We start from the raw sequence: 225,226 nt of genomic DNA, 5'->3' as shown, positions 1-225,226 counted from the left end.
GACGTTCGCCGTGCAGTACGAGATCAAGCCGGCCACCATGCCGCCCGGCACCTACCGCAACATCACGGGCAACCTCGCGCTGGCCTACGGCCTGGTCGCGGGTGGTGTGCAGTCCGGGCTCCCGCTGTTCCTCGGCACCTACCCGATCACGCCGGCCTCCGACATCCTCCACGAGCTGTCGAAGCACAAGTCGTTCGGCGTGACGACGTTCCAGGCCGAGGACGAGATCGCCGGCGTCGGCGCGGCCATCGGCGCGTCCTACGCCGGCCACCTCGGCGTCACCTCCACGTCCGGCCCCGGTGTGGCCCTGAAGTCGGAGGCGATCGGCCTCGCGGTGATGACCGAGCTGCCGCTCGTCGTCGTCGACGTGCAGCGCGGCGGCCCCTCGACCGGCCTGCCGACCAAGACCGAGCAGGCCGACCTGCTGCAGGCGATGTTCGGGCGCAACGGCGAGGCCCCCGTGCCGATCGTGGCTCCCCAGTCCCCCGGCGACTGCTTCGCCGCTGCGGTCGAGGCCACCCGGATCGCCGTCACCTACCGCACCCCGGTGCTCCTGCTCTCCGACGGCTACCTCGCCAACGGCTCCGAGCCGTGGCGGGTCCCGGCCGTCGACGAGCTGCCCGTGATCGACCCGGACTTCGCCACCGAGAAGAACTACACGGTCACCAACGACGACGACACCGTCACCTCCGAGTTCTGGCCCTACCTGCGCGACGAGGCCACCCTCGCCCGCCCGTGGGCGATCCCCGGCACCCCCGGTCTCGAGCACCGCATCGGCGGCCTCGAGAAGGGCGACGGTCACGGCAACATCTCCTACGACCCGGCCAACCACGACTTCATGGTCCGCACCCGCCAGGCCAAGGTCGACCGGATCGCCGACTCGATCCCGCTCGTCGAGGTCGACGACCCGTCAGGCGAGGCGAAGGTGCTCGTCCTCGGGTGGGGCTCGACCTACGGCCCGATCGGCGCCGGCGTACGCCGCGTCCGCAAGGCCGGCTACCACGTCGCGCAGGCACACCTGCGCCACCTCAACCCGTTCCCCAGCAACCTCGGCGAGGTCCTCCGGGGCTACGACAAGGTGCTGGTCCCCGAGATGAACCTCGGCCAGCTCTCGTTGCTGCTGCGTGCGAAGTACCTCGTCGACGCGGTCGGCTACAACCACGTCCGCGGCCTGCCGCTCAAGGCCACCGAGCTCGCCCACGCGATCGGCGAGCTCGTCGGCCAGGCCGAGGGCATCGAGATCGACCTCGGCGTGTGGGGCGAGCCGACCCAGAAGGAGCACATCCAGTGACCAGCCAGACCGACCTCGGCCTGCCCGCCTTCCGCTCCGGCACCGAGTCGGTGCCCGCGAGCGGGGCCCCGCAGACCGGCAAGGACTTCACCTCCGACCAGGAGGTGCGCTGGTGCCCCGGCTGCGGCGACTACGCCGTGCTCAAGGCCGTCCAGTCGTTCCTGCCCGACCTCGGCCTGCGCCGCGAGAACATCGTCTTCGTCTCCGGCATCGGCTGCTCCTCGCGCTTCCCCTACTACCTCGACACCTACGGCATGCACTCGATCCACGGCCGGGCGCCGTCGATCGCGACCGGCATCGCCACCGCGCGCGAGGACCTCTCGGTGTGGGTCGTCACCGGCGACGGCGACGCGCTGTCGATCGGCGGCAACCACCTGATCCACGCCCTGCGCCGCAACGTCAACATGACGATCCTGCTGTTCAACAACCGGATCTACGGCCTCACCAAGGGCCAGTACTCCCCCACCTCCGAGGCCGGCAAGGTCACCAAGTCGACACCGATGGGCTCGGTCGACCACCCGTTCAACCCGGTGTCGCTCGCGCTCGGCGCCGAGGCGACGTTCGTGGCTCGCACCATCGACTCCGACCGCAAGCACCTCACCTCGGTGCTGGCCGCGGCCGCGGCCCACCGCGGCACGTCGCTGGTCGAGATCTACCAGAACTGCCCGATCTTCAACGACGGCGCGTTCGACGCCATCAAGTCGCCCGACACCAAGGCCGACGCGATCATCCCGCTCGTCCACGGCGAGCCGATCCGCTTCGGCGCCCCGCTCGAGGACGGCCGCGGCGCCAAGGGCGTCGTCCGCGACCCCGAGACCGGTGGCGTCAAGGTCGCCCTGGTCGCCGACGTCGGCGAGGACGCCCTGCTCGTGCACGACGCCCACAGCCCCGACCCGTCGACGGCGTTCGCCATCAGCCGGCTGACCGCCGCCGACTACCTCCACCAGGCGCCCATCGGGATCTTCCGCCAGGTGGAGCGCCCGACCTACGACGACCAGGCCCGCGCGCAGGTCACCGCCGCCGTCGAGGAGGCCACCAACGGCGACACCGCCGACCGCACCGCTCGTCTGGCGGGGCTGATCGGCGGTGGCGACACCTGGACGATCCTCTGATCGTCCAGGTGGTGCTCGGCCGGTGAGGGCGAGCGGCGCTCAGTCGAAGTAGAGCGTCCAGACGTTGCCCTTGGTGTTGCCGAAGCCGTTGGAGCGGTCGACCTTGGAGCGCCACTTCCAGCGGCCGCGCTCCGGGGCGTAGATGCGGGTCTTGAAGACGCCCTTGTCGTTGGTCTTGACCTTCTTGGCGGTCTTCCACTTGCAGGAGCCGCACTTCTTCTTGAGGATCTTCACCTTCTGGTTGGCGTAGGGCAGCAGGGTGCCGTCAGCCTGCGGCTCCATGACCGTGCCCTTGAGCTTGAAGGCGTTGTAGGAGACCTGCTTGGTGCGCGGCGGGACCTCCTCGATGATCCGCTTGGGCGCCGACCCGGCGCTTGCGCCCGTGCTGAGCACGCCGGCGACGAGCAGGGCGGCGACCAGCGCCGCCAGGACGGTGCGGAAGATCCGCATGGTGAGTTCCCCCTCGATGGTGTGACTTCTCTGGTGCGTCGGAGTCCCCGGACCCCGACCGCGCCCATCGTAGGTGACGGGGCCGCCCTAGACTCCGTGAGTGCCAGATAGCCGTCGCGGAGTGGTCTTCGGCGCGCTCGCCTACACGCTCTGGGGCACCTTCCCGCTCTACTGGACCCTGCTGGAGCCGGCCGGTGCCATCGAGATCCTGGCCCACCGCATCGTCTGGTCGGTGCTGACGATGCTCGTCATCCTGGTGCTGGCGCGACGCGTCGGGCACTTCCGGGCGCTGCTGCGCGACCGGCAGCGGCTGCTCCTCCTCGTCTGCGCGGCGCTCGTCATCTCCGTCAACTGGGGCGCCTACATCTGGGGCGTCAACAACGACCGCGTGGTCGAGACCTCCCTCGGCTACTTCATCAACCCGCTCGTCACCGTGCTGATGGGCGTGCTGCTCCTCGGCGAGCGCCTGCGGCGCCTGCAGTGGATCGCCATGGCGATCGCCCTCCTCGCCGTCGTCGTGCTCACCGTCGACTACGGCGAGCCGCCGTGGGTGGCGCTGCTGCTCGCGTTCTCCTTCGGCACCTACGGCCTGCTCAAGAAGCAGGCGGGCGCCGGCGCGGTGGAGAGCATCACGCTGGAGACCCTGGTCATCGCGCCCTTCGCGGCGGCGTACGTCGCCTGGCTCGTCGCGGCCGGTCAGTCCACCTTCGGCGGTCACGGCGTCGGGCACGCACTCCTCTTCACCACCACCGGCGTGATCACCGCCATCCCGCTCATGCTCTTCGGGGCAGCTGCCAACCGGGTCTCGATGGTGTCGCTCGGGCTGCTCCAGTACCTCGCACCCACCCTCCAGTTCGCCCTCGGCATCCTCGTCTTCCGCGAGGACATGCCCGCCAGCCGCTGGATCGGCTTCGGACTGGTCTGGGTCGCGCTCGCGATCTTCACCGTCGAGGCGATCAAGCACCATCGCCGGCAGCTGCGCTTGGCGGCGGAGGCCAGCGCCGTGTGAGCGAGGCGTCCCTGACCGGGACCGTGGCACGAGGCCGTCAGCAGCTGACGTCGAGCGCCGCGGTGGGTCGTTCACAGGAGGCGAAGCTCCACGTCTGGTCGCTGAAGGAATCCTGGGTCGAGTCGGTGTACAGCTCCGTCGACCCCTCCGGTGTCACCCGGTAGTAGTCAGTGACGGGGTCGCCCTCCGTCGTGGGATGCCGCACGCTCAGCTCCGCCCCGCGTCCGAGGCGGAGCGCGCGTTCCAGGCACGCGAGCTCGGACCTGCCCTCGACCTCCACTGCCTCGCCCTGGTGAAGCCGCAGTGCGCCGCAGCTGGGCAAGGGCGGACGCGACTCCCACTGCTCCCCCACCGGGTCCGACGCCCATGGCCCGAGACCCGTGCAACCAGCGAGCAGGGCAGCGCAGGCGACGGACCCGGGCAACGTGCTGGCGAGGGGCAGTCGGACAGAGGCCGTCATGCCCGTGGGACGCGGGGTGACGCGGCGGGGATCCGGCATCCGGGTTGGCTGGCAGGGACGCGCGCATGAGGGGCCCGCGGCCCCCTGGGCCCGAGCCGTGTTCCCCCGTCGGTGGTGCGGTGTATCAACAGCTTGAGTCCGCCCCGGGCGATTGTCAGCGGCTGGCGGTAGAATCGAACACATGATCGGCATGCTGGCGAGGCAGCAAGCGGGTGAGGTGGACGACCTCACCGCCTCCGATCTGCTCGCCTCGATCATGAGGTCGCGCGAGACCGAGAACGCCGAAGCCGCGCGGCAGCTCGTGCTCGCCGCGCAGTGGGCGGATCTGCACCCGCCTGAGTCGATCCACTCCGCGGCCTCCTTCACCGTGCCGGGCTGTGAGCACGAGGAGCCCATCGCAGGTGAGGGCACGCCCCTGGTCGCGGAGTTCTGCGTCGCCGAGCTCGGCGGCGTCCTGGGCGTCTCGACGGTCTCGGCGAAGAGGCTCATCGGCCACGCCCTCGAGCTGCGTCACCGCCTCCCGCGACTGTGGGCTCAGGTGCAGGCCGGTCGGGTGCCGGCATGGCGCGCGCGTGCGGTCGCCGAGGCCACGATCCACACCACCCCCGCGCTGACGCGCGAGGCCGCGGCATACGTGGACACCCAGGTCGCCGCCGTCGCCGGACGCATCGGGCCGGCGCAGCTCGACCGGCTCGTCGCCGAGACCATCAAGCGCTACGACCTCGCCGCCCCCGACCCGGCCTCCGACCCCGAGGACGGCTACCTCCACGTCGACCCCCGCCACGCCACCCTCCACGACCAGGAGGTCCACTTCGCCGGCACGATGACGTTCGAGGCAGAGCTCGACCTCGCCGACGCCATCGACCTCGACCGCGCGCTGGCCCACGGCGCTGCGACGCTCGCCGCGCTCGGCTCACTGGAGTCGCTCGACGCCCGCCGCTCCGCCGCCTTGGGTGACCTCGCCCGCACCCAGACCGCGCTGGACCTGCACCACCAAGGCGCCGCGACCACGCGTGCCGAGGACGGACTCCCACTCGCCCGCGAGGTCGTGCTGCACGCCCACCTCGACGCCACGTTCTCCGGTGACGCCACCGTCTTCGGTCCCACCGGGCGGCTCGAGGAAGGCCGGCGGCTGGTGCTGCTCGACCACATCCGCGACTGGTGCGCCGACTCCCGCACCAACGTCACCATCAAGCCGGTCATCGACCTCAACACCCAGCTCCACACCGACGCCTACAAGGTCCCCGACCGGATCCGGGAGCAGATCGTCCTTCGCGACCGCACCTGCGTCTTCCCCTGGTGCACCCGCCCCGCCCGCGGCTGCGACATCGACCACGTCACCCCCTACGACCACGACGCCGCCGCCGAAGGCAGACCACAGCCCGGCCCCACCCAGACCGACAACCTCGCCGCGTTGTGCCGGTCCCACCACCGCCTCAAGACCCACACCGCCTGGCGCTACGAGACCACCGGCCCCGGCGCGTTCGAATGGACGTCACCGCACGGCCACCACTACCGCCGCGACGCATCCGGCACCAGCCGCATCGACGAGCCGGGCCCACCCGGCATCCCGCAACCCCGTCGACGATGACCCCGCCCCGCACCCCGCCACCCACCCGGTAGCGGGGCCACCGGCACGCTCGCGTCCCACCCGACAGCCAGCGCCCCCGGCGCCCGAGGCAACGATCCGCTGCGGCGTGCCTGCCCCTCGCGCTGAAGCCGGTGCCGTGGCAGACTCCGGCCCACCGACACCTGGGGGCCCCATGCCTGTGCGCCTGACACCGTGCGACTCCTCGCGGCCGAGGCGGCGCGCGAGATGACCTACCTCGTCGTGGTCCTCCTCGTCGTCCTCATCGCTCTGGTGGTCGAGAACGCCCGCCGCGGTCCCGTGAAGGCCACCAGGACCGGCAGCCAGGTCGCGGGCGGAGGAGACGGAGGAGCCGGCGGCGGCTGACCCTGGACGCCGCCGCACCAGCGATCAGGACCGTCGCAGGGCGTGGCTCGACGTCGGCTGACCTCGCTAGCCTGCCGACATGCTGAAGGCCTGCCTCAACGGTCCCCGGATGCCCACCGAGCACCCCGCCCTCCCGGTGACTCCCGCCCAGCTCGCGGACGACGTGGTCGCCGTGACCGGAGCCGGTGCCGAGATGGTGCACGTGCACCAGAAGGACGCGTCGGGTCGCGACACGTTCCGCGCCGACGCGGTCGCCCAGACGCTCGAGGCGATCCGCGCAGCGTCACCCGGCACGCCGGTCGGCATCACCACCGGGGCCTGGGCCGCACCGGGGGTCGAGGACCGCCTCGCCGCGATCGGCTCGTGGACGGTGCTCCCCGACTTCGCCTCCGTCAACTGGCACGAGGACGGCGCCGAGCAGGTCGCCGACGCCCTCCTGGGGCGAGGCGTCGGCGTCGAGGCGGGGCTGTGGACCGAGGCCGCCCTGCAGGCCTGGCTGGCGTGGCCATCGCGGGACCGGTGCGTGCGCGTGCTGCTCGAGCTCCCCGACGAGCCCGACGCGGCACGGTGCCTCGACCTGGCCGACCGCATGCTCGCCCTCCTCGACGACGCCGCGAACGCCGTCCCCGTCCTGCTGCACGGTGAGGACCGCAGCGCGTGGCCGGTGCTGGTGCACGCACGCCGCCTCGGGCTCGACACCCGGATCGGGCTCGAGGACACCCTGACGCTCCCCGACGGCGCGCGAGCGCCCGACAACGCCTCGCTGATCCGCGCCGCCCTCGCGCGGACGTGACGTCGGAGGAGCGTGGGTCAGGACGTCCGCGTGGCGACGATGTCGGCGAAGGACTCCAGGGCGGTGCGGACCGGGCCGGGGTCGAGGGCCTCGAGGAGCTTCTTCGCGCGGGCGGCCTCGCTGAGGACGTGGTCGCGCGCCTGCTGCATGGCCGGGTGGCGGCGCATCAGCTCGAGGGCCTCGGCGTGCTCGGCGTCGTCGGTGAGCGGGCGGCCGAGCAGGCTGAGCAGGCGGGCGTCGGCCGGGTCGGTCGAGGCCTGCGCCATCAGCACCGGCAGGGTCGGCACGCCCTCGCGCAGGTCGGTGCCCGGCGTCTTGCCCGACGTGTCGGACTCCGAGGCGATGTCGAGGATGTCGTCGGTGAGCTGGAACGCCGAGCCGACGATCTCACCGTAGGAGCTGAGCGCCTCCACGACCACGGGACGCGCACCGCTGAACATCGCGCCGTAGCGCGCCGACGTGGCGATGAGGGAGCCGGTCTTGCCGGCCACGACGTCGAGGTAGTGCGCGAGCGGGTCCTCCCCCGGACCCGGCGGCACGGTCTCCATGATCTGGCCCTCGACGAGGCGCGTGAACGTGCGCGCCTGGATCAGCACGGCCTCCGGCCCGAGCGCCGCGGTGAGCTCGGAGGAGCGGCCGAAGAGGAAGTCGCCGGTGAGGATCGCGACGTTGTTGTCCCAGCGCGCGTTGGCGGTGTGCGCCCCGCGGCGCAGCGCCGCCTCGTCCATCACGTCGTCGTGGTAGAGCGAGGCGACGTGGGTCAGCTCGACCACGCACGCGGCGGTGTAGACGGCCTCGGCATCCGGGTCGGGGCCGGCCTCGGCGGCCAGCAGCACCAGGAGCGGACGGAAGCGCTTGCCGCCGGCCATCATCAGGTGCGCCGCCGCCTCCGAGACGAACCGGGCACGCCCGCGGCAGTGGTCGGCGAGCATGCCCTCGATGCGCGTCATCCGCTCGACCAGCCGCTGTTCGAGGGCGGCGTCGACGACGGGCATGGCGAGGGGCGAGTCGGTCACCTGATGAATTCTCCCGCAACCGCCGCCAGGTCGAGCACCGGCCCCGGCACCACGCCGAGGACGAGGGTCACCGCGGCTCCGACGGCGATGGTCGCCGCGGTGAGCACCGACGGGTAGGCCACGCTCGGACCGTCGCCGACGGGCTCGTCGAAGTACATGACCTTGATGACCCGGACGTAGAGGAACGCGGCGATGATGCTCGCGATCACGGCCGCGATGACCACCGGCCACGCGCCCGCGGCGAGCGCCGCGGAGAAGACCGCCAGCTTGCCCACGAAGCCGGAGGTGAGCGGGATGCCCGCCATCGCCAGCAGGAAGAAGGCGAACACCGCGGCGACGACCGGGGACTCCTTGCCCAGGCCCGCCCAGCGGTCGATCGCGGTGGTCTCGCCGCCACCGTCGCGGACCAGGCTCACGACCGCGAACGCACCGATCGTGGCGAAGCCGTAGGTCGCGAGGTAGAACAGCACGGCCTGGAGCGAGGTGATCTCGCCCGGGGCCAGCTGGTCGGCGGCCTGCAGGCCCACCACGCCGGTGAGGATGAAGCCGGTGTGCGCGATCGAGGAGTAGGCCAGCAGGCGCTTGATGTCGCTCTGCGTGATGGCCAGCGCCGCGCCGACGAACATCGAGAGGATGGCGATGACCCACAGCATCGGCTGCCACGACCAGCGGTCGGCGCCGAGGGCGACGTAGAAGAGCCGCATGAGCGCGCCGAACGCCGCGACCTTGGTGCCGGCCGCCATGAACGCGGTGACCGGGGTGGGCGCGCCCTGGTAGACGTCGGGCGTCCACGCCTGGAAGGGCACGGCGCCGACCTTGAACAGCAGACCCACGGCGAGCAGGCCGGTGCCGATCAGCAGCAGGCTCTGGTTGCCCACGTCGTTGCGGACGGCCTCGTTGATGGCGGCGAAGTCGAGCGAGCCGGCGAAGCCGTAGAGCAGCGCGGCGCCGTAGAGGAAGAAGCCGGAGGAGAAGGCGCCGAGCAGGAAGTACTTGAGCGCGGCCTCCTGGCTGAGCAGGCGACGCCTGCGCGCCAGTCCGCTCAGCAGGTAGAGCGGCAGCGAGAGGACCTCGAGGCCGACGAACATCGTCAGCAGGTCGTTGGCCGCGGGGAACAGCATCATGCCGAAGACCGCGAACATCATCAGCGGGTAGACCTCGGTGTGCTCGCGGTTGGCCGCGATCGAGGCCGTCTCGGCGTCGGTGCCCGGCACCGCGGCGGCCTGGCCGGCGAACGCCGACACCCCGCCGTCGAGGTGCCGCTCGGCGAAGAGCAGCACGCCCGCGATCGCCAGCGCGAGGACCAGGCCCCAGATGAAGAGGCTCGGCCCGTCGACCGCGATGGTGCCGCCCATGGCGAGCACGCCGCGCGCCGCGTCGCCGTCGTAGGTCGGGACGTCCTGGGCGACGAGCACGACGCCCACCAGGGCGAGCACGAGACCACCGAGGGCCAGCACGACCTGCGCGGGATAGCGGATCCCGCGCGGCAGGAACGCCTCGACGACCACGCCGAGGCAGGCCACACCGAAGACGACCAGCAGCGGCCAGAGCTCGAAGTAGTCGACGATGGGCTTCACGAACTCGGTCACTGGGGACCACCCTCCTGGCCGATGCCCACGCTCGCGAGCGAGTCGTTGACGAACGGGTTGATGACGTCGAGCAGCGGCATCGGGTAGAAGCCGAACAGCACGAGTGCGAGCAGCAGCGGGGCGAGGATGCCGGTCTCACGCCGGTCGAGGTCGGCCACGGGGGCCGTGTCGACGCGACCGGGGCCGGTCATCGTGCGCTGGTACATCCAGAGCGCGTAGAACGCGGCCAGGACGATCGCGAGCACCGCGATCGCACCGACCACCCAGTGGTAGTCGAACGCGGCGATGATGACGAGCATCTCGGAGACGAACGGCGACAGGCCGGGGAGGCCCGCCGCGGCGAGGCCGCCGACGAGGAAGAAGCCGGCCAGCACCGGTGCGGCCTTCTCGACCCCGCCCATCTCGCGGATCGACGCGGTGCCCGTGCGCCGGATCAGGAGCCCGGCAGCGAGGAACATCAGCGCCGTCGCGATGCCGTGGTTGACCATGTAGAGGATCGCGCCGGACCCGCCGGTCGGGCTGAAGACGAAGATGCCCAGCACGATGAAGCCGAAGTGCGACAGCGACGTGAGGCCGATCAGGCGCAGGACGTCGTCCTGGCCGATGGCGACGAGGGCGCCGTAGATGATCGAGATCAGCGCCAGCACGACGACCGCCGGGGTGGCCCACTGCGAGGCCTCGGGCAGCAGCCCCAGGCAGAACCGCAGCATCCCGAAGGTGCCGATCTTGTCGAGGATGCAGACCAGCAGCACGGAGGTGCCGGTGGTGGCCTTCTCAGTGGTGTCGGCGAGCCAGGTGTGCACCGGGAACATCGGCGCCTTGATCGCGAAGGCGATGAAGAAGCCGACGAACAGCCAGCGCTGCGTGGTCTCGTCGATGTCGAGGGCGGCCAGGTCGCTGATCAGGAAGCTCGGGTTGCCGGCGTCGGCCGAGACGACGTAGAGCCCGATCACCGAGGCGAGCATGATGAGCCCGCCGGCGAGCTGGTAGATCAGGAACTTGGTCGCGGCGCGTCCGCGGCCGGCCCGGCCGAAGCCGCCGATCAGGAAGTAGGCCGGGATCAGCGTCGCCTCGAACACGACGTAGAACAGCAGCACGTCGGTGGCGGTGAAGACGGCCAGCGACATGGCCTCGAGGCCGAGGGTCCAGGCGAAGAAGGCCTTCGCCCCGCTGTTGCCCGCCGCATCCGACTCGTTCCAGCCGGCCAGCATCACGATCGGCACGAGCGCGACCGTGAGCAGGACCATCAGCAGGCCGAGGCCGTCGAGGCCGAGCGCGTAGTGGACGCCCAGCGACTCGATCCACGTGTGGGTCTCGGTGAGCTGCATGCCGCCGTCCACGTCGTACTGCGTCGCGGCGACGACCGCGGCGACCAGGGTCGCGGCGGCGAAGCCGAGGCCGACCAGCCGGGCGACCGCGTGCGGCACCAGGGCCGTGACGAGCGCGCCGACCAGCGGCAGCAGGATCAGGATCGTGAGAGTCATGCGGGGTCCTCGCAGGGGTGTTCGACGGAGGAGCTGAGCGGGGAGGGCGGAGGGCTCTGGAGGGTGCTCATCCGAGGTTCACCACCAGGAGGGCGAGGACGAGGAGGAGCGCACCGCCGAGGACCGACAGGGCGTAGGAGCGGACGAACCCGTTCTGGACGCGGCGCAGCGTCCTGGACAGGCCGCCGACGGCCGCCGAGCCGCCCTCGATGACCCCGTCGACGCCGACCCGGTCGAACGTCGTCAGGCCGCCGACGAGCTCGGCCGCGGGACGCACGACGACGGCGTCGTTGATGGCGTCGCCGTAGAGGTCGGCCCGGGCCGCCCGCGTCGCGAACGACACGTCCTGCGGCGCCTCGCGCGGGACCTCCCGCTTGCCCACCAGGAACCAGGCCGCGGCCACGCCCAGCGCGACGACGGCGGTGATGATCAGCGTGATCACGATGGCCGGCAGCGGGGGCTCGTGGTGCTCGGCGTGCCCGGTGACGGGCTCGAGCCACGTGACGATCCAGTCGCCGAGCAGCAGGACGCCGCCGAGGACCGAGAGCGCGGCCAGCACGACGAGCGGCACCGTCATCACCTTGGGCGACTCGTGCGGGTGCACGTCGGGCGCCCAGCGCTTGCTGGTGAAGAAGGTCATCAGCATCAGGCGCGTCATGTAGAAGGCGGTGATGCCGGCGCCGAGCAGCGCCAGGAGACCGATCAGCAGGTTGTCGGCCAGGGCCGACTCGATGATCTTGTCCTTGGACCAGAAGCCGGAGAAGCCGGGGAACCCGATGATCGCGAGGTAGCCCATCGCAAAGGTCACGAAGGTGATCGGCATCGCCTTGTTGAGCGCGCCGTAGTGGCGCATGTCGACGTCGTCGTTCATGCCGTGCATGACCGAGCCCGCGCCGAGGAACATGTTGGCCTTGAAGAACCCGTGCGTGAGCAGGTGGAAGATCGCGAACGGGTAGCCCACCGGGCCGAGGCCGGCGGCGAGCATCATGTAGCCGATCTGGCTCATCGTGGAGCCGGCGAGCGCCTTCTTGATGTCGTCCTTGGCGCAGCCGAGGATCGCGCCCCACAGGAGCGTGACGGTGGCGACGATGACCACAGCGGTCTGGGCGACGGGCGTGAGGTCGTAGATGAAGTTGGACCGCACCACGAGGTAGACGCCGGCGGTGACCATGGTCGCGGCGTGGATCAGGGCCGAGACCGGGGTCGGGCCCTCCATCGCGTCGAGCAGCCACGCCTGCAGCGGCACCTGGGCGGACTTGCCGCACGCGGCGAGCAGGAGCAGCAGGCCCAGGGCGTTGAGCGTGCCCTGTCCGGCCTCGCCGGCCAGCTCGCTGACGGCGCCGAAGTCGGTGGTGCCGAAGGTGGCGAACATCAGCGCGATGGCCAGCGACAGCCCGATGTCGCCCACGCGGTTGATGACGAAGGCCTTCTTGGCCGCGGCCGCGGCCGACGGCTTGTGCTGCCAGAAGCCGATGAGCAGGTAGGACGCCAGGCCGACGCCCTCCCAGCCCAGGAACAGGCCCACGAAGTTGGCCGAGAGGATCAGCGTGAGCATCGCGGCGACGAACAGGTTGAGGTAGCCGAAGAAGCGGCGGCGGCGCGGGTCGTGCTCCATGTAGCCGATGGCGTAGACGTGGATCAGCGAGCCGACGCCGGTGATGAGCAGCAGGAACAGCGCGGACAGCGGGTCGTAGAGCAGGTCCATGCCGACCGTCAACGAGCCGGTCTCGAACCACGTCCAGAGGTGCTGGCCCATCTGGCGGGCGTCGTCCTCGCGCCCGAGCAGCGCGATGAAGAGCACGAGGCTGACCACGAACGACAGCGCGGTCGTCGCGGTGCCGAGGAGGTGGCCGTGCTTGTCGACGGCCGCCTTGAGCGAGGCGGGCAGGAACGGCGCGACGCCGAGCAGCAGGACCGCGCCGAGCAGCGGCAGCGCGATGACCAGCCACAGCAGGTCGAAGACGCCACCGGCACCGGTGTCGGGCGCGACGATCGGCGCGCTGGCGCCCTCGGCCATCGGCAGCCCTGCGGCGAGGACCGAGTGGGACAACAGGTTCACGAGTGCTCCCTCAGTACTTCAGCAGGCTGGCGTCGTCGACCGAGGCCGAGCGTCGGGTGCGGAAGATGGTCATGATGATCGCGAGCCCGATCACGACCTCGGCAGCGGCCACGACCATCACGAAGAAGGCGGTGATCTGCCCGTCGAGGTTGCCGTGCTGGCGGGCGAAGGCCACGAACGCCAGGTTGCAGGCGTTGAGCATCAGCTCGACGCACATGAACACCACGATGGCGTTGCGGCGCGTCAGGACGCCCACGCAGCCGATGGTGAACAGGATCGCCGAGAGGACGATGTACTGGGTCACTGGTCCGTGTCCTTGTCCGTGCCGACGACGGGGTCACCGGCGGCGTGGCTGTCGGCGTGCTTGACGACGTCCTCCTCGGTGGTGGCGGGCGAGCCGGCCTTGCCCGAGGTCTCCGGCATCGCGCTCGGGTCGCCGATCTGGCGGCGCACGTCGACGATGTCGTCGGCGAACGCCGGGGCCGAGCGGACCGTGCCGCGGGCGACGAGCACGCGCGAGACCGACGACTCGGCCGGCGTGCCGTCGGGCAGCAGCGCGGGGGTGTCGACCGCGTTGTGGCGAGCGTAGACGCCGGGCGCGGGGAGCGGACCGGGGTGCTTGCCGTGCTCGGCGTAGTCACGCAGCCGCTGGGCGGCGAGGTCGGCCTGCGTCGCCCTGGGCGTGAGGCGCTCGCGGTGGGCGAGCACCATCGCGCCGAGGGCTGCGGTGATCAGCAGCGCGCTGGTCGCCTCGAAGGCGAAGACGTAGCGGGAGAACAGGATGTTGGCGATCGCGGGCACGTTGCCCCCGGCGTTGGCCTCGTCGAGGCCGACGACCGTGCCGAGGGTGACCTGGCTGAGGCCCAGGACCAGCACGATCCCGAACAGCAGGCCCAGCACGATCGCCATCGCGCGCTGGCCGCGGATGGTCTCCACGACGGAGTCCGTGGCGTCGACGCCGATGAGCATCATCACGAACAGGAAGAGCATCAAGATCGCGCCGGTGTAGACGATGATCTGCACCGCGAAGAGGAACGGCGCGTCGAGCACGGCGTAGAGGAACGCCAGGCTGATCATCACCACGGCGAGCAGCAGCGCGGCGTGCACGGCCTTGCGGACGAACAGGATGCCCAGCGCGGCCGCGACCATGATCGGGGCGAGGATCCAGAAGGTCATCGGGGTCCCCTCGGAGTTGTCGGACGGAGGAGCGAAGCGGAGGAGGACGAGAACTCCGTGGGGTGGTTCATCGGGTCGCCCCCCGGTAGTAGTCGCCCTCGTCGTCGCCGAGGCGCATCGCGTGCGGCGGCTCCTCCATGCCCGGCAGGAGCGGGGCCAGCAGGTCGGACTTCTCGTAGATGAGGTCGGCCCGGTTGTCGTCGGCGAGCTCGTACTCGTTGGTCATGGTCAGCGCGCGGGTCGGGCACGCCTCGATGCAGAGCCCGCACAGGATGCAGCGCAGGTAGTTGATCTGGTAGACGCGGCCGTAGCGCTCACCGGGGCTGAAGCGACCGGAGCCGTCCGGCAGGTCGACGTTGGACGCGCCCTCGACGTAGATCGCGTCGGCAGGGCAGGCCCAGGCGCACAGCTCGCACCCGATGCACTTCTCCAGCCCGTCGGGCCAGCGGTTGAGCTGGTGCCGGCCGTGGAAGCGCGGAGCGGTCGGCACCTTCTCGAACGGGTACTGCTCGGTGACGACCTTCTTGAACATCGTTCGGAAGGTGACGCCGAACCCGGCGATCGGGTCCCAGAGGCTCTCCTTGATCCCCTTGGAGCCCTGCCCGGACTGAGACGACTCACTCATGGTTCTCCTCCGCTGCGGCGGTGACGGTGGTGCGGCTCTGGGCGAACGTGAGGGGCTGGGCGCCGCCGCGGACGGCACCGCCGGTCGGCATCGGCGGCACGGGGAACCCGCCGGCGAACGCGTCCTGCGGCTCCTCGCGCGCCTCGACGGGCTCGTCCTCGGACGTCTTGTCCCCGACGAACATCAGCCCGACGGTGAGGACCAGCAGCACGGCGATCGCGGCCACGAGGTAGGTGCGGTTGATGTTGCCCTCGAGCGAGATGACGCGGATGGTCGCGACGGCCACGATCCAGGCCAGCGAGACCGGGATGAGCACCTTCCAGCCCAGCGCCATGAACTGGTCGTAGCGCATGCGGGGCAGCGAGCCGCGCAGCCACACGAACAGGAAGATGAAGCAGAAGACCTTGCCGAAGAACCACAGCAGGGGCCAGTAGCCGCTGTTGGCGCCCTCCCACACGTGCTCGATGCCCCACGGCGCGGCCCAGCCGCCGAGGAAGAGCGTGGTGGCGATGGCCGACACGGTCGCGAGGTTGATGTACTCGGCCAGGAAGAACAGCGCGAACTTGAGGCTGGAGTACTCGGTGTGGAAGCCGCCGACCAGCTCGCCCTCGGCCTCAGGGAGGTCGAAGGGCGCGCGGTTGGTCTCGCCGACCATCGAGATGACGTAGATGACGAAGGACGGCAGCAGGATCAGGCCGAACCAGAGCCGGTCCTGTGCGGCGACGATCTCCGAGGTCGACATCGACCCGGCGTAGAGGAACACCGCCACGAGCGCGAGGCCCATCGCGACCTCGTAGGAGATCATCTGCGCGCTCGAGCGCAGACCGCCGAGCAGGGAGTAGGTCGAGCCGGACGACCAGCCGCCGAGGACGATGCCGTAGATGCCGATCGAGGCGATGGCGAGCATGAAGAGCACCGCCACGGGCATGTCGGTGAGCTGCAGCGGGGTCCGGTGGCCGAAGAAGTTGACCTCGGGCCCGAGCGGGATCACCGCCCAGGTCACGAAGGCGGGCACGACCGCGATGATCGGCGCCACCAGGAAGACGACCTTGTCGGCCGCCTTGGGGACGATGTCCTCCTTGAGCGCGAGCTTGACGCCGTCGGCCAGCGACTGCAGGAGGCCGAAGGGACCGTTGACGTTGGGCCCGGGGCGGTGCTGCATCCGGGCCACGACCCGGCGCTCGAACCAGATGTTGAACAGGGTCAGCAGCACCAGGACCAGGAAGATGAGCACGGCCTTGAGCGCGATCACCCACCACGGGTCCTGGCCGAAGGCGGCCAGGCCGGGGTCCGGGAGGTCCGCCGCCAGCGGAGCGAGCATCGTCATCGTGAGGCTCCCTTCAGGGTGACCGGGCTGCCGGGCGAGGCGAGCTCGGCGAGGACGCCGCGGCCGAAGGACCGGGCCGGGACCCAGACCACGCCGTCGGGCAGGTCGGCGACCTCGACGGGCAGCGTCACGCTGCCCCGGTCGCCGGTGACGGTGACGAGCTGCTCGCCGCCGGGCTGGGCCTCGAGCATGCCGAGCACCGACTCGTAGGACGCACGGCTCACGCGGGCCACGGGCCTGCGGGCGGTGGCGCGCAGGTGCTCCTCGCCGTCCTGCAGCGAGCCGAGGTCGATGAGCTGCTTCCAGGTCGCGAGCGCGAACGAGGTCTCGCCCTTGCGGACCGGCTTGGCCGGACGCGGGGCCTTGCCGGCCTCCAGCGCCGGGCGGGCGCCGTCCCACGGACCGAGGGACTGCATCTCCTCGCGCACCTCGCCCACCGTGCGGAAGCCGAGCGGACGCCCCTGCCCGAGCGCGGCGAGCTCGTCGGCGATGCCGGACAGGACGCGCAGGTCGGGGAGGGAGGAGGGATTGGCGAAGACCGCGTCGAAGGCGCGGGCCCGGCCGTCCCACGTCACGAAGGTGCCGGCCTTGTCGGTGACCGGCGCCACCGGCAGGACGACGTCGGCGACGCGGGTCACGTCGGTCTCGCGGAGCTCGAGGCTGACCACGAAGCCGGCGGCGTCGAGCGCGGCGCGGAACGCGGCCGGGTCGGCCGTGTCGTCGGGGTCGACGCCCGCGACGACGAGGCCACCGAGCTCGCCCTTGGCGAGGGCCGCCACGATCGCGTTGCCGTCACGTCCGGCCTTGACGGGCAGTGCGTCCACGCCCCAGGCGGCACCCACGTCGACGCGGGCGGACGCCTCGGCGACGGGACGACCGCCGGGCAGCAGGTGGGGCAGGGCGCCCGCCTCGACCGCTCCGCGGTCGCCGGCGCGGCGCGGCACCCAGGCGATCCGCGCGCCGGTGCCGGCGGCGAGCTCGGCGGCGGCGGCGAGAGCGCCGTGGGTCTGGGCGAGCCGCTCGCCGACGAGGATCACGGCGTCGTTGGTGATGCCGTGCTCGGCGTCCTTGAGCGAGCCGATCACCTCGGCCTCGGTGCCGGGCGCGGCCGGCACGAGCCGGCCGTTCATCTTGGCCAGGCCGCGGGAGGTGTAGGGCGCGACGGACACGACCTGGGTGCGCCCACGCTTCGCCGCCTTGCGCAGCCGCAGGAAGATGGCCGCGGCCTCGTCCTCGGGCTCGAGGCCGAGCAGCACCACGACGGGTGCGGCCTCGAGGTCGGCGTAGGTGACGTCACCGGCCAGCGCGACGTGGGAGGCCAGGAAGGCGGCCTCCTCGGCGCTGTGCGGGCGGGCCCGGAAGTCGATGTCGTTGGTGCCGAGCGAGACGCGCGCGAACTTGGCGTAGGCGTAGGCGTCCTCGGCGGTCAGCCGGCCACCGGTGAGCACGGCGGCGGCGCCGGCGTCACGCAGGCCGCGCGCGGCGACGGCGAACGCCTCGGGCCACGAGGCCGGACGCAGCTCGCCGTTGTCGCGGACCTGCGGGTAGGTGATCCGGTCGGGGAGCTGGGTGTAGCGGAAGGCGAACCGGTCCTTGTCGCTGATCCACTCCTCGTTGACCTCGGGGTCGTTGCCGGCCAGGCGGCGCATCACCTTGCCGCGGCGGTGGTCGATGCGGATCGCGGAGCCGCAGGCGTCGTGCTCGGCGACGCCGGGCACGGAGACCAGGTCGAACGGGCGCGAGCGGAAGCGGTAGTCGGCCGAGGTGAGCGCGCCGACCGGGCAGATCTGGATCGCGTTGCCGGAGAAGTAGCTCTCGAAGGGCTCGCGCTCGTAGATCGCGACCTGCTGGAGCGCACCGCGCTCGGCGAGGGCGATGAACGGGTCGCCGGCGATCTGCTCGGAGAAGCGGGTGCAGCGCGCGCACAGCACGCAGCGCTCGCGGTCGAGCAGCACCTGGGCGGAGATGTTGATCGGCTTGGGGAACGTGCGCTTGATCCCACCGTGCTCGGAGAACCGGCTCTCACCGCGGCCGTTGCTCATCGCCTGGTTCTGCAGGGGGCACTCGCCGCCCTTGTCGCACACCGGGCAGTCGAGCGGGTGGTTGATCAGCAGGAACTCCATGATCCCCTGCTGCGCCTTGTCGGCCACCTCGCTGGTCGCCTGGGTGTTGACGACCATGCCGTCGGCCACCGGCAGCGTGCACGAGGCCTGCGGCTTGGGGAATCCCCGGCCGTTGCCGGCGTCGGGGATGTCGACCAGGCACTGGCGGCACGCGCCGACCGGGTCGAGCAGCGGGTGGTCGCAGAAGCGCGGGATCTGCACGCCGACCTGCTCGGCGGCGCGGATGACGAGCGTGTCCTTGGGGACGCTGACCTGGACGCCGTCGATGGTCAGGGTGACCAGGTCGGTGTCGATCTTCTCCGGCGCCTTGTCGGTCGTGCTCATGCGGGTGCTCCCACCGGTGCGAAGGCGGTCGAGGCGGCCGGGTCGAACGGGCAGCCGCCGTGGGTCAGGTGCGCGAGGTACTCGTCGCGGAAGTGCTGGATCGAGCTCGAGATGGGGCTCGTGGCACCGTCACCGAGGGCGCAGAACGCGCGGCCGAGGATGTTGTCGCACTGGTCGAGGAGCAGGTCGAGGTCGTCCTCGCTGCCCTGCCCGTTCTCCAGCCTGGCCATCGTCTGGGTCAGCCACCACGTGCCCTCGCGACACGGGGTGCACTTGCCGCACGACTCGTGCTTGTAGAACTCGGTCCACCGCAGCACCGCACGCACCACGCAGGTGGTCTCGTCGAAGAGCTGCAGGGCGCGGGTGCCCAGCATGGAGCCGGCGGCGCCGACGGCCTCGAAGTCCAGCGGCACGTCGAGGTGCTCGGGCGTCAGCAGCGGGGTGCTGGAGCCGCCGGGCGTCCAGAACTTGAGCTCGTGGCCCTCGCGCATGCCGCCGGCCAGGTCGATCAGCTCGCGCAGGGTGATGCCGAGCGGCGCCTCGTACTGACCGGGGTTGGTGACGTGGCCCGAGAGGCTGAAGATGCCGAAGCCGTTGGACTTCTCGGTGCCCATCCCGGCGAACCAGGCGGCGCCGTTGGCGATGATGCTCGGCACGGAGGCGATCGACTCGACGTTGTTGATGACCGTCGGGCTGGCGTAGAGGCCGGCGACGGCCGGGAACGGCGGGCGCAGCCGCGGCTGGCCGCGGCGGCCCTCGAGGCCCTCGAGCAGCGCCGTCTCCTCGCCGCAGATGTAGGCGCCGGCACCGGCGTGCACGATGAGGTCGAGGTCGTAGCCCGAGCCGTGGATGTTCTTGCCGAGGTGGCCGGCCAGGTAGGCCTCCTGCACCGCGCGCTGGAGGCGGCGGATGACGTGGAGGACCTCACCGCGCACGTAGATGAACGCGGTGTGGGCGCGGATCGCGTAGGAGCTGATGATGACGCCCTCGACCAGCGTGTGGGGGCTGGCCATCATGAGCGGGATGTCCTTGCAGGTGCCCGGCTCGGACTCGTCGGCGTTGACCACGAGGTACTTGGGCCGGGGGTTGTCCTGCGGGATGAAGCCCCACTTCATGCCGGTCGGGAAGCCGGCGCCGCCGCGACCGCGGAGGCCGGACTCCTTGACGGCGTTGATCACGTCGTCGGGCGACATCGCGAACGCCTTGTCGACGGCCGCGTAGCCACCGTGCTCCTCGTAGGACGCCAGGGTCCAGGCGCGCTCGGCGTCCCAGTTGGCGGTGAGGACGGGGGTCAGTGTGTCCGTCACTTGCTCTCTCCCTCCGGAGCCGTCCAGCCCTTCTCACGGGCGATCGCGAGCCCGGCCAGCGAGGCGGGGCCGGCGGCCGGCCCCTCGTCGGCGCGGTCGTCGGGGAAGCCGGCGAGCACCCGCTCGGCCTCGCGCCACGTGCACAGGCGCGGGCCGCGGGTGGAGCGGACCTCCTTGCCGGCACGCAGGTCGTCGACGACCTCCACGGCCGACTCCGGCGTCTGGTTGTCCATGAACTCCCAGTTGACCATCATCACCGGGGCGTAGTCGCACGCGGCGTTGCACTCGACGTGCTCGAGGGTGATCTTGCCGTCCTCGGTGGTCTCGTCGTTGCCGACGTCGAGGTGCTCCTTGAGCCGCTCGAAGATCAGGTCGCCGCCCATCACCGCGCACAGCGTGTTGGTGCACACGCCGACGTGGTAGTCGCCTACCGGCTTGCGCTTGTACATCGTGTAGAAGGTCGCCACGCCGTTGACCTCGGCGGCGCTGATGCCGAGCACCTCGGCGCAGGCCTCGATGCCCTCGGGCGTGACCCGGCCCTCGACCGACTGCACGAGGTGCAGCATCGGCAGCAGGCCCGAGCGCTTCTCGGGGTAGCGGTCCGCGATCTCGCGCAGCTCGGCCCAGGTCTTCTCGTCGAGGCCAGGGCGCTCGAGGCTGTGGTCGGCGCTCATCGGTCGACTCCTCCCATCACGGGGTCGATGGAGGCGATGGCGACGATGACGTCGGCGACCATGCCGCCCTCGCTCATCACGCTCGTCGCCTGCAGGTTGGTGAACGACGGGTCGCGGAAGTGGGCGCGGAAGGGCCGCGTGCCGCCGTCGGAGACGACGTGGGCGCCCAGCTCGCCCCGGGGCGACTCGATCGGGACGTAGGCCTGTCCGGCCGGGACCCGGAAGCCCTCGGTGACCAGCTTGAAGTGGTGGATCAGGGCCTCCATCGACTCGCCCATGATGTGGCGGATGTGGTCGAGGCTGTTGCCCATGCCGTCGCTGCCGATGGCGAGCTGGCTGGGCCACGCGATCTTCTTGTCGCCCACCATCACGGGCGCGCCCTCGAGACCGGCGAGGCGGTCGGCGCACTGCTCGACGATCTTGAGCGACTCCCACATCTCGTTGAGCCGGATGCGGAAGCGGCCGTAGGAGTCGGCGGTGTCCCAGGTCTGGACCTCGAAGTCGTAGTCCTCGTAGCCGCAGTAGGGCTGGGTCTTGCGGAGGTCCCAGGCGTAGCCGGTCGAGCGCAGCACCGGGCCGGTGAGCCCCAGCGCCAGGCAGCCGGCGAGGTCGAGGTGCCCGACACCCTCCAGGCGGCCCTTGAAGATCGGGTTGGCGTTGCACAGCGCGGCGTACTCGGGCAGCCGCTTCCTCATCAGCGCGATGAAGTCGCGGATCTCGTCGAGCGCACCGGGCGGCAGGTCCTGCGCGACGCCGCCGGGGCGGATGAACGCGTGGTTCATCCGCAGGCCGGTGATCAGCTCGAACAGGTCGAGCACCAGCTCGCGCTCGCGGAAGCCGATGGTCATGACCGTCAGCGCGCCCAGCTCCATGCCGCCGGTGGCGATCGCGACGAGGTGGGAGGAGAGCCGGTTGAGCTCCATCAGGAGCACGCGCATGACCTGCGCCTTCTCCGGGATCTGGTCCTCGATGTCGAGCAGCCGCTCCACGCCCAGGACGTAGGTCGCCTCGTTGTAGAACGGGGAGAGGTAGTCCATGCGGGTGCAGTAGGTGACGCCCTGCACCCAGGAGCGGTACTCCATGTTCTTCTCGATGCCGGTGTGGAGGTAGCCGATGCCGCACCGGGCCTCGGTGACCGTCTCCCCCTCGAGCTCGAGGATGAGCCGGAGCACGCCGTGGGTCGAGGGGTGCTGCGGACCCATGTTGACCACGACCCGCTCGTCGGCGGACTCGCTGATGCTCTGGGTGATCGAGTCCCAGTCCTGGCCGGTGACGGTGAAGACGCGGCCCTGGCTGGTCTCGCCCGGGGTGGCGTAGAGGTCGTTGTCGGTAGCCATCAGTTGTAGCTCCTGCGCTGGTCGGGCGGAGGGATGGACCCGCCCTTGTACTCGACGGGGATGCCGCCGAGGGGGTAGTCCTTGCGCTGCGGGTGGCCCGGCCAGTCGTCCGGCATGAGCACCCGGGTCAGAGCGGGGTGACCGTCGAAGATCATCCCGAACATGTCGTAGGTCTCGCGCTCGTGCCAGTCGAGCGTCGGGTAGATGCTCACCAGGCTCGGCACGTGCGGGTCGCTGTCGGGCGCCGTGACCTCGACCCGGATCAGCCGGTTGTGGGTCATCGACGTCAGGTGGTAGACCGCGTGGAGCTCGCGCCCCGTGTCGTCGGGGTAGTGGACCCCGCTGACGCCGGAGCAGAACTCGAAGCGGAGAGCCTCGTCGTCGCGGAGCATCTGCGCCACGAAGGGCAGGTCCTCGCGCCGGACGTGGAAGGTGATCTCGCCGCGGTGCACCACGACGCTCTCGATGGCCGAGGTGAGCCCGGCGGCCTCGAGGCGCTCCTCGAGCGCGTCGGCCACCTCGTCGAACCAGCCGCCGTAGGGCCTCGGGGACGCCTCGGGGAAGCGGATCGCCTTGACCAGGCCGCCGTAGCCGGACGTGTCGCCGGTGCCGGTGACACCGAACATGCCGTGGCGCACGCCGACCGCGTGCATCTCACCCGTCGGCGCCGGCACGTTCTCCGGCGACTGCTCGGGCGCGCGCTGCTCGACGCCGGTGCCGGTGCCGGTCTGGGCCTTGGCGTTCTCGAGGTTGCGCTCCTCGGCCGGACGCGCCGCCTCGTTGGAGTCGGTCTTGTCGTCGGACTCGTCGGCGGCCTTGCCGGCGGCCTTCTCGTCGGGCTTCTCGGTCATCGCAGCAGCCCCTTCATCTCCGAGGTCGGCAGCGCGCGCAGGGCGTCGGTCTCGAGTGCGGCGACCTCCTCGCGGCGGTTGGCGCCGAGCTTGGTGTGCTGGACCTGGTCGTGCAGCTTGAGGATCGCGTCGATCAGCATCTCCGGGCGCGGCGGGCACCCGGGCAGGTACATGTCGACGGGGACCACGTGGTCGACGCCCTGCACGATCGCGTAGTTGTTGAACATGCCGCCGGACGAGGCGCACACGCCCATCGCGAGCACCCACTTGGGCTCGGGCATCTGGTCGTAGATCTGGCGCAGGACGGGTGCCATCTTCTGGCTCACCCGGCCGGCGACGATCATCAGGTCGGCCTGGCGCGGGCTGGCCCGGAAGACCTCCATGCCGAAGCGGGCGAGGTCGTACTTGGGGCCGCCGGTGGTCATCATCTCGATGGCGCAGCAGGCCAGGCCGAAGGTGGCCGGCCAGAACGACGCCTTGCGCATGTAGCCCGCGACGCCCTCGACGGTGGTGAGCAGGACGCCGCTCGGCAGCTTCTCCTCGAGTCCCATGTCAGTCCCAATCCAGTCCGCCGCGGCGCCACACGTAGGCGTAGGCCACGAACACAGTGCCGATGAAGAGGACCATCTCGACGAGGCCGAAGAGGGCCATCTGGTCGAAGTGGACGGCCCACGGGTAGAGGAAGATGATCTCGATGTCGAAGACGATGAAGAGCATCGCGGTGATGAAGTACTTGACCGGGATCCTGCCGCCACCCACGGGCTGCGGCGTCGGTTCGATGCCGCACTCGTAGGAGTCGAGCTTGGCCCGGTTGTATCGCTTGGGACCCACGACGGCGCTCATGATCACGGAGAAGACCGCGAAGCCCGCCGCGATGAGTGCCAGCGCCAGGATCGGCGTGTAGAGCTCCATCGCTTCCCTTCCGGTGGACCAGCACCACGCCCATCTGGGGCACGTGACCTTGTGAACGGCTTCACGAGTGGCGCGACCCACAGTCTAGGACTCGTGCGCCGGATGCGTCACCCCGGGGTCGCACCTCCGAACCCGCCCCTGACCTGCGGATTTAGGTGACGGGGCCGTGCCCTAATTCTCAGGCGGTTGCGCGGTGCAGCGCGACGATGCCACCGGTGAGGTTGCGCCACTCCGGACGCTGCCACCCGGCCTCGGCGAGCATCGCCGCGAGCCCCTCCTGGTCGGGCCAGGCGAGGATCGACTCGGCGAGGTAGACATAGGCGTCGGACGCGCTCGCGGTGAGCGCCGCGATGCGCGGCAGGGCCCGCATGAAGCCGTCGAGGTAGGCGGCCCGGAAGGCCGCGTTGGTCGGGGTGCTGAACTCGCACACCACGAGTCGCCCGCCGGGCCGGGTGACCCGCAGCATCTCCTTCAGTCCCGCGACCGGGTCGACGAAGTTGCGCAGGCCGTAGGAGATCGTCACCGCGTCGAAGGTGTCGTCCAGGAACGGCAGCCGCGTGCCGTCGCCGGCGACGAACGGGAGGGTGGGCCGGTCCCTCTTGCCCTGCTGCAGCATGCCGACGGAGAAGTCGCACGGCACCGCGGTGGCCCCGTGGGCCCCGAACGGCTCGCTCGAGCAGCCGGTGCCGGCCGCCAGGTCGAGCACCAGGTCGCCGCGCTGCGGCGCCACGGCCGCCACCATCGACCGGCGCCAGGACCGCTGGATCCCGGCCGTCATCAGGTCGTTGGTGAGGTCGTAGCGCTTGGCCACGGTGTCGAACATGCGACGTACGTCGGTCGGTTGCTTGTCCAGGTCAGCGCGGGCCACGCGGCGAGCGTAGGCGTCCCGGCCCCGGGAGGCGAGGTGGGGGTGTCGGGGCACCTCCCTATGATCGTGAGTGTCGATGATCGAGGGGGTCATCGGCTCCGGGGGAGGATCCACATGTCACGCCGTCGCTCGTTCGCGCTCGCCCTGGCGCTGCTGTGCGCGCTGAGCGGTCTCTCCGCCGTCGGCGCGTCCACCGCGGCGTCCGCGGCGGAGCCCGGCTCCACCTCCGCGTCCACCTCCGCGTCCACCTCCGCGTCCACCTCCGCGTCCACCTCTCCGGCCCGCGCGTTCACCCCGATGCGGCTCGGTGACCGCGGGTGGCGCGTGCGCGTGCTGCAGAGCCGCCTGCACCAGCTCGACCTGCACTCCGAGGTCGTGACAAGCCGCTTCGACCGCGAGACGCGCGACGGGGTCGCGACCTTCCAGCGCCGCCGCGACTGGCGGGACGACGGGGTGGTCGACGAGCGCACCTGGCGCGCGATCGTGGCCCGCACGACCGAGCCGACCACCGAGGCGCTGCACAACGTCTACACGCCCGGGCCGCCGCTGCTCCAGCACGGCGACACCGGCCTCCGGGTGCGCCAGGTGCAGGCCCGGCTCAAGCAGCTGCGCTGGTACGACGGCCCGGTGACCGGCCGCTACGGCCGCACCACCGTCGAGGCGGTCGAGGGGTTCCAGGCCAAGCGCCGGATCCCGGTGACCGGACAGGTCGACCGCCGCACCCTCTCCCGGCTGACCGCGATGACCCGGCCGCCGACGCGGGCCGAGCTCTTCAACATCGTGCCCACCGGCCCGGCCCTCGATCCGCGCTGCCTCTCGGGCCGCGCGATGTGCGTCGACAAGACGTCGCGGTCGCTGCGCTGGGTCGTCGACGGGGTGGTCCTCAAGAGCGTCGAGGTGCGCTTCGGCTCCGACGAGCTGCCCACGCGCGAGGGGGCGTTCGCGGTGTTCCGCAAGTCGCGCGACCACGTCTCCAGCCTCTACCACACCCCCATGCCGTTCGCGATGTTCTTCTCCGGCGGCCAGGCCGTCCACTACTCCCCCGACTTCGCGGCCAACGGCTACAACGGCGCCTCCCACGGGTGCGTCAACGTGCGCGACCGCGCCGCGGTGGCGTGGCTGTTCGACCACGTCCGGATCGGCGACAAGGTCATCGTCTACCGCTCCTGAGCCGGACCGCGGTCAGGGCCGGGGTCAGGGGCCGGGGGGCCCGGTCAGCGAGAACGCCGGGTCGATGGCCGCGCCCGCGCGTCCGCGCCGGGGCAGGGCCGTCGAGGCGGCCTCCACGGCGGGCGCCGCGGGCGCCGCGACCACGGCGGGCTCGCGCGACAGGTCGAGCCGGACCGAGGGGTGGTGCGCGACGCGACCGATCCGGAAGCCCGACGTCCGCGCCAGCGCGCTGACCGTCCGGTTGACCCGGGCGTCCATGACCAGCACGCGCAGCCGGCCGCCCCACCAGGGCGCGAGCGCGGACGCCTCCGCCGCGAGCCTCCTGTCCCGCGAGCCCAGGCGCGCCTCGGCCACCTGGGCGGACACGGCGTCGAGCACCTCGCGCGGCGTCGCGTGCCAGGGCGACCCGTCGACCGACGCGGCCTCCAGCAGGCCCTCCAGCGCCCGGGCGGTGACGTGGTCGAGCAGCAGGTGGGTCGGCGAGACGTGGGCGAGGGCGCCCTCGAGGTCGGCGGCCGACTCGATCCACGCGAGGGTGCACCCCGCCGTCAGGTGGGCGTCGCGCGCGACCGCGGTGAAGCGGTCGGTCGCCTCGCCGACGAGCAGCACGACGTCGGCGGCGGTCAGGTCCGAGAGCGCGCCGGAGGCCTCGGGCCGGAACAGCCAGGGCAGGCCCTTGTCCCGGGGCAGGCCGAGCACGGGTGCGGAGGAGCTGTCGGCGCGGGCGCCCGCCACCCACCCCAGCAGGTCGGGCTGGCGCTTGCGCCGCTCGAGCCCCATGGCGCGCAGCCGCTCCCACGAGGGTTCGTCGCACTCGAAGAGCTGGGCCCCGTCGAGCGTGGCGCGGCGCAGCAGGGCCAGCCGCCGCTCGTCGTCGACCACGACCAGACGGACCTGGACGCCGTCGAGGAGGTGGCGCACGCCCTCGGGGTCCAGGCGCTCGGGCAGGAGCAGCGGCACGGCCCCGGCCACGCGGGTGGCGAGCTCGATCTCGAGCTGGCGGATGCCCGTCGGCACGCGGATCACGACCACCTGGCCGGGGTCGACGCCGGCCTCGATCATGCCGGCGGCGCCGTCGATGGCCCGCCGGTAGAGCTCGTTCCAGGTCAGCGAGGTCCACGCGCCGTCTCGCAGCTCGGCGACGGCGACCTCCAGCGCGCGGTTGCGCGCGTGGCGCTCCAACCGTGCGAGAGGAGATTCGTGGGCAGGCACCTGCGGGCTCCTAGGTGAGACGGCTACCGGGGCAACGTAGGTGACCCACGCCTCTCCTGTTCGCCGTTTGGCCGATCTGTCGTCCTCGTCCTCCGTGCCGCGGCGTAGGCTCCCCCCTCGTGACGACCCCCGCGTCCGGCCCCGGACCTGCTGCGCCGCTCGTCGTGCGCACCGTCCCCGTGGACCTGGCCGACCTCCCCCTCCTCGACCTGCTGCCGCGCGACGAGCCGGTCAGCTGGCTGCGCCGCGGCGAGGGCCTGGTCGGTTGGGGCGTCGCCGCCCGCCTGGAGACCTCGGGGCCGACCCGCTTCAGCGACGCGGTCAAGTGGTGGGCCGAGACCGTGGCGCGCGCCGACGTCGACGACCGCGTCGCCGAGCCGGGCACCGGGCTGGTGTGCTTCGGCGCCTTCGCGTTCGCCGACGAGCCGGGCGACTCCGTGCTGGTGATCCCGCAGGTCGTCGTCGGCCGTCGCGGCGACCGCACCTGGCTCACCACCGTCTCCGTGGAGGCGCCCGACCTGGCCCCGGCACCCGCCCCCGAGCCGCCGGTCGGACTGGTGTTCTCCGACGGCGCCCGCAACGGCGAGGAGTGGATGTCGGTCGTGGCCGACGCGGTGCGGCGCATCACCGACGGCGACCTGGAGAAGGTGGTCCTGGCGCGCGACCTGATCGCCACCACCGACGAGCCGGTCGACGTCCGCTGGCCGCTCCACCGCCTCGCCGCGCAGTACGAGATGTGCTGGACCTTCCACGTCGACGGCCTGTTCGGCGCGACCCCCGAGATGCTGGTGCGGCGCGAGCGCGGCCTGGTGACCTCCCGGGTGCTGGCCGGCACGATCCGCCGCACCGGCGACGACGAGCGCGACCTCGCCCTGGCCGCCACCTTGGCCCGGTCGTCGAAGGACCTCGAGGAGCACGAGTACGCCGTGCGCTCGGTGGCCGACGCCCTCGAGCCGCACTGCTCGTCGATGAACGTGCCGGAGGCGCCGTTCGTGCTCCACCTGCCCAACGTCATGCACCTGGCCACCGACGTCAACGGCGTCGTCCACGACGCCGCCACGTCGCTCCAGCTCGCCGAGTCGCTGCACCCGTCGGCGGCCGTGGGCGGCACCCCGACCGCGGTGGCGACGCGCCTGATCACCGAGATCGAGGGGATGCCGCGCGACCGCTACGCCGGCCCGGTCGGCTGGATGGACGCCTCCGGCGACGGCGAGTGGGGCATCGCGCTGCGCTCGGCGATGGTGGTCGAGGGCGGCGTGCGGCTCTTCGCCGGCTGCGGCATCGTGGCGAGCTCCGACCCCGAGGCCGAGCTGGCCGAGTCGCAGGCGAAGTTCGTGCCGGTGCGCGACGCGCTCGGCGCCGGCTGAGCGCTCGGGACTGCTCCGGTCAGAGGTCCTGACCCGGCTCGCGGCGCACGTAGGCCTGCGAGTCGGGCAGCAGGTTGCCCATGTGCGTGGCGACGAAGTCGAGGCCGATGTCGCTGTAGATGCGGTCGTGGATGGCCAGCGAGGTCGGCGCGCCGACCTCCCGCACGAAGTCGACGGCCTCGCTCAGCTTGAGCCACGGCGCGCTCACCGGGGCGAGCAGCACGTCGACGGCCCGGCCCGGCGGGGTGAGCGCGTCGCCCGGGTGGTAGACGCTCGACCCGCCGGACTCCAGGACGTAGCCGGAGTTGTCGAAGCGGTCGTAGTCGGGGTGGATGACCGCGTGCTTCTCGCCCACGACCTCCACCGCCGTGCCGGCGACCTCGAGGCGGTCGCCGGGCCGCACGACCGTCACCCGCTCGGCGACCTCGGGCGCCTGCTCGCGCAGCGCCCGCTCCACGGCGGCGATCGTCCAGACGGGCACGTCGATCCCGCGGAGGTGGTCGGGGTGCACGTGGTCGGCGTGCTCGTGGGTGATCAGCACGGCGTCCGCGCCCACGAGCGCCTCCGGGTCGGTGAACACCCCCGGATCGATGACGACGACGCCGCCGTCGCCCTGCACCCGCACGCAGGCGTGACCGAACTTCGTGATCCTCATGGGCCGACCCTACGTCCGCCGCCGGCACGGCGAATCGCCGAACTGGCGGGACACGAGGTTAGGGTGGGGCAGCCTCCGACGGGTGGAGTGCCCTGGGGGAAACACCGAATCGCACCCGACACGAAGAGAGTCCTACATGTCTGCACGCCGCGTGCTCGCAGGCAGCGCTGCCGCGCTGCTCCTGCCCGCGTCCCTGCTCCTCACGGTCGAGACCGGCTCGGCCACCGACTCCGCGGCGAGGCCCGCGTCGACGTCGGTGACCGCCAAGGCCGGCCAGAAGATCTCGCTGGAGGTGCTCCCACAGATCGTCCAGCAGGGCAAGCGCACCGCCAGCGCCGACCAGGCCAAGGCCGCCGTCACCGCCACGATCAAGCCGGTCAAGGTCGGCCGCAAGGTCGTCCTCGAGCGGCTCGACGGGACCTCGTGGAAGAAGGTCGGCACCGCCAAGCAGGAGAAGTCGGGCGACGCCAACTTCACCGCCGCGGTGTCCAGCGGCGGCGCCGCCGTGACCTACCGCGCCACGGCCCAGAAGTTCAAGGGCCTCAAGAAGGTCACCAGCGGCACCGCCGACACCGCTCAGTGGCTGACCCCCACGTTCACCGACGAGTTCTCGGGCAGCTCGCTCGGCCCGGCGTGGAGCATGCGCGGCCAGGACTACGAGCCGGACAGCAAGCGCAAGTGCTCCAAGGGCGACCCGAAGGCCGTCAAGGTCTCCGGTGGCACCGTGCGCCTGAGCGTCATCAAGGACACGTCCACGAAGACGAAGTGCAAGGCCGCCTCGCGCAAGCTCAAGAAGAAGATCTCCTACCGCCTCAACGGCCACATCGGCACCGAGGGCATGTTCGACTACAAGTACGGCGTCGCCGCCGCGCGCATCAAGATGCACAAGTCGCAGGGCCAGCACTCCAGCTTCTGGTCGCAGCCCGTCGGTGGCAACGGCCCCGGCAGCGACGGCCACGAGATCGACATCATCGAGTACTTCGGTGACAAGCACCCGCAGGGTGGCCTCACGAGCTTCATCCACTGGTACAAGGGCAAGCGCCTGATCAAGACCGGCTCGTGGATCAAGGACTCGAAGTCGTTCCTGAAGAACAAGGGCGACGGCTGGTCGAAGAACTACCACGTCTTCTCGGTCCAGTGGACGCCGAAGACGATCATCTTCCGCATCGACGGCAAGGAGACCTGGCGCACGTCGGCCCGCGTCTCCAAGACGCAGCAGTACCTCATCCTGAGCCTTCTCGCCTCCGACTACGAGGCGCTGGAGATGAGCGACAAGAAGCTGCCGCAGCACATGTACGTCGACTGGGTCCGCGTGTGGGAGACCCCGCAGGCCTGATCGACTGCTCGACGTCGCACCACCGGATCCGCGCGTTGGCCCCTCAGGGGGCCAGCGCGCGGATTCTTGTGTCGAGGTCGGCGCGGTTGTCGCGGCGCACCCGCGCCTCGACCACCTCGATCCCGCCGTTGGGCGAGGCGAGGGCCTGCTCGAGCTCGGGCAGCCCGGTGACCCGCAGGTGGGGCACCCGCGCCGCCGCGCAGAGGCTGGCGACGTCGACGCCGTGCGGGGTGCCGAAGAGGGTGTCGAAGCGGTCGGCGTGCTCGGGCGCACCCTGCTCGAGCGTGGCGAAGATCGAGCCGCCGTCGTCGTTGACCACCACGAGCGTGAGGTCGGGACGCTCCTCGCGCGGGCCCAGGAACAGGCCCGTGGTGTCGTGGAGGAAGGTCACGTCGCCCATCAGCGCGAGCGCGCGCGTCGACCGCGGTCGGCCCAGTGCGGCGCCGATCGCGGTGCTCACGGTGCCGTCGATGCCCGCCAGGCCGCGGTTGGCGATCACCTTGCGGCGCCCGCCCACCTCGTAGGGGGCGACCATCAGGTCGAGGTCGCGGATCGGGTTGGACGCCCCGACCACCAGCAGCCCGCCGGGCGGCAGCGCGCGGCTCACCGCGCCCGCCACCTCGTAGGGCGTGAGGTCGGGCTCGGCGGCCAGCAGCCGGTCGAGCCCGCGCGAGACCGACCGGTCCGCGAGGCGCCACTCCTCGAGCCAGGCCGCGTCGTCGGTGCCGGCCGCGCGCACGCCGTCGTGGGCGTCGACCTCGACGGCCACCGGGAACGGACGCGTGGCCCACATGCCGCGCGGGCGCACGGAGACCACCTCGACGTCCTCGCGGGCCAGCAGCCGCGACACCGGGCGCGACAGGGTGGGGTGGCCGAGGACGACCACGCGCTCGACCCGCCGACCGAGGTCGCCGCCGAGCAGGAGCCGGTAGGTGCGCACCACGGCGTCACCGGTGCGGCAGCCGCTGCTCGGCTCGGCGAGCAGCGGCCAGCCGGCGCTCTCGGCGAGCTGGCGGGCGGGCGGGCCGGCGTCGTCCCCGGCGACCACCACGGTGCGCGGGCCGAGGGCGAGCTCCAGGGGCCGGGGTGCCCGCGGGGCCGCGGTGGCGGCCCACGCCGGCACGTCGCCTCCGTCCCACCCGTCGTCGGGCAGCAGCGGGTCGTCGAGCTGGACGTTGAGGTGCACCGGGCGCCGGTGCTCGTGCGAGCGGACGAACGCGAGCAGGTCGTCGAGGTCGGCCGCCGCGACGTCGAGGGTCGGCGCGAACTCCCCGAAGATGCCCGCCTGGTCGGTCGTCTGGTTGGCGCCGGTGCCGCGCAGCCGGGCCGGGCGGTCGGCCGTCACCACGACGAGCGGGACGGCCGCGTGCGCGGCCTCGACGACTGCGGGCAGCAGGTTGGCGACCGCAGTGCCCGAGGTGCAGCACACCGCCGCCGGCCGGCCGCTGACCTTGGCGAGGCCGAGCGCGAGGAACGCCGCCGTGCGCTCGTCCATGCGCGTGTGCAGGCGCAGACCGCCGGCCTGCGCGGCGTCGTAGAGGGCGAAGGACAGCGGTGCGTTGCGCGACCCCGGGGCCAGCACGACCTCCGTCACCCGGGCCCCGCGCAGGGCGGTGACGACGTCGCGGGCCAGGCGGGTGGAGGGGTTCACGGGGTCCGATCCTGCCCTACCGCCGCGAGCCGCTCGCGCCAGTGGGCGACCCGGTCGGGCGCGGCGGCGAGCCGCACGAGCGCCGACTCGTCGACCTCGGGCCGCTCGACCCGCAGCATCCCGTCGACCGGGAGCAGCGGCTCGGTCGCCACGTCGTCGGTGAGCAGCTGCACCGTCGCGAGCCCACAGGCGTGGTGCAGCTCGGGGAGCGCGGCGGCCAGGGCGACCCCGCCCGCGATGCCGACGCTCGACTCGACGGCGCTGGACACCACGACGGGCAGACCGATGTCCTCGGCGATCCGCAGGCAGGCGCGCACCCCACCGAGCGGCTGCACCTTGAGCACGGCGATGTCCGCCGCCTCGAGGTCACGCACCCGGTAGGGGTCCTCCGCGCGGCGGATCGACTCGTCGGCGGCCACCGGCACGTCCACCCGGCGGCGCACCACGGCGAGGTCCTCGACCGCCATGACCGGCTGCTCGACGTACTCCAGGCCGCCGGCGGCGCGGTCGAGGGCGCCGATCGCGCGGACCGCCTCGTCGACGTCCCACGCCCCGTTGGCGTCGACGCGCACCAGGCCGCCGGGCCCCAGCGCGTCGCGCACCGCCTCGACCCGTGCGAGGTCGTCGGCGAGGACCTGACCCCGCTCGGCGACCTTGACCTTCGCGGTGCGGCAGCCGCCGGCGGTGACGATCGCGTGGGCACGGTCGGGGTCGGTCGCGGGGACGGTCACGTTGACGGGCACGAGGGCGCGCAGCGGCTCCGGCCAGCCCTCGTCGGCCGCCTCGCGGGCGGCGACGAGCCACGGGCGCGAGGTGGGGTCGTCGTACTCCAGGAACGGCGACCACTCCCCCCACCCGGCCGGTCCGCGCAGCAGCACGCCCTCGCGCACGGTGATGCCGCGGAACCTCGTGCGCAGCGGGATCGAGAAGACGTAGGGCTCGTCCATCACAGGTCGTCCCGGAGCGCCTGGCGGTCGACCTTGCCGTTGGGCAGCAACGGCAGGCTCTCGACCCACCTGAACTCCCGCGGGGCCCACGACCGGGGGTGCACCAGGCTGACCCAGTCGCGCAGCTCGGCCTCGCGGACGTTGCCGACCACCACGGCGACCAGCCGCTGGCCCCACTCGGCGTCGGGGACGCCGATGACCTCGGCGTCCTCCACCAGCAGGTGCTCGCGCAGCCGCCGGGCGACCGCGGCGGCCGGGATCTTGACCCCGCCGCTGACCACGACGTCGTCGAGGCGGCCGATGATCTCGAGGCGGCCGTCGGCGTCGAGGCGCCCGGCGTCGGAGGTGAGGAACCAGCCGTCCACGACGCACTCGGCGGTCAGCTCCGGGTCGTCGTCGTAGTGGCTGAACAGGGTGGGGCCCGAGATCCGCACGCGTCCCTCGGCACCGATGGCCACCCCGACGCCGTCGAGGGGCACGCCGTCGTAGACGCAGCCGCCGGAGGTCTCCGAGGAGCCGTAGGTCGCGACGACGCGGACGCCCTGGTCCTCGGCCCGCCGGCGCACGTCGGGGTCGAGCCCGCCTCCGCCGACGAGGACGGCCTCACAGCGGGCGAGCGCGGCGACCTGCACGGGGTCGGCGACGATGCGGTGCAGCTGGGTGGGGACCAGTGAGGCGAAGGCGGGGACGCCGGCGGGGCCGGCCTCGATCGCCCGTGCGACGTCGAGGCCGTCGACGACCGCCGGCTCGTGGCCGGCGACGAGGGACCGGACGATCACCTGCACCCCGGCGACGTACGACGAGGGGAGCGCGAGCAGCCACCGGCCGGTCGCGCCGAGCCGCCGCGCGGACGCGTCCACGCTGGCCAGCACCGCGCGGCGCGGGATCACGACGCCCTTGGGCCGCCCCGTGGACCCGGACGTCTCGATGAGCAGCGGGGCCGGGGTGTCGGCCTCCAGCCACCGGGAGAGCTGCCTGATCGCGACCGAGGGCTCGCCGGAGGGACGCAGGAGACTCACACGCCGAACGCTAGTCGCTCGCCCGCGCCGAGCGCGACGGGCACCACGTCGTAGGGTCGCGCGCATGAGCGCGTACTGGATCACGACCTACACGGCCGTCCACGACCCCGACAAGGTCGCAGCCTACGCCGTGCTCGCCGGCCCGGCGCTCGTCGCCGCGGGTGGGCGGTTCCTCGTGCGGGGGGTGCCCGAGGCGACCTTCGAGAACGGTCGGGCGACGCGGACCGTCGTCATCGAGTTCGACTCGGTCGAGGCCGCCGTCGCCGCGCACGACAGCGCGGCCTACCAGGAGGCGCTGCGGGCGCTCGACGGCGGCGCCGACCGCGACATGCGCGTGGTGCCCGGGGCCTGAGGGGCCGGCGGGGCCCACCCCGCGCCGCTCACTCCGGCCGGTCGAGCACCAGCCGCTGGCCGCCGTCGGCGAGCTCGCGGCACGCGTCGAGGTGTCCGGCGTGCGTCGCGGTCTCCACGAGCACGTGCAGCAGCACCTCGCGCATCGTCGAGTAGGGCGGGTCCTCGCCCTCGAACCACCACGCCAGCGGCGCGTCCAGCGGCCGCCGGGCGATCACCTCGGTCGCGAGCCGGCACTCCTCCTCGTAGGCGCCCAGCACGTCGTCGTCGCTCAGGTCGATCGGGAGCCGCCAGCCGTCGTAGCCCACGGGGAGGGCGACCTGCTCGCCGCCGACCGCCGCACGGAACCACAGCCGCTCGACGTCGTGGGTGAGGTGGTGCACCAGCCCCAGCGGCGTCCACCCCGACGGGAGGGTCGAGACGCGCCGGTCCTCGATCCGCATCGCCTCGACCTGCTGCCGGACGTGGCGGCGCTTGCTCTCCAGCCAGTCGAGCAGGTCGTCGCGGGTGGTGTCGTGCGGGTTCGTGTCCACGTGGTCAGCGTGCCATGGTGGGGGATGGACGCCTTCCGGCTGGTCGTCACCGTCGTCGTGATGGTGGGGGTGGTGGTCGCCATCCTCCTCTTCGAGCGGCGCCGCGCCGACCGCATCACCCGCGACACCGGGCGGATGGCGCAAGGCCGCCCTGAGGGCGAGGCCCCGGACCAGGACCGCCGGCCGGAGTAGGGCCATGTCGGACCTGCGGGGGATCCTCGGCCTGGCGCTGCTGCTGCTCATCGCGGTCGCGCTGTCCACGCAGCGGCGCGGCATCTCGTGGCGCACCGTCGGTGTCGCGCTGGCCCTCCAGGTCGCCTTCGCGGCGCTGGTGCTGCGGTGGGGCCCGGGCAAGGACGCCCTCGAGTGGGTCTCCGACGGCGTGGCCACCCTCATCGGCTACGCCGGCGAGGGCACGACCTTCGTGTTCGGCCCCCTGCTGGAGGTGGGCGACGACGACCAGACGATCTTCGCCCTCCAGGTGCTCCCGGTGATCATCTTCCTGGGCGCGCTGATCGGCCTGCTCTACTACCTGAGGGTCGTGCAGTGGGCCACCTGGCTGCTGGGCGGCGCGCTCTCCAGGCTGCTCGGGATCAGCAAGGTCGAGTCGATGTACTGCGCGACGGTGATCTTCCTCGGCCAGTCCGAGGCGCCGCTGATGATCGCGCCCTACCTCCGCTCGCTGCGCCGCGGGCAGCTGTTCACCGTGATGACCGCGGGCTTCGCGGCCGCCGCCGGCTCGACGCTCGTGGGCTACTCGCTGCTGGGGGCTCCCCTGGAGTACCTGCTCGCCGCGACCGTGATGAACGCCCCCGCCTCGCTGCTGATGGCCAAGGTGATGTGGCCCGACAGCACGCCGGATGACGACGAGCTCGAGGGCGCGACCCCGGTCGACGCCGAGGAGGAGGTCGACGTGCGCGCGGTGCGCGACGAGGAGTCGACCAACGTCATCGACGCCATCGGGCACGGCACCCTGGCCGGGGCGCGGATCGCGGTCACCGTCGGCGCGCTGCTCATCGCGTTCGTCGCGCTGATCGCCCTGGCCGACGGGATCCTGGGCGCCGTCGGGTCCTGGGTCGGCATCGACGACCTCACCTTCGAGGGGATCCTCGGCTGGTGCCTGGCGCCGCTCGCCTGGCTGCTGGGCGTGCCCTGGTCGGAGGCGGGCCAGGCCGGCGGCTGGATCGGCGAGAAGACGGTGCTCAACGAGTTCGTCGCGTTCGCCAACTTCGGGCCCGAGATCGACAGCCTCTCCCCCGTCACCGTCGCCGTCGTGACGTTCGCGCTGGCCGGCTTCGCCAACGTCGCCTCGATCGCCATCCAGATCGGCACCCTCGGCTCCCTGCTTCCCGAGCGCCGCGGCGTGATCGCCCAGCTCGGGGTGCGGGCGCTGGTCGCCGGCGCGCTCGCCAACCTGGCCAACGCGGCGATCGCCGGCGTCGTGATCGCGATCTAGCCCCCGCACGAGGCGGGGCGTGACGCACGCGACCGAAAATCGCAGGACGGGCGTCGGTGCTGCGGGAGAGGATGGCCGGCGATGCTCACCGCACTGAAGAACTACGCCACTCCCCCCTCCACCCTCGCCGGACGGCTGTCGGTCCAGTCCCTCCTCTTCGCCTCCGGCGACGGCACGTTCCTCGCGGGATCGGCCGTGTTCTTCACCCTCGTGGTGGGGCTCTCCCTCGGCCAGGTGGGCATCGGCCTCACCATCGCCGCGATCGCGAGCTTCGTGGTGGCGGTGCCGATGGGCAAGCTCGTCGACCACTTCGGCCCCAAGCGGATGTGGACCTTGTCGGCCGCCTGCCAAGGTGCGCTCTTCCTGGCGTGGCCGTTCATCGACAGCTTCCCCGAGTACGTCGCGCTGGCCGTCGCGATGGAGGTCGCCGGCACCCTCGGCGGCACGGCGCACGGGGCGTACGTCATCGACATCCTCCCCCCGTCGGAGCGAGTGGAGTCGCGCGCCTACCTCTACTCCGCGCTCAACGTCGGCTTCAGCATCGGCGCGTTCCTCGGGGCGGGGGCGATCGCGTTCGGCACCGAGGCGCTGCGGTGGGCGCCGCTCCTGAGCGCGGTGCTGTTCCTGTGCAACAGCGCCGCCATCCCCCGGCTGCCCGACGCCACCCACGACGTCCGCAGCTCCGAGCCACGGGCCAAGCCGGAGGGCATCCCGGCGATCCGCAACCGCAGCTGGATCGCCGTCACCTTCTTCACCGGTGTCATGTGGACCAACCAGGTGCTGCTCCACACCGTCATCCCGGTGTGGCTGGTGACCGAGACCGACGCCCCCAAGGTGCTGGTGGCGGTGCTCTTCGGCACCAACACCGTGATGTGCATCGTGCTGCCGCGCCTGGCGTCGCGTGGCATCCGCGACGTCACGACCGCCCTGCGCGCCGTCCGCCTCTCCACGGTCTTCTTCGTCCTGACCTGCCTGGTCACCCTGGCCACCCACGAGACGACCGGGTGGCTCACCATCGCGCTGTTCTTCCTCGGTCACGTCGTCCTGACCTGGGCCGAGCTCTACCTCTCCGCATCGGGGTGGACGCTCGAGGCCGAGCTGATGGACCCCCGTCGCCGCGGTGACTACCAGGGCGTCTCGGAGCTCGGCGGCACCCTCGGACGGTTCTGGGCGCCCGCGGTCTACGGCTTCCTCGCGATGGAGTGGGGGGCCTTCGGCTGGCTGACGATCGCGGTGATCGTCGTCGTCGCCGCCGCCGGGCTGCACGTGTCCGCGCACGCGGGCCGCCGCTTCCTCGAGCAGCACGTGCCCGCCGACGTGCTGGCCGACGCGCGCGCGGACGGGCCTGCGCCGGAGGACGCGGCCGCCGGCGGGCCGCCCACGATGCTCGAACCCGACGGGCCCCTGCCAGAATCCACCGGTGACCTCCTCCGCTGACTGGCTCGCCGGCGCCCGGCCGCGCACCCTCCCCGCGGCGGTCGCGCCCGTGCTCGCCGGCACCGGCGTCGCGGCGTACGTCGACCACGCCGTGTGGTGGAAGGCGCTGCTCGCCCTCGTGGTGAGCCTGGCGCTGCAGGTCGGGGTCAACTACGCCAACGACTACTCCGACGGCGTGCGCGGCACCGACGCCGACCGGGTCGGCCCCATGCGCCTCGTCGGCTCGGGGGCGGCGTCGCCGGGTGCGGTCAAGGCCGCCGCCTTCGCCGCCTTCGGCGTGGCCGCGGCCGCGGGCCTGGTGCTCGCCGCCACGACCGCGTGGTGGATCGTCGCGGTCGGGGTCGTGTGCGTGGTGGCCGCGTGGTTCTACACCGGCGGGCAGCGGCCCTACGGCTACCTCGGCCTCGGCGAGGTGATGGTCTTCGTCTTCTTCGGCCTGGTGGCGGTCGTCGGCACCACCTACGTGCAGACCGGGACCTGGGAGTGGCCGGCGCTCTACGCCGGCGTCGGCATCGGTGCGCTGGCGTGCGCGATCCTGGTCGCCAACAACCTCCGCGACATCCCGACCGACACAGTCGCCGGCAAGCGGACGCTGGCGGTGCGCCTCGGCGACGAGCGCACCCGCTACGCCTACGCGTTCCTGGTGCTGGTCGCCGCCGCCGCGGTGGTGGCCGTCGCGGCCGCCACCACCTGGTGGGCGCTCCTCGGCCTGGCGTTCCTGGCCCGCGCGCTGCCCCCGACCCGGGCCGTGCTCGGCGGGGCCACCGGCGGCGGGCTCGTCCCGGTGCTGGCCGCGACCGGCGCCGCCGAGCTGCTCTGGTCGCTGCTGGTCGCCGGCCCGCTGCTGGTGCTCTCCTGACGCCGTAACCCGTTGGCGGGGGGCCGCCCGCGCTGACTAGCGTTGAGGCGTGGACTACGACTTCGCCATCCTCGACCTCTCCGACGACGCGGAGCCGGCCGTCGCACGGCTCCGTGGCTGGGTCGGCGCTGTGCTGCGCGGCTTCCGCGACCCCCGACCCGACGACGAGCTGGTCGAGCGGGGGATCGGGCACTACCGCACGGACCGGGTCACGGTCCGGGGCGCCTGGCTGCCCGACGCCGAGCTCGGCTCCGGCCCGATGCCCGTCGCGACCTACGCCAGCCTCGACAAGACCCTCAACGCCGGCCGCGAGCTGCTGCCGCTGCGGATGGTCACCGACGTCACCACCAGCCCGGCGCACCGTCGCCGCGGCCTGCTGCGGCGGATGATCGAGGCCGACCTCGCGGACGCGGTCGAGCAGCGGATCCCGGTCGCGGCGCTGACCGCGTCCGAGGCCACGATCTACGGCCGGTGGGGCTTCGGTCCGGCGACGTTCCGGCACGGCGTCGAGGTCGACACCTCGCCCGGCTTCGCCTTCCGGTCCTTCGTCGACCCCGGCCGCGTCGAGCTGCTCGAGCCGGCCGACGCCTGGCCCCACGTCGAGGCGGTCTTCACCGCCTTCCACGCCCGTCAGCGCGGGTCGGTGGAGTGGCCCACGCAGTACGAGGACATCCACTCCGGTGCCTACGACTTCAACGGCAGCGGCAGCAACCGCAGGATCCGCACCGCCGTGCACGTCGGCGACGACGGGCGCGTCGACGGCTTCGCCATCTACAAGCACGGCGAGAAGGACTCCGTGAACGTGGAGGAGATGGCCGCGCTCACCACCGAGGCGCAGCTCGGGCTGTGGTCGTTCCTGGCCGGCCTCGACCGGGTCAGGACGGTCTCCTTCGGCATGTTCCACCCCCAGGACCCGCTCATGTGGGCGCTGAGCGACCTCAACCGGGTGCGCACCACCGCGCTGCGGGAGTTCCTGTGGCTGCGCGTCCTCGACGTCCCGCGCGCGCTCGCGGCGCGCCCGTGGGCGGCGGAAGGGACGGTCGTGCTCGAGGTCGACGACCCGCAGGGCCACGCGGCCGGCAGCTTCGAGCTGACGTCGGCCGCCGGCGTCGCCACGGTCGTCCCCACCGACGGGGCCGGCGAGGTCCGGGTCACCGCCGAGACCCTGGGCTCGCTGTTCCTCGGCGCGGTGCCGGTGCTCCAGCTGCGCCGCGCCGGGCGCGTCGAGGGCACCGACGAGGCCGTCCGACGCTTCGCCGCGATGGCCGACCTCGACGAGCAGCCCTACAACCTCACGGGGTTCTGAGCTCCAGGTCGGCACCGAGGAGCGCGCCCAGCCGGGTCGCCTCGGCCGCCAGGCCGGGCGCCGGCGGCGCGTCCACCTCCAGCACGTCGCCGCGCACCCGCCACGTCCCGGCGACGGTGCCGTCGACCACGACGGGGGCGGCTCCGCGGGTCATCGCCGGTCGGAGGGCGGGCGGCACCACCCAGGTGTCGTCGGTGCCTGGTCCCATGACCCAGTCGTCCTTGCCGGGCAGCAGCACCACGGTCGGCTCCGGGCGCGCGGACGCGAGATCGTCGGCGTGCCCGGCGAGCAGCCACCGCCGCTCCCCCTCGACGTCCGCCTCGACGAGGTCGTCGCCCACCTGGTCCCACCACCGCTGGAGGCGCCGTCGGCCGGCGCTGAGGCCCCCGCTGAGCCAGTGCTCGACGTGCGCCGGCGTGGTGGGCCCGTAGGCGTCGACGTACTCCAGCACGGCCCGCGGGCCGGCCTCCTCGAGGTCGGGGACACCGGCCCACCCGGGCGCGGCCGCGGGGCTCTGGAGGTCGAGTGCGGACAGGTCCGGGCCGAGCACGACGTCACCCTGCCACGCGAAGGGCTTGAGGAACGTGTGGTTGGGCTCGGCGAACTCGCGCGCCAGGTGGGCGAAGCGAGCGGAGCCGGCGAGCACGTCGGCGACCGCCTGCGGGGAGACGGGACCGTCGGCCACGACATCGCGGACGATCGCGCGCAGGTCGGGCCAGTCCTCGGGCGCGAGCCGGTAGTGCTCGACCCAGCTCCGCAGCGCCCACTGCCGCCCCGCCGAGCGGAGCGCGAGGTAGACGCCGGCGGTCTCGGGTGCCATCAGCTGCACCGACCCGCGGAAGGAGAAGGTCCGCACGAGCCGGCCGTCGGCCAGGGCCCGCTGCACCTCCCCCGGCGCCCCGGGGGCGGCCAGGCGCCGGCGCACGGACAGGTCGGGGTCGGCGCCGAAGACCGAGACCGCGGCCAGCGTCCGGACGACCTCAGTGGCGTCGGCGGCGCCGACGAGCAGGTGCTGACGGCGCAGGCGCCACGCGAGCGCTCGGCGCCGGTCCACCCGCAGCGGCGCCACGGCGGATCGGTCCTGCCTCAGTCGCGCTCGGCGCCGGGACGTTCCTCGTCCTCGCGGGCCTTGCGGGCCTCGAAGGCCGCCGACGCCCGCGAGGCGCGCTCCTCGACCCGCCGGGCGAAGGCCTCGCGCTGGCGGTCGAGGATGAAGTAGGACGCGATGCCCGACATCAGGAAGGCCGCGATCACGGCCCAGAACAGGTTGTAGCGGCCATCGAGGAACAGGGCCATGACGCCGACGACGACGCCGAACGACGCCAGGAACAACAGGACCCGCATGGCGGTGTAGACGACGAACTCCTTCACGACACCAGACTAGGCGCCCCCCACTACATTGGAGGAATGCTGAAGGTCCTGCTCGTCGTCGCCGCCATCGCGATCGTCGTGTGGTTCCTGGTCAGGCTGACGCTGCGCCGCCTCGACGGCGGCACGTCACCGCGCCCGCGGGTGATCGGACCCGACGACGACCCCGACTTCCTCCGCGGACTCGACCGTCCGCGCGACCCCGACGACGACTGACGTCTCCGGCGCGGCGCCCTCGGCGTAGGAGTGCTGGCTGGTGCTGCTGAAGAAGTTGATGCCGATGAAGTTGAACCACAGCGTCGCGGCTCCCACCAGCGCCAGGATCGCCGCGTTGCGCCCGCGCCAGCCCGCCGTCGCGCGGGCGTGCAGGTAGGCGGCGTAGACCACCCAGGTGATGAAGGCCCACACCTCCTTCGGGTCCCAGTTCCAGTAGGCGCCCCACGCCTGGTGGGCCCAGATCGGCCCGGTGATGAGGACCGCGAAGGTCCACACGGGGAAGCCGAAGGCGTGCATCCGGTAGGACAGCCGGTCCAGCACCTTGGGCTCGGGCACCCGGGCGAGGTAGCCGGTGGTGGCCGACGAGCGGGCCTTGACCAGGTAGAGACCCGACAGCAGCGCGCCGATGGTGAACGCCCCGGTCGCGATCACCGCCGAGACCACGTGGATGACCAGCCACGGCGAGTTCAGGGCGTCGGGCAGGGGCAGCAGGGCGTCGTCGAGGCCGAGGAAGGCCGCCATGAGCGCGGCCACGACGAACGTCGTCACCAGCGGGCCGAGCCACTCGATGTCGAGACGCAGCGTGGCCAGCACGAAGATCAGCGCCACCACGAAGGTGCCGGAGATCGTGAACTCGTACATGTTGCCCCACGGCACCCGGTTGGGGTCCGCCGCGAGGCCACGGGCGACGAGGGCGACGAGGTGCACGAGGACCGCGAAGACGGTCAGCACCAGCCCGAGGCGGGCGGCCACCTCGGTGCGGCGTCCGCCGTCGGCGGCCCCGGTGCTCGGCCCGGTGCTCGGCCCGGTGCTCGGCCCGGCGCCGACTGACTCGGTGCCGCGTCCGGCTCCCACACCGACGCCTGCCGCCACCGGCTCGGCCCTGCCCACGGTGCGCAGGCCGGCCAGCTGGAAGAAGTAGGCCAGCATCGCGAGGAAGTAGAGCACCGCGGCGGCGATGACGCCCTGGTAGCTGAACACCTCCCACTGTGCGTCGGTCACGACTGCTCCTCATCCTTGGTGGTGGTGGTGCTGTTCGTCCGGGTGGTGCCGGTCGGGTGCTGCAGGTCGTCGACGATCGCGGCCAGCTCGGCGGCCCCGTCCTCGGGATCGCCCGCCGACGACCGGTCGAGCCGGGCCAGCTCCACCAGTGTGCTCCCGTCGTCCTGCCGGCGCGCGCGCACCCACAGGCGCCGCGGGCGCACGAAGAGGGAGCCCAGCAGTCCCAGCAGCGCGAGGACCACCCCGGCCAGGGCGACCAGCTTGCCCGGCGACCGGCTGATCTGGATCTTGTTCCAGCGCTGGAGCCCCTCGAACGTCACGGTGCCGAGCCCGTCGGGAAGCGTCACGGTCTCGCCGGGGCGCAGGTCGAGCCGGAACGGCTGGCCATTGGCCTTCATCACCTGCGTGGCGTCGGCCTTGTCGAGGACGTAGACGGACGAGGCGCTGCCGTCGACCAGGCCCAGGTCGCCGGTCCAGAGGCTCATCGAGAGCAACGGATCGAGGGCGTCGCCCCACACCGAGGCGGGCATGGTCAGGTTGCCGTCGGCGTCGCGTCCCATCGCGAAGGTCGGGTAGAAGGCGCCCTCGAGCCCGATCTGGCCCGGGCGCGCGAACGGCGCCTTGACCACGCCGAAGGACTCGAAGGTCTGCGCGTTGGTCGGCAGGAAGACCACGGGGCCGCTCTTGGCGACCTCGCCCTCCCCGTCGCGGATCGTGATCACGGGCGCGTAGCCGTGGCCGATGAGGAAGACGTCGGTGCCGCCGATGGTCAGCGGGTGGTTGACCCGGAGGTCGTAGCGCTTGGTCTCGCCGCCCGGCTCGGTCTCGTAGTCGATCTCGGCGACGAACTCGCGGGCCATCCCGGCCCGCTCGCCCTCGGTGAGCCAGTCGACGTCGAAGTCGGTGATGCTGAAGGAGAACGGCTCCATGACGTCGGGGTCGAAGAGCGCGCCCGGCGCGAAGTCGTCGTACTGGGTGAGGTTGTTGGAGAACCCGTAGTCGTCGCCGTTGAGCAGGATGACGCCGCCCTTGTAGCCGAACAGGCTCCCGGCGGCCACGCCGACCAGCACGACGATGACGGCGAGGTGGAACAGCAGGTTGCCGGCCTCGCGGAGGTGCCCGCGCTCGGCGGCGACCGCGTCGGACCCGGCGACGTGGTCGACGCGGAAGCGACGCCTCCGCACCACGTCGGCGGCCCGGGCCAGCACGACGTCGGGGTCCTCGTCGGTGGTGTACGACGTGCTCTCCGGCAGGCGGGAGAGGTGGCGGGGCGCCTTGGGCGGCCGGGCGCGCAGGGCGCGGGCGTAGACGAACAGGCGCGGGATGATGCAGCCGATCAGCGAGATCATCAGCAGGATGTAGATCGCGGCGAACCACACCGACCCGTAGACGTTGAACAGGTCGAGCCGGTCCCAGATCGGGGCCAGCTGCGGGTGGTTGTCGCGCCACTGGCTGACGGCCAGCGAGTCGATGTTCTCCTGGGGGATCACCGACCCCGGGATCGCGGCGAGCGCGAGCAGCAGGAGCAGCACGAGAGCCGTGCGCATCGACGTCAGCTGGCGCCACGTCCACCGGCCGAGCTCGCGAGCGGTGAGGTCGGTGGGCAGCGCGGTGGCCTGCCGGTCGTCGGAGGGTCGCTGCTGGAGGTCGGTCACACCGGCACCGCGAATCCCTGGACGACCTGCAGCTGGAGCCACTGCACGATGCGGTCCCACCAGCCGGTCACGAGCAGGATGCCGACGGCGATCATCATCACCCCGCCGAGGCGTACGACCAGCACCTGGTGGCGCCGGATGACGGCGAACGCGCCGAGCATCCGGCGGTAGGCCAGCGCGGCGGCGATGAAGGGCAGGCCGAGGCCGAGCGCGAAGACGGCCGACAGCAGCGCGCCGCGGCCGGCGGTGGCCTCGTTGACCGACAGCACGTTGATCGCCGCCAGCGTCGGGCCGACGCAGGGCGTCCAGCCGACGCCGAACAGGAAGCCGAGCAGCGGTGCGGCGGCGAGCCCCACGGCGGGCACCTTGTGGATGCGCCAGTCGCGCTGGAGGAAGCCGAAGGCGCCCAGGAACGCGACGCCCAGCAGGATCGTGATGACGCCCAGCACCAGGTTGAGCTGGCGGGTGTGGGTGAACAGCCACGCGCCGGCGGCACCGGTGAGGCTGCCCAGCAGCACGAAGACGACCGAGAAGCCGAGCACGAAGAGCGTCGCGCCCAACACCATGCGGCTGCGGCGGGCCTGGTCGAGCTCGCCGCCGGAGATGCCGGTGGCGTAGGACAGGTAGCCCGGCAGCAGCGGGATGACGCACGGGCTGAAGAACGAGATCAGGCCGGCAGCGAGGGCGACGGGCAGGGCGAGCACCATCGACCCGGACAGCGCCGTCTCCTGGAACCAGTCACTCATCGAGCACCGCCTCGACGAGCGAGACCAGCGTCTGCGTGGTCGGCACCCGGCCGTTGACCGAGGCGGCGACGCGGCCCTCGCGGTCGAGGACGACCGTGCTCGGGATGGAGCGCGGCGTCAGCGTGCCCGCGAACGGCAGCAGGGCGGCACCGTCGGCGGAGTAGATCGAGGGGTAGGGCACCTCGAGGTCGCGGACGTAGGCGGCCGCGTCGTCGCGCGAGGCGTCGCGGATGTTGAGACCGAGGAACTCCACGTCGTCGCCGAGCGCCTCGGCCGCCTCGTTGAGGTCGGGCTGCTCGCGGATGCACGGCGGGCACCACGACGCCCACACGTTGACCACGACCGGCGCGCCTCGCAGGTCGGCGAGGTGGACCTCCTCGCCGTCGAGGTCGGTGCCGGTCAGCGAGACCGGCTCGCCGCGGTCGGCGGGGGCCACCTCGGTCGGGACGCCGGTGCCGGAGATGTAGCCCTTGTCGCCGGTGCCGGACAGGCTGGAGCAGCCCACCAGCGCGAGCAGGCAGGCCAGGCCCACGAGGAGCCTCAGGAGGGGGCGGACGAGCGTCAGGGCCGGTCCTCCCGGGGAGCGCCACCGGCGGAGAACGGCGCGGACCGGTCGGCCACCGGGATCAGGTCGCCGGCCGGCTCGGAGTAGCGGATCTGCACCATCCGGTCGTCGTCGAACACGACGCTGGTGAGCGAGCACAGCGTGCACTGGCGGGTCTTGGGGTGGTGGAGGTAGCTGCGCTTCTCCAGGAACAGCCGCGTCGTCCAGATCGGCAGCTGGTGGGAGACCACCACCGCCTCGTGGCCGACGGCCGCGTCGCGGGCGTCGTGCACCGCCGCCACCATCCGCCCGGCGATCTCGTCGTAGGGCTCGCCCCACGACGGTCGGAACGGGTTGTACATGTGGCGCAGCAGGTCGGGGCGCTTGACGAACGTCATCGCGCCGGCGCTGAAGTCGACGCCCTGGAACTTGTTGCCGGACTCGATGACCCGTGGGTCGATCTGCGGGGTGATCCCGAGCCGGGTCGCGAGGGGCGCGAGGGTCTCCTGCGCCCGCTCCAGCGGCGACGTGCGCAGGTGCACGATGTCGCGGTCGCCGATGGTCGCGGCGACGCGCCGTGCCATCTGCTGGCCGAGCTCGGAGAGGTGGAAGCCGTCCATCCGGCCGTAGAGCACGCCGTCGGGGTTGTGCACCTCACCGTGGCGCAGCAGGTGGACGATCGTCTGGACACCCATGTCAGTGACCTCCCGCCGCTGCGGCCGCGGCGGCGGCGGCCGGCAGGGCCTCGATGACGGTGGAGACCGCCCGCTCGTCGTGGGCGGCGGAGACGAACCACGCCTCGTAGGCCGAGGGCGGCAGGTAGACGCCGCGGTCGAGCATCGCGTGGAAGAACGCGGCGTACGCCGCGGTGTCCTGCCCGCTCGCCTCGGCGAAGTCGCGGACCGGCGCCTCACGGAAGAACACCGAGAACATGGTGCCGGCCGTCTGGACCACGTGGGGGACGCCGGCCGCCTCGAGGTGCTCGGCCACGGCGGCGCGGATCGTCCGCGCGGTGGCGTCGAGCTGCACGTAGACCCCGGGGGTCGCGAGCCGCAGCGTGGCGAGCCCCGCCGTGGTCGCGACCGGGTTGCCCGAGAGCGTGCCGGCCTGGTAGACGCGGCCCTCTGGCGCGAGGTGGGCCATCAGGTCGGCCCGGCCGCCGAAGGCCGCGGCCGGGAAGCCGCCGCCCATCACCTTGCCGAAGGTCATCAGGTCGGGCGCCCACCCCTCGATCGCCCCGTCGAGCCCCCAGCCGCCCTGCGCGGTGGCGCGGAAGCCGGTCATCACCTCGTCGCTGATGAACAGCGCGCCGTGCGCCCGGCAGGTCTCGGCGAGGAACGCGTTGAACCCCGGGGCCGGCGGGACGACGCCCATGTTGCCGGGCGAGGCCTCGGTGATCAGGCAGGCGATGCGCGGGCCGTGGACCTCGAAGGCCGCCCGGACCGCCTCGCGGTCGTTGTAGGGCAGGACCAGCGTCTCCGCAGCCGACGAGGCCGGCACCCCGCTGGTGCCGGGGACGGCGAGCGTCGCCACGCCGGAGCCGGCCTCGGCCAGCAGCGGGTCGACGTGGCCGTGGTAGCAGCCGGCGAACTTCACGACGAGGTCGCGACCGGTCGCCCCACGGGCCAGGCGGATGGCCGACATGGTCGCCTCGGTGCCGGAGGAGACGAGGCGGACCCGCTCGACCGGGGTGCGGGCCACGATCTCCTCGGCCAGCTCGACCTCGGGCTCGGTGGGGGTGCCGTAGGACGTGCCGCGAGCCACGGCGGCCGCCACGGCCGCCTGCACCTCGGGGTGGGCGTGACCGAGCAGCATCGGGCCCCACGAACAGATCAGGTCGACGTAGGCGTTGCCGTCGGCGTCGGTGAGCCAGGCCCCGGACGCGGAGGTGATGAAGCGTGGCGTCCCACCGACCGCGGTGAACGCGCGGACCGGCGAGTTCACGCCGCCGGGCGTCACGGCACGGGCACGCTCGAACCAGGCCTCACTGGCCGCTGTGCTCGAGGTGGTGGTCGCGGATGTGGTCGCGGGGGTCACCGGGTCATTGTCACGCAGGTGTGCAAGGGATACCCAGTCGGCGCCCGCCCCCGGTGGCCGGGTGTGGGTTGGCGCACAGCCCGCGCACGCGTAACTTGGTGGGAACGACGACCGAGGGGGTGCGCATGGCGGGTCCGGCCAGGCTGCGCCGCGCGATCGCCATCGTCCCGCTGGCGGTGCTCTCCGCGGCGTGGACGGCGAGCCTCTCCGGTGCGGGCGTCGGCACCGCGACCGCCGACCCCGACGGCTCCCGCACGCTCCCCGACGGCACCGCGCTGCCCGAGGCCGCCATCGAGGCGCCCGCCAGCGTGGGCGACGCCGTGAGCCGCACCGCCACCCTCTCCGCCGACACCGCGGGCGACATCCCGCAGGCGGCGCTGTCGGCCTACCAGCGCGCCGAGGCCGTGATCAACAAGGCCGACCCGGGGTGCCACCTGCCGTGGGAGCTCGTCGCCGCCATCGGGCGCGTCGAGTCCGACCACGGCCGCTTCGGGGGCAGCGCCCTCGACGAGGACGGCGTGGCCCGCCCGGGCATCGTCGGCGTCGCGCTCGACGGCACCGGCGACACCCAGCGCATCGTCGACACCGACGCCGGGCAGTACGACGGTGACACCCGCTTCGACCGCGCGGTGGGGCCCATGCAGTTCATCCCCTCGACCTGGTCGGTCGTCGGCGTGGACGGCGACGCCGACGGCACCCGCGACCCCCAGGACGTCGACGACGCCGCGCTCGCCACGGCCGTCTACCTCTGCTCCGGCGACGACGACCTGTCGGGCGAGCAGGGCCAGCGTGCCTCGGTCTACCGCTACAACCACTCCAACGACTACGTCGACCTGGTGCTGGAGGTCATGCGGGCCTACCTCGACGGCGACTTCAGCGCCGTCCCGAGCCTCAGCCTGCCCCCCGGCACCGTCTCCGCCTCCCCGAGCACCACCTCGACCGGCGGCCCCGGCCGGGGCGGCGGCCAGGGCGGCGGGAGGGACGACGGCGCGGGCGGCGGCCAGGGCGTCGACGACGGTGGCGGCGGGGACGGCGACTCGTCGCCCACCAAGGACCCGACGCCCACCCAGACGCCGACGCCGAATCCGACGCAGACGCCCACCCAGACCCCCACCCAGACGCCGACCCAGAATCCGACGCAGACGCCCACGCAGTCGCCGACGAAGGACCCCACGGCGACCCCGACCCAGACCCCGACCCAGACCCCGACCTCGGTGCCCACCACGGTCCCGACGCTCGTCCCGACGCAGCCGATCGGTCAGACGCTCACCTGGGCGCAGGCGCACGCCCAGTGCCTGGTGTCCGACCCGCTCCGCCTCGACGCCTGCATCGCGGCCCTGCTCAACCCCTGACCCGCGAGCGGTCGACGGACCAGGTCAGCGGCGCAGCAGGCGGGCGGCCTCGGAGGCCCAGTAGGTGAGGATGACGTCGGCGCCCGCGCGACGGATCGAGGTGAGCGTCTCCAGGATCGCCGCCTCCCGGTCGATCCAGCCGTTGGCCGCGGCGGCCTCGAGCATGGCGTACTCGCCGGAGACGTTGTAGGCGGCGACGGGCACGTCGACCGCGTCGCGCACCCGGCGCACGACGTCGAGATAGGGCAGGGCCGGCTTCACCATGACGATGTCGGCACCCTCGGCGACGTCGAGGAGCACCTCCCGGACGCCCTCGAGCGCGTTGGCCGGATCCTGCTGGTAGGTGCGTCGGTCACCGACCAGCGAGGAGTCCACGGCCTCGCGGAACGGGCCGAAGAAGGCGGAGGCGTACTTGGCGGAGTAGGCCAGCACCGAGACGTCGCTGTGCGCGGCGACGTCGAGCGCGCGGCGCACGACCGCGACCTGGCCGTCCATCATCCCGCTCGGGCCGACCATGTCGACGCCGGCCGCGGCCTGGGCGAGGGCCATCTGCGCGTAGGCGGCCAGGGTCTGGTCGTTGTCGACCTCGCCGTCCGGCGTGAGCAGGCCGCAGTGGCCGTGGTCGGTGAACTCGTCGAGGCAGAGGTCGGACATGACGGTGAGCTGGTCGCCCACCTCGGCCACGACGTCGGTGATGGCGAGGTTGAGCACCCCGCCGGGGTCGATCGCCCCGGAGCCCGTCGCGTCCTTGTGCTCGGGGATGCCGAAGAGCATCACGCCACCGAGGCCGAGCTCGGCCGCCTCGGTGACCGCCTGCTTGAGGGAGTCGCGCGAGTGCTGCACGACGCCGGGCATCGACGAGATCGGGTGCGGCTCGGCCAGTCCCTCGCGCACGAAGACCGGCAGGACCAGCGAGCTGGGCACGACGTGGGTCTCGGCGACCATCCGGCGCAGCGCGGGCGTGCGTCGCAGCCGCCGGGGGCGGATGGTCGGTCCTTGGACGTGGTGGTCGTCGGTCACGGGTCCATCCTTCCCCAGCGGCGGCTGCGGGTGTCGGTCGACTACTTGGCGCGGGCCTTGCGGCGCCCGGACGCGGTGCGCTCGCTCGGGCGGGTCACCTGCTCGCCGGCCTCCACCATCGCCAGGCGCCGGGCGGCACCGAAGTCGGCCAGCGCGTCGACGAGCACCTCGACGTCGGGCGTGGGAGCGAGCACGTCGACCCGGAGGCCGTGCTCCTCCGCGGTCTTGGCGGTCTGCGGGCCGATGACCGCGATGACCGTCGAGGGGTGCGGCTTGCCGGCGATGCCGACGAGGTTGCGCACCGTGGAGGACGAGGTGAACACGACCGCGTCGAACTTGCCGGTCTTGATCGCGTCGCGGACGGGCGCTGGCGGCGGCGTGGCGCGCACCGTGCGGTAGGCCGTGACGTCGTCGCACTCCCAGCCGAGGTCGACCAGGCCGGCGACGAGGGTCTCGGTGGCGATGTCGGCGCGGGGCAGGAAGACCCGGTTGATCGGGTCGAGCACCTCGTCGTAGGGCGGCCACTCCTCGAGCAGGCCGGCGGCGGACTGCTCACCGGACGGCACCAGGTCGGCGCGCAGGCCCCAGTCGGCGATCGCCTGGGCGGTCTTGTCGCCCACCGCGGCGATCTTCAGCCCGGAGAACGCGCGGGCGTCGAGGCCGTACTCCTCGAACTTCTCGCGCACGGCCTTGACGGCGTTGACCGAGGTGAAGGCGATCCACTCGTAGCGTCCCTCGACGAGGCCGCGCACGGCCTTGTCCATCTGGAGCGGGTTGCGCGGCGGCTCGACCGAGATGGTCGGCACCTCCTCGGGCACGGCGCCGTACTCGCGCAGGCGGCGCGAGAGCGAGCCCGCCTGCTCCTTGGTGCGGGGCACCAGGGCGCGCCAGCCGAAGAGCGGCTTGGTCTCGAACCACGACAGCGTCTGGCGCAGGTCGACGACGTCGCCGATGACCGTGATCGCCGGCGGCGCGACGCGGGCGGCCCGCACGTCGGCGGCCACGTTGGCGAGGGTGGAGATGAGGGTGCGCTGCTCGGTCGTGGTGCCGACCTGGGTCATCGCCACGGGCGTCTCGGGCGAGCGGCCGGCCTCGACGAGGGCGGCCGCGGTCTCGCCGATGCTGCCGACGCCGGAGAGCAGCACGAGGGTGCGGTCGTCGGCGTAGACGCTCCAGTCGACCTTCTCGCCGCAGGTGACGACGGCCATCTCCCGGTGGCGCTTGGTGGTCAGCGGGATGCCGGCGTAGGCCGGGACCGCGCTCACCGACGAGACGCCGGGGACGACCTCGAAGCCGACGCCCGCCTTCACGCAGGCCTGCGCCTCCTCGGGACCGGAGGCGTAGAGGAACGGGTCACCGGTCATCAGGCGGACCACGCGCTGCTTCTTGCCGTGGCGCACCACGACCTTGGCGCGGGCGGCGTGGGTGAGCGGCTGGCCGTCCTCGCCGAAGCCGCCGTCGACGATCTCGGGGCCTGCCTCGAAGCCGTCCGGGCCCTCGACGAGGCCGAGGACCGAACGGACCAGGGCGACGTGCTCGGGGGCCTCGGTGACGATCACCTCGGCACTCTGGAGGAGCTCCACGGCGCGCACCGTGAGCAGGCCGGGGTCACCCGGTCCGCTGCCGACGAACGACACCCAACCCTGGGCCGGGGTGGGCGCGGTGCTGGCCTGGGGGGTCTGTACTCGCGTCATGCGTGCTGATTCCTCACTGGTGGTGCTTCCATCAGGTCTGCTGCTCCCTCGTCGAGCATCTCGCTCGCGAGGCGTGTACCGAGTCGTGCGGGCTCGTCGACCGGGCCGGTGGCGCTCCTGCGCACGGAGAGGCCGCCGTCCTCGGAGAGGGCCACGGCGCGCAGCCAGAGCTCCTCGCCGGCCTCTCCCTCGACGACGTCGGCCAGGGCACCCAGCGGAGCCGAGCAGCCGGCCTCGAGGGTGGACAGGACCGCGCGCTCAGCCGTGACCGCGGCGCGGGTGGCGGGGTCGTCGAGTCGTGCCAGCGCCTCGACCAGCTCGGCGTCGTCGGAGCGGCACTCGACGGCCAGGGCTCCCTGACCGGGTGCCGGCAGCATCTGGAGCGGGTCGAGCACCTCGGTGGCCTCGTCGAGGCGGCCGAGACGGGACAGGCCGGCCCGGGCGAGCACGATCGCATCGACCTCGCCGCTGCGGACCTTGCGGATGCGGGTGTCGACGTTGCCGCGGATGCCGACCAGCTCCAGGCCCAGGCCGAGGGCCGCGAGCTGGCTGACGCGGCGCGGCGATCCGGTGCCGAGGCGGCTGCCGGCCGGCAGCTCGCCCAGGGTGAGGCCGTCACGGGCGACGACGACGTCGCGGGGGTCCTCCCGGGGCGGGATCGCGGCCAGGGCGATGCCGTCGGCGGGGGTGGTGGGCAGGTCCTTGAGCGAGTGCACCGCGAAGTCGACACGTCCGTCGAGGAGGGCGTCGCGCAGGGCGCTGACGAACACACCCGTGCCGCCCATCTGGGCGAGCGGGGCCGCGCTGCGGTCACCCTCGGTGGAGACCTCGACGAGCTCGACCTCGCGGCCGAGCCGTCGGCGGACGAGGTCGGCGACGAGCCCCGACTGGGTGGTGGCGAGGGCCGAGGCGCGGGTGCCGAGGCGCAGCGGCCGGGTCTGCTGGCTGCTCATGCGGGGTCCTCGCGGCGTCGTTCGGGGGAGCGCAGCGGGGGAGAAGAACGTCGTGGGGTGCTCACTGCTGTCCCTCCGCTCGCGAGATGGCGTCGACGGCCTCGGGGTCGAGGCGGAACAGCTCGGCGAGCGCGGCGGTGTAGGACACGGCCGGCTCGGCGTCGGCGAGCTCCTTGACCCGGACGGTGGGCTCGTGGAGGAGCTTGTCGGCGACCCGGCGCACGGTGTGCAGGACCTCCGCGCGGGTGGCGTCGTCGAGGTCGGGCAGTCGGGTGGACAGCCGGTCCATCTCGGCGTCGACGACCGAGGTGGCCATCGAGCGGAGGGCGACCACGGTGGGGGTCACGCTCGCCTGGCGTCGTACGGCGAGGAACGCGCTGATCTCCTGCCCGACGATGGTGCGCACGTCGTCGACGCCGGCGGTGGCCTCGAGGCCGCGCAGCTCGTCGGCGAGCCCGGCCAGGTTGATCAGCTCGACCCCGGGCAGGTCGCCGAGCGACGGGTCGACGTCGTGGGGCAGGGCCAGGTCGATGACGGTGAGCGGCCGGTCGCTCGAGCCGCGCGCGGTGACCACGTCGCCGAGGCGGACCAGCGGCTCCGGGGCGCCGGTGCACGAGATGACGAGGTCGGCGGTGGCCAGCTCCTCGCCGAGGGCCGTCAGCGGCACCGACGCGGCGCCGTACTCGTCGGCGAGCCGGTCGGCGCGACCGGCCGTGCGGTTGAGCACCGCGATGCTGGCGGCGCCGCTGCGCGAGAGGTGGGCGACCGCGAGGGAGGCCATCGCGCCGGCGCCGATCACGAGCGTGCGGGCTCCGGCGACCGACACCGAGCTGCGCTCGAGGGCGGCGGTGACCAGAGAGGGGGCGGCACGGTCGATGTCGGTCTCGGCGTGGGCACGCTTGCCCACGCGCAGCGCCTGCTGGAAGAGCGTGTTGAGCGCCGGGCCGACGGTGCCGTTCTCCTGCCCGACGCGCAGCGCCTCACGGGTCTGGCCGAGGATCTGGCCCTCGCCGACGACCATCGAGTCGAGGCCCGCGGCGACCTGGAACAGGTGGGAGACCGCACCCTCGTCGTAGTGGACGTAGAGGTGGGGCAGCAGCGCCTCGGCGGGCTGCTCGGCCCGCGCGACCAGGAGGCCCGACAGGTCCTCCACGCTGCCGTGGAAGCGGTCGACCTCGGCGTAGACCTCGAGGCGGTTGCAGGTCACGATGGCCGTCGCCTCCGAGACGTGCTCGCCGGCCATCGCGTCGTCGATCAGCTTGACCGTGCCGTCGCCGTCGAGGGCGAGCCGCTCGAGGAGCCCGACCGGGGCGGACTTGTGGGAGATCCCCACCACGAGCACGCTCACGACACGACCTCCGATCCGGGCGTGACCGACTTGCGCTGCTCGTGGTAGGCCAGGATCTGGAGCTCGATGGAGAGGTCCACCTTCCGGACGTCGACGCCGTCGGGCACCGTCAGGACGGCCGGGGCGAAGTTGAGGATGCTGGTGATGCCGGCGGCGACCATCCGGTCGGCGACCGCCTGGGCGGCGACGGCGGGGGTCGCGATGACACCGATCGAGACGGCCTTCTCGGACACGATCGACTCGAGGTCCTCGAAGGAGCGGACCTCGAGGCCGGCGACGACCTCGTCGTGTCGCGCCGTGTCGGCGTCGAGGAGGGCGACGACCCGGAAGCCGCGGCTGCGGAAGCCGGAGTAGTTGGCCAGGGCGTGGCCGAGGTTGCCGATGCCGACGATGACGACGGGCCAGTCCTGGGTCAGGCCGATCTCGCGGGCGATCTGGTAGCGGAGGTACTCCACGTCGTAGCCCACGCCGCGGGTGCCGTAGCTGCCGAGGTGGGACAGGTCCTTGCGGAGCTTGGCGCTGTTGACGCCCGCGGTCGCCGCGAGCTCCTCGCTGGAGCAGGTGGTGGTGCCGCCCTCGGCAAGGCCGGTCAGGGCTCGCAGATACACGGGAAGCCTGGCGACGGTCGCCTCGGGAATGTCCCGGGAGGAGTCGGGGGTCCGTGCGGTCACAGCTGCTTCTTTCCAGTCCCAGCGAACCTCGCGTGGACCCCGCCACTGTAGGAGTTTGTGAACGGGAGAACAAAACGGCAGGAGTGCGGGCTACCACATGTGAGAAGAGCCACCTCACGCGGGGGTCTCCCGACTTGCGCGCGGGTGCCGGAGGCACTACACGGACGCGGCTCCGGCACGGCTCGTGGCGCGAGTCAGGACGCGGCGCGCTCCAGCGCCGCGACGGCGAGCGACGTGTCGGGCAGGGCGCGCAGCTCCCCGGCGACGGCGCGCACCGCTCCCGCACCGCTCGGTCGGCGAGGAGCTCGCGCGCGGCCGACGCGACCTCCGCGGGCCCGACGGTGGAGGCGTCGAGCACGGCGGCGAGGCCCAGCTCGGCGGCGCGCCCGGCGTTGTGCGGCTGGTCGGCCCCCAGGGGCAGGAGCAGGGACGGCACCCCGTGGGCGAGCGTCGCCATCAGGCTCCCCGAGCCCCCGTGCGAGACGACCAGGTCGACGTGCGGCAGGAGCTCGTGCTGCGCGACGAAGCGCTCCACCCGCACGTGCGGCGGCTGGGGACCGAGGTCGGCCGGGTCGGTCCGTCGCCCGACCGTGGCCACGACGTCCACGCCGAGGGTGGCGAGCCCGGTCAGGATGCGCTCGAAGAGATCGCCCGACGCGGCGTTGAAGATCGTGCCGAGGGTGACGTAGATGCGCGGCCGGTCCGTGCGCCGGTCGTCGGACGGCGCGTCGGTCGATCGGTAGTGGGTCGGCTCGAGCCGGAGCGGCGACTGCGGGCTCCGGAACGACGGCGGCGCGTCGCTCAGCACCAGTCCCGAGGTCAGCCTGGCGAGACCGGGGTCCGGCGCCACCCCGTGCTCGGCGCGTACGGCGTCGAGCCGGGGCGCGACGAGCTCCGGACGGAGCAGCAGGCCGGCGGCGAGCACGAGGTGGGTGGCGACCGGCACGTCGAGCAGCTCGGCGGCGACGGTCGTGCCCAGGTCGGTCTCGTCGCGCAGCACGAGGTCGGGGCCGCACGCGCGGATCACGTCGGGGACGGCGAGCGCCATCCGGCGCGCTCCCCGGTCGGCGAAGTTGTCGGCGAACTCGCGCTCGGTCGCGCGGGCGTCCATCACCGCCAGCGGGGTGCGCCCCTGGCTCGCGGACACCTGGTCGTGGTGTGGCTGGGGGCTCGTCGCGAACGCGGTGAAACCGGACTCCTCGATCTGGGGGACCAGCCCTCCGGACCCCGCGACGGCCACTCGTGCCCGGCGTCGCGCGCCGCGCGTGCCAGCGGGAGCAGCGGAGCCAGGTGGCCGAGGCCCCCGACGAACGTGACGAGCAGGCGCATGGCGCCGAGCCTAGGCGCCCCACGGCCCCGCCTGCCCGAGCGTCGGGCGCGGCGCTGTCACCCTCCGACGACGTCGCGCAGGATCCGGTCCGACGCGAGCTGGGCCTCGCGGTCGTACGTCAAGGTGCTGGCCAGCAGCTCGTCCGCGCCGCTGCGCTCGGCCAGCTCCTCGATGCGCCGGCGGACTGTGTGAGGGCTGCCGGCCACGGCGCGCGCGAGCGACGCCTCGACGCGACGGCGTACCTGGCTGGTCCACTCGGCGGCGCGGATGTCGGCGACGCTGTCGAGCGGCGGGAACTCGCCCGCCTGGCGCGACATCGCCATCGCCCACGCCTCCGGCAGGGCGAGGTCAAGCGCGGTCGCGTCGTCGTCCGCCAGCAGCACGTCGAGCGCGACCGTCACCCGAGGTCGGCTGTCCTCGTGCGGGCGGAACGAGCGGCGGTAGGCCGCCAGCGCGTCGGCGAGCTCGTCGGAGTCGAGGATCGGGCCGCCCACGACGACCGGCAGGCCGAGGCGGGCCGCCACCTCGAGTCCCCGACCGGTGGCGAGCAGGTGCATCGGCACCCGCCGGCCGGTGGCCGGACGCGCGGTCACCTCGGCGGTGCCGTCGAGGTGACGACGCAGTTCGACGAGGTCGGCCTCGAAGGTGTCGGGGTCCTCGACGTCGCGGCGCAGGGCGCGGCGCACCGGCGGCGTGAAGCCCAGCGAGCGGCCGAGCCCGAGGTCGACGCGGCCGGGATGCAGAGCGTCGAGGACGAGGAACTGCTCGGCCACCACGACGGGCTGGTGCAGCGGCAGCATCACCCCGCCCGACCCGATCCGGATCCGGGTGGTGCGCGCCCCGATCGCCGCCAGCAGGACGGCCGGCGACCCCGACGCGATCCCGGGCACGCCGTGGTGCTCGGCCACCCAGAACCGGTCGTAGCCGAGCCGCTCGGCCGCCACCGCCCGCTCGACCGTGGCGTCGATCGCGGCGGAGTCGGGCAGACCGCGGCGGGTCCGGGAGCGGTCGAGGAGGGAGAGCCTCACCCCTTCCCCAACACGCGGCGCCCCGATCCGCTTCCCCCGGCCGGAACGGCGCCCTCGCGGAGATCGTGGCAGTTCCACGCCACCTGGTGGCTCGGATGCTCCACGGTCCTGTCGGAGTCCCCGCTCGAGCGGGGACTCCAACAGATCAGGCGACCCAGCGGGCGCGGGCGCGACAGATCGGGTCAGGCCCCGAGGGCGGCGCGGAGGCGCGTCTCGTCGACCCGCCAGAAGTCGTGCTGCCGGCCGTCGACGAAGGTCACCGGGATGTCCTCGCTGAAGCGGTCCTCGAGGTCGCCGTCGGTGGTGATGTCGACCTCCTCGAAGGACTCGCCGACGTCGGCGCAGACGCGGGCGATCACCTCGCGGGCGTCGTCGCACAGGTGGCAGCCGGGACGGGTGTAGAGGGTGACGCGGGGGGCCGTCACGCGAGCAGCCCCCGCGTACGACGTCGCTCGAGGGTGCGCAGCCGGCCCTTCTGCACCGCGCCGGTCAGCGTGACGGGCAGCGCCTCGACGACCTCGACGCGGGAGGGCTGCTTGAAGCGCGCGAGCCGCTCCTCGGCGTGGGAGCGGACGGCGTGCTCGAGGTCGGCGGGCGCTTCGGCGTCGGCGGACGCGACCACGTAGGCCACGACGGCCTCACCGGTCGTCTCGTCGGGCACGCCGATGACCGCGGCGTCGGCGACGCCGTCGACCTCGCGCAGGACGTCCTCGACCTCGGTCGGGTAGACGTTGAACCCGCTGACGATGACGAGGTCGTTGATGCGGTCGACGAGGAAGAGGTCACCGTCGGCGTCGAGGAAGCCGACGTCGCCCGTGCCGAACCACCCCTCCTCGTCGGGGCCGTCGGCGCCGTCGGGCCAGTAGCCGCTGAAGAGGTTGGCGCCGCGCACCTGGATCTCGCCGGGGTCCTCGCCCTCGACCTGCCCCCAGGTCTCGTCGACCAGCCGCAGCTCGATGCCCGGCAGCGCCGCACCGAGCGACCCGGGACGCGGGTCGCGGCTGCACAACGTGCTGGTCACCACCGGCGCGGCCTCGGTGAGCCCGTAGCCCTGGTGCACCGGGATCCCGGTGACGGAGGTGAACTCCTCGACCACCGCCGCCTCGAGCGGCGCCGAGCCGGAGAGCACGAGCCGGACCGGGCCGAGCCGCTCGCGCAGGTGCTCGTCGGGCAGCCAGCGCGCGAAGACGGGCGGGGCGACGGGCACCACGCTGCAGGCCTCGTCGTCGATGAGGTCGAGCACGGCCTGCGGCTCGAACCGCTCGACCAGCAGCAGCCGCGCCCGGTGGCGCAGCACCCCGCCGAGCACCGCGTTGAGCCCGTAGACGTGGAAGAGCGGGAGCACGCCGAGCACCACGTCGTCGCCGTGCATCATGGGCGGCTCGACGGCCGCGACCTGCTCGATGTTGGCCAGCAGCGCCCGGTGGCTGAGCATCGCGGCCCGCGGGAGGTCCGAGGTGCCGCCCGTGTAGAGCAGGGCGGCGAGCTTCTCGGGGTCCGGCAGCGGCGGGACGGGGCGTACGACGTCGGCGCGGAGGTCATCGAAGGCCACCTCGCCGTCGCCGGGCGCGGCGCCCGTGACCACGACCAGCGGCCTGGCGAGCTCGGGGTCGAGCCCGGCCAGCGCCTCGCGTACCACGTCGAGCGCGGTCTCGTCGGTCACCAGCAGCCGGGTGCCGGAGTCGGCGACCATCCGGGCGAGCTCGCCGGGCGTCGACCGCGGGTTGACCGGTACGGCGACGACCTGCGCCCGCAGCACGCCGAGGTAGGTCGTGACGAACTCGATGCGGTTGCCGACCGCGATCATCACCCGCTGGCCGGCGCGGATGCCCCTGGCTCCCAGGCCGGTCGCGATGCGGCCGACCTCGTCCTCGAGCCGTGACCACGTGAGGGAGCGTCCGCCGCTCTCCACGAGGGCCTGCCGGTCGGGGACGTCGGCGGCTGCCTCGGCCACCAACGCGGAGATGTCGTCGCGCGGCATGCACCGATCCTTCCACAGCTAGGCTGGCCGGGTGACCCCGTCCGAGCGATCCCGGCGCCTCAACCTGCAGCAGCGCTCGGCCCTCGCGGGCGAGGCCGCGGCGGCCTCGGCCGACGTCGAGAACGCGCTCCTCACCCCGCTCGACCCCACCGCGGCGGCGTTCTTCGACGTGGACAACACGGTGATGCAGGGCGCGAGCATCTTCCACCTCGCCCGCGGCCTCTACCGCCGCCAGTTCTTCACCACCCGCGAGATCGCCTCGGCCGCGTGGAAGCAGGCCTACTTCCGCGTCGCCGGCATCGAGGACCCCGAGCACGTCGCGGAGGCGCGTGCCTCGGCGCTGTCCTTCATCGCCGGCCACACCACCGCCGAGCTCGAGGAGCTCACCGAGGAGATCTTCGAGGAGGGCATGGCGCACCGCATCTGGCCGGGCACGCGCGCCCTGGCCCAGCTCCACCTCGACGAGGGCCAGCGGGTGTGGCTGGTGACCGCGGCGCCGATCGAGATCGCCAGCGTCATCGCCCGGCGGCTCGGGCTCACCGGCGCGATGGGCACGGTCGCCGAGCACGTCGACGGCGTCTACACCGGCCGGCTCGTCGGCGACCTGCTGCACGGCCCCGCCAAGGCCGAGGCGATCCGGGCGCTGGCCGTGCGCGAGGGCCTCGACCTCGCCCGCTGCTCGGCCTACTCCGACTCCAGCAACGACCTCCCGATGCTGTCGCTGGTCGGCGACCCGTGCGCCATCAACCCCGACGCCCGCCTGCGCACCCACGCCAGGGCCCACGGCTGGCGCGTCCACGACTACCGCACCGGCCGCAAGGCCGCCCGCGCCGGACTCCTGGGCGCAGCGGCCGCGGGTGCCGTCACGGGCGCCGTAGCCGCCGGTGTCGGCCTGCGCGGACGCCGCGCGTCGTGACCCGGTAACCGGCAGTTGCCCGCGGGTTCCCAACACCCCCGCAGCGACCTATCGTGGGACTCGCTGCGACCGGGAGGGGACACCGCATGCGGTCGACGAACGACCTACCGCATGCCTTCGACGAAGGCATGGCCGCGCTCCGGCGCGCGGTCCTCGCCGCCCTCGCCGCGTCCCCGGCCCTCCAGCCCGCCGGTCGCCCCACGGGTCGCGTCCTGCTCTCCGAGACGGCCGCGCGGGGTGCCTCGGTCGGCGGCCCCTCCGGCGACTCGCTGGGCGGCTCCTCCGGCGGACCCGGACGCGTGGGCGACGAGGACCGGGCCGCGTCCTCGGAGGGCGACGAGGCCGACCGCGAGCGCCTGATCGCGCTGGTGGAGCTCGCGCGCTCGGGCGACAAGGAGGCGTTCGGCCTCCTCTACGACCACTACCAGGCCTCGGTCTACCGGTTCCTCCACCACCGCACCCGCTCCCAGACGCTCGCCGAGGACCTCGCCTCGGAGACCTTCCTGCGCGCGCTGCGCAGCATCACCAGCTTCCGCTGGCAGGGCAAGGACTTCGGCGCCTGGCTGATGACGATCGCGCGCAACCTCACCACCGACCACTTCAAGGCCGGGCGCACCCGCCTCGAGATGACCACCGAGGACATGACCCCGCACGACGACGCCACCGAGGGTCCCGAGGGCGCGGTGCTGGCGAGCCTCACCAACGAGGTGCTCCTCGAGGCGCTCGCCGAGCTGCCCACCGACCAGCGCGAGTGCCTCGTCCTGCGGTTCCTGCAGGGCTTCACGGTCGCCGAGACCGCACTGGCCCTGGGCCGCTCCGACGGCGCGGTCAAGCAGCTGCAGCTGCGCGGCGTGCGCAACCTGGCCAAGCTGATGCCAGAGGGGATGCGGGACCCATGACCCGCCCCGTAACCCCGGCCCCTCCTGGCTCGTTCCCCCCTCTGGGAGGACCGGCCAGCAGTGAGACAGGACGACCGTGATGACGCCCGCCTTCCCGACTCGTCGGCGCGCCGACGAGTTCGAGGCGCTCCTGTCGCGTGACGCCGGCCGCGAGCTCACCGAGCGTGAGGCCCGGCAGTACGCCCCGCTGCTCGACGTCGTCGCCGACCTGCGCGACGTGCCACCGGTGGAGCCGAGGCCCGAGTTCGTCGCGGCGCTGCGCGAGCGCCTGATGGCCGAGGCCGACACCGTCCTCGCCGGGCCGCCCGCGGCACCCGAGCGACTGGCGATGCCCGCCCCGTCGCGCACGCGCCGCCGCACCGTGGGTGCCCTGCTCGGCGGGGCCGCCCTCGTCGGCTCCGCGGCCACGATGGCCGTCGCTGCCCAGTCCGCCCTGCCGGGCGAGTCGCTCTACGGCGTCAAGCGCGGGATCGAGTCGGCCCAGGTGCGTCTCGCCGACGACGACGCCGGCCGTGGCCGGGCCCTCCTCGCCCAGGCCAGGACCCGGCTCGCCGAGGTCGAGGAGCTCGCCGCCGGCGACGCGGCCGGTCGCGACCGGCTCGTCCCCGACACCCTCGACGCGTTCACCGACCAGTCGAGCGAGGGCGTGCGCAGCCTGCTGTCGGCCTACGAGGACACCGGCAGCGACCGCGACGCGCAGCTCGCCCGCGACTTCACCGTCACGAGCATGGAGCGGCTCGAGCGGCTCGACGGAGAGCTGCCCGCCAGCGCCCGCGACGCCCTGCTGGCCGCCGGACGCACCCTCGCCGACCTCGACCTGGAGGTCAGCACCACCTGCCGCGGCTGCGCGGGCGGCATCACCACCACGCCGGAGTTCCTCCTCACCAGCACCCTCGACGACCTGGTCGCCGGCCTCGACGTCGACGACCTGAGCCTCGAGGGCGCCCCGATCTCCGGACAGGACCTCACCGGGATCCGGGTGCCCGAGGCACTCGACCCGCAGCAGGGCGTGCCGACGCCCGGTCCCTCGACCTCGGTCAGGCCGACGCCGACCCCCTCGCTGCCCGTCCCGACCGGCACCGTCCCGACCGGCACCGACCCCACCACGCCGGAGCCGACCAAGCCGCAGCCGACCAGGCCGGTCAAGGACCCCACCGACGGCATCCCCGACCCGCTCACCGACACGACCGACAGCCTCACCGACACCACCGGCGCCCTCACCGGCCAGCTCGACGACGCCACGGGCGGCGCCCTGGGCGGGCTCACCTCCGGCGTCGACGACGCCACCGGCGGGCTCATCGGCGAGGTCACCGGCACCCTCGACGGGCTCACCGGCGGCACGCTCGGCAACGCGACCGGCGGGCTGTTGCCCTAGCCGGGCTCCTGGCCGAAGACGCCGCCGCGCTCGCGGAGCAGGCTGAACAGCGTGTGCTGGATGGTCTCGCGCACCTGGTCGGTGACGTTGAAGACCAGCATCGGGTCATCGGCCTCGCCCGGCTCGTAGGCGTCGGTGCGGATCGGCTCACCGAACTCCAGGATCCACTTGGAGGGCAGCGGCACCAGGCCGAGCGGGCCCAGCCACGGGAAGAACGGCGTGATCGGGATGTAGGGCAGCCCGAGGAGCCGCGCCAGCGACGGCACGTTGCCGACCATGGGGTAGATCTCCTCGGCGCCGACCACCGACAGCGGGATGATCGGCACGCCGGTGCGCAGCGCCGCCGAGACGAACCCGCCGCGCCCGAAGCGCTGGAGCCGGTAGCGCTCGCTGAACGGCTTGCCGATGCCCTTGAAGCCCTCCGGCCAGACCCCGACGAGCTCGCCGCCGGACAGCATCCGCTCCGCGTCCTCGGTGCAGGCGAGGGTGGCGCCGCCCTTGCGTGCCAGCGAGCTGACGAACGGCAGCCGGAAGAGCAGGTCGGCCCCGAGCGGGCGCAGGAACCGGCCGGTGCGGTCGTGCACGGTCAGCATCGTCATCAGCCCGTCGAGGGGCACCGTGCCGGAGTGGTTGGAGACCACGAGCGCACCGCCCTCGGTGGGCAGGTTGTCGAGCCCGCGCACCTCGAGCCGGAACCACTTCTCCGCCACCGGGCGCAGCGCGGCCATGAAGAACCGCTCGGTCAGCTCGCTGTCGAAGCCGTAGTCGTCGACCTCGTAGTCGCCCTCGAGGCGCCGGCGGCAGAACGCCATCAGCTCGGCGAGGCGTCGCTCCCAGTCGGCGCCGAAGACCTCGTGGGCCGCGCCCTGGAACGCCGCCACCCAGTCGCCGAGCGGGATCCCGGTGGTCGGGGCCTCGGCGGGCTCGTCGGCCCCGGTCGCCGCACCGCGTGGCTCGTCACCCGGGGCGCTGGCGGCGGCGCCCGCCGCGTGCTCCGGGCCGGGCGTCGCCTTGCCCGCCGCCTTGCCCGCCGCCTTGCCCGCCGGCTTGCCCGTCGGCTTGCCGGCCGTCCCGCTCCCGCCGGACCTGCGCGGGGACGGGGCCAGGTCGCGCGCCGCCGAGGACGGCCGGGTGCGGCCGGTGCCGCGGCCGGGTCGGCCGCCGGTGCCGATCGGGATGACGACGGCGTCGTCGCCGGCGGGGCGCCGGGCTTCCTCGGGCACGTCAGGCCCCTTCCCGCGCGGGGACCAGCTCGCGGCAGAAGTCGGCGAACGCCTCGGCCGTGGTGAAGCGCGGCTCGAAGCCCAGCTCGGTGCGCATCCGGGTGGTGTCCACCCCTCGACCGTAGGTGAGGAACCCCAGCTGCTCGGGGGAGAAGTCCGAGACGCGGGCCTGTCGCATGGTGGCGCCGAGCCGTCCGACGGCGAAGCCCGGCAGGGCGACCGACGGCTTGCCGAGGCGGCGTACGGCCTGGCTCAGCGTCATCACCCCGTCGCCGGCGACGTTGAAGGTGCCGGGGATGCCGCTGGTCGCCGCGTGGCGCAGCACCCGCATCAGGTCGTCCTCGTGCAGCAGCTGCAGGCGGGGGTCGAAGCCCAGCACCCGCGGGATCACGGGCAGCCGGAAGTAGCCGGTGAGCGGGCTGGTGACGTGGGGGCCCACGACGTTGGCCGCCCGGATCATCGTGACGTCGACGTCGGGACGTCGGCGGGCGAAGCCGCGCACGTAGCCCTCGATCTCGTAGACGTCCTTGCCGTAGCCCGACGAGGGCAGGCGCTTGGGCCCCATGTCCTCGGTGAACATCGCCGGGTCGCGGGGACCTGAGCCGTAGACGGTGGTCGTCGACTTCACGACCAGCCGCTCGACGGTCGCCGACTTCTGGCACGCAGCGAGCAGCTGCATGGAGCCGATGACGTTGAGCTCCTTCATCGTCCCCCGCCCGCCGGCGGAGCCGGGCGTGGCGATCAGGCTCATGTGGACGACGGTGTCGACGTCCTCCTTGGCGATGACCTTGGCGATGACCGGGTTGCGGATGTCAGCCCGGACGAACGAGACGTCGCCGATGTCACCACGCGGCGGGACGGCGTCCACGCCGATGACTCGATCGATGGACGGGTCGGCAGCCGCGGCGCGCGCGAATCGTCGCCCGATGTCCCGGGAGATCCCGGTGACCAGCACGACCCGCCCCATGGTCGAGGGGTGTTACTTGCCGAGCTTGCGCCGCTGGACGCGCGTCTTCTTGAGAAGCTTGCGGTGCTTCTTCTTGGCCATGCGCTTGCGCCGCTTCTTGATGACAGAACCCACGTGATTCAGACCTTTCCTTGCGACCGACGTGTGCGTCGGTCGGACCCGCACACCCTACTTGCCGGGTGCGGGGACCGCGGAATCGAGTCGGACCCGTGGATCCGGCGGCTCAGCCGGCGTTGTAGAAGCTCTTGCGGAGGTAGTCGTTGACGTCGTCCTCGCGGACGCGGAACGAGCGGCCCACGCGGACGGCGGGGAGCTCACCCCCGTGCACGAGCCGGTAGACCGTCATCTTCGAGACCCGCATGCGGGCCGCGACCTCGGCGATGGTCAGGAAATGCGCCTCGGAGAGGTCGCCTGGGGTGTTGTCAGCCATCGTGTGTGTGCACCGATCCTTCTGCGCGGAACGGCGCCGGCTTCCCCACCGGCGTCACAGGCGTGCCGCTCCCGCTGACAATAGGGCTCGCGTGACGCGTGGGGAAGAGGAACGCTGGAGAAACTTGTGGGACGTCGGCGTGTCGGGTTGCATCGACCGCCCTCCGGGTCAAGCCGGGTCAGGGCAGCGGGTCGAGGCCGTGCAGCGGGAACACCTCGCTGCGGGTGGCGTTGATGGCCCGGTCGAGCCAGGTCTCGGGGTCGTAGCCCGACGCCCAGTCGCGGTAGGCCGGGGTCCGGCCGTCGGTCATCCGGTGCGGCGGGGTGGCCCCGAGCACCTCCTCGACGTACGCCCGCCACCCGGGCGGCGTCGACAGCTCGGGGTCGAGCGGGGAGCCCGCGACGATCGCCAGCAGGTGCGTCCACGCGCGCGGCACGACGTCGACGACGGCGTAGCCGCCGCCGCCGGTGACGACCCAGCGCCCGTCGGCCACCTCGTGCGCCAGCTCGTGCAGCGCGAGGTAGGCCGCGCGCTGGCCGTCCACGCTCAGCATCATGTGGGCGAGCGGGTCGTTCATGTGGGAGTCGCAGCCGTGCTGGGTGACGAGCACCTGGGGCGCGAACTCGCGCAGCACGGGCGGCACGACCGCGTGGAAGGCGCGCAGCCAGCCGGCGTCGGAGGTGCCGGGCGGCAGCGCCACGTTGACGGCGGTGCCCTCGGCGCCCTTGCCGCCGACGTCGCTCGGGAAGCCGGTGCCGGGGAAGAGCATCTGCCCGGTCTCGTGCAGGGAGACGGTGAGGACGCGCGGGTCGTCCCAGAAGACCTTCTCGACGCCGTCGCCGTGGTGGACGTCGATGTCGACGTAGGCGACCCGCTCGACGCCGTCGGCCAGCAGCTGGGTGATCCCGACCGCGACGTCGTTGTAGATGCAGAACCCGCTCGCCTTGCCGGGCATCGCGTGGTGCAGGCCGCCGGCGATGCTGACCGAGTGCAGCGACTCCCCGCTCCACACCTGGCGGCACGCCTCCAGGGTCGCCCCCACCACGTGGGCGCTGGCGCGGTGCATGTCGGCGAAGACGGGGTCGTCGTCCGTGCCGAGGCCCCGCGCGGCGTCCTCGAAGCCGGGCGTCGCCCCGGCCCGCGTGACGGCGTCGATGAGGCCGCGCTCGTGCACCGTGGCGATCTGCTCGTCGGTCGCCACGGGGGCGTCGACGCGCTTGAGGCCGTCCAGCACGCCGAGCTCGTCGGCGAGGCGCATGGTCAGGTCGACGCGCACGGGCGACATCGGGTGGGTGGGACCGAAGTCGTACTCCGTCAGGGTCTGGTCGAACACCACTGACGCAGGCCCGTCGCACTCCATGCGGCGGACGTTACTCCCACCCCGGCGGTTGTCCGAGCGCCGGGACGATCACGACAGCCGGCCGGTGCGGGCGATCGACTCCATCTGCTCGACGCTGATCGACGGCGAAGCGAGCCCGGTGAGCCGTCCACCCCACCGCACGGGCGACTGCACCAGCAGGACGGTCGACCCGGTGGCGGGGTCGGTGCCGACCCACACCTTCGCGGCGGCACCGGCCTCGAGCTCGACGGTGCGCGCCCAGTCGGGCAGCTGCCCGGGGTCGTAGACGCGGAGGAGCTGGTCCCCCACGGCGACGTCGTCGGCGTCCCGCTCGACGGTGAAGGTCATCCCGGCGAGCCGGATCTCCTCGGCCACCGTGCGCACGCCGGCCGGCGACGAGGAGGCGTCGGCCGCCGTCGGCGACGGGGCGGGGGGCGCGGTCGAGGGGCCGGTGGAGCCGGCCACCAGCGCGGCGGCGGCCACCGCTCCCGCGACGGGGAGGGCCAGCAGTCCCGGACGGGCCCACGCGGGCCGGGTCCGCGCCCGCGGGACGGGGCCGGCGTAGGTGAGGTCGGCGGCTTCCTCGGCGAACGCGGCGCGGAGCCGGCGGGTCAGGTCATCGTCGGTGAGCATCGGTCTTCTCCCTGTCACTGGTGAGTGCGGCCCGGAGTCGTTCCAAGGCGCGTGCGGTCTGTGACTTGACCGTCCCCGTCGAGCACCCGAGCGCCGCGGCGGTGTCGGCGACGCTGAGGTCGTCGAAGTACCGCAGCACCAGCACCGCGCGCTGCCCGGCGGGCAGCTGCCGTGCGGCGCGCAGGATCTGGTCGCGGTCGGCCACCCCGTCGGTCACCGGCACGGCCACGTCGGCCTCCAGCGGGGCCTCGCCCGGCCGCCGGCCCAACGCCCGCCAGCGGTCCTTGGCGAGGTTGACGACCACACGCCTGGCGTACGCCTCGGGCTCGCGACGTGCGCTCGGCCAGCGGCGCGCGGTGCGCAGCAGGGCCGTCTGCACGATGTCCTCGGCGTGTCCACGGTCCCCGCACAGCAGGTACGCCGTGCGGAGCAGCCGGTCGGAGGACCGGCGGACGAACGCGTCGAAGGCGGGCTGCTCGGCGCGGGCGATCATCGGGTCGGGTCTTTCGTCACACCCACCAGAACTCCGCCCCCGGCGGTCGGGTTGTCGCGCGTCAGCTGCCCTCGGCCAGCTCACGGGATCGGTTGCGCGCGGCCTCCATCGCCGCCAGGAAGGCGGCCCGCACGCGGTGGACCTCCAGCTCGCGCAGCGCGGAGGCGGTCGTGCCGCCGGGAGAGGTGACCTGCTCGCGCAGCACGACGGGGTGGCTGCCGGTCTCGCGGAGCATCGCGGCGGAGCCGACGAGCGTCTGCACGACGAGGTCGGTCGCGGTGGCCCGGGGCAGCCCCAGGTGCACGCCCGCCTCGATCATCGACTCGACGACGAAGAAGATGTAGGCCGGGCCCGAGCCGGAGATCGCGGTGACCGCGTCCATCTGCTTCTCGGGGATGCGCAGCACCTTGCCCGTCGACGCCATCAACGACTCGGCCTCGGCGAGGTGCGAGTCGTCGCAGTGCGAGCCGGGCGCGATCGCGGCCATCCCCTCGTCGACGAGCGCCGGGGTGTTGGGCATGACGCGGACGACGGCGACCCCGTCGGGCACCCGCGACTCGATGTAGGCCGTCGTGATGCCGGCGGCCAGCGAGACCAGCAGCTGGCCGGCCCGCAGCTCGGGGGCGATCTCCTCGAGGACGTCGGCCATGTCCTGCGGCTTGACCACGAGTGCCACGGTGTCGGCCTTGGCGGCGGCCTCGCGGTTGGAGACCACGGCGACGCCGTAGCGCTCCTCGAGCTCACGGGCCCGCTCGGCCCGCTTCTCGCCGACCATGAGCTGGTCGACCCGCCGACCGGCGCGCACCAGCCCGGACAGCAGGGTCTCCCCCATCACGCCGGCGCCGATGATCCCTGTGCTCATGTCGGCAATCTACTGCGTCGGCTACTTCTTCGAGACCAGCGAGCGCGCGAAGAACGCGAGGTTGCTGGGCTTCTCGGCGAGGCGGCGCATCAGGTAGCCGTACCACTCGGTGCCGTAGGGGATGTAGACGCGCACGCTCTCGCCCGCCGCGGCCAGTCGCCTCTGCTCCTCGGGCCGGATGCCGTAGAGCATCTGGAACTCGTAGGTGCCCGGGCGGCGGCCGAAGCGGCTCGCCAGCGCCGAGGCGATCTTCACCATCCGCGGGTCGTGGGTGGCGATCATCGGGTAGCCCTGGCCGCCGAGCAGCACCTTGAGGCACCGCACGTAGGACTTGTCGATGTCGGCGCGGTCCTGGAACGCGACCCGCTCGGGCTCCATGTAGGCGCCCTTGCACAGCCGCACCCGCGAGCCCTCGTAGGCCAGCGCACGGCAGTCGGCCTCCGTGCGGCGCAGCATCGCCTGCAGCACCGCCCCGGTCTCGGGGAAGTCCTTGCGGAGCTCGCGCAGGATCGCCAGCGTCGAGTCGGTGGTGGTGTGGTCCTCCATGTCGAGGGTCACCGTCGTGCCGGCGTTGCGGGCGGCGCGGCAGATGTCGCGCGCGTTCTCGAGCGCCACCTTGTGGCCGTTGTCGGGCAGCGACTGACCGATGGCGGTGAGCTTGACCGACACCTCGGCCTGGGGCGCCAGGCCCTTGGCCGCGAGGTCGGCGAGCAGCTCCTTGTAGGCGGCGACGGTGGCGTCGGCCAGGGCCGCGTCGGTCGTGTCCTCGCCGAGGTAGTCGAGCGAGACCCGCAGGCCGTCCTCGACGAGCGTGGAGGTCGCCGCGACCGCGTCGGCCGTCGTCTCGCCGGGCACGTAACTCCTCACCACGGAGCTCGACACGGGCATCGTGGAGACGAGCCGCTGGACCCCCTGGCTGCGGGCGAGGAGGAGGATCGGCTGGCGGAGCAACGACATGGCGGCAAGGCTACGCCGACCCTCCACCACACCTTCACGGCTCCTCCACCCGCCCGAGCGCGCCCCCTCCTAGCGTCGAGGAATGACCTCCCGCCGCCCCTCCCGGCTCCCGTCCGACACCGCGACGTACGCCCTCGCGCTGGCCGTGTCGGCCGGCACCGTGGCGTTCCTGCTGCTCGGCATCGGCGCCCTGGGCATCGTGGGCGACGGCGAGCGCGACTGGCTCTACCTGGCCGCGCCGGCGGCGCTGCTCGTCGTCGCGGCGGCCACCCGCCTCCGACCGCGCGGCATGGTGCTCGCCCTGGGCAGCGCGGCGGTGGCCACCGTCGTGGCGGGCGCGGTGGCCGTCGTGCTGGTCGTCGCCGACGACACGGCGGGCTCGATCGCCGACGTCGTGATGCTGACCGCGATGTACGCCGCCCTGTTCGCGGTGGGCGGGTGGCTCTTCAGCCGGGTCAGGGGGTCCGGCGCCTGAGGGTGGCCGCGCCGAGCGCGAGCGAGGCGATCGCGAAGCCCGCGACCACCGCGACCGAGCGCCACACCGCGGCGACGTCGGCGGCGCCGACCAGCTCCTGCATCGCGTCGACGGCGTACGACATGGGGAGCACGTCGCTGATCGCCGCCAGCACCGTCGGCATCGCCTCGCGCGGCACGAAGAGCCCGCAGAGCAGCACCTGCGGCAGCACGAACGCCGGCATGAACTGCACCGCCTGGAACTCGGTGGTCGCGAAGGCGCTGACCAGCAGGCCGAGCGCGGTGCCGAGGACCGCGTCGGCCACCGCGACCACGCCGAGCAGCCACACCGGGCCCTCGACGTCCAGTCCGAGCAGGCCGACGCTCACGGCCACGGCCAGCACCGACTGCACCGCGGCGAGCAGGCCGAACGCCAGCGCGTAGCCCAGCAGCAGGTCGAGCTTGCCCAGCGGCATCGTCAGGAGCCGCTCGAGGGTGCCGGAGGAGCGCTCGCGCAGCGTCGTCACGCTCGTCACCAGGAACATGACGATGAAGGGGAACATCGCCAGCAGGCCTGGACCGAAGCGGTCGAAGGCGTCGCCGGGGACGTCCTCGAACATCCACCACAGCAGGGTGATCAGGACGCACGGGACGATCAGCAGCATGGCCAGGGTGCGGTGGTCGCGACGGACCTGGGTCAGCACGCGACCGGCGACGGCGAGCGTGACGCGGGTGCTCATGCGGCGTCCCCGCGCTGCTCGACGAGGTGGAGGAAGGCCTCCTCGACGTCGCGGGCGCCGGTCCGGGTGCGGATCTCCTCGGGCGAGCCGTCGGCGATGATCCGGCCCTCGCGCATCAGCAGCAGCCGGTGGCACCGCTCGGCCTCGTCCATGACGTGGCTCGAGACCAGCACGGCGGCGCCGCCGTCGGCGATGCGGTGGAACAGCTCCCACAGGTCGCGCCGCAGCACCGGGTCGAGCCCGACCGTCGGCTCGTCGAGCACCAGCAGGTCGGGCGTGCCGAGGAGCGCGACGGCGAGGCTGGCCCGGCTGCGCTGGCCGCCGGAGAGCCGGCCCACGACCTGGTCGCGGTGGTCGTCGAGCCCGACCGCGGCGACCGCCCGGTCCACCTGGTCGCGGTCGACGCCGAGCACGCGGGCGAAGAAGGTGAGGTTCTCGCCGAGGGTCAGGTCGTCGTAGACGCTGGCGGCCTGCGTCACGTAGCCGACCCGCGTGCGCAGCGGGCGGCTGCCCGCCGGCTCCCCCAGCACCTCGACGGCGCCCGACCTGACCCGTTGTGCCCCGACCAGGCACCGCATCAGGGTGGTCTTGCCGCAGCCGCTCGGCCCGAGCAGCCCGGTGACCCCGGGCCACACGTCGAGGGAGATGCCCGGCAGCACCTCGCGCTCGCCCCGCACGACGACGAGGTCGCGCACCTCCACCACGTTTTTCATCATGTGTTGAATTGTGCGCGCACGGCTTCGCACCCGTCAACCCCTCGACCGGGCGCGGGCGCGGCTAGGGAAGGTCGCCGGTGAGGTAGTGCTGGAGGACGGGGCCGACGCGCGCCACGACGTCGTCCGCCGGCATCTGGGCCATCGCCGGGACGGCGAGCAGGTAGCGCGCGACGATCAGGCCCACCACCTGGCTGGCCACGAGCGGCACCCGCACCTCGGGGCGGTCGGGCACGAGCCCGGCGAGCACCGGCCCGACCACGACGGGGATGAACGCGTCGCGCACCAGGCCGCCGGTGTCGTCGGCCACCAGCGACCGCACCATCGCGAGCAGCCCCGGCTGGACCTCCGGGTCGTCCCAGACGCCGAGGAACGCCCGCAGCAGCCGCTCGCCGGCGCCGTCCGGGCCGGCGGCGACCACCGGCGCGAGCACCTCGCGCGGGTCGACCGGGATCTCGAGGGCGGCGACGAAGAGGTCGTCCTTGCTGCCGAAGTAGTGGTGCACCAGCGCCGGGTCGACACCCGCCGCGGCGGCGACGGCGCGGATCGTCGTGCCGCGGAAGCCCTTCTCGGCGAACGACGCCCGCGCGGCGGAGAGCACCTCGGCGCGGGTGTCGGGAGCGCCGGGGCGCCGGCCCCGGGCGGAGCGGGAGGCGGCCGGCGCGCTCACGGCGTCGCCACGGCCAGGTGCGCGCGGGCGAACTCCAGTGACTCGACCAGGTCGGCCTCGCGCTCGGCGCGGTCGGCGGCGCGCCGGGTGTTGATCTCCAGCACGACGTGGCCGGCGAAGCCCGTGCCGGCGAGGTGGCGCAGGAACCCCTCGGCGCCCATCACGCCGCGGCCCGGCACGAGGTGCTCGTCCCTGCCCGAGCCCGTGCCGTCGGTGAGGTGGACGTGGCGCAGGCTGGCACCCATCCGGTCGGCCATCGCGACCACGTCACTGCGGGCGATGGCGGCGTGGGAGAGGTCGATGGTGGTGTGGGCGTAGTCCTCGGCGCTGGGGTCCCAACCGGGGAGGTACATCTCCATGCCGCGGCGCGAGGACGCCCGCCACGGATACATGTTCTCGACCGCGAAGGCGATGCCCGTGCGTGCCTCGAGGGAGGCGATGCCCTCGACGAAGCCGGCGGCGTAGTCCTTCTGCCACCGGAACGGCGGGTGCACCACCACGACGTCGGCGCCGACCGCCTCGGCCATCTCGGCGGACCTCTCGAGCTTGACCCACGGGTCGGTGCCCCAGACCCGCTGCGTGAAGAGCAGGCACGGCGCGTGGACGGCGCAGATGGGGACCTCGTGGTGCTCGCTGAGCTTCCTGACCGCGTCGACCTCCTGGCTGAGGGTGTCGATGCCGACCATCACCTCGACCGCGTCGTAGCCCAGCCGCGCGGCCCATCCGAAGGCGTGCGCGGTCGACTCGGGGTAGACCGAGGCGGTCGAGAGTCCGATGAGGGGAGCCATCGTCAGCGCGGCCTCGTGACGATGGAGATCTGGTCGAGCCGCTCCAGGATCACGCCCTCGCGCAGCGCCCAGGGGCAGACCTCGAGCGCGGTCAGGTCGAAGATGTCCATGCACGCCTCGGCGACGATCGCGCCCGGCACGATCTGGTGGGTGCGGCTCGGCGAGACGCCCGGCAGGTCGGCGAGCTCGGCGGGCGACATGTCGACGAGCTTGGGGATCCAGCTCGACAGCGCCTGCAGCTCGATCGAGCGCGGCACGAGCTGCCCGTCGCCGCTCGGCGCGGCGCCGCAGATGCGCGCGAGCGAGCGGAACGTCTTCGAGGTGGCCGCAGCCCGGTCGGGCGAGCCCCCGCGCAGGAGGTGCCCGGCGTCGCGGGCGATCTCGGCCCGCACCTGCTTGCGCAGCTCGCGCACCTCCTCGTCGGAGGGCCGGCCGCCGCCGAACCACGCCCGTGCCACCCGGGCGGCACCGAGCGGGAGGGACCAGGCGACGTCGGGCGCCTCGTCCGACCCGCCGGCGATCTCCAGCGAGCCGCCGCCGATGTCGAAGACGGCGAGCCGGCCGGCCGACCAGCCGAACCAGCGGCGTACGGCCAGGAACGTCAACCGCGCCTCGTCCTCGCCGGACAGCACGCCGAGCCGGACCCCGCTGTGCTCCTCGACGTGGGCGAGCACCTCGTCGGCGTTGACCGAGTCGCGCACCGCGGAGGTCGCGAAGGCGAGCATCTCCTCGCACCCCTTGTCCTCGGCGATCCGCGTCGCCGAGGCGCAGAAGTCGGTGAGGGCGTCGATGCCCTCGGCAGTGACCGCGCCCTCCTCGTCGAGGTGCTCGGCCAGGCGCAGCGGCTGCTTGTGGGAGGACGCCGGGAGCGGCGCCGCCCCGCCGTGCGCGTCGACCACCAGCAGGTGGCCGGTGTTGGAGCCGATGTCGAGGACGCCCAGGCGCATACCCGCAACGCTACTAGGCTTGCCACGTGCCCGAAGTCGACCTCGTCTTCCCTCGCGCGTACGTCGAGTTCGCCGACCCGGCCGACGACGCCCAGGTCTTCCGCTGCGACCTCACGTGGCTGACCTCCGCCTACACCTGCATCTTCGGCAACGGCTGCCAGGGCATCTACGCCGACGCCCCCGACGTCGGCTGCTGCACCCTGGGCGCCCACTTCGCCGACCGCGACGACGAGCGTCGGGTCAAGGCCTTCGTCGCCGAGCTCGGCCCCGACGACTGGCAGCTGCACCCCGGGCGGGCGGTCCGCACGTCCGACTGGGTCGACACCGACGACGACGGCGAGCGCAAGACGCGCGTGGTCGAGGTCGACGGGCAGCAGGCGTGCGTCTTCCACAACCGCACCGACTTCAGCAACGCGAGCGGGCACGTCGGCGCCGGTTGCGCCCTCCACGGCCTCGCGCTGCGCCAGGGGCGCAACCCGCTCGAGACCAAGCCCGACGTGTGCTGGCAGCTGCCGATCCGGCGCCAGTTTCGCGAGGTCGAGCGGCAGGACGGCACGAGCTACACCGAGGTCTCCATCGGCGAGTACGACCGCCGCGGCTGGGGACCCGGCGGCCACGACCTCGACTGGTACTGCTCGGGCAACACCGAGGCCCACGTCGCGCCCGAGCCGGTCTACCTCACCCACGAGCCCGAGCTCGTCGAGCTGATGGGTGCCGAGGCGTACGCCGAGCTGGTGCGCCACTGCGACGCGCACGTGGTCTCGCGCTCGGCGCTCGCGCTGCACCCCGCGTCACCGCGCCACTTCTGAGCGGCGGCACGCAAAAGTCCCGGACACCCCCTGTGACGCGGGTGTGACGTGCATTACCTTCGTCGGGTGGTCCCTTCCCCTCCTCCCCCGTCCGAGGGATCCGGCCCCGCCGGCACCCTCGGGATCTGGTTCATCGGCGCGCGTGGCTCACTGGCCACGACCGCGACCATCGGCCTCAGCGCGCTCGCCGCCCACCTGACCGACGAGACCGGCTGCGTGTGCTCCCACCCCGACCTCGACGCGCGGGGCCTGGCGGCCTACGCCGACATCGTCGTCGGCGGCCACGACGTCGACACGCTCCCGCTGGTCAAGCAGGCCGAGCGCCTCGTGGCCGGCGGCGTCGTGCCCGGCGTCCTCGCCCGCCAGGTCACCTCGGAGCTCGAGCACGCCGAGGCGCGGCTGCGAGCCGGCGTCCGCGGCCACTCCGGCGACCAGCGCGCCGACGTCGAGCGCCTCGCGGCCGACATCCGCGACTTCGGCGCCGGCCTCGACCACGTCGTGGTCGTCGACGTCTCCAGCACCGAGGCGCCCCACGACGCCGGACCCGACGCCGCCGACTGGGCCGGCCTGCAGGACGCCTGGGCGCAGGGGCGCGCACCGCTGTCGACGAGCTCGGTCTACGCCTGTGCCGCCGTGCTCGCCGGAGCGGCCTACGTCGCCTTCACGCCGAGCCCGGGCATCGACGTGCCGGCGCTGCGCGAGCTCGCCGACGAGCGCGGCGTGGCCTACGCCGGCAGCGACGGCAAGACCGGCGAGACGCTGGTGAAGTCGGCCCTCGCGCCGATGTTCTCCACCCGCTCGCTGGCCGTGCGGTCGTGGACCTCGGTCAACCTGCTCGGCGGCGGCGACGGCTCCACGCTCTCCGACCCCGCCGCCCGCGAGAGCAAGACCAGCACCAAGCGCTCGGGCCTGGAGTCGATGCTCGGCCACCCGGTGCCCGGCCCCATGCACATCGACTACGTCGAGGACCTCGGCGACTGGAAGACCGCGTGGGACCACGTCCGCTTCGACGGCTTCCTCGGCACCCGGATGACGATGCAGTTCACCTGGGAGGGCTGCGACTCGGCGCTGGCCGCGCCGCTCGTGCTCGACCTCGCCCGGCTGACCGGCCGCGCCGTCGCGGTGGGTGAGAGCGGGCCGCTGTCCGCGCTCGGGTTCTTCTTCAAGCAGCCGCTGGGCTCGCAGGAGCACCGCCTCGCCCAGCAGTGGGAGGCCCTGCTCTCCTGGTCGACGGCGTGCGCCGACCGGGTGGCGACGTGAGGCTCGCCGACCTCGTCGAGCTGACCCGTGCCCCCGCCGCGCTCTCGATCCCGGGGGACGCGTGGGCCGGTGCCGCGCATGCCGGGGTCGCGGGACGCGGGTGGGCGATGCCACTCGCCTCGACGTGCCTCTACTGGTCGGGCATGGCCCTCAACGACTGGTGCGACCGCGGCGTCGACGCCGAGGAGCGCCCCGAGCGCCCGATCCCGTCCGGTCGGGTCGGCGCCGGGACCGCCCTCGCCGTCGCCGCCGGCCTCGGCGCAGCCGGCCTCGGTGTCGCCGCGCTGCTCGGCGGACGTTCGGCCGTCGCGGTGGCGGCCCCGCTCGCGCTGATGGTGGTCGGCTACGACGCGGCCGCCAAGGACACGCCGCTCGGGCCGCTGGCGATGGCCTCGACACGGGGGCTCGACGTCCTGCTCGGCGCCCACGCCTCGCCCGCCGCAGCGTGGCAGCCCGCCCTCGCGATGACCGCCCACACCGCCGGCCTCACCTGGCTCAGCCGTGGCGAGGTGCACGGCACCCGTCCGGAGGTCGCGGCCGCGGCGACCGCCGCCACGCTGGTGGTGGCCGCCGCGACGGCCCATGCCGCGTTCTACGAGGCGCGCACGGGTCGCCTCGCCCGGCTCACCGGGGTCGGCCTGTCGGCGGCCTACGCCGTCGTCGTCGGCCGCGCCCAGGCCCGCGCGGTGCGGCGGCCCACGGCCGAGGCCGCGCGGGCCGCCACCCGCACCGGCATCGGGGGGTTCTCCCTGCTGCAGGGCGCGTGGCTGGCGCGCCGCGGCCGGCTCCCGGCCGCCGCCACGGTCGTCGGCGCCGGACCTGCCTACCGGGCGCTCTCGCGCCGCTGGAGCCCGACGTGAGCGCGGCGGGACGGAGCCCCCTGCGCCTGGGCTACGGCAGCAACGGCTTCTCCGGCCACCGCTTCCCCGACGCCTGCGAGGTGATCGCGGGGCTCGGCTACGACGGCGTCGCCCTCACCCTCGACCAGCCGCACCTCGACCCGTTCGCCGACGACGCGGGCGCCCAGACCGCCCGCGCCGCGAAGTCGCTGGCCGACCACGGGCTGGCCGTCGTCATCGAGACCGGCTCGCGATTCGTGCTCGACCCGTGGCGCAAGCACGAGCCGACCCTGGTCAGCGACGGCGACCGCGGCCCGCGGATCGAGCTGCTGACCCGCGCCGTGCGGATCGCGGCCGAGCTCGGCGCCGAGGCGATGTCGTGCTGGTCGGGCGTGCTGCCCGAGGGGACGAGAGCCGAGGAGGGCTGGCGACGGCTCACCGACGGGCTCGGCCCCGTCCTCGACCTCGCCCACGAGCTGGGGGTCGTCGTCTGCGTCGAGCCCGAGCCCGGCATGCACGTCGACACCGTCGACGAGGCGCTCGAGCTGCGCCGGCGGCTCGGCGAGCCCGACCACCTCCGGCTCACCCTCGACCTCGGCCACCTGGTGTGCAACGAGCCGCGCAGCCCTCAGGCGTCCGTCGCCGTCGCCGGCAGCCTCATCGGCAACGTGCAGGTCGACGACATGGTCCGCGACGTGCACGAGCACCTCGAGCTGGGCCAGGGCACGCTCGACCTCGACGCCGTCCTCGGCGCGCTGGTGGCGACCGGCTTCGCCGGCCTGGCCAGCGTCGAGCTGCCCCGCCACTCCCACGCGGCGCCCACGGTGGCCGCACGTCAGATCGCCGCCCTGCGCGCCTCGCTGGCGCGCCTCGCGGACGCCGAGAGCGAAGGACCCACGCCGTGACCGACATCCGTCCGCTCGCCGACCACGACGCCATCCGGAGCGCGCTCGACGACGCCGCGCGCGCCCGGTGGGAGGCCATGAACGCCGAGGTCGCCGAGGACCCGTCCCGGCTCGGCCGGACGTTCCCCGCCGCGGCGCGCACGACCGGTCGTGGACCGCTGCCGGGCGCCGACGGCGTGCTGCTGGAGGACGCGGTGCGCGTCCGGCTGGTGGTCGAGGCGGCGCGGTCGCTCGACGCCGCGGACCTCCTCGCCGAGCTGGGCGAGGTCTACCGCTACGGCGACAACGACGAGAAGCGCGCCGTGCTCCACGCCCTGGCCGGAGCACCCGACGAGGTCGACGGCACCGACCTGCTGCTCGACGCGCTGCGCACCAACGACACCCGTCTCGTCGCCGCGGCGATGGGACCGCACAGCGACCGGCTCGACGACGACGCGTGGCGCCAGGGCGTCCTCAAGTGCCTGTTCACCGGCGTCCCCGTCGCGTCGGTCACCGGCCTCTCCCGGCGCGCCGACCGCGAGCTGGCCGAGATGGTGCAGCGCTACCAGCGCGAGCGCGAGGCGGCCGGGCGCGACGTACCCCCCGACGTGCAGGTCGTGCTCGACGCCTGCGGCGCCTCCCCCGAGAAGCAGCCCGAGAAGCAGCCCGAGAAGCAGAAGGACTCCTGATGCGCATCTTCGACCCGCACATCCACATGACCTCGCGCACCACCGACGACTACGAGGCGATGCACGCCGCGGGCGTCCGCGCGCTGGTCGAGCCGGCGTTCTGGCTGGGCCAGCCGCGCACCAACGTCGGCTCGTTCACCGACTACTTCGACGCGCTGGTGGGCTGGGAGCGGTTCCGCGCCTCGCAGTTCGGCATCGTCCACCACTGCACGATCGCGCTCAACCCCAAGGAGGCCAACGACCCCCGGTGCGCCGAGGTGCTCGACGTGCTCCCCCGCTACCTCGCCAAGGACGGCGTGGTGGCGGTCGGCGAGGTCGGGTTCGACTCGACGACGGTCGAGGAGGAGAAGGCGTTCGTGCGGCAGCTGGAGCTGGCGGTCGAGTTCGCGCTCCCGGCGATGGTCCACACCCCGCACCGCGACAAGGAGCAGGGCACCCGCCGCACCCTGGAGCTGGTCACCGAGTCGGGACTGGCCCCCGGGATGGTCGTGGTCGACCACCTCAACGAGGTCACCGTCGACCAGGTCGACGAGGCCGGCTGCTGGATGGGCTTCTCGGTCTACCCCGACACCAAGATGGACGAGCACCGCATGGTCGCGATCCTCCAGCGCCGCGGGCTCGACCGGGTGCTGGTCAACTCCGCCGCCGACTGGGGCCGCAGCGACCCCCTCAAGACCGCGAAGACCGGTGCGGCGATGCTCGAGGCGGGCTTCTCCTCCGACGACGTCGACCGCGTGCTGTGGCGCAACCCCGTGGAGTTCTTCGCCCAGAGCGGCCGGCTGATGATCGACCCCGACGCGACGGACGGCACCGACGGGACGGGCGCCGGCGACGCCTCGGCGACCTTCGAGGGCAACTCGATCCTGCGCGGCTCGCGGGACTGACATGAGGCTGCGCCACCCCGACGGCACCGTCGTCCACCTCGGCTACGGCACCAACGTGCTGCCCGCCGAGGACGTCGAGGGCCTCATCGCGCAGGTCGGCACCTACGGCGACCGGCTGCGCCGCCACCTCGGCACCGACCGGGTCGGCCTGGGCATGTGGCTGCCGGCCGCCGCCGCGCGACGCCTGGCCTCCGACCTCGACGCCGTCTCCCGGCTCCGCGACGCGATCGATGCGCACGGCGTCGAGATCGTCACCCTCAACGCCTTCCCCTACGCCGCCTTCCAGGACGAGGTGGTCAAGAAGCGCGTCTACCACCCGACCTGGGCGGAGCGGGCCCGGCTCGACTACACCCTCGACGTGGCGCGCGTCCTCGCCGCGCTGCTGCCCGAGGACGCCGCCCGGGGCAGCATCTCGACGCTGCCGCTGGCCTGGCGCGCCCCGTGGCTCACCGACCGGCAGGCCCAGGCCGAGCTGCACCTCAAGGCGCTCGCGGAAGGGCTGGCCGAGGTGGAGGCCGACACCGGGCGCACGGTGCGCGTCGCGTTCGAGCCCGAGCCCGGCTGCGTGATCGAGACGATCGCCGAGGCGGTCGACCGGCTCGACGCCGCCGACCGCGAGCGGATCGGCGTCTGCCTCGACCTGTGCCACCTCGCCGTCGGCTTCGAGGACGCGACCGACGCGCTCGCCCGGCTCGACGCCGCGGGCCTCGACGTGGTCAAGGTGCAGCCGGCGGCCGCCCTGGTCGTCGACGACCCGGCCGACCCGCGTGCCCGCGACGCGCTGACGTCGTACTCCGAGGACCGCTTCCTCCACCAGGTGCGCCAGCGCACCGGCCAGCGCCTCGCCGCGCGCGACGACCTGCCCGACGCACTCGGCGGGCGGCGCCCGCTCGACGACGGGTCGCCGTGGCGGGTGCACTTCCACGTGCCGGTCCACGCCGACCCCGCCCCGCCGCTGCGCAACAGCCGCGACGAGCTGCGCGCGTCCCTGGCCGCCCTCCTCGGCGGCGACACCGCCCGCACCGACCACCTCGAGGTCGAGACCTACACCTGGTCCGTCCTGCCCGACGGCGCCCCCGCCGACGACGACGCGCTCGCGGCGGGCCTCGCCGCGGAGCTCGCGTGGGTGCGCGACGAGCTGGTCGGGCTCGGCCTGACGTCCCTCGACTGACACCCGCCCCCGCACCGACCCAGGACAGGACACCGCCGTGGCCCACCCCCAGCTGCTCGTCGTCGACCTCGTCGGCCTCACCCCCGACCTGCTCCAGCACATGCCGCGCCTGCGGCGGATCGCCGACGAGGGCTCGCGGGCGACGCTGGAGCCGATCCTGCCCGCCGTGACCTGCTCGGTGCAGTCGACGTTCCTCACCGGACTCCCGCCGTCGGGGCACGGCGCGGTCGGCAACGGGTGGTACTTCCGCGAGCTCGGCGAGGTGTTCCTGTGGCGCCAGCACAACAAGCTCGTCGAAGGCGAGAAGGTGTGGGAGACGATCCGCCGCGAGCGCCCCGACTACACCGTCGCCAACGTGTGCTGGTGGTACGCCATGGGCGCCACGACCGACTGGACGGTCACCCCGCGGCCGATCTACTACGCCGACGGCAAGAAGGCGCCCGACTGCTACACCCGCCCGCCCGAGCTGCACGACGAGCTCGTCGGCGAGCTCGGCGAGTTCCCGCTCTTCACCTACTGGGGCCCGACCGCCTCGATCGCCTCGAGCGAGTGGATCATCGCCGCCACCCGTCGGCTGATGCCGCGCAGCGACCTCACCCTCTGCTACGTCCCGCACCTCGACTACGACCTCCAGCGCTTCGGCCCCGACTCGCCCGAGGCGGCCCGGGCCGCGCGGGAGGTCGACGCGGCGCTGGCCCCGCTGCTCGACGACGCCGAGCGGGCCGGCGTCACCACGCTGGTGCTGTCCGAGTACGGCATCACGCGGGCCGACCGGCCGGTCGACGTCAACCGGATGCTGCGCCGCGCCGGGCTGCTCGAGGTCTACACCCAGGACGGCATGGAGTACCTCGACCCGTGGGCCTCGCGGGCCTTCGCGGTCGCCGACCACCAGGTCGCCCACGTCTACGTCGACGACCCGGCCGACCTGGAGTCGGTGCGCGCGAGGTGCGCCGAGCTGCCCGGCGTCGACCAGGTGCTCGACCGCGCCGCGCAGGCGGCGTACGGCCTCGACCACGAGCGCTCCGGCGACCTGGTGCTCGTGGCCGACGAGACGGCGTGGTTCACCTACTACTACTGGCTCGACGACGCCCGGGCCCCCGACTTCGCCCGGGGCGTGGAGATCCACCGCAAGCCCGGCTACGACCCGGCCGAGCTGTTCTTCGACCCCGACGACCGCGCGGTGAAGCTCAAGGCGGGGCTCACCCTCGCCAGGAAGATGGCGGGGCTGCGCTACGCCATGAAGGTCGTCCCGCTCGACCCGTCGCCGGTGCGCGGCACCCACGGCCGGCTGCCCGCGGACCCCGCCGGCGGCCCGATGCTCGTGTGCAGCACCCCGGGCGCCGTGACCGGGTCGGTGGCGGCCACCGACGTGCGCGACCTGCTGCTCGAGCTGTCCGGCACCTCTTGACGTCAAGAAACCCGGACCCCGGTGTCAAGGCCACCATGCGCCCGGATGAGAATCTGGCCATGCGCCTGGACCACGTCAGCTTCGCCGCCGGACCTGATGGACTCGCCAGCACCGCCCAGCGCATCGGGGGGCTGCTCGGCACGGACTTCATCGACGGTGGCATCCACCCCCGTTTCGGCACCCGCAACATGATCCTGCCGCTGGACGGCGACATCTACATGGAGATCGTCGAGGTCCTCGACCATCCCGCCAGCGACAAGGCTCCCTTCGGCCAGGCCGTCCGTGCCCGCTCCGCCCTCGGCGGCGGCTGGATGGGCTGGGTCGTCTCCGTGGCCGACATCGCGCCGTTCGAGACCCGCCTGGGCCGCGAGGCCGTCAAGGGCAACCGTCGCCGCCCCGACGGCACGGAGCTGCTCTGGCAGCAGATCGGCGTCAACAGCCTGATCTCCGACCCCCAGCTGCCCTTCTTCATCCAGTGGCAGTCCGCCCCCGAGCTGCACCCCAGCAACGGCGCGACCGGTGACTTCGCCCTCGACTGCCTGGAGATCGCCGGCGACCCGCAGCGGGTCAGCGAGTGGCTCGGCGAGACCGTCGACGCGCCGCTGGAGGACGTCAAGGTCGAGTGGGTCGCCCCCAACGGCACCCCCGGCATCGTCGCCGTCCAGCTCCAGACGCCGCAGGGCCTGGTGCGCATTTGAGGGTTCGGCCCTCCCCCAACATCTGGAACACCCCCGAGGTCTACGAGCTCGAGAACCGCGCCGCCGACCCGCACGACCGGATCGCGACGGCGATGCGCGAGATCGGCGACTGGGCCGGGCGCACGGTGCTCGACGTGGGCTGCGGCACCGGCTTCCACCTCCCCCTGTGGGCCGGCACGGCCGCGCGCGTCGTGGGCGTCGAGCCGCACCCGCCGCTCCTGGCCCTCGCCCGCCGGCGTACGCGCTCCCTCGGCACCGTCACCGTGCTCGAGGGTGGCGCCCAGGCACTGCCCCTCCCCGACGCCTCCGTCGACGTGGTGCACGCCCGGTGGGCCTACTTCTTCGGCCCCGGGTCGGAGCCGGGCCTGCGCGAGCTCGACCGGGTCGTGCGCCGCGGCGGCACCGCGTTCGTGATCGACAACGACCCCACCCGCTCGACGTTCGGCGGCTGGTTCCGGCGCGGCTTCCCCGAGGTCGACCCCACGGCGGTCGAGCGGTTCTGGTCGATGCACGGCTGGCGGCGCCGCCCGATCGACATGGGCTGGTCGTTCGCCTCGCGGGAGGACCTCGAGGCGGTCGTGCGCATCGAGCTGCCGCCCGAGGCGGCCGAGGAGGCCCTCGCCTCCCACACCGGCACCGAGGTCGACTACGCCGTCAACCTCTGGTGGCGCCACTACTAGGGGCACCCCTGCGGCCGGCCGGGTCAGCTCGACTCGCGGATGGCCAGCGTCGGCTCGAGGAGGACGCCGCGCGTCTCGACCGGCTGGTGGGTCAGCAGGGCGCGCAGCGTGCGGATGATCTCGACCGCGACGTCCTCCAGCGGCTGCCGCACCGAGGTGAGCCCCACCGGGTAGACCTGCGCCACCTGCGAGTCGTCGAAGCCGACCACGGCGATGTCGCGCCCGGGGGCGAGCTGGCGGATCCAGAGCGTGTGGAGCACGCCCATCGCGAGGGTGTCGGAGGCGCAGACGAACGCGGTGGGCCGCGACTCGTCGAGCAGGACGGCGGCCGCCTCGGCTCCGCTGTGCACGACGTCCTCGACCCGCGAGGCGAGGCCGGTGGTGGGCAGGCCGTTGGCGTGCATCGTGCGGACCCAGCCCGAGCGGCGGTCCTCCCCGATCGGGGAGTCCTTGCGCCAGCCGATCCAGGCGATGCGGCTGTGGCCGCGGTCGATGAGGTGCTGGGTGGCGAGTGCGATGCCGGCGGCACCGTCGACGTCGACCCACACGTGGCGGGCCCCGTCGTCGTCCCAGGGCCGGCCGAACGCGACGAAGGGAGCCCGCTGCCGGCTCAGCCAGGCGGCCTGCGGGTTGCCGAGGTAGGTGTCGGTGACCACGAAGGCGTCGACGGCGGTGGAGCGCAGCAGGTTGTCGTAGCCGCCGACCGGGTCCTCGTCGTCGCCCGGGAAGAGCAGGACGTGGTAGCCCACCCCCTCGCTCGCCTCCACGAGGGAGTGCACGAAGCGGTCCATCGCCGCGTTGGCGGTGCCCTCCTGGGCCGGGCCGAAGCGCAGCCCGATCAGCGACGACGTACGCGTGCGGAGGTTGCGCGCGGCGCGGTTGGGCGAGTAGCCGAGCTCGGCGATGGTCTGGCGCACCCGCTCGAGGGTGTCGGGACGCAGCAGGTCGGGGTTGTTGACCGCGTTGGAGACCGTCTGGCGCGACACTCCTGCCCGCTCGGCGACGTCGGCGAGGGTCGGCGGCGTGACCGGCAGCGTGCCCCCGGTCCGGTGTTCGATGCCTCGCCCCATGCCGCCCCTCGCGATCGCCCTAGATCGATCCAATTGCAGGTGAGCATAAGCCCCGCCCGGACGGCCCACCGGGGCACCTCTCGCGCGGCGTGCCCCCGGTGTCGGTGGGCTCGCCTAGCGTGGGGCGCATGTCGACCAAGACCGCACGGGTGCGCTCCTCCTACCGCTGCTCCGAGTGCGGGTGGGAGACGGCCAAGTGGGTCGGCCGGTGCGGCGAGTGCCAGGCGTGGGGATCGGTCGCGGAGGCCGGGGCGCCCACGATGCGCGCCAGCGCCGGGCCGGTGTCGACGCCGGCGGTGCCGATCGGCCAGGTGCCGGTCACCGAGTCCGTCGCCCGCGCGAGCGGCGTCCCCGAGCTCGACCGCGTGCTCGGCGGCGGTCTCGTGCCGGGTGCGGCGATCCTGCTCGCCGGTGAGCCCGGCGTCGGCAAGAGCACGCTCCTGCTCGAGGTCGCAGCGCAGACCGCCCGCACCCGCCAGCGCACCCTCTACGTCACGGGCGAGGAGTCGGCCGCGCAGGTGCGCCTGCGCGCCGACCGCACCGGCGGCGTGCACGACGAGCTGTTCCTCGCGGCCGAGACCGACCTCGGGGCGGTGCTGACCCACATCGAGGAGGTCCGCCCCACGCTGATCGTCGTCGACTCCGTCCAGACCATCGGCGCCTCGGGCATCGACGGCGTGCCCGGCGGGGTGACCCAGGTCAAGGAGGTCGCGGCCGCGCTGATCCGGGTGGCCAAGACCCGCAACATCACCACGGTGCTCGTCGGCCACGTCACCAAGGACGGCTCGATCGCCGGGCCCCGGGTGCTCGAGCACCTCGTCGACGTGGTGCTCCACTTCGAGGGCGAGCGCAACTCCCGCTTCCGCATGCTCCGCGCCATGAAGAACCGCTACGGCCCCGTCGACGAGGTGGGCTGCTTCGACCTGTCCTCCGAGGGCATCTCGGCCGTCACCGACCCGACCGGCCTGTTCGTCGAGCACCACACCCAGGACGTCTCCGGCACCTGCGTGGCGGTGACGATGGAGGGTCGCCGCCCGCTCCTCGCTGAGGTGCAGGCGCTGCTCACCCCGTCCCCGCTGGAGCGCCCGCGGCGCACCGTGTCGGGTGTGGAGTCCTCGCGGGTCGACATGGTGCTCGCCGTCCTCCAGCGCCACGCGGGGCTGCGCATCGCCGGCAGCGACACGTTCGTGGCCACCGTCGGCGGGGCCAGGCTCCACGACCCCGCCGCCGACCTCGCCCTGGCCGTCGCCGTGGCCAGCTCGCACCTCGGCGTGCCGCCGCCCCGCGGCGCCGTCGCGATCGGCGAGATCGGCCTCGCCGGCGAGCTGCGCCGGGTGCGCGACCTGCCGCAGCGCGTCGCCGAGGCCGCGCGCCTGGGCTTCCGGGTCGCGGTCGTGCCGCGCGGGCGGGCGCTGCCCAGCGAGCGGGGCATCCCCTCGCGCCGGACGGTCGACGGCCTGCAGGTGGTCGAGGTCGACGACGTGGTCGGGGCGCTGCTCACCCTCGACCTCACGCCGCCGCTCTGAGGCCAGCCCGCCCGGCAACGATCGGTGGTTCGCCGCCGCCCACCCCTAGACTTCACCCCACGGCGCACGGGGGCGTCCGAGAGAGAGCACGGAGGCACCGGTGGCAGAGCGCATGGACGAGCAGCTGAGGCTGCGCGCGACCCTGGCATCGATCGCACCGGGCACCCCGTTGCGCGACGGGCTCGAGCGGATCCTCCGCGGCCGCACCGGCGCCCTGATCGTGCTCGGCCAGGACAAGACGGTCGACTCCATCTCCACCGGCGGCTTCACCCTCGACGTGCCCTTCACCGCCACCGGCCTGCGCGAGCTCGCCAAGATGGACGGCGCGATCATCCTCGACAAGGACATCACCAAGGTCCACCGGGCCGCGGTCCACCTGATGCCCGACCACACCATCCCGTCCGAGGAGACCGGCACCCGCCACCGCACCGCCGAGCGCGTCGCCAAGCAGACCGGCCACCCGGTCATCTCGGTGTCGCAGTCGATGCAGATCATCGCCGCCTACGTCGGCGACATCCGCCACGTGCTGGAGGACTCCGGCAAGATCCTCTCCCGCGCCAACCAGGCGCTCGCCACGCTCGAGCGCTACAAGCTGCGCCTCGACGAGGTCTCCGCGACGCTGTCGGCGCTCGAGATCGAGGACCTGGTGACGGTGCGCGACGTGGCCGTGGTCGCCCAGCGCCTCGAGATGGTCATCCGGATCGCGAGCGAGATCGAGGACTACGTGCTCGAGCTCGGCACCGACGGCCGCCTGCTCTCGCTGCAGCTCGAGGAGCTGGTGACCGGCGTCGACGCCGAGCGCGAGCTGGTCGTGCGCGACTACCTCCCCGGCGGCCGGCGCCGCCCCGCCAGCCCCACCTCCCACGTCGCCGAGCTCGCCGCCCTGTCCCCCACCGAGCTGGTCGACCCGGCGGCCGTGGCGCGCGCGATCGGCCTCAGCGGCGCCGAGCACCTCGACGCCGCCGTCGCCCCCCGCGGCTACCGCCTCCTCGCCAAGGTGCCGCGCCTCCCCTCGGCCGTGGTCGACCGCCTCGTCGACCACTTCGGCGGTCTCCAGCAGCTGCTCTCCGCCGGCATCGAGGACCTCCAGGCGGTCGAGGGCGTAGGCGAGCTGCGCGCCCGCAGCGTGCGCGAGGGCCTCTCCCGCCTCGCCGAGTCGAGCATCACCGAGCGCTACATCTGACCCCGCCCACCCGGCGTACCGGGGCCGAGTCGGCGCGTCCTGACGCGTACCGCGTGCCGAGTCGGCGCGTCCTGGCGCGCGGAGGAGGTCGAGTCGGCGCGTCCTGGCGCGTACCGCGTGCCGAGCCGGCGCGTCCTGACGAGTCGAGCGGAGCGCTACCTCTGAGTCGCGCCGGCCCGGCGTACTCCCCGCGCCCGACTTGTAGGCCCAGTCCGACACCTGGAGGCCTTTGCAACCCCCTCCAAGTGTCGGAGTCCCCGCTCGAGCGGGGACTCCGACAAATGCGAGACGAGTGACGAGAGCCGGACGGCCGCCCCAAACCCGGTCAGCCGGCGGAGTTGCCCGCGCCGTCCTCGCCGGGGGTGTGGGAGGTGTCGCCGTTCTTCTTGCCCTTGCCTCCCTGCTTCTCCGGCTCGGCGGTCTTGGTGATCACGCCGGGCTGGGGGGCGGTGAGCTCGAACTGGACGTCGGTGGCGTCACCGCCGAGCGCGGCGGCCTGCACGTGGTAGAAGCCGGGGACGGCCCAGTCGGTGAACTTGGTGCACCCCTCGTCGGAGCGCCGCGCCGACCACGTGACCACGACCGGGGCGTCGACGGCCTGGCGGACCACCACGTCCTGCGGAGGGATCGACACGGGGCACTCGCGGCTGCTCCAGATGTAGTCGCTGCCCGAGGTGATGGTGACCACCACCGTCTCCGGCGAGGCCTGCCACGTGCAGGCCTCGGCCACGACGGTGCGCAGGTTGAGGGTGATCGGGATGTCCGAGCCGCCGGCGGCCGAGGTGATGGCCGGGGTGGCGACGATGTCGGACTCGGTGCACGGACCGGTGGGCTCGGCCAGGACCGGCTCCGTGGGCGCGACCTCCTCGGTCGTCGTGGCGCCGTCCGTGCCCTTGCCGCCCTTCTTGCCCTTCTTGCCCTTGCGTCCCTTCGTGCCGGGGCCGACCGCCACGGTCGGGCCGGCGGTCGGGGCGGGCGTGGTCGACGCGGTCGCGCTGGCCCGGGTCGCCTGCCCCGCGGCGTCGTCCTGGGCGTCGGAGGAGCCGCCGAGCACGCGCGCGAGCACGACGACGAGCACCAGGGGGATGCCGAGCACGACGAGACGTCGGGTCCAGTAGACCCGGGCCGGGAGCGGCCCACGCGGTCGTACGGTCGGCGGCATGCCCACAGGCTAGGGAGTCGCGGCCCCGTGGCGGTGGAGGCGCACCGGCTCACCTACGATCGCGACGATGACAGTTCCCGGCAGCGCGCTGCACGACGCCGTGCTCGACTGGTACGACGACCACGCGCGCGAGCTGCCGTGGCGCGGGGCGGCCGCCACGCCCTGGTCGGTGATGGTCAGCGAGTTCATGCTGCAGCAGACGCCGGTGGCGCGCGTCCTGCCCGTGCACGCGGCGTGGCTGGAGCGGTGGCCGACCCCGGCCGCGCTCGCCGCCGAGCCCGCCGGCGAGGCGGTGCGGATGTGGGGCCGGCTGGGCTACCCGCGCCGCGCCCTGCGCCTGCACGCTGCCGCGACTGCCATCGTCGAGCGCCACGACGGCGAGGTGCCGGCCGGCTACGACGACCTGCTCGCCCTGCCCGGCGTGGGCGACTACACCGCCGCGGCGATCGCCAGCTTCGCCTTCGGTCGGCGCCACGTCGTGCTCGACACCAACGTGCGCCGAGTGCTGGCTCGCGCCGTCGACGGCACCGAGCTGCCGGCGCCCGCGCCCACCCGCCGCGAGCGGGACATGGCCGCGGCCCTGCTCCCCGACGACGAGGCGACGGCCGCCACGTGGGCGGTGGCGACGATGGAGCTCGGCGCGCTCGTGTGCACCGCGCGCCAGCCCTCGTGCGACGTCTGCCCCATCGCGGCCGACTGCCGGTGGCGCGCGGCCGGCTTCCCGGCGTACGACGGGCCGCCGCGGCGCGGGCAGGCCTGGGCGGGCACCGACCGGCAGTGCCGCGGCCGGATCCTGGCCCTGGCCCGCGAGGCCGACTCCGTGGGAGTCGCGCAGGTCGAGGCGGCCTGGCCGGACGCCGAGCAGCGCGAGCGCTGCCTGGCCGGTCTGGTCGCCGACGGCCTCCTGACGCAGATCACCCCGGGGCGTTGGGCGCTCCCGGGGTGATCAGGTGAGGCTGCTCGCAGCCCCGTGGGTCAGGCCTCGTTGGCCTTCGGCACGTCGGTGGGACCCTCCGTGTCGTCGGGCCCGACGACCGGCGAGCCCTCGGCGTCGACCGTCTCCAGCGGAGGCATGTCGGGCACGGTGGAGTTCTTCTGGCCGCGGAAGGTGAACGTCGCCTGCGGGCCCTCGCCCTCCACGTCGACCAGCACGATCTGGCCCGGGCCGACCTCGCCGAAGAGCATCTTCTCGGCGAGGACGTCCTCGATCTCGCGCTGCACCGTGCGCCGCAGCGGGCGGGCACCGAGCACCGGGTCGAAGCCGCGCTCGGCCAGCAGCGCCTTCGCGGGGTCGGTGAGCTCGAGGGACATGTCGCGGTCCTTCATGCGCAGCTCCACGGCGGCGATCATGTTGTCGACCATCGCCACGATCTGCTCCTGCGACAGCGGCGGGAAGACGACGATCTCGTCGACGCGGTTGAGGAACTCGGGGCGGAAGTGCTGCTTGAGCTCCTCCGACACCTTGCTCTTCATCCGCTCGTAGGAGCCGGCAGCGTCGGCGCCGACGGCACCGAAGCCGAGGTTGACGCTCTTGGCGATGTCGCGCGAGCCGAGGTTGGTCGTCATGATGATGACGGTGTTCTTGAAGTCGACGACGCGACCCTGCGAGTCCGTCAGGCGACCCTCCTCGAGGATCTGCAACAGGCTGTTGAAGATGTCGGGGTGGGCCTTCTCGACCTCGTCGAACAGCACCACGGAGAACGGCTTGCGGCGCACCTTCTCGGTGAGCTGGCCGCCCTCCTCGTAGCCGACGTAGCCGGGAGGCGAGCCGAACAGTCGCGACACCGTGTGCTTCTCGGAGAACTCGCTCATGTCGAGCTGGATGAGCGCGTCCTCGTCGCCGAAGAGGAACTCCGCCAGCGTCTTCGACAGCCACGTCTTGCCGACGCCCGAGGGGCCGGCGAAGATGAACGAGCCACCGGGGCGCTTGGGGTCCTTGAGCCCGGCGCGCGTACGACGGATCGCGCGGGAGAGTGCCCTGACGGCCTCCTCCTGCCCGATGACGCGCTTGTGGAGCTCGTCCTCCATCTTGAGCAGGCGGGTGGACTCCTCCTCGGAGAGCTTGACGATCGGGATGCCCGTGGCCACGGCCAGGACCTCGGCGATCAGCTCCTCGTCGACCTCGGCGATCTCGTCGAGGTCGCCGGCGCGCCACTGCTTCTCGCGCTCGGCACGGCGGGCGGAGAGCTGCTTCTCCTCGTCGCGCAGGCGGGCCGCGGCCTCGAAGTCCTGCCCGTCGATGGCGGCCTCCTTGCGCTGGCGCACGTCGCCGATCTTCTCGTCGTACTCGCGCAGGTCCGGCGGCGCGGTCATCCGGCGGATGCGCAGGCGCGAGCCGGCCTCGTCGATGAGGTCGATCGCCTTGTCCGGCAGGAACCGGTCGGAGATGTAGCGATCGGCCAGCGTCGCGGCGGAGACCAGCGCCTCGTCGGTGATGGTCACGCGGTGGTGCGCCTCGTAGCGGTCGCGCAGGCCCTTGAGCATCTCGATGGTGTGCGCGATCGAGGGCTCCTGCACCTGGATCGGCTGGAAGCGGCGCTCGAGCGCGGCGTCCTTCTCGAGGTACTTGCGGTACTCGTCGAGCGTCGTGGCACCGATGGTCTGCAGCTCGCCGCGGGCCAGCATCGGCTTGAGGATGCTGGCGGCGTCGATCGCGCCCTCGGCCGCGCCGGCGCCGACGAGGGTGTGGATCTCGTCGATGAACAGCACGATGTCGCCGCGGGTGCGGATCTCCTTGAGCACCTTCTTGAGGCGCTCCTCGAAGTCACCGCGGTAGCGCGAGCCGGCGACCAGGGCGCCGAGGTCGAGCGTGTAGATCTGCTTGTCCTTGAGCGTCTCGGGCACGTTGCCCTTGACGATGTCCTGGGCGAGGCCGGCCACGATGGTGGTCTTGCCGACGCCCGGCTCGCCGATGAGGACGGGGTTGTTCTTCGTGCGGCGCGACAGGATCTGCATGACGCGCTCGATCTCCTGCTCGCGCCCGATGACGGGGTCGAGCTTGCCCTCGCGCGCGGCCTGGGTGAGGTTCTGGCCGAACTGGTCGAGCACCAGCGAGCTCGACGGGGCCTCGCCGCCCGATCCGGACGTCTGGGCGCCGGCCGCGGCCGACTCCTTGCCCTGGAAGCCGCTGAGCAGCTGGATGACCTGCTGGCGCACCCGGTTGAGGTCGGCGCCGAGCTTCTGCAGCACCTGGGCGGCGACGCCCTCGCCCTCGCGGATCAGGCCGAGCAGGATGTGCTCGGTGCCGATGTAGGAGTGGCCGAGCTGGAGCGCCTCGCGCAGTGAGAGCTCGAGCACCTTCTTGGCGCGCGGGGTGAACGGGATGTGGCCGGACGGGGCCTGCTGGCCCTGGCCGATGATCTCCTCGACCTGGGCGCGCACGGCCTCCAGGGAGATGTCGAGGGACTCGAGCGCCTTGGCAGCGACACCCTCGCCCTCGTGGATGAGGCCGAGCAGGATGTGCTCGGTCCCGATGTAGTTGTGGGAGAGCATGCGGGCCTCTTCCTGGGCCAGCACGACAACTCGCCGGGCTCGGTCGGTGAACCGCTCGAACATGTGCGCTCCTCTACGTCTGCGGGTCCGCGGGTCCGGCACGGGGCCGGGGTGCGGACACTGGGCTCAACGCCCGACATCAGCCTACGTGTTCCCACCCCAGCGACGAGCCCGTCCGCTCACAGCGAACGGGCCGCGAGCGTCGCCGCGCGCCGCGCGGGGTGGTCCGCCTCAGTGGGCGGCGTCGTAGGCCTGCTGCACGTCGGCGGAGATCCGGCCGCGCTCGGAGACCTCCATGCCCTGCGCCTTGGCCCACTCGCGCACGTCCTTGGTGTTCGAGGACGACGACGAGGCGGAGGACCCGCCCGACGAGCGGCGGGTGCGTCGGCCACCGCCGGCCACCTTGCGGGCGTGGCCCACGTAGCCGCTCAGGGCCTCACGGAGCGCGGCGGCGTTGGCGTCGTTGAGGTCGATCTCGTAGGTGGTGCCGTCGAGGCCGAAGGAGACGGTCTCGGTGGCCTCGGTGCCGTCGAGGTCGTCGACGAGCACGATGTTTACCTTTTGCGCCATGGCCGATTCCTTTTCCTTTACCTGAATTATGGACAAAGAACAGTCTGGCAGCACAACGCGAGCGGGCGCAAAAGGAGTCAGGCAATTCCTGACGTCGCAATTCAGGAATTGCGTTCGAACACCAATCGCAATCCCTGGAGGGTGAGCCACGGGGAATGCACGGTGAAACAGCCGCAGTCCTCGACGAGCAGCGCGGCCAGGTGCCCGGTGGAGATCACGGTGACGTCCTCGGATGCGACCCCGAGCTCGGCGATCATCCGCGCCACCAGGCCCTCCACCTGCGCCGCGACCCCGAAGACCATCCCGCTCTGCAGCGCCTCGACGGTGTTCTTGGCGATGACCGACCGCGGCCTGGCGAGCTCGACCTTGCGCAGCTGCGCGCCGCGGCGGCCCAGCGCCTCGAGCGAGATCTCGATGCCCGGCGAGATCGCGCCGCCGACGTACTGGCCCTTGGCGTTGACCACGTCGAACGTCGTCGCGGTGCCGAAGTCGACCACGATCGCCGGGCCGCCGTAGAGCGTCGCGGCGGCCAGCGAGTTGACGATGCGGTCGGTGCCGACCTCGCGGGGGTTGTCCATCAGGACCGGGATGCCGGTGCGCACGCCGGGCTCGACGACGATGGCACGGACGTCGCCGAAGTGGCGCTCGAGCATCTCGCGCCACTCGTGCAGCACGGCGGGCACGGTGGCGCACACGGCCACGCCGTCGACGTCGTGGATCCGCTCGGCGACCAGCCCGCGCAGCAGCACCGACCACTCGTCGGCGGTGCGGCGCTCGTCGGTGTTGACCCGCCAGTGCGCGGTGACCTCCTCGCCGTCGAGGAGGCCGACGCACGTGTGGCTGTTGCCGATGTCGACGGCGAGCAGCGTCATGGCAGCACCTCCGCGGGAGTCGGGGCCGGCAGGAGGTCCATGCCGATGTCGAGGACGACGACCGAGTGGGTGAGCGCCCCCACCGAGACGAAGTCGACGCCGGTCGCGCCGATGCGGGCGGCCCGCTCGAGCGTGATGCCGCCGCTCGCCTCCAGCGGCACCCGCCCCGCCGTGCGGCGCACGGCCTCGGCCATCAGGTCGTCGCTCATGTTGTCGAGCAGGACCCGCTCGGGCGGCTCGGGCAGCGCGAGCAGCTCCTCGAGCTGGTCGAGCGTGGTGACCTCGACCTCCACGGGCAGGCCGGGGTGGCGGCCGCGGATGGCCTCGAGCGCGGGCAGCACGCCCCCGGCCGCGACGACGTGGTTGTCCTTGACCATCGCCATGTCCTGCAGGCTCGAGCGGTGGTTGACCCCGCCGCCGCAGCGCACGGCGTACTTCTGCAGCGTGCGCAGGCCGGGCAGCGTCTTGCGGGTGTCGAGCACCCGGGTCGGGGACCCCTCGAGCGCGTCGACCCAGCGCGCCGTCGCCGTGGCGATGCCCGAGAGGTGGCAGGCGAGGTTGAGCGCCGTGCGCTCGGCGACGAGCATCCGCTGCGTCAGGCCCTGGACGCGCATCACGACGTCGCCCTTCGCCACCCGCGCGCCGTCGGGGAGCCGCCCGGTGATCGTGGCGTCGGCGCCCACGGCGGCGAACGCGACGGCGGCGACGCCGAGCCCGGCGACGGCCCCCGGCTCACGCGCCGCGAACACCGCCTCGCCACGCGCGTCGAGCGGGATCGTCGAGGAGCTGGTCGGGTCGTCGGCCCGCGGGTCGGGCAGGTCCTCGGCGAGAGCCCGGGCCACGACGTCCCAGACGTGCTTCGGGTCGAGCCCGGCGGCGCGCAGGTCGTCGAGCACCTCGGCGGGCACGTCGTCGAGGCGGGTCATGCCGGCACCTCCGCGGGGTGGGGAACGGTCGGGGGGACGGTGGAGGGATCGGTGGAGGGTGCCGCCGTCCACTCGACCGCGACGCGACCGTCGGGGTCGAGCCACGCGTCGACGTGGCCGGCGCGGGTGTCGTCGCGGTCGGGGTGGTCCTCGCGCCAGTGCGAGCCGCGGGTCTCGGCGCGCACCGCAGCGGCCTCGGCGAGCGCGGTGCTGACGGTGAGCAGGTTGGTGGTCTCCCAGGCGGGCGGGCCGACCTCGGCCTCGCCGTCGTCCAGCGAGCCGAGCAGGGTCAGCGCCTCGGCCAGGCCGGCGGCGTGGCGCAGCACCCCGACGCGGCTCGTCATCGTCTCCTGCAGGGCTCGGCGGCGCTCGCCCGGGACCAGGCCGGCCGGCCGCTCGTCGGGCGCCGGATCGGCCCCCTCGCGCAGCTCGCCGGGCAGCACGTCGGCGATGCGGCGGGAGAACACCAGGCCCTCGAGCAGGGAGTTGGACGCCAGCCGGTTGGCGCCGTGCACGCCGGAGCAGGCGACCTCGCCGGTGGCGTAGAGCCCGGGGACGGACGTACGCCCCCACAGGTCGGTCGCGACGCCGCCGGAGGCGTAGTGCTGGGCGGGCGCCACGGGGATCAGCTCGGTGACCGGGTCGACCCCGTGGTCGCGGCACACACCGAGGATGGTCGGGAAGCGGCTCTGCCAGAACGCGGCGCCGAGGTGGCGGGCGTCGAGCCACACGTGCGGGCGGCCGGTCTCGATCATCCGGCGGGTGATCGCCTTGGCGACCACGTCGCGGGGCGCGAGGTCGGCCAGCTCGTGCTGGCCCGCCATGAAGCGCACGCCGTCGACGTCGACCAGGAACGCCCCCTCGCCGCGCACCGCCTCGGAGACCAGCGGCTGCTGGCCCTGGGAGTCGGGGCCGAGCCACATGACGGTGGGGTGGAACTGGACGAACTCCAGGTCGCGCAGCCGGGCACCCGCGCGCATCGCGAGCGCGATCCCGTCGCCGGTGGCCACGCTGGGGTTGGTGGACTGGCTGAAGACCTGGCCCAGGCCGCCGGAGGCGAGCACGACGGCACGGCAGAGGACGGCCCCCACGCCGTCGCGCTGGCCCTCGCCGAGGACGTGCAGGGTCAGGCCGGCGACGCCGCCGTCGGCGGCGCGCAGCAGGTCGACCGCGAGCGCGTGCGGGACGACCTCGATCGCCGGGGCGCGCTCGACGGCGGCGATCAGGGCGCGCTGGATCTCCGCGCCCGTGGCGTCGCCGCCGGCGTGGGCGATCCGGTCGCGGTGGTGGCCGCCCTCGCGGGTCAGCGAGAGCTCGCCGCCGAGATGGTGGTCGAAGCGGGTGCCGAGCGCGATCAGCTCGTGGACGGCCGCGGGGCCCTCGGTGACCAGGACGCGCACGGCGTCGGCGTCGCACGCGCCGGCCCCGGCGACGAGGGTGTCGCGCTCGTGCTGGTCGGGAGTGTCCCCCGGGCCGAGCGCGGCGGCGATCCCGCCCTGGGCCCACTGGGTCGACCCGGCCGCGAGGACGTCCTTGGTCACCACGAGCAGGCGCAGCGCCGGGTCGGCGGCGTGGATGCGGAGAGCGGCGGTGAGCCCCGCGATGCCGGAGCCGACCACGACGACGTCGGCGCGGGTCGTCCAGCCCGGCGCCGGGGCGCGGAGGCGGCCCGGGACCGGCCGGCGGGAGGTCATCGGCGCAGGCTATCGGCTGGTCAGGCGACGATCGTGTCGCCGCGGCCCAGCGACGGGTCGCCGAACGTCTCGGCCGGGTCGTGGCCGGTGGCCACGATCGCGTTGTCGGCGTCGACGAAGACCACATGGGGCACGAGCCCCTTCGCCTCGGCCGTGTCCATCTGCCCGTAGCCGATGAGGATCACGGTGTCGCCGGGGTGCACCAGCCGGGCCGCGGCCCCGTTGATGCCGACGACTCCCGAGCCGCGCTCGCCGGCGATCGTGTAGGTCTCCAGGCGGGCGCCGTTGGTGACGTCGACGATGTGGACGAGCTCGCCCGGCAGCAGGTCGGCGGCGTCGAGCAGGTCCTCGTCGACGGTCACCGAGCCGACGTAGTGGAGGTCGGCCTGGGTGACCGTGGCGCGGTGGATCTTGGACTTCATCATCGTGCGCAGCACGTGGCGCTCCTTCAGGTGGTGGTCGAGGCCGCGGACGCGGTCCCCGCCGCAGGGCCGCCGTCGGCGACCCGGTCGAACGTGATGGCCATGTTGTCGATCAGCCGGGTGGTGCCGATGCGGGCGGCGACCAGGATCCGGCCCTCGCCCATCTCCGGCGGCTCACCGAGGTCGGGCGAGGTCAGGGCGAGGTAGTCGAGCTCGAGCCCGGGCTCGGCCTTCAGGACCGACATCGCGGCCCAGCGCGCGGCAGGCACGCCGTACGGTGCGCGGGCCCGGGCGGCGAGGAGCGCCCGGCTGAGGGCGGTGGCGGCCTGCCGCTCGCGGGCGTCGAGGTAGCGGTTGCGGCTGGAGAGGGCCAGGCCGTCGGGCTCGCGCACCGTCTCGGCCCCGACCACGTCGATGCCCATTGCCAGGTCGCGCACCATCCGGCGCACGAGCACGAGCTGCTGGTAGTCCTTCTGGCCGAACACCGCGACGTCGGGGCGGACCAGGCCGAAGAGCTTGGCCACGACCGTCAGCACGCCGTCGAAGTGGCCGGGGCGGGAGGCGCCGTCGAGGATCGTGGCCAGCGTCCCGGGCGCGACGGTGACGCCGTCGTGGACCGAGTCGTGGCTGAAGCCGCCCGGATACATCTCCTCCACGCCGGGCGCGAAGACGACGTCGACGCCCTCCGCGGCGCAGACCTCGAGGTCGGCATCGAGCGTGCGGGGGTAGCGGTCGAGGTCCTCGGTCGGGGAGAACTGCATCGGGTTGACGAAGATGCTGACCACGACGGGACCGTCCGTGGCGGCCCGCGCCGTACGCATCAGGCTGGCGTGGCCGTCGTGCAGGGCGCCCATGGTGGGGGCGAAGGCCACCCGTCGGCCTTCTCGACGGGCACGCGCGAGCAGGCCGGCCAGCTCCTCGCGCGTCGACGCGAGTGAGGGGATCGTGGTCATCGAGGCTGGCGGTGGGGGGCTTCGGCGCCCGGGGCGGCTGCGTCGTCGAGGACGCCCAGCATCTTCGCCGCACGGATGGGCAGCAGCCGGCCGTCGGTGACCGCACGGTCGAGGGTGGCGTGGGCCATGGCGAGGTAGGACGTGAGCGTCTGAGGGGCGGTGGCGCGGAGGTCGGCGAGGTGCGCGCGGACGGTCTCCACGTCGCCGCGCACGATCGGCCCGGTCAGGGCGGCGTCGCCGTCCTCGAGGGCGTTGTCGAGCGCGGCGGTGAGCAGCGGCCGCAGGGTCGCGGCCGGGTCGTCGGCCCCGGCGGCGGAGAGGATCTCCATCGCCTCCGCCACCAGCGTGACGAGGTGGTTGGCGCCGTGCGCGAGGCCCGCGTGGTAGAGCGTGCGGCGCTCCTCGGGCACCCACATCGCGCGTCCGCCGAGGTCGGCGACGAGCGACTCGGTGAGGGCGCGGTCGTCCGCGCCGGAGGTGACGCCGAAGACGCAGCCCGCCAGCCGGGGCAGGTCGACCTCGGTGCCGGTGAAGGTCATGGCGGGGTGGAGGGCGATGGTGCGGGCACCGACCAGCCTGGCGGGCTCGAGCACGGCGAGGCCGTGGCGGCCGCTGGTGTGCGCCACGACCTGTCCCTCGCGGACGGCGCCGCTCGCCACGAGCATGGTCACCACGTTGGACAGCATGTCGTCGGGCACGGTGAGCAGCAGCAGGTCGCTGGCTCGGGCGACGTCGGTCGGCTTGGCGACGGCGACCCCCGGCAGCAGGTCGTGGATGCGACGGCGGGAGGCGTCGGACTCGCCCGCGGCGGCGACGACCTCGTGGCCGGCGGAGCGGAGGGCGGCGGCCAGGACGGCGCCGACGCGTCCCGCGCCGATCACCCCGACCCGGTGCACCGGGCGGAGGACAGGGTCGTGCGTCATGGGGCGACCTCTTCGTTTCAGTCCCGTGAGGGGTACCGATCTACTGCGATCACGGCGAGCGTACGCCCGTGGATCCAGCGGCGGAACGGCCAGCACGCGTGACGAGTGCCACGGAAATGGCTACCCGTGAGTAGGTCTCAGGCGCGCAGGTGCAGCTTGGCGTGGTCGGGGTCGTCGACGACGAACGGGCGCGGCGCGCGCGGGAGCCACTCGTGGGTGACGTGGTCGACCACGTGGACCCCCGCCGGCGCCTCGATCCGCACGACGCCCTCGGGCACGCGGCCCTCGTGCAGGGCGTTCCAGACCAGCCACTCACGGCGCTTGCGGCGATTGCGGATGGAGGTGGCGAACGACTCGGGGTCGGTCCAGTGGGCGAACTCGTCGCCGTCGAGCCACTTGAGCTCGACGCACAGCCCCTGCGGCAGCGCGAACGACTCGATGCGGTCGGGCGTCGTGCGGATCTCCCACTCCGGGGCCTTGGTGTAGACGTAGTCGGGGCTCATCGGGAAGCCCCACTCCTCGATGTTGCGCAGGCCGAGGTCGAGGTAGGCCACCTGGTCGGACTCGATGTAGAGCCCGTGCCGCGGCACGCGGATGACCGCCTCGGCCGTGCCCACCTGCCACGACAGGTCGGCCATCGAGACCTCGCCCTCGGTGGTGAGCACCATGTCGCCGTCCCACTTCCACGAGTAGCGGGTGCGCACGTGGGAGAAGCACCAGTTGTAGAAGTAGGCCAGCGAGTGCACCGAGCGCTCGTTGACGGAGAGGTGCTCGGCTCCGGCCCGCGCGACCTGGAAGGGGTAGTGCTCCAGGGTGAAGCGGTCGGCGAGCCCGTGCTCGGCCGCGACGCGCAGCGCCTCCTCGCCGGTGCCGTCGTCGGACCCGTTGTCCACCAGCAGCACGTGGTCGCAGGCCCGCAGCAGCGGCGGCAGCACGAAGCGGAGGCCGGGCGCCTCGTTCTTGACGCGCAGCACCGCGGTCGCGCCGGGCCGCAGCCCGCCCGGCCGGTTCCACGGCCAGACGAGGTCGAAGTCGGTGTGGCCCTCGAGGTTGGTCAGGCCGTGCCCGGAGCCGATCGGGACGGTCACTGCTCGTCCCGGGTGCGCCCGAGCGCCCGGCGCACCCCGCGACGCACCGACGGCGGGATCGCGGCGCGTACGTCGTGCGGCACGCGGTCGGCGAGCGAGCGCGACCCGCCCGCCTCGGCGGCCTCGTGCAGCGCCCGGCGGCGGGCCTGGATGCGGGCGTGCTCGGCGGTGGAGCGGCTGATGGCCGCGGACTCCTCGTAGAGGTCGACGTAGGCGGCGCGCAGCTGGTCGAAGGTGGCGTGCGCGTCGGCGGTGTCGCCGCCCTCGTCGGCCAGCTTGTTGAGCTCCTCCCACGTCTGCCCGGTCAGCTCGTGCAGGCGCCGGGGCAGCGCGAGGTCGTCGAGCGTGGCGGTGACCCGGCGCAGGGTGGGGTCGATGAAGCGGTGCACCTCGCGGATCTGGTCGCTGCGGGTGTGGATGATCGTCTGCAGGTCGAGGGCGTGGCCGAGCGCCGTCGTGGTGCGCACCCAGTCGCTGAGGAGGTCCTCGTAGCGCACGAACACGCGGCCGCCGTCGCCCTCGGCCGGACGGGTGGCGCGCTCGGTGTGCAGCAGCATGTTGACCCAGCTGGCGGCCAGGTGCGCCGAGCCGAGCTTGTTGGCGTAGTACTTCTGCTTGGAGCCGACCACCTCGGCGGGCGGGCGCAGCATGGTGGCGAAGACCGGCGTGGCTCCGGTGCGGATCGCGGCGACGCGCCACAGGCCGAGGAACCAGCTCAGCCGCGGGTCCTTGACGACCAGCTCGGGGTGGTGCTCGAAGTGCGGCTCGAGCCACTCGGTGACCCGGATCCGCGCGGGCTCGCGGCTGCAGATGCGCCCGGTGTCGAACCACGCCTCGGGCCGGCTGTCGCTGACCTGCACCAGCGACTCGCGCAGCCACTCGTCGTGCACGTCGACGACCCACTGCGGCTCGCTGAAGCCGCGCGGGTTGGAGTCGTCGGGCGGCACCTCGGGCAGCGGCACGTGCATGCCCAGCCGGGACACGATGCCGGCCAGCGTGCTGGTGCCGCTGCGGCCGGCGCCCGCGACGAAGAGGACCTTGCGCGGCACACCGTCGGGGTTCATCTCGTCGATCGCTCTGGGCTGCTCGGTCACGGCGGGCAGCCTACCGGCGAGGGGCGATGTCCTAGGGTCCGGCCGTATGAGGCTCTTCTCCCGCGCTCCCCTGCTCGGCGTGGTGGTCCCGGCGTGGGGCGTGGAGGACTACCTCGACGACTGCGTCCGCTCCCTGCTCGCCCAGACGCACACGCGCTGGGAGGCGGTGGTCGTCGACGACGGCGCGACCGACCGCACGGGCGAGATCGCCGACGAGTGGGCCCGCCGCGACCGGCGCATCACCGTCGTGCACTCGGCCAACGGCGGCCTGGGCGCCGCCCGCAACCTCGGCGTGCAGCACGTCCGCGGCGACTTCCTCGCCTTCCTCGACTCCGACGACGTGCTGCCGCCCACGGCGTACGCCGACCTGCTCGGCGCGCTCGCCGGGTCGGGCTCGGACTTCGCGACCGGCTCGATCGTGCGCTGGGAGGACGACGCCCTGGTCGAGCCGCCGTGGATGCGCCGGCTGCACCGGCCGCTGCGCGGCGCCCGGATCGAGGAGCGGCCCGAGATCCTCGGCGACGTCTTCGCCTGGAACAAGGTCTGGCGCCGCTCCTTCTGGGACGCAGCCGGCCTGTCGTGGCCCGAGGGCACGCGCTACGAGGACCAGCCGACCACCACCCGCTCGTTCCTCGACGGCAGCTTCGACGTGCTGGACGAGGTGGTCTACCGCTGGCGGATCCGCGAGGGGTCGATCACCCAGACGCGGGCGGCGTCGCTGCAGGACCTCGCCGACCGGTGGGAGACCAAGCGGATGTCGCTGGCCTCGGTGCGCGCCCACGGCTCGCCGGAGGTCGAGGCGGTCTTCGTCGACCGGGTGCTGGCCGGCGACCTGTGGCGCTACTTCCTGCTCGTGCCCGGGTGCACCCCGGAGTGGTGGCGGCTGCTGCGCTCCGGCGTGCTGGAGCTGTGGGGGCGCCGGTCGCTGGTGCACAGCGGCCTGCCGCCCGTGCACCGGCTGGCCGGCTGGCTCGTCGAGCAGGACCGCCGCGCCGACGTCACGGCCCTCATGGAGTGGGTCGCGCGGCTCGACGGCCCGGCCCCGCGCGTGCAGGACGTCGCGACGGGCGCGTGGCGGCTGTCGGTGCCGCACTCGGTGCTCGACGAGACCACCGTGCCGCCCGAGGCGCTCGCGCTGCGACCGCACGAGGTCTGAGCACCGGGGCGTCGGTCCACGCGTTCGACCGGGACGCTCACCTGCACATCGGCGCGGGCCCAGGCAGTCGCACAGCAGATCCGTGCGCCGCGCGGCCACCGCGCCCGGCGACTAGCCTGCACCGGATGCTCGACCATGACGAGGCGGTCCGCCTCTACGGCCCCTGGCGAGCCCGGTCCCCCCAGGACGCAGCCGAGCTGTTGGAGGGGTACACCGGCCGCTGGTGGATCGCGGGCGGGTGGGCCATCGAGGTGTTCACGGGCGTCCCGCGCCCCCACGGCGATCTGGACCCCAGCATCCCGCGCGCCGACGTCGCTGCGCTGAAGCGGCACCTGACGGGGCGACTGGACGTCTGGCAGGCGGCGAAGGGCGCGTTGCGACCGATGCTGACCCCGACCGATCCGTTGATGGAGTCCTGCGGGAACCTGTGGCTGCGCCCCGACGGCGCGTCGCCGTGGGAGTACGACGTCATCCTCATGGACGCGAGCTCGACGACGTGGACCTACAAGCGCGACGCCCGCATCACTCTCCCGTTCGACGACATCCTGTGGGTGCGTGACGGCATCTCGTACCTGAGGCCCGAGATCCAGCTGCTGCACAAGGCTCCGGGCCTGCGCGCCAAGGACCAGGCCGACTTCGATGCCTGCCGAGACCTGCTGGAGCCGGAGCGCCGCGCATGGCTGAGGAGCGCTCTGGCGATCGCGCACCCCGGCCATCCGTGGTTGAGCACCCTGTAGCCAGTCCTGCAACCCGCCGGAGGGTCAGATCAGGCCCTCGGACTCCAGGAACTCCTTGGCCACGTCGTCCGGCTGCTCGCGGTCGACCTGGACGCTGACCAGCAGCTCGCCGAGGGTGTCGTTGTCGAGCGCGGCCATCAGGTCGTCGAGCGCGCCCTCGACGTCGGGGTTGTCGGCCAGGAACTCCGTCGACACCGCCGGGACGAGGTTCTGCGCGGGCTGGATGCCCAAGTCGTCCTCGAGCAGCAGCAGGCCCTGCTCCTCCAAGGTGCCGTCGAGGGTGCTGGTCTGGCCGAGCTGCGCCTCCCCGTCGAGCACCGCCTGGAACGTCTCGGTGGAGGCGTAGCCCAGGGGCTCGAGGGTGATGTCGATGCCGTAGGTGTCGACGAGGCCCTTCTCGCAGTCGGTGCGGCCCTTGCAGTCGGGGGCGGCGGCCAGGGTCACCGCCTCGCCCTCGAGGTCGGAGAGCTTGGTGACGCCCTGGTCGTCGGAGAACTCCTGGCTGGCGAAGTAGCCGTTGGCCGAGAACGCCTCCGACGGCTCGAGCAGCGTGATGCCCTTGTCCTCGAGCAGCGTGGCACCCGCGTCGATCGTCTCCTGCGCGTCGCTCGTCGACAGCGGCTTGGCGTCGGGGCCGTTGGCGTCGGTGTTGAGCTGGTCGACGATGCCGGCGACGTACTCCGGGGCGATCTGGACGGAGTCGGGCATCTCGTTGAGGTAGACCGGGCGGGTGTCGACCAGGCGGGTCTCGACGTCGTAGCCCTGCGACTCCAGGACCTGCTGGTACATCGCGGTCACGAGCGCTGCCTCGTCGAAGCTCTGGCTGCCGATCACGACGGACGTGCCCTCGCCCCCGCCTGAGGCCGAGGTCGGCTCGTCGTCCTCCGCGGCGAGGTCGTCGCCGGCGCACCCGGCGAGGACAGCGGTCAGGGCAAGAGCGGTCACCGCCAGCAGCGGACGTCGTGCGTGCATGTCGTTCTACCTTCTGTGTCCCGTGGCCGAGAGCCACGCGTGTCCGGCCGTGCGAGCGGGTCGGCTCAGCTCCCGGTGGGAGCCTCTGTCACCGTAGTCGAGGCCACCGACGGGGCGTCATCACGATTGGGTGACGAGGCGCGCGACATCGGGTCGGCGGCACGCTGGACGCCGGCCGCGGCGAGCTCGAGCAGGAGGGCGACGAGCGCGACCACCACCGCGCCCGCCATGCCCTGGGCGTAGTCGTTGCGCGCGAACCCCTCGGTGATGATGCGTCCCAGCCCGGGGCCGGCGACCAGCGCCGCGATCGTGGCCGTGGCCCACACCTGGACGAGTGCGAGCCGCACGCCGGAGGCCACCACCGGCAGCGCCAGCGGCAGCTCGACGCGCCAGAAGCGCTGCAGGCGCGACATGCCCATGCCGTCGGCCGCCTCCTGCACGTCGGAGGGCACCTCGCGCATCCCGACGTAGCCGTTGGTGATGAGGGGCGGGAGGGCGAAGAGCACGAGCGCGATGAGGGTGGCGAGCCCGGCCCGGCCGTAGGGGCCGAAGTCGGCGGAGCCGGGCCAGTCGGCGGCGACCAGGAGGGCGAGGAGCGCGAACGTCGGCACGGCGCGCCCCACGTTGGAGATGTTGACGGCGAGGAAGCCGCCCTTGCCGAGGTGGCCGAGCCACAGGGCGAGGGGCAGGCCGAGCAGCATGGCGGCGACGAGGGCCGTGGCGGTGAGCAGCAGCTGCTCGAGCAGGCGGGCGACGAGGCCGCCCGAGCCGGTCCAGCTCGCGGGGTCGAGGAGGTAGTGCCAGGTGTCGGCGAAGAGCTCCATCAGCGGGCCCCCGCCGTCCACGGCGTCAGCACGCGCTGCACCACGACGAGCACCGCGTCGAGCACGACGGCCAGCACGACGCACAGCACCGCGGCGGTCAACAGCTCGGCGCGGAAGTCGCGCTGCACGCCGTGGGAGATCAGGTCGCCGAGCCCGCCGTAGGACACCAGCGTGCCGACCGTGGTGAGCGCGACCGTCGACACGGCCGCCACCCGCAGGCCGGCCATCACCACCGGCAGGGCGAGGGGCATCTCGATGCGGGTGAGCATCCGCGCCCGCCCGTAGCCCAGTCCCGTGGCCGCCTCCCGCACGTCGTCGGGCACCGAGCGCAGCCCGTCCAGGAGGGCCCGGACCAAGATGGTGAGCGCGTAGAGCCCGAGCCCGATCACGACCGTGGCCGCCGAGAGCCCGGTGAACGGCACCAGCAGCGGCAGCAGCGCGAGCGAGGGCACGGTGTAGACGCCGGTGCTGACGCCCAGCACCAGCGACTCCAGGCGGGGCAGCCGCCGGGCGAGCAGCGCCAGCGGCACGGCGATGGCGATGCCGAGGGCGAGCGCGGCGAGGGTGATGGCGACGTGCTCGACCAGCGCGTCGGTGATCTGGGCGTGACGGTCCTCGACGTACTGCCAGCAGAACCACTCGTTGACGAAGCGGCTGTAACAGCTCGGCCCCGAGTCGGCCGCGGCCAGTATGGTCACCGCATGGACGCTACACGGGGCGGCGAGTCGATGATCCGGCTCGAAGGCGTGGGCAAGACCTACCCCGACGGCACCGTGGCCGTCCACGAGCTCGACCTCGACGTGGCCCGCGGCGAGATGGTCTGCCTGGTCGGGCCGTCGGGCTGCGGAAAGTCCACGACGCTCAAGATGATCAACCGGCTGATCGAGCCCACCACCGGCCGCATCTGGCTCGACGGCCGCGACGTCACCGACGCCGACCCCGTCCAGCTGCGCCGCGGCATCGGCTACGTCATCCAGCAGATCGGCCTGTTCCCCCACCAGCGCATCGAGCAGAACGTGATGACGGTGCCGCTGCTCTACGGCGAGACCAGGGCGACCGCCCGCGAGCGCGCCCACGAGCTCCTCGCCACCGTCGGCCTCGACCCCGAGCAGTACGCCCGCCGCTACCCCCACGAGCTGTCCGGCGGCCAGCGCCAGCGCGTCGGCGTCGCCCGCGCGCTCGCCGCCGACCCGCCCGTGCTGCTGATGGACGAGCCGTTCGGCGCCGTCGACCCCGTGGTGCGCGGCCGCCTGCAGGACGAGTTCCGGCGGCTCCAGGCCGAGCTGGGCAAGACGGTCGTGCTGGTGACCCACGACATCGACGAGGCGATCCGGATGGGCGACCGGGTGGCCGTCTTCGCCGCGGGCGGCCGGCTCGCCCAGTACGCCACCCCCGGCGAGCTGCTCGCCCACCCGGCCGACGAGCAGGTGGCCGACTTCGTGGGCGCCGGCGGCATCCGCACCCTCACCGTGACCCGGCTGACCGTCGAGCACCTCGAGCCGATCCACGGGGTCGCGACCGGCGACCTCGGCTCGGCCATCGACCTCGACTCCTCGCTCGAGGAGGCGCTCGCCGCGATGCTGCGCGACGACAAGCCGATGATCGGCGTGCGGCGCGACGCGACGTTCGTCGGCGTGCTCACCCCGGCCGGGGTGCACCGGGCGCTGCGCCAGTCGCTGCGCCGGCCGTCGAGCTGACCGGCGCTCAGCCGGTCGTCGAGGTCGTCACGCTCCGGTGCCACGACTCCGTGACGTAGGACGTGGCCCAGCCCATCGACGTGTAGAGGCCGTCGGCGCCGGTGGGCGAGTCGGCGTCGACCTCCAGGCCGACGCGGTCGCGGCCGCGTGAGGCGGCGTCGGCGATGATCGTGCGGAGCAGGCCGGTGGCCACGCCGCGCCCGCGCGCGGACTCGAGCACGCCGAGGTAGGCGACGTAGGACCCGTCGGGGCCGGTGTCGGACTCGCTCACCGAGCCCACCAGGGCGCCGGCGGCCTCGGTGCCGCCCGCCTCGTCGGTGATCTCGGCCAGCCACCAGTGGTCCCAGCGGTGGCCGGGGTCCTCGCGGAGGCGGTGGATGAACTCGTCGAAGGTCTCCTCCGTCGAGTTGAAGTGGTCGGTGAAGGCCCCTTCCAGCACGTCGTGCACCGCGCGCAGGTCGGCCTCGTCGGGCATGCCGCCGGAGTCCGGGCCGCCCTGGCGCTCGACCAGGCGGAAGACCACGCCCTTGCGCTCCCAGCGTGCCGGGTCGGGCACCAGCTCGGCCTCGGCCGGCTCCACCGGGCGGCTCATCTGCCACCAGGTGCGGACGCGCTCGAACCCGGCCGCGGCGAGCCAGGCGTGCTGGCGCTCGTCGTCGGCGAAGGCGCCCGTGTCGATCTGCTGCTCCGGCACGCCGCGGGCCGCCCCGACCGCCTCCGCCTGGGTCTGCGCCCACGCGAACAGCACGTCGCTGCAGCGCGCGGCGACGCGCTCGTCGAGGTCGCGGGCGACGATGTGCACGAAGAGCATCCGCCCCGACGCGCGGTCGTGGACGCTCCCCCAGGCCTGGATCCGGCCGTCGGGGTCGCGCAGCACGACGTTCTCGCGCATCGCCAGGCCGCGGTCGGAGACCTCGACCCGCACGGCGTCCTCGCCGGAGCTCGCCCACCCGCGGCCGGCGCGCTCGTGCTCACGCAGCAGCTCGACGAGCCGCTCGATCGTGGCCGGGTCGTCGCCGTCGGGAGTCTCGGCCTGCCAGCCCGCCGCGAGCCCGGGGTCGTCGGGCAGCGCGTCGGCGGGGTCGCTCTCGAACCGGTTGTCCTCGGGGATCACGAGGACCCATTCTTCCGTACGCCGCCGCGGCGGCGTCGGCTGCCTCAGGCGCTGCGGTGGTCGCGGCGCGCCGCGGCCGCGCGGAGCACGTCGAGCTCGGCGCGGAGCACGTCGATCTCGGCCTCGAGCTCGGCCACGAGCACGATCGCCTCGGCAGCCCGGCCCTCGGCGTCGTCGCGACCGCGCTCGGCGTCGTCGCGGCCACGCTCGGCGGCGTCGGCGCGACGGGCCTCCTGGCCGCGCTTGAGCGTCTGCTCGGCGGCGTTCTTCTGCGCGCTCGACAGGGCGCGCTCGAGGACGTCGATCGCCTCCTCGCGCTCGTCGATCTTGCGCCGCATGTCGGCGGCGAAGGCGACGGACTCCGCTGTGCGCCGCTCGGTGAGCTCGCGGTACTGCTGGGCCTGCACGGCGCTGTCGCGGGCGGCGTCGCGGCGGGCCTGCATCAGCTCGGTGTGGGTGATCCGGGTGGCGGCCGCGCCGGCGAGCACGGCCACGACCGCAGCCACAGCGGTCAGGGTCGCCGAGGAGGACGCGAGCGCGCCGACCACGAGGACCGCGCCGACGACGAGGAGGGCGACGGCCACGACCAGGCGTGTGCTGCGCTGACGACGGCGAGCAGGCGTCCGCGACACCTGGGACTGCTGGGGCTGCTGGGAAGGCATGGCGCCACCCTAGGGCTGTGACCGGCCGCCGTCTGCGCGACACGCACGCTCGAGGGCGAGCGAGGCCACACTCACGCCGGCCGCCCCGGCCGCAGCGACCAGTGCGCGCAGCATCCAGCCTTGGGCGTACTGCGACTCGTCGCCCAGCCAGCCGACCGTGTAGCCGACGTAGCCGGCGGCGACGAGCGTGCCGGCGAGCGCGCACGCCCGGGCCAGCACGAGCCGGTTGACGGCCTGCTGCGGCTCGAGCCGCTCACCGCGCACGTGCACCGTCTGCCACGTGTGCCAGGCCAGGAACGCCATGATCGCGGCGACCATGACGAGCACCAGGGCCTGCGCCCACGACACCAGCGGCGGCCGCCCGGTCAGCGCCTCGACCAGCGGGTGCATGCCCCACCCGAGCGCCAGGCCCACGACGGCGCACACCGTCAGGGCGCCCGCGGAGGTGGGGCGCAGCGTCCCGCGCGGCTCCGGCGGATCCCCGTCGGGGCCGTCGGGACCGTCGGGACCCTCGGGGCCGGTCACTCGTGGCCCCTGCGGCGTCGTGCGGGGGAGCGCAGCGGAGGAGCAGGACGCCGTGGGGTGATCACTCGACCTCGAGCGTGAGGTCCTCGCGCCTCTTCACGCCCGAGGAGTCGGAGGCGTCGAGCAGGTCGGCGATCGGGCCCCGGCCGGGGAAGACCGCGTCGGGCTCGAGGTCGTACCACGGCTGCAGCACGAACGCCCGCTCGTGGGCACGCGGGTGCGGCAGCCGGAGGAAGTCCTCGTTGGAGCGGCGGTCGCCGACAACGATGAGGTCGACGTCGAGGGTGCGCGCAGCGTTGGGGACGTCGCCGCGCTCGCGGCCGAACGCGTCCTCGATCGCCAGCGCCCGCTCCATCAGCCGCGCGGCCGGGAGCGTCGTGTCGGCGAGCAGGACGGCGTTGAGGAACGGACGCGACCCCTCGGGGGCGTCGACCGGCTCGGTCTCGTAGACCGGCGAGACGCCCGTGACGAAGAAGTCGGGGGTGTCGGCGAGGGCGTTGACCGCCCCCTGGAGGGAGGCCAGGCGCTCTCCGAGGTTGGAGCCCAGCGCAACCACCACGCGACGGATCGGGTGCATCTCGCCGGTGAGGGCGTCGGTGTCCACGATGTGGGGGTTGGGGGTCTCAGTCATGAGCGTTGCCTCGCGTTCTGGTGATCGTCAGCGCGACGTCCGAGTACGTCGCGTCGATGGGGGCATCAGGTTTGTGCAGCGTGACTCGCGCCCATTCAACACGAGAGTCCGTCAGGCACACATCGGCGATGCGTTGGCCGACGGTTTCTATCAGGTCGACCGGGTCGCGCTCGACGGCAGCCTTGACGTCGGCGGTCAGCGACCCGTAGTCCACGGTGTCGGCGAGGTCGTCGGAGGCCGCCGCCGGGCGGGTGTCGATGCCCAGCACGAGGTCGACGACGAAGACCTGGCCCTCGCGCCTCTCGAAGTCGAAGACGCCGTGGTGGGCGAAGCACTCGATGCCCCGGACCGACAGCTCATCCGTCATGTGCGACCTCCGTGTGCGACCTCATCGTGCGACCTCATCGCCTCGACCACCGCGAGCGCGTCGCGGGTGGCTCGTACGTCGTGCACGCGCAGGCACTCGACCCCACGCACGGCCAGCAGGGCCACCAGCGCGGCGTGGGCGTGCTCGCGCTCGTCGACCGGCCGCGGTCGGCCGTCCTGGGCCAGCAGCGAGCCGAGGAACGACTTGCGGCTGGCGCCGACCAGCAGCGGGCAGCCGAGCTCGTGCAGGCGCTCGAGCGCGGCCAGCAGGTCCCAGTTGTGGTGCGGCTCCTTGGCGAAGCCGAGGCCGGGGTCGAGCAGCACGCGCGAGCGGGGGATGCCGGCGGCCTCGACGGCCTCGAGCCGCTCGGCGAGCTCGCGGCGCACCGACGCCACCACCCCGTCGGGCGCGTAGTCGGTGAAGTCGCGCATCCGGTCGGAGTGGGCGCGCCAGTGCATCGCGACGTAGGAGGCGTCGCTCGCGGCGACGACGTCGAGGATCCGCGGGTCGGCCAGGCCGCCGGACACGTCGTTGACGATCCGCGCGCCGGCGTCGAGGGCGGCCTGGGCCACCTCGGCGCGCATCGTGTCGACCGAGAGCAGGGCACCGGCGTCCGCGAGCTCGCGGATCACGGGCACGACGCGGTCGAGCTCCTCGGCGACCAGCGGCCGGGTGGCGCCGGGGCGGGTCGACTCCCCGCCGATGTCGAGCAGGTCGGCCCCCTGCGCGAGCAGGAGCCGGCCGTGGTCGACCGCGGCCTCGGTGGTCGCCCACCGGCCGCCGTCGGAGAACGAGTCGGGCGTGACGTTGACGATCCCCATCACCCGGGGGACCCGGGCCGTGGGCGGTGCGCCCTGGCTCACCTGGCCCCGGAGTGGATGAGCGCCATCGCCTCGGCGCGGGTGGCCTGGTGGGTGAGGAACGCGCCCCGGACCGCGGAGGTGATGGTGCGTGCGCCGGCCTTCTTGACCCCGCGCATCGTCATGCACAGGTGCTCGGCCTCGATCACCACGATCACGCCGCGGGCCTCGAGGATCTGCATCAGCGAGTCGGCGATCTGGGTGGTCAACCGCTCCTGCACCTGCGGGCGCTTGGCGTAGACGTCGACGAGCCGGGCGAGCTTGGACAGGCCGGTGATCTTGCCCGTCTCGGCCGGGATGTAGCCGACGTGGGCGACCCCGGTGAACGGCACGAGGTGGTGCTCGCACATCGACCACAGCTCGATGTCGCGGACCAGCACCATCTCCTCGTGGCCGAGGTCGAAGGTGGTGGTCAGCACGTCGCCGGCGGTCTGCCGCAGGCCCTGCGTCAGCTCGGCGTAGGCACGCGCCACCCGCGCGGGGGTCTCGCGCAGCCCCTCGCGCCCGGGGTCCTCGCCGATGGCGTGCAGCAGCTCGCGCACGGCCGCCTCGGCGCGCGCGTGGTCGAACTCGGGGACCTCCCCCGGCGCGCGCTCCGGCACGGAGATCGGGTCGGTCACGGCGCGTCCGGGCGCGGCGGCGTGGGGGTGTCGGGGTGGATCTCGGGGATGCCGTGGACGTCACCGCCGGCGCCGGGAGGCGTGAGGATCGCGCCGCCGTCGTCCTCGGGGGCGGCCGTGTCGGCGTGGACGCGGTCGCGGATCGCCTGCGGGATGTCGACCGGAGGGATCGACGACGGCACCCGCTCGGGCGACCCGGTCCAGGCGGGCCGGTTGGGCCGCTTGGTGAGCGCCTCGAAGATCTCGGCGATCTCGGCCTTGTCGAGCGTCTCCTTGTCGAGCAGCGCGAGCACCAGGGAGTCGAGCACGTCGCGGTTGGTCTCGAGGATCTCGAACGCCTCCTGGTGGGCGTGGTTGAGCAGGGTCTTGACCTCCTCGTCGACCGCGGCGGCCGTCTCCTCGGAGTAGTTGCGCGTGTGGCCCATGTCGCGGCCCAGGAACGGCTCGGAGTTGTTGTCGCCCAGCTTGACCGCGCCGAGGCGCTCGGTCATGCCGTACTGGGTCACCATCGCGCGCGCCAGGTTGGTGGCCTTCTCGATGTCGTTGCCGGCACCGGAGGTCACGTCGTGGAAGATCAGCGCCTCCGCGGCCATGCCGCCGAGCATGTAGGCCAGCGAGTCGAGCATCTCGCTGCGCGTCTGGGAGTACTTGTCGCGGTCGGGCAGCACCATCGTGTAGCCCAGCGCGCGACCGCGCGGCAGGATCGTCACCTTGTGCACCGGGTCGGTGCCGGGGAGCGCGGCGGCGACGAGCGCGTGGCCGCCCTCGTGGTAGGCGGTGATGAGCTTCTCGCGCTCGCTCATCAGGCGCGTACGGCGCTGCGGCCCGGCGATCACGCGATCGATCGCCTCGTCGAGCGCCTCGTCGGTGATCATCTTGGCGTTGCTGCGCGCGGTGAGCAGCGCGGCCTCGTTGAGCACGTTGGCCAGGTCGGCACCGGTGAAGCCGGGCGTGCGGCGCGCGACGCTCAGCAGGTCGATGTCCTGCGCGATCGGCTTGCCGCGCGAGTGGACCTTGAGGATCTGGTGACGGCCGTTGAGGTCGGGGGCGTCGACCTGGATCTGCCGGTCGAAGCGGCCCGGGCGCAGCAGCGCGGGGTCGAGCACGTCGGGACGGTTGGTCGCCGCGATGAGGATGACCCCGCCGCGCACGTCGAAGCCGTCCATCTCCACCAGCAGCTGGTTGAGGGTCTGCTCCCGCTCGTCGTGCCCACCGCCCATGCCGGCACCGCGGTGGCGGCCGACGGCGTCGATCTCGTCGATGAAGACGATGGCGGGCGGGTTCTCCTTGGCCTGCTCGAACAGGTCGCGCACCCGGCTCGCGCCGACGCCGACGAACATCTCGACGAAGTCGGAGCCCGAGATCGAGTAGAACGGGACGCCCGCCTCGCCCGCGACGGCACGGGCGAGCAGGGTCTTGCCGGTGCCGGGCGGGCCGTAGAGCAGCACGCCCTTGGGGATCTTGGCGCCGACGGCCTGGAACTTGGCCGGGTCGGTGAGGAACTCCTTGATCTCGCCGAGCTCCTCGATCGCCTCCTCGCAGCCGGCGACGTCGCCGAAGGTCGTCTTGGGCATGTCCTTGGTGATGAGCTTGGCCTTGGACTTGGCGAACTGCATGACGCCGCGGCCGCCGCCGCCCTGGGCCTGGTTCATCAAGAAGATGAACAGCAAGATGATCAGCGCGAACGGCAGGAGGGTGGCCAGCAGCGAGCCGAGGAAGCTCGGCTGGGGGACGGTCGAGTTGTACTTCTCGATCGTGCCGGCGGCCTTCTGCTCCTGGACGGCCGAGAGGAGCTCCTCCTGCTGGCCGTCGATGTACTGCGCGACGACCTTGTCGCCGTCCTCGCGGGTGCCCTTGTCGAGGGTGGCCTGGATCTCGAAGTCGGCGCCGTTGAACTCGATCTCCTCGACCTTGCCGTCGTCGATGTAGGAGGCGAGGGTCGAGGTGTCGACCTCGTCGTAGCCGTCGCTGGGGGCGAGGAACTGGATCGCCAGGAGCACCGCGAAGGCGGACAGGACGATCCACACCCAGGGACCCTTGAATATGCGCTTCACAGGCAACTTTCAGCTGTTCGGAGGTGGAGGCGGGACGCTACACGCCGCCCGGGACCCCAGTGTCTCAGGCGAGGTGAAGCGGGGCGAGGAGTTCGGGCCCGTTCAGGAGTAGACGTGGGGTGCGAGGGTGCCGATGTCGCGGAGGTTGCGGTAGCGCTCGCGGTAGTCGAGGCCGTAGCCGACGACGAACTCGTTGGGGATGTCCCAGCCGACGTACTTGGGCTCCACGGGCATCGAGAGCGCCTCGGGCTTGCGCAGCAGCGTGGCGATCTCCACGCTCGCGGGGTTGCGGCTCGAGAGGTTGTTGACCAGCCAGCTCAGCGTCAGCCCGGTGTCGATGATCTCGTCGACGATCAGCACGTCGCGTCCGCTGATGTCGGTGTCGAGGTCCTTGAGGATCCGCACCACGCCGCTCGACTTGGTGCCCGAGCCGTAGGAGCTCACCGCCATCCAGTCCATCTCCAGGTGCCGCGGCATCGCCCGGGACAGGTCGGCCATCACCATCACCGCGCCCCGCAGGACGCCCACCATCAGCAGCTCGCGCCCCTCGTAGTCCTCGGTGATCTGGACGGCCATCTCGGCCAGCCGCTGCTGGATCTGCTCCTCGGTGAAGAGGATGTTGACCAGGTCGTGCTCCACGTGGGACGAGTCCATGGCGTCAGCCTAGGGCCACGGCCTCGAGGACCAGCAGCCCGTCGCGCCGCAGCGCACGGACGTGGCCCGGCAGGTCGATCCACTTCTGCCCGCGCCAGTCCACGAGCAGCCGGTCGACGGCGAGGACGTGCTCGCGGGCGAGCTCCGAGGGCGGGCAGCCGGCGTCGAGGGCGGCGCGGTGGACGACGCGGTGGCGGAGCGCGGGCGGCTCGGCGCCCAGGGCCGCGACGTCGAGGCCGCCGTCGCGGCACGCACGGGCCAGGGACTCCTCGGCGAGGCGGTCGAGGAGAGCGGTGTCCTCGCGGAGCTGGTCGGCGGTGCGGGCGAGCGTCTCGGCGATGCCCGGCCCGAGCTCGTCCTCGAGCACCGGCAGCACCCGCCGGCGCACCCGGACCCGGGTGTAGCCGGGGTCGTCGTTGTGGGGGTCGTCCCACACCTCGATCCCCTCGACCTGGCAGGCGGTGACGGTGTCGGCCCGGCGTACGCCGAGCAGCGGGCGCGCGAACACCCCGAAGGCGGGCCGCATCCCCTGCAGCGAGCGCCCGCCGGAGCCGCGGGCCAGGCCGAGCAGCACCGTCTCGGCCTGGTCGTCGAGGGTGTGGCCGAGCAGCACCAGGCTGGCGCCGAGGTGCTCGGCGACCTGCTCCAGCACGGCGTACCTCGCCTCGCGGGCGGCGGCCTCCGGCCCGAGCCCGGACGCGGGGTCGACGGTGACCCGGGCGGTGAGGGTCTCGTCGACCCCCATCGCGGCGAGCTGCGCGACGACCCGGTCGGCCTGGGCCGCCGAGCCCGGCTGCAGGCCGTGGTCGACGGTCACCCCGACGACGCGCGCGCCCGAGCGGCGGGCCTCGAACACCGTGGCCGAGGCGAGCGCGAGCGAGTCGGCTCCCCCGCTGCACGCGACCGCCACGGTCGCCGGGGCACCGAGAGGCCCGAGGCGGGCGAGGGTGGCGCGGACCGGCAGCCGGACCGCGGCGACCGAGGGGTGCAGCGTCACAGCACGCGGGCGATCCAGGCGTCCGGGTCGGTGATCTCGGCCTTGGACGGCAGGGTCTGGGGGCCGCTCCACACGGCGTTGAAGTCGTCCATGCCGACCTTGTCGACGACGTGGCGCACGAAGACCGCGCCGTCGCGGTACTGGGCCATCTTGGCGTCGAGGCCGAGCAGCCGGCGCAGCAGCCTGTCCATCGAGCCGGCGCCCTTGCGGCGCTGGTTGAACTTGCGGCGGATCTCGGCGACCGACGGGATCACGGTGGGACCGACGCCGTCCATGACCACGTCGGCGTGGCCCTCGAGCAGCGACATGACGCCGGTGACCCGGTCAAGGATCTCCTTCTGCTGGGGCGAGGAGACGAGGTCGAGGACGCTGCCGTCGCCGCTGCGGATCGCCTCGGCGCCGCGGCGCAGCCCGTCGAGCAGCGCGCTCGGCTCGATGGTGTCGGCGACGGCGTGCATCTGGGTCATCAGGTGCTCGCCGAGCCACGGGTTGGCGGTGAACTGGACGCGGTGGGTCTCCTCGTGCAGGCACACCCAGAGCCGGAAGTCGGTCGGGTCGGCGCCGAGCTCGCGCTCGACGTGGACGATGTTGGGTGCCACCAGCAGCAGCCGGCCGTGGGGGTCGTGGAACGGGTCGAACTGGCCCAGCACCTTGCTGCTCAGGAAGCCGAGCATCAGCCCCACCTCGGCGCCGGTCACCCGGGTGCCGACCGAGGCGGTGAACGCCGACGGCGGCCCCTTCTTCTCGACCAGCTTGTCGACGACCGGGCTGAGCAGCTTGGCGAAGCCGTCGGCGTTGGCGCGCAGCCAGCCCGTGCGGTCCACGACGAGGACCGGGGCGGTGCCGGACGTGGCGTGCAGCCCGGTGAAGTCGCGCACGAGCGGGGTGGAGCGGGTCGCGCCCTCGCGCAGCTCGACGACGGCCGCGGCGGCCTCGTCGGGCGACACGTCCGGTCCGGGCCCGGCGACCCGGGATCCCACGGTGACGGCGAAGTCCCAGTCGACGAGGTTCATACCGCGACCCTAGCCGGGCCCCGGTATCCGGCCTGCCGTCCGAGCCGGGGCGACGACGGGCGGACGACCTCAGCCGGCGGGGGTGGAGCAGCGGCAGGCGGCCAGGGCGGCGGCGGCCCGGTCGAGGGCCTCCTGGGCGTCGTAGCGCTCCTCGGGCGGGGACCTGTCGGCCCCGAAGACGAACGCCAGCGGCTGCCCGTCGCGGTCCACGGCGATGCCGGCCAGGGCGTGCACGCCGGTGAGGGTCCCGGTCTTGGCGCGCACCACGCCGAGGCCCGCCTCGGGGCCCTCGGCGAAGCGGTAGGTGAGCGAGCCGGTGAAGCCCGCGACCGGCATGCCGGTGACCAGGCTGCGCATCGCCTCGCCGCCGGGGCCGGCGGCGTGCTGGATGAGGTCGATCAACGTGGCGGTCGAGACCCGGTTGCGGCGCGAGAGGCCGGAGCCGTCGTGCACCTGCGCCCCGGTGACGTCGATCCCGACACCGCGGAGGGTCTCCACGACCCCGGCCGCGCCCGCCTCGAACGACCCGACCCCCGTGGTGGCGAGTCCGACGTGGTGGGCCACGACCTCGGACCCCTCGTTGTCGCTGACGTCGAGGATCCGCTCGGCGACCTGCGACAGGGGGGCGCTCTCGACGGCGGCCAGCTCCTCGGCGCCGGGCGGCGCGACGACGCGCCGCGGCTCGCCGCCCACCCGGAGACCGGCGGCGCGGAGCCCGTCGGCGAACGCCCTGGCCGCGGCCAGCGATGGGTCGTCGTGACGGCCGTCGCCGTCGGTCTCGCGGCCGCTGTCGACCATGAGCGCGGTGATCGGGCTGACGATGTCGTCGGGGACGTAGTCGCGGCGCCAGGCGGGGTTGTCCGTCGGCCCGGTGAACAGGCTGTCGTCGAAGCGCACCCGCACCCGTCCGCGACCGCCGAGCGCGTCGGCGACCTGCAGGGCGAGCGTCGTGACGTCCGCCCGCGTGGGATAGGTCGACTCGGCCTCGGCCAGCGTGAGCGACGTGCTGGCCAGCAGCGGGTCTCCCCCGCCGACCAGGACCACGTCGCGCGGACCGGTGCCGCGTACGACGCGGGTGGTGAAGGTGTGGTCGGGGCCGAGCGCCTCGAGGGCGGCCCCCAGGGTGAGCAGCTTGGTGGTCGAGGCGGGCAGGTAGCGCCCGTCGCCGGTGGTCCACTCCGGCGAGCCGGGGGCCAGGGGTGCGACCGCGCCGACGACGTGGCGGCCCAGGTCGGGGTCGGCGAGCTCGTCGGCCACGGCGGCGGCGACCTTGCCGGGGAGGATCGCGCCCCCCGGGTCGAGGGCGACCGCGCCGGCGCCCGGCGGCGCCCAGTCGGGCAGGTCGAGGCCGGCGGGCGGCAGCACCTGCTCGGGCTCGGTCAGCGGGTCGGCGGCGAGCCAGGGCAGGTAGCGCTGGCCCCACTCGAACCGGTAGGCGCCCAGGCCGGCCGCGAGCAGGGCGAGGACCAGCAGCGTGGGCAGCCAGTGCCGGAGGGACGGGCGGCGGCGGGACGGGCCGGCCGAGTGGCGTAGGTCACGTCGCACTCTTTTCGGCCCCTCTCGCTTCGCGCATCGGCCCCATTGTGCGCGACACTGCCCCAGAACCCATGCGTCGGGCCGGGCCCGAGTCACGCGAGGGCCCGAGACGTGCCGAGGAGTGTGGAGGAAGACGTGCTGACGTTCGACGTGGTGGTGGAGATCCCCAAGGGTGAGCGCAACAAGTACGAGGTCGACCACGAGTCGGGGCGCATCCGCCTCGACCGCATGCTCTTCACCTCGACGGCCTACCCGGCCGACTACGGCTTCATCGAGCACACCCTCGGCCAGGACGGCGACCCCCTCGACGCACTCGTGATCCTGCAGCAGCCGACCTTCCCGGGCTGCGTCATCGAGTGCCGCGCGATCGGCATGTTCCGGATGACCGACGAGGCCGGCGGCGACGACAAGGTGCTGTGCGTGCCCAGCCACGACCCGCGCCTGGAGCACCTGCGCGACATCAACCACGTCTCCAAGTACGACCGCCTCGAGATCCAGCACTTCTTCGAGGTCTACAAGGACCTCGAGCCCGGCAAGTCCGTCGAGGGGGCCGACTGGGTCGGCCGCACCGAGGCCGAGGCCGAGGTGCACGCGTCGTTCGAGCGCTTCAAGACCGAGGGCCACGGCAACGACCTCGACAACCTGGCCGACGACAGCCTGGGCGAGAACGCCTGAGCCTCAGGCAGCGCTCGCCCCGCTGACCGCCTCCCTCGGCTCGAGGGCCTCGGCCAGGATGTCGGTGACCCGGCCGACGGGGCGCACGTCGAGCTCGGCGAGCAGCTCGGCCGGCACGTCGTCGAGGTCCGGGCGGTTGCGCTCGGGGACGAACACCGTCGCCAGCCCGGCGCGCTGGGCGGCGAGCAGCTTCTGCTTGACGCCGCCGATCGGCAGCACCCGCCCCGAGAGCGTCACCTCGCCGGTCATGCCGACGTCCGAGCGGACCGGCCGGCCGGTGAGCAGGGAGACGAGGGCGGTCACCATCGTCACGCCGGCCGACGGCCCGTCCTTGGGGATCGCGCCTGCCGGGAAGTGGACGTGGATCGAGCGCTCCAGCGCGGCCGGGTCGATGCCCAGCTCCCCCGCGTGGGCGCGTACCCACGACAGCGCGATGGACGCCGACTCCTTCATCACCTCGCCCAGCTGGCCGGTGACCGTGAGCCCCGCCTGCCCCTCGGCCACGGACGTCTCGACGTAGAGCACGTCGCCGCCCAGGCCGGTGACCGCGAGGCCGGTGGCGACGCCGGGCACGTCGGTGCGCTCGTGGCTGTCGGGCGTGAAGCGCGGGCGCCCGACGAGGTCCTTCAGGGCCGCCTCGTCGACGTCGATCCGCTCGACCTCACCGGTGGCGAGCCGGGTGGCGACCTTGCGGAACGCCTTGGCCAGCAGCCGCTCGAGCTGGCGTACGCCGGCCTCACGGGTGTAGTTGGCGGCGAGCTCGCCGAGCGCGCCCGCGGAGACGGTGACCTCGTCGGGGCGCAGCGCGGCCCGCTCGAGCTGGCGCGGCACCAGGAAGTCTCGCGCGATCGCGACCTTGTCGTCCTCGGTGTAGCCGTCGATGGTGACCAGCTCCATCCGGTCGAGCAGGGCCGAGGGGATCTGCTCCACCACGTTGGCGGTGGCGATGAAGAGCACGTCGGACAGGTCGAGGTCGAGGTCGAGGTAGTGGTCGCGGAACGTGTGGTTCTGCGCCGGGTCGAGCACCTCGAGCAGCGCCGCGGCCGGGTCGCCGCGGTAGTCGGCACCGACCTTGTCGACCTCGTCGAGCAGCACGACCGGGTTCATCGACCCGGCCTCCTTGACCGCCCGGACGATCCGGCCGGGCAGGGCGCCGACGTAGGTGCGGCGGTGGCCGCGGATCTCGGCCTCGTCGCGCACGCCGCCGAGGGCGACGCGCACGAAGCGCCGGCCCAGGGCATGCGCGACCGACTCGCCGAGGGAGGTCTTGCCGACCCCGGGCGGACCGGCGAGCAGCACGACGGCGCCGGAGCCGCGGCCACCCACGACCTGCAGGCCGCGCTCGGCCCGACGCGCGCGCACCGCGAGGTACTCGGTGATGCGGTCCTTGACCTCGTCGAGTCCGTGGTGGTCGGCGTCGAGCACCGCGCGGGCGGCGGCGACGTCGTGGGAGTCCTCGGTGCGCACGTTCCACGGCAGCTCCAGCACCGTGTCGAGCCAGGTGCGGATCCAGCCGGCCTCGGGGGCCTGCTCGCTCGAGCGCTCCAGCTTGTCGACCTCGCGCAGCGCGGCCTCACGGACCGCCTCGGGCAGCTCGGCCGCCTCGACCCGGGCGCGGTAGTCGTCCGAGCCGTCGGGCTCGCCCTCGCCGAGCTCCTTGCGGATCGCAGCGAGCTGCTGGCGCAGCAGGAACTCGCGCTGGTTCCTCTCCAGGCCCTCGCGGACGTCCTGGCTGATCTTGTCGTTGACCTCGTCCTCGGTGTCGTAGGCCCGGGTCCACTCGACGAGCAGGCGCAGCCGCTCGCCCACGTCGGGCGTCTCCAGCACCTGGCGCTTCTGGTCCTCGGAGAGGTAGGGCGCGTAGCCGGAGGTGTCGGCGAGCGCATCGGGGTCGGCGAGGCGGCGCACGGTCTCGATCACCTGCCACGCCTCGCGGCGCTCCAGGATCGAGACGACGAGCGTGCGGTAGTCCTCGGCGAGCGCGAGGACGTCGTCGGTGACAGTGCTGGCGGGGACCTCCTCGGCCTCCACCCACAGCGCGGCGCCGGGTCCGGTGACCCCGGCCCCGATGGCGACGCGGTCCTCGGCGCGGAGCACCGCGGCGGGCCGGCCACCGGCGAACCGGCCGACCCGGTCGACCACGGCGACGACGCCGTGGGTGGCGTAGCGGTCCTCGAGCCGCGGGGCGACGAGCACCCGGGTCGGCTCGCTGTCGGGGTCGGAGTCGTGGGCGAGGCGGGCGGCGTCTATCGCCGCGCTGGCCTGGTCGTCGAGCTCGATGGGCACGACCATGCCGGGAAGCACGACCGTGTCGCGGAGGAACACCACCGGGAGGGCGGCGGGGAGCGAGAGCTTCTGGGTCATGTCCGGTCCAACGCGCGCCTCGACCTCCTCGATACCCCGTGGGGTTTCGCCCACCGCGAACGCGGCTCACCGTCGCAGCGGCACCTCCTCGACGACCCGACCGAGCTTGTCGGGGTTGCGGACGAGGAACAGCTGCGTCACCACGCCGTACTCCACCAGCATCGTGCCGACGCCGTCGCGGTGGCCCGCCACCACGAACTGGATCGCCGGCGAGCCGTTGAGCCACACCGGCTCGAGCTCGAGCGCCTCGGGGGCGACGGCGGTCAGGAAGCGGAAGACCTTGTCGCGCCCGTGGATCGGCTTGAGCGCGGCCTGCACCCGGCCGCCGCCGTCGGTCATCAGCACCACGTCGGGGGCCAGGACGTCCATCAGGCCCTGCAGGTCGCCGGTCTCGGTGGCGGCGCGGAACCGCTCGATCACCGCGTCGCGCTCGGCGGCGCTGACCGAGGCCCGCGGCCGCCGCTCGGCGACGTGGGCGCGGGCCCGGGCCGCGATCTGGCGCACGGCCGGCTCCGACTTCTCGACGGCCTCGGCGATCTCGGCGTAGGGCACCGCGAAGACCTCGCGCAGCACGAAGACGGCCCGCTCCGTGGGCGGGAGGGTCTCCAGGACGAGCAGCATCGCGGTCGACACGCTGTCGGCGAGCTCGACGTCCTGGGCCACGTCGGGCGCAGTCAGCACCGGCTCGGGGAGCCACGGGCCGACGTAGTCCTCGCGGCGCCGGGCCAGGGTGCGCAGCCGGTTGAGCGCGAGCCGGGTGGTCATCCGCACGAGGTAGGCCCGCGGGTCGCGCACCTCGTCGGCGGGCACGCCGGACCACCGCAGCCAGACCTCCTGCACCACGTCCTCGGCGTCGGCGGCCGAGCCGAGCATCTCGTAGGCGACGGTGAAGAGCAGGCTGCGGTGGGTGACGTAGGGGTCGACGCTCACCCGAGGATCGTCCCAGCCGTCCCGGAGGGCACGGCGAGCGGCAGCTCGCAGACGTCGCTGTAGCCCTGGGAGGCCAGCCCCATGGCGGCGTTGAAGCGCGAGCGCTGGTTCTCCACCGCGACCACCATCGTGAGCTCGACGACGGCGGCGTGGCCGAGGCGCCCGTCCAGGCTCGCCACCATCTCGTCGGTGACCTCCGGCGGCGACGCGGTCATCGCCTCGGCGTACGCCATCACGTCGCGCTCGAGGTCGGTGAAGACCTCCGACTCCCGCCAGCGCGGCACCTCGCGCACCTTCGCCTCGTCGAGCCCGTTGGTGTGCGCCAGGAAGTAGCCGAAGTCGAGGCACCACGAGCAGCCGATCGCACCGGCGCTCGCCATCTCGGCGTAGGTCTTGAGGTGCGGGTCGAGCGCCTTCCACGTCGCGACCTTGCGCTCGAACCCGAAGACCGCCTTGGCGACCGGCTTGTCGTGCCACAGGACGTAGGCGTTGTCGGGGACCTGGCCCCACATCCGCCGCGCGACGCGGGTCAGGAGTGCGCCGTAGGCACCGTCGAGCGTGGCCTTCGGGATCCGGAACTGGCTGGGCATGGTCATCTCCTCTGCATCGGGTGTCGATGACATGGAGACACCGGCCGGGCCAGGCCTGTGACAGCACCGCTCAGCCGGTGTCGACCCACCCGTCGCCGCGCTCGTCGTGGAGGCGCTCCAGCCCGTCGAGCAGCCGCTCGAAGCCGAAGGCGAAGTCGTCCTCCACCTCGGCGTCCCCGCCGCCGTCGACGTCGGGCGACCCGCCGACGTAGCCTCCTCCGGCCAGGAGTGGCGCGAGGTGCGGGAACCGCTCGGCCGTGATCGCCCGGCCCAGCTGGTCGAACGCCTCGGGCCCGAAGTCCAGCCGCCCGGCGGCGGCGAGGTCGCGCTCGATGCCCACGAACGACGCCGCATAGGTGCTCAGGGACAAGATGACCGCGATGCGCTCCTGGCCGGTGAGCCGCAGGGACGCCATCACCCCGAGGCCCGCGTCGACGACCATGACCGAGGCCGGCATCATCACCGCGAGCTCGCTGCGCGGCACCTCGAGCAGCCACGGGTGGAGCCGGTAGCTCGCCCGGAGGTGGTCGGCCCACTGACGCAGGCCGGTCCTCCACTCCGGGTCCAGCGGGCCGGGCGGGGGCACGGCCGACTCGGAGCCCTGCATGAGCAGCAGCAGCTCGTCCTTCGTCGCGACATAGCGGTAGAGCGACATGGTGGTGAAGCCCAGCGACTCGGCCACCGCCTTCATGGTGACGGCGCCGAGACCGTGCCGGTCGGCAAGCTCGATCGCCGCCTGCACGATCCGCTCGTGGTCGAGCCCTCGCGCCGGTCCTCGCTGCGGCGCGGCGTGCAGGCCCCACGCGATCGCCAGGACCCGCGGCAGTCCGCTCTCATCCGTCGCCGTCATGCGCCGATCGTGACAGGTCGCTACTGCGTACGTCATACTCTGTGTATGGCACACGCAATTCCGATCGAGCTCGACCGCGTCCGGGTGTCCTACGGCGCCCACGCCGCGCTCGACGACCTCTCGCTCGTCGTCGCACCCGGCATCCATGCGTTGCTCGGTCCCAACGGCGCCGGAAAGACGACGGTCGTCCGCGTCGTCACCACGCTGCTGCGGCCCGACAGCGGAGGCGTGCGCGTGGCCGGGTTCGACGCCACCACGCATCCGGTCGAGGTGCGCCGCCGCATCGCCGTCACCGGCCAGCACGCCGCCGTGGACGACGCGCTGTCGGGACGCGAGAACCTCGTCCAGGTGGCCCGGCTGCTCGGGACGCCCGCTGGCGCGGCGCGGCGGCGCGCCGACGACCTGCTCGAGCGCCTCGACCTCGCTGCCGCCGGTGGACGCCGGGTGTCCGGCCTCTCCGGCGGCATGCGTCGGCGCCTGGACCTCGCTGTGAGCCTGGTGCACCCGCCGCAGGTGCTGGTGCTCGACGAGCCGACCACCGGCCTCGACGCACGCAGCCGCCATGCGCTGTGGGACCAGGTGCGGGCCCTGGCCGGCGAGGGCACGGCCGTGCTGCTCACCACCCAGCACCTCGACGAGGCCGACGTCCTGGCCGACACGGTCTCGGTGGTGGACCAGGGGCGGGTCGTGGCGCAGGGCACCACCGAGCAGCTCAAGGCGCGGGTGGGCGGTGGCCGGCTCCGGCTCCTCGACGGTGACCGGGTCGTCACCGAGCTCGCCACCGACGGCACTGCCGGCGACGTGGCCCGCCGGCTCGCCGACCTGGGCAGCGGGGTCTCCGGACTGCGCGTCGAGGTGCACCGTCCGTCGCTGGAGGAGGCGTTCCTCGCCCTCACCGGCGTCGCCCGGCCCGGCACCGAGCGGGTGGCGTGATGATGGCCGCCCCGCACGCGCCCGCGCCCGCCCCCGCACCGGGAAGCGGGTTCCTGCGGGCGTCCATGGTGATGACCGGGCGCTCCGCGCGGCTCGCGGGACGCGACGTGGAGGCGATGCTGATGGCCGTCGTGCTGCCCGTGATGCTGATGCTCGTCTTCACCTACGTCTTCGGCGGTGCCCTCTCGCCGACCGGCTCGACCGGCGACTACCTCGCCTACGTCGTGCCGGGCGTGGTGCTGACCTGCGCGGGCTTCGGCGCCGCGACCACGGCCGTCGCGGTCAACCGGGACCTCGCGACCGGGACGATGGCCCGCGTGCGCACGATGCCGGTGCCCAGCGCCTCGCTCGTCGTGGGGCACGTCGTGGTGAGCCTGGCTCGCAACCTCCTCGCCACCGCCGTGGTGCTCGTCGTGGCGGTGGCCATCGGCTACCGACCCGATGCCGGGGTGGTCGCATGGCTCGCCGTCGCGGGCGTCCTCGCGGCCTGGATCCTCGCCATCACCGCGATCTTCGCCTGCCTCGGCCTCGTCGCCGGCTCACCGGAGGCCGCCACCGGCTACGGATTCCTCCTGCTCTTCCTGCCCTACGCCTCCAGCGCGTTCGTCCCGGTGCGGACGATGCCCGACTGGCTGGCCGCCTTCGCCGCCCACCAGCCGCTGACACCGGTGGTCGAGACCCTCCGGGACCTCCTCCTCGGCCGGACGCCCGGCTCCGAGGCGTTCGTCGCGCTCGCGTGGTGCGGCGGCCTCACCGCGGTCGCGCTCGCCGCGGCGGCCCACCTGTTCCCCCGGCGCAGCGGGCTCTGACACCGCTCAGGTGTCCGACAGGAACGCCACGAGCGCCCGCGCGACCTCCAGATGGATCTCGGCGGTGCGCACCGCGTCGGGGGTGGCCATGGCGTGGTCGGCATCGGGCACCTCGAGCACCTCGCACCCCGCGTCGGCGAGCTCGCGGGCCACAGAGGCGTCCCAGAGCTCGTCCTCGAGCCCGCCGACGAGCAGCTGGCGCCCCGGGTTGGCCGCGATGCCCTCGGCGACGACCGGGTCGACGAGCAGCGGGGTGAGCCAGATGCTGTCGAGGCCGCGCTCGGCGGCGTACGGCGCCGCGCGGGTGCCGAGCGACTTGCCGACCACCAGCACGCGGTCGGCGTCCTCCTCGGCGAGCGCGGCGGCCACGTGCCGGCGCACCCACGCCTCGGCGTCCTCGTCCCCGCGGGTGGTCGAGTCCCACCAGAGCTCGCGCACGGTCAGGTCGTGCTGGAGCAGCGCGCGGGTGGCAAAGGCGAGCAGGGGCGCGCTGGGCGGATAGGCCCGGCCGGGAGCGACGACGGCGAGGCCGCGGCTCGCGCCGGCGGGCTCGAAGCGCGTGGGCAGTCCGCCGAACGTCATCGAGCGTCGTCCTTCCGGGCGCGGAAGTAGCCGGCCCCGCCGTGGATCGTGAGGTCGACGTCGCGGCAGCCGGAGCGGCGCAGCCAGGCGACCGCCTCGGCCGAGGTGCACATCGGGCCGAGGACGCCCGCGCGGGTGCCGACGCGGCGCAGTGGTGCGTACCGCGGCCCGGTGTCGGTGAACAGCGAGCTGCCGGTGAGCACGGCCCCGGGGGCGAGCACCCGCGCCATCTCCGCGAGCGCGCGCCCCGGGTCGGGGAAGCAGTGCAGCCCCGTCAGGGTGACGACGAGGTCGAAGGAGGCGTCGGCGAACGGCAGGGCGCCGACGTCGGCGCACGTCGTGGTGACCTGGTCGGCCACCCCGAGGCGGGCCGCGGTGGCCCGGGTGCGGGCGAGCATGGTCGGGGAGATGTCGGCGGCGACGTAGTCGAGGCCCTGCCCCGGGCGCAGGCCGCGCAGCGCGACGCCGGACCCGGCCGGCAGGTCCAGCACCCGCGCGCCGCGCGGCAGGGTGCCGATCTCGGCGGCGGCGGCGTGGAGCAGGGACAGGTCGCTGCCGGTGGCGGCGCGCCAGGCCACCCGGCCGACGCGGTCGTGCTCCACGAGCCAGGGGTAGACGTAGGACCACAGCGGGTCGTCGCTCCAGCCGCCGAGCCCGGGGAGCCGCACGTCAGCCGCCCGCCCTGTCGCCCGAGCCGGTGGGACCGCCGAGCAGGTCGGGGCTGCGCAGCACCTCGGGCGGCACCCCGAAGGCGTCGACGAGGTCGACGGCCAGCGGCCGCACCTTGCGGCAGAGCGCGCCGACCTCGCGGGTGATCGCCTTGGAGCGGGCGCTGGAGAGCCGGCCGTGCTCCATGAACCAGGCCCGGTCGGCCTCGATGACGCTGAGCGCGTGCAGGTCGCACAGCAGGTTGAGCGCGACCTTGAGGTCGCCGTCGGGCAGGTCGGCGGTCTTCTGCACGAACGCCTCGAGCACCAGTCGCTCGGTGTGGGCGCGGGCGGCGGCCATGACGTGGTCCTGGACGCGGGAGAAGACGGCGCCGGGGTCCATGCCCCGGTCGATCCCCCGCTTGAGACGCCGCGCGACGCCGCCGATCATGTGCTCCTCGCGGAAGCGGAGCATGGCGAGCTGGTAGTTGGGGTCGAGCAGCCCGGCCTCCTGGTCCCAGGTGTCGCCGCCGGGCAGGAGGTCGCGCACCGACTGCACCAGCTTGTGCACGGCGGTGCGCTCGACCACCGTCTCGACCGCGAGGCCGGCGACGAAGCGCGCCATGCCGAGCTGGTCCATGTCCTCGAACGCGCCGGAGTAGTCGGTGAGCAGGCCCTTGGCGACGAGCTGGAGCAGCACGTGGTTGTCGCCCTCGAAGGTGGTGAAGACGTCGGTGTCGGCCTTGAGGGCGGCGAACCGGTTCTCGCTGAGGTAGCCCGCCCCGCCGCACGCCTCGCGGCACTCCTGGATGGTGCGGGTGGCGTGCCAGGTGCCGAGCGCCTTGGTGCCCGCCGCGCGCGACTCGAGCACGCGGCGGGCGTGCTCGTCGCCCCCCGCGCCCGAGAACACGTCGTGCAGCTGCTCGGCGACGACCTCCTGGGCGAAGTGCAGCGCGTAGGTGCGCGCGAGCAGCGGCAGCAGGCGCCGCTGGTGCATGCCGTAGTCGAGGAGCACCTGCTCCTCGCCGGGCGAGGTGGCCTCGAACTGGCGGCGCCGGGCGCCGTAGCGCACGGCGATGGCGAGGGCCACCTTGGCGGCGTTGATCGCGGCGCCACCGACGCACACGCGACCCTGCACCAGGGTGCCGAGCATCGTGAAGAAGCGCTTGTTGGGGTTGTCGATGGGCGAGAGGTAGCGGCCCTCGGGGGTGACCTCGGCGAACTGGTTGAGCAGCGCCGTGCGGGGCACCCGGACGCCGTCGAACCAGATGCGGCCGTTGTCCACGCCGCCCAGGCCCATCTTGGGACCGCAGTCCTCGATGCGGACGCCGTCGAGCACCCGGCCGCCCCCGTCGCGGAGCGGGACGACGAGGGCGTGGACGCCGTGGCGCTCGCCGCCGACCTCGAGCTGGGCGAACACGACGGCGAGCCGGGCGTGCGCGGCGGCGTTGCCGATGTAGTCCTTGCGGCTCGCGTCGTCGGGCGTGGTGACCACGAACTCCTGCGCCTCGGCGTCGTAGGTCGCGACGGTGCCGAGCGCCTGGACGTTGGAGCCGTGCCCGGTCTCGGTCATCGCGAAGCAGCCCATGGTGCGGCCGCTGACGACGTCGGCCAAGTAGGCGTCGTGGTGGTGCCTGGTGCCGAGCTGGAGGATCGCGCCGCCGAACAGGCCGAACTGCACGCCGACCTTCACCAGGACCGACAGGTCGCCGAGGGCGAGGGTCTCGAAGGCCGCCACGGAGGCGCCGATGTCGCCGCCGCCGCCGTACTCCTCGGGGAAGCCCATGCCGGTCTGGCCGGTGCGGGCCATCGTCAGCACGACGTCCTTGACCCGCTCGCGGAACTCGGCCGTGGTCAGCTGCTCCTGGTCGAGCAGGATCTGTGCGTGCTCGACCAGGTTGGCGCGCACCAGGTCGCGGGCCTCGCGGTGCGGGCCGTCGAGGAGCCTGCGGAGGGCCTCGGCGTCGACCTGGGGCTGGCGGTAGCCCGCGTCGTCGGCGTGGACCGCGTCGTCCTCGATGTGGGCGGGCGGGGCCCCAGGCTCCACGGTCGGCAGCTCGTCGGCGATGGGCGGGACCTGGTCGGTGGCCATTCACCAAACCTAGCCATGCAGGTAGGTTCACCGCGATGAACGTGTCGGATGCCACCCCACCGGGCGAGCCGCTCGGGTCGATGGCCTACAACTTCGCCGTCGTGGGCGTGCAGAAGGGTGGGACGTCGACGCTCGCGGTGACCCTCAACCAGCACCGCATGGTGTGCCAGCCGCCCGAGAAGGAGCGCCACTACTTCGACGACGAGACCGTCGACTGGTCGGCGCCCGACTACGAGCGCGACTACACCGCGCCCCGTCGCGCCCGGGTGCACCGGCTGCTCGGCGACGCCTCCCCCACCTACCTCTACTGGCCGCACGCCCTCGAGCGGATGCGCGCCTACAAGCCCGACATGCCGCTGGTCGCGGTGTTCCGCGACCCGCTGGAGCGGCTGTTCTCCCACTGGGTGATGCTGCGCTCGCGCAACCTCGCGTGGCCCGACTGGCCGGACTTCCTCACCGAGTGGCCGCACACGTCGCTGCCCGACTCCGTGCCCGACGACGTGCGCACGATGCGGTGGCGGCACATGACCGGCCTGGCGCGGGGGTTCTACGGCGAGCAGCTGCAGCGCGGCTTCGAGCTCTTCGACCGGCGGCAGTGGCTGCTGCTGGAGCTGCGCTCCATGCTCGGCGACTTCGAGGCCACGGTCCACCGCACCACCGACTTCCTCGACCTCCCCCGCTTCGAGCGCGTGCCGCCCCTGCAGAACTGGCACGCCGGCGCCGCGCAGGTGCCGGGCACCGCCCCGACCGCCGACGACCTGGCGCGGGTGGCGGAGGTCTACGCCAAGGACCTCGCGCTGTTCGAGGAGCTCTCCGACATCGACACCTCGGCATGGCCGACCCGGCTCGTCCTGGACGGCCGGCTCGATCCCGGCGAGCTGGCCGCGCGGTTCGCCCGCAAGGTGCGCTGAGGCTCCACCTGGTCCCCCGCCCGGTCCCCCGACCGGTCAGGGGCGGGCGAAGAAGTTGGGCGCCCGCCAGGAGTACATCGACTCCAGGGTCACCGGGCGGCCGGTGCGCGGCGCATGGATGATCTGCCCGTCACCGACGTAGATCGCGACGTGGTAGATCGAGCTCGGGTTGCTCGAGGACCCCCAGAACACGAGGTCACCGGGAGCGACCTGGCTGGCGGCGATCGTCGTCGACTCGGCGTACTGCGCGACCGAGTAGTGCGGCAGCGACGTGCCGCCTGCGGCCCACGCCCCCTGCGTCAGGCCCGAGCAGTCCCACGCGTCCGGACCGGCGGCGCCCCACCGGTAGGGCTCGCCGAGCTGGGCGGTCGCGAACGCGATCGCCGCGGCGGCGCCCGTCGCTGCCGGCGGCGGGGGCAGCGGGGTGGGCGTGGGGGTCTCCGTCGGCGTCGGCGTCGGGGTGGGTGCTTCGGTCGGCGTCGGCGTCGGGGTCGGGGTGGGTGCTTCGGTCGGCGTCGGAGTGGGTGTTCCGGTCGGCGTCGGGGTGGGTGTCGGGGTGGGTGTGTGCGTCGGCGCCGGGGTGGGCGTCGGGGTCGGCTGCTCCTCCTCGGCCTCCTCCTGCGCCTCGGCCTCGGCCTGCGCCTGGGCTGCGGCCTCTGCCTCGGCCTCCGCCTGGGCCGCGGCGGCAGCCGCCTCGGCGGCGGCCTTCTCGAGCGCGGACTGGCGCCTCTCGGCGAGGCGCACGCTGATCCCCTGGAGCTCGGCGAGCTCGGCGATCAGGCCGGCCTTGGTGTCCGCGACGGACTGCGCCTGTGCGGTGGCGTCCGCCTCGGCGGCGGCCGCGGCGTCGCGCGCCTGCTCGGCGTCCGCCTCCGCGGTGTCGGCCCGCTCGGCGGCCGCGGCGGCGGCGGACGCTGTCACGTCGGCGACGGCCGACGACGCGACGAAGGCGTCGTACTGGTGGTCGAGCGCGTCCGAGGTGGTGCCCATGGTCACCGTGCGGGCGAGCAGCGACTCGACGCCGTCGGCCTCGACGATCGCCGAGAGGCCCTGCACCTGGGTGCCGTCCTCGTAGGACTGCACGACGGTGTCGGCGTAGAGGTCGCGCTGCGCCTCGATGTCCGCGCGGGCGTCGTCGGCGGCGGCCTGCGCCTCCTCGGCGTCGGCGCGGGCCTGCTCGGCGCGCCAGCGGGCGCCGTTCCACGCCTCGGCGGCGCGCGCGGCCTGCTCGGCCGCCCCGTCGAGCGTGAGGTTGGCGCGGATCAGGTCGGCCTGGACGGCCGCGACGTCGCGCTCCTTGGCACTCGCCCGGTCCTGGGCGGCGGCGACGTCGGCCTCGCTCGGCACCGGGTCGCCGTCCGCGTGGGCCGCGTGCCCGCCGCCGACGGCGAGGCCGGCGACCAGCACGACGGCACCGGCCCAGCGCGCGGCCGTACGACGCGTGGGCTCGTGGTGCTGTGGTGCGGTGTCGGGCACGGGGCTCCCTCGTGGTCTCGGGGCCCGTGCGACTTCCCCTTCGCACGGGCAACTCGTGCCACGTTAGAGAACTTTCGTCACACTGGGAACACTTTCCCCAACTTTCTCAGGAACGCCCGGCGTGTCGGCTTGCAAACTACACGGCTGTAGTTCTAAGAGCGATCACTCTGCGTCGACCGGCACCTGGCTGGTCGTGGAGGTGGGGTGGCTCGTCAACCGGTGCCGGTCGAACCTCTGCCCGCTCGCGAGCCCGCCGAGCCAGAAGGAGAAGAGCGCGATCACGACGCCGGCGAGGTCGTCGGCGATGTAGTGCCAGCCGAAGTAGAGCGTCGCGACGACGGTGATCGCGAAGTTGGCCCAGAAGACGACGTGGAGGACCTTGTTGCGCAGGGTGTACTGCACCATCAGCGCCACGAGCAGGGTGATCGCGACGTGGAGCGAGGCGAAGCCGGCGACCGACTGCACGGCGGTGTCCGCGCCGTCGCGGATGACGCCCTTGCGCCCGTAGAACAGGGCCTCCATCAACGCGCTCGAGCCGGTCTCGGGCAGGTCGGCGTAGAGGTAGCTGTACTGGAAGCCGGGACCGAGGGTGGGCAGCGCGAAGTAGGACGCCGTGCCGAGCGACCAGGCCAGGCACTGCGAGGTGGCGAACCAGTAGCCGAAGGTGATGTTGCGCGACCACACCAGCCAGGCCGCCAGCGCCAGCGGCACGAGCGGCAGGAACCAGAGGTAGATCGTGGACAGGATGTGCGCGGAGAAGCCGGTGCCGAGCACGGTGTGCAGGATCGTCGCCGGCTCGTGGCCGAACATCAGCGCCCGGTCGACGAGGTGCAGCTCGCGGTCGTACTTGTCCTCGCCCATGATGAAGGGCAGGAACGACTTGAGGTTCCGGTAGCAGACGTAGGTGATGTAGAACGACACGAGCCCGAGCACCACGAGGGTGATCCGCTCGCGGTCCCAGTGGGTGCGGATCCGCTCGCGGACGATGTCGGGCATCAGGGTGGGCTTCATCCGTGACTGCCACAGCGTGCGGGGAAGCAGGTCGAGCAGGAACGCGCCGAGGATCAGCAGCGGCAGCCGGAGCCACGACGGGCCCAGGAAGCCCTCGGGGTCGACCAATGGTCGGTCGAGCACGAGCGCGGCGGTGACGGCCAGGACGCCCATCGTGGCGGCGACTCCCACGAGGAGGGCATAGGCCGGTCGGTACACGTCCGTCAGTGTAGGGACGGGTCAGGGGGCGGGTGTGACCGGCAGCACAGCGAGACGCGTCGGGTCGACGCGCAGCGACACCGCGTCGCCGGGCGCCACCCGACTGCCGAGGGGCGCCACCGCGTCGGTCGTGCCGATGCCGTCGACGGCCACGACGAGGCGGACCAGCTCGGGGGTCACCCGGGCCGACTCGACCACGGCGGGCAGCGAGCCGGCCGGATCGACGACGAGGGCCGATCGGCGCAACGCGACGGCGGCGGCCCCGGGGAGGCCGGCGGCGCGCAGGGCCCGGCCGGCGGGCTCGTCGCGCAGCACGCGCGCGTAGCCGAGGAAGAGCGCGGTCTCCTCGTCGACGGGCTCGCGCCAGACCTCGTCGATCGCGCCCTGCTGGACGACTCTCCCCTCGCGCATCACCGCGAGCCGGTCGGCCAGCGCGAACGCCTCGTCGTGGTCGTGGGTGACCAGCAGGGCGGTGGTGCCCGCGGCGCCGAGGATCTCGCGCAGGTCGCCGGCCAGCCGCTCCCGGAGCGTGGTGTCGAGCGCCGACAGCGGCTCGTCGAGCAGGATCAGCCGTGGCTCGACCGCCAGCGCCCGGGCGAGCGCGACCCGCTGGCGCTCGCCCCCGGACAGCGTGGCGGGCAGCCGGTCGTCGTAGCCGGTGAGGCCCACGAGGTCGAGCAGCTCGCGCACGCGCGCCGCCACCCGGGCCGACGGCGTGCGCCGCAGGCGGAGCGCGTAGGCCACGTTGCGGGCCACCGTGAGGTGGGCGAAGAGCTGGCCGTCCTGGAACATCAGCGCGAAGCCGCGCTTGTGCGTGGGCACGCCGGAGAGGTCGGCGCCGTCCCACGAGATCGACCCGGAGGCGAGCGGCTCGAGGCCCGCGACGGCCCGCAGCAGGGTGGACTTGCCGCAGCCCGACGGCCCGAGCACGGCGAGCACCTGACCGGCCGCCAGGTCGAGCGACACGTGGTCGACGGCGACGGTGTCGCCGTAGCGGACGGAGGCGTCCTCGATCTCGAGCATCGTCAGAACGCTCCCACACCCGGCACGCGCAGCCGCTCGACGGCCAGCATGACCGCGGCGGTGGCCGCGGCGAGGACGACGGACGCGGCCAGCGCCATGCCGTAGTTCATCTCGCCGGGGTGCCCGATCAGCCGGAAGATCACGACCGGCAGGGTCGGGCTGGTGTCGCGGGCGAGGAAGGACGTCGCCCCGAACTCGCCCAGCGAGGCGGCGAAGGCGAACCCGCTCGCCGCGAGCATCGGCTTCCAGACCACGGGGAGGTCGACGGTGAGCAGGGTCCGCCACCCGGACGCGCCCAGGGACGCGGCGGCCTGCCGCTGGCGGTCGTCGATCCCGCCGAGCACCGGGGTGAGGGTGCGTACGACGAGCGGCAGCGCCACGAGCGCCTGCGCCATCGGCACGAGCAGCGGCGAGTCACGCAGGTCGAGCGGCGGCGAGTCGAGGGTGATCAGGAAGCCGAAGCCGAGCGTCACGGCGCTGACCCCCAGCGGCAGCATGAAGAAGGCGTCGAGGGTGGAACGCACGCGACGCTCGGCGAGGGAGTGCGAGCGCCGGGTGACGATGACCGAGACGGCGACCCCCACCAGCAGCGCCATCCAGGTCGCGTCGACGGCGGTGCGCAGGCTGGTGGCCAGCGCCGCCGTGACCGGCACGAGCAGCGCCTGGTTGTCCCCGGCGGTGGTGAGCGCACGGTAGTTGTCGAGCCCCCAGCCGTCGCCGACCTCGAGCGAGCCGGCGACCAGCGTGAGGATCGGCAGCAGCATCGCGGCGAGCACCAGCAGCGTCGCGACGACGACGGGCGCGTCGGCGCGGCGCACGGCCCGCGCGGGGGTCACGGCCCGCTGGGCCGTCGGGTCGGGTGTCGCCCGCAGCCGCGCGGCGAGCGCCAGCAGGCCGACGACGACCACGATCTGCAGCACCGACAGCGCCGCCGCCGCCCGGAGGTCGAAGATCGTGGTGGTGAGCAGGTAGATCTCGGTCTCGACCGTCGCGTACCGGACCCCGCCGAGGGTGAGCACGATGCCGAACGCCGTCGCGCAGAAGAGGAAGACGATGCTCGCCGCGCCGACGATCGCCGGCCGCAGCGCCGGGAGGGTGACCGTGCGCAGCACCTGCCACGGCGAGGCGCCGAGCGCGGCCGCCGCCTGGCCCGGGCGAGGGTCGAGCGACTCCCAGGCGACGCCGACGGTGCGCACCACGACCGCGATGTTGAAGAAGACCAGGCCGCACACGATGGCGACGGGTGTGCCGTCGAGGCCCAGGAAGCCGAGCGGTCCGCCCTCGCCCAGCAGCTGGCGGAACGCGACGCCGACCACGACGGTCGGCAGCACGAACGGCACCAGCAGCGCCGCGCGCACCGCGGCGCGTCCGGGCAGCGCGAGCCGGTGCAGGGCGTACGCCGCCGGCAGGCCGAGCACGACCGCGAGCAGCGTGGCGACGGCCGACGTCCACACGGTGAACCAGGCGACCCGGTGCACCCGCGGGCGGGCGAGGACGTCGAGCACCGCCCCCGGAGCGAGGCGGCCGTCGACGACGAACCCCTCGGCGAGCATCCCGCCCACCGGCAGCACGAAGAGGACGCCGAGCACCAGCACCGGCGCCGCGGCCAGCGCGAGGAGCGCGACGATGCGCCTCATCGCGAGACGACGTCGGTCCACTCGGTCAGCCACTGCTCGCGGTTGGCGGCGATCTCGTCCGGGTCCACCTCGTAGGGGTCGCTCGGCTGCGGGGCGAACTCGGCCCACTCCTCGGGGACGCTCGCGCCGGGCATCACCGGGAAGACGTACATCGACTCGGGCAGCGCCGACTGGACCTCGTCGCTGAGCAGCCACTCGACCAGCGCCGCGGCGCCGTCGGGGTTGTCGGCGCCGGCCAGCACGCCGACGTACTCGACCTGCCGGAAGCAGGTGTCGAGCAGGGCCGCGGTCGTCGACCTCCCGCCGCTGACGGTGAAGGCCGGGGAGGAGTCGTAGGAGACGACGATCGGGCGGGTGCCGTTGTCCGAGCCGGCGGTGAAGTCGCCGTAGTAGGCGTCCTCCCACCCGTCGACGACCTTGGCGCCGTTGGCGAGCAGGTCGGTCCAGTAGTCGGGCCAGGCGTCGCCGAAGGCGGCCACGGTGGCGAGGAAGAAGGCCATGCCGGGGCTGCTGGTGGAGGCGCCCGGGGTGACCAGGAGGTCGCGGTAGTCCTCGTCGGCGAGGTCCTCGAGGGTGCGCGGGGGCTCGAGGCCCTCCTCGGCGAACCAGGCGGTGTCGACGTTGACGCAGACGTTGGCCGAGTCGACCGGGACGAGCCGGTCGCCACCCTGAGGCAGGACGTACTCCTCGGGCGGCGTGGCCGTCGTGGTCACCTCGGCGAAGGCGCCCTCGCCGAGCGGGCGGGACGCGAAGGTGTTGTCGATGCCGAAGGCGGCGTCGGCGATGGGGTTGTCGGCGGTGAGGCTCAGCTTGGTGGCCAGGGTGCCGGCGTCGCCCGCGCCGCGGACCTCGAGGTCGTAGCCGGTCTCGTCCTCGAACGCCTTCACCAGCCTCTTGGGCAGGTGGAAGGACTCGTGCGTGGCCAGGACGACGGTGCCGCCGCCCTCGGCCCCCGCCGCCGACGAGGACGGCTCGGTGGCGGTGGACCCGTCGTCGTCCGCCCCGCCGGAGAGGCTGCAGCCGGCCAGGGCCAGCGCGGTGACTGCCGTGAGGGCAGGGCGGAGGATCGCGTGCTTCATCTGGACTCCCTATCGCCGGTGCTAGCCGGATCAGGTTCGGAGGGTCTGCGGCTGGTCCGCACTCTCAGCACGCCTGCACGTGCTCCCCTGTCTTCGTGGCGCCCACCCTAGCGCCGACCCGGTGCCGACGGGTCCCACCCGCCCCTACGCTGCGTGGCATGCCGAGCCGCCGCCACGACCTCCTCGCCCGCATCGTGCCCGTCCTGCGCCGCTCCCGCGAGCTCGACGACGAGCCCACCGAGCGCGCCCGCGTCGAGGCGTGGCACCGCACCCTGGACCGCAGCCTGCCGACCCGCGTCGTGCCGGGATTCGCGCGCCGCTGGGAGGTCTCGGTCACCGACATCGGCTTCCCCTCCTACGTCCTGACGCCGCGCAGGCGTCCGGCGACCCGCACGCTCTACTACGTGCACGGGGGCGGCTTCATGGCGCCGATCGATCCCTTCCACGTGCGCTACGCGACCCGGCTGGCCGACGCGATCGGCGCACGCGTCGTGCTGCCCGACTACCCGCTCGCTCCCGAGCACACCTGGGCCGACTCCCACGATGCGCTGGTCGAGGACGCCGCGAGGTGGGCGGCTGCGGACGGCGGCGCGGTGCTGGCCGGCGACTCCGCCGGCGGCGGGCTGGCGCTGGCCGTGGCGCTCTCGATGCGCGACCGCGGACTGGCTCCGGCGACGTCGCTCGTCCTGCACGCGCCCTGGGCCGACCTCACCACCTCGACGCCCGAGACCTTCGCCCTCGACGCGGTCGACCCCTGGCTGTTCATCGGCAAGACGCAGGCGTACGCCGCGTGGTGGGCCGGGTCGGCCGACGACCTCGCGCGGCCCGAGGTGTCGCCCGCGCTCGGCGACCTCGCCGGGCTGCCGCGCGCGCTGATGCTCTACGGCACCCGCGACCTGCTCGCCCCCGGCTGCCGGCTGCTGGCCCGGCGCGCCGCGGAGGCCGGGTGGGACCTGACCGCCGTCGAGGAGCCCGACCTGATCCACGTCTACGGCCTGCTGCCGGCCGTCCCCGAGAGCGCCCGCGCCTTCCGGCGGGTCACGGAGTTCGTCCGGTGAGGGTGCTGGTCGCCGGTGTCGACGAGCTGCCCGCGCGCCTGGCGTACGACGTGTGGCGGCTGCGCCAGGAGGTGTTCGTCGTCGAGCAGGACTGCCCCTACCCCGACCTCGACGGCCGCGACCTCGAGGCGAGCACCCGCCACGTGGTGCTCCTCGACGACGGCGACGAGGTGGTGGGCACCCTCCGCGTGCTCGAGGACGGGGACGCGCTGCGGATCGGCCGCGTCGTCGTCGCTGCGGCCGCCCGCGGGCGCGGGCTCGCCGCGCTGATGATGGACGAGGCGATCGCGCTGTGCGCCGGCCGGGCGGTGCGCCTCGACGCCCAGGCCCCGCTGGCGGACTTCTACGCGGCCTGGGGCTTCGAGGTGGCGGGGCCGGAGTTCGACGAGGACGGCATCAGGCACGTGCCGATGAGGAGGGCGGGGAGGGAGCAGGCGCGGCCGCGACCATGAGCACCGGGCCGAGCACCTCCTCGCGGACCAGCCGCGAGCCGGGCGACAGCCCGCCCACGACCGTGGGCGCGAACCACCACCCGGGGCGGTCGAAGGGCTGACCGCCGAGGGCGACGTCGCCGCCCTCGCTGCGGGCGAGGTCGAGGTAGCGCCGCACCCGGTCGCGAGCGGCCGCCGAGCGCAGCGGGCCGCAGACGGTCGCGGGGTCGGACGGGTCGCCGACGGCGACCGCCCGCATGGCCTCGACGGCCACCTGCAGCGCCTCGGCGTGGCGGTGCGCCGGCACGACCACGCTCGCCGGGAGCCGGCAGCCCTGGCCGGCGTTGGCCGCTACGGCCGACGCGGCGCGGGCCACGACGTCCTGGAGGTCTGCGTCGTCACCGACGCGCACCGACTGGGGACCGCCGACGTCGAGGTGCAGCCGCTTGCCGGCGCGCTGGCCGGCCTGGTGCACCCGCTCGGCCACGACGGCCGACCCGGTGAGCGACACCTCGTCGACGCGGTCGTCGAGGACGATGGCGATGGCGACGTCGACGTCGCGGGTGGTCACCACGTTGAGCACCCCGCGCGGCAGCACGTCGAGGCCGATGCGGCCCAGCTCGATCGCGGCGCTCGCGGCCTCGGCGGCGGGCTTGAGCACGACGGCGCCTCCCGCGGCGAGCACCCGCCCGACCTCCGCGACCGCCACGGCCAGCGGCGAGGTGGCGGGCGTGACCACGGCGGTCACCCCGGCCGTCGCGGCGGGCTGGGGCCGGCGGGACGCCATCGTCGCGAGCGCGGCGTCGAGGTGGGCGTCGCGCAGGCCGACCGGCACGCCGGTCTCGGCCGCCATCAGCGCGACGAGGGCGTCGGCGTGCTCGGCCACCGCGGCGGCGAAGCGGCGTACGGCCTCGGCGCGGAGGTCGGCGTCACTGCTCCACTGCGTCGCGTCGACGGCGCGCCGGGCGGCGCTCACCGCCGCGCGGGCGTCGCCAGCGTCCGCGTCGGGCAGCTCCCAGAGCGGCTCGCCGGTGGCGGGACTGCGGACGGGGAAGGCCCAGCCCTGGCCCGTCGGGCGCTCCGTGCCGTCGATCGGCAGCCCTCGGGGGCGGGCGTGCTTGCTCATGCGGAGCACTCCATCACGGCGCAGGGGCGCCCCCACCACCCCGGGTGGCTAGCCTCCTCACATGCGCGACGACCTCGGGGCGGACGTCCCCCTGCGGGCCCCCGCCACCCGCATCGTCTCCCTCGTCCCGAGCCTGACCGAGGCCATCGCCGCCACGGCGCCCGACCGGCTGGTCGGGGCCACCGACTGGTGCACTCACCCCGCCGACCTCGCCGTCGCCCGGGTGCGCGGCACGAAGAATCCCGACCTCGCCGCGATCAGGGCCCTGTCCCCCGACCTGGTCGTGGCCAACATGGAGGAGAACCGCGAGCTCGACGTGCGCCGCCTCCGCGACGCCGGCGTGCCCGTCTGGGTGACGCGGATCGAGACCGTCGCCCAGTCGCTCGAGTCGATGTCGCGGCTGCTCGCCACCGCGCTCGACGTGCCCGATCCCGGCTGGCTGGTCGAGGCCCGGAGGCTGTGGGGCGCTCCCTCGCCGCGACGGCTCGCGGTCGCCGTGCCGATCTGGCGCGACCCGTGGATGGTCGTCGGGTCGCCGACCTACACCGACGACCTCCTCGCCACGGCCGGGCTGGTCAACGTGCTCGCCGACCGGGAGGGGCGCTACCCCACCGTCACGCCCGACGAGATCGACCGCGCCGGCGCCGACGTGGTGCTGCTGCCCGACGAGCCCTACGTCTTCACCGCCGACGACGGACCCGAGGCGCTGCGCACCCCGACGCGGCTGGTGTCGGGCCGGCTGCTGACCTGGTACGGCCCGGCGATGGTCGAGGCGCACGCCGTGCTCACCTCGTCGGATCGCTAACCTCCAGACATGACCCGCGACCCGATCGTCGAGGCCCACCGGCAGTGGGTGGCCCACGGCTGGGCGGAGGCGGCCGACGGGATGGCGATGGTGACCTCCCTCGTGCGCGCCCAGCAGCTGCTGATGGAGCGCATCGACGCCGTGCTGCGCCCGCGCGGGCTGACGTTCGCCCGCTACGAGGTGCTGCGGCTGCTGTCGTTCAGCCGCGGTGCCGCGATGCCGATGTCGCGACTCGGGTCGCTGCTGCAGGTGCACCCCACCAGCGTCACCAGCGCGGTGGACCGGCTGGTGGGCCAGGGCTACGTCGAGCGCGTGCGCAGCGACGAGGACAAGCGCGTCGTACGCGCGGTGCTGACCGAGGCCGGCAGGGAGTCGGTCGAGGAGGCGACGCTCGCGCTCAACCGCGAGGTCTTCGAGGCGCCCGGACTGCCCGCCTCGGAGGTGCGTGACCTGACCGACCGGCTGAGCGCGCTGCGGCTCGGGCTCGGGGACTCCTGAGGGTCGCGTCGGCGAAGTGACTTCCGAGTAGATACTAGGAAGTCCTAGTATCTCCGCATGGCCGACCTGCACCTTCCCACCCACCCGATCCGACTGGTGACGGCGTCCGCGCTCTTCGACGGGCACGACGCCTCGATCAACATCATGCGGCGCATCCTGATGAGCCAGGGCTGCGAGGTCATCCACCTCGGGCACAACCGCTCCGTCCAGGAGGTCGTCGACGCGGCGCTGGAGGAGGACGTCCAGGGCGTGGCCGTGTCGTCCTACCAGGGCGGGCACGTGGAGTACTTCGAGTACCTCGTGGAGTCCCTGCGCGCCGCCGGCGCCGACCACGTGCGGGTCGTGGGGGGCGGCGGCGGCGTGATCGTGCCCCGGGAGATCGCCCGCCTCCGCGAGTCCGGGGTGACCATCTTCTCCCCCGAGGACGGCCAGCGGCTCGGCCTGGTCGGGATGATCAACACGGTCGTCGCCGACTGCGACGTCGACCTGTGGGGCGAGCGGCAGGTCACGGCCGAGCAGGTCCTCTCCGGCGACCGCTTCGCCGTCGCCCGCGCCATCACCGGCGCCGAGGGCGGACACCTCGACGAGGCGCTGCTCGACGAGGTCCGCAGCGCGGCCGCGCGCCGCGTCGTGCCCGTGCTGGGCATCACCGGCACCGGCGGGTCGGGCAAGTCGTCGCTGACCGACGAGATCGTCCGGCGCTTCCGCACCGACCAGCAGGACAAGCTCCGCATCGCCGTCGTGGCGGTCGACCCGACCCGGCGCAAGGGCGGCGGCGCGCTGCTCGGCGACCGCATCCGGGCCAACTCCCTCGACGGCGACCGGGTGTTCTTCCGCTCGCTGGCCACCCGCGGCGCCCACGAGGTGCCCGAGCACCTCGCCGACGTGATCGCGGTGCTCAAGGCCGCCGGCCACGACCTGGTGATCGTCGAGACGCCCGGCATCGGGCAGGGCGACGCGGGCATCGTCCCGCTGGTCGACCACTCGCTCTACGTCATGACGCCGGAGTTCGGCGCCGCCTCGCAGCTGGAGAAGATCGACATGCTCGACTTCGCCGACAGCGTCGCGATCAACAAGTTCGAGCGCCGCGGCGCCAAGGACGCCCTGCGCGACGTCGGGCGCCAGCTCGTGCGCAACCGGGAGGCCTTCGGCAAGCAGCCGCACGACATGCCGGTCTTCGGCACGAGCGCGGCGACGTTCAACGACGACGGCGTCACCGCGCTCTACCAGCACCTGCGCGCGGAGCTCGCGGGCGCCGGCCTCGAGGTGCAGGAGGGCACCCTGCCGACCGTCGACGTGCGCCACTCCTCCGGCATCCGCCAGGTCGTCCCGGCCGACCGCGTGCGCTACCTCGCCGAGATCACCGAGACGGTCCGCGGCTACCACGCGCGCACCGCCGAGCTCGCCGAGGCCGCCCGCCACCTGCAGCGCGTCCAGCACGTCGCCGACCAGCTCGGCGACGCCGACGCGGGCGGGGTGCCCGAGCTGCTCGAGGCCGCCCGCAAGGGCGTGCCCCACGAGGTGGCCGACCAGATCGAGCGCTGGCCGGCGGTCGTGGAGTCCTACTCCGGCGACGAGCAGGTGGTCGTGGTGCGCGACAAGGAGATCCACACCAAGCTGACCCGCGAGTCCCTCAGCGGCAACAAGATCCCCCGTGTCTCGCTCCCCCGCTCCACCGACCACGGCGAGCTGGTGCGCTACTGGCGCAGCGAGAACCTGCCCGGCTACTACCCGTTCACCGCCGGCGTCTTCGCGTTCAAGCGCGACAACGAGGACCCGGCGCGGATGTTCGCCGGCGAGGGCGACCCGGCCCGCACCAACCGCCGCTTCAAGATCCTCTCCCAGGGCCAGCCGGCGACCCGCCTGTCCACCGCGTTCGACTCCGTCACCCTCTACGGCCGCGACCCCGACCCGCGGCCCGACGTCTACGGCAAGGTCGGCACGTCCGGCGTCTCGGTCGCCACCCTGGCGGACATGAAGGCGCTCTACGACGGCTTCGACCTCGTCGACCCGAGCACGAGCGTGTCGATGACGATCAACGGCCCGGCGCCCACGGTGCTGGCGTTCTTCCTCAACACCGCCGTCGACCAGCAGCTCGACGCCTTCCGCGAGCGCGAGGGCCGCGAGCCGTCCGACGAGGAGCGCGCGAGCCTCGCGGCGTACGCCCTCGCCAACGTCCGGGGCACCGTGCAGGCCGACATCCTCAAGGAGGACCAGGGCCAGAACACCTGCCTGTTCTCCACCGAGTTCTCGCTGCGGATGATGGCCGACATCCAGGAGTGGTTCATCGCCAACGGCGTGCGCAACTTCTACTCGGTGTCGATCTCCGGCTACCACATCGCCGAGGCCGGGGCCAACCCCATCAGCCAGCTCGCGTTCACCCTGGCCAACGGCTTCACCTACGTCGAGGCCTACCTCGCGCGCGGCATGGACATCGACGACTTCGCGCCCAACCTCTCCTTCTTCTTCTCCAACGGCATGGACCCCGAGTACAGCGTGCTGGGCCGGGTGGCGCGCCGCATCTGGGCGGTGACGATGAAGGAGAGGTACGGCGCCTCCGAGCGCTCGCAGAAGCTGAAGTACCACGTGCAGACGAGCGGCCGGTCGCTGCACGCGCAGGAGATGGACTTCAACGACATCCGCACCACGCTGCAGGCACTGATCGCGATCTACGACAACGCCAACAGCCTGCACACCAACGCCTACGACGAGGCGGTCACGACCCCGACGGAGGCGTCGGTGCGGCGCGCGCTGGCGATCCAGCTGATCATCAACCGCGAGTGGGGCCTGGCGATGAACGAGAACACCCTCCAGGGGTCCTACGTCATCGACGACCTCACCGACCTCGTCGAGGCGGCCGTGCTCGAGGAGTTCGACCGGATCAACGAGCGCGGCGGCGTGCTCGGCGCGATGGAGACCGGCTACCAGCGCGGGCGCATCCAGGACGAGTCGATGCTCTACGAGCACCGCAAGCACGACGGCTCGCTGCCGATCATCGGCGTCAACACGTTCGTCAAGGAGTCCGCGGCCGACGCCCAGCCGCAGGAGATCGAGCTGGCCCGCGCGACCGAGGCCGAGAAGGAGTCGCAGCTCTCGCGGGTGCGGGCGTTCCAGTCCGAGCACGGCGCCGAGGCCCAGGAGGCGCTCGCCCGGCTCAAGGACGCCGCGATCTCCGGCGACAACGTCTTCGCCGTCCTGATGGACGCCGCCCGCGTGTGCTCGCTCCAGCAGGTCACCGAGGCGTTCTTCGAGGTCGGCGGGCAGTACCGCCGCAACGTCTGACCCGCTGACGGTTCATCAAGGTATGTCGGCCAACCCGCACCTCCCACGATGAACTCAGGCCGGGAAGTGCGGGTTCGGCTGCATACCTTGATGAGCCGGCGCCGGTCAGCCGAGGCAGGTCAGCGGGGGTCGCCGGATCCCGCCGCCGGCAGGTCGAAGCGGAAGACCGTGCCGGCCCCGGGCGGGGTGGGCAGGCACTCGATGGAGCCACCGTGGCGCTGGACGATCGTCTGGCAGATCGACAGGCCCATGCCGGTGCCGCGGAAGTGGGCGCGGACGGCCCCGCTGCGGTGGAAGCGCTGGAAGATGAGCGCGCGCTCGTCGTCCTCGACCCCGACGCCACGGTCCTCGATCTCGACGACGACGCGCGAGCCCTGCCGCCACCCGCGCACGGTGATCGAGGCGGGCTCGCCGGGCCGGGCGTACTTGACGGCGTTGCCGACGAGGTTGCCGACCAGCTGGCGAAGGGCGACGGGATCGGCGTGCACCGACGGTAGGTCGGGGGCGGCCTCGAGCACGTCGTCGGGGCCGAGCATCCCGGACACCTGGTCGAGGACCCCGCCGGGACCGGACAGCGGCACGTCGCGGGCCGCGAGCTCGCCGGACTCCGCGAGGGCGTGCTCGAGCAGGTCGCCGATCAGCTCGCCCATCTGCGCGGCCGCCCGCTCGGCCCGGCGCAGCGGCTCCAGGGCGTCGGAGCCGGGCTCGAGGTCGTCGGCGGCGAGGGAGAGCCACGACCGGACGGCCGAGAGCGGCCCGCGCAGGTCGTGGGCGGCGGTCGAGGCGAACCCCGCCAGCGGGCGCAGGCCGGAGCGGTGCTCGGTGACCTCGCGCAGCACCAGCAGCACGTGTGGGCTGCCGGTGGTCCGCGAGAGCTCGGCCTGCGACACCGCCACCACGACCTCCTCGCCGCTGCGCAGGGGGATCACCACGTCGCCGACGCCGAGCTCGGCCCGGGCGGCGCCGGTGCGGGCCGGGTCGGGGTCTCGCAGCTCCGCCACGAGGTGGGCGAGGGCGTCCGTGTCGCTCGCCCCGGGGCTGACCCGGTGGGCGAGGCGGCGGCTGGCGCCGTTGCTGCGCTCGACGCGTCCCTGCGGGTCGAGCACGACGAGCCCTTCGTCCATGCTCTCGGTCATCTCGGCGAGCAGCTCGGCCTGCTCGTCCGCCTCTGCGCGCGCGGCGGTCTCGGCCGCGTAGGACTCGTCGACCCGGTCGCTGAGCGCCCCGACGGCCAGGCCCGTGACCAGCACGGCGACCATGAAGAGCTGCGACACCAGGACCTGGTCGACCAGGTCGTCGATGGCGGCGAAGGGCCCGCGGCCGGTGAGGCTGAGGGTGAGCGCGATGACGCCGAGGGCGAGGCAGTGCAGCGCCGCCGGGAACGTCGGGAAGCGGGCCGCGGACCACACGGCGAACGCGATGACGAGGAAGACGATGGGGTAGGGCTGCAGGAACAGCACGACGGTCATGGCCACCGAGACCACCCACACCAGCGCCAGCTCCCCGCTGGTGCCGCCGTGGATACGGGCCGAGATGGGCTGCGTGCGCCACTCCCACGCCAGGTGGCCCACCGCCCCCACGGTGAGCACCCCGGTGATGTGGCGGGCGAACCACGCCAGCGGCGTCACCGCCGTCACCGGCGAGCCGTCGACCCAGAGCCCGAGCGTGCCGACCAGGGCGCCGAGGGCGCACCCGACGGCCGCCGCCGCGGCGGTCGCGGCCAGGTTGCGCGGCGAGCGGATGCTGGCGGTCCCGCCGGTGCCCAGCATCGTCGGGCACCACCGGCGCAACAGCAGCACGGTCACGCCGGTCTGGATGACGACCGACGCGCCCCCGAAGAGGCCGACCACGGGCGAGACGCCGGTCGCGATCACCACGGCGACGTGGATGGCGCCCAGCGGCGCGAGCACCCGCCAGGCCCGGCGGGGCGACTCGGCGAGCAGCCACAGCAGCGCCACCCCGGAGCCCGGCCAGATCAGGCTGACGACCTGGTCCTCGACGGCGGTCATCCGTCCGACGACGGTGAGCACGGCGTACGCCGCGGCGAAGGCGACCGCGCGCGGCGGCGACAGTCCCCTCGTCATGGGCAGGAGCCTACGACTCAGATCCGTCCCGGAAACGTCGAAGGCGCGCGACAGCGGCATGTCGTCGGGTCCACACTCGGTGCCATGTCCCTGCGCAGCCTCGTCGCGGACGACGAGCCCGACATCCGCGACTTCATCGGTCACGTGCTCGAGCGGGCCGGCCACGAGGTGATCGTGGTGGACGACGGCGCCGAGGTCCTGACCCGCGCGGCCGCGGAGCGCTTCGACCTCGTCGTCGTCGACCACCACATGCCACGGATGACCGGACTGGCGGTCGCCGCGGAGCTGCGCCGCACCAGTCCGACCACCAAGGTGCTGATCATGTCGGGAGACCTCGACGTGGGCGACGAGCACGTCCACTTCCTGCCCAAGCCGTTCAACCGGAGCGAGTTCATGAGCGCCGTCGACACCCTGCTCGCGGTGCCGCGGGACGCCTGAGCCCCGCGCTCACCGTCCCGTCGTCGACAGCGCGAGGCCGGTGTCGGCGTCGAAGATGTGGGCGCGATCGAGGTCGACGCTCACCGAGACCCGCTCCCCCGGCACGCCCGTGACCGTCGGCCGGGCCTTGACCTTGACCATCTCGGTGCCGACCTTGACGTCGACGACCGTGCGGTCGCCGAGCGGCTCGAGCCCGTAGAGCTCGCCGGCGAGCGTGGCGTCGCCGCGCTCCTCGACCGACACGTCCTCCGCGCGCAGGCCCAGGAGGAGCGGACGCCCGTCCTCCGCGGTGGTCCACCGCGGGCGCGGCAGCGACCAGCCCTGCTCGCCCACGAGGCGGTCGCCCTCGGTGCGGCAGGCGAGCAGGCTGATGCGCGGGCTGCCGACGAAGCCGGCCACCCACTGGTTGGCGGGCCGCTCGTAGACCTCGGTGGGCGTGCCGACCTGCTGCACCCGTCCCTCCCGGAGCACCGCCACCTGGTCGGCCATCGACAGCGCCTCGACCTGGTCGTTGGTGACGTAGAGGAAGGTGCCGCCGAGCGCGCGGTGGATGCGGGTGAGCTCGGTGCGCATCTCGACGCGCAGCTTGAGGTCGAGGTTGGTGAGCGGCTCGTCCATCAGGAACGCCCGCGGCCGCCGGACCAGCGCCCGGGCCAGCGCGACGCGCTGCTGCTCGCCGCCGGACATCTGCGCCGGCCGGCGCTGCAGGAGTCGCTCGATGTGCAGCAACCCCGCCACCTGCTCGACCGCTGCCGAGATGTCGCTGGAGGACACCTTGCGCGCCCGCAGCGGGGAGGCGATGTTGTCGTAGGCCGTGAGCCGGGGGTAGAGGGCGTAGCTCTGGAACACCATCGCGAGGTCGCGGGCCGCCGGGGTGTCGTGGGTCGCGTCGCGCCCGTCGAGGTGCACCGTGCCCCCGTCGAGCCTCTCCAGCCCGGCGATCGCCCGCAGCGTCGTGGTCTTGCCGGCGCCCGAGGGCCCGAGCACCACGAAGAACGACCCGTCCGGCACGTCGAGGGAGACGCCGTCGAGCGCCTGCACGTCACCGAACGCCTTGCGCAGCCCGTGTGCTGACACGGTTCCCATCAGGCCACCAGCTCTTCCGTGCTCGTGTCGTAGACCGGCGGGGTCCCGCCGGCGTGTCGCAGCCCGACCTGCTCGTCCGCCGCGAACCGCGCGGTGGGTGGCATCCGCACCCGCACGTCGCTCTCGCCGCCGTGGTCGACGACGTAGATGATCTCGTCGCCGAGCGCCTCGGCCGAGACGACGCGGGCCGGGACCGTCCGCTCGGCACCGGGCGCCGTCACCTCGAGCGCCTCGGGGCGTACGCCCGCCACCAGCGAGCGGTCGCGCGGCAGCCCGTCCGGCGGCGTGAGGACCAGCCCGCCGGGACCGCGCAGGGCGCCCTCGGACACCTCGACCGCGATGAGGTTCATCGGCGGCGAGCCGATGAACGCCGCGCAGAACAGGCTCGCCGGCCGGTCGTAGACCTCCAGCGGCGTGCCGACCTGCTCGACGCGGCCCTTGTTGAGGATCGCGATGCGGTGCCCGAGCGACATGGCCTCGACCTGGTCGTGGGTGACGTAGACCATCGTGGTGCCGAGCTCGGCCTGCAGGTGCTTGATCTCGGTGCGCACGTCGGCGCGCAGCTCGGCGTCGAGGTTGGTGAGCGGCTCGTCCATCAAGAACGCCTGGGGGCGCCGGACGAGCGCGCGGGCCAGCGCGACGCGCTGCTGCTCGCCGCCCGAGAGCCGCTGCGGGCGACGGTCGAGCAGTCGCTCGAGCTGCATCATCCGGGCGACCTCGTCGACGCGCTGCTTGACCTCCTTCTCGGGCTTGCCCTCGGCCCGCAGGGGGAACGCGAGGTTGTCGCGGGTGCGCAGGTGCGGGTAGAGCGCGTAGAACTGGAACACCATCGCGATGTCGCGCTGCGCGGGCGGCAGGTCGTTGACGAGGGTGTCGCCGATGCGGATGTCGCCCGACGTCTGCCGCTCGAGCCCGGCCATCGCCCGCAGCGTGGTGGTCTTGCCGCAGCCCGACGGCCCGAGCATCACGAAGAGCTCGCCGTCGCCGATGGACAGGTCGACGTGGTCGACCGCCACGGTGCCGTCGGGGTACCGCTTGTGCAGGGACGTCACCTCGATGCCGGCCATCAGCGACGCACCGCCCCGAGGGTCACTCCGGCCACGAGGTGCTTGCGCACCAGGTAGGCGAAGACGAGCACCGGCAGGGCGAACACCACGGCCGACGCGGCCACGAGGCCCCAGTCGACGGTGGTGCCGCCGATGAGCCCGGCGATGGCGGGAGGAGCGGTGCGCACCTCCTGGCTGGAGGTGAGGAAGATGGCGAACACGAACTCGTTCCAGGAGAAGATCAGGGCGAAGACCGCCGTGGCGGCGATGCCGGGGATGAGCAGGGGCAGGGTGAACTTGTGGAACGCCTGCAGCCGCGTGTAGCCGTCGAGCATGGCCGCGTCCTCGTACTCCGAGGGCACCTCGTCGACGAAGCCCTTCATCATCCAGATGGTGAACGGCACGTTGAAGGCGGCGTAGATGAGGATCAGCCCGAGCTTGCTGTCGATGAGCCCCAGCTCGCGATACATCAGGAAGATCGGGATCACGACCACCACGGGCGGCATGAAGCGGGTCGAGAGGATGAAGAAGAGCTGGTCCTTCTTCGCCTTCAGGGTGAAGCGCGAGTAGGCCCACGCGGCGGGGACCCCGAGCACCGTGGCCAGCACGGTCGACGCACCGGCCACGATGACGGAGTTGAGGAACGACCCGGACAGGTCGGAGCGACCGCCGTCGGGCGCGACGAACACGTCCTTGTAGTGGTCGAGGGTGACGTCGAACCCGAAGAACTTCGCGGGCACCGCGTAGACGTCGCGGTTCTCCTTGATGGACGTCTCGAGCATCCAGATCACCGGGAAGAGCATGGCCACGGCCAGCGCGGTCAGCAGCAGGACCTCGACCACCATCCGGCCCCGGCCGCCGCTGCGCCGGGCGCGCGGCGACGACTCCGTGGTGGGAGCGGGCACCGCCTCGTCGATGGAGATGGCCATCAGCCCTCCTTCAGCTTGTTGAGGTAGCGCAGGTAGAACTGCGCGAGGACGATGACGACGAGGACCATGAGGATCCCGTAGGCCGACGCGGTCCCGGTGCTGAAGCCGAGGAACGCGACCTTGTAGACGTGGAACGACAACGTCTCGGTGGAGACCCCTGGACCGCCGCTGGTGAGGATGTAGACGAGGTCGAACAGCCGGAACGCCTCGATCGCGCGGAACATGATGGCGATGAGGAGCAGCGGCCAGACCATCGGCAGGGTGATGTGGCGGAAGCGGAACCACTCCGACGCCCGGTCGATCGAGGCGGCCTCGTAGAGGTACTTCGGGACCGCGGTGAGGCCGGCGAGCGCGATGAGCATGATGAACGGCGTCCACTGCCAGGTGTCGACGACGATCAGCGAGATGAGCGCGGTGCGCTGCCGGGTCAGCCACTCGACCTGGTCGAGGCCGAGGGAGCCGAGCATGCTGTTGATGACGCCGAACTGGGCGTCGAGCATGAACTTCCAGAACAGCCCGACCACGACCGGGGACAGCATCATCGGCACCAGGAACAGCGTGGTCAGCAGCCCCCGCCCGCGAGTCCTCCGCGAGATCAGGTAGGCGATCGCGAAGCCCAGCACGGTCTGCAGCGCCACCGCGCCGACGACGTAGAGCAGCGTCGTCAGGGCCCGCTGGTGGACCTGGTCGGAGGTCAGGATGTCGGTGTAGTTCGTGAACCCGATGAAGTCGGCGGGCACGTCGCGCGTGGCCGAGTAGTCGGTGAAGGACAGGTAGAGCGCCCACAGCAGCGGGAACACCGACATCGCGAGCAGCAGGAGCAGGGCCGGCGAGATGAACGCCACGGCCAGGCCGCGGTCGCTCAGGCGGGGGGAACCCCCCGGTGCAGGGGTCGTCGGAGACGTCCCCTGCACCGGGTGGTCCTTCGTCGTCGTCATGGGTTCAGCTCACAGCCCGCCGCCGCCCGCGGAGTCCAGCACTTCCTGCTGCTCCGCGGCGATGTCGTCGAGTGCCTGCTCGGGGTCCTTGGCCCCGTTGAGCGCGGCGTTGACGTTGGTGTTCTCGATGTCGATGAGCCGGGCGTACTCGGGCACGTTCCACATGTCGCGCATCCGGGTGACCGAGTCGGCGTAGACCTGGTTGAACGGTCCGGCGTCGAGGAACTCCGAGGACTCGAGGGCGTCGGTGCGTGCGGGGACGCCGCCGGCGGCGGCCCACTTCTTCTGGATGTCGGCCTGCTCGAACCACTTCATGAAGTTGAGCGCCTCCGCCTGGCGCTCCTCGGGAGCGTAGGCCGAGATGTGCATGCCCATGCCGCCCAGCGGCACCAGGTCGGTCTCCTGCGAGGGGAGCGTGGCGAAGCCGAGCTTGTCGAGGATCTCGTCCTGGGTCTTGCCGAGCGTCGACTGCTCGGGGTCGACCAGGCCTCCGGCGGCGGCGATCCACTGGAAGGCGATGCAGGCCTTGCCCTGGGCGACCGCGGCGTTGACCTCGTCGATGAACCAGTTGCCCGAGCCCTTGGCGGTCAGCGGCTTCATCTCGTTGACCAGGACGTCCATGGCCTTCTGGCCGGCGTCGTCGTTGATGATGCCCTCGATCGTCTTGTCCTCGGCGTTCCAGAGGTTGCCGCCGTAGACGCCGTTGACCGTGTTGTAGGTGACCGCCGCGGCGTCGGAGCCGTTGGCCTGGTGGAAGGCCAGGCCGCTGACGCCGGGGTTGTCCTCCTGACACTGGCGGGCGACGTCGATCATCTCGTCCCAGGTCTCCGGGGGCTCCTCGCCGATGAGGTCCTTGCGGTAGATCATCGTCCAGGTGTCGCCCAGGAGCGGCAGGCCGTAGAGGCTCGCGTCCTCGTCACGCTGGCCGGTCTCGGCCTGCGGGTACTGGCCGTAGGCGGCGAGGAGGTAGGGGTCGTAGGCGTCGGTCTCGATGTTCTCGTTGACGAAGTCGGTGAGGTCGAGGATGTTGCCGTTGGTCACCGCCTCGCCGATGTGCTGCGAGTCGAGGATCGGGATGTCGAAGTCGGTCTGGCGCGCCGCGAACTGGGTGAACATCGCGTCGTGCCAGTTGGCGTTGGGCACCGTGTTGACCTCGATGGTCACGTTGGGCCGCTCCTTGGTGTACTCCGCGTTGGCGAAGTCCTCCAGCGCCTGGGCGGGGGGCCACTCGAACCAGATGAAGCTCAGCGTCAGCGGGTCGTCGGTGAGCTCGGGGATGGTGGCCGGGGCCGCCGGACCGCCGGCGTCGGACTCGGCGTCGCCGTCGTCGCCGTCACCGCCGCCGCCGCCGCAGGCCGCAAGGGCCGTCGCCACGAGGATGGCCGCCGTGGCCAGGCGTGCCTGCCGTCCGGGGAGGGACCTGCGTCCCGCTCGCTGTAGGTGCCGCATCTGCTTCCTGCTTCCTGCTCGGGATGGGTGATCGGGTGGGTGATCGGGTGGTGCCGGGACTGCGCCGAGACGGGTGGTGCAACTGCGTGGTGGTGGGTGCGTGGTGGTGGGTGCGTGGTGGGACTGGTCGTGCGGTCACCAGGACGTGGCGACGTACTGGGCCTCCATGAACTCGAGGAGGCCCTCGGTGCTGCCCTCGCGGCCCAGACCGCTCTGCTTGGTGCCACCGAAGGGCGCGGCGGGGTCGGAGACGAGACCGCGGTTGAGCCCGACCATGCCGCTCTCCAGGCGCTCCGCGAGGCGGAGGCCGCGCGCGAGGTCGCGGGTGTAGAGGTAGCTGACCAGGCCGAGATCGGTGTCGTTGACGACCGGGAGCAGGTCCTCCTCGCGCTCGAAGCGGACCACCGGGGCGACCGGGCCGAAGACCTCCTCGTGCAGCACCCGGGCGTCGGCGGGCACGTCGACCAGCACGGTGGGCGGGTAGAACGAGCCCGGCCCGCCGGTGGGGCGGCCGCCGATCATGGCGCGGGCGCCGCGGTAGACGGCGTCGCGGACCAGCTGGTCGACCTTGCGCACGGCGTGGTCGTTGATCAGCGGGCCGCACTGGGTGGCCGGGTCGGGGCCCGGGCCGACCCGGATCGCGGACATCCGGGCGATGAGGCCCTCGACGAACTCGTCGTGGACCGAGGAGTGGACGAAGAAGCGGTTGGCGGCCGTGCACGCCTGGCCGCCGTTGCGCATCTTGGCGACCATCGCGCCCTCGAGCGCCGCCTCGACGTCGGCGTCGGCCAGCACGACGAACGGCGCGTTGCCGCCGAGCTCCATCGCGCACTTGAGGACGTTGTCGGCGGCCGTGCGCAACAGCACCCGGCCGACCGCGGTCGAGCCGGTGAAGGAGACCATCCGGGTGCGCCGGTCGGTCAGCATCGCCTCCACGACGGGGCCGGGCCGGGACGTGGTGACGACGTTGAGGACGCCGTCGGGAAGGCCGGCCTCCTGCAGCAGCGCCGCCACGGCCAGCGCCGTCAGGGGGGTCTCGGCGGCGGGCTTGAGCACGGTCGTGCAGCCCGCGGCGAGCGCCGGCGCGATCTTGCGGGTGGCCATCGCGGCCGGGAAGTTCCACGGCGTGACGAGCACGCTGACACCGACGGGCTGGTAGGTCACCAGGAGCCGGTTGGCCCCGCTCGGGGCGTGGCCCACCTGTCCGCGCAGGCGGACGCCCTCCTCGGCGTACCAGCGGAAGAACTCCGCCGCGTAGGCGACCTCGCCGCGCGCGTCGGCGAGCGACTTGCCGTTCTCCAGGGCGATGAGCAGCGCCAGCTCCTCGCTGCGCTCGAGCATCAGGTGGAAGGCGCGCATCAACAGGTCGGCGCGCGAGCGGGGCGACGTGGCGGCCCAGTCGGCGGCGGCCGCGGCCGCGGCGTCGACCGCGGCCACGGCGTCGGCGGTGTCGGCGTCGGCGACCGTGGCGAGCACCGAGCCGGTGGAGGGGTCGTGCACCTCCAGCCGGTTGCCCGTGCCGGCCGGTCGCCACGCACCGGCGACGAACAGGTCGGTCGGCACGGCGATGGCGTCGACCACCGGGCGCAGCACCTCGTCCACGACGGTCATCGCGCACCTGCCGGGGTGGTGAGGTCGTCGGTCGGCAGCACGGCATCGCGCAGGGCCGCGCGGTCGCCGGAATGGGCGGCGCGGACGATGCGCTCGAGGCCGTCGACGTCGAGCGGACGCGGGTTGTTGGCCACGAGACGCTCGGCTCCGCTCGCCTGCTCGGCGGTCCAGCGGAGCTGGTCGGCCGGCAGGCCGATCTCGGCGAGCGTCGCCGGGATGTCGACGGAGGCGAGCAGCGCGGCGACCCGGTCGATGGCCTCGTCGGCCAGGTCCTCGGCGGAGGCGTCGGGCGAGGCGCCCATGGCCACCGCGATCGCCGCCATCTCGGCCACCCGGGCCGGGCGGTTGTACTCCATGACGTAGGGCAGCAGGGCGCCGACGCCGATGCCGTGCGGCGTGTGCGTCAGGGCGCCGACCGGGTACTGGATGGCGTGCGCGGCCGCCGTGCCCGCGGTGCCGAGGGCGAACCCGCCCGCGGTGGCGCCGAGCATCATCGCCTCGCGCGCCTCGACGTCGTCGGGGGTCGACCAGGCCCGGTGCAGGCTGCCGGCGATGAGCCGCACGCCGAGCAGGGCGTAGGTGTCGGTCAGCTCGTTCTTGCCCACGAAGACCCGCTCGGTGGCGAGCCCGGTCGTCAGCGGGCGGCGTACGGCGGTGAAGGCCTCCACGACGTGCGAGAGCGCGTCGGCGCCGGCGCTGGCGGTGAGGCCGGGCGGGCACCCGAGCGTGAGCTCGGGGTCGCACACGGCGACCTGGGGGATCAGGTGCGGGCTGGAGATGCCCACCTTGCTGACCCGGTCGGGATCGGTGAGCACGGCCACCGGGGTCACCTCCGAGCCGGTGCCCGCGGTGGTCGGCAGCGCCACGACCGGCACCACCGGCCCGGGCACCCGGAGCTCGCCGTAGTAGTCGGCCGGCGAGCCGCCGTGCGCGAGGAGCACCGCGACCGCCTTGGCGAGGTCCAGACAGCTGCCTCCGCCCATGCCGACCACGACGTCTGGCCGTGCCGCGGCGGCGAGCTGCGCGCACTGCGTCACCTGGTGCACCGGCACGTCGGGCTCCACCTCGGCGAAGGTCGTGACGTGCACCCCTGCCTGCTCGAGGAGGCCCACGAGCTGGGCGAACTCGGCGGTGGCACCGAACCGGGCATCGGTACAGACCAGTGCGCGCGACCCGAGGGCGGCGGTCACCGTGGCGAGGGCGTGACGCTGCCCGGCTCCGAACAGGACCTGGCGCGGACCGCGCAGGACGCCGAGCAGGCTCATGGGGGCTCCGTGGTGGGGGAGGGAATCGAGGGCGAGTGCACGGACCGGGTGCCGCGAGGGCCCGTTCCCCCACCGCAGACGCCCTGACCCATTTCCTATACGATCTGATTCGTGCGAGAGCATGAGTCACCGCACCGGCCGCTGTCAACGGTCCGGCCAGCACTGGTGAGAAGGGACCGGACAGCATGGACGAGGCGAGGACGGGCGAGCCCCCCGTGTCATGGGTCGCTCCCACCGGTGGGCGCAGGCGCCTCGAGCGTCCTCGTGGGCGGCTGGCCGACGAGGTCTACGACGCCCTCCTGGGACAGCTGATGTCGTTGCGCATCGAGCCCGGCTCCCGCGTCACGATGGACGCCCTGGCCCGCGAGCTGCGCGTCTCGCAGACCCCCATCCGCGACGCGCTCAACCGGATGGAGGCCGACGGCCTGGTCGTCCGGGTGCCGCACGCCGGCTACCGGATCCCCCCGCAGATCACTCGCGACCGCTTCGAGGACATGGTCGAGATCCGGCTCCTCCTCGAGCCGTCCGCCGCCCGCCACGCGGCGGAGCGCGCCACGACCGGCCAGGTCGAGGAGATGCGCCGGCTGCTCGAGGAGATGGGCCAGCTCGTCGAGGGCGGCCGCCACCTCGCCTACGGCGCCTTCGGCCTGCGCGACGCCGCCCTCCACGACCTCGTCGCCGACAGCGCGGGCAACCAGGTCGTGCGCGAGGCGCTCGCCCGCCTGCACACCCACGTCCACCTGTTCCGGCTGCTCTACGACGCGGAGGTCACGTTCCTCGCCATGGGCGAGCACGAGGAGGTCGTCGACGCGATCGCCTCCCGTGATCCCGATGCCGCCGCCTACGCGATGCGGCGCCACATCCTGCTCTCGCGAGACCGGTTCCGCCGTCTCTTCGAGGAGTCCGAGCAGGATCTGGACGCACCACCCCTTGACGCGGACGGTCGCCCGCAGCGATCCTGACCCGACCGATCCGATCGGATCCGATCCTGTGGTCGGGCTTGCTCGGGTCCGGACCGCTCGTCTTTGCCGCCCTCAGCCAAGGAGACCCAGGTGCCCAGAGCACTGCTCATGACCGGCGACGCCGCCGAAGAGCTCGACACCATGTACCCCTACTACCGCGTGCAGGAGGGCGGGTGGGACGTCGACGTCGCCTCCCTCACCACGCGCGACGTCCAGCTCGTCATCCACGAGTTCGACCCCAACTGCGACGCCTACGTCGAGAAGCCCGGCCGCAAGCTGCCCGTCGACCTGACGTGGGCCGAGGTCGACCTCGAGCGCTACGACGCCCTCATCATCCCCGGCGGCCGCGCCCCCGAGTGGATCCGCGTCGACCCAGACGTCCGCCGGATCACCGAGCACTTCTTCGCCCGCAACCTCCCCATCGCCCTGGTGTGCCACGGCGCCCAGGTGCCCGCGGTCTACGGCCTCCTCAAGGGCCGCAGCACCGCGTGCTTCCCACCCATCGCCGGCGACATGGAGAACGCCGGGGCGACGGTCGTCGACGCCCCCGACTGCGTCGACGGCAACCTGGTCTCCTGCCGCGGCTGGCCCGACATGCCGCAGTTCGGCCGGGCCATGATGGAGGTCTTCGACAAGTCCATCGGCGGCGCGTCGGCATGAGCCGTGGCCTCCCCGCGGAGGCCGCGACTCCCACGCCGGGGGAGGTCGTCGACGTCGACGGCTCGCCCGTCCGCGTGCACGAGACCGGGGCCGGGCACGCCGTGCTGATGCTGCACGGCTCCGGTCCCGGCACGACGGGCGCCGGCGCCTGGGCAGCGACCGCGGCGGCGCTCGCCGGCTCGCACCGCGTGGTCGCGCCCGACCAGGCCGGCTTCGGCCGCACCCCGCTGCCGGCGGGGTCGTCGGGCGGTCGCCGCACCTGGACCGACCAGGCCGCCGGCCTGATGGACGCCCTCGGCGAGACGTCCTACGCCGTCGTGGGCCACTCGATGGGCGGCGCGGTGGCGCTGGCCCTGGCCGCCGCCCGTCCGCAACAGGTCACCCATGTGGTGGCCGTCGGCACGATGGGCGCCCCGGGGGCGCCGCTGTCCGCCGACCTCGACGCGGTCTGGGCCGCACCCCCGACCCCCGACGGCGCACGCGACATGACCTGCCGGCTGGTCCACGACCAGCGCCTCGTCACGCCGAAGGCCGTGGCCGCCCGCACCGCGGCGATGCAGGCGGGCGCGGAGGCGTTCGCGACGCTCTTCCCGCCGCCTCGATCGCGGTGGGTCGACGACCTGACCCTCTCCGCCGACGAGCTGGCGGCCATCCGGGCGCCGGTGCTGCTCGTCCACGGGGCGCACGATCGCCTCACGCCGCTCCGGACGGCCGCGCTGCCGCTGCTCGAGCACCTCGATGACGTACGCCTCCACGTCCTCGGCCGGTGCGGTCACGCGCCCGCCCTCGAGCAGCCCGCGGAGTTCCAGGAGCTGCTGGCCGGCTTCCTCGCCCGCTGAGCGGGCGCAGCGTCAGAGGTTGCCCGACGTCAGAGGTTGATCGTGATGTCCGCGTCCTTGCGGAGGTCCGTGACCAGCTCCGTGGCGACCTTGCCGACCTGCTGGGCCTCGGCCTGCTCGACGAGCTGGTCGCGCACCTGGTCGAAGGGCGGGATCTCCTGCCCGCCGCCCGACGCGGCCTGCTGCTTCTTGGCCTGCGCGTAGATCTTGCGCAGCTCCTTGTCGGTGGGCTCGAGCGGGCCGTCCTCGTCGGCGACGAGCTGCTCGACCATCGCCTGGGTCTCGACCTGCTCGCGGGCCTGCTCGGCGCTCAGGCCCTGGGCCTCGACGGCCTCGAGGAGCTCGTCGGCCGACCCCATGCCGTTCTGCTTCGCCAGGTCGGCCAGCTCCTCGTCGACGGCCTCGTCGCTGACCTCCAGGCCACGCGACTCGGCCTCCTGCAGCAGCAGCTCGGTGTCGACGAGGTTGTCGGCGGTCTGCTTGCGCAGCGCCTTCTCGTCGGGCTCCTCCCCGGTCATCTGCGCCTGGGCCGCCGCCTGCTGGAAGGCCGCCTTGTAGATCGGCACGAACTCCTCCTTGGTCACCTGCTCGCCGTTGACCTCGGCGACCACGTCGGGGATCGCGTCGAGGTCGGGCTGGGGGCCCTCGGCGGCGCCGTCGGAGGCGCTCGCGGACGGCGAGGAGCTCGACGAGGAGTCCTTGGCGTCGTCGGACGCGTCCGACCCGCCGCAGGCGGAGAGCGTGAGCACGGCGGCGACCGACAGGGCGCCGATCACGGTGCGGGTGCGGGAGGTCATCAGGGAGAACACGGAGGAAGTCATCGGTAACGACGGTACGCACCCAACCTGAACGCCGTCCTCAGGGTCCTCAGGCCCTGGGGGCGGGACGGCTCAGAGGTCCTCGAGGGAGTCGGGCACGGTGAGCGCGTCGGGGTCCTGGCGCACCGGGAGCTGGGCGAGCGCCGTGCGTACGAGCGTCAGTCGCGCCGCGACCGCCACCTTCTGCCGCAGCCGGCCCACACCGCTCTCGCCGAGGGTCTGCTCGACCGCGGCCGCGATCTGGGCGTCGGTGAAGGTGGGCCGGGTGCCCGCCGGCACCTCGACGTCGGGCAGGGCGAGCAGGACGGGCAGGACCTGGCTGCCGACCGCCTCGAGCAGGTGGTAGCGCTCGATCTTGCTCATCGACTCCCAGGCCGCCTCGCCCTTGGCGCGGCGCCCGACCTTGCCGCCGGCCACGATCTTGGCGGCGGCGGTGACGGCCACGGTCAGCTCGTGCTCGGTGAAGCGCATGGCCCCAGCATGCCCGACCCGTCGAGACCGGGACGGACCGGCACTGGCCCGCCTGTCAGTAGTGGGCGGTCATCACGTGCTTGATGCGCGTGTAGTCGTCGAAGCCGTAGCCCGACAGGTCCTTGCCGTAGCCCGACGCCCCGAACCCGCCGTGCGGCATCTCCGAGACGAACGGGATGTGGGTGTTGACCCACACGCAGCCGAAGTCGAGCTCGCGGGTGAGTCGGTCGGCGGTGCCGACGTCGCGGGTCCACACGCTCGCGGCGAGGCCGTAGGGGACGCCGTTGGCCATCGCGAGCGCCTCGGCCTCGTCGTCGTAGGACTGCACCGTCAGGACGGGGCCGAAGACCTCCTCCTGCACGATGCGGTCGTCCTGGCGTACGCCGGTCACGACGGTCGGCGCGAAGAAGAAGCCGGCCTCACCGTGCCGGGCGCCTCCGGTGCGGACGCTCGCGTGGGCGGGCAGGTCGGCGAGGAACGACTCGACCTTCGCGAGGTGGGCGGCGTTGTTGAGCGGACCGTAGTCGGCCCCGTCGTCCGACGGCGGGCCGGGCCGGGTGGCCTCGGCCTCCGTGACCAGCAGCTCGACGAGCTCGTCGTGCACGCTGCTGTGGACGATCACCCGGGTGGCGGCGGTGCAGTCCTGGCCGGCGTTGAAGTAGGCGGCCGCGGCCACCATCTCGGCGGCCCGGGCCAGGTCGGCGTCGGGCGCCACCACGACCGGCGCCTTGCCGCCGAGCTCGAGGTGGACCCGCTTGAGCGACCTCGCGGCCGACAGCGCGACCTCCGTGCCCGCGCGCACCGACCCGGTGATCGCGACGAGTCCGGGGGTCGGGTGCTCGACGAGGTAGCGACCCGTGGAGGCGTCGCCGTTGACCACGTTGAGCACGCCGGGCGGCAGGATCGCGCCGGCGATCTCGGCCAGCAGGACGGTGGAGCGCGGCGTGGTGTCGCTGGGCTTGAGGACGACCGTGTTGCCCGCCGCCAGCGCGGGCGCGATCTTCCAGATCGCCATCGCGAAGGGGTAGTTCCACGGCGTCACCTGGCCGACGACGCCGATCGGCTCGCGACGGATCGCGGAGGTGTGGCCCTCGAGGTACTCCCCCGACGACTTGCCCTCCAGGAGTCGCGCGGCGCCGGCGAAGAAGCGCAGCTGGTCGACGCCCTGGTCGACCTCCTCGCTCGCGATGTGGCGCACGGGCTGCCCGGTGTCGCGGGCCTGCACCTCGCTGATCTCGTCGCGGCGCTCCGCGATCGCGGTCGCCAGGTCGAGCAGGTAGCCCTGGCGCGCGCCCGGGGTGAGCCGCTTCCAGGAGGCCGAGGCCCGCTCCGCGGCGGCGTACGCCCGGTCGACCTCCTCGTGCGTCGAGACGGGCGAGCGCCCGTCGGGTGCGCCGGTGACGGGGTCGACGAGCTCGATGAACTCGGTGCTCGCCGACGCGACGAGCTCGCCGTCGATGAAGTTGCGGATCGTCGGGTCGGTCGGCTGGTCGGTCGGCTGGTCGGTCATTGCTCTCCTCGGCGGGCGGTCAGGCGACGTAGATCTTGCGGATGGTCTCGTGGACGACCCAGGTCGTGTGCTCGCCGGCCCGCAGGCGGACGACGCTGCCCGGCCCGAGCTCGACCTGCTCGCCGTCGTCGAAGGTCACGCTCGCGGCGCCGGAGAGCACCACGAACACCTCGTCGACCTCGACATCGGTGGCGGTGCCCGGGGTCATCTCCCACACCCCGACCTCCACGCCGGACACCGCGGCCAGCGCGCGCGAGCCCGCCGCCGGGGCGCCGGCCAGGACCGTGCCCGGGTCGAGGGGCGCGGTCGGCACGGGCGCGGCGGTGTCGAGGACGCGGGTCGCGGCGGGGCTCATGGCTGCATCGTCCCCAGCGGGGCGGGGCGCGGCGGCCGACGATCTGTCGTCACTTCGCCCCTCCGCCCAACAGTTCGTCTGCCACGAGCGCGACGTGCAGCGAGACCCGGACGTCAGGGTCGTCGAGGTCGGCGCCGAGGATCGACTCGATCCGTGCCAGCCGGTCGTAGAAGGCCGCGCGCGACAGGTGCAGGCTCGCCGCGGCCTCGGTCTTGCTGGCCGGGTGCAGCACGAGCGCGCGCAGCGCCGCCACCAGCTCGGTGCGCGCCCCGTCGGCCCGGTCGTGCTCCTGCAGCGGCCCGAGCTCGCGCTCGACGAAGAGGCGGACCCGCTCGTCCTCGCCGAGCAGCGCCAGCAGCCCGCGCAGGTGCAGGTCGGCGAGGCGGTGCACCCCGGGATCGTGCTCGCGCCTCACGGCGGGAGCGGCGTCGGCGACCTGCCCCGCCTCGGCCACCGTGCGGGCCACCCCGGCCGGGTCGGCGACGGGGCGGCCGGCGGCCACCAGCACGTCGTGGTGGGCCCGCACGCGCGCGGCGAGCCGGTCGACCAGGTCGTCGGCCGAGGACGCGGGAGCGCTCGAGACCAGCACCCGCAGGTCGCGCTCGACCTCGCAGACCAGGGCCGGCAGGCGCAGCGCGTGGGCGGCGCGGACGACGGTCGCGGCCACCTCGTCGGGCTCGGCGGAGGGCGAGGCGCCGACGCGCGGGCGGACCACCACGCCGGTCAGGGTGCGCCGGCGCACCGGGAAGCCGGCCAGCTCGCAGCGTCGTCGTACGTCGTCGGAGTCGGGGTCCTCGCTCAGCCCGGTGAGCAGCTCGAGGTGCGTGCGGCGCATGAGCGTGCCGCGGTCGCGGTCGTGCAGGCGGTGCAGGGCGAGGGCCGACGCGGCCCGCTCGGCCACGGCCACGAGCCGCTGCGACGGCGTCTCGGGTGAGCCGATCACCAGCCGTCCCCACGCCCGGTCGGTCGTGCCGAGGCGGGTGACGAGCCACCCGTTGGCGGCGTCCCAGCCGGTGCGGCCGGCGACCTCGACGCGCTGGGACCGGGCCGGCCATCCGTCGAGGAACCCGCCGCCGTCGTCCGGGCCGGCGAAGTAGTCGAGCGGGCGGTGCTGGGCGTTCTCCACGACCACGGGCGCGTCGGCCAGGCGCTGCACCGCGCGGAGGATCTCGGCCGGGCTCGCGAGGTCGTAGCCCAGGTCGGTGAACGTCTCGTGCACGCGCTGGGCCTCGCGCAGCTCGGCCAGCTGCCGGTCGACCACCCGCTCGCCGATCTCCTGCGCGAGCGTGGCGAAGCGGGTCTCGCGCGCCAGCACCACGAGCGGGAGCCCGTGCTCCTCGCAGGCGGCGACGAGCGGGTCGGGCAGCGCCGAGGCCCATCGTCGGCCGAGCTCGACCACCACCCCCGCGCTCCCGACGTCGACGAGGGCGTCGACGAAGGCCTCGAGCCCGGCGGTGTCGTCGTCGTCGGGGAGGCCGGTGCCCATCGTGAGCAGCAGGTCGCCGGCTCGCAGGAGCTCGCCGACGTCGAGTCGCTCGGTGGCGTGCACCCACCGGATCGGCCGGCCGGCCCCGGCGGCACCGGCGACCACCTCGGGCGCGGCGCGGCGCAGCGCCGGCAGCTCCAGCGCCTCGCGCAGCGTCACCCCCGGCGTCACGTCGACCACGGCGGCAGCCTACGGCCGACGGGGTGACGATGTGTCCGGCGACCGGCCGCTTTGCCGACGATCCGACACCCGCGCGTGCGACGTACGACGAGCAGGATGAGCGCCATGAGCACCCCGAACCCGCAGGACGTCGTGCACTGGGCCGACGGCGCGCCGCTGACCGGCTCCCCCCTCGGCTGGGCCGACGTGACCAACCCCGCCACCGGCCGGGTGACCGGACGCGTCGCGCTGGCCAGCGAGGAGGACGCCGCCGCCGTGATCGGCGCCGCGTCGCGCGCCGCCGCGCCGTGGGCGGCCACCTCGCTCGCCCGACGCACGCAGGTCCTGTTCGCCTTCCGCGAGCTGCTCAACAGCCGCAAGGACGAGCTCGCCGCGATCATCAGCAGCGAGCACGGCAAGGTGCACTCCGACGCGATGGGCGAGATCGCCCGTGGCCTCGAGGTCGTCGAGTTCGCGTGCGGCATCTCCCACCTGCTCAAGGGCGGGCACAGCGAGAGCGCCTCGACCGGCGTCGACGTGCACTCCAAGCGGGTGCCGCTGGGCGTGGTGGGCATCATCAGCCCGTTCAACTTCCCGGCGATGGTGCCGATGTGGTTCTTCCCGATCGCGATCGCGGCGGGCAACACGGTCGTGCTCAAGCCCAGCGAGAAGGACCCGAGCGCGGCCAGCTGGATCGCCGCGCTCTGGCAGGAGGCCGGGCTCCCCGACGGCGTGTTCAACGTCCTGCACGGCGACAAGACCGCGGTCGACGCGCTGCTCACCAGCCCCGACGTGCAGGCGATCAGCTTCGTCGGCTCGACCCCGATCGCGGAGTACGTCTACGAGACCGCGAGCCGCCACGGCAAGCGCGTCCAGGCCCTCGGCGGCGCGAAGAACCACATGGTGGTCCTGCCCGACGCCGACCTCGACCTGGCCGCCGACTCGGCCGTCAACGCCGGCTACGGCAGCGCCGGCGAGCGCTGCATGGCGATCAGCGTCCTCGTCGCGGTCGACCCGATCGGCGACGAGCTCGTCGCCCGGGTCGCCGACCGCACCCGCACGCTGCTCATCGGCGACGGCGGTGCCGACGCCACGGCCGCGGGCGAGGGCAAGGAGGCCGACATGGGTCCGCTCGTGACCCGGGCCCACCGCGACAAGGTCGCCTCGTACATCGACTCCGGCGAGGCGGCCGGCGCCAAGGTCGTCGTCGACGGGCGCGACGTCGCGGCCCGCGGCGGCTCCGACGACGTGGCCGAGGGCTTCTGGCTCGGCCCCACGCTGTTCGACGAGGTCACCCCCGACATGGAGATCTACCGCGAGGAGATCTTCGGGCCGGTGCTCTCGGTCGTGCGCGTCGCCAGCTACGACGAGGCGGTCGCGCTGGTCAACGCCAACGAGTACGGCAACGGCACGGCCGTCTTCACCAACGACGGCGGGGCCGCCCGCCGCTTCGAGGCCGACGTGACCGTCGGGATGATCGGCGTCAACGTGCCGGTCCCGGTGCCGGTCGCCTACTACTCCTTCGGCGGCTGGAAGCGCTCGCTGTTCGGCGACACCCATGCCCACGGCACCGAGGGCGTGCACTTCTTCACCCGCGGAAAGGTCGTCACCACCCGGTGGATCGACCCCGCCAACCGCCCCGAGGGCGGCCTCGAGCTGGGATTCCCGCGCAATGACTGACCCGACGACGGCCTCGGACCTGGCCGGCACCCACGACGCCGCCCGGACCTACGAGCTCGACCGCGCCCACGTCTTCCACTCCTGGTCGGCGCAGGCCGAGATCAGCCCGATGGTCGTCACCCGCGCCGAGGGCAGCCACGTGTGGGACGGCGAGGGCCGGCGCTACCTCGACTTCTCCTCCCAGCTGGTCTTCACCAACCTCGGCCACCAGCACCCGCGCATCGTCGCGGCCATCCGCGAGCAGGCCGCGCACCTGTGCACGATCGCCCCGGCGGTCGCCAACGGCGCCCGCTCGGAGGCCGCCCGGCTGATCGCGAGCCACACCCCCGGCGACCTCGACCACGTCTTCTTCACCAACGGCGGCGCCGACGCCAACGAGCACGCCGTACGCATGGCGCGGCTCCACACCGGCCGGCACAAGGTGCTCACCACCTACCGCAGCTACCACGGCGGCACGCACCTCGCGGTCAACATGACCGGCGACCCGCGCCGGTGGGCCAGCGACCAGGGGTCGACCGGCACCGTGCACTTCTTCGGCCCGTTCCTCTACCGCAGCCCTTTCCACGCCACCAGCGAGGCCGAGGAGTGCCAGCGCGCGCTCGAGCACCTCGAGCAGGTGGTCGCGCTGGAGGGGCCGGCGACGGTCGCGGCGATCGTGCTGGAGGCCATCCCCGGCACCGCGGGGATCATGGTCCCGCCGCCGGGCTACCTGGCCGGGGTGCGCGAGATCTGCGACCGGCACGGCATCGTGCTCGTCGCCGACGAGGTCATGTCGGGCTTCGGGCGCAGCGGGCGGTGGTTCGCCGTCGAGCACGGCGACACCGTCCCGGACCTGCTGACCTTCGCCAAGGGCGTCAACTCCGGCTACGTCCCGCTCGGCGGGGTCGCGATCAGCGACGCCATCCACGCGACGTTCGCCCACCGCGCCTACCCCGGCGGGCTCACCTACTCCGGGCACCCGCTGGCGTGTGCCGCCGCCGTCGCGACGATCCGCGCGATGGAGGACGACGACATCGTCGGTCGCGCCGAGCGGCTCGGCGCCGAGGTGCTCGGGCCCGGCCTGCGCGAGCTGGCCGCCCGGCACGAGTGGATCGGCGAGGTGCGCGGCACCGGCGCCTTCTGGGCCGTCGAGCTGGTCGGCGACCGCGGCACGCGCGCCCCGCTGGCCCCCTACGGCGGCTCCAGCCCCGAGATGGCCGCCATCGTGACGGGCTGCCAGGAGCGCGGGATGCTGCCGTTCAGCAACTACAACCGCATCCACGTCGTGCCGCCGCTGACCACCAGCGACGAGGAGGCCCGCGAGGGCCTGGCGATCCTCGACGCGGCGCTGACCGCGGCCGCCGGCTGACCGACGACGTGCCCCGCCCCCACCGGCACGCCACCGCCTACGAGCGGCACGCCCCCGACCCGCGGCTCGTCTCGCGGTCGCTCGCCGGCAGCCGCCTCGGTGCCTTCTGGCTCGACGACGTCGGCGCGCGGCCGGCCCACGACCCGCTGAGCGGCTCCACCCGTGCCGACCTGACCGTCGTCGGCGGGGGCTACCTCGGCCTGTGGGCGGCGGTGCACGCCAAGCGCCGCGATCCCGGCCGCCGGGTGGTGCTGCTCGAGTCGCAGACGGTCGGGTGGGCGGCCTCGGGGCGCAACGGCGGCTTCTGCGAGGCCTCGCTGACCCACGGCGAGGACAACGGGCGCTCGCGCTGGCCCGAGGAGTACGACGTCCTGGAGCGGCTGGGCGAGGCCAACCTCGACGCGTTCGAGGCCGACGTCCGCGACCTCGACCTGGCCTGCGAGTGGGAGCGCACGGGGGCGCTGTCGGTGGCGGTCGAGGAGCACCAGGTGGAGTGGGTGCGCGAGTCCGCGCACTTTCTCGACCGCGCGCAGGTGCGGGCGGCGATCGACAGCCCGCTCTTCGTGGCCGGCGAGCGCGAGCCCGCCACCGCGCTCGTCCATCCCGCCCGGCTCGCCGCCGGCCTGGCCCGGGCCGCCACCGACCTCGGCGTTGAGGTGCACGAGCACTCGGCCGTGACCGGCGTACGCCGCGAGGGCGGTGTCGTCGAGGTGTCCACCGCCCGCGCCACCGTCACGTCCGACCACGTGGTCCTGGCCACCGGCGTCTTCCCGGGCCCGCTGCGCCGCAACCGGCTGATGACCGTGCCGGTCTACGACTACGTGCTCGTCACCGAGCCGCTCACCGCCGACCAGCGCGCGTCGATCGGCTGGGCCGGGCGCGAGGGCCTCGGCGACCTGGCCAACCAGTTCCACTACGCCCGCCTGACCGCCGACGACCGCATCCTGTGGGGCGGCTACGACGCGATCTACCCGGCCGGCGGTCGGATGCACGTACGCCACGAGGACCGGCCGGACAGCCACGCGCGGCTGGCCTCGCACCTCCTCGCCACCTTCCCCCAGCTCGAGGGCATCCGCTTCACGCACCGGTGGGCCGGCGCGATCGACACCTCCACGCGGTTCGCGGCGTTCTACGGCACGACCCACGGTGGCCGGGTGGCCCACGCTGCCGGCTTCACCGGCCTCGGCGTCGCCGCGACCCGATGGGCCGCCGAGGTGCTCCTCGACCTGCTCACCGGCCGGCCGACCGAGCGCACCGAGCTGCGGATGGTGCGCGAGCGCCCCCTCCCCTTCCCTCCGGAGCCCCTCGCGTCCGTCGGCATCAACCTCACCCGCTGGTCGCTCGACCGCGCCGACCACCGCCATGGCCGGCGCAACGCGTTCCTCCGTGCCCTCGACCGGGTCGGGCTCGGCTTCGACTCCTGAGCCGACCACACCGCGTCCGGCGACGTGGGGCACGCGCTCCGGGTGACAATCGACCTCGCGGATCGGGAACCCCCCCGACCTGAGCGGACAGTAGTGGGTTGTGAGCACAGGACATCGTGACCTCCGCCGGAGGCTGCGCCAGGGAGACCGGGCCGCGTTCGACGCCGTCTACGCCGAGCACGTGGACGGCGTCTTCACGCTGGCGCACCGCCTGACGGGCCACTGGGCGACGGCGGAGGACGTCACCTCGGAGACGTTCCTCGCCGCGTGGCGCACCCGCGAGTCGATCACCGACGACGACCGCCCCCTGCGGCCGTGGCTGTGGGGCATCGCGACCAACCAGGCGTTGAACGCACGCCGCAGCCGTCGCCGGTTGACGACGTTCCTCGCCCGTCGTCCACGCGACGAGTCGGTGCCCGACCTCGCCGACGAGGTGGTGGAGCGCCTCGACGAGGCGGACGTGCTGGCCCGGGCCGCCCGGGTGATCGGGTCCCTGCGCCGAGCGGAGGCAGAGGTCGTCGCGTTGTGCGTGTGGTCGGGACTGACCTACGCCGAGGCCGCGGAGTCCCTCGGCGTGCCGGTCGGCACCGTGCGGTCCCGGTTGTCGCGCGCCCGCGCCCGGATGCGCGAGCTCGTCGCCGATCCCGACCCTCCATCTGCTCGACCGCCGACCTCGCCCGCCGCCTGCGGCCCCGTGCACCCCACGGGGCCCGTCCCACCCGTCCGACCCGTCCGAGGAGGACGACCGTGACCCGCGACCTCGACGAGCTCCGGCGCAGCCACCCCGCGCCCCACGACATCACCCTGTCCCCCCTCCACCGCGCCCGCCTCCGCTCGCGCGTGGACCTGGCGATCGACCGGCACGAGGCCCGGCGCAGGGTCGTACGTGGCATCGCCGCGCCGGCCACCGTGCTCGCCTGCGCGACGGCGGTGGCGACGGTGGGCGTGCTCGCCCTGACCGGCGACTCGCCTGCACCCCGGCCCGAGGCGACGCGCGCGGTCATGACGTCGCTGGCCGCGACCCGGGTGCTCGACGGTGCCGCCGACCGGGCGCTCGCCTCGCCGGCGGCGACGGTGCGCGAGGACCAGTTCGTCTACACGCGCAGCGCCGTGATCGCCAACGAGGGCAGGCTCGGCGAGGGCGTCGTGCTGGGGCCGGTCCACGAGCGGGAGACCTGGCTGGGCCAGGACCCGGGCCCCTTCGGCTGGCAGGACGACCTGATCCGTGAGCTCGGACAGGACTGGCCGCTCGAGTCGGGCGGACCGTCGCCCGCCGGCGCGCGCCGCCCGACGCACGCCTGGCTCGCACAGCTGCCCACCGACCCGGACGCGCTCCTCGACGTCCTCGACCGCGCGGCGGTGCCCGTCGACGGCCAGGAGCAGCAGCAGGCGACGTTCGAGCTCATCGGCTCGCTGGTGTCGGAGCAGCTGGTGCCACCCGACACGGCGGCGGCGCTCTACCGCGCCGTCGCCCGGATCGACGGGGTCGAGGTCGAGCGCGGCGCCACCGACGCGCTGGGGCGCCGCGGGGTCGGCATCACCCGCACCGACGCGCGCTTCCGCACCCGTACCACGTGGATCTTCGACGCGAGCACCTACGAGCTGCGCGGCACGCGATGGTTCTTCACCCACCCCGACGGATCGCCCGACACCCTCTTCGGCGCCACCGCCGTGCTGGAGACCGCCGTGGTCGACAGTGCCGGCCAGGCACCCGGCTCGAAGACCTGACCCCCGACCTCCGCGCCCTGGCGGCCGCTGGACACGTCCCGTCCCCGCTAGGACACCCGGATCCGGGCCGTTGAGCGGGGACGTACCCGCTCCACCCCAGCCCCGGCCTACGCCCCGGCGCCACGGTCCGACTGGACGACGCTACACGGGTCCGGCGCGCCCACTGGACACGTCCCGTCCCCGCTAGGACACCCGGATCCGGGCCGTTGAGCGGGGACGTACCCGCTCAACCCAGCCCGCGCGTACGCACCGACGGGCCGCCGAGGGCGGACCGCCACCCGGGTCGAGCTCAGCCCCGGAGGCCGCGTACGGCGGGAAGGACCTGCTCGCCGAGGTCGGCGAGGAAGCGCTGCTGGTCGTGGCCCGGGCCGTGGAAGACGAGGTGGTCGAAGCCGGCCTCGACGTAGGGGCGGACGGCGTCGACGACCTCGTCGGGGGTCGTGGCGACGATCCAGCGCGAGGCGACCTGGTCGAGGGGCAGCCGGTCGGCGGCGGCGGCCATCTCGACCGGGTCGTGGAGGCGGTGCTTGTCCTCCGCGCTCAGCGACAGCGGAGCCCAGAAGCGGGTGTTGTCGAGCGCCTCCTCGCGGGTGGCCGCGTAGGACAGCTTGATCTCGATGAGCCGGGCGAGGTCGCCCGGCGAGCGCCCGGACGCGGCGAGGCCCTCGTCGACGGCCGGGAGCAGCTTGTCGGTGTAGAGGTCCATGCCCTTGCCGCTGGTGCAGATGAAGCCGTCGCCGACGCGGCCGGCGTACTTGGCCATCTGCGGCCCGCCGGCGGCGACGTAGATCGGGACGCCGCCCTCGGGGCGGTCGTAGACGGTGGCGTCGACGGTGCGGTAGTGATCGCCCTCGAAGGTGACCCGCTCACCGGCCCACAGCGCGCGCATGAGTCGTACGGCCTCGCGCAGCCGGGCCCAGCGCTCGCGGAAGTCGGGCCAGTCCTGCAGCCCGACGGAGATCTCGTTGAGCGCCTCGCCCGTGCCCACCCCGAGCACCACGCGCCCCGGGCTCAGCAGCGCGAGGGTGGCGAGCTGCTGGGCGAGCACGGCGGGGTTGTAGCGGAACGTCGGGGTCAGCACGCTCGTGCCCAGCACCACGCGCTCCGTACGCTCGCCCATGGCCGCGAGAGCGACGAGTGCGTTCGGCGCGTGGCCGCCGTCGTGGCGCCACGGCTGGAAGTGGTCGCTGACCCAGACGCTGTCGAGGCCGACCTCCTCGGCCCGCACGCCGAGCTCGACGAGCTCGCGCGGGCCGAACTGCTCAGCGGATGCCTTGTAGCCGACGGAGAGGGGGGTCACCGCGCCATGGTGGCACGGTGACCCCGATCCCGGAGTGACTCGCGGGAGGTCAGGCTGCCGGTGAGTAGTCGACCAGGCCGGCGCGCAGGTCGGCCAGGATCCGCGTGAGCACGCGGGAGACCTGGGCCTGGGTCAGGCCGACGGCGTCGGCGATCTCCTGCTGGGTCTGCTCCTGGAAGTAGCGCAGGCGCACGATCCGGCGATCGCGTGCGGTGAGCACGCCCATGAGCGGCTCCAGCATGAGCCGGGCCTCGGCACGCGCGATCGCACGGTCCTCCGCACCCAGCAGGTCGCCGAGCGTCGAGGACCCGTCGGACACCGGTGCGTCCAGCGAGGTGGGGGTGAAGCAGCCGTCGGCCGCCAGCGCCTCCACGACGCTGTCCGGGTGCTCGCCGAGGTGCTCGGCGATCTCGCTGGGGCGAGGCGAGCGGCCGTGCATGGACTCCAGCTCCTCCTTCGCGCCCGCGATGCGGGTCTGCAGGTCCTGGACCCGGCGCGGGGGCCGGACCATCCACCCGGAGTCGCGGAAGTGGCGGCGGAGCTCGCCCCGGATCGTCGGCACCGCGAACGACAGGAAGTCGTGCCCGGCGCCGGGATCGAAGCGCTGCGCGGCCTTGGTCAGCCCCAGCAGGGCGACCTGCTCGAGGTCGTCGAGGTCGATGCCGCGGTTGCGGTAGCGGGAGGCCATGCTGCGGGCGACCGCGGCGTTGGTCTCGATGAGCTGACGGATCAGCTCGTGGGCGTCCGCGTCGCCGAGGGCGCCTCGGAGGTCGTTGACGATGGCGTCGGTGCGGCGTGCGCGGGCCTTGCCCTCGAGGGGCTGGACGGGACGGGACTCGACGAGGGCGGGTCCAGCGGGGCGTTCAGTAGCGATCGACATGATGACCACGTGCTCGCTTTCGTGCGTGGATGGTGCTTGCCGTGGTCTCCAGCAAGGACGATCACCTCCACGGTCGCATGGTCTGGACCAGCGCGACAGCCGGAAAGCGAACTCACCCGTCAGGACGAGTGGCGCAGCAAGGTCTGTCCAGGGTTCTCGCCGAACACCTGGCGGTACTCCGCGGCGAAGCGGCCGGGGTTGAAGAAGCCGAAGCGGGCCGCGGCGTCGCCGACGTTGGACACCGATCCGTCGCGCAGCGCCTGGTGGACCAGGTCGAGGCGGACCCGGCGCAGGTAGGCGTGCGGGGTGCAGTCGAGGTGGCGACGGAACGCGTACTGCAGCGACCGCGGCGTCACCGAGCAGGCGCGCGCGATGTCGGAGAGGGTGAGGTCGCCGCCGGCGCGCTCGTCGATGAGGCGCTGCGCGCGGCGCACCGTGGCCTGCGTGGCGTCGCCGACGTCACGGGCTGCCATCGCGTCGGTCACCAGGTTGTTGTCGAACGTGTGCAGCAGGCTGTTGGCCAGCAGCCGGGACGACTCGACCCGGGCCAGCGAGTCGACCGGCGCGGACAGCGGGGCACTGAGCCGGTCGACGACGGCGCGCCACTGGGCCGCCGCGGCGGGCGAGCGGGGCACGTAGCGGGCGAAGGTGAGGTCGGCCGCCGTCTTGTCGAGGTCGATGTCGGCGATCGCGGAGTCGAGCGCCTCGGCCGACACGCTGATGTTGCGCACGTCGTAGCCGTTGCCCCTGCCGCTGAAGGGCATGTCCCAGCCGGCCGCCAGCACGGTGTCGCCCTCCCGGCCCTGGTCGGTGACCGAGTCGCGGGTGTACTCGAGCTCCCCGGCGAACACGTCGACCACGACCAGCGTCGGCATGGCCTCGGCGTCGAAGCGGACGGGGGCGTCGATCTGGAGCCGGTCGAACGACACCGAGCCCCGGGTGCGCCGCTGGTGGTGCACGGTGCCCATCTGGCCGCCCAGCCCCAGCGAGGCGCCGTAGGCCGTGTCGAGCCACTCGCGCGCCTGCTCGCCGTCACCCTCGAAGTCGAAGGACTCGGCGACTCCTCGTCGGATGCCTTGACCCGGCACGGGCACCTCCAGCGTAGGACGTGCGGACGACCCGTGGCTTGAGTCCACCGTGAGAATAACCCACGATCCCCTCGCCTGCCCAGCGAGGGCACGAACCCACCGGTCTGTAGAGTGGCCTCGCTCGAACCGTCGAGCTCCGCCCTGTGTCCGCGGACCTACGTCATGTGAAGGTGACGATGTCTGGGACACCCCTACCCGAGGGCGGGTCGACGCCTCCCGCCGACCCCCTGCGCGACGAGGTCGCGCAGCTGCACGAGGCCGTGAAGTCGCAGCGCGACATCGGCATGGCCATCGGCCTGCTGTCGGCGCGGTACGCCTGCAGCACCGAGCAGGCGTGGCGCACGATCGTGCGCGTCTCGCAGGACAGCAACACCAAGGTGCGCGCGGTGGCGCGGGTCCTGGTGTCCACCCACGACGGCACCGCATCCGAGGCGGACCGCGAGACGCTGGCGCGGTTCGTGGCGCACCTGCCCGCGTCGGGGTGGCCGGAGGGGCAGCCGGCCGGGGAATAATCGGGTCCATGAACATCGACGACGCCGCGCTGGCAGACAGCCTGCGGCGACTCTCCCAGCCGCGCGAGGACGACGGGAGCATCGTCTCGGCGCTGCAGGTCGTGGTCGCGGCGTGCGTGGACCTCTTCGGCGTGGACGGCGCCGGGATCCTGATCGCCGACGAGCAGGACATCCTCGTCTACGCCGCCGCCAGCGACGGTCCCGGCCGGATGCTCGAGCAGACCGAGGCCGAGGCCGGCGAGGGGCCGTGCACGGAGGCGTTCGTGCAGGGGACCGTGGTGGGCAGCCGCGACGTGACCGGCGAGGTCGAGCGGTGGCCCGTGCTGGCCCGGGCGATGGCCGCCCAGCCGGTGCGCGCGGTGCTCGGCACGCCGGTGCTGATCGGCGGGGTGCCGGTCGGCACGCTCGACGTCTACCGCAGCCGCCCCCACGACTGGGACGACAGCGAGGCGGCTGCGCTGGGGCGCTACGCCGAGATCGTCTCGACCACCCTCGCTGCCGCCCTCCAGGCCCACACCGCCGGCGAGCTCGCCCGGCAGCTGCAGTACGCCCTCGACTACCGCGTGCTGATCGAGCGGGCCGTGGGCTACCTGATGGCCAAGCTGTCGCTCGATGCCGTCGGCGCCTTCAACGCCCTGCGCCACGCCGCCCGCAGCAGCCGCACCAAGATCGGCGTCGTGTCGCAGCACGTCCTGGACACCGGCTCGCTCCCCGACTGAGACCCCGGGCCGGACGGCCCGGGCCCCTGGCCCCTCCCTGGGGATGGACCCGGGCCAGGTCCGGCGGCCGATCGTGCATGACACCCCCGCGCGCGGGTACGGCTCCGCGTGGCCACCTCCGACCTGACGACCGTCGCGCCCGCGGCGGCACCCGTGCCGCGTCCCCGCACCGGGCGCATCGTCGTCGCCTCGGTGCCCGCCAACCATGTCTACGTCCGCCACCTCGCGCCCGAGGACGGCTCGGGGCCGGTACGCCTGCCCGACCCGCGTCCTGCCGGCGCGGCGGCGACCCAGCAGTGGTGGCCGCCCGTCATGCTCGACCCCGCGTGGGTCGAGGACCACGACTTCGACGTCTTCCACCTCCACTTCGGCTTCGACGCCCGCAGCGCCGCCGACCTCGAGGAGCTCGTCGCCGCGCTGCGCAGGCGTGGCAAGCCCCTGGTCTTCACCGTCCACGACCTGCGCAACCCCCACCACCTCGACCGCGAGGCCCACGACCGGCACCTGGACGTCCTGGTGCCCGCCGCCGACGCCCTCGTCACCCTCACCTCCGGTGCCGCCGCCGAGATCCGCGAGCGCTGGGGCCGCGAGGCCGTCGTGGTGCCGCACCCGCACGTCGTCCCGTTCGAGGCGATGCGGCGCGCGGCCGCGATGCGCGAGGTGCGCGGCCGGGGGGCCCGCACCCGCGAGTTCCGAGTCGGCATGCACGTCAAGAGCCTGCGCGCCGGGATGAACCCCCACGCGCTGCTGCCCGTGCTCGTCGAGACGGTCCGCGACCTCCCCGGCGGGGTGCTCCAGGTCAACGGCCACCGTGACGTGCTGCTCCCCGGCGGGGCGCGGTACGACGCCGCGCTGGCCGGGGCGCTTCACGACCACGCCGCGCGCGGCGAGGTCGACCTGCGCGTCCACGACTTCCTCGACGACGACGCGCTCTGGGACTACCTGGCCTCGCTCGACGTCTCGGTCCTGCCCTACCGGTTCGGCACCCACAGCGGGTGGCTCGAGGCGTGCCGCGACCTCGGCACCGCCGTCGTGGCGCCGTCGTGCGGCTACTTCGCCGACCAGGGCCCGGTGCTGACCTACGGCCACGACGAGTCGCACCTCGACGCCGCCAGCCTGGTGGCCGCGCTGCGCGAGGCCCGTGCCGGACGCGGCGCCGCCCCGGTCGAGGTGGAGGAGCGCCGCCGCCAGCGCGCGGCGATCGCCGCCGCGCACGCGGCGGTCTACGACGAGGTGGTGGGTCGACGGTGAGGATCTGCCTCATCGCCTCGAGCCGCTATCCGATCCGAGAGCCCTTCGCCGGCGGCCTGGAGTCGATGACCTGGACGACCGCGCGCGGCCTGGCCAAGCGCGGCCACGAGGTCACGCTCTTCGCCGGCCCCGGCTCCGACACCTCCCTGCCGGTGCGCCTGCTGCCGCTGGAGTCGGTCGAGGTCAGCGCCGCCGCGATGGCCGACAAGTTCGCCCCCGGGCACGGCTGGCTGGCCGAGCACCACGCCTACCTCGCCCTGATGCTGACCCTCGCGCGCACCGGCGCCGAGGAGTACGACGTGGTGCACAACAACAGCCTCCACCACCTGCCCATCGCGATGGCGTCGGCGGTCGACGTGCCGATGCTCACCACGCTCCACACCCCGCCGCTGCCGATGATCGAGTCGGCCCTCGCGCTGTGCACGCGCCCCCCGCGGTTCGTCTCGGTGAGCGAGTGGACCGCCGCCTCGTGGCGGCACGCCGTGGACAGCGACGTCGTGCTCAACGGGCTCGACCTGCGCGACTGGCCGGCCGGACCGGGCGGTGGCCCGGCCGTGTGGTCGGGTCGCATCGTGCCCGAGAAGGCGCCGCACCTGGCGATCGCGGCCTGCCGGCTGGCCGGCGTCCCCCTGGTGGTGGCCGGGCCCGTGCAGGACCGGGCCTACTTCGATCGCGCCGTCGCCCCCCTGCTCGGCGACGACGCCCGCTACGCCGGGCACCTCGCGCAGCGCGAGCTCTCCGAGCTGCTGCGGCAGGCATCGGTGGCGCTGGTGACGCCCATGTGGGACGAGCCCTACGGGCTGGTCGCCGCGGAGGCGATGGCCAGCGGCACGCCGGTCGCGACCTTCGCCCGCGGCGGGCTCAGCCAGGTCGTGTCGCCGCAGGGCGGCGTCCTGGCCGCCCCCGGCGATGTCACCGCCCTCGCCGAGGCCGTCGTCGCGGCGACGAGGCTCGACCGGCGCGCGGTCCGTGCCCACGCCGAGTCGACGTGCAGCGCGGACGCGATGGTGGAGGGTTACCTCGACCTCTACGCCGAGCTCGCCCGGCGGGACGACGCGGCGTGAGCGCCCCCACGCCCATGCCCATGCCCGCGCCCGCGCCCGGGGGAACGATCGGCTACTACGTCCACCACGTCGGCAGCGGGCACCGCCACCGCGCGCAGGTCCTCGCTGCGCGGCTGCGCCGTGAGGGCGTCGCGGTCACCGGCCTGTCCTCGCTCGAGCGCCCGGCCTCGTGGGTCGGCGACTGGGTCCGCCTGCCGCACGACGACGACGCCAACCCCCGCGACGTCACGGCCAACGGCCACCTCCACTGGGCGCCGCTGCTGCACGACGGCACCCGCTCGCGCGCCGCCGCCGTCTCCGCCTGGCTCGAGGAGGCGCGTCCCGACCTGCTGGTCGTCGACGTCTCCGTCGAGGTGCTGCTGCTCGCCCGGCTGCACGGGATCCCTGCCGTCGGCGTGGTGCTGCCCGGGCGCCGCGACGACCCGGCCCACCTGCTCGGTCTCGGCGTCGCCGAGGTGCTCGTGGGCTTCTGGCCGCGGGCCGCCCGCGACATGACCCCCGGCCTGCCCGACGACCTGCGCGAGCGGCTGGTGCCCGTCGGCGCGCTGTCGCGCCACCCGGTGCGCCCGGCGCTGCCCAACCTGCCGCACTCCGGCGAGCGCACCGTCGCGCTGATGCTGGGCTCGGGCGGCCACGACGTGAGCCCCGACGACGTACGCTCCGCCCGGCGCGCCACACCCCGCTGGCGCTGGCACGTGCTGGGCGCCGACCGCGACACGTGGGTCGACGACCCCTCGGCCGCGCTGGCGGGCGCCGACGTCGTGGTCACCCACGCGGGCCAGAACGCGCTCGCCGAGACGGCGGCGGCCCGCCGTCCGGCCGTCGTGCTGCCGCAGCAGCGTCCCCACGACGAGCAGCGCACCACCGGCGCCGTGCTCACCCAGGGCTGGCCGGTCGTGGTGCGCACGGCCTGGCCGCAGGCCGAGGACTGGACGGCCGTCCTCGACCGCGCGGCCGCACTCGACCCGCGGCGCTGGACGCAGTGGGTCGACGGCTGGGCGGCCGACCGGTTCGCCGACGTCGTGCTCGCCACCCGCGACGACGTCCGCGCGAGGACCTCGTCGTGACCCGCGTCGCCGTCGTCACCATCGCCCACCACCGGCACGAGCACCTCGCGGCGCAGCACCGCTCCCTCGCCCGCGGCAGCGTGCGACCCGACACCTACCTCGTCGTCGCCATGGCCGACCACGGGATCGTCGACGAGCGGGTGGACGGCCTGGCCCGCGACGTCGTCCGGATCGACCGGGGGCCCGGTGGCCGCCTGCCGTTGGCCGCCGCGCGCAACCTCGGGGTCCGCACCGCGATCGACGACGGCACCGACGTCGTGGTGCTGCTCGACGTCGACTGCCTCGCCGGGCCCGGCCTCGTGGCGTCGTACGCCGACGTGGTGACGACTCGGCCGGGCTCGATCTGGTCCGGGCCGGTGACCTACCTCCCTCCCCCGCCGCCCGGCGGCTACCCCGCCGACCCGGCCGGCCTCGCGGCCTGGGACGACCCGCACCCGGCCCGGCCCCGCCCGGCGCCGGGAGAGCTGGTCGAGCAGCTCGAGCCCGACCTGTTCTGGTCGCTGTCGTTCGCCGTGGCCGCGCCGACGTGGGAGCGGCTCGGCGGGTTCTGCGAGGACTACACCGGCTACGGCGGCGAGGACACCGACCTGGCCCGCTCGGCGCGCGCCCGCGGCATCGGCCTCGGCTGCGTCGGCGGTGCCCGCGCCTACCACCAGCACCACCCGGTGAGCAGCCCGCCGGTCGAGCACCTCGACGACATCCTGCGCAACGGCCGGCTCTTCCACGAGCGGTGGGGCGAGTGGCCGATGACGGGGTGGTTGGAGGAGTTCGAGCGGCGGGGACTGGTGCGCCGCGAGGATGGGCACTGGACCCGGCACACCCCCGATCAGACCCCCGATCAGACCCCCGAGCAGCACGCAGCGAAGGAGACCGCATGAGCACGACGACCCGGACCGTGGCCGCGACCCCCGAGCAGGTGTGGGAGGTGCTGTGCGACGGCTGGCTCTACCCCCTCTTCGTCGTCGGCGCCTCACGGATGCGCGACGTCGACGAGACGTGGCCCGCGGTGGGCTCCCGGCTGCACCACAGCGTCGGCACCTGGCCGCTGCTCATCGACGACACCACCGAGGTGCTCGAGGTCGAGGAGGCCGAGCGGCTGCTGCTGGTGGCCCGCGGCTGGCCTGCGGGACAGGCGCAGGTCGAGTTCGTGCTGCGCCCCGACGGCGACTCGACGGTCGTCACCATCAACGAGGACGCCACGGCCGGACCCGCCCTCCTGATGCCCAAGCCGCTGCGCGACGTCCAGCTGCACTGGCGCAACGTCGAGACCCTGCGGCGACTCGCGTTCGTGGTGGAGGGCCGGACGCAGTGAGCCCCGGCTCGTCCGGCACCTGGGACGCCGTCGTCGTCGGCGCCGGGCCCAACGGGCTCGTCGCGGCCAACCTGCTCGTGGACGCCGGCTGGCGGGTGCTGGTGCTCGAGGCCCAGCCCACCCCGGGCGGCGCGGTGCGCAGCGACCGCGAGGTCCACCCCGACTTCGTCCACGACACGTTCAGCGCCTTCTACCCGCTGGCCGTGGCGTCGCGCGCGATCGCCGACCTGCGGCTCGAGGAGCACGGCCTGGCGTGGGAGCACGCTCCCGCCGTGCTGGGCCACCCCTTCGGCGAGGAGAGCTGGGCGGTCCTGCACCGCGACCGCCACCTCACCGCGGCCGGGCTCGACGAGCTCCGCGCCGGGGACGGCGACGCATGGCTGGACCTCTGCGGCACGTGGGACCGCATCGGCCCCGCGCTGGTCGACGGACTCACCTCGCCGTTCCCGCCGGTGCGCGCCGGGGCCCGGCTCCTCCCCGCCATCGCCCGCGCCGGCGGCCTCGACACCGTGCGCCGCCTGGCCACCCCGGTCTCCTCGCTGGGGCGCGAGCTCTTCGCCGGCCCCGCTGCGGCGCTGCTCCTCGCGGGCAACGCCGGGCACGCCGACTTCCCGCTCGCCTCGCCCGGGTCGGGGGTCTTCGGGGTGCTGATGACGATGCTGGGTCAGACCGTCGGCTTCCCCGTCCCGCGCGGCGGCGCGCAACAGCTCACCGACGCGCTCGTCGCCCGCTGCACCAGCCGCGGCGCCGAGCTGGTCACCGCCGCCGAGGTGACCGCCGTCGACGTCCGCGGCGGCCGCGTGGCCGGCGTACGCGCCCGCGACGGCCAGTCCTACGCGACCCCCGTCGTGCTCGCCGACGTCTCCGCCACCCGCCTCTTCGGCGGGCTCGTCGCCGAGGAGCACCTGCCCGACCGGCTGGTGCGCGGCATGCGTGACTTCGAGCTCGACCCCGGCACCGTGAAGGTCGACTGGGCGCTCTCCGGGCCGGTGCCGTGGCGCAACCCGCCGGCGCACGCACCGGGGACGGTCCACGTCGCCGACTCGGTGGAGGAGATGACGCAGACGCTCGCCCAGGTCTCCTCGGGGGTCGTGCCCGACCGCCCGTTCCTGCTCACCGGCCAGATGACCACCAGCGACCCCACCCGCTCCCCCGCCGGCACCGAGTCGTTCTGGGCCTACGCCCACGTCCCCCAGCCCGACCGGACCCGCAGCGACGCGGGCGGCGAGGTCGCCGGCACCTGGGACCACGACGACACGCAGCGCTTCGCCGACCGCATGCAGGCGCGCATCGAGGCGGTCGCGCCCGGCTTCGGCGACGTCGTGCTCGAGCGCCGCGTGCTCGGCCCGCACGAGCTGGAGGCGCGCGACGCCAACCTCGTCGGCGGCGCCGTCAACGGCGGCACCTCGCAGCTGCACCAGGAGCTCGTCTTCCGCCCCGTGCCGGCCATGCGAGGGCGCGCCACCACCGGCCTCCCCGGGCTCTACCTCGCGTCGGCGTCGGCGCACCCCGGCGGCGGCGTGCACGGTGCCGCCGGCGCCAACGCCGCGCGCGCCGCGCTATGGCACCGGCGCACCCGTCGGCTGCCGGGGCGCTCGTCGTCCCCCTCCCCGTCTCCGTCAGAATCGTCGTCGACCTCCCCCTCGTCCGTCTCGACCTCACCCAAGGGCCCGCGTTGACCGACCACATGACCTTCGGGTCGCTGACCATCGCCTTCGACGACCGCGTGCTGCGCCCGCGGGAGTGGACGGCCGCGCAGTCCGACTGGGCGGCCGAGCTCGCGGCCGCCGCCCCCGGTGGCACCGTGCTCGAGCTCTGCGCGGGCGCGGGGCACATCGGCCTGCTGGCGGTGGCGTCGTCCGGACGTCGCCTGCTGTGCGTCGACGCCAACCCGGTCGCGTGCGACTACGCCCGCGCCAACGCCCTCGCGGCCGGCATGGCCGACCGGCTGGAGGTGCGCGAGGGACGCCTGGAGGAGGCCCTGGAGCCCGGGGAGACCTTCCCCCTGATCATCGCCGACCCGCCGTGGGTGCCGCGCGAGCAGACCAGCCGCTACCCCGAGGACCCGCTCACCGCGATCGACGGGGGCGACGACGGCCTCGACGTGGCGCGCGCCTGCCTGACGGTCGTCGACGAGCACCTGGCTCCCGGCGGCTCGGCGGTGCTGCAGGTCGGCACCCGGGCCCAGACCGACGTGCTGCGGCAGGAGCCGTGCTTCACCGAGGGTCGGCTCGCGATGGTCGAGGTGCGACAGCAGGTGCGTGGCGTGCTGGCCCGGGTCGACCGCGCCTGAGCCGAGGATCGGTGCTCAGGGGCGCGGGATGACCTTGTGGGTCCCGTCGCACCACGGCAGCCGGCTCGACTTCTCGCACCGGCACAGCGCCACCACGGGCCGGTCGACGGCGTGGACGGTGCCGTCGAGGTCCTGCACCGACTCCGCGCCGCGCAGCAGCATCGGCCCGTGCGGCACCAGCACCACGTCGGGGTGGTCGAAGTCGCGCGCGGTCACCTGTCCACGCCCCAGGCGGTCAGCATCGCGGTGGCGAAGCGGGCCTCGACGTCGAGGCAGGTGAACGCGCCGAAGAGGATCTCGGTGAGCTGGTCGGGCTCGTCCTCGGCGAGGGTCCCGCAGATGTCGCGGGCCGCGAGGTGCTCGTGGATCGCGTCGGCCTCGACGTGCTCGTCGTAGTAGGCCGACATCGGCCCGTCGAGCTCGAGCCGCTCGAGGCCCTGCACCATCTTGCGCGAGGGCAGCGAGCTGGTCATCTCGAACGCCGCGAGGTGACCCATCGCGGCGCCGCGCAGACGGCGGTGCAGCCCGAAGAGCGAGCCGGCGTTGTTCATCTCGAGGTTCTCGGTGATCGCGTCGTCGACGTAGGCGCCGTACTCCGCACGCAGGCCGACGGCCTCGAGACCGCGGGCGAAGAGGTGGGAGTGCAGCCGGTTGGGGTCGCCGTCGCCGTACTCGTCGAACTGCAGCGCCATCAGCGCCGCCTTCGCCCGCACGGGCAGCCGGGGCACGACGAAGGCCGACGGGTCGGACTCCTTGAGGTGGTAGACCGAGCGCTGCCGCAGCAGCTCGAGCACCTGCTCGCGGTCGGCGTGCCGGCGGACGTGGTCGGCCAGCGACGGCCCGTCGTCCGCCGCGACGAGGTCCTCGAGCGCGGTCGGCACGTCGTCCGGAGCGGGCTCAGAGGAGGCGGAGGCCTCGGCCCACCGCGCCCGCAGCCGGTCCTCGAGAGCGGTCTCGAGGTCGCGGCGCACGGCGAGCAGCTCGGGGTCCCACTCGGCGCGGTCGTCGGCGTCCTCGAAGCCGCGGAACGACAGCTCGTGCAGCGTCCACAGCGAGATCGCCTCGTCGTCGCGGGAGTCGGCCTCGGGGGCCGGGCGCCCGAGGCCCGGCTCGGCGAGCCGGGCGACGAGCCACTCGCTCAGCACGCCTCGCGGCTTGGGCAGCCTCACGGTCGGAACACCACCTTGACCATGCCGTCCTCCTTGTCACGGAACTGCCGGTAGGCCTCGGGTGCGGCGTCGAGGTCGAGGTGGTGGGTGGCGAACGACTCGACGCCGAGGACGTCGTCCTCCTGCTGCAGCAGCGCGAGGATGTCGTCGCTCCAGCGGCGCACGTTGGCCTGACCCATCCGCACCTGGACCTGCTTGTCGAAGAGCTGGAACATCGGCAGCGGATCGGTGGGGGCGCCGTAGACGCCCGAGATGCTGATCGTGCCGCCGCGGCGCACGCTGTCGATGCAGCTCATCAGCGCGGCGAGGCGGTCGACGCCGAAGTTGAGCATGACCTTCTCCTGCACCTTCCTGGGCAGCAGGCCGAGCGCCTTCTGGGCGGTCTCGGCGACCGGCGAGCCGTGCGCCTCCATGCCGACCGCGTCGATGACACCGTCGGCGCCGCGGCCGTCGGTCAGCCCGCGCACCGCGTCGCCCACGCCGTCCACCTCGGTGAAGTCGATGGTCTCGGCGCCGCGACCGTGGACGCGGGCCAGCCGCTCGCGCACGGAGTCGACGACGATGACGCGCAGGCCGCGGTGCAGGCCGATGCGGGCCGCCATGTCACCGATCGGGCCGGCGCCGACGACGAGCAGCGTGCCGCCGGGCTCCACCTCGGCGTACTCCACGGCCTGCCAGGCGGTGGGCAGCACGTCGGAAAGGAAGAGGAAGCGGTCGTCGGGCGGGCCGTGCGGCACCTTGATCGGCAGCGTGTCGCCGAACGGCACCCGCAGGAGCTCGGCCTGGCCGCCGGGGACCTGGCCGTAGAGCTTGCTGTAGCCGAAGAGGCTGGCACCGGTGCCGGTGTCGGTGTTCTGGGTGGTCTCGCACTGGCTCTGGAGGCCGCGGTTGCACATCCAGCACGTGCCGCAGCTGATGTTGAACGGCACCACGACGCGGTCGCCCGGGGTCAGGCTGGTCACGGCCGACCCGACGTCGCGCACGATGCCCATGGGCTCGTGGCCGACGACGTCGCCCGGCGCCATGAAGGGCGAGAGCGGGTCGTAGAGGTGCAGGTCGGATCCGCACAGCGCGGTCGAGGTGATCTCGACGACGACGTCGGTGCGCTCCTCGATCGCTGCGTCGGGGACCTCCTTGACCTGCATGTCCTGCTTGCCCTGCCAGGTGACTGCCTTCATCGAGCAAAGACCTCCTCGGTCGGTCGTGGCCTCGTGCGCGGTCGTCGCGCACCCGGTCGTCCACCCCAGTGCCCCGGATGGCGCCGTCCATGCGTGGCGCTGCTCACCCGCGCATGGGCCGGCGGGCGCCGGGGAATCAGTGGAGCCGACCGCGCAGACCGACCGAACGAGAGGTGACCCGTGCCCGGCGACCGTGAGCCGACCGACCAGCCGACCGACGAGCCGACCGACGCGGACCGCGCCCAGCGGATCGCCGACCTCGCGACCTCCCGGGGGTTGCGGGTCGCCGCCGCGGAGTCGCTCACCGCGGGCCGGATCTCGTCCTTCCTCGGCCGGGGCGAGGCGGCCAGCGAGTGGTACCGCGGCGCGGTCGTCGCCTACGACGAGGAGGTCAAGTTCGAGGTGCTGGGCGTGACCCGCGGGCCCGTCGTGACGGCGCGGTGCGCGCAGGAGATGGCGGCCGGTGCGCGCCGGCTGCTGGGCGCCGACGTCGCGCTGGGCATCACCGGCGTGGGCGGGCCGGGACCGCAGGAGGACCAGCCGGCCGGCACCGTGCACCTCGCGATCGCCACCGGCGAAGGCACCCGCGAGCTCCTCGTCCGGCTCGGCGGCGATCCCTCCGAGGTGGTCGCCGCGGCGACGAGCCTCGCGCTCGACGAGCTCGCCGACGAGCTGTCGCGCGTACCGGCCAGCAGCTCCTGACCCGCCCGTTGGCAGGTGGTGGCGCGGCCGGACCGTCTGTGAACCTCAGGGCATGGACGACACGCCCTCCCCCGAGCACCGACGGCCCGACGGCGTCACCGACGAGACCGTGGAGGCGGTGGGCAAGCTCTCCGCCGCCCTCGACCACGTCGAGGACGCCCGCGGACACCTCTACGCCTTCCACCGCCTCATGGGCAGCGCCGAGACCACGATGGAGGAGGCCACGGCGCTGGTGCGCGAGGCCGGCCACGACGAGCTGGCCGACGCCCTCGACCGCGACGTCCTCGGCCAGAACCCGCTCCCCGGCATGTGGTCGTTCCAGATGGTCGAGGCCTTCGACGACGGCTTCTACGCCCGCACCAAGGGCCTGCACCAGCGCATCCTCGACGAGCTCATGGACGGCCGGCGCCACGTCTTCGAGGCGGAGACGAAGGAGCAGCTCCGCACCCGCGGCAGGGAGGGCCACGAGGCGCGCCCCGCCGACGTCGAGGGGCACCCGGAGTTCGACGACTGAGCGCCGGGGCGGGCGTACGCGCGTGGCGGGCGTACGCCCGACTTGGTGAGGAGTCGGGCGGGCGTACGCGGCGCGCATGGCCGGCGTACGCCCGATCCGCCCGACTTGGTGAGGGAGTCTGACACCTGGAGGGGGTTGCAACCCCCTCCAGGTGACGGAGTCCCCGCTCGAGCGGGGACTCCGACGACGCCGACGACGCCGACGACGACGCCGACGAAGCGGAGAAGCGAGCCCCGGGCTCAGGCCTGGTCGCGCAGCTGGGGGAGGACGTCGGAGCCGTAGGCGGCGAGCATGTCGGCGTAGTGGGGGCCCATGTTGGCGACGTAGACCTCGGTGAACCCGGCGTCGACGAAGGGGGCGTAGGCCGCCACGTGGTCGGCGACGTCGGGGCCGAATGCGCCCTGCTCGGCGAACGCCTCGCGGGTGACGAGCTCGCTGGCCTGCTCGAAGTGCTGCGGGCTGGGCAGCACCTGGCTGAGCTCACCGGGGACGCCGGAGTTGGGCCACAGCTCGTAGGCCGCGTCGATCGCGGCGTCGCGGGAGGGGCCCCAGGCCACCTTGAAGCCGGCCTGCGTCGGGGCGTCGGCGCCCTTGGCCGCGCGAAACGCCTCCACCGACTCACCGTCGGGCTGGGTGGTGATGAACCCGTCGGCGATGCGGCACGCGACGTCGAGCGCCTTCGGGCCGAAGGCGCTCATGTAGATCGGCGGCGGCTGGTCGGGGAGCGTGTAGATGCGGGCGGTGTCGACCGTGTAGTGCCGGCCCTCGCGGGAGACCACCTCGCCGGTCCACAGCTCGCGGATCACCTCGACCGCCTCCTCGAGCATCTCCAGGCGCTGCTCGGCGTGGGGCCAGCGGTCGCCGAGCACGTGCTCGTTGAGCGCCTCGCCCGTGCCGACGCCGAGGGTGAACCGCCCCTCGCCGAGCAGCACCGCCGACGTCGCCGCCGCCTGGGCGACGATCGCCGGATGCGTCCGCACGGTGGGGCAGGTGACGGCGGTGGTGACCGGCAGGTCGCAGACCTGGGCGATCGCGCCGATCATCGACCAGACGAACGGCGACTGCCCCTGGGCGTTGGTCCACGGGTGGAAGTGGTCGCTGATCCACAGGCTGTCGAAGCCGGCGCGCTCCGCCAGCCGCGCCTGCTCGAGCAGCTCGTCGGGGGCGTACTCCTCACACGAGAGGAAGTAGCCGAAGCGCGTCATCGCGCAGCGTGGGCCGCGAGGCGGGGCCGGGCGACCTCGGGCTCGGGCGACATCAGCAGCCCGTGCTGGATCGCCCACAGGACGGCCTGCGAGCGTGACGTGACCTCGATCTTGGAGTAGGCGCCGCGGATGTAGGACTTCACCGAGTTGATGCTGAGGTTGGTCTCCTCGGCGATCTCGCGGTTGGCCTTGCCGGCCGCGATCATCGAGAGCACCTCGGTCTCGCGCTGGGTGAGCGGCCACTTCTCGGCCGCCGCCTTCTCGGCCTCGGCCTGGCCGGTCCACGCGTCGACCACGACCCGGCCGTCGGCGATCTGGAGCAGGTTCCACACGAGGCGCCGCGCCGGCAGCCACTTGCTGACGAAGCCCGCGGCACCGCGCGACATCTCGGTGGACACCGCCTCGGGGCTGCAGTCCCAGCCGAACGCGACCATCCGCGTCGGGAAGCGCTGGGGGGCGGGGCGGACGCCGGCGGTGCGGCGGTGGGGTTCGTAGAGGGTCAGGTCGCACAGCGGTGCGGGGCCGTCGACCCGGTGGGACACCACGGTGACCAGTGCGGAGTGGGGCTCGAGCATGGCGCGCAGGCCGTGCACGACGAGCTCGCTCTCCTCCATGATCGCCACCTTGACGTGGCGCGTGACGGGGGCATTGGGTCGTTGCATGAGGGGGTAGTACCCCGAAGGGCGTGGCGCATGCGCGCGGCCTTGTGAACGGTCGCGGTCAGGTCAGCAGTGCGCGGGCGACGCTGGCCGCCTCGGTCTCGGTGACGCCGGCATCGGCAGCCGCGGCGACCAGCATCCGCGCCGCCGCGTCGGTGGTCACCGCCATCCGCGCCGCGACCAGCCCGACGGCCACGTCGACCAGCCGCTGCTCGCGCAGCCGCTCGGGGGCCAGCTCGGCCCGACGCAGGCTGTCGAAGCCCAGGTCGGCGTTGGTCACCGCGCCGGCCTGCCACACCCCGAGGGCCTCCACGAGCCCGTCGATGCGGTCGCGGAACGCGTAGGTGGTGGAGGCGTAGAGGTCGATGGTGAGCACGGCCCTGCCGTGCTCGACCACCGGCAGCGACACCGTGCTGGCGATGCCGTCGAACGCGCGCTCGCGGGCCATGTCGGCCCAGTCGAGCTCGTCGAGCGGATGGGACGGGCCCGGCGTCGCAGGCCCGGCGCCGGCACGCTCGCCGTCCCCGTGGTGGGCACCCTCGGTCGCGGCGCGGTCGACGAGGGTGAAGGTGAGGTCCTCGTCGAGCAGGGTGACGCTCAGCGCGACGCAGTCGGGCACGGATCGCACGGCCCAGCCCTCGATGAGCCGCAGCAGGCCCTCCATGTCGTCCACCGTCAAGGTGACATACTCGTCCAACGCCTCCCGGCTTTGCGGCAGCAACTCCACGGCGATCCCCTCGACATCGGTGTTGGCTGAACTTCGATGCTCCCCGTCCGCCCATGGCCTCGCCACACCCGCTCGGGCGATGATGCATGCCCTCTCCCCCACCGGGGTACGACGCGCCTGTGAGCCCTGAGACCCAGCACCCCGTCGTCGTCCTCGACCTGGACGGCACCCTGGTCGACTCGGTCTACCAGCACGTCGTCGCGTGGCACGCGGCGTTCCGCGACGTCGGCCTGCACGTCAGCGCGGTCCGCGTCCATGAGGCCATCGGCATGGGCGGCGACCGGCTCGTCGGACACGTCGCCGGGGATGCCGCCGAGGCCGCCGTCGGCGACGACGTGCGCAAGTTGCACGACGACTACTTCGCGTCCGCCCTCCGCACCGTGCGCGCCCTCGACGGCGCCGCCGACCTCGTCGAGTCGCTCGCCGGCCACGGCCACCGGCTGGTGCTGGCCAGCTCGTCGGAGGCCCCGCTCGTCGACGAGATGCTCGACATCGTCGGCGTCCGCCGCCACCTCGCGGCGATCGTGACCGGGTCGGACGGGGCGGCGACCAAGCCGGCGCCCGACATGGTCGCGCTCTCGGTCGAGCGGGCGGGTGGGGGCACGTCGGCGGTCGTCGTGGGCGACGCCGTGTGGGACGTGCTGTCCGCCGAGGCCGCCGGGCACGCGTCCATCGGGATGCGCAGCGGCGGCATCAGCGGCGAGCGGCTGACGTCCGCCGGCGCGTCGTGGGTCTACGACGGCCCGCGCGACCTGCTGACCCGCCTCGAGGGCGGCCCGCTCCGGTTGCCCTGACGCCCCGCCCGGGACGTCCGCGGCGAGAGGAACGTACGAAGCCCGCCGGAGTCACCTCGCACGGCGTACGGGAGATGGAGACCGGCGGGCCTCGCGCCTGACCGCCGCGATCGCGACGACCGTGGCGTGCAGTCGATGTACCCCCTGGGGTAGGAGCTCATGCACCCCCGGCACGGATTCGTCCGCCGGTGCCCGCTCGGATCGGCGCCGGGGGGACTAGCCACCTGCCGGCGGGGTACCGGGACCGCGTGCCCGACCCCACCCCAGGAGGCCAGATGAGTCCGTCCGACGACCGGTCGCACGAGCCGTGGACCGACCCGCAGACCCACCTCGACACCGACCCGGTCAACGCCGAGCCCACCCGCCAGTCCAGCGACGAGCCCGCCCACCCCGCCGAGCCCGACGCCTCCGGGCCGGACTCCCCGCAGCGGGGTGCCGACGAGCCGGTGGAGGACGAGTCGTGACGTCGCTGTGGCTCGACCGCGCGACGCCCGTGGCCGACGACCCGCTGCCCCCGCCGGGCACCACCCTCGACGCGCTGGTGGTGGGTGCCGGCCTCACCGGCCTCACGACCGCCCTGCTGCTGGCCCGCGCCGGGCTGCGGGTGGCGTGCGTCGAGGCCCGCGAGGTCGGTGCCGTCACGACGGGCCGCACCACCGGCAAGGTGTCGCTGCTCCAGGGCACCCATCTCTCCCGCATCCGCCGGCACCGCTCCGACGAGGTGGCGGCGGCCTACGTCGACGCCAACCGCGAGGGCATGGAGTGGTTGCTCCGCTTCTGCGACGACCACGGCGTGGCCTACCAGCGGCGCACCGCGGTGACCTACGCCGCCGACGAGCAGGAGCGCTCGTCGGTGGAGCAGGAGCACCGCGCGGCCGCCGACCTCGGGATCGCCGTCGAGTGGCGCGACTCCCTGGACGTGCCCTTCCCCCACGTCGCCGCGACGGCGCTGCGCGAGCAGGCGCAGCTCGACGCGATGGACGTCCTCGGCGCGCTCGTCGAGCAGCTGCGCGCGCACGGGGGCACGCTGCACCAGGGGCACCGGGTGCGCTCGGTGTCGAAGGGCGGGCGGCCCACCGTCCGCCTGGAGAGCGGCAGGGCCCTGACCGCCGACCACCTCGTGCTCGCCACCGGCACGCCCATCCTCGACCGCGGGCTGCACTTCGCCCGGCTCGAGCCGCAGCGCTCCTACGTGCTCGCGCTCTCCGGGGCCGAGCCGCTGGAGGGCATGTACCTGTCGGCGGGCTCCGACGCCCGGTCGGTGCGCGACGCCCCGGGCGGCACGCTCGTCGTGGGCGGCGCGGGGCACGTCGTCGGGCGTACGGACTCCCACCTGGCCCACCTCGAGGCCCTCCGGTCATGGTCGGCGACGTGGTACCCCGGCACCACCGAGACCCACCACTGGTCGGCGCAGGACTACAGCAGCCCCGACGGCGTGCCCTACGTCGGCCCGCTGCGCCGGGGCGGCGACCAGATCCACGTCGCGACCGGCTACGAGAAGTGGGGCATGACCAACGCCGTGGTCGCCGCCCGCACGATCTCCTCCGACGTCCTGGGCGACCTGCCGCCGTGGGCGCAGGTGCTCGGCGCGAGGTCGTCCTCGGGCAGCAGCGCCGCCGAGGTGGCCCGGATCAACCTCGGGGTCGGCGCGGCCGTGGTCAGCGGGGCCGTGCGCACCGCCCGCGAGCGGATCCCCGGCACCGCCGGTCCGGCGCAGGCCCGCGCGTGCGGCGTCGTCGGCGTCTGCACCCACCTCGGCGGACTGCTGAAGTGGAACGACGCCGAGGACACCTGGGACTGCCCCCTGCACGGCTCGCGCTTCACCCCGGACGGGGAGGTCCTCGAGGGGCCCGCGTCCCGGCCGCTGCTCAAGCGCACCGACACCACACCCGACGAGGGAGACCGGGTGGAGTGATGACCGTGACCAGCCGCCTGCCCGGCGGCGGCGCACCGGTCAGTAGTGGGTGAGGCTCGACTCCCGGGGCCGGCGCGTGGTGAGCACCCGCGCGGCGACGAAGCCGCCGACGGCGCCGAAGAGGTGGCCCTGCCACGAGACGCCGGGCTGGCCGGGGAGCACGCCGAGCAGGGCGCCGCTGTAGAGCAGGAAGACGGCGACGCCGATCATGATCTCGGTGGTGCGCCGGTTGAGGAGGCCCCGCACGATCAGGTAGACGATCCAGCCGAAGATCAGCACGGAGGCCCCGGCGTGCACGCTGCCGGGCTGCGCGAAGAGCCACACGCCGAGGCCCCCGATCACCCAGATGATCGCGGTGGCCGCGATGCCGCGGGCCACGCCGGTGGCGAGGGTGAGGAAGCCGAGCACGAGCACCGGGATCGTGTTGCTGACGAGGTGGTCGAAGCCGAAGTGCAGCGTCGGGGCGAGCAGGATGCCGACGAGGCCGTCCTCGCTGCGCGGCTGGACGCCGTAGGAGTCGAGGGGGTGGCCCGTCGCGGTGTCGAGGACCTCCAGCAGCCAGAGCAGCACGACGAACCCGCCGGTCAGCAGCGCGGCGCCCTTCCAGGCGGGCTCACGGGATGGCGGGCGGGCGGGCTGCATGCCCCTCATCGTGACATCCCGGCCGAAACCGGGCCGGATGCGACCGGGTCCCGGATCTGCCCGGCCTCGATCAGCGTTCTCGCGACCTGCTGTCCGGCAGCATCTCCGGGCACCGTCCGCCGGGCGTGGTGAGCAGCTCGTAGTGCCAGATCTCGTTGGCGAAGGCCTGGCAGAGCCCGTACGCCGACCCGTGGTCGGCCATCCAGCCCGCGCCGTCGGTCGGGCCGATGTCGACCGCGTCCCCTGTGACGTGAGCAGAGAAGTCGGGCGAGGCGACCCAGCGGCGGGCCTCCTCGAGAGAGCCGTACCTGTCCACGGCCTCTTCGAGGAGCAACTCCTGGTGGGCCCTGCTGCGCCACCCGCTGGTGACGTGCAGGTCGACCCCCGTCGTCCGGGCGTCCTCCGCGGCCGCCATCACCGCCTCGAGCAGTGCCGGGTCGAGCCGGCCGAGGGCGGCGTCGTCGTGCAGTCCTTCCCCCAGCTCGCGCGCCGCGGCCTCCGGGGGCGTCGCCCGCGCGGCGGGCCGGAGGATGCCGTTGCCCCCACCCGGTGAGTCACAGGCGAAGACGGCGACGCCGACGGCGGCGAGGGCCAGGGCGAGGAGGAGACGGGTCCCGGTGTCGATCACGCGACGACGCTAGGAATTCCACCGTCGCCGGGGCCTCCACCCCAGGTGCCGCCCCGGGAGCGGCAGGTCCCGACCGGCTCAGACCCAGGTGTGGGACGCCGGCGCACCGGGCGCGGGGCTCAGCAGCAGCGTCCGCCCGCCTGGTGCTCGCGCTCGTGGTCGCGGCGCCGCTCGAACTCGCGCCGCGACATCGGCGGCTCGCCGAAGGCCGCGCACTCCGCGACGTAGTCGTCCCACCGGGCCTCCCCGGTGAGCTCGCGGACGTAGCGCCGCAGCGTGCGCGCCGCCTCCGCCACCCGGGTCACCGGTGGCTCCCCGCCTCGGCGCCGCGGCCGTCGGCCTCCCACTCGCGCACCGCCTCCTTCTCCTCGGCGGTGGCGATGAAGTCGGAGGGCTGGACCAGGTGGGACTCGTGCCACGGCACCTCCGTGGTGGGCAGGCCGCCGGAGCGCACCGCCTTGGCCCAGATGACGAAGGCGTTGAGGACCACCACGATCACCAGGAGCGCGAAGAGCGCCTGCAGCGTGCCGTTGACCGTGGAGTTGAAGACCACCTGCTCCATCTGGTCGACGTCGGTCGCGGGGGCGAGCAGCTCGCCGGCGTCGAGGGCGTCCGCGTAGCGCTCGCGCTGGGTGAAGTAGCCGATGGCCGGGTTGTCGGAGAACACCTTCTGGTAGCTGGCGGTCATCGTCGTGACCAGGTCCCACGCCAGACCGATCCCCGGCACCCAGGCCCACTTCACCTTGCCGTGCTTGATCAGCAACGTCACGCACAGCGTCAGCGCGATGGCCGCGAGCAGCTGGTTGGCGATGCCGAAGAGCGGGAACAGCTGGTTGATGCCGCCGAGCGGGTCGGTCACCCCGACGTAGAGCATGTAGCCCCACAGCCCGACCACCACCGCGCTCGCCGACCACGCGGCGGGCTTCCAGGAGAGGTCGGCGTAGCGCGGCCACAGGTTGCCGACGGTGTCCTGGAGCATGAAGCGCCCGACCCGCGTGCCGGCGTCGACCGCGGTCAGGATGAAGAGCGCCTCGAACATGATCGCGAAGTGGTACCAGAAGGCGGCGAGCCCGCCGCCGAACGCCTCGGTGAAGATCTGCGAGATGCCGAGCGCGAGCGTCGGTGCGCCGCCGGTGCGGGAGATGAGCGTCTGCTCCTCCACCGCCGCGGCAGCCGCGGTGAGCTGGTCGGGGGTGATGCTGAAGCCGAGACCCGAGACGAACTCCGCGGCGGTGGCCGGGTCGGCCCCGGTGGCGCCGGCCGGGCTGTTCATCGCGAAGTAGAGACCGGGGTCGATCACGCAGGCGGCGATGAGGGCGCTGATCGCGACGAACGACTCCATCAGCATCCCGCCGTAGCCGATCATCCGGACCTGGCTCTCCTTGGCCACCATCTTGGGCGTGGTGCCCGAGGAGATGAGGGCGTGGAAGCCCGACAGGGCGCCGCACGCGATGGTGATGAACACGAACGGGAACAGCTTGCCGGCGAACACCGGCCCGTCGCCGTCGACGGCGAAGTCGGTCACCGCCTCCTGCTGCAGCACCGGCGCGGCGAGCACCAGGCCGATGGCGAGGAGCACGATCACGCCGATCTTCATGAAGGTCGACAGGTAGTCGCGAGGCGTGAGCAGCATCCAGACCGGCAGGATCGAGGCGACGAAGCCGTAGACCACCAGGCCGATCGTCAGCTGCTCCTTCGACAGCGTCAGCGCCTCCTCGAGGCCCATCTGCTCGACGTAGCCGCCGCCGATGATCGCGAGGAGCAGCAGGGCGACACCGATCGCCGTGACCTCCGAGACCCGGCCCGGTCGCAGCACCCGCAGGTAGTAGCCCATGAACAGCGCGATCGGGATCGTCAGACCGATCGAGAACACGCCCCACGGCGACTCGGCCAGCGCGTTGACGACCACCAGCGCGAGCACCGCCAGGATGATGATCATGATCGCGAAGACCGCGATCAGCGCGGCGATGCCGCCCACCAGGCCGATCTCCTCGCGCACCATCTGGCCCAGGCTCTTGCCGTCGCGGCGCATCGAGAAGAAGAGGACGACCATGTCCTGCACCGCCCCGGCGAAGATGACCCCGACGATGATCCAGATCGTGCCGGGCAGGTAGCCCATCTGGGCGGCGAGGACCGGGCCGACCAGCGGGCCGGCCCCGGCGATGGCGGCGAAGTGGTGGCCGAAGAGCACGTGCCGGTCGGTGACGTCGAAGTCGCGGCCGTTGTCGTGCCGCTCCGCCGGGGTGGCCCGGGTGTCGTCGACGCCCAGCACCCGGTAGGCGATGAAGCGGGAGTAGAAGCGGTAGGCGATCGCGTAGGAGGACAGGGCCGCGAAGAGGATCCAGAGGGCCGAGACCTCCTCCCCGCGGGAGAGCGCCAGGACGCTCCAGCAGACGGCGCCGACGACGGCGACCGCGCCCCACACCACGATGGCCTTCGCGCTCATCCGGGACCGACCGCTCGGCGGTGACGGCGATCGGGGCGTGCTGGTCGACTGCGTGGCCATGCGCGACTCCTCCGTGCTCAGGCGCGCCCCGGCGGGCCGCGAGCCTTCCCCCGAATGACTACCCCGCCGGCCGACCCCACCGCAAGGTGTCCGCCACGGCGAACCCACCCCGGCCGATCGGACCACCCGACGACGGATCGGTGCCACGATGGGCGCCATGGAGGTCGAGCTCGCCGAGGTCCGCGACTTCCTCGCGGGCCACGCGCCCTTCGACGGGCTGCCCCCGGGCGACCTGGCCGGTCTCCCCCGCCGGTGCACCGCGCGCTACGCCAGGCGCGGCACCGTCGTCCTCGACGTCGGCGAGCCGGGCGAGGGCCTCTACGTCGTGCGCTCGGGCGCCGTGGAGGTGTGCGACGAGGCCGGCGGGCTGGTCGACCGGATCGGCACCGGCGAGGCGTTCGGGATGAGCTCGCTGCTCGAGCACCGGCCCACGCGCCACCGCTGCACCGCCGTCGAGGACACGCTGCTGCTGGTCCTGGAGCCGGCGGCGTTCGACGAGCTGTGCCGCGCGCACCCCGACGTCGCCGCCTTCTACGCCGCCACCCACCACACGCGGCTCACGCGGGCGATCCGCAACCTCCGGCGGGCGACGTCGGGCAGCACCGCGCTGGGCACCCGCGTCGGCGACCTTGTCACCCGGCCCGCGGTGACCACGGCTCCCGGCACGCAGGTGCGCGACGCCGCGGTCACCATGTCGCGCGCCGGGGTCTCCAGCGTCCTGGTCGTCGAGGACGACGAGCTGCTCGGCATCGTGACCGACCGCGACCTGCGCAACCGCGTGCTCGCCGCCGACGTGCCGCCCCACACGCCGGTGCGCGCGGTGATGACCCCCGACCCGGCCACGCTGTCCCCCGACGCGCCGGCGTTCGAGGCGCTGCTGGAGATGGTCGCCCGCGACATCCACCACCTCCCGCTCACCGACGACGCCGGACGGCCGATCGGCCTGGTGACCACCACCGACCTGGTCCGGCTCGAGAACGCCGACCCCGTCCACCTGGCCGCGGCGATCGGCGGGCAGACGACGCTCGCCGGCGTCGTCGCCGAGGCGCCCGGCATCCGCGCCGTGCTCGGCCGGCTCGTGGAGCGCGACGTCACCGCCGCGGACGTCGGCCGCGTCGCGACCGCCCTCGGCGACGCCGTCCGACGCCGGGTGCTCGCGCTGGTCGAGGACGAGCTGGGGCCGCCGCCGGTGCCCTACAGCTGGGTCGTGCTCGGCTCGGCCGCCCGCGACGAGGAGGGGTTCACCGCCGACCAGGACCACGCGATCGTGCTCGCCCACGAGCCGGACGACGCCGGCGCCGCCTGGTTCGCCGAGCTCGCCGCGCGGGTCACCGCTGCGCTCGAGGAGTGCGGCTGGCCGCGCTGCCCGGGCGAGGTGATGGCCACCAACCCCCAGTGGCGGCTGAGCGTCGCGCAGTGGCAGGACCAGTTCACCCGGTGGTCGCGCGAGCCGCACCCCGACGCCGTGCTGCGCGCGGCGATCTTCCACGACATGCGCCACCTCGCGGGCGAGCGGCGGCTCGCCGAGCAGGTGCACCGCGCGTCGGTGCGGACCGCCTCCCCACGCCTGCTCGGCCACCTGTCGCGGCAGGCGCTGTCGATGCGCCCACCGCTCGGCTTCTTCCGCGGACTCGTGCTGGAGCGCCACGGCGAGCACCGCGACACCCTCGACATCAAGCGCCCCATCGCCGCGGTCGTGCAGCTGGCCCGCATCCATGCCCTCCGCGCGGGGTCGCCCGCCCTCACGACGCGACGCCGGCTCGAGGCCGCGGTCGCGGGGGGCGTCCTCGACCGGGACGCCGCGACCGAGCTCGCCGACGCGCTCGAGCTGATGAGCCACCTGCGCCTGCACCATCAGGCGGCGCAGGTGGCGGCCGGCGAGACGCCCGACAACAACGTGCGCCCCGCCGACCTGACGCAGTGGCAGCGCCGCCACCTGCGCGACGCCTTCGAGATCGTCCGGTCCGCGCAGCAGACCCTGTCCAGCCGCCTGCCGCCGGGGTTCGAGTGAGGGCGCTCCGTCCCCTCCTGACCCGCCGCCCGCGCGGGCCGGATCGCTATCCGCCGGGCCCGGTGCGCGAGCTCGCGGCGGCGCCCGCCCCACCTGCCGCGACGCCGGTGTCGCGGCTCGAGCTCCTCGCGCTGGACGTCGAGACGACCGGCCTCGACCCGCGCACCGACCACCTGCTCTCGCTCGGGTGGGTGCCCCTGGCGGGCGGACGCGTACGGCTCGCCGACGCGCGCGAGCACCGCGTACGTCCTCCCGACGGCGTGGGCGTGGGTGCCTCGGCCACGTGGCACCGCCTGACCGACGACGGGCTCGCCGACGCCCCCGCGGTGGCTGACGTCCTGCCGCAGCTGCTCGCCGACCTGCACGGCCGGGTGCTGCTCGCCCACCACGCGCCGATCGAGGTGGGGTTCGTCGCCGCGGCCACGCTGGCGGCGTACGGCGCCCGGGCACCGCTGACCGTGGTGGACACCCTCGCCCTCGAGCACCGGCTGCGTGCCGACGTGCACGGGGAGGTGCAGGGCTCGTTGCGGCTCGACGCGGCCCGCCGCACCTACGGGCTCCCCCGCTACGCCGCCCACGACGCCCTGACCGACGCGATCGCCGCGGCCGAGCTGCTCCTCGCGCAGGTCGCCGAGCTCGAGCAGCGGCTGGGCCGCGAGGTGCTGCTGCGCGACCTGCAGCCGAAGCGGTCCGGGTAGCGGTCCCGGGCCTCAGCCGGCGACCGACGGCTCCGCGACCGGCACCAGCTCGTCCGCGATCCCGCGCGCTCAGGCGGAGGCGCCGGGCGCGAAGCGCCACTCGAGCGTCGCGCGGTAGGTCTCCCCCGGCCGCAGCACGGCAGACGGCCACTCGGGCCGGTTGGGCGAGTCGGGGAACAGCTGCGGCTCGAGCGCGACGCCGTCGCCCTGGCGGTAGCGGCCGCCGCGGGTCGAGCGGCGGGTGCCGTCGAGGACGTTGCCGGTGTAGACCTGCACGCCGGGCTGGTCGGTCCACACCTCGACGCTCGTGCCGGTCGCCGGGGAGGTGAGCACCGCGGCCCGGCGCAGCCCGGTGCCGCGCACGACGTAGTTGTGGTCGAGGCCGCGGGTCGCGACCATCTGGGGGTGCTCGGCCCGCAGCACCGGCCCGAGCACCGCCGGGCGGCGCAGGTCGAACGGGGTGCCGGCCACCGGGGCGTGGTCGCCGAGCGGGATCCCGCTGTCGTCCACCGGCGTGTAGGCGTCGGCCTCCACCGTCAGCTCGTGGCCGTCGATCGTCCCCGCCCCCTCGCCGTCGAGGTTGACGTAGGCGTGGTTGGTCAGGTTGACGACGGTGGGGGCGTCGGTCGTCGCGTGCATCGCCACCCGCACCGCGTCGCCCTCGACGCGGTAGCGCACCCGCACCGACACCTCCCCGGGGAAGCCCTGGTCGCCGTCGGGGCTCACCAGCGTGAGCACCGCCTCGTGGGTGTCGTGCGACTCGACGTCCCACAGGCGTACGTCGAACCCGTCGGGGCCGCCGTGCAGGCTGTTGCCGCGGTCGTGCGTGCGCACCTCGACCTCGCGGCCGTCGAGCACGAACCTGCCCGCGGCGATCCGGTTGGCGTAGCGACCGATGGTGCCCCCCACGTAGTCGCTGCTCGCGAGCCGCTCCTCGACGTCGGGGTGGCCGAGCACGACGTTGCGCCGCTCGCCGTCGCCGCACCCGACCACCAGCCGGTGGACCGTGGCACCCAGGGTGAGCACCTCCACCACGGGCCCCGGCGCGGCCCCGATCGTCAACAGGCGCACCTCGCGCCCGTCGGGCATCCGGCCGAACACCCGGTCGTGCGTGTCGTCGCTCACGCCCCCATCCTCGGGCATCGCGCCCCGGCTCCGGGGGCGCGCCCCGCCGGTCCCGCAGTCCGGAAGTCCCCCCCTGGGGGTGGATTGTGGGCAAAGCCCGGCGGCACGCGCCGTCGCGACGTACGGTCGTGCCCGCATGGGGGGCTGGATCCGGGACCCCGCCGGGCCGGGGGGCTGGCGGGAACCGGGCACGGCAGACCGCGCGCCGCGCCGGAGGATCGCGACAGTTTGCCGGTTCGCCGGACAGCGCGGCGCGCGGCCCCTATGCTCCCCTGCACCGGCCGCCCACCGCGGCGTCCGGCGCGGACCCTGGCCGTCGGTGCCCACCAGCCGACCGAACGGCGAGTCCACCCCCGCTACGACTCGAGGTCGACCAGCCTGCGGGTGCGGGTGATGCCTGCCGCCACGTCGACGACCTTCTGGTCGGCGGTGACGTCGAGCCGCTCCATCAGGATCCCCAGGGCCTGCCCGATGACGAGCCGGTCGTGCATCCCGAGGCCGAGCTGGTCGATCTGGCGCTCGGCCTCGGTCACCAGCGCCAGGTGGGCGGCGATCGCCTGGCCGACCGCGACGTCGTCGGAGTAGACGGACAGCGACATCATCGACGCCACCTCGAGCTCGGCGTGCACCCGCGAGGCCCACTGCGGCCAGCCCTGGTGCGTCGGAGGGAGCCGGCGCACCGATCAGGACAGCCGGAAGACATGCACGACGTGGGGGGTGTCGACCAGCGTGTGCGGGGCGAACGCGTGGTAGGCCCACAGGTGGACCCACGCGTTGCCGGTGCGCACCGTGAGGTAGGTCTTGAACATCCCGGGCGCCAGGTAGGTGAGCACCACGAAGACCAGGGAGAGCAGGGCGGACCGCGGCGAGTCCAGGACCGCCCAGGCGTCCCACACGTGCAGCGCCGCATAGGTGAGGCCGCCGCACAGCACCGTCGCGGTCACCGACCCGGTGAGGCGGAGGAAACGCGGGACCAGGATCGCGTAGAGGAACACCATCGCCGGCAGCCCGGTGCCGAGCAGGTAGAGCACGAACGTCAGGGCGGCTCCCCGCACCAGGACGCCCGCCGGGAGGTCGAGGCTGTCCGGCCGGAGCACGAGGACCTGGGAGCAGGTCTCGAGGGCGAGGACGACGGCCACCACGAGCAGGTCGTTGCGACGGTCCGACGACCTCAGGCCGAGCGAGGTGGCGCTGTAGCGCCGGCCGAACCAGGCGAGCGGGACGATCGCGTAGACCACGAGGTTGTAGGCCGCCCACGCCAGCGCCTCGAGCGGCTCCACGTGCGCGTGCGTGCCGAACAGGGTCCCCGCGAGGTGCAGCCCGAACGGGCTCCACCCCATCGCGTTCGCCAGGAGGTGGCCCCCCGCCAGCCCGCACGCGGCGTAACCGAGCAGGCCGAGGGTCTCCCGCCACGCCTGCCTGCGCTCCGGCGCGCGCGCGGCGACCCCGGGGTCGGTGCGACGGCGGGTCAGCCACCTCACCACGAGCATCAGCACCAGCACCTGGAGCAGGCCCACGTTGGTCTCGAGGAGGACGTCGCCGGTGCTCAGCCCGGCGCGCGCGGGCCAGTCGAACGGCAGCGACCCCGGCGCGGCGAGCCAGACGTACACGTTGGCCGCGAGCCACAGGGCGACCACCGTCGCCAGTGCCCGACGCCCCCGCGGCGCGGCCGTCCCGGTGTCAGGTCTCGTGTCGAGACTCATCGCCGACCCCCCGTTCTATTACGACTGTGATAGAACGCACGCTAGCACAGGTGTGATACACAGAGTCGTGCCCCGAGCCGTCGATCGTGAGGAGCGCCGCCGCCAGCTCGCCGCGGCGGTGTGGCGGGTCGTCCGCGATGAGGGGGTGGAGCAGGCCTCGGTCCGCAACGTGGCGCGCGAGGCCGGGCTGTCGACCGGGTCACTGCGCCACTACTTCGCCAGCCAGTCCGACCTCCTGCGGTTCGCGATGCACCTGGTCATCGAGCGGCTGGAGGCCCGCGTGGCCGCGCTCGACCTGCCCGACGACCGCCTCGCGGCCGCGAAGACCGCGCTGGCCCAGCTGTTGCCGCTCGATCCGGAGCGGGCGGTCGAGAACGAGGTGTGGCTGGCGTTCTCGGTCAGGGCGATGGTCGACGACGACCTGCGGGCGCTGCGCGACGACGCCTTCGACCGGCTGCGGGCGGCGTGCCACCGGTGGGCGGGCGCACTGCTGTCGGACGCCTCGCCGGAGGTCGTCGACCTCGAGGCCGAGAGGCTCTTCGCGCTCGTCGACGGGCTCGCGGTGCACGCCGCGCTGCGACCCGACGCCGCCTCCGTGTCGGGGATGCAGGCGGTGCTGGACCTGCACCTCGAGGCGCTCGCCCAGCGGGCGGTCAGTCTCCCGGGTTGACCCCGCACGCCTCGTCGAGGTGTCCGAAGGCCACGGTGACCCACGCGGGGGCGCCGTCCTCGTTGCCGTGCTCCGCGACGTGGTCGGCGGCGTCGGCAGCGTCGCCGAAGACCCGCTCGACCTTCGCGTCGCCGCGCTCGGCGACGTCGCGGAGCACGCTGGCGGCCCGCCCCACGTCACCCGCGGTCATCGCGTCCTCCACGGGCTCGCGCACCTCCGCGCACGCCTCGGTCATCGACAGCTCGTCGGCGCCGCACCCGGCCACCGCGAGCACGGTGACCAGTGCCAGTCCGAGCCGCACCATCAGCGTCCCCTCACCATCGTCGAGCCGCGTCGCGACCTCGCCACCTCGAACGTACTGGGGATCGGCGTCCGCGGGGATGCCGCGCCTCATCGGCGGACGCGGAACGTCCAGGTCGCGGCCTGCCGGTTGCCGGCGGCGTCCACGACGACGAGTCGCGCGGTGTGCCGGCCGAGGGCGAGCGGGCGGCGCGGCGTCCACCGCACCTGCCCGCGCCGGGCGACGTGGCGCACCGGCGCGACCCGGGCGCCGTCGACCTGCAGCACGACGCGTCGTACGGACGAGTGGGCGTCGCGGACCCTGGCCCGCAGCGTGGGGGTGCGGTCGGTGGTCACCGACGGCCGCACGGCGCGGACGACCGGGGCGGTGCGGTCGACGGCCCACTCGTGCGAGGCCGGGGTGGCGTCGGCGTTGCCGGCCGCGTCGCTCGCCCGCACCAGCAGCCGGTGCCGGCCCTGGTCGAGGCCGGTGAAGCGCGCCGTCGCGGGGCAGGCCTGCCACGCGGCGCCGTCGAGGCTGCACGTGAAGGTGCTGCCGGCCTCGGTGCTGGTCAGCGTGAAGGTCGCCCGCCGGGCACGGACCACGCCCTCGGGCCCGCCGCTCACGGCGGTGTCGGGGGCCGCGGTGTCGACCGGGGTCGGCCCGGGGGGCGCGGCCACGGCCACGGCCACGGTCGCGATGTCGGTGTTGCCGTGACCGTCGGCGACCGTCAGCTTCGCGGTGTGGGTGCCGCTGGCGGTGTAGACGTGGTGCGGGTCGGTGCCGCGGCCGGTGCTGCCGTCGCCGAAGTCCCAGGCGTAGGTGAGTCCGGCGACGCTGGGCGCCAGGTCGACGCAGCCGATGCGGAGCGCGGGGTTGTCGGGGTCGTGGATGACGACCGAGACCGCCTGCTCGTCGGCTCGCTGGGGCTGGACGACCTCGACCAGCCCGCTGCGTCCGTGGGCGTCGGAGGTGAAGGGAAGCCAGATCTCGTTGGCCTCCTCGAACGGCAGCGCCTCGTCGAACCGGAAGTGTGCGCCGGCGTTGTTGGACGAGCAGGCCTCCTCGTGCACGTGCACCATGTGCATGGCGCGGGCCTTGAGTCCGCTCACGTCGAGGGAGGCGTGGGTGGCACCGCGCCGGCGCACCATCGTGGCGGTGCCGGTGAGCTCGGGGTGGGCCGTGAGCCCGTGGGCGAATGCCCGGAACGGCCCGCTGGTGCTCACCTCGGCGGAGAACGCCACCGCGAGGGGCGCCGTCCCCGAGGCCGGCGTCGCCGTCGCGGAGACGTGCGGCAGCTCGTGGTGGGCGTGGGCGTCGGTCACGGTGATGTCGACGGTGTCGGTCCCGGTGACTCCGTCGGCGTCGGTGGCGGCGAGCGTCGCGGTGTAGCGCCCGGGCGAGGCGTAGGAGTGCTGGTGCTCGGCACCGGCGCCGGTCGCGCCGTCCCCGAAGTCCCACACGTAGGTCAGCTCGCCGTCGCCGGCGTGCTGGGCCGAGCCGCTGAAGGAGACGTCGAGCGGCGCCGGCCCGGTCGTCGGGGTCGCGCTCGCGTCGACCGTCGGCGCCTCGCCCCCGGGCTCCCCGGACTCGGTCACCACGACCGTGCCGGTCATCATCGTGCCGTGGATGGAGCAGGTGTAGGAGTAGGTGCCGGGCGCGGTGAACGTGTGCCGGACCGGGCCGTCCGGGTCGTCGGGCGTGCGGTACTCCTGCACCGGGGGCACCCAGGTGCCGGCGGGCGTGTCCACCGACGTCAGGTCGTGCTCCTGGCGGGCCGTCGGCCACTCGAAGCGCCACTCGACCGTGTCGCCGACCGCGATCGTGACCCGCGACGTGCCGGTGTCGCGTGAGCGCCAGCTGTTGCCGTCGGCGTCGTCGACCGCGTCCACGACCCAGGTGCGCGCCGCCTGGCCGGCAGCCGGCGCGGGCGAGCCCGGGAGCGCGCCGGCCGCCACGAGGCCGGAGAGCACGAGAACGGCGGTCACGGCAGTCGTCACAGCGGCCCGCAGGGCCCGACGTGAGGTGAGCATCACACGACGCTAGGGCGACGCGTGGCACACGGTCAAGAACCTCGTCCTACCATGTGAACGGATCCTTGCGTGCGTCCACACTTGTGGACACCCCGTGACGGAACGGCCCCCGCGGAGTCCCGCGGGGGCCGTTCGCGTCTCGCACCGGGTGCGGCTCAGGTCAGCGGACCCAGAACCACTCCCGGACCTGGCTCCCCGAGGTGCTCGCGTTGCCCCGGTAGGTGACCGACACCCAGTGCCTGCCGACCTTGAGGTTGCGCTCGACCTTGAGGACGTAGCGACCCTTCTTGTCGAGCCTGGCCACCGTGACCAGGCGTCCGTCGATGCGGATCTGCACCTTGCCCCTCGCCGGCACGCCCCGCAGCGACGCGACCTTGGCGACCACCCTGAAGTCGCGCTTCCAGGTGAGCACCTCGGGCTTGATCGTCACGACGGTCCGCGACCTCGCCTTGCGGGTCGGCCCGGGGTCGACGACGACGGTGACGTCCGCGGACGACGCACGGTGGCTGGCGTTGCCGGCGTAGCGCAGCGTCAGCACGTGCTGGCCGACCGGCAGGGACCGCGGCGGCAGCACCACGGTGCCACGACCACCCGCGACCGCAGCGGTCGCGACCAGGGCTCCGTCCTTGCGCAGCTCGACCGTCCCGGACGCGGTCTCCGGAGAGACCGTGACCGACACCGAGCCGCTTGCGCCGTAGGTCACCGGCAGCGCCGCACCCGCGACCGCCGTGGTGGCCGGACCGTCACCGGGCTGGCCCGGTCCGCCGCCCGCCGCCTTCTTCACCGTGATGGTCACCGTCGTCGCCGCCGAGGTGGCGGTGCCGTCGCTGGCCCGGTAGGTGAAGGTGTCGGTGCCGGAGTACGCGGCCCGCGGGGTGTAGGTGAACGACCCGTCGGCACCCAGCACCACCGTGCCGTTGGCCGGCTGGGTGAGACCCGTCGCGCTCAGGCTGTCGCCGTCGGCGTCGGTGTCGTTGCCCAGCACGCCGGGCGCCGGGAGCACCAGCGGTGCGCCCTCGACCGCGTTGAACGCGTCGGGTTGCCCGACCGGAGCCCTGTTGACCGGCGGCACCTCGGCCTTCCGCACCGTGATGGTCACCGTCGTCGCCGCCGACGACGCGATCCGGTCACTGACCCGATAGGTGAAGGTGTCGGTGCCCGAGAACCCGGCCCGCGGGGTGTAGGTGAACGACCCGTCGGCGCCCAGCACCACCGTGCCGTCGGTCGGCTGGGTGAGACCCGTCGCGATGAGGCTGTCCTCGTCCGCGTCGGTGTCGTTGCCCAGCACGCCGGGCGCGGCGACGGTGAGGGGGGTGCCCTCGTCGGTGCCGTAGGCGTCCGCGCCACCGACCGGCGCCCGGTTGGGCGGCGGGCAGGTGGCGACCTCGGCGACCTGGTCGGCGTCGAGCTCGTAGCCGTAGATCCGGAAGTCGTCGACCAGCTCGGTCGGCTTCGGGTCGGGATAGCTGGTGTTGCCGATGAAGTTGGCGGTCGTGCCATCCTCCCCGACGTCACCCATGTCCACCGGGATGGTGTTCTGCGCCATCAGCTCGCCGTCGAAGTAGATCCGTCCGACCGTGCCGGGTCCGTCCGCGGAGGGCCCGAGGGTGACCACCACGTGCGTCCACTCGTTGAGGGGAAGATCCCCCTCACCGGGCAGCTGGATGCGGTGGTCGGTCCCGTTGTCGACGCGCAGCGTGGCCGCGAACCCGCGGTCGCCACCGAAGGTCGAGGACTGGATCAGCAGGTACTCCTGGGTGCCCTTGCCGATCTGGACGTGGGTGGTCCAGTCGGGCAGGTCGGTGGGTCGGATCCACGTGGACAACGAGAACTCCGCATCCATGCCGGCCGTGATGTTGTTGGGCAGGTTGACGTGACCGGTGCCGTTGAGCGACACCGCACCGGCGCACTGCCCGGTCCCCCAGCCAGCACCCTGCACGAGCGTCGCCGCTCCGACGGACGCGTCGATCCCGGAGTTGTGCACGGACGTGCCCTGTCCCTCGTCGAACCTGTAGTGGACGGGGATCCCCGCGGACGGCGGCGGCCGGGACACGATGTGGGTGGTGGAGGCCTGCGAGTCGCGCCAGCCCTCCCCGGCCACGAAGCGCACCTCGATCTCGTGCTGTCCCTGGCCCAGCGTGAGGGGCAAGAACGCCACCGCACCGTCGACGACGTCGACCGGCACGCCGATCCGGCCACCGTCGACCCAGAGCTCGGCCTCGCCCTCGGGGTCGCCCGGGACCTCGTCGGTCACCGTCGCGGAGACCGTGAGCGGCTCGTTGAACGGGGAGGGCGACTCGGGCGTGACCGTGAGCGTGGTCGTGGTCTCGAGGGCGGTGCCCTCCTCGTGGAGCGACGTGACGTCGGCCTGGGTCAGCGTGGACTCGTAGAGCCGCACGTCGTCCATCAGCCCGTCGAACGACGGGTCGTCGACGTAGCCGTTGCGCCCCAGCCAGTTGTTGGCCGTGGGCCCGACGTCGCCCATGTCGATGGTGAGGTCGTCCTCCGCGGCGACGACCTCGCCGTTGAGGTAGAGCGTGCCCGTCGCGCCCTTGCGGGTGAAGACGACGTGGTTCCACTGTCCCTGCACCACGTCGACCTCGTCGGGCGCCTGGACGCGCTCCTGGAGGTTCGAGCCCTTGGCCTTGAAGGTGGCCGCCAGGCCACGGTCGCCGCCGCTGGTGCGCATCTGGATCTGGAAGAAGCTGCCGGCGTCGCCGAGCCCGTCACCGATGTGGAACAGGTTGATCCAGTCGCCCATCGTGTCGGGGCGCACCCAGAACGAGGTGGTGAAGTCGTCCGCACCTCGCAGCAGGTTGTCGGGCAGGTCGGCGGTGTTGGCGTTGGGACCGCCCGGCAGGTCGAGGGCGCCACCGATGACGCCGTCGGCCGCCCACCCGGTCTCGCCGGTCAGCTCGGCCGACCCGACGGACCTGTCGGTGCCGGTGTTGGCCGCCGTGCGACCCTCCTGCTCCTCGAACTCGTAGTGGACCGCGACGTCACCGGTGCCGGGGTCGACCGCGGTGATGACGAGGTTGTCGATCATCATCCCGGCGTCGCCGTCACCCGCCTCGAGGCGGAGCGTCTCGTTGCGCCTGCTCGCGGTGAAGCTGCTCACCCAGGTGCCGTAGACGACCTCCTGCCCGTTGCCCTGCGAGGGCAGGTCGGTGCCGGCCGTCAGCGTGTGGTCGAGCGAGCCGATGGCCACCCGCGCGTTGGCGGGACCGGCCGGTGCGGCAGACCTGCTGTCGCGGGCGTAGCGCAGGTGGATGCGGTAGTCGCGGCCCGGGTCGAGACCCGGGACGACCCGCGACAGCGCGCCCGACTGGCCGAGGGCCAGGCTGTAGCCCACCTTGCCGAGTGCGCCCTGGCTGGCGTGCTGGGCGGGAACCAGCTGGACCTGGCTGTCGACGTTCCACGGAGCCATCCGGCCGCTGTCGGGGGCGATGTCGGCGATCGCGCCGGCGTTGCCCGGGAAGCGGGGGTACTCGAACATCTCGACGACCTGCGGGGTGCGCTGGTCCATCGTGACCGTGGGGTCGATGTCGAGGATCGAGGCGACCGACGGGGTGCCGTCCTCGTCGAAGACGAACAGCATGTAGGCGCCCGGAGGGGCGTAGGTGGCGTCCACGGGCGAGGTGACGGTGATCCCGTCGGGGCCCTGGACGAAGTCGAGGTCCTGGAAGTTCTGGTCGTTGTTGAAGCTGTGGGTCACCGACCCGTTGCGGACCAGGGTCACCCGCGAGACCGGCGTGGACGCCTCGATCTGGAACGTGCCGTCGTAGCCGATCTCCTGGGGGGCCTCGGTGATCTCCGGGCGCTCGGCGAGCTCGTCGCCGTCGAACAGGTAGGCCGGGGAGTAGTACTCCACGTCCGTGTAGTTGCGCGGACCCGGGGCGCCACCGCCACCGATCATGACGCGGCCGTCAGGAAGGAGCAGCGCCGCGGAGTGGTAGAGGCGCGCGTGCTCGTAGGGCACCTCGATCGTGGTCCACTTCCCGGTGTCGGGGTTCCAGATCTCGGCGTTGGTGACGTAGCCGCCGTTCTCGGCGTTCTGGCGGCTGCCGCCGGTGACCAGGACGTCGCCGTCGGGCAGGATCGTCGAGTTGGCCCAGTGCCGCTGGTACTTCATCGGCTCGGTCGGCTCGATGACCGGGTTGGCGGTGCCGCCGGGAGTGGTCAGGTCGACGGTGAAGCCGGCACGGGCCCCGTCGGGGCCGCCGCCGTTGGCCCACCAGCCGCCACCGACCTGCAGGATCTTGCCGGGTCGGTACATCGCGGCCGTCGACGTGGCGCCGACGGGGTTGCCCTGGGCGCCCTGGTTGGCGATGTTCGCCGGGAGCTCGCTGATCAGCGTCAGCTCGCCGGTGCCGTCATTGCCGTCGGGGTCGAGCTCGTACATCTGGGTGCCGGTGATGTTGAACAGCGTGCCCTTGCCGGGGGTCACGAAGGCCCGGGGGTACCACCAGCGGTTCTGGTGCCTGCCGTAGGCCGCCTCGCTCTTGGCGCCGGTCAGCAGCCTCCAGCTGGCGCCCTCGTCGGGGGTGTAGACCTCGGGGGTCAGGACACCCGGACCGCCGGGGCCGCCGCTCAGGCTGCCGCCCTGGACGACGACGGAGCCGTCGGGCATGGTCGTGCCGGTGGGGTACCACCGGGCGTAGTGCATCGGGGCCTCGTTCTGCAGGCCGTTGTTGGTGTCGTAGCTGGTGACGCCCATCGACGCGTCGTTGGGCGCGTTCTCGCCGAGGCCGTCGTCGCCGCCGACGGTCAGCACCTTCTTGGTGTGAGGGCTCTGCACCTGCATGGAGCAGAACAGGTCGGTGTAGGTGGCGTTCTCGATGATCCCGGCGCGCAGCTCGGCGCGGGTCATGTCCATGCTCCTCGGCTCGGCCGGGTCCCAGATGTCGATCTCGACCTGGCCGCCCTGGTAGATCGACTCGTCGCCGGTCCAGTCGAACGCGCCCGGGCCGCCCTGGCCGCCCTTGCTGCCGAAGGACTGCACCTTGCCGTCCGTGGTCAGCGCCATGTTGATGGGCATCAGGGGCCACGGCACGACGCCGCTCCACGAGCCCTCCTCGTCCTTGACCGGCGGCGAGCAGTCGGCCTCGAGCAGGCCCGCGGCGTAGGCGAGGCCGTGCTTCATCTGCGTGCGGATGTAGGGCTCGGCGTAGGACGTCTCGGTGTGGCCGAGCCCGGAGTACCACGAGCGGCCGTCGTCGATCTCCTGGCACCAGGTGATCGGGTGGGTGGTGCCCTGGCGACCCATGCCGTAGGAGAACTCGTCGGCCTCGACCAGGGTGCGCACGTGCGGCGCCGGGTTGACCGTCCAGTCGTACCACTCGTCCTGGCGGTTGACCCTGCTCGGCAGGCCCTCGGTGAGCGGGTGCTCCTCGTCCTCGACGACGACGTCACCCGGCCGCACGCCGGGGTCCTCCGGGTGTCCCTCGGACATGGCGCCCACCAGGCGGAGGTAGAACGGGTTGACGTCGTGCTCGCTCTGCCCCACCGACCAGCCGGTGTAGTGCATGCCGGTGAAGCCACCGCCGCCGCGGATGTACTCCTCCAGCGCGGCACGCTGCTCCAGGTTGAACAGCACGCCGCCGGTCTGCATGAACGAGACGGTGTCGACGGCGGCGAGGTTGGCGGTGTTGAACGCCGCGGGGTCCTCCGTCGCCTGGATCTGCACCTCCTGGTCGTACTCCTCGCCCAGGTCGGCCGCGAGGTCGCGGATGGCCTGGACGCCCTCGTCCCATGAGGCGTGGTAGCCGGTCTTGTAGAAGAGCAGCACCCGGAGGACGCCGTCGTCCGCGGGCGCGGCGGCAGCGACCGGCGCGGCGGAGACGGGCGGCGCCACGCCGCCGGCGACCGCCAGGGCGGCCGCGAGCGCCACCGCGGGAGCGAACGACGTGGGCATGGACTTCACGCGTGAGGCTCGCGCGCGAAGAGAAGGGCGAAGCTTCATCTCGGGATCCCTCGGCTTGGCTCGGATGACTCGAGGGCGTGGCTGTCGCCGGCACTCGTGGGCCGAACGTATGACCGTCATCACACAGAGTCAAGAAACTGGTCCACCATTCTGGACGATCTGGACCACTTGTCCACGTACGTGGACGACCGGGCCTCGTGGGGCTCGGGCGGGCGGCGGGCGGGCGGGCGGCGCCCGCCCCTCGGAACGACGGTTGTGCCCCCCGTTCCGAGTTCCATATGCTGACATCTGTTCACATTCCCGACCCGCCTGTCCGTCGTCCTGCCCTCGCAGGCGTCCCGATCGAAGGAACCCTCATGCCCAACATCACCGTCGAGCTGCTGCGCGGCCGCACCGTCGAGCAGCGCCGCGCCTTCGCCGAGGCCGTCGCCGACAGCGCGGTGGAGATCCTCGGCGCACGCCGCCAGGACGTCCGCATGGTCTTCAGCGAGATCACCCCCGACACCGTCGCCAACGGCGGCGTGCTGGCGAGCGAGGACCAGTCGCGAGCCGGGGTGGTGGCCGCCCTCGACGACAAGGGCTGAGCCGCACCCGGCCTCCCGCTCGAGGACGCCCACGACGCGACGAGGGGCCCCGCCGGATCACTCCGGCGCGGCCCCTCGCTGCGCGCGGTGTCGGCGCGGGTCAGCGCACGACCCGGATCCGCTGCCGGTCCCTGCTCCACTCGGTGGCGGCGTCACCGCTGTAGGTGACCGCCACCATGTGCCGCCCGACGTTGAGGTTGCGCCGGATCCTCACGACGTAGCGCCCCTCGTCGTCGAGCCGGCCCACCGCCACCCGGCGACCGTCGATGCGCACCTTCACGGTGCCGGTCGGCGGCCCGGCCCCGCCCAGCACCGAGCCGACCTGCACGACGACGCGGAAGTCCTGCTTCCACCTCAGCCGCGTGGGCCGCACCTTCACGAGCGTCCGCGACGCCACCGTGGTGGTCGGCGCCGCCTCCACCAGCACGGTGACCTCTCCCGTGGACGCACGGTGCTTCGCGTCGCCGCCGTAGTGCAGCGTCAGGGCGTGCTGCCCCACCGGAAGGGAGCGCTGCGGCAGCAGCACCATGGCCTGCCCACCCGTGACGGCGCCCGTCGCGAGCACGTGGCCGCCGCGCCGCACCTCGACCAGGCCGGTGGCCGACTGCGGGGAGAGGGTGAGCGACACCGCACCGCTCGCGCCGTAGGTCACCGGCAGCGCCGCCCCCGCGAGGGCCGTGGTGGTCAGCCCGTCGTCGGGCAGGCCCGGTTCGCCGCCGGTCGCAGGCGTCACCGTGACGACCACCGTGGCAGGCGGCGACAGGTCCTCGCCGTCGCTGGCCCGGTAGGTGAAGAGGTCGGTGCCGGAGAACCCGGCTCGGGGGGTGTAGACGAGCGAGCCGTCCTCGGCGAGCTCGAGTGTGCCGTGGGCGGGCGGCGTCGCGTCGACGGCCGTCAGCTCCTGCCCGTCCGCGTCGGAGTCGTTGCCCAGCACGCCCGGTGCCGCCAGCACCAACGGCGCACCCTCCACCGCGTCGAACGCGTCGGGCTCCGCGACCGGGGCCGCGTTGACCCTGATGGTCACCGTCGTCGGCTCCGAGCCGGCGACGCCGTCGCTGGCCCGGTAGGTGAAGGTGTCGGTGCCGGCGAACCCGTCGCTCGGGGTGTAGGCGAACGAGCCGTCCCCGGCCAGGTCGACCGTGCCGTGGGCCGGCTGGGTGAGCCCGGTCGCGGTGACGTCGTTCCAGTCGGGATCGGTGTCGTTGCCCAGCACGCCGGGCGCGTCCACGGTGAGGACCTGGTCGGCCCCGGTGGAGTAGGAGTCCGCCACCGCGACCGGCGCCGCGTTGGGCGGCTCGGCGGCGTGGAGGGTGGCGACCTCCTCGGCGCTCAGCTCGTACCCGTAGAGGCGGAAGTCGTCGACCGTCCCGCCCGGACGGGGGTCGTTCCAGCTGGTGTTGCCGATGAAGTTGGCCGTCGTCCCGCCCTCGCCCACGTCACCGATGTCGACGGGGATGTTGTGGCGGGTGGCCGCGTCGACGAGCACGCCGTCGAGGTAGATCCGGCCAGTGGTGCCTCCGCCCGTGGGCGACGGGCCGAGGGTCACCACGACGTGGGTCCACTCGCCGAGCGGCAGGTCGGAGTCGCCGGGCAGCATGATGCGGTACTGCTCGCCGTCGTCGACGCGCAGCGTGGCCGCGAAGCCCCGGTCACCGTTGATGACCGACGACTGCAGGAGGAAGAACTCCTGGGTGCTCTTGCCGAGCTGGACGTGCGTGGTCCAGCTGGGCAGGGTGGTCGGCTTGATCCACGTCGAGACGGTGATCTCCTCGTCCATGCCCGCGGTGATGTCGTCGGGGAGCTCGACGTGGCTCGAGCCGGTCACCGGTCCGGCGGGGCCGCCGGGCAGGGAGACGCCGTCGTCGTACCTGCCCTCGGCCCACGTGGTCGCTCCGACCAGCGTCGCCGGGCCCACGGTGGTGTCGGTGCCGTAGTTGGCCGCCGCCGACCCGCTGCCCTCGTTGAAGGTGTAGTGGATCGGGGCGTCGGGGTCGTCGACCGGCCGCCGCACGACGTGCGTCGTCGTGGCACGGGAGTCGCGCCAGCCCGCGTCGCCGGCGAACCGGACCTGCACCTGGTGGGAGCCGCGGGCCAGGGCCAGCGCGGGGAACGCCACCGCACCCTCCGACACCTCGACGGGGTCGCCGACGAGCGCTCCGTCGACCCACAGCGAGGCCTGCCCCTCGGCCGGGTCGTCGTTCTCGTCGCTCACCGTCGCCGAGACCGTGACCGGCTCGTCGACGACGGAGGGCGAGGCGGGGTCGACCGTCAGGGCGACCTCGGTGCGCAGGGCGGTGCCCTCGGCGTGGATCGCGCTCACCTCGTCGGCGCTCAGCGCCGCCTCGTAGAGCCGCACGTCGTCCATCAGCCCGTCGAACGACGGGTCGTCGACGTAGCCGTTGCGCCCCAGCCAGTTGTTGGCCGTGGGCCCGACGTCGCCCATGTCGATCGTCAGGTCGTTGCTGCTCGCGACCACCTCGCCGTCGAGGTAGAGCGTCCCGCTCGCGCCGGAGCGGGTGAAGACGACGTGGTTCCACCGGCCCGCCACGACGTCGACCTCGTCGGGCGCCTGGACGCGCTCCTGCAGGTTCGAGCCCTTCGCCTTGAAGGTCGCTGCGATGCCGCGGTCGCCGTTCTCGGTGCGCATCTGGATCTGGAAGAAGCTGCCGGCGTTGCCGAGCCCGTCACCGATGTGGAACAGGTTGATCCAGTTGCCCATGGTGTCGGGGCGCACCCAGAACGAGGTGGTGAAGTCGCTGGCCCCCTGCAGGAGGTTGTCGGGCAGGTCGGCGGTGTTGGCGTTGGGACCGCCCGGCAGGTCGAGCGCCCCGCCGTGCACGCCGTCGGGCGCCCACCCGGTGGCGCCGACCAGCGTGGCCGCCCCCACGGACGCATCGGTGCCGGTGTTGGCCGCGGTGCCGCCTGCCTGCTCCTCGAACTCGTAGTGCACCGGCACCTCGGACGTGCTGGCGTCGGGCGCCACGCCGTCCTTGATCTCGATGCCACGGAAGTCGACCGCGTGGGACGCGCCCCGGTTCTCCAGCCCGATGAACCCGTTGGTGGCCAGGGGCTGCGCGCTGGCGTAGGTGTTGACCAGGGTGCCGTTGAGGAAGACGCGGACCTGCGAGCCGGTGAGCTGCACGAGGTAGGAGTTCCACTCGCCAGCCGGACGCTCCGCGGCTGCGACGGCGTCCTGGTCCGGGGCCTGCGCCGTGCCGCCCGTCGGCACGATCGCACCGGTGTCGGTGCCGATGGGGATCCTGACGCCGCCGACCGGGTCGGCGCCGGTCCGGCTCGTGGAGGCGAGGTAGACGCTCGACTCGTCGTCCGCGCCGTCGCGTCGCCAGTCGAGCCTGAGCGTGTAGGGCGCGGACTGCTGGGTGGTGAACCACTCCGCGCCACGACCGCGGATGGTGCGGATCGTGCAGTCGGTCTGGCGCCCGAAGCCGCCGGAGCCGGCCTTGCGCCAGCCGTCGAACGACGCGAAGGTGCCATCGAAGAGCGCGCGGTAGCCGGGACGGACGGGGGTCCCCGCGCAGGGGTCAGGAGTGGTGCCGCCGACCTGGATGGCGTCGAAGTTGAGCCGGCAGAAGTCCACCGACCGGTCGCACTCCAGCGCCAGCGTGTTGGCACCCGCGTCGAGGGTCACCTCGGTCGACACGAAGTCCCAGGCCTCCCAGTCCTGGAGGCTGGTCATCGGGAACGCGAGCTGCTGACGGGTGCCGTTGGTGCGCAGCCCCATCGAGCGCGTGACGTTCTCGGCGGCGCTGAGCGGCCCGGCGGCGTAGCGCACGTGGACGGGGTAGACGCCCGCCTCGGGCACGGTCACCGTCATCGTGGAGGCCATCCCGCTCTCGCGGAACGTGTAGGACCCCTCGCCCGAGAAGTTGCCGTGGTCGCCGGAGTTGTAGGCGGGGCCGCCGCTGATCACGCCGTCCTCGACCTCTACCCAGGCGGCGACGTCGTCACCGGGCGCGGCAGCCGCCGCGGCGGGCGAGGCGGTGACGCTGCCGAGGCCGGCCACCAGGCCCAGCGCGGCGAGGGCGGCGGTCGCCGGGCGGCGGATGGCCCGGAGCGGGCCGGGGTGGGCAGACCTGCGGAGAAGCTTCATCACGGATCCCTCGGGTTGGGCTCGGCGCGAGGGCAGGCGTGCCAGGGAGGCAGGGGGTGCCGGCGCTCGACGTGTGGGCTGACCGTATGACCGTGGTCACACAGAGTCAAGAAGTCGATCCAGACTGGTGAACCAGAAGGACTCTCTGTCCACGTATGTGCACCGCCGTCTAGACCTAGGGTGCGCCGCCGGCCGCCCGGGGGCCGAGCTCGAGCAGCGACCTCACGACGCGGGCCTCGCGGGACCGGTCGAGGCGAGCGAGCGGCACGGCCACGCTGACGGCGTGGACCGGGTCGCCGGCCGGCACCAGCGCCCCGACCGCCACGGCGAAGCACCGGATGCCCGGACACACCTCCTGGCTCTCCACCGCGTAGCCGCGGACGGACGCCTGCTCGATCGCGGCCAGCACGGCCGCGCGGTCGGTGCGGGTGTGCTGGGTCATCCTGGTGATCGCCCCCGGCACCAGTGCCTCGCGCACCGCCACGGGCCGGGTGGCCAGGACCGCCCGGCCGAGCGACGTGGACCAGGCCGGCATCCGCCGCCCGACGGCCGAGGCCATCGGCACCGGGCGGGCCGACTCGCGCTTGTCGAGGAAGACCACGTGGGAGCCGTGCAGCCGGCCGAGGTGCACCGTCTCCCCGGTCGCGGCCGCCAGCCGGTCGAGGATCGGCGCGGCGCGGGCGATCACGGGGTCGTCCTCGACGTGGGCCGCGCTCACCGCCATCGAGCCGAACCCGAGGCGATAAGCGCCCCGGGCGTGGTCGAGCTCGAGCCAGCCGCGCTCGGTCATCGTCCTCAGCACCGCGTGCATGCTGCTCTTGGGGATGCCCATCCGCAGCGACAGCTCCGCCCGGGTGGCCGGGCCGTGCGCCGCGATGTCCTCGAGCAGGTCGAGGACGCGGGCGGCGGACTTGACGGGGACACCGCCCGTCACGCCGGGCCGGTCGTCGTTGCTGGTCATCGCGGCACCGATCACCCGTCGCCGACGCTGAAGGCGAACGTCTGCACGGGGTTGTCGAACTCGCTCACCCGCAACGACACCTGCACCCGCCAGGTGCCCGGCGCCGGCAGCACCACGTCGCCGGCGTACTCCCCCGGTGCGATCGACTCGAGGGCGATCTCACCGAGGTCGATGTCGTCGGACTCGACGCGGATCCTTGGTGCGTCGAAGCCCTCGAAGGGCTCGCCTGCGGCGTCGCGCGTCGACACCGACACGGTGTTGGCCCCTGTGGCGAGCGGGTCGAGGGTGACCTCGACCTCGTGCTCGCCGAGCATGCCGGTCTGCACGCCCGGCTCCGCGGCCCCGGCGGAGTCGGCGCCTCGATCGGCCTCCGGGTTGCGGTCGACCAGCATCCCGGTCACCAGCAGCAGCACGACGAGGAGGACGGCCTCGGCCGCGGCGGCCCGGACCACGAGGCGGGCGCCGGAGCCCAGGTCGTCCGACGGACCCGCGGCGCGCACCCGCGGCAGCACGGCGTACCTGTTCCACCCGGCGATGGCGACCACGAGCAGGGCCACGCCGATCTTGATCGCCAGCAGTCGGCCGTAGCCGGTGTCGAACAGCGCGGTGAGCGACCCCATGATCCGCCAGGCCAGCACCGTGCCGGAGACGACGAGGACGGCCAGCACGCCTGCGGCGACCGTCGAGAACCTGGCGAGCACGTCGGCCGCGACCGGGCCACGCCCGGCGAGCACGGGCAGCACCAGCACCAGGGCGACCAGCCCGCCGAGCCACACGCTGCCGGCGAGCAGGTGCAGCATGTCGACGCCCACCACGAGCGCCTCGGGCGAGGCCGCCCGGGTGTGCCCGGTCAGTGCCGGCGCGCAGGCGGCCACGACGGCGGCCGCCAGCGCGACCCGCCCGCGCGTGCGACCGGGCCCGGCGGCGCCCACCATCAGGGTCGCGAGCAGCACGCCCAGCGCCACGCAGGCCGCGACCACGTACTCGGTGCTCGCCATCGTCGACCACGCCGCGGACTGCATCAGCGAGTCGGCGCCGCCGCCGGACTGGTAGAGGGCGGTGAGCGGGAGCCCGACCAGCCACGCCACCGCCGTGAGCGGCGCGGCGACGCGCAGCACCCGGACCAGTCGTCGGCGTGCCCGCGTGTCGTCGTCGGCGGCAGGCAGCACCGCCGCGACGAACCACGCCAGCCCGACGCACAACAGCAGGCCGACATAGCCGAGCCACCGCGCGGCCGTGAGGGTCCACGGCACGTCGTCGGTGGGGGTGGCGGCGGCCGGTGGCACCTGCACCGTCTCGCTCGCCGCGCCGATCGAGAAGCTCAGCGACCCGCTGACGGGGTGGCCGTCCTCGGAGATGACCCGCCAGACCACCACGTAGGTGCCGTCGCCGACCTCCTGGTCGAGGCCGACCGTGAGCACCTTGCCCTTGACGGCCGAGGACGAGGGCACCACGCCGCCGACGGCGTCGAAGACCTGGACCCCGTCGGCGACCCCGGCGACCGCCTCGGTGAACGTGAACGCCATCTGCTCGGGGGCGGCGTCGAGCACGGCCCCCTCGGCGGGGTCGGTGCTCACCAGGTCGGCGTGGGCGCTCGCGGGAGCGCCCGTGCCGACCGTGAGGGCGACGACGAGCCCGGTGAGGAGCACGGCGACGAGCCGCACGAGCCGCCGCGCCACCGGCGCGCGATCGCGGCTCACGTCCGACCGCGGTGGAGCAGGAGGCTGGCCGCGCACCGGTGCGTGCGGGTCAGGTGGTGTCTCATCGCCTCACATCCTCGGGGATCGGCTGTCAGCGGGTCCGGCGTTTGCACCACTCAGCGGCGCACGCGGGCGCTGCCACCGCCGGCGAGTGCCCGGACCTCCTCGCGGGTGGCCATGGAGGTGTCACCCGGAGTCGTCATCGCCAGGGCGCCGTGTGCGGCGCCGAGCTCGAGGCACGTCTGGAGGTCCTCGCCCTCGAGGAGCCCGTAGACGAGGCCGGAGGCGAACCCGTCACCGCCTCCCACGCGGTCGAAGATCGCGAGGTGGTCGCGTGCCGTCGACTGCAGGACGCCCGTCTCGGGGGACCAGGCGATGGCCTGCCAGTCGTTGTCGCTGGCGCTGTGGACCCCGCGCATGGTCGTCGCGATGACCTTCAACCACGGCATCTTCTCCGCGACGGTCGCGACCATCGCGGCGAAGCTGTCCATCGGCAGCTCACGCAGGTGCTCGTCGACGTGCTCGACCTCGAAGCCGAGGGCGGCGGTGAAGTCCTCCTCGTTGCCGATCATCACGTCGACGTGGGAGGCGAGCCGGGTGTTGACGTCGCGGGCGAGGTCGGGGCCGCCGATCCCCGCCCACAGGCTGGGCCGGTAGTTGAGGTCGAACGACACGACCGTGCCGTGGCGCTGGGCGGCGGCCATCGCCTCCTCGGCGACCGCTGCCGCGTTCTCCGACAGGGCCGCGAAGATGCCGCCGGTGTGCAGCCAGCGCACGCCGCGGCGCCCGAAGAGGTCGTCCCAGTCGATGGTGCCCGGCGCCATCTGCGCGATCGCCGTGTGCGCCCGGTCGGAGACGCCCACCGCGCCGCGCACGCCGAAGCCGCGCTCGGTGAAGTTGAGCCCGTTGCGCACCGTGCGCCCGATGCCGTCGTAGGGCTCCCACCGGATGAGCGAGGTGTCGACCCCGCCCTGCATGACGAGGTTCTCCACGAGGTGCCCGATCTCGTTGTCGGCCAGGGCGGTGACCACCCCGGCGCGCAGGCCGAAGACCTTGCGCATGCCGCGAGCCACGTTGTACTCGCCGCCGCCCTCCCAGACCTCGAACCGGCGGGCGGTGCGGATGCGGCCCTCGCCGGGGTCGAGGCGCAACATCACCTCGCCGAGCGCGACGATGTCGAGCTCGCACTCGGCTTCCGGACGGGTCTCGATCATGCGTGCGCTCCCTGGGAGTCGTGGTGGGACAGGCGGGACGTGGCGGCGCAGCGCGCCGCGACCTCCGCCCATTGGCCGGAGGCCAGCAGGTCGGGGGCCACCATCCAGCTGCCTCCGACTGCGGCGACCGCGCCGTGGGCCAGGTAGGCCGGCGCGCTCGCCTCGGTGATGCCGCCGGTGGGCACGAAGCGCACCTGCGGGAAGGCGGCCGCGAGCGCCTTGACGGCGGGGAGCCCGCCGTTGGCCTCGGCGGGGAAGAACTTCACGGTGTCGAGACCGAGGTCGAGCGCGCGCATGATCTCGGACGCGGTGCTCACCCCCGGGACGACGGGCAGGCCGAGCTCCTGGCACCGGCGCACGACGCCGTCGCTGAGGCCGGGCGAGACGACGAAGCCCGCGCCGGCCTCGTGGGCGAGGTCGACCTGGGCGGGGGTGAGCACCGTGCCGGCACCCACCACGAGGTCGTCGCGCGCCGCCAGGCGGCGCAGCACCGCGGCCGCGCCGGGCGTGCGGAACGTCGCCTCGGCGACGGGCAGGCCCCCGCTCACCAGCGCGTCACCGAGGGCGTCGGCCCGGTCGGGATCGTCGAGGACCACGACGGGCACGACGCGGTGCCCCCGCAGGACCTCCATGAGGTCCCGCGGGGTGTCGCCAGCGGTCATCGGAGCTCGGCGATGACGGTCTTGAGCTCGGTGTAGTCGTCGAGCCCGAACGACCCGAGCTCGCGGCCCCAGCCCGACTGCTTGTAGCCACCGCGGGGCAGCGTCACGTCGTCGGCGTGCCAGGTGTTGAGCCACACGGTGCCGGCGCGCAGCCGGCCGCCGACGCGGTGGGCGGTGCCGAGGTCACGCGACCAGACGCCCGCGGCCAGGCCGTAGACGGTGTTGTTGGCGGCGGCCACGACCTCGTCCTCGGTGTCGAACGGGATGGCGGTGATGACCGGGCCGAAGATCTCGTCGGTCTGCACGGCCATCTGCTCGGTCACGTCGGTGATGAGCGTCGGGGAGAAGAAGTAGCCGCGCTCCCTCGCCGGGTCGGGGCTGCCGGCGGTGAGGGTGGCGCCGTCCTCGACGGCGCCACGGACGTAGCCCATGACCTTCTCGTGCTGCTCCTGCGAGACCAGCGGGCCCATCGTGGTCGCCGGGTCGAACGCGTCGCCGACGGTGATGGCGCGGGCGGCCGCCGCGACGCCCGCGACGACCTCGTCGAAGACGTCGCGCTGGACGTAGAGGCGCGAGCCGTTGACGCAGCACTGGCCCTCGTTGAAGTAGCCGGCGAGCGCGGCACCCGCGACGGCGGCGTCGAGGTCGGCGTCGTTGAAGATGATGTTGGGGGCCTTGCCGCCGAGCTCGAGGGAGACCTTCTTGAGGTTGCCCGAGGCGGACGCCGCGATCTTCTTGCCGACCTCGGTGCTGCCGGTGAAGGCGACCTTGTCGACGCCGGCGTGCGCCACCAGGGCCGCGCCCGCGTCGCCGAAGCCGGGCAGGATGTTGACGACACCGGCGGGCAGGCCGGCCTCGAGCAGCAGCTCGCCGAGGCGCAGGGCGGTCAGCGGGGTCTGCTCGGCGGGCTTGAGGACCACGGTGTTGCCGGCGGTGATCGAGGGGATGATCTTGAAGGCGGCCATCGTCAGCGGGAAGTTCCACGGCACGATGCCCGCGACGACGCCGATCGGCTCGCGGCGCGTGTAGGCGTGGAAGTCCCGGCCGGGCACCGACATCGGGATCGTGGTGCCCTCCATCTTCGTGGCCCACCCGGCGAAGTAGCGGAACAGCTCGGCCGCGACCCCGACGTCGCCGCGCGCGGAGGCGAGGCTCTTGCCGTTGTCGAGCGACTCGAGCTGCGCGAACTCCTCGGCGTGCCCGTCGATCAGGTCGCCGATGCGCCACAGCAGGTGCGAGCGGTCGCGGGGGGAGAACCGCGACCAGGGGGAGCCGTGCTCGAAGGCGGTGCGGGCCGCGACGACCGCGCGGTCGGCGTCCACCGCGGAGGCCTGTGCGACCTTGACGAGGACGTCCTCAGTGGCGGGGTTGACGGTGTCGAAGGTCTGCCCGTCCTTGGCGTCGACGAGCTCGCCGTCGATCAGGAGCTTCTTCGGGGAGGAGAGGAACGACTGGACGGCGGGGAGGAGCGAGGTGGTGTCGGACATGGTGGCCTTCCGAGGGTCGGAGCGGAGGTGGGACGTACGTCGGGGAGTCGGGGTCGGGACTACTTGATGATCAGCACCTTCGAGCGGTCGAGGGTCAGGGCGACGGCGGCGACGATGATCGCGCCGTAGAGGATCTGCTCCCACGCGGACGGGACGCCCACGATGGGCAGCCCGACGCGGAGCAGCGTGATGACGAGGGCGCCGACGAGCGAGCGCCACAGGCTGCCGTGACCACCCGTGATGGCGGTGCCCCCCACGACGATCGCGGCGACGGCCGGCAGCAGCAGGTTGTCGGCCATGGTCGGGCTGCCGCTGAAGTTGCGCGACACGAGCATCACGGCGGCCAGGCCCGCGCACGCGCCCGAGACGATGAACGCGCCGACCTTGACGAGGTCGACCGGCGTGCCGGCCAGGCGGGCCGCCGACTCGGAGTAGCCGGTCGCCGTCACCCAGCTCTGCAGGGGCGTCAGCCTGAGGACCAGGGCGATGGCGGCCACCACGACGACGGCCACGAAGAACGACATCGGCACGATCCCGGCGACGTACATCGTGATCCACTTCGTCGCCTCGCGGTCGACGATCCGGATCGGCCCGGCGTCGGAGATCACGAGGGCGACCGCCGAGAAGATGCTCAGCCCGCCCAGGGTGACGATGAACGACGGGATGCGCAGCACGACGTGGGCGATGCCCTGCACCGCCCCGAGGGCGCCGGCCGCCGCGATGACCGCCGGCACGGTGAGACCGCCGAGGTCGGGCAGCCACATCGCGAAGAACACCGTCGACAGCGAGCACAGGGCCGCGATCGACAGGTCGATGCCCCCGCAGAGGACCACCAGGGTGGCGCCCGCGGCGAGGACGACGAGCGGGGCCGACGTGCGGACGACCGCGATCAGGCTCCGCTGGGTGAAGAAGTCGGGGTCGGCGATGGTGAGCGCAGCGAGCAGCGCCAGGAGCGCGATGAGCGGCATGAACGACGTCAGCCGCTGGCCGACGGTGGGCCCGCCGTGGACCACGGGCTGCTCGGCCGCCGGGGTGGCGAGCACGGGGGTCGTCACTCAGACCATCTCCTTGACCAGGTCGAGGGGGGTCGGCTTGGCGCCCGAGGGACAGGCGACCTCCTTGGTGGCGCGACCGTCGTTCATCACGATGATCCGGTCGGACATGCCGATCGCCTCCTCGAGGCTGTCGGCGAGCAGGACGGTGGCGACGCCGCTGTTGGCGAGCTCGCGCATCAGCCGGTAGACCTCCGAGCGGGCCCCGATGTCGAGGCCGCGGGTCGGGTGGTCGAGGAGGAGCAGGCGGATGTCGCCGGCGACGAGCCAGCGGGCCAGCACCACCTTCTGCTGGTTGCCGCCGGAGAGCCGCTGGATCGCGGTGCCGCGGTGGGGCGTGCGGATGGAGAGCCGCTCGATCCAGCTGTCGACGAGGGAGGCCTGCTTGCGGGGTGCCACGAGGGGACCGGTGCAGCGGGCCTTCTGCTTGGTGAGGGTCATGTTGTCGGCGACCGACATCGGGCCGACCATGCCCTCGATCTTGCGCTCCGCCGGCACGTAGCCGATGCCGGCGGCGCAGGCCGCCCGGGTGCCGGTGAGCTCGAGCTTCTCGCCGTCGAGGGTGACCTCGCCCGCGGTGGTCGGCTCGGCACCGAAGAGCGCGCGGCAGACGTCCTCGCGCCCCGAGCCGTGCACGCCGACGATCCCGACGATCTCGCCGGCGTGGACGTCGAGGTCGACGTCGCGGAACGTGGCGCCTGAGAGGTTGCGGACGCTGAGCATCGGACGGCGCTCCTCGTCGGCGCGACGGGCGGCGGTGTCGTGGTAGTGGTCCTCGGAGCCGGTCGAGCCGATCATCATCCGGTGCAGGTCGCCGGGGGCGGCGCCCTCGGTGGGCACCTCCCCCACCGACTGGCCGCCGCGCAGCACGGCCACGCGGTCGCAGACGTCGAGCACCTCGTCGAGGCGGTGGGAGACGAAGACGACCGACGCGAACTCCCGCAGCCGGCGCACCTGGGCGAAGAGGGTCTCGATCTCCTTCGACTCCAGCACCGAGGTGGGCTCGTCGAGGATGATCACCGGCGCGTGCTGGGAGCGCTCCTCGATGCGCAGCACCTTGGCGATCTCCACCATCTGGCGCTCGGCGAAGGTGAGGGTGTCGGTGCGGGCCAGGGGGTCGATGTGGGAGCCGATCTTGTCGAGCTGCTCCTGCGCGAGGCGGCGCATCGTGTCCCAGCGGTAGAGGCCACGGCGCACGCCGGGCCCCTCGCTGCCGAGCACGATGTTCTCCGCCGCGGTGAGGTTGGGCACCAGCGACTGCTCCTGGAACACCATGCCGATGCCGTGGTCGGCGGCCTCCACGACGCTGCGCAGGCGCACCTTCTCGCCGCGCACCCAGATCTCTCCGGCGTCGGGTCGCACGAGACCGACGAGTGCCTTGAGCAAGGTCGACTTGCCGGCGCCGTTCTCGCCGGCCAGGCCGAGCACCTCGTGCTGGCGCACGACCAGGTCGACGCCGTCGAGGGCCTTCACGCCGGGGTAGTGCTTGACCAGCCCGCGCACCTCGAGCGCGTGGACGGGGGCTGCTGCCGGCACCTCGGGCGCCTGCTGGACATCGGTGGTCACTTCGTCACCTGGTTCCTTCGACGTTGGGGGAGGACGGCCGCGGCGACCGCGGCGACGACGATGAGGCCCTGCACACCGCCCTGCCAGTAGGGGCTGACGCCCACCTGGACCAGGCCGTTGGTGAGCACGGTGACGAGCAGGACGCCGACGGTGGAGTGGAGGATCCCGCCACGTCCACCGGTGAGCAGGGTGCCGCCGACGACCGCCGCGGTGATCGCCGCGAAGTCGTAGCCGCGTCCGGCCTGGACGAGCCCGGCGCCGAGCTGGCTGGTGACCATCACCCCGGCGAGCCCGTAGAACGAGCCGGCGAGGGTGAACGCGGCCACCTTGTAGGGAGCGACCTTCACCCCCGAGAGGGCGAGCACCTCCTCGGCGCCACCGATCGCGAACGCGTAGCGTCCGAGCCGGGAGTAGCGCTGGACGAGGTAGCCGAGCAGCACGCAGCCGGCCGCGATCCAGGTGAGGTAGGAGAAGCCGAGCAGGCGGTCGACCGCCCAGGACTCCAGCATCGTGTCGGAGATGTTGGGCTGCACGCCGGCGAACATCAGCGTGGCGATGCCCAGCCCGACGGCGGAGACGCCCAGCGTCGTCATGAACGACGGCACCTTGAGCAGCACCAGCGCCAGCCCGCTCACGCAGCCCAGTGCGGCGCCGACCAGCACGGCCACCAGCACCCCGAGCAGGCCGAGGTCGTTGTCGTTGCGGTTGTTGGCGACGAGCAGGGCGACGGCGATCGCCGAGGCACCCATGACGCCGGGAGCGGAGAGGTCGATCGACCCCATCATCAGCACGAACGTGATCCCGCAGGCCACGACGGCCAGCACGGCCGCCGTGTCCATGATGTTCTGGACGTTGCCCAGTGTGCGGAAGTCGGAGCTGAGGGCTGCGAAGACACCGAAGATCACGAGGAGCGCGATCGGGGGACCGGCGTCCCGCAACGACACCCCCCGCCGAGGCTGGGGGCGCGTCGCGACGACCTCGACGTCCTCGGCGGGGGATGTCATGGTCACGAGATGGCGCCCTGCGAGCGGCTGAAGAGGTTGTCGCAGGCGTACTCGGACTCGTCGACCTCGGGGGAGATGAAGTCGGCGACGTTGTCCTCCTGGATCAGGAACTGCTCGGCGAACCAGGCGCGCTCCTCGATGTCGTCGACCGAGAGCTCGCCGGTCGCGACGCAGTAGCCGATGGCCAGGCCGATGCCGCCCTGCCACGGGCCGTCGCTGGAGACGGTGGCGGTCATCGAGCCGTCCTCGATCGCGGTGAGCGCGTCGGGGACCGCGTCGATGCCGACGACGGCGACGTCGTCGCGACCGGCCGCCTTCAGCGCCTCGAGCGCGCCGAGGGCCATGTCGTCGTTGGCCGCCCAGATGCCCTTGAGGTCCTTGCCGTGCTTGGTGAGGAGCGTCTTGGTGACGTCGAGCGCCTCGGCGCGGGAGAAGTTGGCCGTCTGGTCGTCGAGCAGCTCGACGTCCGGGTTGGCCGCCAGCGACTCCTCGAGCCCGGCGAAGCGGTCCTTGGCCGCGCCGGTGTCCAGGATGCCCTGGAGGGCGATGATGCCGCCCGAGCCGCCGATGGCCTCGGCCAGCGCGTCGCCGATCTGCTTGCCCGACTCGACGCCGTTGTAGGTGATGTGGCTCAGCCACTGGTCGTGGTCGGTGACGTTCATGTCGGCCGGCTTGTTCCACTGGGTGACGAGGTAGGCCCCGGCCTCCTGCGCGCCCTCGACGATCGGCGGGGTGTCGGAGTCGCCGTTCGGGAGGATGTTCATGACCAGGCACTCGGTGTCGCCCGCGAGCAGCTGGCTGATCTGCTCCTGCTGCTTGGTGGAGTCGCCGTCGTAGGTCATCCGCTCCTGGCTGAGGTCGACCGACTCGGCGAACGCGTCGCCGCCGTCGAGCCAGGCAGCCTCGTACGGGTTGGACTCGTTGCGGACCTGGCCCACGAGCTTGATGTCGGACGGGCTGCAGCCGCCGGCCTCGGCACCGCCGCCGGACGAGCCGCCACCTGCCTCCTCGCTGCAGCCGGTGAGGGCGGCGGCTGCCAGCGTCAGGCCGAGGACGGCCGCGGCTGGACGAGATGTGAACTTCATCATCGATCCTTCTTTCTTGGTGCCAGAGGCTGGCAGGGGTTGAGGTCCGAGAGGGGGGTCGTGGTGCCGCGGGGGCGGCTCCGGGGGGTGGACGTCCGGGTCGGGGACGGGTCGGTCAGCGGGCCATCCAGCCACCGTCGACGACCAGCACGTGGCCGTTGACGTAGTCGGCGGCGGAGGAGCTGAGGAACACGGCGGCGCCTGCGATGTCGGCGGCGGTGCCCCACCGTCCGGCGGGGATCCGCTCGAGGATGGACCGCGAGCGGTCCGGGTCCTCGCGCAGCGCGGTCGTGTTGTCGGTGGCCATGTAGCCCGGCGCGATGGCGTTGACCTGCACGCCCGCCGGGCCCCACTCGTTGGCGAGCGCCTTGGTGATCCCGGCGACGCCGTGCTTGCTCGCTGCGTACGACACCACCCGGATGCCGCCCTGGAAGGCGAGCAGGCTGGCGACGTTGACGATCTTGCCGCGGCCGCGCTCCACCATGGAGGCACCGATGTGCTGGGACAGGAAGAACAGTCCGCTGAGGTTGGTGTCGACGACGCGCTGCCAGGACTCCGGGGTCAGGTCGACGGTGTCCTCGCGCTCGATGATGCCGGCGTTGTTGACCAGGATGTCGACCTGGCGCGCGGCGGCGACCTCCGCGCCCACCCGGGCCACGGCGTCGTGGTCGGAGACGTCGAGGTCGAGGACCGCGGCCTCGCGACCGTGCGCCTCGACGGCCTCGCGCGTGGCGTCCTGGCTGCCGGGGCGTCCGAGCAGCACCAGGTCGGCGCCCGCCTCGGCGAGGCCGACGGCCACCGCCTGGCCCAGGCCACGACCGGCGCCGGTGACGACGGCCGTCCTGCCCTGCAGGTCGAACGGGGAACGACGCGAGGTCGCGGTCAGGGTGGTCACAGGTCGGCCACGTCGACGGGGGTCAGGTCGGTGTAGGTGTTGTTCTCGCCGGCCATGGCCCAGATGAAGACGTAGGACCCGGTGCCGGCGCCGGAGTGGATGGACCACGGCGGCGAGATGACGGCCTGGCGGTTGCGCACCACCAGGTGGCGGGTGGCGCCGGGCTCGCCCATGAAGTGGAAGACGCGGTCGTCCTCGTCGAGGTCGACGTAGAGGTAGACCTCGGTGCGACGCTCGTGCAGGTGCGGGGGGAAGGTGTTCCAGACCGAGCCGTCGGAGATCACGGTGAGGCCGAACTGGAGGACCGAGGTCTGGAGCTCCTGGCCCCAGGCGTAGCGGTAGAGGTTGCGCTCGTTGGCGCTGTCGGCGCTGCCCAGGGAGAGCGGCTCGACGTCCTGGTGGCTCAGGAACGTCGTGGGGTGGGTGGCGTGCGCGGGCGCCGAGACGAAGTAGAACGCCGCGTCGGTGCCGGTGAAGGAGACGTCGCTGCCGCGGCCCACGAAGATGCCGTCGAGGTGGCCGAGCTCGAACTTCTCCCCGTCCACCAGCACGTGCCCGTCGCCGCCGACGTTGACGACGCCCAGCTCGCGGCGCTCGAGGTGCGAGGTGGCGCCGAGCACGTCCCACGCGGGCAGGTCGAGCTGCCCCCCGGCCGGGACCGCGCCGCCGATGACCATCCGGTCGTCGTGCGTGTAGACACCGTGCACCTCACCGTCGCGGAACAGGTCCTCGCAGAGGTAGTTGTCGCGCAGGTCGGCGCTGGTCGCCGTCTCGGCTCCCGACGGTGACGTGGAATAGCGAACCTGGATCACTTGTGGACACTCCTCGCGTCTCTGAACTTCGTTCCCGTGGCTGAACTGGGAAGGACGCTAGCGTGAGCACCATCACAGGTCAACACCAAGAAACCAATCCATGTACGTGAACCGTCCATGTATGTAAACTCTTGTCAACAGGGGTGCACGCACCCCCGACGGTGGCGGCAGTGGCTGCTCCCGAACCCATCACAGAAGAGGCGACCCGCCATGAACCCATCTGCCGCGCCGACGCCCTCGGGCAGCGCCCCGGTCAAGTCCGCGGCACGCGCGTTGGACGTGCTCGACGACCTCGCCACCAACGGGCCCGGCACGCAGCTGCAGCTCGCCACTCGACTCGGCATCCCCAAGAGCAGCCTGCACGCGCTGCTCCGCACCATGACGGCGCGCGGATGGGTGCAGACCGACCCGACCGGCAGCGTCTACCAGGTCGGCATCCACGCGCTGATCGTCAGCTCGGCCTACCTCGACGGCGACCCCGTGCTGGCGCGCGCGAGCTCGTGCATGGACGAGATCAGCGCGGCGACGGAGGAGGCCGTCCACCTCGGCCGCCTCGACGGCGCCGACGTGGTCTACACCGCCAAGCGCGAGTCGATCCACCCGCTCCGCATGCACTCGGCCGTGGGCCGGCGGCTGCCGGCGTACTCCACGGCGCTCGGCCGCGCCATCCTCGCCGAGCAGCCCGTGGCCGTGCGCGAGGAGCTCATCCCCGAGGAGATCAGCGCACTCACGCCGCACACGACGACCGACAAGCAGCGCCTGCTCGAGATCGTCGAGACCGCGGCGGTCGCCGGCTACGCCGTGGAGCGCGAGGAGTCGTGCATCGGCGTGCGGTGCTTCGCCGTCGCCCTCCCCTTCGACCGCAACAGCGTCGACGCCCTGAGCGTGTCCGTCCCGATCAGCCGCCTCACCAACGGCCGCGAGGACTTCATCATCGAGACGCTGCTCAGCGTGAAGGCGCGGCTCACGCTCCTCCACAGCAACAGCATGGTGCGCTCCCCCGCCTGAGCCGTGCGGCTGGGCTACGCGGTGCCGCCGTCACCCGCCCGCGCGGGGAGGTCGGGCAGCACGAGGTTGAAGCGGCGTCGCTGGGCGCTGATCACCACGTCCTCGGACTCGGCGGCACCGGTGCGCGGGTCGAGCGCGGTGAGGACGTAGCGACCCAGCGGCGGCATCCCGATCTCGTAGTGGCCCTCCTCGTCGGTCCGGGTGGCGCCGGCGGCCTCGCCGGAGGAGTCGGTGAGCACGACGAGCGCGTCGCTGAGGGGCCACCCGCCACGTGAGATCACCCCCGCGACCGTGAGCCGCTGGTCGAGGTGCAGCACGGGCACGGCGTCGGGCGCGAGCTGGCGCAGCTCGGAGCGCGCCGCCCAGCCCTCGGCGGAGCAGATGACGAGGTACTCGCCGGCGCCCGGCAGCACGACCGACCAGCGGCCGTCGTTGTCGGTGCGGGCCCAGTCGGCCTGGCGCCCGCTGTGGTCGAGCATCGAGACCACCGCCAGTCGCGCCGGCCTGCCGTCCGGGCGCTGCACCCGACCTCGTACGACGACCTCGGCGCCGATGTCCGCGCGGCGCACGGCGTCGCCGCGCACCCCGGCCGCCGGCGCGCCGGGCACCTCCGGGGCACCGGCGAGGACGGGAGCGATGCGGGCCGGGATCATGAACCCGACCCCGGCAGCGGCGAACGCGACCACCGCGGCGAGCCAGCTCATCGAGTGCAGGGCGGCCTCGGACGGATAGGCGTCACCGGCCACGACTCCCGCGGCCAGGATCGCGGCCACCGTCGCCGAGCAGGTGGACGTGCCGATGGCGCGGACGACGGTGTTGAGGCCGTTGGCGGCAGCCGTCTCGCCGATCGGCACCGACTGCATGATGAGCACCGGCATCGCCGCGAAGCTCACCGCGATACCGACCGAGACGATGCACACCCCGATCACGAGCTGGGCGAGGCTGGCGTCGAGCAGGACGCGGACGACGTAGCCGAAGCCGGTGATGCACAGACCCGCCACGAGCGTGATCCGGGCGCCGAACCGGCGGGTGATCGAGGCCGAGACCGGCGCCATCAGCACCATCAGCACGCCGCCGGGCAGCATCGCCAGGCCCGCCTCGGTGACGTCGAGGCCGAACCCGACGCCGGTGGAGGCGGGGATCTGCAGCTGCTGGGTGGCGACCAGGAGGTTGGTGAACATCGCGAAACCGGCGAGCAGGGAGGCGATGTTGGTGAGCAGCACCGGGCGCCGCGTCGAGGTGCGCAGGTCGACCAGCGGCTCGCCCGTGCGCAGCTCCCACGGCGCCCACAGCGCGAAGAAGAGGACCGCGACGGTGAAGGACAGGAGGGTCCACTGCGACGTCCAGCCCCAGGAGCCACCCTTGGAGATGCCGAGCAGCAGGGACGTCAACGCGACGGACATCAGCACCGCGCCGGTCCAGTCGAACCGGGCGGGCGTCCTGACCCCCGACTCCGGCACCACCAGCATGACCAGCGCCAGCATCACCGAGGACATCGCCACGCTGCCCCAGAACACCGCCTGCCAGTCGAACAGCTCGTAGATCACGCCCGACAGCGGCAACCCCACCGCACCGCCGATGCCCAGCGTCGCGCTCATCAGGGCGACGGCACCACCGATCCGCTCCGGCGGCAGCTCGTCGCGCATCATCGAGATGCCGATCGGGATCAGCGCAGGCGCGAAACCCTGCATGGCACGAGCCACGATGAGCACGGCCAGAGAGTCGCTCACCGCCCCCAGCAACGAGCCGGCCAGCAGCACGAGGAGGGAGACCACGACCATGCGGCGCTTGCCGTGCATGTCGGCCAGGCGCGACAGGATGGGCGTGGCCACCGCACTCGTCAGCAGCGTGACCGTGACCAGCCACGAGGCGTTGTCGGCGGTGGTGCCCAGCAGCCTCGGGAAGTCGGGCAGCAGCGGCACGACCAGGGTCTGCATCAACGACACGGAGGTGCCGCACAGGGCGAGCACGAGCACGATGAGGCCCGAGCGGCTCGACCCCTCGGACCCCACCTGCGCGGTCGTCGCGGTCGCGGTCATCGGCATCCCCGCACGTCCGCTCGCATGGGGGCGACCCTAGTCGCGTCCGCGGACGATGCCTGTTCGGCCCCGATCCGTCCTGACGACGTGGCCGAGGTCGGCGGGCGGTCTCAGGTGTGGCGGCGGCTCGGGGGTCGGGTCGGGGATCGGGTGTCAGGTCACCGCGCACTGCGCGTGGACGGGGAGGCTGCAGCGACCTCCTTCGCCGACAGCGGCCGCCAGGGGGACGGAGTGTCGACGGTCGAGGGTGCTTGCGGGCTGACCCCCTGGGTCCACCACTGTGCGACGTAGGCCGTGCCACCCGACTGCACCCGGTCGCCCGCCTCGTAGACCTGCCGGGCGTTCCACTTCGGATAGGTCCCGGCGGGAACGCTGGCAGTGGGCTCGGGGGTCTCGCCCGGCAACACGGGGCCGACCAGTCGCCACGGCGTCGCAGATGCCGCGACGGTCGGGTCGTCCGGCACATCGCCGCTGGTCCACCACTTGGCCACGTAGACGTTGCGCTTCCAGACGACCCGCTGGCTCTCCACGTAGACCGTGTCGGCATCCCAGATCGGGTAGGGGCTCGTGGCGGGATCATCCGTCATCAGGGGGCTGGGGGGGACTGCGGTGGGCTCGGGGACCGGGGCGCCATCGAGCCTGCGGGACAGCACCCGCACGTACTCGCCCGGGCTCTGCGTCACCCCGCTGCACGAGTCGGAGACCTGGGTGACGTCGGGCCAGTTGCTGCTGCACTCGCGGTCACGGTTGAGCGACCACAGCGAGAGGCGTCCGAGGCGCTTGCTCGCGGCGAACGCGTTGAGGTGTTGGGCGTCGTCAAGGGTGAACACCTCACCCTCCACGTCGCTCTGTCCCGCCATCGGAGTGGCGCCGAGCGCTCGCCACAGCTGCGCTTCGGTGAGGCGCTGCTCAGCGTCGTCGTAGAGCTGGGCGAGCTGGTCGTGGGTGCTGTTCAAGGCCGCCACTGCAGCCTCCCCGGTGGTCTGGCGCTGCCCGCGACTGTCCCCGAAGTTCATGGTCATGACGTTGACTCCTGCGAGGTCGACCTCGGCGCGGAGCATGCTTCGTACGACCTCGAG

213 protein-coding genes, 1 pseudogene and 1 riboswitch (2 of these 215 cut by a window edge) are annotated in these 225,226 nt (G+C 73.3%); of the genes and pseudogenes, 74 read left to right on the top strand and 140 right to left on the bottom strand.

Annotated features, from left to right (window positions below):
• Both AC54T2_RS07330 and AC54T2_RS07325 read left to right on the top strand, forming a co-directional pair.
• Positions 1–1,291: the 3' portion of a 2-oxoacid:acceptor oxidoreductase subunit alpha gene (locus AC54T2_RS07330; protein ID WP_206054496.1), read on the top strand. Its footprint begins 653 nt before the window's first position; 1,291 of the gene's 1,944 nt are visible here — the last part of the coding sequence; the start codon falls outside the window, past its left edge; its stop codon occupies positions 1,289–1,291.
• Positions 1,288–2,403 (top strand): 2-oxoacid:ferredoxin oxidoreductase subunit beta, encoded by a 1,116-nt coding sequence (locus AC54T2_RS07325; RefSeq protein ID WP_186340185.1) that lies wholly within the window; start codon positions 1,288–1,290, stop codon positions 2,401–2,403. The genes AC54T2_RS07330 and AC54T2_RS07325 overlap by 4 nt, the downstream gene beginning before the upstream one ends.
• 39 nt (positions 2,404–2,442) lie before the next feature.
• Here AC54T2_RS07325 and AC54T2_RS07320 read toward each other — a convergent pair whose 3' ends face one another.
• A complete protein-coding gene (locus AC54T2_RS07320) occupies positions 2,443–2,853 on the bottom strand; it encodes a hypothetical protein (RefSeq protein ID WP_186340184.1) in 411 nt (136 codons plus the stop codon).
• Between the two features lie 100 nt (positions 2,854–2,953).
• Here AC54T2_RS07320 and rarD point away from each other — a divergent pair, with 100 nt between their 5' ends.
• The 4 genes from rarD to AC54T2_RS07300 all read left to right on the top strand — a co-directional run bounded on the left by rarD (position 2,954) and on the right by AC54T2_RS07300 (position 7,069).
• A complete protein-coding gene (gene rarD, locus AC54T2_RS07315; RefSeq protein WP_186340183.1) occupies positions 2,954–3,862 on the top strand; it encodes an EamA family transporter RarD in 909 nt (302 codons plus the stop codon).
• Between the two features lie 641 nt (positions 3,863–4,503).
• Entirely contained in the window at positions 4,504–5,913 is a 1,410-nt protein-coding gene (locus tag AC54T2_RS07310) for an HNH endonuclease signature motif containing protein (protein ID WP_496665871.1), read from the top strand.
• Between the two features lie 192 nt (positions 5,914–6,105).
• The gene (locus AC54T2_RS07305) at positions 6,106–6,276 is read left to right on the top strand and encodes a hypothetical protein (RefSeq protein WP_489975717.1); all 171 of its coding nucleotides are present in this window, start codon (positions 6,106–6,108) and stop codon (positions 6,274–6,276) included.
• A 79-nt stretch (positions 6,277–6,355) separates the two neighbouring features.
• Positions 6,356–7,069, top strand: coding sequence for a 3-keto-5-aminohexanoate cleavage protein (locus AC54T2_RS07300; protein ID WP_496665870.1), 714 nt, complete (start codon positions 6,356–6,358; stop codon positions 7,067–7,069).
• A 17-nt stretch (positions 7,070–7,086) separates the two neighbouring features.
• Here the strand turns inward: AC54T2_RS07300 and AC54T2_RS07295 are convergent, their stop codons facing one another.
• The 16 genes from AC54T2_RS07295 to AC54T2_RS07220 all read right to left on the bottom strand — a co-directional run bounded on the left by AC54T2_RS07295 (position 7,087) and on the right by AC54T2_RS07220 (position 24,741).
• The gene (locus AC54T2_RS07295) at positions 7,087–8,064 is read right to left on the bottom strand and encodes a polyprenyl synthetase family protein (protein WP_496666260.1); all 978 of its coding nucleotides are present in this window, start codon (positions 8,062–8,064) and stop codon (positions 7,087–7,089) included.
• Between the two features lie 17 nt (positions 8,065–8,081).
• Positions 8,082–9,674, bottom strand: coding sequence for an NADH-quinone oxidoreductase subunit NuoN (nuoN, locus tag AC54T2_RS07290; protein ID WP_186340180.1), 1,593 nt, complete (start codon positions 9,672–9,674; stop codon positions 8,082–8,084).
• A complete protein-coding gene (locus AC54T2_RS07285) occupies positions 9,671–11,158 on the bottom strand; it encodes an NADH-quinone oxidoreductase subunit M (protein WP_496665869.1) in 1,488 nt (495 codons plus the stop codon). The genes nuoN and AC54T2_RS07285 overlap by 4 nt, the downstream gene beginning before the upstream one ends.
• 67 nt (positions 11,159–11,225) lie before the next feature.
• The gene (gene nuoL / locus AC54T2_RS07280) at positions 11,226–13,175 is read right to left on the bottom strand and encodes an NADH-quinone oxidoreductase subunit L (RefSeq protein WP_496666259.1); all 1,950 of its coding nucleotides are present in this window, start codon (positions 13,173–13,175) and stop codon (positions 11,226–11,228) included.
• Between the two features lie 52 nt (positions 13,176–13,227).
• A complete protein-coding gene (nuoK, locus tag AC54T2_RS07275; RefSeq protein WP_129456153.1) occupies positions 13,228–13,521 on the bottom strand; it encodes an NADH-quinone oxidoreductase subunit NuoK in 294 nt (97 codons plus the stop codon).
• Positions 13,518–14,393, bottom strand: coding sequence for an NADH-quinone oxidoreductase subunit J (locus AC54T2_RS07270; RefSeq protein ID WP_496665868.1), 876 nt, complete (start codon positions 14,391–14,393; stop codon positions 13,518–13,520). The genes nuoK and AC54T2_RS07270 overlap by 4 nt, the downstream gene beginning before the upstream one ends.
• 67 nt (positions 14,394–14,460) lie before the next feature.
• Positions 14,461–15,018 carry an NADH-quinone oxidoreductase subunit NuoI gene (nuoI, locus tag AC54T2_RS07265; protein ID WP_206054495.1) on the bottom strand — a complete coding sequence of 186 codons (558 nt, stop codon included), beginning with the start codon at positions 15,016–15,018 and terminating at the stop codon, positions 14,461–14,463.
• The gene (gene nuoH / locus AC54T2_RS07260) at positions 15,011–16,339 is read right to left on the bottom strand and encodes an NADH-quinone oxidoreductase subunit NuoH (RefSeq protein WP_496666258.1); all 1,329 of its coding nucleotides are present in this window, start codon (positions 16,337–16,339) and stop codon (positions 15,011–15,013) included. Before nuoH ends, nuoI begins: the two co-directional genes overlap by 8 nt.
• A gap of 2 nt (positions 16,340–16,341) precedes the next feature.
• Positions 16,342–18,792, bottom strand: a complete 2,451-nt coding sequence (locus AC54T2_RS07255) for an NADH-quinone oxidoreductase subunit G (RefSeq protein ID WP_496665867.1) — start codon at positions 18,790–18,792, stop codon at positions 16,342–16,344.
• Positions 18,789–20,099 carry an NADH-quinone oxidoreductase subunit NuoF gene (nuoF, locus tag AC54T2_RS07250; protein WP_186340174.1) on the bottom strand — a complete coding sequence of 437 codons (1,311 nt, stop codon included), beginning with the start codon at positions 20,097–20,099 and terminating at the stop codon, positions 18,789–18,791. Before nuoF ends, AC54T2_RS07255 begins: the two co-directional genes overlap by 4 nt.
• The gene (gene nuoE / locus AC54T2_RS07245) at positions 20,096–20,773 is read right to left on the bottom strand and encodes an NADH-quinone oxidoreductase subunit NuoE (protein WP_186340173.1); all 678 of its coding nucleotides are present in this window, start codon (positions 20,771–20,773) and stop codon (positions 20,096–20,098) included. Before nuoE ends, nuoF begins: the two co-directional genes overlap by 4 nt.
• On the bottom strand, positions 20,770–22,110 hold the full coding sequence (locus AC54T2_RS07240) for an NADH-quinone oxidoreductase subunit D (protein ID WP_186340172.1): 1,341 nt from the start codon (positions 22,108–22,110) through the stop codon (positions 20,770–20,772). The genes nuoE and AC54T2_RS07240 overlap by 4 nt, the downstream gene beginning before the upstream one ends.
• Positions 22,110–22,961: an NADH-quinone oxidoreductase subunit C gene (locus AC54T2_RS07235; protein WP_186340171.1), complete on the bottom strand. Its 852-nt coding sequence runs from the start codon at positions 22,959–22,961 to the stop codon at positions 22,110–22,112. Before AC54T2_RS07235 ends, AC54T2_RS07240 begins: the two co-directional genes overlap by 1 nt.
• A complete protein-coding gene (locus AC54T2_RS07230) occupies positions 22,958–23,512 on the bottom strand; it encodes a NuoB/complex I 20 kDa subunit family protein (protein ID WP_186340170.1) in 555 nt (184 codons plus the stop codon). The genes AC54T2_RS07235 and AC54T2_RS07230 overlap by 4 nt, the downstream gene beginning before the upstream one ends.
• Position 23,513: 1 nt before the next feature.
• Entirely contained in the window at positions 23,514–23,873 is a 360-nt protein-coding gene (locus tag AC54T2_RS07225; protein ID WP_186340169.1) for an NADH-quinone oxidoreductase subunit A, read from the bottom strand.
• Between the two features lie 178 nt (positions 23,874–24,051).
• Positions 24,052–24,741: a demethylmenaquinone methyltransferase gene (locus AC54T2_RS07220; RefSeq protein WP_496665866.1), complete on the bottom strand. Its 690-nt coding sequence runs from the start codon at positions 24,739–24,741 to the stop codon at positions 24,052–24,054.
• A gap of 114 nt (positions 24,742–24,855) precedes the next feature.
• Here AC54T2_RS07220 and AC54T2_RS07215 point away from each other — a divergent pair, with 114 nt between their 5' ends.
• Complete coding sequence (locus tag AC54T2_RS07215; RefSeq protein ID WP_496665865.1) at positions 24,856–25,911, top strand: L,D-transpeptidase family protein; 1,056 nt, start codon at positions 24,856–24,858, stop codon at positions 25,909–25,911.
• A gap of 24 nt (positions 25,912–25,935) precedes the next feature.
• Here the strand turns inward: AC54T2_RS07215 and AC54T2_RS07210 are convergent, their stop codons facing one another.
• On the bottom strand, positions 25,936–27,123 hold the full coding sequence (locus AC54T2_RS07210; protein ID WP_496665864.1) for an AMP-binding protein: 1,188 nt from the start codon (positions 27,121–27,123) through the stop codon (positions 25,936–25,938).
• A 119-nt stretch (positions 27,124–27,242) separates the two neighbouring features.
• On the opposite strand from AC54T2_RS07210, the gene AC54T2_RS07205 reads away from it, so the two are divergent.
• Positions 27,243–28,490, top strand: coding sequence for an isochorismate synthase (locus AC54T2_RS07205; RefSeq protein ID WP_186340166.1), 1,248 nt, complete (start codon positions 27,243–27,245; stop codon positions 28,488–28,490).
• A gap of 19 nt (positions 28,491–28,509) precedes the next feature.
• On the opposite strand, the gene AC54T2_RS07200 is transcribed toward AC54T2_RS07205, so the two are convergent.
• On the bottom strand, positions 28,510–29,145 hold the full coding sequence (locus tag AC54T2_RS07200; RefSeq protein WP_186340165.1) for an MBL fold metallo-hydrolase: 636 nt from the start codon (positions 29,143–29,145) through the stop codon (positions 28,510–28,512).
• A gap of 136 nt (positions 29,146–29,281) precedes the next feature.
• Between AC54T2_RS07200 and AC54T2_RS07195 the strand changes: the two genes are divergently transcribed.
• Positions 29,282–30,481 (top strand): glycoside hydrolase family 16 protein, encoded by a 1,200-nt coding sequence (locus tag AC54T2_RS07195; RefSeq protein WP_496665863.1) that lies wholly within the window; start codon positions 29,282–29,284, stop codon positions 30,479–30,481.
• A gap of 43 nt (positions 30,482–30,524) precedes the next feature.
• On the opposite strand, the gene menD is transcribed toward AC54T2_RS07195, so the two are convergent.
• The 3 genes from menD to AC54T2_RS07180 are packed head-to-tail and all read right to left on the bottom strand — an operon-like array spanning position 30,525 to position 34,098.
• A complete protein-coding gene (gene menD / locus AC54T2_RS07190; RefSeq protein ID WP_496665862.1) occupies positions 30,525–32,132 on the bottom strand; it encodes a 2-succinyl-5-enolpyruvyl-6-hydroxy-3-cyclohexene-1-carboxylic-acid synthase in 1,608 nt (535 codons plus the stop codon).
• Entirely contained in the window at positions 32,129–33,079 is a 951-nt protein-coding gene (locus tag AC54T2_RS07185; protein ID WP_496665861.1) for an o-succinylbenzoate synthase, read from the bottom strand. The genes menD and AC54T2_RS07185 overlap by 4 nt, the downstream gene beginning before the upstream one ends.
• A complete protein-coding gene (locus AC54T2_RS07180) occupies positions 33,079–34,098 on the bottom strand; it encodes an AMP-binding protein (protein WP_496665860.1) in 1,020 nt (339 codons plus the stop codon). Before AC54T2_RS07180 ends, AC54T2_RS07185 begins: the two co-directional genes overlap by 1 nt.
• A gap of 64 nt (positions 34,099–34,162) precedes the next feature.
• Between AC54T2_RS07180 and AC54T2_RS07175 the strand changes: the two genes are divergently transcribed.
• On the top strand, positions 34,163–34,450 hold the full coding sequence (locus tag AC54T2_RS07175; protein ID WP_489975706.1) for a DUF1330 domain-containing protein: 288 nt from the start codon (positions 34,163–34,165) through the stop codon (positions 34,448–34,450).
• Between the two features lie 28 nt (positions 34,451–34,478).
• Here AC54T2_RS07175 and AC54T2_RS07170 read toward each other — a convergent pair whose 3' ends face one another.
• On the bottom strand, positions 34,479–34,982 hold the full coding sequence (locus tag AC54T2_RS07170; protein ID WP_186340159.1) for a mycothiol transferase: 504 nt from the start codon (positions 34,980–34,982) through the stop codon (positions 34,479–34,481).
• Positions 34,983–35,006: 24 nt separating this feature from the next.
• Between AC54T2_RS07170 and AC54T2_RS07165 the strand changes: the two genes are divergently transcribed.
• The 5 genes from AC54T2_RS07165 (at position 35,007) to AC54T2_RS07145 (ending at position 40,040) form a co-directional block, all read left to right on the top strand.
• A complete protein-coding gene (locus AC54T2_RS07165) occupies positions 35,007–35,174 on the top strand; it encodes a hypothetical protein (RefSeq protein WP_186340158.1) in 168 nt (55 codons plus the stop codon).
• A gap of 4 nt (positions 35,175–35,178) precedes the next feature.
• Positions 35,179–36,438, top strand: a complete 1,260-nt coding sequence (locus tag AC54T2_RS07160) for a NupC/NupG family nucleoside CNT transporter (RefSeq protein ID WP_496665859.1) — start codon at positions 35,179–35,181, stop codon at positions 36,436–36,438.
• A gap of 81 nt (positions 36,439–36,519) precedes the next feature.
• The gene (locus AC54T2_RS07155; RefSeq protein WP_186340156.1) at positions 36,520–37,875 is read left to right on the top strand and encodes an MFS transporter; all 1,356 of its coding nucleotides are present in this window, start codon (positions 36,520–36,522) and stop codon (positions 37,873–37,875) included.
• Positions 37,859–38,734 (top strand): 1,4-dihydroxy-2-naphthoate polyprenyltransferase, encoded by an 876-nt coding sequence (locus AC54T2_RS07150; protein WP_496665858.1) that lies wholly within the window; start codon positions 37,859–37,861, stop codon positions 38,732–38,734. Before AC54T2_RS07155 ends, AC54T2_RS07150 begins: the two co-directional genes overlap by 17 nt.
• 49 nt (positions 38,735–38,783) lie before the next feature.
• Positions 38,784–40,040, top strand: coding sequence for a GNAT family N-acetyltransferase (locus AC54T2_RS07145; protein ID WP_496665857.1), 1,257 nt, complete (start codon positions 38,784–38,786; stop codon positions 40,038–40,040).
• Here AC54T2_RS07145 and AC54T2_RS07140 read toward each other — a convergent pair.
• Positions 40,027–41,109: a DNA glycosylase AlkZ-like family protein gene (locus AC54T2_RS07140; RefSeq protein WP_496665856.1), complete on the bottom strand. Its 1,083-nt coding sequence runs from the start codon at positions 41,107–41,109 to the stop codon at positions 40,027–40,029. The two genes, AC54T2_RS07145 and AC54T2_RS07140, sit on opposite strands and share 14 nt — an antisense overlap.
• 17 nt (positions 41,110–41,126) lie before the next feature.
• The gene (locus AC54T2_RS07135) at positions 41,127–41,411 is read right to left on the bottom strand and encodes a DUF4229 domain-containing protein (RefSeq protein WP_186340152.1); all 285 of its coding nucleotides are present in this window, start codon (positions 41,409–41,411) and stop codon (positions 41,127–41,129) included.
• Between the two features lie 36 nt (positions 41,412–41,447).
• On the opposite strand from AC54T2_RS07135, the gene AC54T2_RS07130 reads away from it, so the two are divergent.
• The gene (locus AC54T2_RS07130) at positions 41,448–41,624 is read left to right on the top strand and encodes a hypothetical protein (RefSeq protein WP_186340151.1); all 177 of its coding nucleotides are present in this window, start codon (positions 41,448–41,450) and stop codon (positions 41,622–41,624) included.
• Here AC54T2_RS07130 and ccsB read toward each other — a convergent pair.
• The 6 genes from ccsB to hemL are packed head-to-tail and all read right to left on the bottom strand — an operon-like array spanning position 41,538 to position 47,608.
• The gene (gene ccsB, locus AC54T2_RS07125; protein ID WP_186340150.1) at positions 41,538–42,626 is read right to left on the bottom strand and encodes a c-type cytochrome biogenesis protein CcsB; all 1,089 of its coding nucleotides are present in this window, start codon (positions 42,624–42,626) and stop codon (positions 41,538–41,540) included. The two genes, AC54T2_RS07130 and ccsB, sit on opposite strands and share 87 nt — an antisense overlap.
• Positions 42,623–44,281, bottom strand: coding sequence for a cytochrome c biogenesis protein ResB (gene resB, locus AC54T2_RS07120; RefSeq protein WP_496665855.1), 1,659 nt, complete (start codon positions 44,279–44,281; stop codon positions 42,623–42,625). Before resB ends, ccsB begins: the two co-directional genes overlap by 4 nt.
• Positions 44,278–45,027, bottom strand: coding sequence for a cytochrome c biogenesis CcdA family protein (locus AC54T2_RS07115; protein ID WP_186340149.1), 750 nt, complete (start codon positions 45,025–45,027; stop codon positions 44,278–44,280). Before AC54T2_RS07115 ends, resB begins: the two co-directional genes overlap by 4 nt.
• Positions 45,020–45,559 carry a TlpA family protein disulfide reductase gene (locus AC54T2_RS07110; protein WP_496665854.1) on the bottom strand — a complete coding sequence of 180 codons (540 nt, stop codon included), beginning with the start codon at positions 45,557–45,559 and terminating at the stop codon, positions 45,020–45,022. The genes AC54T2_RS07115 and AC54T2_RS07110 overlap by 8 nt, the downstream gene beginning before the upstream one ends.
• Before the next feature lie 29 nt (positions 45,560–45,588).
• A complete protein-coding gene (locus tag AC54T2_RS07105; RefSeq protein ID WP_489975699.1) occupies positions 45,589–46,266 on the bottom strand; it encodes a histidine phosphatase family protein in 678 nt (225 codons plus the stop codon).
• 1 nt (position 46,267) lies between these two features.
• Entirely contained in the window at positions 46,268–47,608 is a 1,341-nt protein-coding gene (hemL, locus tag AC54T2_RS07100) for a glutamate-1-semialdehyde 2,1-aminomutase (RefSeq protein ID WP_496665853.1), read from the bottom strand.
• A 125-nt stretch (positions 47,609–47,733) separates the two neighbouring features.
• Here hemL and AC54T2_RS07095 point away from each other — a divergent pair, with 125 nt between their 5' ends.
• On the top strand, positions 47,734–48,960 hold the full coding sequence (locus AC54T2_RS07095) for a lytic transglycosylase domain-containing protein (protein WP_496665852.1): 1,227 nt from the start codon (positions 47,734–47,736) through the stop codon (positions 48,958–48,960).
• A gap of 24 nt (positions 48,961–48,984) precedes the next feature.
• On the opposite strand, the gene hemB is transcribed toward AC54T2_RS07095, so the two are convergent.
• From hemB to AC54T2_RS07050, 9 genes and pseudogenes are all read right to left on the bottom strand, one after another.
• Positions 48,985–49,980: a porphobilinogen synthase gene (gene hemB / locus AC54T2_RS07090; RefSeq protein ID WP_186340146.1), complete on the bottom strand. Its 996-nt coding sequence runs from the start codon at positions 49,978–49,980 to the stop codon at positions 48,985–48,987.
• Between the two features lie 41 nt (positions 49,981–50,021).
• Positions 50,022–51,674, bottom strand: a complete 1,653-nt coding sequence (locus tag AC54T2_RS07085) for a uroporphyrinogen-III synthase (protein WP_489975696.1) — start codon at positions 51,672–51,674, stop codon at positions 50,022–50,024.
• On the bottom strand, positions 51,671–52,627 hold the full coding sequence (gene hemC / locus AC54T2_RS07080; protein ID WP_186340144.1) for a hydroxymethylbilane synthase: 957 nt from the start codon (positions 52,625–52,627) through the stop codon (positions 51,671–51,673). The genes AC54T2_RS07085 and hemC overlap by 4 nt, the downstream gene beginning before the upstream one ends.
• Before the next feature lie 61 nt (positions 52,628–52,688).
• A complete protein-coding gene (locus AC54T2_RS07075; RefSeq protein ID WP_186340143.1) occupies positions 52,689–53,975 on the bottom strand; it encodes a glutamyl-tRNA reductase in 1,287 nt (428 codons plus the stop codon).
• The gene (locus AC54T2_RS07070) at positions 53,972–54,646 is read right to left on the bottom strand and encodes a redox-sensing transcriptional repressor Rex (protein ID WP_496665851.1); all 675 of its coding nucleotides are present in this window, start codon (positions 54,644–54,646) and stop codon (positions 53,972–53,974) included. The genes AC54T2_RS07075 and AC54T2_RS07070 overlap by 4 nt, the downstream gene beginning before the upstream one ends.
• A gap of 328 nt (positions 54,647–54,974) precedes the next feature.
• Positions 54,975–55,694, bottom strand: a pseudogene (locus tag AC54T2_RS07065) (glycosyltransferase); the annotation flags it as partial.
• 338 nt (positions 55,695–56,032) lie between these two features.
• Entirely contained in the window at positions 56,033–57,004 is a 972-nt protein-coding gene (locus AC54T2_RS07060; RefSeq protein ID WP_496665850.1) for an MsnO8 family LLM class oxidoreductase, read from the bottom strand.
• 182 nt (positions 57,005–57,186) lie between these two features.
• A complete protein-coding gene (locus AC54T2_RS07055) occupies positions 57,187–57,429 on the bottom strand; it encodes a glutaredoxin family protein (RefSeq protein WP_186340138.1) in 243 nt (80 codons plus the stop codon).
• A complete protein-coding gene (locus tag AC54T2_RS07050) occupies positions 57,426–58,985 on the bottom strand; it encodes a class I adenylate-forming enzyme family protein (protein ID WP_496665849.1) in 1,560 nt (519 codons plus the stop codon). Before AC54T2_RS07050 ends, AC54T2_RS07055 begins: the two co-directional genes overlap by 4 nt.
• Before the next feature lie 31 nt (positions 58,986–59,016).
• Here AC54T2_RS07050 and AC54T2_RS07045 point away from each other — a divergent pair, with 31 nt between their 5' ends.
• The 3 genes from AC54T2_RS07045 to AC54T2_RS07035 all read left to right on the top strand — a co-directional run bounded on the left by AC54T2_RS07045 (position 59,017) and on the right by AC54T2_RS07035 (position 62,175).
• Positions 59,017–59,901, top strand: coding sequence for an HAD family hydrolase (locus AC54T2_RS07045; protein ID WP_186340136.1), 885 nt, complete (start codon positions 59,017–59,019; stop codon positions 59,899–59,901).
• A 128-nt stretch (positions 59,902–60,029) separates the two neighbouring features.
• A complete protein-coding gene (locus tag AC54T2_RS07040; RefSeq protein ID WP_186340135.1) occupies positions 60,030–60,800 on the top strand; it encodes a sigma-70 family RNA polymerase sigma factor in 771 nt (256 codons plus the stop codon).
• A gap of 79 nt (positions 60,801–60,879) precedes the next feature.
• Positions 60,880–62,175, top strand: coding sequence for a DUF5667 domain-containing protein (locus AC54T2_RS07035; protein WP_496665848.1), 1,296 nt, complete (start codon positions 60,880–60,882; stop codon positions 62,173–62,175).
• Here AC54T2_RS07035 and AC54T2_RS07030 read toward each other — a convergent pair.
• From AC54T2_RS07030 to AC54T2_RS06990, 9 genes are all read right to left on the bottom strand, one after another.
• Positions 62,172–63,398: a lysophospholipid acyltransferase family protein gene (locus AC54T2_RS07030; RefSeq protein WP_496665847.1), complete on the bottom strand. Its 1,227-nt coding sequence runs from the start codon at positions 63,396–63,398 to the stop codon at positions 62,172–62,174. The two genes, AC54T2_RS07035 and AC54T2_RS07030, sit on opposite strands and share 4 nt — an antisense overlap.
• A gap of 1 nt (position 63,399) precedes the next feature.
• The gene (locus tag AC54T2_RS07025; protein WP_186340133.1) at positions 63,400–64,365 is read right to left on the bottom strand and encodes an SDR family oxidoreductase; all 966 of its coding nucleotides are present in this window, start codon (positions 64,363–64,365) and stop codon (positions 63,400–63,402) included.
• 12 nt (positions 64,366–64,377) lie between these two features.
• Entirely contained in the window at positions 64,378–64,479 is a 102-nt protein-coding gene (locus AC54T2_RS07020; RefSeq protein WP_008356322.1) for a 30S ribosomal protein bS22, read from the bottom strand.
• A gap of 109 nt (positions 64,480–64,588) precedes the next feature.
• Positions 64,589–64,795: a helix-turn-helix domain-containing protein gene (locus AC54T2_RS07015; RefSeq protein ID WP_186340132.1), complete on the bottom strand. Its 207-nt coding sequence runs from the start codon at positions 64,793–64,795 to the stop codon at positions 64,589–64,591.
• Between the two features lie 178 nt (positions 64,796–64,973).
• Positions 64,974–66,155: an acetoin utilization protein AcuC gene (locus AC54T2_RS07010; RefSeq protein ID WP_489975690.1), complete on the bottom strand. Its 1,182-nt coding sequence runs from the start codon at positions 66,153–66,155 to the stop codon at positions 64,974–64,976.
• Between the two features lie 48 nt (positions 66,156–66,203).
• Positions 66,204–66,767 carry a hypothetical protein gene (locus AC54T2_RS07005; protein WP_496665846.1) on the bottom strand — a complete coding sequence of 188 codons (564 nt, stop codon included), beginning with the start codon at positions 66,765–66,767 and terminating at the stop codon, positions 66,204–66,206.
• Positions 66,751–67,260, bottom strand: coding sequence for a SigE family RNA polymerase sigma factor (locus AC54T2_RS07000; protein ID WP_186340129.1), 510 nt, complete (start codon positions 67,258–67,260; stop codon positions 66,751–66,753). The genes AC54T2_RS07005 and AC54T2_RS07000 overlap by 17 nt, the downstream gene beginning before the upstream one ends.
• Before the next feature lie 61 nt (positions 67,261–67,321).
• A complete protein-coding gene (gene proC, locus AC54T2_RS06995; RefSeq protein WP_489975689.1) occupies positions 67,322–68,122 on the bottom strand; it encodes a pyrroline-5-carboxylate reductase in 801 nt (266 codons plus the stop codon).
• A gap of 21 nt (positions 68,123–68,143) precedes the next feature.
• Entirely contained in the window at positions 68,144–69,079 is a 936-nt protein-coding gene (locus AC54T2_RS06990) for a proline dehydrogenase family protein (RefSeq protein ID WP_222129350.1), read from the bottom strand.
• A gap of 82 nt (positions 69,080–69,161) precedes the next feature.
• Between AC54T2_RS06990 and AC54T2_RS06985 the strand changes: the two genes are divergently transcribed.
• Complete coding sequence (locus AC54T2_RS06985; protein WP_186340127.1) at positions 69,162–69,554, top strand: hypothetical protein; 393 nt, start codon at positions 69,162–69,164, stop codon at positions 69,552–69,554.
• Here AC54T2_RS06985 and AC54T2_RS06980 read toward each other — a convergent pair.
• The 5 genes from AC54T2_RS06980 to AC54T2_RS06960 all read right to left on the bottom strand — a co-directional run bounded on the left by AC54T2_RS06980 (position 69,535) and on the right by AC54T2_RS06960 (position 73,390).
• On the bottom strand, positions 69,535–70,272 hold the full coding sequence (locus AC54T2_RS06980; protein WP_496665845.1) for an ABC transporter permease: 738 nt from the start codon (positions 70,270–70,272) through the stop codon (positions 69,535–69,537). The genes AC54T2_RS06985 and AC54T2_RS06980 overlap by 20 nt on opposite strands.
• On the bottom strand, positions 70,269–70,988 hold the full coding sequence (locus tag AC54T2_RS06975; RefSeq protein ID WP_489975686.1) for an ATP-binding cassette domain-containing protein: 720 nt from the start codon (positions 70,986–70,988) through the stop codon (positions 70,269–70,271). The genes AC54T2_RS06980 and AC54T2_RS06975 overlap by 4 nt, the downstream gene beginning before the upstream one ends.
• Positions 70,989–71,049: 61 nt before the next feature.
• A complete protein-coding gene (locus AC54T2_RS06970) occupies positions 71,050–71,655 on the bottom strand; it encodes a TetR/AcrR family transcriptional regulator (protein ID WP_277395312.1) in 606 nt (201 codons plus the stop codon).
• Positions 71,652–72,443, bottom strand: a complete 792-nt coding sequence (locus AC54T2_RS06965) for a TIM barrel protein (RefSeq protein WP_489975684.1) — start codon at positions 72,441–72,443, stop codon at positions 71,652–71,654. The genes AC54T2_RS06970 and AC54T2_RS06965 overlap by 4 nt, the downstream gene beginning before the upstream one ends.
• 2 nt (positions 72,444–72,445) lie before the next feature.
• A complete protein-coding gene (locus AC54T2_RS06960) occupies positions 72,446–73,390 on the bottom strand; it encodes a Ppx/GppA family phosphatase (RefSeq protein ID WP_186340123.1) in 945 nt (314 codons plus the stop codon).
• A 26-nt stretch (positions 73,391–73,416) separates the two neighbouring features.
• Here AC54T2_RS06960 and AC54T2_RS06955 point away from each other — a divergent pair, with 26 nt between their 5' ends.
• The 10 genes from AC54T2_RS06955 to AC54T2_RS06910 all read left to right on the top strand — a co-directional run bounded on the left by AC54T2_RS06955 (position 73,417) and on the right by AC54T2_RS06910 (position 82,712).
• Entirely contained in the window at positions 73,417–74,199 is a 783-nt protein-coding gene (locus tag AC54T2_RS06955) for a DUF3109 family protein (RefSeq protein WP_186340122.1), read from the top strand.
• Positions 74,200–74,265: 66 nt separating this feature from the next.
• Entirely contained in the window at positions 74,266–75,459 is a 1,194-nt protein-coding gene (locus AC54T2_RS06950; RefSeq protein WP_186340121.1) for an inositol-3-phosphate synthase, read from the top strand.
• Positions 75,456–76,319 carry an SCO3242 family prenyltransferase gene (locus AC54T2_RS06945; protein ID WP_496665844.1) on the top strand — a complete coding sequence of 288 codons (864 nt, stop codon included), beginning with the start codon at positions 75,456–75,458 and terminating at the stop codon, positions 76,317–76,319. Before AC54T2_RS06950 ends, AC54T2_RS06945 begins: the two co-directional genes overlap by 4 nt.
• Positions 76,316–77,203: a sugar phosphate isomerase/epimerase family protein gene (locus AC54T2_RS06940; protein ID WP_241005307.1), complete on the top strand. Its 888-nt coding sequence runs from the start codon at positions 76,316–76,318 to the stop codon at positions 77,201–77,203. Before AC54T2_RS06945 ends, AC54T2_RS06940 begins: the two co-directional genes overlap by 4 nt.
• Positions 77,200–77,871 carry an EboA domain-containing protein gene (locus AC54T2_RS06935; protein WP_489975680.1) on the top strand — a complete coding sequence of 224 codons (672 nt, stop codon included), beginning with the start codon at positions 77,200–77,202 and terminating at the stop codon, positions 77,869–77,871. The genes AC54T2_RS06940 and AC54T2_RS06935 overlap by 4 nt, the downstream gene beginning before the upstream one ends.
• Positions 77,871–78,755, top strand: coding sequence for a TatD family hydrolase (locus tag AC54T2_RS06930; RefSeq protein ID WP_496665843.1), 885 nt, complete (start codon positions 77,871–77,873; stop codon positions 78,753–78,755). Before AC54T2_RS06935 ends, AC54T2_RS06930 begins: the two co-directional genes overlap by 1 nt.
• A 1-nt stretch (position 78,756) precedes the next feature.
• Positions 78,757–79,926, top strand: a complete 1,170-nt coding sequence (eboE, locus tag AC54T2_RS06925; protein ID WP_496665842.1) for a metabolite traffic protein EboE — start codon at positions 78,757–78,759, stop codon at positions 79,924–79,926.
• 37 nt (positions 79,927–79,963) lie between these two features.
• The gene (locus AC54T2_RS06920) at positions 79,964–81,334 is read left to right on the top strand and encodes an alkaline phosphatase family protein (protein ID WP_186340116.1); all 1,371 of its coding nucleotides are present in this window, start codon (positions 79,964–79,966) and stop codon (positions 81,332–81,334) included.
• A gap of 59 nt (positions 81,335–81,393) precedes the next feature.
• Complete coding sequence (locus AC54T2_RS06915; protein ID WP_186340115.1) at positions 81,394–82,032, top strand: VOC family protein; 639 nt, start codon at positions 81,394–81,396, stop codon at positions 82,030–82,032.
• Complete coding sequence (locus AC54T2_RS06910) at positions 82,029–82,712, top strand: class I SAM-dependent methyltransferase (protein ID WP_241005306.1); 684 nt, start codon at positions 82,029–82,031, stop codon at positions 82,710–82,712. The genes AC54T2_RS06915 and AC54T2_RS06910 overlap by 4 nt, the downstream gene beginning before the upstream one ends.
• Positions 82,713–82,735: 23 nt before the next feature.
• Here AC54T2_RS06910 and AC54T2_RS06905 read toward each other — a convergent pair whose 3' ends face one another.
• Complete coding sequence (locus AC54T2_RS06905; protein ID WP_496665841.1) at positions 82,736–83,782, bottom strand: LacI family DNA-binding transcriptional regulator; 1,047 nt, start codon at positions 83,780–83,782, stop codon at positions 82,736–82,738.
• A 128-nt stretch (positions 83,783–83,910) separates the two neighbouring features.
• On the opposite strand from AC54T2_RS06905, the gene radA reads away from it, so the two are divergent.
• Complete coding sequence (radA, locus tag AC54T2_RS06900; RefSeq protein ID WP_186340113.1) at positions 83,911–85,308, top strand: DNA repair protein RadA; 1,398 nt, start codon at positions 83,911–83,913, stop codon at positions 85,306–85,308.
• 112 nt (positions 85,309–85,420) lie between these two features.
• Entirely contained in the window at positions 85,421–86,491 is a 1,071-nt protein-coding gene (gene disA, locus AC54T2_RS06895) for a DNA integrity scanning diadenylate cyclase DisA (protein ID WP_186340415.1), read from the top strand.
• Between the two features lie 325 nt (positions 86,492–86,816).
• On the opposite strand, the gene AC54T2_RS06890 is transcribed toward disA, so the two are convergent.
• Positions 86,817–87,653, bottom strand: coding sequence for a hypothetical protein (locus tag AC54T2_RS06890; protein WP_186340112.1), 837 nt, complete (start codon positions 87,651–87,653; stop codon positions 86,817–86,819).
• Between the two features lie 67 nt (positions 87,654–87,720).
• Here AC54T2_RS06890 and AC54T2_RS06885 point away from each other — a divergent pair, with 67 nt between their 5' ends.
• Entirely contained in the window at positions 87,721–88,599 is an 879-nt protein-coding gene (locus AC54T2_RS06885) for an HhH-GPD family protein (protein WP_496665840.1), read from the top strand.
• A 29-nt stretch (positions 88,600–88,628) separates the two neighbouring features.
• Here AC54T2_RS06885 and AC54T2_RS06880 read toward each other — a convergent pair whose 3' ends face one another.
• The 10 genes from AC54T2_RS06880 to AC54T2_RS06835 form a co-directional block, all read right to left on the bottom strand.
• On the bottom strand, positions 88,629–91,208 hold the full coding sequence (locus tag AC54T2_RS06880) for an ATP-dependent Clp protease ATP-binding subunit (protein WP_186340110.1): 2,580 nt from the start codon (positions 91,206–91,208) through the stop codon (positions 88,629–88,631).
• Between the two features lie 168 nt (positions 91,209–91,376).
• A complete protein-coding gene (locus AC54T2_RS06875; protein ID WP_496665839.1) occupies positions 91,377–91,715 on the bottom strand; it encodes a histone-like nucleoid-structuring protein Lsr2 in 339 nt (112 codons plus the stop codon).
• Positions 91,716–91,816: 101 nt separating this feature from the next.
• Positions 91,817–92,587, bottom strand: coding sequence for a type III pantothenate kinase (locus AC54T2_RS06870; protein WP_489975673.1), 771 nt, complete (start codon positions 92,585–92,587; stop codon positions 91,817–91,819).
• Complete coding sequence (nadC, locus tag AC54T2_RS06865; RefSeq protein WP_496665838.1) at positions 92,584–93,513, bottom strand: carboxylating nicotinate-nucleotide diphosphorylase; 930 nt, start codon at positions 93,511–93,513, stop codon at positions 92,584–92,586. Before nadC ends, AC54T2_RS06870 begins: the two co-directional genes overlap by 4 nt.
• Positions 93,510–95,207, bottom strand: a complete 1,698-nt coding sequence (locus AC54T2_RS06860) for an L-aspartate oxidase (protein WP_496665837.1) — start codon at positions 95,205–95,207, stop codon at positions 93,510–93,512. The genes nadC and AC54T2_RS06860 overlap by 4 nt, the downstream gene beginning before the upstream one ends.
• Before the next feature lie 20 nt (positions 95,208–95,227).
• Positions 95,228–95,644 carry an aspartate 1-decarboxylase gene (gene panD, locus AC54T2_RS06855; RefSeq protein WP_186340105.1) on the bottom strand — a complete coding sequence of 139 codons (417 nt, stop codon included), beginning with the start codon at positions 95,642–95,644 and terminating at the stop codon, positions 95,228–95,230.
• 11 nt (positions 95,645–95,655) lie between these two features.
• The gene (gene panC, locus AC54T2_RS06850; RefSeq protein ID WP_496665836.1) at positions 95,656–96,582 is read right to left on the bottom strand and encodes a pantoate--beta-alanine ligase; all 927 of its coding nucleotides are present in this window, start codon (positions 96,580–96,582) and stop codon (positions 95,656–95,658) included.
• Entirely contained in the window at positions 96,579–97,505 is a 927-nt protein-coding gene (locus tag AC54T2_RS06845; protein WP_496665835.1) for a Rossmann-like and DUF2520 domain-containing protein, read from the bottom strand. The genes panC and AC54T2_RS06845 overlap by 4 nt, the downstream gene beginning before the upstream one ends.
• 137 nt (positions 97,506–97,642) lie before the next feature.
• Positions 97,643–98,593, bottom strand: a complete 951-nt coding sequence (locus AC54T2_RS06840; RefSeq protein ID WP_496665834.1) for a hypothetical protein — start codon at positions 98,591–98,593, stop codon at positions 97,643–97,645.
• On the bottom strand, positions 98,590–99,687 hold the full coding sequence (locus AC54T2_RS06835) for a sulfotransferase family protein (RefSeq protein ID WP_241005305.1): 1,098 nt from the start codon (positions 99,685–99,687) through the stop codon (positions 98,590–98,592). Before AC54T2_RS06835 ends, AC54T2_RS06840 begins: the two co-directional genes overlap by 4 nt.
• A gap of 46 nt (positions 99,688–99,733) precedes the next feature.
• Here AC54T2_RS06835 and AC54T2_RS06830 point away from each other — a divergent pair, with 46 nt between their 5' ends.
• Both AC54T2_RS06830 and AC54T2_RS06825 read left to right on the top strand, forming a co-directional pair.
• On the top strand, positions 99,734–100,843 hold the full coding sequence (locus tag AC54T2_RS06830) for a glycosyltransferase family 2 protein (RefSeq protein WP_186340101.1): 1,110 nt from the start codon (positions 99,734–99,736) through the stop codon (positions 100,841–100,843).
• A 125-nt stretch (positions 100,844–100,968) separates the two neighbouring features.
• A complete protein-coding gene (locus AC54T2_RS06825; RefSeq protein ID WP_489975666.1) occupies positions 100,969–101,580 on the top strand; it encodes a hypothetical protein in 612 nt (203 codons plus the stop codon).
• Positions 101,581–101,604: 24 nt separating this feature from the next.
• On the opposite strand, the gene AC54T2_RS06820 is transcribed toward AC54T2_RS06825, so the two are convergent.
• The 3 genes from AC54T2_RS06820 to AC54T2_RS06810 all read right to left on the bottom strand — a co-directional run bounded on the left by AC54T2_RS06820 (position 101,605) and on the right by AC54T2_RS06810 (position 104,074).
• Positions 101,605–102,552 carry a glycine betaine ABC transporter substrate-binding protein gene (locus tag AC54T2_RS06820; RefSeq protein ID WP_496665833.1) on the bottom strand — a complete coding sequence of 316 codons (948 nt, stop codon included), beginning with the start codon at positions 102,550–102,552 and terminating at the stop codon, positions 101,605–101,607.
• Positions 102,553–102,617: 65 nt separating this feature from the next.
• Positions 102,618–103,397, bottom strand: coding sequence for an ABC transporter permease subunit (locus tag AC54T2_RS06815; protein ID WP_489975665.1), 780 nt, complete (start codon positions 103,395–103,397; stop codon positions 102,618–102,620).
• A complete protein-coding gene (locus tag AC54T2_RS06810) occupies positions 103,376–104,074 on the bottom strand; it encodes an ABC transporter permease (protein WP_186340098.1) in 699 nt (232 codons plus the stop codon). The genes AC54T2_RS06815 and AC54T2_RS06810 overlap by 22 nt, the downstream gene beginning before the upstream one ends.
• Before the next feature lie 3 nt (positions 104,075–104,077).
• On the opposite strand from AC54T2_RS06810, the gene AC54T2_RS06805 reads away from it, so the two are divergent.
• Positions 104,078–105,073 (top strand): ABC transporter ATP-binding protein, encoded by a 996-nt coding sequence (locus AC54T2_RS06805; RefSeq protein ID WP_496665832.1) that lies wholly within the window; start codon positions 104,078–104,080, stop codon positions 105,071–105,073.
• A 7-nt stretch (positions 105,074–105,080) separates the two neighbouring features.
• Here the strand turns inward: AC54T2_RS06805 and AC54T2_RS06800 are convergent, their stop codons facing one another.
• The 12 genes from AC54T2_RS06800 to dacB all read right to left on the bottom strand — a co-directional run bounded on the left by AC54T2_RS06800 (position 105,081) and on the right by dacB (position 116,115).
• Complete coding sequence (locus AC54T2_RS06800; protein WP_489975662.1) at positions 105,081–106,187, bottom strand: GNAT family N-acetyltransferase; 1,107 nt, start codon at positions 106,185–106,187, stop codon at positions 105,081–105,083.
• Between the two features lie 44 nt (positions 106,188–106,231).
• Positions 106,232–106,849, bottom strand: coding sequence for a hypothetical protein (locus AC54T2_RS06795; protein ID WP_222129349.1), 618 nt, complete (start codon positions 106,847–106,849; stop codon positions 106,232–106,234).
• A gap of 9 nt (positions 106,850–106,858) precedes the next feature.
• On the bottom strand, positions 106,859–107,374 hold the full coding sequence (locus AC54T2_RS06790; RefSeq protein ID WP_496665831.1) for a DUF3180 domain-containing protein: 516 nt from the start codon (positions 107,372–107,374) through the stop codon (positions 106,859–106,861).
• A 61-nt stretch (positions 107,375–107,435) separates the two neighbouring features.
• On the bottom strand, positions 107,436–108,005 hold the full coding sequence (gene folK / locus AC54T2_RS06785) for a 2-amino-4-hydroxy-6-hydroxymethyldihydropteridine diphosphokinase (protein ID WP_186340095.1): 570 nt from the start codon (positions 108,003–108,005) through the stop codon (positions 107,436–107,438).
• Positions 107,998–108,372: a dihydroneopterin aldolase gene (gene folB, locus AC54T2_RS06780; protein WP_186340094.1), complete on the bottom strand. Its 375-nt coding sequence runs from the start codon at positions 108,370–108,372 to the stop codon at positions 107,998–108,000. The genes folK and folB overlap by 8 nt, the downstream gene beginning before the upstream one ends.
• Positions 108,369–109,193 carry a dihydropteroate synthase gene (folP, locus tag AC54T2_RS06775; RefSeq protein ID WP_496666257.1) on the bottom strand — a complete coding sequence of 275 codons (825 nt, stop codon included), beginning with the start codon at positions 109,191–109,193 and terminating at the stop codon, positions 108,369–108,371. The genes folB and folP overlap by 4 nt, the downstream gene beginning before the upstream one ends.
• Positions 109,194–109,231: 38 nt before the next feature.
• Positions 109,232–109,852, bottom strand: coding sequence for a GTP cyclohydrolase I FolE (gene folE / locus AC54T2_RS06770; RefSeq protein ID WP_186340093.1), 621 nt, complete (start codon positions 109,850–109,852; stop codon positions 109,232–109,234).
• Entirely contained in the window at positions 109,849–111,906 is a 2,058-nt protein-coding gene (ftsH, locus tag AC54T2_RS06765; protein ID WP_489975660.1) for an ATP-dependent zinc metalloprotease FtsH, read from the bottom strand. Before ftsH ends, folE begins: the two co-directional genes overlap by 4 nt.
• 102 nt (positions 111,907–112,008) lie before the next feature.
• A complete protein-coding gene (hpt, locus tag AC54T2_RS06760) occupies positions 112,009–112,560 on the bottom strand; it encodes a hypoxanthine phosphoribosyltransferase (protein ID WP_186340091.1) in 552 nt (183 codons plus the stop codon).
• Between the two features lie 4 nt (positions 112,561–112,564).
• On the bottom strand, positions 112,565–113,557 hold the full coding sequence (gene tilS, locus AC54T2_RS06755; protein WP_496665830.1) for a tRNA lysidine(34) synthetase TilS: 993 nt from the start codon (positions 113,555–113,557) through the stop codon (positions 112,565–112,567).
• Positions 113,554–114,570: a zinc-dependent metalloprotease gene (locus AC54T2_RS06750; RefSeq protein ID WP_496665829.1), complete on the bottom strand. Its 1,017-nt coding sequence runs from the start codon at positions 114,568–114,570 to the stop codon at positions 113,554–113,556. The genes tilS and AC54T2_RS06750 overlap by 4 nt, the downstream gene beginning before the upstream one ends.
• Positions 114,571–114,639: 69 nt before the next feature.
• Positions 114,640–116,115 (bottom strand): D-alanyl-D-alanine carboxypeptidase/D-alanyl-D-alanine endopeptidase, encoded by a 1,476-nt coding sequence (gene dacB, locus AC54T2_RS06745; protein WP_496665828.1) that lies wholly within the window; start codon positions 116,113–116,115, stop codon positions 114,640–114,642.
• A gap of 129 nt (positions 116,116–116,244) precedes the next feature.
• Between dacB and AC54T2_RS06740 the strand changes: the two genes are divergently transcribed.
• Positions 116,245–116,781: an inorganic diphosphatase gene (locus AC54T2_RS06740; RefSeq protein ID WP_496666256.1), complete on the top strand. Its 537-nt coding sequence runs from the start codon at positions 116,245–116,247 to the stop codon at positions 116,779–116,781.
• Positions 116,782–116,784: 3 nt separating this feature from the next.
• Here AC54T2_RS06740 and lon read toward each other — a convergent pair whose 3' ends face one another.
• The 4 genes from lon to AC54T2_RS06720 all read right to left on the bottom strand — a co-directional run bounded on the left by lon (position 116,785) and on the right by AC54T2_RS06720 (position 121,515).
• Positions 116,785–119,145, bottom strand: coding sequence for an endopeptidase La (gene lon / locus AC54T2_RS06735; RefSeq protein ID WP_496665827.1), 2,361 nt, complete (start codon positions 119,143–119,145; stop codon positions 116,785–116,787).
• 66 nt (positions 119,146–119,211) lie between these two features.
• Positions 119,212–120,075, bottom strand: a complete 864-nt coding sequence (locus AC54T2_RS06730) for an RNA polymerase sigma-70 factor (RefSeq protein WP_496665826.1) — start codon at positions 120,073–120,075, stop codon at positions 119,212–119,214.
• Positions 120,072–120,665 (bottom strand): carboxymuconolactone decarboxylase family protein, encoded by a 594-nt coding sequence (locus tag AC54T2_RS06725; protein ID WP_496665825.1) that lies wholly within the window; start codon positions 120,663–120,665, stop codon positions 120,072–120,074. The genes AC54T2_RS06730 and AC54T2_RS06725 overlap by 4 nt, the downstream gene beginning before the upstream one ends.
• A gap of 70 nt (positions 120,666–120,735) precedes the next feature.
• The gene (locus AC54T2_RS06720; RefSeq protein ID WP_496665824.1) at positions 120,736–121,515 is read right to left on the bottom strand and encodes a TetR/AcrR family transcriptional regulator; all 780 of its coding nucleotides are present in this window, start codon (positions 121,513–121,515) and stop codon (positions 120,736–120,738) included.
• 45 nt (positions 121,516–121,560) lie between these two features.
• Between AC54T2_RS06720 and AC54T2_RS06715 the strand changes: the two genes are divergently transcribed.
• Positions 121,561–122,448, top strand: coding sequence for an ATP-binding cassette domain-containing protein (locus AC54T2_RS06715; protein ID WP_496665823.1), 888 nt, complete (start codon positions 121,561–121,563; stop codon positions 122,446–122,448).
• On the top strand, positions 122,448–123,257 hold the full coding sequence (locus AC54T2_RS06710; protein WP_496665822.1) for an ABC transporter permease: 810 nt from the start codon (positions 122,448–122,450) through the stop codon (positions 123,255–123,257). The genes AC54T2_RS06715 and AC54T2_RS06710 overlap by 1 nt, the downstream gene beginning before the upstream one ends.
• 6 nt (positions 123,258–123,263) lie before the next feature.
• On the opposite strand, the gene AC54T2_RS06705 is transcribed toward AC54T2_RS06710, so the two are convergent.
• Genes AC54T2_RS06705 through AC54T2_RS06695 form a run of 3 tightly spaced genes read right to left on the bottom strand, consistent with a single transcriptional unit; the run spans position 123,264 to position 126,578 of the window.
• Positions 123,264–123,839 (bottom strand): hypothetical protein, encoded by a 576-nt coding sequence (locus AC54T2_RS06705; RefSeq protein ID WP_496665821.1) that lies wholly within the window; start codon positions 123,837–123,839, stop codon positions 123,264–123,266.
• Positions 123,836–124,507, bottom strand: a complete 672-nt coding sequence (locus tag AC54T2_RS06700) for a class I SAM-dependent methyltransferase (protein ID WP_496665820.1) — start codon at positions 124,505–124,507, stop codon at positions 123,836–123,838. The genes AC54T2_RS06705 and AC54T2_RS06700 overlap by 4 nt, the downstream gene beginning before the upstream one ends.
• A 1-nt stretch (position 124,508) precedes the next feature.
• The gene (locus AC54T2_RS06695) at positions 124,509–126,578 is read right to left on the bottom strand and encodes an acyl-CoA dehydrogenase family protein (protein WP_496665819.1); all 2,070 of its coding nucleotides are present in this window, start codon (positions 126,576–126,578) and stop codon (positions 124,509–124,511) included.
• A gap of 35 nt (positions 126,579–126,613) precedes the next feature.
• Here AC54T2_RS06695 and AC54T2_RS06690 point away from each other — a divergent pair, with 35 nt between their 5' ends.
• Entirely contained in the window at positions 126,614–127,489 is an 876-nt protein-coding gene (locus AC54T2_RS06690; protein ID WP_496665818.1) for a sulfotransferase domain-containing protein, read from the top strand.
• A gap of 36 nt (positions 127,490–127,525) precedes the next feature.
• Here the strand turns inward: AC54T2_RS06690 and AC54T2_RS06685 are convergent, their stop codons facing one another.
• The 5 genes from AC54T2_RS06685 to AC54T2_RS06665 form a co-directional block, all read right to left on the bottom strand.
• Positions 127,526–128,965 (bottom strand): C40 family peptidase, encoded by a 1,440-nt coding sequence (locus tag AC54T2_RS06685; RefSeq protein ID WP_496665817.1) that lies wholly within the window; start codon positions 128,963–128,965, stop codon positions 127,526–127,528.
• 162 nt (positions 128,966–129,127) lie between these two features.
• The gene (locus AC54T2_RS06680; protein WP_241005303.1) at positions 129,128–130,174 is read right to left on the bottom strand and encodes a phosphatase PAP2 family protein; all 1,047 of its coding nucleotides are present in this window, start codon (positions 130,172–130,174) and stop codon (positions 129,128–129,130) included.
• A 21-nt stretch (positions 130,175–130,195) separates the two neighbouring features.
• Positions 130,196–131,197, bottom strand: a complete 1,002-nt coding sequence (locus tag AC54T2_RS06675; RefSeq protein WP_186340081.1) for an ABC transporter ATP-binding protein — start codon at positions 131,195–131,197, stop codon at positions 130,196–130,198.
• Between the two features lie 2 nt (positions 131,198–131,199).
• Positions 131,200–132,834 (bottom strand): ABC transporter permease subunit, encoded by a 1,635-nt coding sequence (locus AC54T2_RS06670; RefSeq protein ID WP_489975648.1) that lies wholly within the window; start codon positions 132,832–132,834, stop codon positions 131,200–131,202.
• A complete protein-coding gene (locus AC54T2_RS06665; protein WP_186340080.1) occupies positions 132,831–133,913 on the bottom strand; it encodes a thiamine ABC transporter substrate-binding protein in 1,083 nt (360 codons plus the stop codon). The genes AC54T2_RS06670 and AC54T2_RS06665 overlap by 4 nt, the downstream gene beginning before the upstream one ends.
• Positions 133,903–134,012, bottom strand: a riboswitch (TPP riboswitch). It overlaps the preceding gene by 11 nt.
• A gap of 59 nt (positions 134,013–134,071) precedes the next feature.
• Here AC54T2_RS06665 and AC54T2_RS06660 point away from each other — a divergent pair.
• Entirely contained in the window at positions 134,072–134,971 is a 900-nt protein-coding gene (locus tag AC54T2_RS06660; protein WP_496665816.1) for an alpha/beta hydrolase, read from the top strand.
• On the top strand, positions 134,968–135,423 hold the full coding sequence (locus AC54T2_RS06655; RefSeq protein ID WP_496665815.1) for a GNAT family N-acetyltransferase: 456 nt from the start codon (positions 134,968–134,970) through the stop codon (positions 135,421–135,423). The genes AC54T2_RS06660 and AC54T2_RS06655 overlap by 4 nt, the downstream gene beginning before the upstream one ends.
• On the opposite strand, the gene AC54T2_RS06650 is transcribed toward AC54T2_RS06655, so the two are convergent.
• Positions 135,368–136,528 carry an aldehyde dehydrogenase family protein gene (locus AC54T2_RS06650; RefSeq protein WP_496665814.1) on the bottom strand — a complete coding sequence of 387 codons (1,161 nt, stop codon included), beginning with the start codon at positions 136,526–136,528 and terminating at the stop codon, positions 135,368–135,370. The two genes, AC54T2_RS06655 and AC54T2_RS06650, sit on opposite strands and share 56 nt — an antisense overlap.
• A 61-nt stretch (positions 136,529–136,589) precedes the next feature.
• Between AC54T2_RS06650 and AC54T2_RS06645 the strand changes: the two genes are divergently transcribed.
• The 3 genes from AC54T2_RS06645 to icmF are packed head-to-tail and all read left to right on the top strand — an operon-like array spanning position 136,590 to position 141,113.
• Positions 136,590–137,333, top strand: coding sequence for a helical backbone metal receptor (locus AC54T2_RS06645; RefSeq protein WP_496665813.1), 744 nt, complete (start codon positions 136,590–136,592; stop codon positions 137,331–137,333).
• Positions 137,334–137,342: 9 nt separating this feature from the next.
• Positions 137,343–137,831 carry a MarR family winged helix-turn-helix transcriptional regulator gene (locus AC54T2_RS06640; RefSeq protein WP_186340075.1) on the top strand — a complete coding sequence of 163 codons (489 nt, stop codon included), beginning with the start codon at positions 137,343–137,345 and terminating at the stop codon, positions 137,829–137,831.
• Positions 137,832–137,888: 57 nt separating this feature from the next.
• Positions 137,889–141,113: a fused isobutyryl-CoA mutase/GTPase IcmF gene (gene icmF, locus AC54T2_RS06635; RefSeq protein ID WP_496665812.1), complete on the top strand. Its 3,225-nt coding sequence runs from the start codon at positions 137,889–137,891 to the stop codon at positions 141,111–141,113.
• A 119-nt stretch (positions 141,114–141,232) separates the two neighbouring features.
• On the opposite strand, the gene AC54T2_RS06630 is transcribed toward icmF, so the two are convergent.
• A complete protein-coding gene (locus AC54T2_RS06630; RefSeq protein WP_496665811.1) occupies positions 141,233–143,197 on the bottom strand; it encodes a sensor histidine kinase in 1,965 nt (654 codons plus the stop codon).
• A gap of 84 nt (positions 143,198–143,281) precedes the next feature.
• On the opposite strand from AC54T2_RS06630, the gene AC54T2_RS06625 reads away from it, so the two are divergent.
• Complete coding sequence (locus tag AC54T2_RS06625; RefSeq protein WP_489975641.1) at positions 143,282–143,635, top strand: response regulator; 354 nt, start codon at positions 143,282–143,284, stop codon at positions 143,633–143,635.
• Positions 143,636–143,644: 9 nt separating this feature from the next.
• Here the strand turns inward: AC54T2_RS06625 and AC54T2_RS06620 are convergent, their stop codons facing one another.
• The 7 genes from AC54T2_RS06620 to AC54T2_RS06590 all read right to left on the bottom strand — a co-directional run bounded on the left by AC54T2_RS06620 (position 143,645) and on the right by AC54T2_RS06590 (position 151,959).
• Positions 143,645–144,712, bottom strand: coding sequence for an ABC transporter ATP-binding protein (locus AC54T2_RS06620; protein WP_206054489.1), 1,068 nt, complete (start codon positions 144,710–144,712; stop codon positions 143,645–143,647).
• A gap of 8 nt (positions 144,713–144,720) precedes the next feature.
• Complete coding sequence (locus AC54T2_RS06615; protein ID WP_489975639.1) at positions 144,721–145,788, bottom strand: ATP-binding cassette domain-containing protein; 1,068 nt, start codon at positions 145,786–145,788, stop codon at positions 144,721–144,723.
• Entirely contained in the window at positions 145,788–146,696 is a 909-nt protein-coding gene (locus AC54T2_RS06610; protein WP_186340069.1) for a carbohydrate ABC transporter permease, read from the bottom strand. The genes AC54T2_RS06615 and AC54T2_RS06610 overlap by 1 nt, the downstream gene beginning before the upstream one ends.
• Positions 146,696–147,634, bottom strand: coding sequence for a carbohydrate ABC transporter permease (locus AC54T2_RS06605; protein WP_186340068.1), 939 nt, complete (start codon positions 147,632–147,634; stop codon positions 146,696–146,698). Before AC54T2_RS06605 ends, AC54T2_RS06610 begins: the two co-directional genes overlap by 1 nt.
• A 9-nt stretch (positions 147,635–147,643) precedes the next feature.
• A complete protein-coding gene (locus AC54T2_RS06600; RefSeq protein ID WP_186340067.1) occupies positions 147,644–149,083 on the bottom strand; it encodes an ABC transporter substrate-binding protein in 1,440 nt (479 codons plus the stop codon).
• 135 nt (positions 149,084–149,218) lie between these two features.
• On the bottom strand, positions 149,219–150,694 hold the full coding sequence (locus AC54T2_RS06595) for an NAD-dependent succinate-semialdehyde dehydrogenase (protein ID WP_496665810.1): 1,476 nt from the start codon (positions 150,692–150,694) through the stop codon (positions 149,219–149,221).
• Positions 150,691–151,959 (bottom strand): iron-containing alcohol dehydrogenase, encoded by a 1,269-nt coding sequence (locus AC54T2_RS06590; protein ID WP_496665809.1) that lies wholly within the window; start codon positions 151,957–151,959, stop codon positions 150,691–150,693. The genes AC54T2_RS06595 and AC54T2_RS06590 overlap by 4 nt, the downstream gene beginning before the upstream one ends.
• Positions 151,960–152,144: 185 nt before the next feature.
• Between AC54T2_RS06590 and AC54T2_RS06585 the strand changes: the two genes are divergently transcribed.
• The 3 genes from AC54T2_RS06585 (at position 152,145) to AC54T2_RS06575 (ending at position 154,420) form a co-directional block, all read left to right on the top strand.
• Positions 152,145–152,921, top strand: a complete 777-nt coding sequence (locus tag AC54T2_RS06585) for a GntR family transcriptional regulator (RefSeq protein WP_186340064.1) — start codon at positions 152,145–152,147, stop codon at positions 152,919–152,921.
• A 90-nt stretch (positions 152,922–153,011) separates the two neighbouring features.
• On the top strand, positions 153,012–153,581 hold the full coding sequence (locus tag AC54T2_RS06580; RefSeq protein WP_186340063.1) for a DJ-1/PfpI family protein: 570 nt from the start codon (positions 153,012–153,014) through the stop codon (positions 153,579–153,581).
• On the top strand, positions 153,578–154,420 hold the full coding sequence (locus tag AC54T2_RS06575) for an alpha/beta fold hydrolase (protein ID WP_496665808.1): 843 nt from the start codon (positions 153,578–153,580) through the stop codon (positions 154,418–154,420). The genes AC54T2_RS06580 and AC54T2_RS06575 overlap by 4 nt, the downstream gene beginning before the upstream one ends.
• 29 nt (positions 154,421–154,449) lie before the next feature.
• Here AC54T2_RS06575 and AC54T2_RS06570 read toward each other — a convergent pair whose 3' ends face one another.
• The 5 genes from AC54T2_RS06570 to AC54T2_RS06550 all read right to left on the bottom strand — a co-directional run bounded on the left by AC54T2_RS06570 (position 154,450) and on the right by AC54T2_RS06550 (position 159,240).
• Entirely contained in the window at positions 154,450–155,241 is a 792-nt protein-coding gene (locus AC54T2_RS06570) for a SurA N-terminal domain-containing protein (RefSeq protein WP_186340061.1), read from the bottom strand.
• Positions 155,242–155,310: 69 nt separating this feature from the next.
• Positions 155,311–155,709 carry a hypothetical protein gene (locus AC54T2_RS06565; RefSeq protein WP_186340060.1) on the bottom strand — a complete coding sequence of 133 codons (399 nt, stop codon included), beginning with the start codon at positions 155,707–155,709 and terminating at the stop codon, positions 155,311–155,313.
• Positions 155,710–155,764: 55 nt separating this feature from the next.
• A complete protein-coding gene (locus tag AC54T2_RS06560) occupies positions 155,765–157,219 on the bottom strand; it encodes an aminobutyraldehyde dehydrogenase (protein ID WP_489975634.1) in 1,455 nt (484 codons plus the stop codon).
• Positions 157,220–157,238: 19 nt separating this feature from the next.
• The gene (locus tag AC54T2_RS06555) at positions 157,239–157,574 is read right to left on the bottom strand and encodes a cupin domain-containing protein (RefSeq protein WP_186340058.1); all 336 of its coding nucleotides are present in this window, start codon (positions 157,572–157,574) and stop codon (positions 157,239–157,241) included.
• Between the two features lie 49 nt (positions 157,575–157,623).
• Positions 157,624–159,240: a PucR family transcriptional regulator gene (locus AC54T2_RS06550; RefSeq protein ID WP_241005301.1), complete on the bottom strand. Its 1,617-nt coding sequence runs from the start codon at positions 159,238–159,240 to the stop codon at positions 157,624–157,626.
• Positions 159,241–159,345: 105 nt separating this feature from the next.
• On the opposite strand from AC54T2_RS06550, the gene AC54T2_RS06545 reads away from it, so the two are divergent.
• The 5 genes from AC54T2_RS06545 to AC54T2_RS06525 all read left to right on the top strand — a co-directional run bounded on the left by AC54T2_RS06545 (position 159,346) and on the right by AC54T2_RS06525 (position 165,399).
• Positions 159,346–160,899, top strand: coding sequence for a CoA-acylating methylmalonate-semialdehyde dehydrogenase (locus AC54T2_RS06545; RefSeq protein WP_496665807.1), 1,554 nt, complete (start codon positions 159,346–159,348; stop codon positions 160,897–160,899).
• Positions 160,892–162,247: an aspartate aminotransferase family protein gene (locus AC54T2_RS06540; protein WP_496665806.1), complete on the top strand. Its 1,356-nt coding sequence runs from the start codon at positions 160,892–160,894 to the stop codon at positions 162,245–162,247. Before AC54T2_RS06545 ends, AC54T2_RS06540 begins: the two co-directional genes overlap by 8 nt.
• A gap of 8 nt (positions 162,248–162,255) precedes the next feature.
• On the top strand, positions 162,256–163,671 hold the full coding sequence (locus AC54T2_RS06535; protein ID WP_496665805.1) for an NAD(P)/FAD-dependent oxidoreductase: 1,416 nt from the start codon (positions 162,256–162,258) through the stop codon (positions 163,669–163,671).
• Positions 163,672–163,771: 100 nt separating this feature from the next.
• The gene (locus AC54T2_RS06530; RefSeq protein WP_489975630.1) at positions 163,772–164,422 is read left to right on the top strand and encodes a sigma-70 family RNA polymerase sigma factor; all 651 of its coding nucleotides are present in this window, start codon (positions 163,772–163,774) and stop codon (positions 164,420–164,422) included.
• Positions 164,419–165,399, top strand: a complete 981-nt coding sequence (locus AC54T2_RS06525) for a CU044_5270 family protein (protein WP_496665804.1) — start codon at positions 164,419–164,421, stop codon at positions 165,397–165,399. The genes AC54T2_RS06530 and AC54T2_RS06525 overlap by 4 nt, the downstream gene beginning before the upstream one ends.
• A 289-nt stretch (positions 165,400–165,688) precedes the next feature.
• Here AC54T2_RS06525 and fgd read toward each other — a convergent pair whose 3' ends face one another.
• From fgd to AC54T2_RS06510, 3 genes are all read right to left on the bottom strand, one after another.
• Entirely contained in the window at positions 165,689–166,699 is a 1,011-nt protein-coding gene (gene fgd / locus AC54T2_RS06520; protein WP_186340052.1) for a glucose-6-phosphate dehydrogenase (coenzyme-F420), read from the bottom strand.
• 49 nt (positions 166,700–166,748) lie between these two features.
• Positions 166,749–167,579 (bottom strand): sigma-70 family RNA polymerase sigma factor, encoded by an 831-nt coding sequence (locus tag AC54T2_RS06515; protein ID WP_186340051.1) that lies wholly within the window; start codon positions 167,577–167,579, stop codon positions 166,749–166,751.
• A gap of 119 nt (positions 167,580–167,698) precedes the next feature.
• Positions 167,699–168,667, bottom strand: a complete 969-nt coding sequence (locus AC54T2_RS06510; RefSeq protein WP_186340050.1) for a helix-turn-helix transcriptional regulator — start codon at positions 168,665–168,667, stop codon at positions 167,699–167,701.
• Positions 168,668–168,843: 176 nt separating this feature from the next.
• On the opposite strand from AC54T2_RS06510, the gene AC54T2_RS06505 reads away from it, so the two are divergent.
• From AC54T2_RS06505 to AC54T2_RS06465, 9 genes are all read left to right on the top strand, one after another.
• Complete coding sequence (locus AC54T2_RS06505) at positions 168,844–169,179, top strand: ANTAR domain-containing protein (protein WP_186340049.1); 336 nt, start codon at positions 168,844–168,846, stop codon at positions 169,177–169,179.
• Between the two features lie 8 nt (positions 169,180–169,187).
• Complete coding sequence (locus AC54T2_RS06500) at positions 169,188–169,898, top strand: GAF and ANTAR domain-containing protein (RefSeq protein ID WP_186340048.1); 711 nt, start codon at positions 169,188–169,190, stop codon at positions 169,896–169,898.
• A 108-nt stretch (positions 169,899–170,006) separates the two neighbouring features.
• Positions 170,007–171,149 (top strand): glycosyltransferase, encoded by a 1,143-nt coding sequence (locus tag AC54T2_RS06495; protein ID WP_496665803.1) that lies wholly within the window; start codon positions 170,007–170,009, stop codon positions 171,147–171,149.
• Positions 171,146–172,213, top strand: a complete 1,068-nt coding sequence (locus AC54T2_RS06490; RefSeq protein ID WP_496665802.1) for a glycosyltransferase family 4 protein — start codon at positions 171,146–171,148, stop codon at positions 172,211–172,213. The genes AC54T2_RS06495 and AC54T2_RS06490 overlap by 4 nt, the downstream gene beginning before the upstream one ends.
• Entirely contained in the window at positions 172,210–173,280 is a 1,071-nt protein-coding gene (locus tag AC54T2_RS06485; protein ID WP_186340047.1) for a glycosyltransferase, read from the top strand. Before AC54T2_RS06490 ends, AC54T2_RS06485 begins: the two co-directional genes overlap by 4 nt.
• Positions 173,277–174,158 (top strand): glycosyltransferase family 2 protein, encoded by an 882-nt coding sequence (locus AC54T2_RS06480; RefSeq protein ID WP_186340046.1) that lies wholly within the window; start codon positions 173,277–173,279, stop codon positions 174,156–174,158. The genes AC54T2_RS06485 and AC54T2_RS06480 overlap by 4 nt, the downstream gene beginning before the upstream one ends.
• Positions 174,155–174,592, top strand: a complete 438-nt coding sequence (locus AC54T2_RS06475; protein ID WP_206054487.1) for an SRPBCC family protein — start codon at positions 174,155–174,157, stop codon at positions 174,590–174,592. The genes AC54T2_RS06480 and AC54T2_RS06475 overlap by 4 nt, the downstream gene beginning before the upstream one ends.
• A complete protein-coding gene (locus AC54T2_RS06470) occupies positions 174,589–176,271 on the top strand; it encodes a phytoene desaturase family protein (protein ID WP_206054486.1) in 1,683 nt (560 codons plus the stop codon). Before AC54T2_RS06475 ends, AC54T2_RS06470 begins: the two co-directional genes overlap by 4 nt.
• Before the next feature lie 8 nt (positions 176,272–176,279).
• Positions 176,280–176,885, top strand: a complete 606-nt coding sequence (locus AC54T2_RS06465; protein WP_496665801.1) for a methyltransferase — start codon at positions 176,280–176,282, stop codon at positions 176,883–176,885.
• A gap of 15 nt (positions 176,886–176,900) precedes the next feature.
• Here AC54T2_RS06465 and AC54T2_RS06460 read toward each other — a convergent pair whose 3' ends face one another.
• The 3 genes from AC54T2_RS06460 to AC54T2_RS06450 are packed head-to-tail and all read right to left on the bottom strand — an operon-like array spanning position 176,901 to position 179,232.
• Entirely contained in the window at positions 176,901–177,101 is a 201-nt protein-coding gene (locus tag AC54T2_RS06460; protein WP_241005298.1) for a CDGSH iron-sulfur domain-containing protein, read from the bottom strand.
• Positions 177,098–178,054, bottom strand: coding sequence for an iron-containing redox enzyme family protein (locus AC54T2_RS06455; protein ID WP_186340044.1), 957 nt, complete (start codon positions 178,052–178,054; stop codon positions 177,098–177,100). Before AC54T2_RS06455 ends, AC54T2_RS06460 begins: the two co-directional genes overlap by 4 nt.
• Positions 178,051–179,232, bottom strand: coding sequence for an alcohol dehydrogenase catalytic domain-containing protein (locus AC54T2_RS06450; RefSeq protein WP_186340043.1), 1,182 nt, complete (start codon positions 179,230–179,232; stop codon positions 178,051–178,053). The genes AC54T2_RS06455 and AC54T2_RS06450 overlap by 4 nt, the downstream gene beginning before the upstream one ends.
• A 180-nt stretch (positions 179,233–179,412) precedes the next feature.
• On the opposite strand from AC54T2_RS06450, the gene AC54T2_RS06445 reads away from it, so the two are divergent.
• A complete protein-coding gene (locus AC54T2_RS06445; protein ID WP_186340042.1) occupies positions 179,413–179,934 on the top strand; it encodes a CinA family protein in 522 nt (173 codons plus the stop codon).
• 52 nt (positions 179,935–179,986) lie between these two features.
• On the top strand, positions 179,987–180,448 hold the full coding sequence (locus AC54T2_RS06440) for a hypothetical protein (RefSeq protein ID WP_186340041.1): 462 nt from the start codon (positions 179,987–179,989) through the stop codon (positions 180,446–180,448).
• A gap of 239 nt (positions 180,449–180,687) precedes the next feature.
• On the opposite strand, the gene AC54T2_RS06435 is transcribed toward AC54T2_RS06440, so the two are convergent.
• From AC54T2_RS06435 to AC54T2_RS06425, 3 genes are read right to left on the bottom strand one after another with little or no spacing between them, the layout of a single operon-like run.
• Positions 180,688–181,653, bottom strand: coding sequence for a TIGR03557 family F420-dependent LLM class oxidoreductase (locus tag AC54T2_RS06435; RefSeq protein WP_489975620.1), 966 nt, complete (start codon positions 181,651–181,653; stop codon positions 180,688–180,690).
• Positions 181,650–182,315 (bottom strand): helix-turn-helix transcriptional regulator, encoded by a 666-nt coding sequence (locus AC54T2_RS06430; RefSeq protein WP_496665800.1) that lies wholly within the window; start codon positions 182,313–182,315, stop codon positions 181,650–181,652. The genes AC54T2_RS06435 and AC54T2_RS06430 overlap by 4 nt, the downstream gene beginning before the upstream one ends.
• A 58-nt stretch (positions 182,316–182,373) precedes the next feature.
• Positions 182,374–182,991, bottom strand: a complete 618-nt coding sequence (locus AC54T2_RS06425; protein ID WP_186340038.1) for a hypothetical protein — start codon at positions 182,989–182,991, stop codon at positions 182,374–182,376.
• A gap of 167 nt (positions 182,992–183,158) precedes the next feature.
• On the opposite strand from AC54T2_RS06425, the gene AC54T2_RS06420 reads away from it, so the two are divergent.
• From AC54T2_RS06420 to AC54T2_RS06410, 3 genes are all read left to right on the top strand, one after another.
• Positions 183,159–183,833, top strand: coding sequence for an HAD family hydrolase (locus AC54T2_RS06420; RefSeq protein WP_186340037.1), 675 nt, complete (start codon positions 183,159–183,161; stop codon positions 183,831–183,833).
• 275 nt (positions 183,834–184,108) lie between these two features.
• Positions 184,109–184,297, top strand: a complete 189-nt coding sequence (locus AC54T2_RS06415; protein WP_186340036.1) for a hypothetical protein — start codon at positions 184,109–184,111, stop codon at positions 184,295–184,297.
• Positions 184,294–185,748, top strand: a complete 1,455-nt coding sequence (locus AC54T2_RS06410) for an FAD-dependent oxidoreductase (protein ID WP_496665799.1) — start codon at positions 184,294–184,296, stop codon at positions 185,746–185,748. Before AC54T2_RS06415 ends, AC54T2_RS06410 begins: the two co-directional genes overlap by 4 nt.
• Before the next feature lie 39 nt (positions 185,749–185,787).
• On the opposite strand, the gene AC54T2_RS06405 is transcribed toward AC54T2_RS06410, so the two are convergent.
• The 4 genes from AC54T2_RS06405 to AC54T2_RS06390 all read right to left on the bottom strand — a co-directional run bounded on the left by AC54T2_RS06405 (position 185,788) and on the right by AC54T2_RS06390 (position 189,524).
• Entirely contained in the window at positions 185,788–186,390 is a 603-nt protein-coding gene (locus tag AC54T2_RS06405; protein WP_206054485.1) for a rhomboid family intramembrane serine protease, read from the bottom strand.
• Positions 186,391–186,460: 70 nt separating this feature from the next.
• Positions 186,461–187,018: a M15 family metallopeptidase gene (locus tag AC54T2_RS06400; protein ID WP_496665798.1), complete on the bottom strand. Its 558-nt coding sequence runs from the start codon at positions 187,016–187,018 to the stop codon at positions 186,461–186,463.
• A 119-nt stretch (positions 187,019–187,137) separates the two neighbouring features.
• Positions 187,138–187,323, bottom strand: a complete 186-nt coding sequence (locus AC54T2_RS06395; protein ID WP_186340032.1) for a YbdD/YjiX family protein — start codon at positions 187,321–187,323, stop codon at positions 187,138–187,140.
• Positions 187,320–189,524, bottom strand: coding sequence for a carbon starvation CstA family protein (locus AC54T2_RS06390; protein ID WP_496665797.1), 2,205 nt, complete (start codon positions 189,522–189,524; stop codon positions 187,320–187,322). The genes AC54T2_RS06395 and AC54T2_RS06390 overlap by 4 nt, the downstream gene beginning before the upstream one ends.
• A gap of 157 nt (positions 189,525–189,681) precedes the next feature.
• Between AC54T2_RS06390 and AC54T2_RS06385 the strand changes: the two genes are divergently transcribed.
• Both AC54T2_RS06385 and AC54T2_RS06380 read left to right on the top strand, forming a co-directional pair.
• Positions 189,682–191,535, top strand: a complete 1,854-nt coding sequence (locus AC54T2_RS06385) for a DUF294 nucleotidyltransferase-like domain-containing protein (RefSeq protein ID WP_186340031.1) — start codon at positions 189,682–189,684, stop codon at positions 191,533–191,535.
• Between the two features lie 62 nt (positions 191,536–191,597).
• Positions 191,598–192,233 carry an exonuclease domain-containing protein gene (locus AC54T2_RS06380; protein WP_206054484.1) on the top strand — a complete coding sequence of 212 codons (636 nt, stop codon included), beginning with the start codon at positions 191,598–191,600 and terminating at the stop codon, positions 192,231–192,233.
• A 69-nt stretch (positions 192,234–192,302) separates the two neighbouring features.
• Here AC54T2_RS06380 and AC54T2_RS06375 read toward each other — a convergent pair whose 3' ends face one another.
• The 3 genes from AC54T2_RS06375 to AC54T2_RS06365 all read right to left on the bottom strand — a co-directional run bounded on the left by AC54T2_RS06375 (position 192,303) and on the right by AC54T2_RS06365 (position 195,061).
• Positions 192,303–193,358, bottom strand: a complete 1,056-nt coding sequence (locus tag AC54T2_RS06375) for an aldose epimerase family protein (protein ID WP_206054483.1) — start codon at positions 193,356–193,358, stop codon at positions 192,303–192,305.
• Between the two features lie 356 nt (positions 193,359–193,714).
• Positions 193,715–194,038 carry a hypothetical protein gene (locus tag AC54T2_RS06370; protein ID WP_496665796.1) on the bottom strand — a complete coding sequence of 108 codons (324 nt, stop codon included), beginning with the start codon at positions 194,036–194,038 and terminating at the stop codon, positions 193,715–193,717.
• 3 nt (positions 194,039–194,041) lie between these two features.
• Positions 194,042–195,061, bottom strand: coding sequence for a hypothetical protein (locus AC54T2_RS06365; protein WP_496665795.1), 1,020 nt, complete (start codon positions 195,059–195,061; stop codon positions 194,042–194,044).
• Between the two features lie 67 nt (positions 195,062–195,128).
• On the opposite strand from AC54T2_RS06365, the gene AC54T2_RS06360 reads away from it, so the two are divergent.
• Complete coding sequence (locus tag AC54T2_RS06360; RefSeq protein ID WP_496665794.1) at positions 195,129–195,731, top strand: TetR/AcrR family transcriptional regulator; 603 nt, start codon at positions 195,129–195,131, stop codon at positions 195,729–195,731.
• On the opposite strand, the gene AC54T2_RS06355 is transcribed toward AC54T2_RS06360, so the two are convergent.
• From AC54T2_RS06355 to AC54T2_RS06345, 3 genes are all read right to left on the bottom strand, one after another.
• Complete coding sequence (locus tag AC54T2_RS06355) at positions 195,715–196,125, bottom strand: hypothetical protein (protein ID WP_496665793.1); 411 nt, start codon at positions 196,123–196,125, stop codon at positions 195,715–195,717. The genes AC54T2_RS06360 and AC54T2_RS06355 overlap by 17 nt on opposite strands.
• A complete protein-coding gene (locus tag AC54T2_RS06350; RefSeq protein ID WP_496665792.1) occupies positions 196,122–198,044 on the bottom strand; it encodes a PKD domain-containing protein in 1,923 nt (640 codons plus the stop codon). The genes AC54T2_RS06355 and AC54T2_RS06350 overlap by 4 nt, the downstream gene beginning before the upstream one ends.
• A gap of 160 nt (positions 198,045–198,204) precedes the next feature.
• A complete protein-coding gene (locus AC54T2_RS06345) occupies positions 198,205–203,958 on the bottom strand; it encodes a ThuA domain-containing protein (RefSeq protein ID WP_496666255.1) in 5,754 nt (1,917 codons plus the stop codon).
• Positions 203,959–204,323: 365 nt separating this feature from the next.
• Between AC54T2_RS06345 and AC54T2_RS06340 the strand changes: the two genes are divergently transcribed.
• Positions 204,324–204,551 carry a tautomerase family protein gene (locus tag AC54T2_RS06340; RefSeq protein ID WP_496665791.1) on the top strand — a complete coding sequence of 76 codons (228 nt, stop codon included), beginning with the start codon at positions 204,324–204,326 and terminating at the stop codon, positions 204,549–204,551.
• A gap of 100 nt (positions 204,552–204,651) precedes the next feature.
• On the opposite strand, the gene AC54T2_RS06335 is transcribed toward AC54T2_RS06340, so the two are convergent.
• The 12 genes from AC54T2_RS06335 to kduI form a co-directional block, all read right to left on the bottom strand.
• Positions 204,652–208,662, bottom strand: a complete 4,011-nt coding sequence (locus AC54T2_RS06335) for a LamG-like jellyroll fold domain-containing protein (protein WP_496665790.1) — start codon at positions 208,660–208,662, stop codon at positions 204,652–204,654.
• 175 nt (positions 208,663–208,837) lie between these two features.
• Complete coding sequence (locus AC54T2_RS06330) at positions 208,838–209,623, bottom strand: IclR family transcriptional regulator (RefSeq protein WP_496665789.1); 786 nt, start codon at positions 209,621–209,623, stop codon at positions 208,838–208,840.
• Positions 209,624–209,634: 11 nt separating this feature from the next.
• The gene (locus AC54T2_RS06325) at positions 209,635–211,323 is read right to left on the bottom strand and encodes a copper resistance protein CopC (protein ID WP_496665788.1); all 1,689 of its coding nucleotides are present in this window, start codon (positions 211,321–211,323) and stop codon (positions 209,635–209,637) included.
• A 116-nt stretch (positions 211,324–211,439) separates the two neighbouring features.
• A complete protein-coding gene (locus AC54T2_RS06320) occupies positions 211,440–212,537 on the bottom strand; it encodes a sugar kinase (RefSeq protein ID WP_186340020.1) in 1,098 nt (365 codons plus the stop codon).
• Positions 212,534–213,199, bottom strand: a complete 666-nt coding sequence (gene eda, locus AC54T2_RS06315) for a bifunctional 4-hydroxy-2-oxoglutarate aldolase/2-dehydro-3-deoxy-phosphogluconate aldolase (RefSeq protein WP_489975604.1) — start codon at positions 213,197–213,199, stop codon at positions 212,534–212,536. Before eda ends, AC54T2_RS06320 begins: the two co-directional genes overlap by 4 nt.
• Entirely contained in the window at positions 213,196–214,686 is a 1,491-nt protein-coding gene (locus AC54T2_RS06310; RefSeq protein WP_496665787.1) for an aldehyde dehydrogenase family protein, read from the bottom strand. The genes eda and AC54T2_RS06310 overlap by 4 nt, the downstream gene beginning before the upstream one ends.
• 59 nt (positions 214,687–214,745) lie before the next feature.
• Positions 214,746–215,741, bottom strand: a complete 996-nt coding sequence (locus AC54T2_RS06305; RefSeq protein ID WP_186340018.1) for an ABC transporter permease — start codon at positions 215,739–215,741, stop codon at positions 214,746–214,748.
• Positions 215,742–217,304: a sugar ABC transporter ATP-binding protein gene (locus AC54T2_RS06300; RefSeq protein ID WP_496665786.1), complete on the bottom strand. Its 1,563-nt coding sequence runs from the start codon at positions 217,302–217,304 to the stop codon at positions 215,742–215,744. It abuts the gene before it with no gap.
• Positions 217,301–218,308: an ABC transporter permease gene (locus tag AC54T2_RS06295; protein WP_222129465.1), complete on the bottom strand. Its 1,008-nt coding sequence runs from the start codon at positions 218,306–218,308 to the stop codon at positions 217,301–217,303. The genes AC54T2_RS06300 and AC54T2_RS06295 overlap by 4 nt, the downstream gene beginning before the upstream one ends.
• A gap of 2 nt (positions 218,309–218,310) precedes the next feature.
• Positions 218,311–219,393, bottom strand: a complete 1,083-nt coding sequence (locus AC54T2_RS06290; RefSeq protein ID WP_186340016.1) for a sugar ABC transporter substrate-binding protein — start codon at positions 219,391–219,393, stop codon at positions 218,311–218,313.
• Positions 219,394–219,508: 115 nt separating this feature from the next.
• Positions 219,509–220,288 carry a 2-dehydro-3-deoxy-D-gluconate 5-dehydrogenase KduD gene (gene kduD, locus AC54T2_RS06285; RefSeq protein ID WP_186340015.1) on the bottom strand — a complete coding sequence of 260 codons (780 nt, stop codon included), beginning with the start codon at positions 220,286–220,288 and terminating at the stop codon, positions 219,509–219,511.
• Positions 220,285–221,100, bottom strand: a complete 816-nt coding sequence (gene kduI / locus AC54T2_RS06280) for a 5-dehydro-4-deoxy-D-glucuronate isomerase (RefSeq protein ID WP_186340014.1) — start codon at positions 221,098–221,100, stop codon at positions 220,285–220,287. The genes kduD and kduI overlap by 4 nt, the downstream gene beginning before the upstream one ends.
• A 210-nt stretch (positions 221,101–221,310) precedes the next feature.
• Between kduI and AC54T2_RS06275 the strand changes: the two genes are divergently transcribed.
• Positions 221,311–222,108 (top strand): IclR family transcriptional regulator, encoded by a 798-nt coding sequence (locus AC54T2_RS06275; RefSeq protein ID WP_186340013.1) that lies wholly within the window; start codon positions 221,311–221,313, stop codon positions 222,106–222,108.
• A 14-nt stretch (positions 222,109–222,122) separates the two neighbouring features.
• On the opposite strand, the gene AC54T2_RS06270 is transcribed toward AC54T2_RS06275, so the two are convergent.
• Together AC54T2_RS06270 and AC54T2_RS06265 are read right to left on the bottom strand one after the other, a co-directional pair.
• On the bottom strand, positions 222,123–224,147 hold the full coding sequence (locus tag AC54T2_RS06270) for an MFS transporter (protein WP_496665785.1): 2,025 nt from the start codon (positions 224,145–224,147) through the stop codon (positions 222,123–222,125).
• A gap of 158 nt (positions 224,148–224,305) precedes the next feature.
• Positions 224,306–225,226 carry the 3' portion of a carbohydrate-binding protein gene (locus tag AC54T2_RS06265; protein WP_206054481.1) on the bottom strand. It continues 498 nt past the right edge of the window, so 921 of the gene's 1,419 nt are visible here — the last part of the coding sequence; its start codon lies off the right edge, out of view; the stop codon is at positions 224,306–224,308.

Source organism: Nocardioides sp. Z35_8, assembly GCF_059621125.1.
This window is presented reverse-complemented; position numbering and strand designations above follow the sequence as displayed.

What these genes read in the sequence shown, in the direction of transcription:
- AC54T2_RS07320 (WP_186340184.1), bottom strand. Translation starts at nt 2,853, where the DNA reads ATGCGGATCTTCCGCACCGTCCTGGCGGCGCTGGTCGCCGCCCTGCTC.
- AC54T2_RS07310 (WP_496665871.1), top strand. Translation starts at nt 4,504, where the DNA reads ATGATCGGCATGCTGGCGAGGCAGCAAGCGGGTGAGGTGGACGACCTC.
- AC54T2_RS07300 (WP_496665870.1), top strand. Translation starts at nt 6,356, where the DNA reads ATGCTGAAGGCCTGCCTCAACGGTCCCCGGATGCCCACCGAGCACCCC.
- AC54T2_RS07295 (WP_496666260.1), bottom strand. Translation starts at nt 8,064, where the DNA reads ATGCCCGTCGTCGACGCCGCCCTCGAACAGCGGCTGGTCGAGCGGATG.
- AC54T2_RS07285 (WP_496665869.1), bottom strand. Translation starts at nt 11,158, where the DNA reads ATGACTCTCACGATCCTGATCCTGCTGCCGCTGGTCGGCGCGCTCGTC.
- nuoL (WP_496666259.1), bottom strand. Translation starts at nt 13,175, where the DNA reads ATGGCCGAGGGCGCCAGCGCGCCGATCGTCGCGCCCGACACCGGTGCC.
- AC54T2_RS07270 (WP_496665868.1), bottom strand. Translation starts at nt 14,393, where the DNA reads ATGACCTTCTGGATCCTCGCCCCGATCATGGTCGCGGCCGCGCTGGGC.
- nuoI (WP_206054495.1), bottom strand. Translation starts at nt 15,018, where the DNA reads ATGAGTGAGTCGTCTCAGTCCGGGCAGGGCTCCAAGGGGATCAAGGAG.
- nuoH (WP_496666258.1), bottom strand. Translation starts at nt 16,339, where the DNA reads ATGCTCGCTCCGCTGGCGGCGGACCTCCCGGACCCCGGCCTGGCCGCC.
- AC54T2_RS07255 (WP_496665867.1), bottom strand. Translation starts at nt 18,792, where the DNA reads ATGAGCACGACCGACAAGGCGCCGGAGAAGATCGACACCGACCTGGTC.
- nuoE (WP_186340173.1), bottom strand. Translation starts at nt 20,773, where the DNA reads ATGAGCGCCGACCACAGCCTCGAGCGCCCTGGCCTCGACGAGAAGACC.
- AC54T2_RS07240 (WP_186340172.1), bottom strand. Translation starts at nt 22,110, where the DNA reads ATGGCTACCGACAACGACCTCTACGCCACCCCGGGCGAGACCAGCCAG.
- AC54T2_RS07235 (WP_186340171.1), bottom strand. Translation starts at nt 22,961, where the DNA reads ATGACCGAGAAGCCCGACGAGAAGGCCGCCGGCAAGGCCGCCGACGAG.
- AC54T2_RS07230 (WP_186340170.1), bottom strand. Translation starts at nt 23,512, where the DNA reads ATGGGACTCGAGGAGAAGCTGCCGAGCGGCGTCCTGCTCACCACCGTC.
- AC54T2_RS07225 (WP_186340169.1), bottom strand. Translation starts at nt 23,873, where the DNA reads ATGGAGCTCTACACGCCGATCCTGGCGCTGGCACTCATCGCGGCGGGC.
- AC54T2_RS07215 (WP_496665865.1), top strand. Translation starts at nt 24,856, where the DNA reads ATGTCACGCCGTCGCTCGTTCGCGCTCGCCCTGGCGCTGCTGTGCGCG.
- AC54T2_RS07200 (WP_186340165.1), bottom strand. Translation starts at nt 29,145, where the DNA reads ATGAGGATCACGAAGTTCGGTCACGCCTGCGTGCGGGTGCAGGGCGAC.
- AC54T2_RS07195 (WP_496665863.1), top strand. Translation starts at nt 29,282, where the DNA reads ATGTCTGCACGCCGCGTGCTCGCAGGCAGCGCTGCCGCGCTGCTCCTG.
- AC54T2_RS07185 (WP_496665861.1), bottom strand. Translation starts at nt 33,079, where the DNA reads ATGGACGAGCCCTACGTCTTCTCGATCCCGCTGCGCACGAGGTTCCGC.
- AC54T2_RS07175 (WP_489975706.1), top strand. Translation starts at nt 34,163, where the DNA reads ATGAGCGCGTACTGGATCACGACCTACACGGCCGTCCACGACCCCGAC.
- AC54T2_RS07165 (WP_186340158.1), top strand. Translation starts at nt 35,007, where the DNA reads ATGGACGCCTTCCGGCTGGTCGTCACCGTCGTCGTGATGGTGGGGGTG.
- AC54T2_RS07160 (WP_496665859.1), top strand. Translation starts at nt 35,179, where the DNA reads ATGTCGGACCTGCGGGGGATCCTCGGCCTGGCGCTGCTGCTGCTCATC.
- AC54T2_RS07155 (WP_186340156.1), top strand. Translation starts at nt 36,520, where the DNA reads ATGCTCACCGCACTGAAGAACTACGCCACTCCCCCCTCCACCCTCGCC.
- AC54T2_RS07130 (WP_186340151.1), top strand. Translation starts at nt 41,448, where the DNA reads ATGCTGAAGGTCCTGCTCGTCGTCGCCGCCATCGCGATCGTCGTGTGG.
- AC54T2_RS07115 (WP_186340149.1), bottom strand. Translation starts at nt 45,027, where the DNA reads ATGAGTGACTGGTTCCAGGAGACGGCGCTGTCCGGGTCGATGGTGCTC.
- AC54T2_RS07105 (WP_489975699.1), bottom strand. Translation starts at nt 46,266, where the DNA reads ATGGGTGTCCAGACGATCGTCCACCTGCTGCGCCACGGTGAGGTGCAC.
- AC54T2_RS07095 (WP_496665852.1), top strand. Translation starts at nt 47,734, where the DNA reads ATGGCGGGTCCGGCCAGGCTGCGCCGCGCGATCGCCATCGTCCCGCTG.
- AC54T2_RS07085 (WP_489975696.1), bottom strand. Translation starts at nt 51,674, where the DNA reads ATGACGCGAGTACAGACCCCCCAGGCCAGCACCGCGCCCACCCCGGCC.
- hemC (WP_186340144.1), bottom strand. Translation starts at nt 52,627, where the DNA reads ATGAGCAGCCAGCAGACCCGGCCGCTGCGCCTCGGCACCCGCGCCTCG.
- AC54T2_RS07050 (WP_496665849.1), bottom strand. Translation starts at nt 58,985, where the DNA reads ATGCCGCGCGACGACATCTCCGCGTTGGTGGCCGAGGCAGCCGCCGAC.
- AC54T2_RS07040 (WP_186340135.1), top strand. Translation starts at nt 60,030, where the DNA reads ATGGCCGCGCTCCGGCGCGCGGTCCTCGCCGCCCTCGCCGCGTCCCCG.
- AC54T2_RS07035 (WP_496665848.1), top strand. Translation starts at nt 60,880, where the DNA reads ATGACGCCCGCCTTCCCGACTCGTCGGCGCGCCGACGAGTTCGAGGCG.
- AC54T2_RS07025 (WP_186340133.1), bottom strand. Translation starts at nt 64,365, where the DNA reads ATGGGGCGGGTCGTGCTGGTCACCGGGATCTCCCGGGACATCGGGCGA.
- AC54T2_RS07015 (WP_186340132.1), bottom strand. Translation starts at nt 64,795, where the DNA reads ATGGCTGACAACACCCCAGGCGACCTCTCCGAGGCGCATTTCCTGACC.
- AC54T2_RS07010 (WP_489975690.1), bottom strand. Translation starts at nt 66,155, where the DNA reads ATGGAGTGCGACGGGCCTGCGTCAGTGGTGTTCGACCAGACCCTGACG.
- AC54T2_RS07005 (WP_496665846.1), bottom strand. Translation starts at nt 66,767, where the DNA reads ATGCTCACCGACGATGACCTGACCCGCCGGCTCCGCGCCGCGTTCGCC.
- AC54T2_RS07000 (WP_186340129.1), bottom strand. Translation starts at nt 67,260, where the DNA reads ATGATCGCCCGCGCCGAGCAGCCCGCCTTCGACGCGTTCGTCCGCCGG.
- proC (WP_489975689.1), bottom strand. Translation starts at nt 68,122, where the DNA reads ATGAGCACAGGGATCATCGGCGCCGGCGTGATGGGGGAGACCCTGCTG.
- AC54T2_RS06990 (WP_222129350.1), bottom strand. Translation starts at nt 69,079, where the DNA reads ATGTCGTTGCTCCGCCAGCCGATCCTCCTCCTCGCCCGCAGCCAGGGG.
- AC54T2_RS06985 (WP_186340127.1), top strand. Translation starts at nt 69,162, where the DNA reads ATGACCTCCCGCCGCCCCTCCCGGCTCCCGTCCGACACCGCGACGTAC.
- AC54T2_RS06980 (WP_496665845.1), bottom strand. Translation starts at nt 70,272, where the DNA reads ATGAGCACCCGCGTCACGCTCGCCGTCGCCGGTCGCGTGCTGACCCAG.
- AC54T2_RS06975 (WP_489975686.1), bottom strand. Translation starts at nt 70,988, where the DNA reads ATGATGAAAAACGTGGTGGAGGTGCGCGACCTCGTCGTCGTGCGGGGC.
- AC54T2_RS06965 (WP_489975684.1), bottom strand. Translation starts at nt 72,443, where the DNA reads ATGGCTCCCCTCATCGGACTCTCGACCGCCTCGGTCTACCCCGAGTCG.
- AC54T2_RS06960 (WP_186340123.1), bottom strand. Translation starts at nt 73,390, where the DNA reads ATGCGCCTGGGCGTCCTCGACATCGGCTCCAACACCGGCCACCTGCTG.
- AC54T2_RS06930 (WP_496665843.1), top strand. Translation starts at nt 77,871, where the DNA reads ATGCGCATCTTCGACCCGCACATCCACATGACCTCGCGCACCACCGAC.
- eboE (WP_496665842.1), top strand. Translation starts at nt 78,757, where the DNA reads ATGAGGCTGCGCCACCCCGACGGCACCGTCGTCCACCTCGGCTACGGC.
- AC54T2_RS06915 (WP_186340115.1), top strand. Translation starts at nt 81,394, where the DNA reads ATGCGCCTGGACCACGTCAGCTTCGCCGCCGGACCTGATGGACTCGCC.
- AC54T2_RS06905 (WP_496665841.1), bottom strand. Translation starts at nt 83,782, where the DNA reads ATGGGGCGAGGCATCGAACACCGGACCGGGGGCACGCTGCCGGTCACG.
- radA (WP_186340113.1), top strand. Translation starts at nt 83,911, where the DNA reads ATGTCGACCAAGACCGCACGGGTGCGCTCCTCCTACCGCTGCTCCGAG.
- disA (WP_186340415.1), top strand. Translation starts at nt 85,421, where the DNA reads ATGGACGAGCAGCTGAGGCTGCGCGCGACCCTGGCATCGATCGCACCG.
- AC54T2_RS06890 (WP_186340112.1), bottom strand. Translation starts at nt 87,653, where the DNA reads ATGCCGCCGACCGTACGACCGCGTGGGCCGCTCCCGGCCCGGGTCTAC.
- AC54T2_RS06885 (WP_496665840.1), top strand. Translation starts at nt 87,721, where the DNA reads ATGACAGTTCCCGGCAGCGCGCTGCACGACGCCGTGCTCGACTGGTAC.
- AC54T2_RS06880 (WP_186340110.1), bottom strand. Translation starts at nt 91,208, where the DNA reads ATGTTCGAGCGGTTCACCGACCGAGCCCGGCGAGTTGTCGTGCTGGCC.
- AC54T2_RS06875 (WP_496665839.1), bottom strand. Translation starts at nt 91,715, where the DNA reads ATGGCGCAAAAGGTAAACATCGTGCTCGTCGACGACCTCGACGGCACC.
- AC54T2_RS06870 (WP_489975673.1), bottom strand. Translation starts at nt 92,587, where the DNA reads ATGACGCTGCTCGCCGTCGACATCGGCAACAGCCACACGTGCGTCGGC.
- nadC (WP_496665838.1), bottom strand. Translation starts at nt 93,513, where the DNA reads ATGACCCGCCTCGACGACGTGCCCGCCGAGGTGCTCGACGACCTGCGC.
- AC54T2_RS06860 (WP_496665837.1), bottom strand. Translation starts at nt 95,207, where the DNA reads ATGACCTCCCGCCGGCCGGTCCCGGGCCGCCTCCGCGCCCCGGCGCCG.
- panC (WP_496665836.1), bottom strand. Translation starts at nt 96,582, where the DNA reads ATGACCACGATCCCCTCACTCGCGTCGACGCGCGAGGAGCTGGCCGGC.
- AC54T2_RS06845 (WP_496665835.1), bottom strand. Translation starts at nt 97,505, where the DNA reads ATGACGCACGACCCTGTCCTCCGCCCGGTGCACCGGGTCGGGGTGATC.
- AC54T2_RS06830 (WP_186340101.1), top strand. Translation starts at nt 99,734, where the DNA reads ATGAGGCTCTTCTCCCGCGCTCCCCTGCTCGGCGTGGTGGTCCCGGCG.
- AC54T2_RS06825 (WP_489975666.1), top strand. Translation starts at nt 100,969, where the DNA reads ATGCTCGACCATGACGAGGCGGTCCGCCTCTACGGCCCCTGGCGAGCC.
- AC54T2_RS06820 (WP_496665833.1), bottom strand. Translation starts at nt 102,552, where the DNA reads ATGCACGCACGACGTCCGCTGCTGGCGGTGACCGCTCTTGCCCTGACC.
- AC54T2_RS06805 (WP_496665832.1), top strand. Translation starts at nt 104,078, where the DNA reads ATGGACGCTACACGGGGCGGCGAGTCGATGATCCGGCTCGAAGGCGTG.
- AC54T2_RS06795 (WP_222129349.1), bottom strand. Translation starts at nt 106,849, where the DNA reads ATGCCTTCCCAGCAGCCCCAGCAGTCCCAGGTGTCGCGGACGCCTGCT.
- folK (WP_186340095.1), bottom strand. Translation starts at nt 108,005, where the DNA reads ATGACTGAGACCCCCAACCCCCACATCGTGGACACCGACGCCCTCACC.
- folB (WP_186340094.1), bottom strand. Translation starts at nt 108,372, where the DNA reads ATGACGGATGAGCTGTCGGTCCGGGGCATCGAGTGCTTCGCCCACCAC.
- folP (WP_496666257.1), bottom strand. Translation starts at nt 109,193, where the DNA reads ATGGGGATCGTCAACGTCACGCCCGACTCGTTCTCCGACGGCGGCCGG.
- hpt (WP_186340091.1), bottom strand. Translation starts at nt 112,560, where the DNA reads ATGGACTCGTCCCACGTGGAGCACGACCTGGTCAACATCCTCTTCACC.
- AC54T2_RS06750 (WP_496665829.1), bottom strand. Translation starts at nt 114,570, where the DNA reads ATGAACCTCGTCGACTGGGACTTCGCCGTCACCGTGGGATCCCGGGTC.
- lon (WP_496665827.1), bottom strand. Translation starts at nt 119,145, where the DNA reads ATGACCCAGAAGCTCTCGCTCCCCGCCGCCCTCCCGGTGGTGTTCCTC.
- AC54T2_RS06725 (WP_496665825.1), bottom strand. Translation starts at nt 120,665, where the DNA reads ATGCCCAGCCAGTTCCGGATCCCGAAGGCCACGCTCGACGGTGCCTAC.
- AC54T2_RS06720 (WP_496665824.1), bottom strand. Translation starts at nt 121,515, where the DNA reads ATGACGGCGACGGATGAGAGCGGACTGCCGCGGGTCCTGGCGATCGCG.
- AC54T2_RS06715 (WP_496665823.1), top strand. Translation starts at nt 121,561, where the DNA reads ATGGCACACGCAATTCCGATCGAGCTCGACCGCGTCCGGGTGTCCTAC.
- AC54T2_RS06710 (WP_496665822.1), top strand. Translation starts at nt 122,448, where the DNA reads ATGATGGCCGCCCCGCACGCGCCCGCGCCCGCCCCCGCACCGGGAAGC.
- AC54T2_RS06705 (WP_496665821.1), bottom strand. Translation starts at nt 123,839, where the DNA reads ATGACGTTCGGCGGACTGCCCACGCGCTTCGAGCCCGCCGGCGCGAGC.
- AC54T2_RS06695 (WP_496665819.1), bottom strand. Translation starts at nt 126,578, where the DNA reads ATGGCCACCGACCAGGTCCCGCCCATCGCCGACGAGCTGCCGACCGTG.
- AC54T2_RS06690 (WP_496665818.1), top strand. Translation starts at nt 126,614, where the DNA reads ATGAACGTGTCGGATGCCACCCCACCGGGCGAGCCGCTCGGGTCGATG.
- AC54T2_RS06675 (WP_186340081.1), bottom strand. Translation starts at nt 131,197, where the DNA reads ATGCTCGAGATCGAGGACGCCTCCGTCCGCTACGGCGACACCGTCGCC.
- AC54T2_RS06670 (WP_489975648.1), bottom strand. Translation starts at nt 132,834, where the DNA reads ATGAGGCGCATCGTCGCGCTCCTCGCGCTGGCCGCGGCGCCGGTGCTG.
- AC54T2_RS06665 (WP_186340080.1), bottom strand. Translation starts at nt 133,913, where the DNA reads ATGAAGCACGCGATCCTCCGCCCTGCCCTCACGGCAGTCACCGCGCTG.
- AC54T2_RS06660 (WP_496665816.1), top strand. Translation starts at nt 134,072, where the DNA reads ATGCCGAGCCGCCGCCACGACCTCCTCGCCCGCATCGTGCCCGTCCTG.
- AC54T2_RS06650 (WP_496665814.1), bottom strand. Translation starts at nt 136,528, where the DNA reads ATGAGCAAGCACGCCCGCCCCCGAGGGCTGCCGATCGACGGCACGGAG.
- AC54T2_RS06645 (WP_496665813.1), top strand. Translation starts at nt 136,590, where the DNA reads ATGCGCGACGACCTCGGGGCGGACGTCCCCCTGCGGGCCCCCGCCACC.
- AC54T2_RS06640 (WP_186340075.1), top strand. Translation starts at nt 137,343, where the DNA reads ATGACCCGCGACCCGATCGTCGAGGCCCACCGGCAGTGGGTGGCCCAC.
- icmF (WP_496665812.1), top strand. Translation starts at nt 137,889, where the DNA reads ATGGCCGACCTGCACCTTCCCACCCACCCGATCCGACTGGTGACGGCG.
- AC54T2_RS06630 (WP_496665811.1), bottom strand. Translation starts at nt 143,197, where the DNA reads ATGACGAGGGGACTGTCGCCGCCGCGCGCGGTCGCCTTCGCCGCGGCG.
- AC54T2_RS06625 (WP_489975641.1), top strand. Translation starts at nt 143,282, where the DNA reads ATGTCCCTGCGCAGCCTCGTCGCGGACGACGAGCCCGACATCCGCGAC.
- AC54T2_RS06615 (WP_489975639.1), bottom strand. Translation starts at nt 145,788, where the DNA reads ATGGCCGGCATCGAGGTGACGTCCCTGCACAAGCGGTACCCCGACGGC.
- AC54T2_RS06610 (WP_186340069.1), bottom strand. Translation starts at nt 146,696, where the DNA reads ATGGCCATCTCCATCGACGAGGCGGTGCCCGCTCCCACCACGGAGTCG.
- AC54T2_RS06605 (WP_186340068.1), bottom strand. Translation starts at nt 147,634, where the DNA reads ATGACGACGACGAAGGACCACCCGGTGCAGGGGACGTCTCCGACGACC.
- AC54T2_RS06600 (WP_186340067.1), bottom strand. Translation starts at nt 149,083, where the DNA reads ATGCGGCACCTACAGCGAGCGGGACGCAGGTCCCTCCCCGGACGGCAG.
- AC54T2_RS06595 (WP_496665810.1), bottom strand. Translation starts at nt 150,694, where the DNA reads ATGACCGTCGTGGACGAGGTGCTGCGCCCGGTGGTCGACGCCATCGCC.
- AC54T2_RS06590 (WP_496665809.1), bottom strand. Translation starts at nt 151,959, where the DNA reads ATGAGCCTGCTCGGCGTCCTGCGCGGTCCGCGCCAGGTCCTGTTCGGA.
- AC54T2_RS06585 (WP_186340064.1), top strand. Translation starts at nt 152,145, where the DNA reads ATGGACGAGGCGAGGACGGGCGAGCCCCCCGTGTCATGGGTCGCTCCC.
- AC54T2_RS06575 (WP_496665808.1), top strand. Translation starts at nt 153,578, where the DNA reads ATGAGCCGTGGCCTCCCCGCGGAGGCCGCGACTCCCACGCCGGGGGAG.
- AC54T2_RS06570 (WP_186340061.1), bottom strand. Translation starts at nt 155,241, where the DNA reads ATGACTTCCTCCGTGTTCTCCCTGATGACCTCCCGCACCCGCACCGTG.
- AC54T2_RS06565 (WP_186340060.1), bottom strand. Translation starts at nt 155,709, where the DNA reads ATGCGCTTCACCGAGCACGAGCTGACCGTGGCCGTCACCGCCGCCGCC.
- AC54T2_RS06560 (WP_489975634.1), bottom strand. Translation starts at nt 157,219, where the DNA reads ATGACCGACCAGCCGACCGACCAGCCGACCGACCCGACGATCCGCAAC.
- AC54T2_RS06555 (WP_186340058.1), bottom strand. Translation starts at nt 157,574, where the DNA reads ATGAGCCCCGCCGCGACCCGCGTCCTCGACACCGCCGCGCCCGTGCCG.
- AC54T2_RS06545 (WP_496665807.1), top strand. Translation starts at nt 159,346, where the DNA reads ATGAGCACCCCGAACCCGCAGGACGTCGTGCACTGGGCCGACGGCGCG.
- AC54T2_RS06540 (WP_496665806.1), top strand. Translation starts at nt 160,892, where the DNA reads ATGACTGACCCGACGACGGCCTCGGACCTGGCCGGCACCCACGACGCC.
- AC54T2_RS06515 (WP_186340051.1), bottom strand. Translation starts at nt 167,579, where the DNA reads ATGTCGATCGCTACTGAACGCCCCGCTGGACCCGCCCTCGTCGAGTCC.
- AC54T2_RS06505 (WP_186340049.1), top strand. Translation starts at nt 168,844, where the DNA reads ATGTCTGGGACACCCCTACCCGAGGGCGGGTCGACGCCTCCCGCCGAC.
- AC54T2_RS06500 (WP_186340048.1), top strand. Translation starts at nt 169,188, where the DNA reads ATGAACATCGACGACGCCGCGCTGGCAGACAGCCTGCGGCGACTCTCC.
- AC54T2_RS06475 (WP_206054487.1), top strand. Translation starts at nt 174,155, where the DNA reads ATGAGCACGACGACCCGGACCGTGGCCGCGACCCCCGAGCAGGTGTGG.
- AC54T2_RS06465 (WP_496665801.1), top strand. Translation starts at nt 176,280, where the DNA reads ATGACCTTCGGGTCGCTGACCATCGCCTTCGACGACCGCGTGCTGCGC.
- AC54T2_RS06450 (WP_186340043.1), bottom strand. Translation starts at nt 179,232, where the DNA reads ATGAAGGCAGTCACCTGGCAGGGCAAGCAGGACATGCAGGTCAAGGAG.
- AC54T2_RS06440 (WP_186340041.1), top strand. Translation starts at nt 179,987, where the DNA reads ATGGACGACACGCCCTCCCCCGAGCACCGACGGCCCGACGGCGTCACC.
- AC54T2_RS06435 (WP_489975620.1), bottom strand. Translation starts at nt 181,653, where the DNA reads ATGACGCGCTTCGGCTACTTCCTCTCGTGTGAGGAGTACGCCCCCGAC.
- AC54T2_RS06430 (WP_496665800.1), bottom strand. Translation starts at nt 182,315, where the DNA reads ATGCAACGACCCAATGCCCCCGTCACGCGCCACGTCAAGGTGGCGATC.
- AC54T2_RS06415 (WP_186340036.1), top strand. Translation starts at nt 184,109, where the DNA reads ATGAGTCCGTCCGACGACCGGTCGCACGAGCCGTGGACCGACCCGCAG.
- AC54T2_RS06405 (WP_206054485.1), bottom strand. Translation starts at nt 186,390, where the DNA reads ATGCAGCCCGCCCGCCCGCCATCCCGTGAGCCCGCCTGGAAGGGCGCC.
- AC54T2_RS06390 (WP_496665797.1), bottom strand. Translation starts at nt 189,524, where the DNA reads ATGGCCACGCAGTCGACCAGCACGCCCCGATCGCCGTCACCGCCGAGC.
- AC54T2_RS06385 (WP_186340031.1), top strand. Translation starts at nt 189,682, where the DNA reads ATGGAGGTCGAGCTCGCCGAGGTCCGCGACTTCCTCGCGGGCCACGCG.
- AC54T2_RS06365 (WP_496665795.1), bottom strand. Translation starts at nt 195,061, where the DNA reads ATGAGTCTCGACACGAGACCTGACACCGGGACGGCCGCGCCGCGGGGG.
- AC54T2_RS06355 (WP_496665793.1), bottom strand. Translation starts at nt 196,125, where the DNA reads ATGAGGCGCGGCATCCCCGCGGACGCCGATCCCCAGTACGTTCGAGGT.
- AC54T2_RS06350 (WP_496665792.1), bottom strand. Translation starts at nt 198,044, where the DNA reads ATGCTCACCTCACGTCGGGCCCTGCGGGCCGCTGTGACGACTGCCGTG.
- AC54T2_RS06345 (WP_496666255.1), bottom strand. Translation starts at nt 203,958, where the DNA reads ATGCCCACGTCGTTCGCTCCCGCGGTGGCGCTCGCGGCCGCCCTGGCG.
- AC54T2_RS06340 (WP_496665791.1), top strand. Translation starts at nt 204,324, where the DNA reads ATGCCCAACATCACCGTCGAGCTGCTGCGCGGCCGCACCGTCGAGCAG.
- AC54T2_RS06335 (WP_496665790.1), bottom strand. Translation starts at nt 208,662, where the DNA reads ATGAAGCTTCTCCGCAGGTCTGCCCACCCCGGCCCGCTCCGGGCCATC.
- AC54T2_RS06330 (WP_496665789.1), bottom strand. Translation starts at nt 209,623, where the DNA reads ATGACCAGCAACGACGACCGGCCCGGCGTGACGGGCGGTGTCCCCGTC.
- AC54T2_RS06320 (WP_186340020.1), bottom strand. Translation starts at nt 212,537, where the DNA reads ATGATCGAGACCCGTCCGGAAGCCGAGTGCGAGCTCGACATCGTCGCG.
- eda (WP_489975604.1), bottom strand. Translation starts at nt 213,199, where the DNA reads ATGACCGCTGGCGACACCCCGCGGGACCTCATGGAGGTCCTGCGGGGG.
- AC54T2_RS06310 (WP_496665787.1), bottom strand. Translation starts at nt 214,686, where the DNA reads ATGTCCGACACCACCTCGCTCCTCCCCGCCGTCCAGTCGTTCCTCTCC.
- AC54T2_RS06295 (WP_222129465.1), bottom strand. Translation starts at nt 218,308, where the DNA reads ATGACATCCCCCGCCGAGGACGTCGAGGTCGTCGCGACGCGCCCCCAG.
- AC54T2_RS06290 (WP_186340016.1), bottom strand. Translation starts at nt 219,393, where the DNA reads ATGAAGTTCACATCTCGTCCAGCCGCGGCCGTCCTCGGCCTGACGCTG.
- AC54T2_RS06275 (WP_186340013.1), top strand. Translation starts at nt 221,311, where the DNA reads ATGAACCCATCTGCCGCGCCGACGCCCTCGGGCAGCGCCCCGGTCAAG.
- AC54T2_RS06270 (WP_496665785.1), bottom strand. Translation starts at nt 224,147, where the DNA reads ATGACCGCGACCGCGACGACCGCGCAGGTGGGGTCCGAGGGGTCGAGC.